Source organism: Massilia sp. BHUDP2, from assembly GCF_046236355.1.
Taxonomy (GTDB): Bacteria; Pseudomonadota; Gammaproteobacteria; order Burkholderiales; family Burkholderiaceae_D; genus Telluria; species Telluria varians.
The window spans coordinates 451,837-679,692 of sequence record NZ_JBJUVW010000003.1; the positions used below are offsets into that span (position 1 = coordinate 451,837).

General features: G+C 65.1%; 203 protein-coding genes, 6 tRNA genes and 1 riboswitch (1 of these 210 only partly in view). Of the genes, 96 read left to right on the plus strand and 113 right to left on the minus strand.

What is annotated here, in order from left to right; translation table 11 throughout:
- Positions 1–19: 19 nt before the first annotated feature.
- Entirely contained in the window at positions 20–2,791 is a 2,772-nt protein-coding gene (locus ACK6C6_RS18735) for an ATP-binding protein (protein WP_409268700.1), read from the minus strand.
- Positions 2,792–3,847: 1,056 nt separating this feature from the next.
- Between ACK6C6_RS18735 and ACK6C6_RS18740 the strand changes: the two genes are divergently transcribed.
- From ACK6C6_RS18740 to ACK6C6_RS18750, 3 genes are all read left to right on the plus strand, one after another.
- Positions 3,848–4,636: a hypothetical protein gene (locus ACK6C6_RS18740; RefSeq protein ID WP_409268701.1), complete on the plus strand. Its 789-nt coding sequence runs from the start codon at positions 3,848–3,850 to the stop codon at positions 4,634–4,636.
- Positions 4,637–4,645: 9 nt separating this feature from the next.
- Positions 4,646–6,118: a hypothetical protein gene (locus ACK6C6_RS18745; RefSeq protein ID WP_409268703.1), complete on the plus strand. Its 1,473-nt coding sequence runs from the start codon at positions 4,646–4,648 to the stop codon at positions 6,116–6,118.
- A gap of 81 nt (positions 6,119–6,199) precedes the next feature.
- Entirely contained in the window at positions 6,200–7,207 is a 1,008-nt protein-coding gene (locus ACK6C6_RS18750; RefSeq protein ID WP_409268704.1) for an HNH endonuclease signature motif containing protein, read from the plus strand.
- A 107-nt stretch (positions 7,208–7,314) separates the two neighbouring features.
- Here ACK6C6_RS18750 and rpoC read toward each other — a convergent pair whose 3' ends face one another.
- From rpoC to ACK6C6_RS18835, 17 genes are all read right to left on the minus strand, one after another.
- Positions 7,315–11,562: a DNA-directed RNA polymerase subunit beta' gene (gene rpoC, locus ACK6C6_RS18755; protein WP_409268705.1), complete on the minus strand. Its 4,248-nt coding sequence runs from the start codon at positions 11,560–11,562 to the stop codon at positions 7,315–7,317.
- A gap of 224 nt (positions 11,563–11,786) precedes the next feature.
- Positions 11,787–15,896 carry a DNA-directed RNA polymerase subunit beta gene (gene rpoB / locus ACK6C6_RS18760; protein ID WP_209589853.1) on the minus strand — a complete coding sequence of 1,370 codons (4,110 nt, stop codon included), beginning with the start codon at positions 15,894–15,896 and terminating at the stop codon, positions 11,787–11,789.
- Positions 15,897–16,193: 297 nt separating this feature from the next.
- Positions 16,194–16,571, minus strand: coding sequence for a 50S ribosomal protein L7/L12 (gene rplL, locus ACK6C6_RS18765; RefSeq protein ID WP_027868024.1), 378 nt, complete (start codon positions 16,569–16,571; stop codon positions 16,194–16,196).
- Between the two features lie 69 nt (positions 16,572–16,640).
- Positions 16,641–17,165 (minus strand): 50S ribosomal protein L10, encoded by a 525-nt coding sequence (rplJ, locus tag ACK6C6_RS18770; RefSeq protein WP_211526660.1) that lies wholly within the window; start codon positions 17,163–17,165, stop codon positions 16,641–16,643.
- 272 nt (positions 17,166–17,437) lie between these two features.
- A complete protein-coding gene (gene rplA, locus ACK6C6_RS18775; RefSeq protein ID WP_209589854.1) occupies positions 17,438–18,136 on the minus strand; it encodes a 50S ribosomal protein L1 in 699 nt (232 codons plus the stop codon).
- Positions 18,136–18,567, minus strand: a complete 432-nt coding sequence (gene rplK, locus ACK6C6_RS18780) for a 50S ribosomal protein L11 (RefSeq protein ID WP_211526658.1) — start codon at positions 18,565–18,567, stop codon at positions 18,136–18,138. Before rplK ends, rplA begins: the two co-directional genes overlap by 1 nt.
- Positions 18,568–18,677: 110 nt before the next feature.
- Entirely contained in the window at positions 18,678–19,292 is a 615-nt protein-coding gene (nusG, locus tag ACK6C6_RS18785) for a transcription termination/antitermination protein NusG (RefSeq protein ID WP_036209128.1), read from the minus strand.
- A complete protein-coding gene (secE, locus tag ACK6C6_RS18790) occupies positions 19,292–19,681 on the minus strand; it encodes a preprotein translocase subunit SecE (protein ID WP_409268706.1) in 390 nt (129 codons plus the stop codon). Before secE ends, nusG begins: the two co-directional genes overlap by 1 nt.
- A gap of 37 nt (positions 19,682–19,718) precedes the next feature.
- Positions 19,719–19,794, minus strand: a tRNA-Trp gene (locus ACK6C6_RS18795).
- Positions 19,795–19,894: 100 nt separating this feature from the next.
- Positions 19,895–21,085, minus strand: a complete 1,191-nt coding sequence (gene tuf / locus ACK6C6_RS18800) for an elongation factor Tu (RefSeq protein ID WP_409268708.1) — start codon at positions 21,083–21,085, stop codon at positions 19,895–19,897.
- A gap of 86 nt (positions 21,086–21,171) precedes the next feature.
- Positions 21,172–21,246, minus strand: a tRNA-Thr gene (locus ACK6C6_RS18805).
- 32 nt (positions 21,247–21,278) lie between these two features.
- A tRNA-Gly gene (locus tag ACK6C6_RS18810) sits at positions 21,279–21,352 on the minus strand.
- A 36-nt stretch (positions 21,353–21,388) separates the two neighbouring features.
- Positions 21,389–21,473: transfer RNA gene (locus tag ACK6C6_RS18815), tRNA-Tyr, on the minus strand.
- A 172-nt stretch (positions 21,474–21,645) separates the two neighbouring features.
- A complete protein-coding gene (locus tag ACK6C6_RS18820) occupies positions 21,646–23,187 on the minus strand; it encodes an HDOD domain-containing protein (protein WP_409268710.1) in 1,542 nt (513 codons plus the stop codon).
- 15 nt (positions 23,188–23,202) lie between these two features.
- Positions 23,203–24,885: a tetratricopeptide repeat protein gene (locus ACK6C6_RS18825; RefSeq protein WP_409268712.1), complete on the minus strand. Its 1,683-nt coding sequence runs from the start codon at positions 24,883–24,885 to the stop codon at positions 23,203–23,205.
- Positions 24,886–25,044: 159 nt separating this feature from the next.
- A complete protein-coding gene (locus tag ACK6C6_RS18830) occupies positions 25,045–26,019 on the minus strand; it encodes a J domain-containing protein (protein WP_292041798.1) in 975 nt (324 codons plus the stop codon).
- Positions 26,020–26,129: 110 nt separating this feature from the next.
- Positions 26,130–27,278 (minus strand): class I SAM-dependent methyltransferase, encoded by a 1,149-nt coding sequence (locus ACK6C6_RS18835; protein WP_409268713.1) that lies wholly within the window; start codon positions 27,276–27,278, stop codon positions 26,130–26,132.
- Positions 27,279–27,353: 75 nt separating this feature from the next.
- Between ACK6C6_RS18835 and ACK6C6_RS18840 the strand changes: the two genes are divergently transcribed.
- Genes ACK6C6_RS18840 through ttcA form a run of 3 tightly spaced genes read left to right on the plus strand, consistent with a single transcriptional unit; the run spans position 27,354 to position 29,474 of the window.
- Complete coding sequence (locus tag ACK6C6_RS18840) at positions 27,354–28,145, plus strand: SDR family oxidoreductase (protein WP_209589928.1); 792 nt, start codon at positions 27,354–27,356, stop codon at positions 28,143–28,145.
- Between the two features lie 13 nt (positions 28,146–28,158).
- Positions 28,159–28,557: a dihydroneopterin aldolase gene (locus ACK6C6_RS18845; RefSeq protein WP_027868217.1), complete on the plus strand. Its 399-nt coding sequence runs from the start codon at positions 28,159–28,161 to the stop codon at positions 28,555–28,557.
- Positions 28,554–29,474, plus strand: a complete 921-nt coding sequence (gene ttcA, locus ACK6C6_RS18850; protein ID WP_409268714.1) for a tRNA 2-thiocytidine(32) synthetase TtcA — start codon at positions 28,554–28,556, stop codon at positions 29,472–29,474. The genes ACK6C6_RS18845 and ttcA overlap by 4 nt, the downstream gene beginning before the upstream one ends.
- Here the strand turns inward: ttcA and ACK6C6_RS18855 are convergent, their stop codons facing one another.
- Positions 29,475–30,071, minus strand: coding sequence for a PEP-CTERM sorting domain-containing protein (locus tag ACK6C6_RS18855; protein WP_409268716.1), 597 nt, complete (start codon positions 30,069–30,071; stop codon positions 29,475–29,477).
- Between the two features lie 232 nt (positions 30,072–30,303).
- On the opposite strand from ACK6C6_RS18855, the gene ACK6C6_RS18860 reads away from it, so the two are divergent.
- The 3 genes from ACK6C6_RS18860 (at position 30,304) to ACK6C6_RS18870 (ending at position 33,121) form a co-directional block, all read left to right on the plus strand.
- Positions 30,304–30,819 (plus strand): SixA phosphatase family protein, encoded by a 516-nt coding sequence (locus tag ACK6C6_RS18860; RefSeq protein ID WP_409268717.1) that lies wholly within the window; start codon positions 30,304–30,306, stop codon positions 30,817–30,819.
- A 128-nt stretch (positions 30,820–30,947) separates the two neighbouring features.
- Positions 30,948–32,153 (plus strand): helix-turn-helix transcriptional regulator, encoded by a 1,206-nt coding sequence (locus ACK6C6_RS18865; RefSeq protein ID WP_409268719.1) that lies wholly within the window; start codon positions 30,948–30,950, stop codon positions 32,151–32,153.
- Positions 32,154–32,158: 5 nt separating this feature from the next.
- Positions 32,159–33,121, plus strand: a complete 963-nt coding sequence (locus tag ACK6C6_RS18870; protein ID WP_409268720.1) for a GlcNAc-transferase family protein — start codon at positions 32,159–32,161, stop codon at positions 33,119–33,121.
- A gap of 6 nt (positions 33,122–33,127) precedes the next feature.
- Here the strand turns inward: ACK6C6_RS18870 and ACK6C6_RS18875 are convergent, their stop codons facing one another.
- On the minus strand, positions 33,128–34,009 hold the full coding sequence (locus ACK6C6_RS18875) for a glycosyltransferase (RefSeq protein ID WP_409268721.1): 882 nt from the start codon (positions 34,007–34,009) through the stop codon (positions 33,128–33,130).
- A complete protein-coding gene (locus ACK6C6_RS18880; RefSeq protein WP_409268723.1) occupies positions 34,006–34,854 on the minus strand; it encodes a class I SAM-dependent methyltransferase in 849 nt (282 codons plus the stop codon). Before ACK6C6_RS18880 ends, ACK6C6_RS18875 begins: the two co-directional genes overlap by 4 nt.
- Positions 34,855–34,986: 132 nt before the next feature.
- On the opposite strand from ACK6C6_RS18880, the gene ACK6C6_RS18885 reads away from it, so the two are divergent.
- The 8 genes from ACK6C6_RS18885 (at position 34,987) to ACK6C6_RS18920 (ending at position 42,492) form a co-directional block, all read left to right on the plus strand.
- Positions 34,987–35,817 carry an ABC transporter permease gene (locus ACK6C6_RS18885; protein ID WP_409268725.1) on the plus strand — a complete coding sequence of 277 codons (831 nt, stop codon included), beginning with the start codon at positions 34,987–34,989 and terminating at the stop codon, positions 35,815–35,817.
- 2 nt (positions 35,818–35,819) lie between these two features.
- Positions 35,820–36,539: an ABC transporter ATP-binding protein gene (locus tag ACK6C6_RS18890; protein ID WP_409268726.1), complete on the plus strand. Its 720-nt coding sequence runs from the start codon at positions 35,820–35,822 to the stop codon at positions 36,537–36,539.
- A gap of 62 nt (positions 36,540–36,601) precedes the next feature.
- A complete protein-coding gene (locus tag ACK6C6_RS18895) occupies positions 36,602–36,982 on the plus strand; it encodes a capsular biosynthesis protein (protein WP_409268728.1) in 381 nt (126 codons plus the stop codon).
- Positions 36,983–38,776 (plus strand): phosphotransferase, encoded by a 1,794-nt coding sequence (locus ACK6C6_RS18900; protein ID WP_409268729.1) that lies wholly within the window; start codon positions 36,983–36,985, stop codon positions 38,774–38,776.
- A complete protein-coding gene (locus ACK6C6_RS18905) occupies positions 38,733–39,476 on the plus strand; it encodes a capsular biosynthesis protein (protein ID WP_409268730.1) in 744 nt (247 codons plus the stop codon). Before ACK6C6_RS18900 ends, ACK6C6_RS18905 begins: the two co-directional genes overlap by 44 nt.
- Entirely contained in the window at positions 39,473–40,480 is a 1,008-nt protein-coding gene (locus tag ACK6C6_RS18910) for a hypothetical protein (RefSeq protein WP_409268731.1), read from the plus strand. Before ACK6C6_RS18905 ends, ACK6C6_RS18910 begins: the two co-directional genes overlap by 4 nt.
- Positions 40,477–41,505, plus strand: a complete 1,029-nt coding sequence (locus tag ACK6C6_RS18915; protein ID WP_409268733.1) for a WavE lipopolysaccharide synthesis family protein — start codon at positions 40,477–40,479, stop codon at positions 41,503–41,505. Before ACK6C6_RS18910 ends, ACK6C6_RS18915 begins: the two co-directional genes overlap by 4 nt.
- A gap of 6 nt (positions 41,506–41,511) precedes the next feature.
- Complete coding sequence (locus ACK6C6_RS18920) at positions 41,512–42,492, plus strand: glycosyltransferase (protein WP_409268734.1); 981 nt, start codon at positions 41,512–41,514, stop codon at positions 42,490–42,492.
- A 17-nt stretch (positions 42,493–42,509) separates the two neighbouring features.
- Here ACK6C6_RS18920 and ACK6C6_RS18925 read toward each other — a convergent pair whose 3' ends face one another.
- From ACK6C6_RS18925 to ACK6C6_RS18940, 4 genes are all read right to left on the minus strand, one after another.
- Positions 42,510–43,760, minus strand: coding sequence for an O-antigen ligase family protein (locus ACK6C6_RS18925; protein ID WP_409268735.1), 1,251 nt, complete (start codon positions 43,758–43,760; stop codon positions 42,510–42,512).
- A gap of 117 nt (positions 43,761–43,877) precedes the next feature.
- The gene (locus ACK6C6_RS18930; RefSeq protein WP_409268736.1) at positions 43,878–45,638 is read right to left on the minus strand and encodes a M14 family metallopeptidase; all 1,761 of its coding nucleotides are present in this window, start codon (positions 45,636–45,638) and stop codon (positions 43,878–43,880) included.
- 111 nt (positions 45,639–45,749) lie between these two features.
- Positions 45,750–47,312, minus strand: coding sequence for a S41 family peptidase (locus tag ACK6C6_RS18935; protein WP_409268737.1), 1,563 nt, complete (start codon positions 47,310–47,312; stop codon positions 45,750–45,752).
- Positions 47,313–47,509: 197 nt separating this feature from the next.
- Entirely contained in the window at positions 47,510–51,064 is a 3,555-nt protein-coding gene (locus tag ACK6C6_RS18940; protein ID WP_409268738.1) for an indolepyruvate ferredoxin oxidoreductase family protein, read from the minus strand.
- A 205-nt stretch (positions 51,065–51,269) separates the two neighbouring features.
- On the opposite strand from ACK6C6_RS18940, the gene ACK6C6_RS18945 reads away from it, so the two are divergent.
- Complete coding sequence (locus ACK6C6_RS18945) at positions 51,270–51,785, plus strand: Lrp/AsnC family transcriptional regulator (protein ID WP_027868200.1); 516 nt, start codon at positions 51,270–51,272, stop codon at positions 51,783–51,785.
- A gap of 140 nt (positions 51,786–51,925) precedes the next feature.
- On the opposite strand, the gene ACK6C6_RS18950 is transcribed toward ACK6C6_RS18945, so the two are convergent.
- From ACK6C6_RS18950 to ACK6C6_RS18975, 6 genes are all read right to left on the minus strand, one after another.
- Positions 51,926–52,582, minus strand: a complete 657-nt coding sequence (locus ACK6C6_RS18950; RefSeq protein WP_036209189.1) for a GNAT family N-acetyltransferase — start codon at positions 52,580–52,582, stop codon at positions 51,926–51,928.
- Positions 52,583–52,637: 55 nt separating this feature from the next.
- Positions 52,638–54,185 (minus strand): DAHL domain-containing protein, encoded by a 1,548-nt coding sequence (locus tag ACK6C6_RS18955; RefSeq protein WP_409268740.1) that lies wholly within the window; start codon positions 54,183–54,185, stop codon positions 52,638–52,640.
- A gap of 77 nt (positions 54,186–54,262) precedes the next feature.
- Complete coding sequence (locus ACK6C6_RS18960) at positions 54,263–55,495, minus strand: multifunctional CCA addition/repair protein (RefSeq protein WP_409268742.1); 1,233 nt, start codon at positions 55,493–55,495, stop codon at positions 54,263–54,265.
- 2 nt (positions 55,496–55,497) lie between these two features.
- Positions 55,498–56,217, minus strand: coding sequence for a glutathione S-transferase family protein (locus ACK6C6_RS18965; RefSeq protein WP_209589915.1), 720 nt, complete (start codon positions 56,215–56,217; stop codon positions 55,498–55,500).
- A 29-nt stretch (positions 56,218–56,246) separates the two neighbouring features.
- Positions 56,247–57,224 (minus strand): complex I NDUFA9 subunit family protein, encoded by a 978-nt coding sequence (locus ACK6C6_RS18970; protein ID WP_409268743.1) that lies wholly within the window; start codon positions 57,222–57,224, stop codon positions 56,247–56,249.
- Positions 57,225–57,260: 36 nt separating this feature from the next.
- Positions 57,261–59,180, minus strand: coding sequence for a transglycosylase SLT domain-containing protein (locus ACK6C6_RS18975; RefSeq protein ID WP_409268745.1), 1,920 nt, complete (start codon positions 59,178–59,180; stop codon positions 57,261–57,263).
- 215 nt (positions 59,181–59,395) lie between these two features.
- Here ACK6C6_RS18975 and ACK6C6_RS18980 point away from each other — a divergent pair, with 215 nt between their 5' ends.
- The gene (locus ACK6C6_RS18980; protein WP_409268746.1) at positions 59,396–59,932 is read left to right on the plus strand and encodes a 5-formyltetrahydrofolate cyclo-ligase; all 537 of its coding nucleotides are present in this window, start codon (positions 59,396–59,398) and stop codon (positions 59,930–59,932) included.
- A gap of 39 nt (positions 59,933–59,971) precedes the next feature.
- On the opposite strand, the gene metF is transcribed toward ACK6C6_RS18980, so the two are convergent.
- The 4 genes from metF to metK form a co-directional block, all read right to left on the minus strand.
- Complete coding sequence (gene metF / locus ACK6C6_RS18985; RefSeq protein ID WP_027868192.1) at positions 59,972–60,802, minus strand: methylenetetrahydrofolate reductase [NAD(P)H]; 831 nt, start codon at positions 60,800–60,802, stop codon at positions 59,972–59,974.
- Entirely contained in the window at positions 60,789–61,145 is a 357-nt protein-coding gene (locus ACK6C6_RS18990; protein WP_027868191.1) for a phage holin family protein, read from the minus strand. The genes metF and ACK6C6_RS18990 overlap by 14 nt, the downstream gene beginning before the upstream one ends.
- Positions 61,146–61,265: 120 nt before the next feature.
- On the minus strand, positions 61,266–62,678 hold the full coding sequence (ahcY, locus tag ACK6C6_RS18995) for an adenosylhomocysteinase (RefSeq protein ID WP_409268748.1): 1,413 nt from the start codon (positions 62,676–62,678) through the stop codon (positions 61,266–61,268).
- Between the two features lie 28 nt (positions 62,679–62,706).
- Positions 62,707–62,779: riboswitch (S-adenosyl-L-homocysteine riboswitch) on the minus strand.
- A 94-nt stretch (positions 62,780–62,873) separates the two neighbouring features.
- A complete protein-coding gene (gene metK / locus ACK6C6_RS19000; protein WP_409268749.1) occupies positions 62,874–64,040 on the minus strand; it encodes a methionine adenosyltransferase in 1,167 nt (388 codons plus the stop codon).
- 176 nt (positions 64,041–64,216) lie between these two features.
- Here metK and ACK6C6_RS19005 point away from each other — a divergent pair, with 176 nt between their 5' ends.
- The 5 genes from ACK6C6_RS19005 to ACK6C6_RS19025 all read left to right on the plus strand — a co-directional run bounded on the left by ACK6C6_RS19005 (position 64,217) and on the right by ACK6C6_RS19025 (position 67,824).
- Positions 64,217–65,080 carry a lysophospholipid acyltransferase family protein gene (locus ACK6C6_RS19005; protein ID WP_409269194.1) on the plus strand — a complete coding sequence of 288 codons (864 nt, stop codon included), beginning with the start codon at positions 64,217–64,219 and terminating at the stop codon, positions 65,078–65,080.
- Entirely contained in the window at positions 65,077–65,940 is an 864-nt protein-coding gene (locus ACK6C6_RS19010; RefSeq protein WP_209589557.1) for a lipid A biosynthesis acyltransferase, read from the plus strand. The genes ACK6C6_RS19005 and ACK6C6_RS19010 overlap by 4 nt, the downstream gene beginning before the upstream one ends.
- Before the next feature lie 53 nt (positions 65,941–65,993).
- Positions 65,994–66,845 (plus strand): diaminopimelate epimerase, encoded by an 852-nt coding sequence (gene dapF, locus ACK6C6_RS19015; RefSeq protein WP_409268751.1) that lies wholly within the window; start codon positions 65,994–65,996, stop codon positions 66,843–66,845.
- 165 nt (positions 66,846–67,010) lie between these two features.
- A complete protein-coding gene (locus ACK6C6_RS19020; RefSeq protein ID WP_209589555.1) occupies positions 67,011–67,268 on the plus strand; it encodes a hypothetical protein in 258 nt (85 codons plus the stop codon).
- A gap of 25 nt (positions 67,269–67,293) precedes the next feature.
- Entirely contained in the window at positions 67,294–67,824 is a 531-nt protein-coding gene (locus ACK6C6_RS19025) for a lysozyme inhibitor LprI family protein (protein ID WP_409268753.1), read from the plus strand.
- A 43-nt stretch (positions 67,825–67,867) separates the two neighbouring features.
- On the opposite strand, the gene ACK6C6_RS19030 is transcribed toward ACK6C6_RS19025, so the two are convergent.
- Entirely contained in the window at positions 67,868–69,490 is a 1,623-nt protein-coding gene (locus ACK6C6_RS19030; RefSeq protein ID WP_209589553.1) for an SEL1-like repeat protein, read from the minus strand.
- A 473-nt stretch (positions 69,491–69,963) separates the two neighbouring features.
- Between ACK6C6_RS19030 and ACK6C6_RS19035 the strand changes: the two genes are divergently transcribed.
- The 13 genes from ACK6C6_RS19035 (at position 69,964) to ACK6C6_RS19095 (ending at position 81,922) form a co-directional block, all read left to right on the plus strand.
- Positions 69,964–71,016 (plus strand): porin, encoded by a 1,053-nt coding sequence (locus ACK6C6_RS19035; protein ID WP_036205933.1) that lies wholly within the window; start codon positions 69,964–69,966, stop codon positions 71,014–71,016.
- Positions 71,017–71,231: 215 nt separating this feature from the next.
- Positions 71,232–72,512, plus strand: a complete 1,281-nt coding sequence (locus ACK6C6_RS19040) for a porin (protein ID WP_209589552.1) — start codon at positions 71,232–71,234, stop codon at positions 72,510–72,512.
- A gap of 112 nt (positions 72,513–72,624) precedes the next feature.
- Positions 72,625–73,290, plus strand: coding sequence for a DUF484 family protein (locus tag ACK6C6_RS19045; protein WP_209589550.1), 666 nt, complete (start codon positions 72,625–72,627; stop codon positions 73,288–73,290).
- 20 nt (positions 73,291–73,310) lie between these two features.
- Positions 73,311–74,231, plus strand: a complete 921-nt coding sequence (xerC, locus tag ACK6C6_RS19050; RefSeq protein ID WP_209589549.1) for a tyrosine recombinase XerC — start codon at positions 73,311–73,313, stop codon at positions 74,229–74,231.
- A gap of 139 nt (positions 74,232–74,370) precedes the next feature.
- The gene (locus ACK6C6_RS19055; RefSeq protein ID WP_036205937.1) at positions 74,371–75,435 is read left to right on the plus strand and encodes a GTP-binding protein; all 1,065 of its coding nucleotides are present in this window, start codon (positions 74,371–74,373) and stop codon (positions 75,433–75,435) included.
- A 252-nt stretch (positions 75,436–75,687) separates the two neighbouring features.
- Positions 75,688–76,140 carry an RNA polymerase-binding protein DksA gene (gene dksA, locus ACK6C6_RS19060; protein WP_027867513.1) on the plus strand — a complete coding sequence of 151 codons (453 nt, stop codon included), beginning with the start codon at positions 75,688–75,690 and terminating at the stop codon, positions 76,138–76,140.
- Positions 76,141–76,339: 199 nt separating this feature from the next.
- Complete coding sequence (locus tag ACK6C6_RS19065; protein WP_409268757.1) at positions 76,340–77,614, plus strand: hypothetical protein; 1,275 nt, start codon at positions 76,340–76,342, stop codon at positions 77,612–77,614.
- Between the two features lie 173 nt (positions 77,615–77,787).
- Complete coding sequence (gene hslV, locus ACK6C6_RS19070) at positions 77,788–78,324, plus strand: ATP-dependent protease subunit HslV (RefSeq protein WP_409268759.1); 537 nt, start codon at positions 77,788–77,790, stop codon at positions 78,322–78,324.
- 14 nt (positions 78,325–78,338) lie between these two features.
- A complete protein-coding gene (gene hslU / locus ACK6C6_RS19075) occupies positions 78,339–79,673 on the plus strand; it encodes an ATP-dependent protease ATPase subunit HslU (protein ID WP_209589581.1) in 1,335 nt (444 codons plus the stop codon).
- 37 nt (positions 79,674–79,710) lie between these two features.
- A complete protein-coding gene (locus tag ACK6C6_RS19080) occupies positions 79,711–79,914 on the plus strand; it encodes a hypothetical protein (protein WP_027867509.1) in 204 nt (67 codons plus the stop codon).
- A gap of 179 nt (positions 79,915–80,093) precedes the next feature.
- Complete coding sequence (locus tag ACK6C6_RS19085) at positions 80,094–80,828, plus strand: helix-turn-helix transcriptional regulator (protein WP_285377948.1); 735 nt, start codon at positions 80,094–80,096, stop codon at positions 80,826–80,828.
- Positions 80,825–81,235 (plus strand): ASCH domain-containing protein, encoded by a 411-nt coding sequence (locus tag ACK6C6_RS19090; protein WP_409268762.1) that lies wholly within the window; start codon positions 80,825–80,827, stop codon positions 81,233–81,235. The genes ACK6C6_RS19085 and ACK6C6_RS19090 overlap by 4 nt, the downstream gene beginning before the upstream one ends.
- Before the next feature lie 51 nt (positions 81,236–81,286).
- Positions 81,287–81,922 carry an SAM-dependent methyltransferase gene (locus ACK6C6_RS19095; RefSeq protein ID WP_409268764.1) on the plus strand — a complete coding sequence of 212 codons (636 nt, stop codon included), beginning with the start codon at positions 81,287–81,289 and terminating at the stop codon, positions 81,920–81,922.
- Between the two features lie 84 nt (positions 81,923–82,006).
- Here ACK6C6_RS19095 and ACK6C6_RS19100 read toward each other — a convergent pair whose 3' ends face one another.
- From ACK6C6_RS19100 to ACK6C6_RS19125, 6 genes are all read right to left on the minus strand, one after another.
- Positions 82,007–83,134: a PEP-CTERM sorting domain-containing protein gene (locus ACK6C6_RS19100; protein ID WP_409268766.1), complete on the minus strand. Its 1,128-nt coding sequence runs from the start codon at positions 83,132–83,134 to the stop codon at positions 82,007–82,009.
- Positions 83,135–83,468: 334 nt separating this feature from the next.
- Positions 83,469–84,026, minus strand: a complete 558-nt coding sequence (locus ACK6C6_RS19105; RefSeq protein ID WP_409269196.1) for a TMEM175 family protein — start codon at positions 84,024–84,026, stop codon at positions 83,469–83,471.
- 8 nt (positions 84,027–84,034) lie between these two features.
- Positions 84,035–84,715: a YoaK family protein gene (locus tag ACK6C6_RS19110; RefSeq protein WP_409268768.1), complete on the minus strand. Its 681-nt coding sequence runs from the start codon at positions 84,713–84,715 to the stop codon at positions 84,035–84,037.
- Between the two features lie 6 nt (positions 84,716–84,721).
- Entirely contained in the window at positions 84,722–86,599 is a 1,878-nt protein-coding gene (locus tag ACK6C6_RS19115; protein ID WP_409268770.1) for an amidohydrolase, read from the minus strand.
- Positions 86,600–86,687: 88 nt separating this feature from the next.
- Positions 86,688–87,380, minus strand: a complete 693-nt coding sequence (locus tag ACK6C6_RS19120) for a hydrolase (RefSeq protein WP_209589543.1) — start codon at positions 87,378–87,380, stop codon at positions 86,688–86,690.
- A 53-nt stretch (positions 87,381–87,433) separates the two neighbouring features.
- Positions 87,434–87,697 carry a XapX domain-containing protein gene (locus tag ACK6C6_RS19125; protein WP_409268773.1) on the minus strand — a complete coding sequence of 88 codons (264 nt, stop codon included), beginning with the start codon at positions 87,695–87,697 and terminating at the stop codon, positions 87,434–87,436.
- A 110-nt stretch (positions 87,698–87,807) separates the two neighbouring features.
- Between ACK6C6_RS19125 and ACK6C6_RS19130 the strand changes: the two genes are divergently transcribed.
- Positions 87,808–87,987, plus strand: coding sequence for a hypothetical protein (locus tag ACK6C6_RS19130; protein ID WP_409268774.1), 180 nt, complete (start codon positions 87,808–87,810; stop codon positions 87,985–87,987).
- A 56-nt stretch (positions 87,988–88,043) separates the two neighbouring features.
- Here ACK6C6_RS19130 and ACK6C6_RS19135 read toward each other — a convergent pair whose 3' ends face one another.
- The 17 genes from ACK6C6_RS19135 to gpmA all read right to left on the minus strand — a co-directional run bounded on the left by ACK6C6_RS19135 (position 88,044) and on the right by gpmA (position 105,366).
- Complete coding sequence (locus ACK6C6_RS19135) at positions 88,044–89,354, minus strand: amidohydrolase family protein (RefSeq protein WP_409268775.1); 1,311 nt, start codon at positions 89,352–89,354, stop codon at positions 88,044–88,046.
- 91 nt (positions 89,355–89,445) lie between these two features.
- Positions 89,446–90,183, minus strand: coding sequence for a hypothetical protein (locus ACK6C6_RS19140; RefSeq protein WP_409268776.1), 738 nt, complete (start codon positions 90,181–90,183; stop codon positions 89,446–89,448).
- Between the two features lie 22 nt (positions 90,184–90,205).
- Positions 90,206–91,426 (minus strand): type II secretion system inner membrane protein GspF, encoded by a 1,221-nt coding sequence (gspF, locus tag ACK6C6_RS19145; protein WP_209589541.1) that lies wholly within the window; start codon positions 91,424–91,426, stop codon positions 90,206–90,208.
- A gap of 9 nt (positions 91,427–91,435) precedes the next feature.
- Positions 91,436–92,857 (minus strand): type II secretion system ATPase GspE, encoded by a 1,422-nt coding sequence (gene gspE / locus ACK6C6_RS19150; protein WP_209589540.1) that lies wholly within the window; start codon positions 92,855–92,857, stop codon positions 91,436–91,438.
- A 7-nt stretch (positions 92,858–92,864) separates the two neighbouring features.
- On the minus strand, positions 92,865–95,225 hold the full coding sequence (gspD, locus tag ACK6C6_RS19155; protein ID WP_409268778.1) for a type II secretion system secretin GspD: 2,361 nt from the start codon (positions 95,223–95,225) through the stop codon (positions 92,865–92,867).
- Positions 95,225–95,998, minus strand: a complete 774-nt coding sequence (gene gspN / locus ACK6C6_RS19160) for a type II secretion system protein N (protein ID WP_209589538.1) — start codon at positions 95,996–95,998, stop codon at positions 95,225–95,227. Before gspN ends, gspD begins: the two co-directional genes overlap by 1 nt.
- Complete coding sequence (gene gspM, locus ACK6C6_RS19165) at positions 95,995–96,537, minus strand: type II secretion system protein GspM (protein WP_409268779.1); 543 nt, start codon at positions 96,535–96,537, stop codon at positions 95,995–95,997. Before gspM ends, gspN begins: the two co-directional genes overlap by 4 nt.
- On the minus strand, positions 96,534–97,778 hold the full coding sequence (gspL, locus tag ACK6C6_RS19170) for a type II secretion system protein GspL (protein WP_409268780.1): 1,245 nt from the start codon (positions 97,776–97,778) through the stop codon (positions 96,534–96,536). The genes gspM and gspL overlap by 4 nt, the downstream gene beginning before the upstream one ends.
- Positions 97,779–97,794: 16 nt before the next feature.
- Positions 97,795–98,829 carry a type II secretion system minor pseudopilin GspK gene (gene gspK / locus ACK6C6_RS19175; RefSeq protein ID WP_209589535.1) on the minus strand — a complete coding sequence of 345 codons (1,035 nt, stop codon included), beginning with the start codon at positions 98,827–98,829 and terminating at the stop codon, positions 97,795–97,797.
- The gene (locus ACK6C6_RS19180; RefSeq protein WP_409268781.1) at positions 98,829–99,464 is read right to left on the minus strand and encodes a type II secretion system protein J; all 636 of its coding nucleotides are present in this window, start codon (positions 99,462–99,464) and stop codon (positions 98,829–98,831) included. The genes gspK and ACK6C6_RS19180 overlap by 1 nt, the downstream gene beginning before the upstream one ends.
- Entirely contained in the window at positions 99,461–99,832 is a 372-nt protein-coding gene (gene gspI, locus ACK6C6_RS19185; protein WP_409268782.1) for a type II secretion system minor pseudopilin GspI, read from the minus strand. The genes ACK6C6_RS19180 and gspI overlap by 4 nt, the downstream gene beginning before the upstream one ends.
- Positions 99,833–99,843: 11 nt before the next feature.
- Complete coding sequence (gspH, locus tag ACK6C6_RS19190; protein ID WP_209589532.1) at positions 99,844–100,332, minus strand: type II secretion system minor pseudopilin GspH; 489 nt, start codon at positions 100,330–100,332, stop codon at positions 99,844–99,846.
- Between the two features lie 8 nt (positions 100,333–100,340).
- Positions 100,341–100,784, minus strand: coding sequence for a type II secretion system major pseudopilin GspG (gene gspG / locus ACK6C6_RS19195; protein WP_209589531.1), 444 nt, complete (start codon positions 100,782–100,784; stop codon positions 100,341–100,343).
- Positions 100,785–100,920: 136 nt separating this feature from the next.
- Positions 100,921–101,685, minus strand: coding sequence for a HesA/MoeB/ThiF family protein (locus ACK6C6_RS19200; protein WP_409268783.1), 765 nt, complete (start codon positions 101,683–101,685; stop codon positions 100,921–100,923).
- Positions 101,686–101,698: 13 nt separating this feature from the next.
- Positions 101,699–103,180: a S41 family peptidase gene (locus tag ACK6C6_RS19205; protein WP_209589529.1), complete on the minus strand. Its 1,482-nt coding sequence runs from the start codon at positions 103,178–103,180 to the stop codon at positions 101,699–101,701.
- A 17-nt stretch (positions 103,181–103,197) separates the two neighbouring features.
- The gene (locus ACK6C6_RS19210; protein ID WP_409269197.1) at positions 103,198–104,610 is read right to left on the minus strand and encodes a murein hydrolase activator EnvC family protein; all 1,413 of its coding nucleotides are present in this window, start codon (positions 104,608–104,610) and stop codon (positions 103,198–103,200) included.
- A 9-nt stretch (positions 104,611–104,619) separates the two neighbouring features.
- Complete coding sequence (gene gpmA, locus ACK6C6_RS19215) at positions 104,620–105,366, minus strand: 2,3-diphosphoglycerate-dependent phosphoglycerate mutase (RefSeq protein ID WP_027867493.1); 747 nt, start codon at positions 105,364–105,366, stop codon at positions 104,620–104,622.
- A gap of 88 nt (positions 105,367–105,454) precedes the next feature.
- Here gpmA and ACK6C6_RS19220 point away from each other — a divergent pair, with 88 nt between their 5' ends.
- From ACK6C6_RS19220 to ACK6C6_RS19240, 5 genes are all read left to right on the plus strand, one after another.
- Positions 105,455–105,856 carry a rhodanese-like domain-containing protein gene (locus ACK6C6_RS19220; protein WP_027867492.1) on the plus strand — a complete coding sequence of 134 codons (402 nt, stop codon included), beginning with the start codon at positions 105,455–105,457 and terminating at the stop codon, positions 105,854–105,856.
- A 20-nt stretch (positions 105,857–105,876) separates the two neighbouring features.
- Entirely contained in the window at positions 105,877–106,146 is a 270-nt protein-coding gene (grxC, locus tag ACK6C6_RS19225; RefSeq protein ID WP_036205956.1) for a glutaredoxin 3, read from the plus strand.
- 131 nt (positions 106,147–106,277) lie between these two features.
- Positions 106,278–106,736 carry a protein-export chaperone SecB gene (gene secB, locus ACK6C6_RS19230; protein ID WP_409268784.1) on the plus strand — a complete coding sequence of 153 codons (459 nt, stop codon included), beginning with the start codon at positions 106,278–106,280 and terminating at the stop codon, positions 106,734–106,736.
- A gap of 78 nt (positions 106,737–106,814) precedes the next feature.
- Positions 106,815–107,255: an SH3 domain-containing protein gene (locus ACK6C6_RS19235; protein ID WP_209589528.1), complete on the plus strand. Its 441-nt coding sequence runs from the start codon at positions 106,815–106,817 to the stop codon at positions 107,253–107,255.
- 25 nt (positions 107,256–107,280) lie between these two features.
- On the plus strand, positions 107,281–108,312 hold the full coding sequence (locus ACK6C6_RS19240; protein ID WP_209589527.1) for an NAD(P)H-dependent glycerol-3-phosphate dehydrogenase: 1,032 nt from the start codon (positions 107,281–107,283) through the stop codon (positions 108,310–108,312).
- Positions 108,313–108,484: 172 nt separating this feature from the next.
- Here ACK6C6_RS19240 and ACK6C6_RS19245 read toward each other — a convergent pair whose 3' ends face one another.
- Genes ACK6C6_RS19245 through mscL form a run of 4 tightly spaced genes read right to left on the minus strand, consistent with a single transcriptional unit; the run spans position 108,485 to position 111,227 of the window.
- Entirely contained in the window at positions 108,485–108,859 is a 375-nt protein-coding gene (locus ACK6C6_RS19245) for a cupin domain-containing protein (protein WP_036205958.1), read from the minus strand.
- An 11-nt stretch (positions 108,860–108,870) separates the two neighbouring features.
- Positions 108,871–109,572 (minus strand): DUF2461 domain-containing protein, encoded by a 702-nt coding sequence (locus ACK6C6_RS19250; protein ID WP_409268786.1) that lies wholly within the window; start codon positions 109,570–109,572, stop codon positions 108,871–108,873.
- Between the two features lie 18 nt (positions 109,573–109,590).
- The gene (locus ACK6C6_RS19255) at positions 109,591–110,766 is read right to left on the minus strand and encodes a Do family serine endopeptidase (protein WP_409269198.1); all 1,176 of its coding nucleotides are present in this window, start codon (positions 110,764–110,766) and stop codon (positions 109,591–109,593) included.
- Between the two features lie 47 nt (positions 110,767–110,813).
- Positions 110,814–111,227, minus strand: a complete 414-nt coding sequence (gene mscL / locus ACK6C6_RS19260; protein ID WP_409268787.1) for a large conductance mechanosensitive channel protein MscL — start codon at positions 111,225–111,227, stop codon at positions 110,814–110,816.
- Positions 111,228–111,455: 228 nt separating this feature from the next.
- On the opposite strand from mscL, the gene petA reads away from it, so the two are divergent.
- The 6 genes from petA (at position 111,456) to ACK6C6_RS19290 (ending at position 115,695) form a co-directional block, all read left to right on the plus strand.
- Positions 111,456–112,070 carry a ubiquinol-cytochrome c reductase iron-sulfur subunit gene (gene petA / locus ACK6C6_RS19265; protein WP_036205961.1) on the plus strand — a complete coding sequence of 205 codons (615 nt, stop codon included), beginning with the start codon at positions 111,456–111,458 and terminating at the stop codon, positions 112,068–112,070.
- Position 112,071: 1 nt separating this feature from the next.
- Complete coding sequence (locus ACK6C6_RS19270) at positions 112,072–113,487, plus strand: cytochrome b (RefSeq protein ID WP_409268789.1); 1,416 nt, start codon at positions 112,072–112,074, stop codon at positions 113,485–113,487.
- A gap of 22 nt (positions 113,488–113,509) precedes the next feature.
- Positions 113,510–114,271, plus strand: coding sequence for a cytochrome c1 (locus ACK6C6_RS19275; protein ID WP_209589523.1), 762 nt, complete (start codon positions 113,510–113,512; stop codon positions 114,269–114,271).
- A 99-nt stretch (positions 114,272–114,370) separates the two neighbouring features.
- Positions 114,371–114,982: a glutathione S-transferase N-terminal domain-containing protein gene (locus ACK6C6_RS19280; RefSeq protein ID WP_026354566.1), complete on the plus strand. Its 612-nt coding sequence runs from the start codon at positions 114,371–114,373 to the stop codon at positions 114,980–114,982.
- 129 nt (positions 114,983–115,111) lie between these two features.
- Positions 115,112–115,594 carry a ClpXP protease specificity-enhancing factor gene (locus ACK6C6_RS19285; RefSeq protein ID WP_409268790.1) on the plus strand — a complete coding sequence of 161 codons (483 nt, stop codon included), beginning with the start codon at positions 115,112–115,114 and terminating at the stop codon, positions 115,592–115,594.
- Between the two features lie 25 nt (positions 115,595–115,619).
- Positions 115,620–115,695 (plus strand) — tRNA-Thr (locus tag ACK6C6_RS19290).
- Between the two features lie 123 nt (positions 115,696–115,818).
- Here ACK6C6_RS19290 and ACK6C6_RS19295 read toward each other — a convergent pair.
- Positions 115,819–116,187 (minus strand): Abi family protein, encoded by a 369-nt coding sequence (locus ACK6C6_RS19295; protein WP_409268792.1) that lies wholly within the window; start codon positions 116,185–116,187, stop codon positions 115,819–115,821.
- A 342-nt stretch (positions 116,188–116,529) separates the two neighbouring features.
- Between ACK6C6_RS19295 and ACK6C6_RS19300 the strand changes: the two genes are divergently transcribed.
- Positions 116,530–116,661, plus strand: coding sequence for a histidine kinase dimerization/phospho-acceptor domain-containing protein (locus tag ACK6C6_RS19300; RefSeq protein WP_409269199.1), 132 nt, complete (start codon positions 116,530–116,532; stop codon positions 116,659–116,661).
- A 20-nt stretch (positions 116,662–116,681) separates the two neighbouring features.
- Here the strand turns inward: ACK6C6_RS19300 and ACK6C6_RS19305 are convergent, their stop codons facing one another.
- Entirely contained in the window at positions 116,682–117,230 is a 549-nt protein-coding gene (locus ACK6C6_RS19305) for a paar repeat-containing protein (protein ID WP_409268793.1), read from the minus strand.
- A 223-nt stretch (positions 117,231–117,453) separates the two neighbouring features.
- On the minus strand, positions 117,454–118,662 hold the full coding sequence (locus ACK6C6_RS19310; RefSeq protein ID WP_409268794.1) for a cation:proton antiporter: 1,209 nt from the start codon (positions 118,660–118,662) through the stop codon (positions 117,454–117,456).
- A gap of 283 nt (positions 118,663–118,945) precedes the next feature.
- On the opposite strand from ACK6C6_RS19310, the gene ACK6C6_RS19315 reads away from it, so the two are divergent.
- The 9 genes from ACK6C6_RS19315 (at position 118,946) to ACK6C6_RS19355 (ending at position 130,451) form a co-directional block, all read left to right on the plus strand.
- Positions 118,946–120,202 carry an ABC transporter substrate-binding protein gene (locus ACK6C6_RS19315; RefSeq protein ID WP_409268795.1) on the plus strand — a complete coding sequence of 419 codons (1,257 nt, stop codon included), beginning with the start codon at positions 118,946–118,948 and terminating at the stop codon, positions 120,200–120,202.
- A gap of 5 nt (positions 120,203–120,207) precedes the next feature.
- Positions 120,208–121,095: a carbohydrate ABC transporter permease gene (locus ACK6C6_RS19320; protein WP_409268796.1), complete on the plus strand. Its 888-nt coding sequence runs from the start codon at positions 120,208–120,210 to the stop codon at positions 121,093–121,095.
- A 32-nt stretch (positions 121,096–121,127) separates the two neighbouring features.
- On the plus strand, positions 121,128–121,994 hold the full coding sequence (locus ACK6C6_RS19325; protein ID WP_409269201.1) for a carbohydrate ABC transporter permease: 867 nt from the start codon (positions 121,128–121,130) through the stop codon (positions 121,992–121,994).
- Between the two features lie 6 nt (positions 121,995–122,000).
- Positions 122,001–123,065, plus strand: coding sequence for an ABC transporter ATP-binding protein (locus tag ACK6C6_RS19330; protein WP_409268798.1), 1,065 nt, complete (start codon positions 122,001–122,003; stop codon positions 123,063–123,065).
- Between the two features lie 77 nt (positions 123,066–123,142).
- Positions 123,143–124,189, plus strand: coding sequence for a LacI family DNA-binding transcriptional regulator (locus ACK6C6_RS19335; RefSeq protein WP_409268799.1), 1,047 nt, complete (start codon positions 123,143–123,145; stop codon positions 124,187–124,189).
- A gap of 90 nt (positions 124,190–124,279) precedes the next feature.
- Positions 124,280–125,647 (plus strand): GH1 family beta-glucosidase, encoded by a 1,368-nt coding sequence (locus ACK6C6_RS19340; protein WP_409268800.1) that lies wholly within the window; start codon positions 124,280–124,282, stop codon positions 125,645–125,647.
- A 33-nt stretch (positions 125,648–125,680) separates the two neighbouring features.
- Positions 125,681–128,170: a glycoside hydrolase family 3 N-terminal domain-containing protein gene (locus ACK6C6_RS19345; protein ID WP_409268801.1), complete on the plus strand. Its 2,490-nt coding sequence runs from the start codon at positions 125,681–125,683 to the stop codon at positions 128,168–128,170.
- A complete protein-coding gene (locus ACK6C6_RS19350) occupies positions 128,167–129,129 on the plus strand; it encodes a glucokinase (protein WP_409268803.1) in 963 nt (320 codons plus the stop codon). The genes ACK6C6_RS19345 and ACK6C6_RS19350 overlap by 4 nt, the downstream gene beginning before the upstream one ends.
- Positions 129,130–129,140: 11 nt before the next feature.
- Positions 129,141–130,451 carry a sugar MFS transporter gene (locus ACK6C6_RS19355; RefSeq protein ID WP_409268804.1) on the plus strand — a complete coding sequence of 437 codons (1,311 nt, stop codon included), beginning with the start codon at positions 129,141–129,143 and terminating at the stop codon, positions 130,449–130,451.
- A 5-nt stretch (positions 130,452–130,456) separates the two neighbouring features.
- Here the strand turns inward: ACK6C6_RS19355 and ACK6C6_RS19360 are convergent, their stop codons facing one another.
- Positions 130,457–131,395: a LysR family transcriptional regulator gene (locus tag ACK6C6_RS19360; protein WP_409268805.1), complete on the minus strand. Its 939-nt coding sequence runs from the start codon at positions 131,393–131,395 to the stop codon at positions 130,457–130,459.
- A gap of 89 nt (positions 131,396–131,484) precedes the next feature.
- On the opposite strand from ACK6C6_RS19360, the gene sugE reads away from it, so the two are divergent.
- Genes sugE through ACK6C6_RS19375 form a run of 3 tightly spaced genes read left to right on the plus strand, consistent with a single transcriptional unit; the run spans position 131,485 to position 132,359 of the window.
- A complete protein-coding gene (sugE, locus tag ACK6C6_RS19365; RefSeq protein ID WP_036205975.1) occupies positions 131,485–131,802 on the plus strand; it encodes a quaternary ammonium compound efflux SMR transporter SugE in 318 nt (105 codons plus the stop codon).
- Positions 131,803–131,812: 10 nt separating this feature from the next.
- Positions 131,813–132,172 (plus strand): NADH-quinone oxidoreductase subunit A, encoded by a 360-nt coding sequence (locus ACK6C6_RS19370; RefSeq protein ID WP_409268807.1) that lies wholly within the window; start codon positions 131,813–131,815, stop codon positions 132,170–132,172.
- Between the two features lie 13 nt (positions 132,173–132,185).
- On the plus strand, positions 132,186–132,359 hold the full coding sequence (locus ACK6C6_RS19375) for a hypothetical protein (protein WP_409268808.1): 174 nt from the start codon (positions 132,186–132,188) through the stop codon (positions 132,357–132,359).
- An 11-nt stretch (positions 132,360–132,370) separates the two neighbouring features.
- On the opposite strand, the gene ACK6C6_RS19380 is transcribed toward ACK6C6_RS19375, so the two are convergent.
- From ACK6C6_RS19380 to ACK6C6_RS19400, 5 genes are all read right to left on the minus strand, one after another.
- Positions 132,371–133,876, minus strand: a complete 1,506-nt coding sequence (locus ACK6C6_RS19380) for a tryptophan halogenase family protein (protein ID WP_409268809.1) — start codon at positions 133,874–133,876, stop codon at positions 132,371–132,373.
- Positions 133,877–133,886: 10 nt separating this feature from the next.
- Positions 133,887–134,909, minus strand: coding sequence for a cupin-like domain-containing protein (locus ACK6C6_RS19385; protein ID WP_409268810.1), 1,023 nt, complete (start codon positions 134,907–134,909; stop codon positions 133,887–133,889).
- Entirely contained in the window at positions 134,884–135,594 is a 711-nt protein-coding gene (locus ACK6C6_RS19390; protein WP_292044027.1) for a SapC family protein, read from the minus strand. Before ACK6C6_RS19390 ends, ACK6C6_RS19385 begins: the two co-directional genes overlap by 26 nt.
- Positions 135,595–135,637: 43 nt before the next feature.
- On the minus strand, positions 135,638–137,224 hold the full coding sequence (locus ACK6C6_RS19395; RefSeq protein WP_409268812.1) for a tryptophan halogenase family protein: 1,587 nt from the start codon (positions 137,222–137,224) through the stop codon (positions 135,638–135,640).
- Between the two features lie 104 nt (positions 137,225–137,328).
- Positions 137,329–140,319: a TonB-dependent receptor gene (locus tag ACK6C6_RS19400; protein WP_409268814.1), complete on the minus strand. Its 2,991-nt coding sequence runs from the start codon at positions 140,317–140,319 to the stop codon at positions 137,329–137,331.
- A 625-nt stretch (positions 140,320–140,944) separates the two neighbouring features.
- Here ACK6C6_RS19400 and ACK6C6_RS19405 point away from each other — a divergent pair.
- The 3 genes from ACK6C6_RS19405 (at position 140,945) to ACK6C6_RS19415 (ending at position 143,618) form a co-directional block, all read left to right on the plus strand.
- Positions 140,945–141,850 carry a polysaccharide deacetylase family protein gene (locus ACK6C6_RS19405; protein WP_409268815.1) on the plus strand — a complete coding sequence of 302 codons (906 nt, stop codon included), beginning with the start codon at positions 140,945–140,947 and terminating at the stop codon, positions 141,848–141,850.
- A 16-nt stretch (positions 141,851–141,866) separates the two neighbouring features.
- Positions 141,867–142,682: a family 16 glycosylhydrolase gene (locus tag ACK6C6_RS19410; RefSeq protein WP_409268816.1), complete on the plus strand. Its 816-nt coding sequence runs from the start codon at positions 141,867–141,869 to the stop codon at positions 142,680–142,682.
- Between the two features lie 168 nt (positions 142,683–142,850).
- Entirely contained in the window at positions 142,851–143,618 is a 768-nt protein-coding gene (locus tag ACK6C6_RS19415) for a GIN domain-containing protein (RefSeq protein WP_409268817.1), read from the plus strand.
- 17 nt (positions 143,619–143,635) lie between these two features.
- On the opposite strand, the gene ACK6C6_RS19420 is transcribed toward ACK6C6_RS19415, so the two are convergent.
- The 12 genes from ACK6C6_RS19420 to ACK6C6_RS19475 form a co-directional block, all read right to left on the minus strand.
- Entirely contained in the window at positions 143,636–143,962 is a 327-nt protein-coding gene (locus ACK6C6_RS19420) for a BON domain-containing protein (RefSeq protein WP_209589505.1), read from the minus strand.
- 92 nt (positions 143,963–144,054) lie between these two features.
- The gene (locus tag ACK6C6_RS19425) at positions 144,055–145,164 is read right to left on the minus strand and encodes a tetratricopeptide repeat protein (RefSeq protein WP_409268818.1); all 1,110 of its coding nucleotides are present in this window, start codon (positions 145,162–145,164) and stop codon (positions 144,055–144,057) included.
- 16 nt (positions 145,165–145,180) lie between these two features.
- Positions 145,181–146,122, minus strand: coding sequence for a type II secretion system F family protein (locus ACK6C6_RS19430; RefSeq protein ID WP_409268819.1), 942 nt, complete (start codon positions 146,120–146,122; stop codon positions 145,181–145,183).
- 29 nt (positions 146,123–146,151) lie between these two features.
- Positions 146,152–147,129 carry a type II secretion system F family protein gene (locus tag ACK6C6_RS19435; protein ID WP_409268821.1) on the minus strand — a complete coding sequence of 326 codons (978 nt, stop codon included), beginning with the start codon at positions 147,127–147,129 and terminating at the stop codon, positions 146,152–146,154.
- Positions 147,130–147,138: 9 nt separating this feature from the next.
- Positions 147,139–148,485, minus strand: coding sequence for a CpaF family protein (locus tag ACK6C6_RS19440; protein WP_209589501.1), 1,347 nt, complete (start codon positions 148,483–148,485; stop codon positions 147,139–147,141).
- A 32-nt stretch (positions 148,486–148,517) separates the two neighbouring features.
- Positions 148,518–149,690 (minus strand): CpaE family protein, encoded by a 1,173-nt coding sequence (locus ACK6C6_RS19445; protein ID WP_409268823.1) that lies wholly within the window; start codon positions 149,688–149,690, stop codon positions 148,518–148,520.
- Positions 149,691–149,737: 47 nt separating this feature from the next.
- A complete protein-coding gene (locus ACK6C6_RS19450; protein WP_036205986.1) occupies positions 149,738–150,016 on the minus strand; it encodes a hypothetical protein in 279 nt (92 codons plus the stop codon).
- A 9-nt stretch (positions 150,017–150,025) separates the two neighbouring features.
- Positions 150,026–151,615 carry a type II and III secretion system protein family protein gene (locus ACK6C6_RS19455; protein ID WP_409268825.1) on the minus strand — a complete coding sequence of 530 codons (1,590 nt, stop codon included), beginning with the start codon at positions 151,613–151,615 and terminating at the stop codon, positions 150,026–150,028.
- Between the two features lie 24 nt (positions 151,616–151,639).
- Complete coding sequence (cpaB, locus tag ACK6C6_RS19460; RefSeq protein ID WP_409268826.1) at positions 151,640–152,497, minus strand: Flp pilus assembly protein CpaB; 858 nt, start codon at positions 152,495–152,497, stop codon at positions 151,640–151,642.
- Positions 152,494–153,876, minus strand: a complete 1,383-nt coding sequence (locus ACK6C6_RS19465) for an ATP-binding protein (protein ID WP_409268827.1) — start codon at positions 153,874–153,876, stop codon at positions 152,494–152,496. The genes cpaB and ACK6C6_RS19465 overlap by 4 nt, the downstream gene beginning before the upstream one ends.
- 123 nt (positions 153,877–153,999) lie before the next feature.
- A complete protein-coding gene (locus tag ACK6C6_RS19470) occupies positions 154,000–154,515 on the minus strand; it encodes a prepilin peptidase (protein WP_209589497.1) in 516 nt (171 codons plus the stop codon).
- 60 nt (positions 154,516–154,575) lie between these two features.
- Entirely contained in the window at positions 154,576–154,773 is a 198-nt protein-coding gene (locus ACK6C6_RS19475; RefSeq protein WP_036205990.1) for a Flp family type IVb pilin, read from the minus strand.
- A 378-nt stretch (positions 154,774–155,151) separates the two neighbouring features.
- Between ACK6C6_RS19475 and ACK6C6_RS19480 the strand changes: the two genes are divergently transcribed.
- The gene (locus tag ACK6C6_RS19480; RefSeq protein ID WP_036205992.1) at positions 155,152–156,189 is read left to right on the plus strand and encodes a GGDEF domain-containing protein; all 1,038 of its coding nucleotides are present in this window, start codon (positions 155,152–155,154) and stop codon (positions 156,187–156,189) included.
- On the opposite strand, the gene ACK6C6_RS19485 is transcribed toward ACK6C6_RS19480, so the two are convergent.
- Positions 156,186–156,791, minus strand: coding sequence for a 2-hydroxychromene-2-carboxylate isomerase (locus tag ACK6C6_RS19485; RefSeq protein ID WP_409268830.1), 606 nt, complete (start codon positions 156,789–156,791; stop codon positions 156,186–156,188). The two genes, ACK6C6_RS19480 and ACK6C6_RS19485, sit on opposite strands and share 4 nt — an antisense overlap.
- A 75-nt stretch (positions 156,792–156,866) precedes the next feature.
- Between ACK6C6_RS19485 and ACK6C6_RS19490 the strand changes: the two genes are divergently transcribed.
- Positions 156,867–157,607, plus strand: coding sequence for an SDR family oxidoreductase (locus ACK6C6_RS19490; protein WP_409268831.1), 741 nt, complete (start codon positions 156,867–156,869; stop codon positions 157,605–157,607).
- Between the two features lie 15 nt (positions 157,608–157,622).
- On the opposite strand, the gene ACK6C6_RS19495 is transcribed toward ACK6C6_RS19490, so the two are convergent.
- Positions 157,623–158,879 carry an HD-GYP domain-containing protein gene (locus ACK6C6_RS19495; RefSeq protein ID WP_409268833.1) on the minus strand — a complete coding sequence of 419 codons (1,257 nt, stop codon included), beginning with the start codon at positions 158,877–158,879 and terminating at the stop codon, positions 157,623–157,625.
- 73 nt (positions 158,880–158,952) lie between these two features.
- On the opposite strand from ACK6C6_RS19495, the gene ACK6C6_RS19500 reads away from it, so the two are divergent.
- From ACK6C6_RS19500 to icmF, 3 genes are all read left to right on the plus strand, one after another.
- Positions 158,953–159,885, plus strand: coding sequence for a LysR substrate-binding domain-containing protein (locus tag ACK6C6_RS19500; RefSeq protein ID WP_409268835.1), 933 nt, complete (start codon positions 158,953–158,955; stop codon positions 159,883–159,885).
- Positions 159,886–160,069: 184 nt separating this feature from the next.
- Positions 160,070–163,627 carry an indolepyruvate ferredoxin oxidoreductase family protein gene (locus tag ACK6C6_RS19505; protein WP_409268837.1) on the plus strand — a complete coding sequence of 1,186 codons (3,558 nt, stop codon included), beginning with the start codon at positions 160,070–160,072 and terminating at the stop codon, positions 163,625–163,627.
- Positions 163,628–163,843: 216 nt separating this feature from the next.
- On the plus strand, positions 163,844–167,131 hold the full coding sequence (gene icmF, locus ACK6C6_RS19510) for a fused isobutyryl-CoA mutase/GTPase IcmF (protein WP_409268838.1): 3,288 nt from the start codon (positions 163,844–163,846) through the stop codon (positions 167,129–167,131).
- A 47-nt stretch (positions 167,132–167,178) separates the two neighbouring features.
- Here icmF and ACK6C6_RS19515 read toward each other — a convergent pair whose 3' ends face one another.
- Together ACK6C6_RS19515 and ACK6C6_RS19520 are read right to left on the minus strand one after the other, a co-directional pair.
- Positions 167,179–168,267 (minus strand): WD40/YVTN/BNR-like repeat-containing protein, encoded by a 1,089-nt coding sequence (locus tag ACK6C6_RS19515; protein WP_409268840.1) that lies wholly within the window; start codon positions 168,265–168,267, stop codon positions 167,179–167,181.
- Between the two features lie 2 nt (positions 168,268–168,269).
- Positions 168,270–168,539, minus strand: coding sequence for a MoaD/ThiS family protein (locus tag ACK6C6_RS19520; RefSeq protein WP_036213969.1), 270 nt, complete (start codon positions 168,537–168,539; stop codon positions 168,270–168,272).
- 135 nt (positions 168,540–168,674) lie between these two features.
- Here ACK6C6_RS19520 and ACK6C6_RS19525 point away from each other — a divergent pair, with 135 nt between their 5' ends.
- The 4 genes from ACK6C6_RS19525 to ACK6C6_RS19540 all read left to right on the plus strand — a co-directional run bounded on the left by ACK6C6_RS19525 (position 168,675) and on the right by ACK6C6_RS19540 (position 173,852).
- A complete protein-coding gene (locus ACK6C6_RS19525; RefSeq protein WP_036213972.1) occupies positions 168,675–168,989 on the plus strand; it encodes a hypothetical protein in 315 nt (104 codons plus the stop codon).
- 170 nt (positions 168,990–169,159) lie between these two features.
- Positions 169,160–171,937 (plus strand): XrtA/PEP-CTERM system TPR-repeat protein PrsT, encoded by a 2,778-nt coding sequence (prsT, locus tag ACK6C6_RS19530; RefSeq protein WP_409268841.1) that lies wholly within the window; start codon positions 169,160–169,162, stop codon positions 171,935–171,937.
- A gap of 295 nt (positions 171,938–172,232) precedes the next feature.
- Positions 172,233–172,898, plus strand: a complete 666-nt coding sequence (locus ACK6C6_RS19535; RefSeq protein ID WP_036213977.1) for an N-acyl amino acid synthase FeeM domain-containing protein — start codon at positions 172,233–172,235, stop codon at positions 172,896–172,898.
- An 84-nt stretch (positions 172,899–172,982) separates the two neighbouring features.
- Positions 172,983–173,852 (plus strand): ThiF family adenylyltransferase, encoded by an 870-nt coding sequence (locus tag ACK6C6_RS19540; RefSeq protein WP_409269203.1) that lies wholly within the window; start codon positions 172,983–172,985, stop codon positions 173,850–173,852.
- 81 nt (positions 173,853–173,933) lie between these two features.
- Here ACK6C6_RS19540 and pepA read toward each other — a convergent pair whose 3' ends face one another.
- The 10 genes from pepA to ACK6C6_RS19590 form a co-directional block, all read right to left on the minus strand.
- On the minus strand, positions 173,934–174,764 hold the full coding sequence (pepA, locus tag ACK6C6_RS19545) for a flocculation-associated PEP-CTERM protein PepA (protein WP_409268843.1): 831 nt from the start codon (positions 174,762–174,764) through the stop codon (positions 173,934–173,936).
- 169 nt (positions 174,765–174,933) lie between these two features.
- Entirely contained in the window at positions 174,934–175,605 is a 672-nt protein-coding gene (locus ACK6C6_RS19550) for a class I SAM-dependent methyltransferase (RefSeq protein ID WP_409268844.1), read from the minus strand.
- Between the two features lie 105 nt (positions 175,606–175,710).
- A complete protein-coding gene (locus tag ACK6C6_RS19555) occupies positions 175,711–176,439 on the minus strand; it encodes an N-acyl amino acid synthase FeeM domain-containing protein (RefSeq protein ID WP_409268845.1) in 729 nt (242 codons plus the stop codon).
- 227 nt (positions 176,440–176,666) lie between these two features.
- Positions 176,667–177,407: a GAF domain-containing protein gene (locus ACK6C6_RS19560; protein WP_409268846.1), complete on the minus strand. Its 741-nt coding sequence runs from the start codon at positions 177,405–177,407 to the stop codon at positions 176,667–176,669.
- 82 nt (positions 177,408–177,489) lie between these two features.
- Positions 177,490–178,584 carry a nucleotidyltransferase family protein gene (locus ACK6C6_RS19565; protein ID WP_409268848.1) on the minus strand — a complete coding sequence of 365 codons (1,095 nt, stop codon included), beginning with the start codon at positions 178,582–178,584 and terminating at the stop codon, positions 177,490–177,492.
- The gene (locus ACK6C6_RS19570) at positions 178,581–179,504 is read right to left on the minus strand and encodes an HprK-related kinase A (RefSeq protein WP_409268850.1); all 924 of its coding nucleotides are present in this window, start codon (positions 179,502–179,504) and stop codon (positions 178,581–178,583) included. Before ACK6C6_RS19570 ends, ACK6C6_RS19565 begins: the two co-directional genes overlap by 4 nt.
- A complete protein-coding gene (locus ACK6C6_RS19575; RefSeq protein ID WP_409268851.1) occupies positions 179,498–179,797 on the minus strand; it encodes an HPr-rel-A system PqqD family peptide chaperone in 300 nt (99 codons plus the stop codon). Before ACK6C6_RS19575 ends, ACK6C6_RS19570 begins: the two co-directional genes overlap by 7 nt.
- 2 nt (positions 179,798–179,799) lie before the next feature.
- Positions 179,800–180,369 carry a hypothetical protein gene (locus ACK6C6_RS19580; RefSeq protein WP_209589481.1) on the minus strand — a complete coding sequence of 190 codons (570 nt, stop codon included), beginning with the start codon at positions 180,367–180,369 and terminating at the stop codon, positions 179,800–179,802.
- Between the two features lie 195 nt (positions 180,370–180,564).
- Positions 180,565–181,179 carry an XrtA/PEP-CTERM system exopolysaccharide export protein gene (locus ACK6C6_RS19585; RefSeq protein ID WP_027864541.1) on the minus strand — a complete coding sequence of 205 codons (615 nt, stop codon included), beginning with the start codon at positions 181,177–181,179 and terminating at the stop codon, positions 180,565–180,567.
- A 156-nt stretch (positions 181,180–181,335) separates the two neighbouring features.
- Positions 181,336–182,097, minus strand: a complete 762-nt coding sequence (locus ACK6C6_RS19590; protein WP_409268852.1) for a serine protease — start codon at positions 182,095–182,097, stop codon at positions 181,336–181,338.
- A 437-nt stretch (positions 182,098–182,534) separates the two neighbouring features.
- Here ACK6C6_RS19590 and ACK6C6_RS19595 point away from each other — a divergent pair, with 437 nt between their 5' ends.
- Genes ACK6C6_RS19595 through ACK6C6_RS19640 form a run of 10 tightly spaced genes read left to right on the plus strand, consistent with a single transcriptional unit; the run spans position 182,535 to position 195,629 of the window.
- Positions 182,535–184,064 (plus strand): XrtA system polysaccharide chain length determinant, encoded by a 1,530-nt coding sequence (locus ACK6C6_RS19595; RefSeq protein WP_409268854.1) that lies wholly within the window; start codon positions 182,535–182,537, stop codon positions 184,062–184,064.
- 17 nt (positions 184,065–184,081) lie between these two features.
- Complete coding sequence (locus tag ACK6C6_RS19600) at positions 184,082–185,065, plus strand: XrtA-associated tyrosine autokinase (protein WP_292044060.1); 984 nt, start codon at positions 184,082–184,084, stop codon at positions 185,063–185,065.
- A complete protein-coding gene (locus tag ACK6C6_RS19605; protein WP_209589479.1) occupies positions 185,046–186,623 on the plus strand; it encodes a TIGR03016 family PEP-CTERM system-associated outer membrane protein in 1,578 nt (525 codons plus the stop codon). The genes ACK6C6_RS19600 and ACK6C6_RS19605 overlap by 20 nt, the downstream gene beginning before the upstream one ends.
- A gap of 13 nt (positions 186,624–186,636) precedes the next feature.
- Entirely contained in the window at positions 186,637–187,671 is a 1,035-nt protein-coding gene (locus tag ACK6C6_RS19610; RefSeq protein WP_409268856.1) for an XrtA/PEP-CTERM system-associated ATPase, read from the plus strand.
- Positions 187,668–188,552 (plus strand): XrtA system polysaccharide deacetylase, encoded by an 885-nt coding sequence (locus ACK6C6_RS19615; protein ID WP_209589477.1) that lies wholly within the window; start codon positions 187,668–187,670, stop codon positions 188,550–188,552. The genes ACK6C6_RS19610 and ACK6C6_RS19615 overlap by 4 nt, the downstream gene beginning before the upstream one ends.
- 53 nt (positions 188,553–188,605) lie before the next feature.
- A complete protein-coding gene (locus tag ACK6C6_RS19620) occupies positions 188,606–189,703 on the plus strand; it encodes a FemAB family XrtA/PEP-CTERM system-associated protein (protein WP_209589476.1) in 1,098 nt (365 codons plus the stop codon).
- Positions 189,704–189,706: 3 nt separating this feature from the next.
- Positions 189,707–190,900 carry a TIGR03087 family PEP-CTERM/XrtA system glycosyltransferase gene (locus ACK6C6_RS19625; RefSeq protein WP_409268858.1) on the plus strand — a complete coding sequence of 398 codons (1,194 nt, stop codon included), beginning with the start codon at positions 189,707–189,709 and terminating at the stop codon, positions 190,898–190,900.
- Complete coding sequence (gene xrtA, locus ACK6C6_RS19630) at positions 190,891–192,489, plus strand: exosortase A (RefSeq protein ID WP_409268859.1); 1,599 nt, start codon at positions 190,891–190,893, stop codon at positions 192,487–192,489. Before ACK6C6_RS19625 ends, xrtA begins: the two co-directional genes overlap by 10 nt.
- Before the next feature lie 11 nt (positions 192,490–192,500).
- A complete protein-coding gene (locus tag ACK6C6_RS19635) occupies positions 192,501–193,676 on the plus strand; it encodes a TIGR03088 family PEP-CTERM/XrtA system glycosyltransferase (protein ID WP_409268861.1) in 1,176 nt (391 codons plus the stop codon).
- Between the two features lie 57 nt (positions 193,677–193,733).
- Positions 193,734–195,629, plus strand: a complete 1,896-nt coding sequence (locus ACK6C6_RS19640; RefSeq protein WP_409268863.1) for an XrtA/PEP-CTERM system amidotransferase — start codon at positions 193,734–193,736, stop codon at positions 195,627–195,629.
- 49 nt (positions 195,630–195,678) lie between these two features.
- Here the strand turns inward: ACK6C6_RS19640 and ACK6C6_RS19645 are convergent, their stop codons facing one another.
- From ACK6C6_RS19645 to ACK6C6_RS19655, 3 genes are read right to left on the minus strand one after another with little or no spacing between them, the layout of a single operon-like run.
- The gene (locus ACK6C6_RS19645) at positions 195,679–196,584 is read right to left on the minus strand and encodes a hypothetical protein (protein WP_409268865.1); all 906 of its coding nucleotides are present in this window, start codon (positions 196,582–196,584) and stop codon (positions 195,679–195,681) included.
- A gap of 26 nt (positions 196,585–196,610) precedes the next feature.
- Positions 196,611–197,606 (minus strand): NAD-dependent epimerase/dehydratase family protein, encoded by a 996-nt coding sequence (locus tag ACK6C6_RS19650; protein ID WP_209589471.1) that lies wholly within the window; start codon positions 197,604–197,606, stop codon positions 196,611–196,613.
- Positions 197,603–198,970 (minus strand): UDP-glucose dehydrogenase family protein, encoded by a 1,368-nt coding sequence (locus ACK6C6_RS19655; protein WP_409268866.1) that lies wholly within the window; start codon positions 198,968–198,970, stop codon positions 197,603–197,605. Before ACK6C6_RS19655 ends, ACK6C6_RS19650 begins: the two co-directional genes overlap by 4 nt.
- Positions 198,971–199,289: 319 nt before the next feature.
- Between ACK6C6_RS19655 and ACK6C6_RS19660 the strand changes: the two genes are divergently transcribed.
- The 3 genes from ACK6C6_RS19660 to ACK6C6_RS19670 are packed head-to-tail and all read left to right on the plus strand — an operon-like array spanning position 199,290 to position 202,943.
- Positions 199,290–200,486, plus strand: coding sequence for a glycosyltransferase family 4 protein (locus ACK6C6_RS19660; RefSeq protein WP_209589469.1), 1,197 nt, complete (start codon positions 199,290–199,292; stop codon positions 200,484–200,486).
- Positions 200,483–201,640: a glycosyltransferase family 4 protein gene (locus ACK6C6_RS19665; RefSeq protein WP_409268867.1), complete on the plus strand. Its 1,158-nt coding sequence runs from the start codon at positions 200,483–200,485 to the stop codon at positions 201,638–201,640. The genes ACK6C6_RS19660 and ACK6C6_RS19665 overlap by 4 nt, the downstream gene beginning before the upstream one ends.
- Positions 201,633–202,943 (plus strand): putative O-glycosylation ligase, exosortase A system-associated, encoded by a 1,311-nt coding sequence (locus ACK6C6_RS19670; RefSeq protein WP_209589467.1) that lies wholly within the window; start codon positions 201,633–201,635, stop codon positions 202,941–202,943. Before ACK6C6_RS19665 ends, ACK6C6_RS19670 begins: the two co-directional genes overlap by 8 nt.
- A gap of 4 nt (positions 202,944–202,947) precedes the next feature.
- On the opposite strand, the gene ACK6C6_RS19675 is transcribed toward ACK6C6_RS19670, so the two are convergent.
- Positions 202,948–204,183, minus strand: a complete 1,236-nt coding sequence (locus ACK6C6_RS19675) for a pyridoxal-dependent decarboxylase, exosortase A system-associated (protein WP_409268869.1) — start codon at positions 204,181–204,183, stop codon at positions 202,948–202,950.
- On the minus strand, positions 204,180–205,778 hold the full coding sequence (locus tag ACK6C6_RS19680) for an acyl-CoA ligase (AMP-forming), exosortase A system-associated (RefSeq protein ID WP_409268870.1): 1,599 nt from the start codon (positions 205,776–205,778) through the stop codon (positions 204,180–204,182). Before ACK6C6_RS19680 ends, ACK6C6_RS19675 begins: the two co-directional genes overlap by 4 nt.
- Positions 205,779–205,912: 134 nt before the next feature.
- Here ACK6C6_RS19680 and ACK6C6_RS19685 point away from each other — a divergent pair, with 134 nt between their 5' ends.
- The gene (locus ACK6C6_RS19685) at positions 205,913–207,127 is read left to right on the plus strand and encodes an aminotransferase class I/II-fold pyridoxal phosphate-dependent enzyme (RefSeq protein WP_409268871.1); all 1,215 of its coding nucleotides are present in this window, start codon (positions 205,913–205,915) and stop codon (positions 207,125–207,127) included.
- A complete protein-coding gene (locus tag ACK6C6_RS19690) occupies positions 207,124–208,167 on the plus strand; it encodes a GNAT family N-acetyltransferase (RefSeq protein WP_209589463.1) in 1,044 nt (347 codons plus the stop codon). Before ACK6C6_RS19685 ends, ACK6C6_RS19690 begins: the two co-directional genes overlap by 4 nt.
- A gap of 9 nt (positions 208,168–208,176) precedes the next feature.
- On the opposite strand, the gene ACK6C6_RS19695 is transcribed toward ACK6C6_RS19690, so the two are convergent.
- A complete protein-coding gene (locus tag ACK6C6_RS19695; RefSeq protein ID WP_209589462.1) occupies positions 208,177–209,238 on the minus strand; it encodes a polysaccharide deacetylase family protein in 1,062 nt (353 codons plus the stop codon).
- A 799-nt stretch (positions 209,239–210,037) separates the two neighbouring features.
- Here ACK6C6_RS19695 and ACK6C6_RS19700 point away from each other — a divergent pair.
- From ACK6C6_RS19700 to ACK6C6_RS19725, 6 genes are all read left to right on the plus strand, one after another.
- Positions 210,038–212,263 carry a hypothetical protein gene (locus ACK6C6_RS19700; protein ID WP_409268873.1) on the plus strand — a complete coding sequence of 742 codons (2,226 nt, stop codon included), beginning with the start codon at positions 210,038–210,040 and terminating at the stop codon, positions 212,261–212,263.
- 275 nt (positions 212,264–212,538) lie between these two features.
- The gene (locus ACK6C6_RS19705) at positions 212,539–213,462 is read left to right on the plus strand and encodes a hypothetical protein (RefSeq protein WP_409268874.1); all 924 of its coding nucleotides are present in this window, start codon (positions 212,539–212,541) and stop codon (positions 213,460–213,462) included.
- 36 nt (positions 213,463–213,498) lie between these two features.
- Positions 213,499–214,959: an oligosaccharide flippase family protein gene (locus tag ACK6C6_RS19710; protein WP_209589459.1), complete on the plus strand. Its 1,461-nt coding sequence runs from the start codon at positions 213,499–213,501 to the stop codon at positions 214,957–214,959.
- A 45-nt stretch (positions 214,960–215,004) separates the two neighbouring features.
- Positions 215,005–215,253 carry an acyl carrier protein gene (locus tag ACK6C6_RS19715; RefSeq protein WP_036214029.1) on the plus strand — a complete coding sequence of 83 codons (249 nt, stop codon included), beginning with the start codon at positions 215,005–215,007 and terminating at the stop codon, positions 215,251–215,253.
- On the plus strand, positions 215,250–216,113 hold the full coding sequence (locus ACK6C6_RS19720; protein ID WP_409268876.1) for a hydrolase 2, exosortase A system-associated: 864 nt from the start codon (positions 215,250–215,252) through the stop codon (positions 216,111–216,113). Before ACK6C6_RS19715 ends, ACK6C6_RS19720 begins: the two co-directional genes overlap by 4 nt.
- Entirely contained in the window at positions 216,103–216,933 is an 831-nt protein-coding gene (locus ACK6C6_RS19725) for a hydrolase 1, exosortase A system-associated (RefSeq protein ID WP_409268878.1), read from the plus strand. The genes ACK6C6_RS19720 and ACK6C6_RS19725 overlap by 11 nt, the downstream gene beginning before the upstream one ends.
- Position 216,934: 1 nt before the next feature.
- Here the strand turns inward: ACK6C6_RS19725 and ACK6C6_RS19730 are convergent, their stop codons facing one another.
- The 8 genes from ACK6C6_RS19730 to ACK6C6_RS19765 all read right to left on the minus strand — a co-directional run bounded on the left by ACK6C6_RS19730 (position 216,935) and on the right by ACK6C6_RS19765 (position 226,333).
- Entirely contained in the window at positions 216,935–218,425 is a 1,491-nt protein-coding gene (locus ACK6C6_RS19730; RefSeq protein ID WP_409268880.1) for a right-handed parallel beta-helix repeat-containing protein, read from the minus strand.
- Positions 218,422–219,786: a PEP-CTERM-box response regulator transcription factor gene (gene prsR, locus ACK6C6_RS19735; protein ID WP_409268881.1), complete on the minus strand. Its 1,365-nt coding sequence runs from the start codon at positions 219,784–219,786 to the stop codon at positions 218,422–218,424. The genes ACK6C6_RS19730 and prsR overlap by 4 nt, the downstream gene beginning before the upstream one ends.
- 13 nt (positions 219,787–219,799) lie before the next feature.
- On the minus strand, positions 219,800–221,866 hold the full coding sequence (gene prsK, locus ACK6C6_RS19740; protein WP_409268882.1) for an XrtA/PEP-CTERM system histidine kinase PrsK: 2,067 nt from the start codon (positions 221,864–221,866) through the stop codon (positions 219,800–219,802).
- Between the two features lie 81 nt (positions 221,867–221,947).
- Positions 221,948–223,351, minus strand: a complete 1,404-nt coding sequence (locus ACK6C6_RS19745; protein WP_209589453.1) for a TIGR03013 family XrtA/PEP-CTERM system glycosyltransferase — start codon at positions 223,349–223,351, stop codon at positions 221,948–221,950.
- 45 nt (positions 223,352–223,396) lie between these two features.
- On the minus strand, positions 223,397–224,428 hold the full coding sequence (locus tag ACK6C6_RS19750) for an SDR family oxidoreductase (protein ID WP_409268884.1): 1,032 nt from the start codon (positions 224,426–224,428) through the stop codon (positions 223,397–223,399).
- Positions 224,429–224,497: 69 nt separating this feature from the next.
- Positions 224,498–225,787: a nucleotide sugar dehydrogenase gene (locus ACK6C6_RS19755; protein WP_409268885.1), complete on the minus strand. Its 1,290-nt coding sequence runs from the start codon at positions 225,785–225,787 to the stop codon at positions 224,498–224,500.
- A 153-nt stretch (positions 225,788–225,940) separates the two neighbouring features.
- Entirely contained in the window at positions 225,941–226,285 is a 345-nt protein-coding gene (locus ACK6C6_RS19760) for a hypothetical protein (RefSeq protein WP_409268886.1), read from the minus strand.
- Positions 226,258–226,333: transfer RNA gene (locus ACK6C6_RS19765), tRNA-Arg, on the minus strand. The genes ACK6C6_RS19760 and ACK6C6_RS19765 overlap by 28 nt, the downstream gene beginning before the upstream one ends.
- A gap of 170 nt (positions 226,334–226,503) precedes the next feature.
- Between ACK6C6_RS19765 and ACK6C6_RS19770 the strand changes: the two genes are divergently transcribed.
- Positions 226,504–227,400 (plus strand): c-type cytochrome, encoded by an 897-nt coding sequence (locus ACK6C6_RS19770; RefSeq protein ID WP_409268888.1) that lies wholly within the window; start codon positions 226,504–226,506, stop codon positions 227,398–227,400.
- A 71-nt stretch (positions 227,401–227,471) separates the two neighbouring features.
- Here the strand turns inward: ACK6C6_RS19770 and ACK6C6_RS19775 are convergent, their stop codons facing one another.
- Positions 227,472–227,856, minus strand: the 3' portion of a protein-coding gene (locus tag ACK6C6_RS19775) for a PEP-CTERM sorting domain-containing protein (protein ID WP_409268889.1). The gene runs 254 nt beyond the window's last position; 385 of the gene's 639 nt are visible here — the last part of the coding sequence; its start codon lies off the right edge, out of view — the gene reads right to left on this strand; the stop codon is at positions 227,472–227,474.

A 227,856-nucleotide genomic window follows, 5' to 3' on the forward strand; every position in this document is an offset into this window, starting at 1 on the left:
CAACAATGTCAACACACAATCAGCTGACGCCCGCAATATCCGGTTCCTGTGCCACACCTGTTTGCGCCGTGTCGACCGGCGGCTGGCACTGCGGCAGCCGGGCCAGGATGTCCGCCAGCGCCCGGAACTCCACCGGCTTGACCAGGTGGTGCTCGAAGCCGGCCTGCTTCGACAGGTCGCGGTCGCGCGCCTGGCCGTAGCCGGTGAGCGCGATGAAGCTGGCCGTCGGATGGTCGCGGCGCAGGCGGCGCGCCAGCTCGTAGCCGGTCATGTCGGGCAGGCCGATGTCGAGGATGAAGGCGTGGGTGTCAGCGATGTCGGTGGACGCGAGCGTACGCATGGCGCCGTCGAACACGTGCACGGTATGCCCCTGCTCGCGCAGCAGCACCGCCAGCGACTGGGCCGCGTCGACGTTGTCGTCGACGATGGTGAGCGTGCACGGCGCGACCGGCCGCGCAGCTGTCGTGGCGCGCAGCGGCGCCGGCGCCACCGAGGCGTCGGTTTCCTGGGTCAGGGGCAGCAGCACCGACACCGAGGACCCCAGGTTCGGCCCGTCGCTGTGCGCCTCCACCTGGCCTCCGTGCATCTGGACGATGGTCTTGACCAGCGCCAGGCCGATCCCGAGGCCGCCCTGCGAGCGGTCCGGCGTGCGCTCGGCCTGGGTGAACAGGTCGAACACGTGCGGCAGCAGCTTGGCGTCCATGCCGGCGCCGTTGTCGATGACGGTCATGCGCGCCTGTTCCGGACCGGCTTCCAGACGCAAGGTGATCTTGCCGCCCTGCGGCGTGTACTTGGCGGCGTTGTTCAGGAGGTTCACCAGCACCTGCACCAGGCGCGTGCGGTCGCCCGCCACGACGACCTGCCGCATGGGCGCTTCCACCGTCAGCGCATGCTTGCGCTCCTCGATGTGGGGGCGCGCCTGCTCCACCGCGGCGCGCAGCACGCCGCTCAGTTCCAGCGTCTCGGTCTCGAGCTTGACCAGGCCGCGCGTCACCCTGGACACATCCAGCAGGTCGTCCACCAGCTCGGTCATGTGGCGCACCTGGCGCGAGATGATGCTGCTGGCCTTGAGGCGCAGGTTCTCGTCGACGCTGGGCATGCGCAGCAGCTGGGCCGCGTTGGTGATCGGCGCCAGCGGGTTGCGCAGCTCGTGCGCCAGCATGGCGAGGAACTCGTCCTTCATCTTGCTGTGACGCTCGGCCTCGGCGCGCGCGGCGCGCTCGCTGGCCAGGATGCCTTCGCGCTCCCTGGCCGCGCGCTGCGCCAGGTCGTACAGGCGCGCATTGTCGATCGCCACCGCGGCCTGGGCCACGAAGCCGGCGATGAGCTGCTCGGTGCGCTCGTCGAACATCTTCGGCTGCGAATGCCCGAAGAACAGGCCGCCCAGCACCTCGCCCGAGCGCGAGCTGACCGCGGCGGCCAAATAGCTGCGCACCGGCAGGTGCCCTTTCGGCATGCCGTGGTGCGGCCCCATGCTGCCGTAGCGCGGGTCCTTGGTGATGTCGTCGCTGCGGATCGGCGGCCCGCCGTTGAAGGTGGGCGCGAACACCGCGGTCGGGCGCGGGTGGCCGAAGCCTTCGAAGGCTTCGCGCGACGCGCCGCAGAGCGTGTACAGCAGGTAGGCGTCGCCGTTGGCATCCTTGCCGTTGTAGAAGAAGGCGCCGAATTCGGCGCCGGTCAGCTCGGTGGCGGCGTCGGTGACGGACTGCAGCAGGGTGTCGATGTCGAGCGTGGAAGCCAGCACCTTGCCGGCGCGGTTGAGCAGCTCGAGCATGCGCGTCTCTTCGCGCAGCGCTTCCTCGGCGCGGATGCGGCGCAGCGCTTCCCAGGTGCGGCGCGCCAGGTCTTCGGCCAGGCTGCGCTCATCGATGGTCCAGCGGTAGGCGTGGTCCTTGTACAGGAAGCCGGCGCCGTGCAGGCGGTCGCCGTCCTTCAGCGGAATCACCACCACCGAATGGATGCCGAGCATCAGGCAGGGCTTGGCGACCGCCGCGCATTCCGGATCGGTCGAGACGTCGTTGATGCAGATGGTGGCGCCGCCGCGCAACGCGTCGAGCTGGTTCGGCGACAGCATGTCGATCGGCAGCGTGCCCTGGGCCCCGCCGGTCTCGACGCCGTCTTTCCACTCTTCCTTGACGGTGAAGGTGCGCTTGCCCTCGTCGAGTTCGACGTAGGCGACATTGGAGTTGGTGAAGTATTCGCTGGTGAGGCCAATGGTGGCCTTGAGCATCGGCCCGAACTCGGTCTCGCGGCGCAGGGTATCGGCCAGCTTGACCTGGTAATCGCGGCGGCGTTCGCCCAGCACGGCCTTGGTGATGTCGGCGAAGGTGACCAGCACGCCCTCGACCTTGCCGCTGTCGCCATAGATCGGGCTGTACGAATAGCTGAAGTAACAGGTCTCGTAGTAGCCGTAGCGGTTGATCGTCAGCGGCAATCCTTCGGAGCCGAGCGCCGCGCCCTGGCGCACCTGTTCCCACATCGGACCGATGGTCGGCCAGATCTCGGACCAGGTGACGCGCGAGTCATTGCCGAGGGCGGCATCGTGCTTGTCGCCGAGGATGGGGAGGTAAGCGTCGTTGAAGAACTGGACGTAGCCGTCACCCCAGGCGAGGTAGGCCGGCAGGCGCAGGTCGAGGACAGTGCGGACGGCGCTTTTCAGGCTTTGCGGCCAGCCGCTGACCGGGCCAACCGGGGTCGTCTCCCAGGGGAAGGAGCGCATGCGGCGCTCCATTTCCGACATGGTCGTCGATGCGCTTGCAGCGTCGGAAGCCGCGTCAAAGGGCCAAGGCATGGTGCTCGCTGGGCAAGGAATGTGGATGGATCGATAACTCAGCTGTGAATCATAGCAGTCATTACGCGGGATGAGCGTACGGATGAGTTAAGTGGACAACACATTGCGAGTGGTGTTGCGGTCACCGAGGGCTGCTTCATCAGCGAAAGGAATCCAGATGAACCTTCTGTACTGCTAGTCTGCCCTGCTCGGCCTCATGGCAGTCCGATTGTCTTATGCTCAAGAGCCATCTATGTGCACATCGACGTGTACGGTCGAGAAGAAAAGCAGTGCATGGTCCGCGGAACCAAGCTGACCGAACTAAAAAAGGGCCCAATTTGAAAAAATCTGTTTGTGCGGACGGTAGATGTAAGACGGTGTAGTTGGGTCGGCACGGCAATTGAGCGCCGTGCTACACAACGACGCAATAACGAGCAGGTTGGCGCTTGTAGTGCGAACTAACAAGCTGTATGCCAGTGCGTGCACATCGATGGTCGCGCCCGTCGTCGATCAGGCCTCACCGGCGAAGCGAACTAATTACTAGCGCGCCGTTGATCTATGCTTATAGTCACACGATGCCGGTCCAGCAGCGACCATTTGGAGCGCTACTAGGCTTTGACTTGACTGTACTTAGGCTACCGCGGCCATTTCAATCTGGATGGTCAGTCTCGTGGGCAGCACACGAAATAAATGTGCCGCCGATGCCGCCCTCGGCCTACGAAGAAGCACGCAAAGCAAACGTCTGCATCGGCATTGGGTCGTGCAGCTCGAGGGTGCACTGATCATGAGCCATCTGGCTGTGCTTCCGTCATCTACATATTCTTCCGAAGGGTAAGGAACCAGAACGAAATGAAGGGGCTCTAGACTCTTCGGCTCGGCACGATTACCAACTGGTCTAATACAGCACTCGCTGACCTCGCACTGAACAGAGTGTGCTGGTAGAGCTTGGGAAACCTTCGGTTCGCGGCATATCGTCTGCCGTTGAGGCAGACGATGCAACTTCATCTTTTCCCAAAACTAAGTTATGCTCAGGAATATTTCTGAGAACTATACATCAACTTTGACAAATGTCCTAATATGGATGAAATTTACAGACTTTGCGTCGGCAATATCGACCGCCAGTACATGGAGTGCGACTTCACGTTCGGCATGGATTGCATAGGTGATTCGCTTAAGGAGAATTTTAGTAATCTCTATGAGCTATGGCAGCAACGGAACACTCGCGATTTCATTAAGTTTGCCCCTACTTGTGCGAGAGTCGTGTTTGAACAGTCTCTTGCCATATTACTCGGAAGATTAGATCCAATTCGCTTTGTGGCACTTATCCGCGGCGCTGAGAGCTCAGATTTCTCGTTAGGACAGCGAAATAACTCTTCTTTTAATTGGACCAAGGACGTACTTCCTGACGTTAAACCTCCTAACTCAGGATGGTGGTCACAAGACTCTCTAAAGCAAATTCATAGAACACTGCTACACGGTCAGATGGCGGACTATTTATTCGAATCAACACATGCACTATTGATTCCTGATTTAACTGACTGGACAACAGATTATGCAACGCTGCCAAACTGGATAACGGAATTATTGACGATTGAGGCAGGCGATCGAGTGCTAGGACGACTTCGCAAACATGCCACAGAAGCATATTCCAGCTTATCAAAAGGAATTCATTTCGAATTTCTAAAAGGAAGCAGCACATCGCTCACCAAAGAGACCGTTGAGTCTTCGATTAGCGACTGCATTACGGTAATTGGAACTTGCGCGCTATATACCCAATTCTGCGATATTGCATTGCAAAAATCACATCGAGAAATAGTGCTTGCGGATTTCGTAAATCTTTTGGAACATTTCGAGATTGAAAGATAAAGGCTAAAAATGGACGAACAATCACTTTGGATCGCTGCTGAAGACTGCCCTGCAGACGATTTCGAAAAATATCATGTGTTCTTACAACACGAAGAACGTGTTATTAATGCTCTTAGTACCCACGGACCAGTTCTAATCAAGGGTGGACGTGGAAGTGGGAAAAGCGCTTTGATGATCGAAGCCAGCCGGCGTTTACAGCATGCTGACTCAAATACATTTGGCGTTTACTTAAGTTTGAGATATTTACCTTTGCTTAGAAGCAGAGGCCAAGAGTACGAAAAGTTGCTGTGTGAGCTGCTCACACGGGAATTACATAGGACTCTCTCCCTGTATAAGCTTTCATCATCGCTATTCCCTTCGATAACGGACGTCAGCTCATTGCAGCATGAATTGCGTGCGCTTGCAGAAAAGATAAATAAGCGAATTATTTTGATGTTTGACGACATTGCCCACATCGGTCGCGAAGCATCTCTTGAGGAGTTTTTTGGTATATTTCGGACGATTTCAAACAATCTTGTATCTTGTAAAGCGTCCATTTATCCTGGGGTGACTCGGTTTGGTATAAGATTCGATGTGTACAACGATGCGACGGTTTTCGATCTTTCACGTGATGAGCGTGCACCGGGCTATGCCGAATTTTTCGATAAGGTAATGGCGGCAAGATTTCCAGACCTTCATAGTCGATATGCAAGAACTCGCTCTTTAGGTTCGCGAGAAACCGCAGGTTTTCTTGGCCGAACAGTAGTTGGTAACATGCGCGGGTTCGTTATTGCATGTGGAAAACTTCGGAATGTTAACGGCGCTGGTCTACCAGCTCTTGAAGCTGTGCTAAAAGAGCTTGCTTCCGACTATTATTGGCCGCTTCTGGAAGAGCTTGAACCAAAACTAGGCATTTACCAACCTCTTGTAGAAACTTCACGCCAACTCGCTGATGTATTGTTTCGTCACGCAGCAGCTCAAAATAGATCGACAACTATTATCGTCCATCGCGATCTTGTCCAGAAATTGGCAAAGGTTTTCGAGATCCTAGAATACGCAGGGTTTTTATCAAAACGTGAAGCCAGCCGGGCAATGCGCTCAGGTGGAAGAGGTCCGCGCTTCTCTTTGAATCTCGCAAATTTATTGGAATTTACTTATCCTTCGCGCCTGACCCGAGACGTATTTACAGACTGGCTCAATCCAAATCCTGAGCAACCGTCAGATATTCATGTGTCGAGCGGAATTATTGACATTGACCAGCCTGCGCCACTAGTAGACGGCGAACTGTTAGTACTTGAGCTTCCAATTGAAAAATTGCAGAAATCAAATGTCTACCCATATGGATTAACTGATGCTCGAATTGCGCAATTGAAAAAAAGTGGATTTGAAACAATTGGGCAGTTGGCGGATGCAACGGACGCGCAACTGAAAGAAGTCACTTCAATTGGTGACCAATGGTTAGAGCGCATACGGAGCGTCGTCGGTCAGGCGGTGTGGATGTAAAGTTTCGACAGCAAATAAACATTGATTCCATGTTCTAAAGGGCCATAGCCCGCCGCCATATATATCTCGATAGGAGAACTGATGACCTCTCGTATCCGTCATCCGGTTTCGAACGCTCTGCGGTTTGAGGTTCTGTATGAAGCTGCGCGTACGTGCTGTGTCTGCCGCATTCCTGGATTACCTGTTGAGATCCATCATATTGATCAAGACCCATCAAATAATTCGATCGATAACTTAGTTGTAATTTGCAGGAATTGTCATGATGAAGCTCATACGAAGCACTCAATGTCGCAGAATCTGACTGCAAGTCAACTCAAGCACGCAAAGAAAAAGTGGGGGAATGAGGTATCTAGACGGTCAGCTTCTGCCATGCTCCCAGGATCAAATCTTCGGCAAGCGATGTGGACTTATATTAATCATGAGAAGCTTCCGAGATTGATGAAATCCCACAATGTTAAATTTGACTCCTGGGCTTTCGAAAACCTCTATGAGAGAAAATTGATAGATAAGAATGGGGTTCCAATATTTCAGCGTGAAGCACCTGGGTCGTGGCTAGCAACTATCTACGATCGATTTGCCTGGGATGCCTCACAGCAGATTCACAACATGTATATGACTGCGGTCGACGATCTAATTCTTGCTACAAATCCTCTGGAGCTCGGCGCGCTTTGGTCCAGAACAGGATTTAAAAACCTAGTAAAACCTGGCTCTTTATGCTTTGCGATTCGTGGATTCAAATTCCGAAGTGCTGAGGTCATCGATAGAGAAGAAAACCGTCTTGTTCACGCGCGTGCGAATGGTATCGAGGTTCGTTTTTATGCAAATACACGGCATATGTTTGGGTCGTCAGCTCTCCACACGAATTTTGTAGGAAGCAGTTTTGCAGCAGTTCTCTTACTCGCTAAACGTATCGAGATTGAAGAAGGAAAATTAGTTCTTCATGCGACACCAATGGCGATGGGGGCAGGTTTTTTGCCCAGTGCGTACCAATCCCCACACAAATTGCGATATGGTTGGGCGTCTAATCAACGAGCAGAACGAGACTACCAGGTAGAGATTAGCGATGATGAGTTAGACAAACTTTGGTGAGGTCAACCTATCAAGAAACTTCTATCTTATAGAAATGACTGCTGGCTTTAGCAATAAAAAACGGCACCCCTCGGGGTGCCGTCTTCATTTTCAGCTAGCTACAGCGATCACTCGCCATCATCCTGATGCTGCTCGACCGAAGCCGCAGCATTCTGCTGGTCTTCCATCGCCTGCAGCTCGGCGGCCATGTTGGCCTTCTCCTGCTGCAGCAGTGCCTGGCGCTCTTCCGCCTCCCACACTTCCTTCTCCTTGCGGGCGCGGTGGAATGCCAGACCGGTACCGCCAGGGATCAGGCGGCCGACGATGACGTTTTCCTTCAGGCCGCGCAGACCGTCGCGCTTGCCCATGATCGCCGCTTCGGTGAGGACGCGGGTGGTTTCCTGGAACGATGCGGCCGAGATGAATGAGTCGGTCGACAGCGATGCCTTGGTAATACCCAGCAGCACGTTTTCGTACTGCGCCGGCAGCTTGCCGACGGCGTTGACCTTGTCGTTCTCTTCCAGCAGTTCCGAACGCTCCACCTGCTCGCCGACGATGTAGTCGGTGTCGCCGGCATCGGTGATCTGCACACGACGCAGCATCTGGCGAACGATCACCTCGATGTGCTTGTCGTTGATCTTCACACCCTGCAGACGGTACACGTCCTGCACCTCGTCCACGATGTAGCGCGCCAGCGCTTCGATACCCAGCAGGCGCAGGATGTCCTGCGGATCGGCCGGACCGTCGACGATCATCTCGCCCTTGTTCACCACCTGGCCGTCGTGCACCAGCACTTGCTTGTCCTTGGTGATCAGGAACTCGTGCTTGTTGCCGTCCATGTCGGTGATTTCCAGACGCTGCTTGCCCTTGGTCTCCTTACCGAATGCGACGGTACCGGTGACTTCGGCCAGCATGCCCGCGTCTTTCGGCGAACGTGCTTCGAACAGTTCGGCAACGCGCGGCAGACCACCGGTAATGTCACGGGTCTTCTGCGATTCGGTCGGGATACGTGCCAGCACTTCACCCACCGAGACCTGCTGACCGTCCTTGACCATGATCAGCGCGCCGACCTGGAAGCCGATCGTCACGGCGTGTTCGGTGCCGGCGATCTTCACTTCCTGGCCTTCTTCGTTCAGCAGCTTGACCTGCGGACGCAGGACCTTGCCCGAACCGCGGCGCTTCGGATCGATCGCCACCAGGGTCGACAGGCCGGTCACTTCGTCCACCTGGCGAGCGACGGTAACGCCCTCTTCCACATTCTCGAACTTGATCGTACCGGCGTACTCGGTAATGATCGGACGGGTCAGCGGATCCCAGGTCGACAGCGCGGTGCCGGCCTTGACGACCTGGCCGTCCTTGACGATCAGGGTCGCGCCGTACGGCACCTTGTGACGCTCGCGCTCACGGCCGTGGTCGTCGGTGATCAGGACTTCGCCCGAACGCGAGATGACGATCTGCGCGCCCTTGCCGTTGGTGACGTAGCGCATCGTGGCGGTGAAGCGCACGGTGCCGTTCGACTTGGCTTCGACCGACGATGCCACTGCCGCACGCGATGCCGCACCACCGATGTGGAAGGTACGCATGGTCAGCTGGGTACCCGGCTCACCGATCGACTGTGCTGCCACGACGCCGACTGCTTCGCCGGCGTTGACCAGCATGCCGCGGCCGAGGTCACGGCCGTAGCACTTGGCGCACAGGCCGTAGCGCGTGTCGCAGTTCAGCGGGGTGCGGACCTTCACTTCGTCGATGCCGACGCGTTCGATCTCTTCCACCATGTCTTCGTCCAGCAGGGTGCCGGCTTCGAACAGGGTTTCCTGGGTTTCCGGGTTGACGACGTCGGTACCGGTCACGCGGCCGAGGATACGGTCGCGCAGCGGCTCGATGACTTCACCGCCTTCGACCATCGCCTTCATGTGCGTGCCGTTGGTGGTGCCGCAATCGTCTTCGATCACCACCAGGTCCTGGGTCACGTCGACCAGGCGGCGGGTCAGGTAACCCGAGTTCGCGGTCTTCAGTGCCGTATCCGCCAGACCTTTACGAGCGCCGTGGGTCGAGATGAAGTACTGCAGAACGTTCAGGCCTTCGCGGAAGTTCGCGGTAATCGGCGTTTCGATAATCGAACCGTCCGGCTTGGCCATCAGGCCTCGCATACCGGCCAGCTGGCGGATCTGGGCTGCCGAACCACGGGCGCCCGAGTCGGCCATCATGTAAATCGCGTTGAACGATTCCTGGGTGCCTTCGGTGCCGTCACGCTTGGTGACCGGTTCCACTTTCAGCTGGTCCATCATCGCCTTGCCGACTTCGTCCGAGGTCTTGCCCCAGATGTCGACGACCTTGTTGTAACGCTCGCCGGCGGTGACCAGACCCGAAGCGTACTGCTGCTCGATCTGCTTCACTTCCGCTTCGGCGGTCGCGATCATGCCCTTCTTGACGTCCGGGATCAGCATGTCGTCGACGGCGATCGAGATGCCGGCGCGGGTCGCCAGGCGGAAGCCCGACTGCATCAGCTTGTCCGCGAAGACGACGGTCGCACGCAGGCCGCACTTGCGGAACGACGTGTTGATCAGCTTCGAGATTTCCTTCTTCTTCAGCGCGCGGTTCAGCACCGAGAACGGCAGGCCTTTCGGCAGGATCTCGGACAGGATGGCGCGGCCGACGGTGGTCTCGTAGCGGGTCACGGTGCGGTCGAATTCACCCTCGGCGTTCTTCGGGTGCTCGACGATACGCACGGTGATGCGGGTCGCCAGTTCGACTTCCTTGTTGTCGTACGCGCGGATGACCTCCGACACGTCCGGGAACATCATGCCTTCGCCCTTGGCGTTGATCGCCTCGCGGGTCGCGTAGTACAGACCCAGCACGATATCCTGCGACGGCACGATCGACGGTTCGCCGTTCGACGGGAACAGGATGTTGTTCGAGGCCAGCATCAGGGTGCGGGCTTCCATCTGCGCTTCGATCGACAGCGGCACGTGGACTGCCATCTGGTCACCGTCGAAGTCGGCGTTGAACGCCGCGCAGACCAGCGGGTGCAGCTGGATGGCTTTACCTTCGATCAGGACCGGCTCGAAGGCCTGGATACCGAGACGGTGCAGGGTCGGCGCACGGTTCAGCATGACCGGGTGCTCTTTGATGACCTCTTCCAGGATGTCCCAGACCACCGGTTCCTGGATCTCGACCAGCTTCTTCGCCGCCTTGATGGTGGTCGCGAGACCCATCAGTTCCAGCTTGTTGAAGATGAAGGGCTTGAACAGTTCCAGGGCCATCAGCTTCGGCAGGCCGCACTGGTGCAGTTTGAGCTGCGGACCCACCACGATGACCGAACGGCCCGAGTAGTCGACGCGCTTGCCCAGCAGGTTCTGACGGAAGCGGCCGCCCTTACCCTTGATCATTTCAGCCAGCGACTTCAGCGGACGCTTGTTGGCGCCGGTCATCGCTTTGCCGCGACGGCCGTTGTCCAGCAGCGAATCCACTGCTTCCTGCAGCATGCGCTTCTCGTTACGCGTAATGATTTCCGGCGCGCGCAGTTCCATCAGGCGCTTCAGGCGATTATTACGGTTGATGACGCGGCGGTACAAATCGTTCAGATCCGAAGTAGCGAAACGGCCGCCGTCCAGCGGGACGAGCGGACGCAGCTCCGGCGGCAGGACCGGGAGCACTTCCATGATCATCCACTCAGGCTTGATGCCCGAGCGCTGGAACGCCTCGAGCACTTTCAGGCGCTTGGCGTACTTCTTGATCTTGGCTTCGGATTTCGATTCCTTCAGCTCGACGCGCAGGGCTTCGGCATCGCGGTGGATGTCGATCGAGCGCAGCAGTTCACGGATGCCTTCGGCGCCCATGAATGCGGTGAAGTCGTCGCCGTACTCTTCGTACTTGGCGGCGTAGTCGTCTTCCGACATGATCTGGCACTTCTTCAGCGGGGTCATGCCAGGATCGGTCACGACGTATGCTTCGAAGTACAGCACGCGTTCGATATCGCGCAGGGTCATGTCCAGGACCATGCCCAGACGCGACGGCAGCGACTTCAGGAACCAGATGTGGGCGGTCGGCGAGGCCAGCTCGATGTGGCCCATGCGCTCACGGCGCACCTTGGCCAGCGTGACTTCGACGCCGCACTTCTCGCAGATGACGCCGCGATGCTTCAGGCGCTTGTACTTGCCGCACAGGCATTCGTAGTCCTTGATCGGGCCAAAGATCTTGGCGCAGAACAGGCCGTCGCGCTCGGGCTTGAAGGTGCGGTAGTTGATGGTTTCCGGCTTCTTGACTTCGCCGAACGACCAGGAACGGATTTTTTCAGGCGAGGCGAGGCCGATCTTGATGGCGTCGAAGCTCTCGTTTTGCTGAACTTGCTTGAATAGATCGAGCAGTGCTTTCATGTATCACTCCAGGTGATTGAATTCTGTACTTGGTACTACTTCCGCCAGGTTCTCACCGATTTTCGCCGGTGCTTGCTGACCCACTACCCTTGAAAGCGTCATCCCCGCGCCGGCGGGGATCCAAGTAAGCCGGTACGCACCGGGCTCAGGCCCCAACCTGCGTCGGGGCGACGTTTTAAAGGCAGCAGGCCGAGCCCGAAGGCTGGCGGCCATGCCGGCCCTGCTTAGCTGCGCTCGAGATCGATGTCGATACCCAGCGAGCGGATTTCCTTCACCAGCACGTTGAACGATTCCGGCATGCCGGCATCGATCACGTGATCGCCCTTGACCAGGTTCTCGTAAACCTTGGTACGGCCGTTCACGTCGTCCGACTTCACAGTCAGCATTTCCTGCAGCACGTAGGACGCGCCGTAGGCTTCCAGTGCCCACACCTCCATCTCACCGAAGCGCTGGCCACCGAACTGGGCCTTACCGCCCAGCGGCTGCTGCGTCACCAGCGAGTACGGACCGGTCGAACGGGCGTGCATCTTGTCGTCGACCAGGTGGTGCAGCTTCAGCATGTGCATGAAGCCGACGGTAACCTTGCGCTCGAATGCTTCGCCGGTGCGGCCGTCGAACATCGTGACCTGGTTCTTCGACGGGGTCATGCCCAGGTGGGTCGCGATCTCGTCCGGGAACGCCAGGTCCAGCATGCGGCGGATTTCGGTCTCGTGCGCACCGTCGAACACCGGCGTCGCGAACGGCACGCCGTTCTTCAGGTTGTTCGCCAGGGTCAGGATCTCTTCATCGCTGAAGCTGTCGAGGTCTTCCTTGCGGCCGGTCTCGTTGTAGATCTTGCCCAGGAAGCCGCGCAGTTCTTCTGCCTTGGCTTGTGCGCGCAGCATGTCGCCGATACGCAGGCCCAGGCCCTTCGCCGCCCAACCGAGGTGGGTTTCGAGGATCTGACCGACGTTCATACGCGACGGAACGCCCAGCGGGTTCAGCACGACGTCGGCCGGGGTACCATCGGCCATGAACGGCATGTCTTCCACCGGAACGATACGCGAGACCACACCCTTGTTACCGTGGCGGCCTGCCATCTTGTCGCCCGACTGCAGGCGGCGCTTGACGGCCAGGTAGACCTTGACCATCTTCTGCACGCCAGGCTGCAGCTCGTCGCCTTGCGTCAGCTTCTTGCGCTTCTCTTCGAAGGCCAGGTCGAACTGGTGGCGCTTCTCGTTGATCGACTCCTTGATCGCTTCCAGTGCGTTGGCGGTCTCGTCGTCGGCCGGACGGATGTCGAACCAGTGGAACTTGTCCAGGTCGGCCAGGTATTCGGCGGTGATCGCGGCACCCTTCGCCAGCTTCTTCGGACCGCCGTTGACGATCTTACCGACCAGCATACGCTCCAGACGCTGGAAGGCATCGCCTTCCACGATACGCATCTGGTCGTTCAGGTCCAGGCGGTAGCGCTTCAGCTCGTCGTCGATGATCTGCTGGGCGCGCTTGTCGCGCTGGATGCCTTCGCGGGTGAACACTTGCACGTCGATGACGGTGCCGACCATGCCCGACGGCACGCGCAGCGAGGTGTCCTTCACGTCCGAGGCCTTTTCGCCGAAGATCGCGCGCAGCAGCTTCTCTTCCGGGGTCAGCTGGGTCTCGCCCTTCGGGGTGACCTTACCGACCAGCACGTCGCCGGCTTGCACTTCGGCGCCGATGTACACGATGCCCGATTCGTCCAGGCGGGCCAGCTGGTTCTCGGCCAGGTTCGAGATGTCGCGGGTGATTTCTTCCGCGCCCAGCTTGGTGTCACGTGCAACGACCGACAGTTCTTCGATGTGGATCGAGGTGTAGCGGTCGTCCTTGACCACGTTTTCCGAGATCAGGATCGAGTCTTCGAAGTTCAGGCCGTTCCACGGCATGAAGGCCACCAGCATGTTCTGGCCCAGTGCCAGTTCGCCCAGGTCGGTCGAGGCGCCGTCGGCGATGACGTCGCCGCGTGCCACGCGATCGCCCACTTGCACGATCGGACGCTGGTTGATGTTGGTGTTCTGGTTCGAACGGGTGTACTTGATCAGGTTGTAGATGTCCACACCGACTTCGCCGGCTTGCGCCTCGTCGTCGTTGACGCGGATGACCACACGGCCCGCGTCGATGTAGTCCACCACGCCGCCGCGCAGGGCCTGCACGGTGGTGCCCGAGTCGACTGCCACGGTGCGCTCGATGCCGGTACCGACAAAGGCTTTTTCCGGACGCAGGCAAGGCACGGCCTGGCGCTGCATGTTGGCGCCCATCAGTGCACGGTTCGCGTCATCGTGCTCGAGGAACGGAATCAGCGAAGCTGCGACCGACACGATCTGGCCCGGGGCCACGTCCATGTACTGGATGCGTTCCGGCGAGACCAGGATGGTTTCGCCAGCTTCACGTGCCGATACCAGCTCGTCGACCAGTTCGCCTTCTTCATTGATCGCGGCGTTTGCCTGCGCAATGATGTAGCGGCCTTCTTCGATCGCCGACAGGTATTCGATCTTGTCGGTCACCTTCGAACCGTCGACCTTGCGGTACGGGGTTTCCAGGAAGCCGTATTCGTTCAGGCGGGCGTACAGTGCCAGCGAGTTGATCAGGCCGATGTTCGGGCCTTCAGGCGTTTCGATCGGGCACACGCGGCCGTAGTGGGTCGGGTGCACGTCGCGCACCTCGAAGCCTGCACGTTCGCGGGTCAGGCCGCCCGGGCCAAGGGCCGAGACACGGCGCTTGTGGGTGACTTCCGACAGCGGGTTGGTCTGGTCCATGAACTGCGACAGCTGCGACGAACCGAAGAACTCGCGAATCGCTGCCGAGATCGGCTTGCTGTTGATCAGGTCGTGCGGCATCAGGTTGTCCGCTTCGGCCTGGCCGAGGCGTTCCTTCACTGCGCGCTCGACGCGCACCAGGCCGGCACGGAACTGGTTCTCAGCCAGTTCGCCGACGCAACGCACGCGGCGGTTACCCAGGTGATCGATGTCGTCGACTTCGCCGCGACCATTGCGCAGCTCGACCAGGATCTTGATCACAGCCAGGATGTCTTCGTTCGACAGGGTCATGTCGCCCACGAGTTCGTCACGGCCGATACGGCGGTTGAACTTCATGCGGCCGACAGCCGACAGGTCGTAGCGTTCCGGCATGTAGAACAGGCCGTTGAACAGGGCTTCCACCGATTCTTCGGTCGGCGGTTCGCCAGGACGCATCATGCGGTAGATCGCCACGCGCGCGGCGGTCTGGTCGGCGGTGTCGTCGGTGCGCAGGGTCTGCGAGATGTAGCCGCCCTGGTCCAGGTCGTTGGTGTACAGCGTCTGGATGTCGGTCACGCTGGCATCGCGCAGCTTGCCCAGCAGTTCTTCGGTCAGCTCGTCGTTGGCGACGGCGATGACTTCGCCGGTGTCCTGGTCGACGATGTTCTTGGCCAGCACGCGGCCCAGCAGGTAGTCTTCCGGAACCGAAATGCTCTTGATGCCGGCGGCTTCGATGTCACGGACGTGCTTGGCGTTGATACGCTTGTCCTTGGTGACGATGGTCTTGCCCGACTTCGGATCGACGATGTCGAAGCGCGCGACTTCGCCACGCAGGCGTTCGGACACGAACTCCAGCTCGCCGCCTTCATTGCGGAGGGTGAAATTGTCGAAGACGAAGAAGTTCGCCAGGATCTGCTCCGGCGTCATGCCGATGGCCTTCAGCAGGATCGTGACCGGCATCTTGCGGCGACGGTCGACGCGGAAGAACAGGATGTCCTTCGGGTCGAACTCGAAGTCCAGCCAGGAGCCGCGGTAAGGAATGATACGAGCCGAGAACAGCAGCTTGCCCGACGAGTGGGTCTTGCCGCGGTCGTGTTCGAAGAACACGCCCGGCGAGCGGTGCAGCTGCGAGACGATGACGCGCTCGGTACCGTTGATGACGAACGAACCGTTCGTGGTCATCAGCGGCAGTTCGCCCATGTACACTTCCTGCTCTTTCATTTCCTTCACGACCGGCTTGGTCGGCGATTCCTTGTCCAGGATCACCAGACGCACCTTGGCGCGCAGCGGCGACGCGAAGGTCAGGCCACGCTGCTGGCACTCTTTCACGTCAAACGCAGGGTCGCCCAGCACATAGGACAGGAACTCGAGGCGCGCAAAACCATTGTGCGACACGATCGGGAAGATGGAGCTGAAGGCCGATTGCAGGCCTTCGTTCTTGCGCACGGAGGGAACGGCGTCCGCTTGCAGGAAATTCTCGTAGGATTCGAGCTGGGTAGCCAGAAGATAAGGAACGTTGTGAACGTTGGCGCGCTTCGCGAACGACTTGCGAATGCGCTTCTTCTCAGTAAATGAGTAGTGCATGGACACTCCGTGAGTGACAGAAAGGATGAGAATTCAGGAATTGCCAGTGGTGGTCGCACCACACGCAAGGCCTGAAGCCTCTGCTTTCCCGCCAGGTGATTAAGACAGCCGTACTGCTGTGTTACGATATTTCTGAAACGGTGATGCAGTGATGCTTTGTTTCCTGCCGGCCCCAGATGCAAACGTTTGACGCAGGGACGACAAAAGAGCCAAAGCCGCATCCCCTCCCTTTCGGCAGGTTCCGCAAGCTTTGACTCCCGCGCTGGGCACCCTTGATGAGTGCCCAATGCATATGTATTACTTCAGCTCGGCCTTGGCGCCAGCTTCTTCCAGCTTCTTCTTAGCGGCTTCAGCGTCAGCTTTCGGCAGGGCTTCTTTCACGGTCTTCGGTGCGCCGTCGACGACGTCTTTGGCTTCCTTCAGGCCCAGGCCGGTGATTTCGCGGACTGCCTTGATGACGCCGACTTTGTTCGCGCCGACTTCGGTCAGGACAACGTTGAACTCGGTCTGCTCTTCAGCAGCAGCTGCGCCGCCAGCGGCACCGCCAGCTGCCGGTGCTGCCATTGCAGCTGCCGACACGCCGAACTTCTCTTCGAAAGCCTTGACCAGGTCGTTCAGTTCCATGACCGACATTGCGCCAACTGCGTCCAGGAACTCTTCTTTGCTAATTGCCATTTGAAACTCCAAATATTGTGTGTGTGTAGTACAGGTTTGGTTCTACTTGAACAGAAAGACGCGAAGCGATTACGCTTCGGTGGCTTCCGCTGCCGGAGCAGCGGCGCCTTCGCCTTTTTGTGCTGCGACTGCAGCCAGAACTCGTGCGAAGCCCGACACCGGTGCCTGCATGACGCCCAGCAGCTGGGCGATGAGGACTTCACGGCTCGGGATGCTTGCCAGCGCGGTCACGCCGGCGACATCCAGTGCCTTACCAGCGTAGTTACCAGCTTTCACGACCAGCTTGTCGTTGGTTTTAGCGAAGTCATTGATGACTTTAGCTGCTGCAACGGCGTCGTCCGAGATCGAGTAGATCAGCGGGCCGGTCATGGAATCTGCCAGCGCGGCAAACTGCGTGCCCTCAACCGAGCGACGAGCCAGCGTGTTCTTCAGAACACGCAGGTAGACGCCCTGGGCACGTGCGGCTGCACGGAGTTTGGTCAAGTGAGCAACCTGGATGCCACGGTACTCAGCCACGACGATGGTCTGCGCGGTTGCAACTTTAGCGCTTACCTCTTCGACGACGGCCTTTTTGTCATTCAGATTAAGACCCACGGTCAATCTCCTTAAATGATGTAAACAACATGTTCACATCGGTTCGAACACGGCGTCCGAAGTTAAGAAGTCAATCTAACGCGGATGAACTCACGCAGCGTGGACTACAAAACTTGTTCGGGTACACCATCTGCGTTGGGTGGTCTATTAACCTCTGGCTCAACCTCTGCCTTCGGCCCAACGGTCTTTGACTGCCTGCCGGAGCGGTGATTTGCCCCGACAGCCCAAAGATGCGCCCTGCGATGAAGCTGCAGGGACTTTATTCAGTGCTATTAAGCAGCAGCGATCGAAGCGTGGTCGACGCGGACGCCGGCGCCCATGGTCGACGAGATCGCGACCTTGCGCAGGTACACGCCCTTCGAGGTTGCCGGCTTGGCCTTGTTCAGGGCTTCCAGCAGTGCCGACAGGTTGGTCTTCAGCTGCTCGTCCGAGAAGGACTTGCGACCGATGGTGGCGTGCACGATACCAGCCTTGTCGGTACGGTACTGGACCTGACCGGCCTTGGCGTTCTTGACGGCGCCAGCCACGTCCGGGGTCACGGTGCCGACCTTCGGGTTCGGCATCAGGCCGCGCGGGCCCAGGATCTGACCCAGGGTACCGACGATACGCATGGTGTCCGGCGAAGCGATCACGATGTCGAACGGCATGTCGCCGGCCTTGACGCGCTCTGCCAGGTCTTCCATACCGACGATGTCGGCGCCGGCTGCCTTGGCAGCTTCAGCCTTGTCGCCCGATGCGAAGACAGCGACGCGCACGGTCTTGCCGGTGCCTGCTGGCAGGACGACCGAACCGCGGACCACCTGGTCCGACTTCTTCGGGTCCACGCCGAGCTGGATCGCGACGTCGATCGACTCGTTGAACTTGGCGGTGGCGAATTCCTTGACGATCGACACAGCGTTGTCGAACGCGTAGACCTTGTTACGGTCCACTTTTGCTTTCATTTCTTTGACGCGCTTGGACAGCTTAGCCATTACACACCCTCCACCGTGATGCCCATCGAACGTGCCGAGCCAGCGATGATACGCACTGCGGCGTCCATGTCGGCGGCGGTCAGGTCCGGCTGCTTGGTTTTTGCGATTTCTTCAGCCTGGGCACGGGTCAGCGAGCCAACCTTGTCGGTATGTGGCTTCGGCGAACCCTTGGTGATGCCAGCGGCTTTCTTGATCAGGTAGGTTGCCGGCGGAGTCTTCATCACGAAGGTGAAGGACTTGTCGGCGAACGCGGTGATCACGACCGGAATCGGCATGCCCGGCTCGAAACCCTGGGTCTGCGCGTTGAACGCCTTGCAGAATTCCATGATGTTCAGGCCGCGCTGACCCAGTGCTGGGCCGATCGGTGGGGATGGGTTTGCCTTACCAGCCGGGACTTGCAGCTTGATAAAGCCAATAATTTTCTTTGCCATGAATGGCTCCTAGATTGGCATTGAGTAGTAGCGCCCCACCACTACTACTCTGGCGGGGCTCCTCTTACCGGATTCCGCCTTGCTGCTGCGAACGCTCCGATTACGGCGTTTTAGACTTTCTCTACCTGCCCGAACTCCAGCTCCACCGGAGTTGCGCGGCCGAAGATGGTGACAGAGACACGCACCTTCGATTTCTCGTAGTTGACTTCCTCGACGTTGCCGTTGAAGTCGGTGAACGGGCCTTCCTTGATCCGGACCTGCTCGCCCACTTCGTACAGGACTTTTGGACGCGGCTTTTCGACGCCTTCCTGGACCTGCTGCATGATCTTGTCGATCTCGCGCGCCGGGATCGGCGTCGGCTTGTTCGACTTGCCACCGATGAAGCCGGTGACCTTGCTGGTGTTCTTGACCAGGTGCCAGGTCTCGTCCGTCATTTCCATTTCAACCAGGACATAGCCCGGGAAGAAACGACGCTCGGAGACGGCCTTGGTGCCGTTGCGCATCTCGACGACTTCTTCAGTCGGGACCAGGATGCGGCCGAACTGCTCCTGCATGCCCGCGCGCTCGATGCGCTCGGTGAGAGCGCGCATGACGCTCTTTTCCATGCCGGAGTAGACGTGGACGACGTACCAGCGCTTGTTGCTGACCGGGACACTCACGGGAGCCGCACCAGCGTCTTGCGCCGGGTCTTGGCCCGGCGCGTTGTCTTGCACGTTATCGCTCATTAGCTCTTCCACCCCAGGATCAGGTCGTACAACAGGAATTCGAGAATCTTATCCGTGCCCCACAGGAAGATTGCGGTGACGACCACGAAGGCAAACACGATGCCGGTGATCTGGGTAGCTTCCCGACGGGTCGGCCAAACAACTTTCTTGGTCTCGCGCACCGACTCCTTGGCGAAGCTCAGGAAATCACGGCCGGTGGTCGAAGTCCACAAAAGCAGGACAGCAAAAACTAAACCAGCCACGAGGGCGCCGGCGGCGACCAAGGCTGGTTTGTTTTGGCCTTTCAGGTAAAAGAACCCGACAACGCCTGCAATCGTGGCAACTACCGCCAGTGCGACCTTGAACTTGTCATTCGAGGTGCTGACAGTTTGCACGGATTGATTGGACATTCTTCTTTACTTTCGGTGCCTACGCACCAGAATTCGGTGGCAGGGGCGGAGGGAATCGAACCCGCGACCTTCGGTTTTGGAGACCGACGCTCTGCCAATTGAGCTACACCCCTACGAAAACTTCTCGCTGAATCCAGCATTATACATGGTACGCGCGTACCAGGCAATACTGGTCGAGGGAAGCGTTGCTCTGCCTCCCTCTACCATCGCTTATTAGGCGATGATCTTGGCAACCACGCCGGCGCCGACGGTACGGCCGCCTTCGCGGATTGCGAAGCGCAGACCTTCTTCCATCGCGATCGGAGCGATCAGCTTGACGGTGATCGACACGTTGTCGCCTGGCATGACCATTTCTTTGTCGGCCGGCAGCACGATCGAACCGGTCACGTCAGTCGTACGGAAGTAGAACTGCGGACGGTAGTTGTTGAAGAACGGGGTGTGACGGCCGCCTTCGTCTTTCGACAGGACGTACACTTCGCCGGTGAAGTCGGTGTGCGGCTTGATCGAGCCCGGCTTGGCCAGAACCTGGCCACGCTGGACGTCTTCACGCTTGGTGCCGCGCAGCAGCAGGCCGACGTTGTCGCCAGCTTGACCCTGGTCCAGCAGCTTGCGGAACATTTCCACGCCGGTGCAGGTGGTCTTGACGGTGTCAACGATACCGACGATTTCGATTTCTTCGCCGACCTTGATGATGCCGCGCTCGACACGACCGGTCACCACGGTGCCGCGACCCGAGATCGAGAACACGTCTTCCACCGGCATCAGGAAGGCGCCGTCAACGGCACGTTCCGGGGTCGGGATGTACGAATCCAGCGCCTCAGCCAGTTGCATGATGGCTTCTTCGCCCAGCGGACCAGCCTGGCCTTCCAGGGCCATACGAGCCGAACCCTTGATGATCGGCAGGTCGTCGCCCGGGAACTCGTACTTCGACAGGAGCTCGCGCACTTCCATTTCGACCAGTTCCAGCAGTTCTGCGTCGTCGACCAGGTCGCACTTGTTCAGGAACACGATGATGTACGGAACGCCAACCTGACGCGCCAGCAGGATGTGCTCGCGGGTCTGCGGCATCGGGCCGTCAGCGGCCGAGCACACCAGGATCGCGCCGTCCATCTGCGCTGCACCGGTAATCATGTTCTTGATGTAGTCGGCGTGGCCTGGGCAGTCAACGTGTGCGTAGTGACGGTTTGCGGTTTCGTACTCGACGTGCGCGGTGTTGATGGTGATGCCGCGTGCTTTCTCTTCCGGAGCCGCGTCGATCTGGTCGTAGGCCTTGGCTTCGCCGCCGAACTTCTTCGACAGAACGGTTGCGATTGCAGCCGTCAGGGTGGTTTTGCCGTGGTCAACGTGACCGATGGTGCCGACGTTGACGTGCGGCTTGGTCCGTTCGAATTTTTCCTTTGCCATTTCAGACTCCTAAGATCTAACGATTTTTTTGAGAATTACCAGGCACACCTGACGGACGAGTGCAACGCGACTGCCGTACAAAATTCTGGTGCCCTTGACGTGGATTGAACACGTGGCCTCTCCCTTACCAAGGGAGTGCTCTACCACTGAGCTACAAGGGCTTATTTTTTGCGGTTAGAAACACCGCACTAACTGGAGCGGGTGAAGGGAATCGAACCCTCGTCGTAAGCTTGGAAGGCTTCTGCTCTACCATTGAGCTACACCCGCGAGGTACAACTTTTCAATTCCTTCGACTCTTCTTTTTGGTGGTGGGGGCTGGATTCGAACCAGCGTACTCAGAGAGGGCAGATTTACAGTCTGCTGCCTTTAACCACTCGGCCACCCCACCGCGAAGAACCGCAGAGTATGAAGCAAGCTCAACGTAGTGTCAACTATGTTTCACCAGACTTTGTCTGGCTTCGCATAGCAGCGTTGCTTCGGGGCGTGATTGTAACGGGCGGGATGCAAAACCACAAGGGTGATTTTGCGCGAATTGCAGGGAAAGTCGAAATGCCCCGTTTTTATGGCGCCAGCGCCGCCAGCACCTGCCCTTTCAAGGCCTTGATCAGGGCCGTCTCGTCCGGTGGCACGCCCTCCGGCGCCGTCAGCGTGCGGTCCGCATAGAACAGCCCCAGCTGCACCTTCCCCACCACCAGCGGCAGCACGATGAAGCTGCGCGCATCCGGCAGCAGCCTGCAATGCCACTCCGGCAGCAGGTCGCGGATCTTGGGGCTGGAGGCGTCCGAGATCATCAGGTCGGCGTCGTTCTCCATCGCCAGGTGGAACAGGTCGCGGCTCGAGGCCACCGGGAAGGCGAAGCCGGCCTGCTGGCGCGCGCTGTCCTCGCCCAGCACCGCGCGCGCCCGGTACTGGCCGCTCTTCGCATCCTTCAGGCACACGGTGGCGAAGCGAAAGCCGAGCGCGCCATACAGGGTCTCGAGCACCGCCAGCACCACGTCGTTGACCTTGCCGCCCGAGGCGCGCATCTGGGTCACGTCCTGCACGCCGGCCAGCAGCAGGTCGCGTGCGTTCTTCGGCTTGCCGCTCGGATGCAGGCCCTCCTGCTCCTCCTCGCCGGCGTCGAGCGTGGCCAGCATCAGCACGTTCGGCAGGCCCTTGCCGCCTTCCTGCGCCTCGCTCCTGGGGGTGGGCTGCATGTTCATGCTCTCCAGCAGGGCGCGCATGCCGTCCTGCACGGTGCTCATCAACTCGTCCATGCGGGCGCGGTCGAGGTCGAGGGCCTCGCCGTAACGCCCCAGCAGCGCCAGCGCCTCTTTCGAGCCGGCCGGCTCGTGGGTCCTGGCCAGCAGTCGCGCCACGTCCAGGCCGAAGGCCGCCACCTGGCGCATCCATTCGCCGCGGTTGGCGGCCACCCGCACGGCGGTGGGCGCCAGGGCAGCCTGGGCGCGCACGATCACGTCGGGGATCTTCCACTCGGCCAGCACCGCCTGCGACAGCGCGTCGTAGCTTGCCCCCAGGATCATCTGCGAAGCCTGCCCGACCGTGTGCTTGCCGCCCGCCACCAGGGCGGCGATCTCGCGGTAGCGCTCGTGCTCGTGGCTGGCCACCAGCAGCGGGGCCAGGTTCTTGAACAGCGCGCAGATTGCCGCTTCCTCGGCGCCCTGGAAGAAGCTGTGGCGCGCCATCTCGCGGCCCACCAGGCTGGCGCACAGGGCCGCTTCCAGCTCCATGCGCACGCTGCCGGCATGTTCCGAGCTGTCGAGCGCATCGACCAGCAGCATCGCCAGCGCCGTGGTCTTGACGTTGTCGAAGCCGAGCAGCGAGATGGCGCGCGAGATCGTCGTCACCGGCGTGCCGCCCGGGGTGCGGTACTGGATGGTGTTGGACAGGCGCAGGATGCGCTGGGTCAGCGCCGGGTCCGAGACCACGTAATAGGCCAGGTCGTGGGTGCCCTGGTCGTCGCTCGAGGCCATCTCGACCACGCGGGCGATCGAAGCCCCGAGGGCGAACATCTCTTCGTCGCCGCAGACCTTGTGCATCAGGGCGGCGCGCACGCGCCGGGTCGCGCCTTCCGGCGGGATCGCGTCAAACATTGCTGCCATCGCGGCTCATCTTTCCTATGCTGCTTTCCCCGCGGGGGCGGCTGCGGGGGCGCTTTTCTGGCCCGGTTTGGCCGGGCGCCCCTGCGCGTTTCGTTCGTATTTCCTGAGTACCTGGTGGTGCAGGGCCGACAAGGCGCCCAGCTTCGGGTTGCCCGGGTCGAGCGTGCGCACGTTGCCGATCAGGCCGATGGCCTGCTGGCCGAGCTTGTCCTCCCAGCCGTCGTGCTCGAGGCAGCGCAGGGTCGCCAGCGCGGCGTTGAAGGCCACCGCCGGATTGTTCGGCAGCTTGGCCGCGGCTTCCAGCATCATGCTCACGGCGCCCTTGTAGTCGCCGCTGCGGGCGCGCGCCGCGCCGTCGGCCACCAGGTCGACCACGTGCTGGCGGCTTTCCTGCGCCAGCGTGCGCGCCAGGTCGGGAAAGCCCGCCCCTTCCAGCACGCCCATCGCGCGCAGCATGGCGGCGTCGTTCGGGGCATTGCGCATGACCTCGCGCACCAGGTCGGCGCCGCCCTCTTCCATGTTGTTCTCGAGGCAGGTGCGCGCCAGCTCCAGCTTCAGTTCGCTGGAGAGCCCCGGCACTTCGGCACAGGCCGCCAGGGCGGTGGCCAGGGAGTCGTTCAGGCGCGCTTCGTTGCCGGTGTATTCGTGCAGCAGGGCCGAGGAGATCGCGCTGCACAGGACGGTGGCGGGACGCCCGCCCATCGAGCGGTCGAGGTCGCGGATGACCGAGGCCGCGGCCACCGGGTCGCCCTTCTTCACCAGCGTGCGCACCAGCTTGACGTGGTCTTCGGGGTCGCGGAATTCGGAATACCTGGCCTTGGCCACCACCTGCTTGAGCGCCTTTTCGGCCGCCGCGGTATCGCCGGCCTCGAAGGCGGTCTCGCCCAGTGTGCGCAGGCGCCGCACGGCATGCGGCGACACCGCCACCGCATCATTCAGAACGGCCTGGGAGCTGGCCAGGTCGCCCACCGCCGCATGGGTGCGCGCCAGCCAGTCGTAGGCGTCGACGAAGTTGCGATTGGTGTCGACCAGCTCTTCCAGCATCCCCTTGGCTTCGTCGAATTGCTTGCGCAGGAACAGGGTCTTGGCCAGGCCCAGGCGCGCCCAGGCGATCGCCTTCATGTCGATGAGCTTGCGGTAGATCGGTTCCGCCTGGTCCGGCTCGCCCAGGAACACGTGCAGCTCGGCGCGCAGGCGCATGAAGTCGATCGCGTAGCGCGGGTGCAGGCGCTCGCCTTCGCTGCAGGCTTCGATCGCTTCGCGCTGGTCGCCGGCTTCCATCAGGGTATACACCGGCATGAAGGCGCTGCGGCGGTCGAGGGCGCGCGCGATGCGGTCGAGCAGGCGGTCGGCGGTGAATGGCTTGAGGATGTAATCGGTCGGCGCCAGCTCGGCGGCGCTGACCACCTTGCTGTGGTTGCCCTCGGCCGTGACCATGAAGAACATGGTCGACAGCGGCATCAGCTTGTGGTGGCGCACGTCCTCGAGCAGCTGCTGGCCGTCCTGGCCGCCCTCGAGGTCGTATTCGCACAGGATCATGTCGAAGCTGCGCAGGCCGAGATGCTTGACCGCCAGATTGGACGAACTGGCGTGTTCGATGCGCGTCAGGCCACACATGTTGAGCATGCTGTGGATGTTGGCGCGCATGCCCGAATGGGGCTCGATGATCAGGGCCGTCAGGCCTTCCAGTTCGTTCATGTTCTTGTCCAGCCTGCGTTGGGCGTGCGGCAACGCTGCATTGGCGTCGCATCATCCCAGTATATTACGGCTAGGGAACAAATTACGTAAATTGGGTAAAGACGTAGCGCAACTTTTGGTTGTTGCGCGAAAAAACGACAACCGGGTCTGTTCCGGTCCTTATGGGGCCAAGGCGGCCGCCCGGCGCAGCTGCACGCGGCGGCCGTTCAGGCATTCGGTCTTGCTGTCGCCGACGATGATGTTCTGATAGCGGACTTCGTATTTTCCGGCGCTGAGCTTGTCGATCACGAAGGTCGCGCGCGCCTGCACGTAGGCGTGGCGCACGTTCGAGCGGCGGTCGAGGTCGTACAGCTTGACGAAGATCGGCGAGGCGTTCGCGCTGTTGTCGATCAGGAACTGCATCTCGCTGCCGCTGTTGCCCACCGGATAGCCCGGCAGGTAGCCGGACTCGGCCGGCCATGGGTCGCCGCTGGGAGCGGTCAGGGTCTGCAGGTCGGTGCCGCAGTCGGGCGCCTGCGCCGGCACCACCAGCTGGGTCACGGCGAGCGCCTTGATCTCGGGTGGCGGCGCCGAGCCTTCGCCGCCGAAGCGGCGCGCCCAGCCTTCGGTGCTGGCGTCCGTGCCGAGCTCGTCGGGACGATCGGTGGGTATGCTCGGAGCGGGATCCGGCTTGCCGGCCCAGGCCAGTACCGGCGGCAGCTTGGCGCGCGGCGGCTCCACCAGGTAGAAGGCCGCGCCCGCGCCGGCCACGAAACAGGTGGCCAGGCCCAGCCACCAGCGCGGGTCGCGCATCAGGCGCGGACGCGGGCGTGCAGACGTGTCCGGAACCTTCGGCTCCCAGGCATCCGGCCGCGGCGGGCGGCCGGGCGTCTCTTCGGCGCCGGTGCTTTCCAGCCATTCGACTTCCCACTCTTCCGAGGCGATCCATTCGTCGTGCTCCTTGCGGCGCACCGGGTCGGACAGGGTGTTGTAGGCGGTATTGACGATCGCCATGATGCGGGCGGCTTTCTCGTCGCCCGGATTCTTGTCGGGATGGTATTTCTGGCTGAGGGCCTTGTATGCCGCACGAATGACTTCCGCCGGCGCGCCGCGCGCGACCTTCAGGTTGTCATAGTGGGTATGGATCTTGGCCATAATCTTTCAGGTGCGCGGTTCCGTCGGCGCTGTTCCGTTGACCATCTGCGGACGCTCCGGGTTGTACAGCTTAGCCGGATTTGTATCCGGAGCGCAAGATGTCAAAAATTCTACAGGCGGTGGGCCCGGTCCGCCCGCACGATAGCAATTGGCAAGTCCACATCCTTACCTACGACCAGCACCTTGAACAGCTCACCCATCTCGGCCGGCGACACCAGCTTCTGCACCGCCTTCGATTGCGGCAGGAAGCGCATCGCATCGGCCGGGTCGGTTTCCATCAGCAGTTCGCCAATGCCGCAGCCGAGCAGGAAGGAGGCCTGGTTCATGTAGGCCAGCACCGGCAGGCCGGCTTCCTGCGACGCCAGCGCCATCGCGGTGAAGTCCACGTGGGCGGTGATGTCCTGCAGGCCCGGCAGGAAGAACGGATCCGGATGCGAATGGTGGCGGTAGTGGCACATCAGGGTGCCGCCCATGCGCTGGTCGAGGTAGTACTCGTGCGCCGGGAAACCGTAGTCGAACAGGAAGGCGGCGCCGCGCCCGCCCTTCATCATCGTCGCCAGCGAAGCCATGAAGCCTTCGGCCACGGGGTGGATCTCGGTGACGTAGCCGTCCGGCAGGTGCTCGGCCTCGGGAATCTGGCGCGCCACCTGGGCCGCAAGCTCCGGCGGCAGTGCCTGCTGGACGAAGGCGAAGGCGCCGTTGTCGACGGTGACCATCTGGCGCTGCCAGCGGCCGTCCTTGCGGATGACGAGTTCGACCGGCATCGCATCGAGCACCTCGTTGGCCAGCACCACGCCGCTGAACGATGCGGGCATGCCGTCCAGCCACGTTACCACCGGCAAATCCTTCAGGGCTTCCTGCTGGCGCGCGCGCAGCTCGCCCGACAATTCGATGATGGTGTACGAGCGCACCTGCACGCCCATCTCGCCAAGCGCGGTGAGCACGTCGCGCGCCAGCTTGCCGGTGCCGGCGCCGAATTCGATGATATCGGGCGCGCTTTGGGCGATAATAGCGGCTGCCGCGCGCGCCAGGGCTGCCCCGAACAGGGGCGACATCTCGGGCGCGGTCGTGAAATCGCCGCTAGCCCCCAGTTTGGACGCGCCGCCGCTGTAATACCCGAGCCTGGGTGCGTACAGCGCCAGTTCCATGAACCGTGAAAACGCCATCGCCCCGCCGAGCTGTTCGATCTCGGCGGCGATCAGTTGTTGCAGGGAGTGGGACGCGGCGAGCGCGTCGGGAGTGGGTGCGGGCAGGGACATGCCGGCATTGTAGCGAAACGGCCAACAAGCAGCATCTTTCAAACTCAGCACACATCCTCAGTACAAGATCGATCGATGACGCAATCCGCCCACACCGCTTCGAAGCTCGCGCTCGTGACCGGCGCCGGCCGCCGCCTGGGGCGTGCGATCGCGCTCGGCCTGGCTGGCGCCGGCTGGGACGTCGCCGTGCACTACCGCCATTCCGAGCGCGAGGCCCTGGAGACGGCGCAAGCCATCCGCGCCCTCGGCCGGCGCGCCGCCCTGTTTCAGTGCGACCTGCTCGATGAAGCCGCGGTACGCGCCCTGCCCGGCCGCGTGGCGGCGGAACTGGGCGTGATCGGCTGCGTGGTCAATAACGCATCGTTGTTCGAATACGACAGTGCGACCAGTTTTTCACCGGCCCTGCTCGCCACGCACATGGGTGCGAACCTGACCGCGCCGCTGCTGCTGGCGCAGGCCCTGCACGCCGCCACGCCGGCAGGCTCGCAGTCCGTGGTGATCAACCTGCTGGACCAGAAACTGTACAATCTCAACCCGGATTTTCTGTCGTACACGTTGTCGAAGGCGGCGCTGCACGCGGCCACCACGATGCTGGCGCAGGCGCTGGCGCCCGCGGTGCGCGTGGTCGGCGTGGCGCCCGGCATCACGATGGTGTCGGGCGAGCAGAGCGAGGAAGGCTTCGCGCAGGCGCACCGCATGACGCCGCTGGGCCGTTCCTCGACCCCGCAGGACATCGCCGATGCGGTGGTGTATGCCGCCGGCGCGCGCGCACTGACCGGCACCACCCTGCTGGTCGATGGCGGCCAGCACCTGGCGCCACTATCACGAGACGTGATGTTCCTGACTGAAAACAATCAACATTCCTAATAAGGCTCTACCCATGTTATCCGCCCTGATCCACCCGAGCTTGCGCGACTGCCGCCGGCTGTTCCTGCGCAATTACGAAGTCATGATCAACATCGGCGTGCACGACTTCGAGAAGCGGGCGGAACAGCGTGTCCTGATCAACGTCGACCTGTACATCCCGCTCGAGCAGTCGACCCCGAAAGCCGACCAGCTGTCGGAAGTGGTCGACTACGACTTCATGCGCGAAACCATCGCCAAGCGCATCTCGAAAGGCCACATTCACCTGCAGGAAACCCTGTGCGACGACGTGGTCAAGGCGATGCTGACCCACCCTCGGGTGCGCGCCGCGCGCGTGTCGACCATGAAGCCGGACGTCTACCCGGACTGCGAAGGCGTGGGCGTGGAAGTGTTCCAGCTGAAGGAAGAAGCATGAGCGAAGCGGATTTCGATCAACTGAACGCCGATGCTGCCAAGAAGGCGGAGAAGCTGGCGTTCGAGAACAACAAGCTGCACAAGCGCCTGTGCCGCCTGGTGGGCCAGGCGATTGGCGACTTCAACATGATCGAGGACGGCGACAAGGTGATGGTCTGCCTGTCCGGCGGCAAGGACAGCTATGCCCTGCTGGACATCCTGATGACCCTGCGCGAGCGCGCGCCGATCCATTTCGACATCGTCGCGGTCAACCTCGACCAGAAGCAGCCGAACTTCCCTGCTGATGTGCTGCCTGCTTACCTGGAGAAACTCGGTGTGCCGTACCACATCGAAAACCAGGACACCTACAGCATCGTCAAGCGCCTGGTCCCGGAAGGCAAGACCACCTGCTCGCTGTGCTCGCGCCTGCGGCGCGGGATCCTGTACCGCGTGGCGGACGAGCTGGGCTGCAACAAGATCGCCCTGGGCCACCACCGTGACGACATCCTCGAAACCTTCTTCCTGAACATGTTCTTCGGCGGGAAGCTGAAGGGCATGCCGGCCAAGCTGGTCTCGGACGACGGCAAGCACATGGTGATCCGCCCGCTGGCCTACGTGAAGGAAGCCGATACCGAGCGCTATGCGGAAGTCAAAGGCTTCCCGATCATCCCGTGCGACCTGTGCGGCTCGCAGGAAAACCTGCAGCGCAAGCAGATCAAGGCCATGCTGCGCGACTGGGAAAAGAAGCATCCGGGCCGCGTGGAGAACGTGTTCTCGTCGCTTTCCACCGTGGTGCCCTCGCACCTGCAGGACCGCAACCTGTTCGGCTTCGTCGACCTGAAGACGGACGGCGTGGCGAATCCGAACGGCGACATCGCCTTCGACGAGGAGCCGTGCTCGACACCGGCGGCGAACACGATCTCGCTCACGCAGCTCTGATCATCCGGGGCGCCGGCGTCGTGCTCCCATGAGGGCCGCCAGGCCGGCGGCCAGCATCATGCCGGCGGCCGGCTCGGGCACTGCGGACACCTGGGTGATCCGCAGCGTCGTGTCCTCGGTCCAGAAATACGAGCCGTACGCGCTCCTGTAGAAGGCGTAGCTGTATTCCGCACCGGTTTCCGTCCGCACGATACTTTCCATCCTGCCGCCCAGGTCCTGGTTCCACTGCCCCGTCATCTCGAAGCTCGGCCCAAGCGGTCCCTCGGGCGCGAACACGAAGCGGCTCAGGGTGCAGTTGTTGCCGCTGTCGCCCCAGGTGCCGCAGGTGGCATAGTTTCCGGAAACACCATCATGGCCAAACCTGAGCTCGCTTAACTCGGAGCGGTCGATCCAGCCGTCGCGGTTGCGGTCCTCTCCCTTGACCAGGCCACTCAGGGTGACCGCGGTAAAAGGCGGCGGCGGGTCCGGTTCCGGACTCCAGTGCGTGCTCCGGCCAAGGACGTCGAGAAATTCCACCCGCCACGTGGTTTCCTGGCCCTGCGCGCCGGCGGCGGCCAGCGCCAGTACTGCGGTGGCCAGCAGTTGTCGTTTCTCCATTTATTCCTCCTGGAAAAGCGCATCGCTGAAGCCGCAGGCCAATCGGCTGGCGGCCTCGGGCATAGAGTAGCGCTGCGAGGAGAGCGTGTCGCGCGAGCGCCCCTGCGTGCGCACGATGCGGACGAAAATACAACTCGGCAGCATCGCGCCTGGCTCAGCGGCGAAAGCCTGAATGAACCGGCGAAGACATGCTACGCTGCCTGCTTTTCGTCCCCATCGACAAGAGGATCCCATGAGCCTGTCCGCCCGCCTGTTCCGCTGCCTGTCCTTCAGCCTGGCCATCCTCGCCCCCGGCGCGGCGCTGGCCGAGCCGAGCGCGATCTACCTCGTGCGCCATGGCGAGAAGGCCAGCGTGGGCCAGGACCCGGAGCTGACCCCGCAAGGCCAGGCGCGGGCGCAGGCGATTGCCGTCATCCTGTCGCGCACCGGCATCACCGCCGTGTTCAGCACGCCGACCCAGCGCACGCGCCAGACCGCCCAGCCGCTGGCCCAGCGCATCGGGCTCGAGGTGCAACTGTATGACCCGCGCGCGCCGAAAGCGCTGGTCGAGAAGGTGAAAGCCTTGTCCGGGCCGGTGCTGGTGGTGGGTCACTCGAACACCCTGCCGGAACTGGTGCGGCTGTTCGGCGGCGCGCCCGGCGCCGACATCGGCGACGACGAATACGACCGCGTCTACCAGCTCACGCCGGCGTCAGGAGGCGCGGTCAGGACAGTCCTGCTGAGTTCCCCACCATCCAGCACTCTCTGATCCGGAGCGCTGTTCTGTATTATCAACACAACAAGATTAAACTTTTGGCGAGGAGGCAGGACAACCAGTAGTTTCAATACTTCTTTGCATCAGTTAGGATGCATGGGAATTATTGAGCGGAGCAAATATTGGATCTGTCCCAGGCGCAGTTCGACCGCGCCGTCAACCTCATCTACGACACGCTGGACAACCGGGCCGCCTGGCGCAGCGTGCTCGAATGCCTGCATGAGGCGGTCGGCGGGCGCGCCATCCACCTGCTCGCTTTCGACGCCGCCCATGGCGCCCTGTCGTACAGCGACGGCGCCGACATGGCGCCGCAGATCGACCTGGAATACATCCAGAAATACCAGTTCGTCGATCCGCGTGTCGGGCTGATGCGTACGCAATGGGCGGACGGGTGGCTGCACTGTCACGAGCATTTCGACGAAGCCTTCGTCGCCAGCGATCCGTTCTATCAGGAGTTCCTGCTCCCGCACGGCGCGCGCTACCTGACGGCCTGCAAGCTGGTCGAGAACAGCGAGGCGACCGTGCTGCTGGCCTGCTTGCGCCGTCCCGGCGAAGGCCCGATGCCGCCGGACGCCCTGGCCTTCCTCGACCGTCTGCGCCCGCACCTGCAGCGTGCCACGCGCATGGGCCTGGCCCAGTTCGTGTATTCGGCCCAGGCCCTGGTCGGGCACGCGCTGGTCGACAAGCTGCGCCAGCCGGTCATGCTTCTGACCACCGGCGGCGAGGTGGTGCTGGCGAACGAGGCGGCGCGCTGCCTGCTCGGCACGACCAGACTGGTGCAAGTGCTTGAGAAGCGCCTGGTGCTGCCGCAAGCCTACCGCCGCGCCTTCCTGGATCAGTGCGCAGAGCTCGAGCACCGGGCACGCAGCGCTGCCGGCGCCGGTGCGGATACGGACAAGGCCTTCCGCTCCCTGCACATGACCAGCGAGTCCGGCGCCGCGCAGGACGTCCTGTATGGCTTCTTCACCCTCCTGGTGCCGGAACGCACCCTGGGCAGCTTCGGCCTGCGCCCGCTGGTGATGCTGTTCTTCTACCACCCAACCTCGGCCCAGGAAATCGATTCGGACCTGCTCACCGCGGCATTCGGCCTGTCCCACGCCGAATGCCGCGTGGCCTCGCTGCTGGCCGACGGCATCCCGCTGAAGAGCATCGCCGAGACGCTGGGAGTGCAGTACGATACGGTGCGCAAGCAGCTGGTGTCGATCTACCAGAAGACCGCGACCAACCGCCAGCCGGAGCTGGTGCGGCTCCTGATGAACCTTCCCGCATCGGCCGTGCAGCGCGCGCTCAAGGCCGACGGCGGCCCCTTCCAGGGAATCACCGCCTGAGCCCGATGACGCCAACGAGCAGCCAGACCATCTTCATCAGCATTGCGTCCTACCTCGACCCGATGCTGTTCTTCACCCTGAACGACGCGGTGGCGAAAGCCGCCCGCCCGGAGCTGCTGTCGCTGGGCGTGGTCGACCAGCACCTCGCGGACCAGCGTGCCGCGATTGCCGCCCTGCCCTTCGCGCGCCGGGTGCGCTACGTGCACCTGCACCCGCAGGACACGCTGGGCGTGAGCTGGGCGCGCAGCAGCGCCTTTTCGCTGTACGACGGCGAAGCCTTCCTGCTGCAGGTCGATTCGCACACCCTGTTCGAGCCGGGCTGGGACGAGCAGTTGCGCAGCCTGCACGGGACACTGGGCGAACGCTCGGCCAAGCCGATCATCAGCACCTATCCCTACCGCTTCGACATGGTCGACGGCAAGCCCCAGTACACACCGGGCGAAGGCCGCACCGCGCTGGTGCTGCGCCCGCATCCGGAAAAGAACCTGACACCTGGCGACGCCGTGCTGCGCTTCATGGCGCGCCACCTGTTTACCAGCGAGCCAGTGATGGGCTGCCACGTGTCCGCCGGCTTCCTGTTCGCGGCCGGCAGCTTCGTGGAAGAGGTCCCCTACGACCCCTGGCTGTACTTCCATGGCGAGGAGCAAAGCCTGGCGATCCGCGCCTTCACGCGCGGCTGGGACATCTTTCATCCGCTCACCACCCCGGTCTACCACCTGTACAAGACCGAAGGCACGCCCTACGAAACCCACCACTGGCACGGCGAGCTGGATGCGCGGCGCGCCTTCACATCCAACTACCTGACCGAGCGCGCCAAACTGCGCCTGAACCGCCTGCTGATGGGCGATGGCCTGCCCGGCGCCTATGGGCTCGGTACGGTGCGCAGCATGGCCCAGTATGCCGAGCTGAGCGGCATCGACTACGCAAGGCAGACCATCAGCGATCCTTTCGGCGGGCAGCTTTACTAAGGCACTCTAAGGCGCCACGTCCCCGGCGGCGTCGATGCCCACGCCGCCTTCTCCTTTCGCAAGCGAGATGCTGCCTAGCGCGCGGGCATTGACGCGCTCTCGCTCCTCGTCGAACCACCAGCCCCATTTGTTGAAGTAGCGCACCGCGGAAGCACTGTGATGGCACAGCAAGCGCCAGTCCCGGTAGGAGCCGCGGCCATATTCGTGCATCACCGTCACGTGCGGATAGAACACCGTGCGTCCGACACGGGCCAGACGCCGCGACAAGTCGACGTCCTCGAAATACAGGAAGAAACGTTCGTCGAACAGCCCCGCCCTGGCCAGCGCATCGGTGCGGATCAGCATGAAGCATCCGGACAGGACCGGCACGTCCATGATGCGGTCGTACCCGCTCGCATGCATCTCGTAGTCGCGCTGGAGTCCGGTGCGCCGGTGCAGCCAGGGCAGGAAGCGCCGCGTCGCCAGGCCGATCGGCGCCGGCAGGAGCTTGCACAGCGGCTGCAGGCGGCCATCGGGGAAGCAGATGCGCGGGGACAGCATGGCCACGTCGGCCTGGCTTTCCATGTAGGCCAGCAGGCGTGGAAAGCTGTCTTCAGAAAAATAAATATCGGGATTGAGGACGAAGTGGTAGCGGCTGCCGGCCTCCATCGCGGCGCGCATCGCCCGGTTGTGCGAACGGCCGAAGCCCGGATTGTCCGGCTGGTGCCAGTACAGGGCCTGGTAGCGCGGCGCCAGGCTGCGCAGGCTGTCCTCGGGGGAGTTCTCGATCAGGTAGGTCAGCAGCCGCGGCCAGCTGCCGCTCACCCCGCGCAGCAGGCGCTCGATCTGCTCGGGGGGATTGGCGTACGCCACCACCGAGCAGCTGGCCAGTACCGGCGCCCGCGTCATTTTTTCGGCCCGCGCAGGTGGAAAAAGGCCATGTGCGTGAACCAGGCGTCGTCCCATCCATGGCAGTTGGGATGGACCTCGGCCAGGACACGCTCGCGCCCGCCGCCGCGCCCGTCCGGCCGGCCCAGCGAGATGTCGTGGAACCAGACGTCGGCCTGGCGGAACCAGCGGCCGAAGTCTTCCAGCACGCGCGGGATGTCGTCGGTGCCGAAGGCGACGTCGCAGGCGCTGTTGGTGCCGGCCGCGTCCCAGCGGTTCTCGGTCCAGTGCGCGTGCAGGCGGTCGATGTGGTGGATGTCGACCAGGAAGGCCTCGTTGATGGGCGGCGGTGCGGTGCGGCAATAGGGGTAGTAGCGCGAGAAGAAGAACTGCAGCGTGGCGCAGCCGTCGGGACGCAGGATGCGCACGATGTCGTCGAGGATGCGGGCGCGCGTGTCGTACACGCAGATGTGCTGCATCGAGATGGCGCAGTAGGCGAAATCGTAGGCGCCGGACGGGGCCTCGCCGCAGTCGGTGCCGCTGCTCAGGAAGATCTCGGCGTTCGGCGTGCGGGCGCGCGCCGCCCGCACCATTTTCTTGGAAATGTCGGCGCCGTCGACCTGGCCCAGCAGGCGCGACATGCGCCGCACCATGCGGCCTTCGCCGCAGCCGATCTCAAAGCCGCGTGCCGATTGCGGGTCGGCCAGCACGGGCTTGCGGATGTCGCCGTACAGGTGCAGCAGGTGGGTCTCGTAGGGAAAGTTCTCGTGGTAGTCGTAATTGCCGACGATCTCCTCGACATCCGCGGGAGAGTCGTCATAGAAAGTCTTTTGCATGCGCGCATACTGCTTGAGAAAGTTGTCCATCGACGTCTCCGGAACCGGCCCGCGGCCACATGAAGATTCAGACGGTGTGACAGGATCGGCAGTTGCATCGGTATCGCGCCCGATTGCGCAAGATCAGGCGCACGGGGACACGGCAGGCCAGAATCGCCCATCATGTCAACCACCGCCACGACCACCATGAACGGCAGCGTGCGCAAGGTCCTGGGCGGGCCCGCCCTCGCCGACCTGCACCACGCCTGGGGACTGCTGCACGTGATCGCCTTCATCGCGGCCAGCGACCTGCGCGCGCGCTACCGGCGCAGCGTGCTCGGCCCGTTCTGGATGACGCTCGGCACCGCCGCCGGCACGCTCGGCCTCGGCCTCGTCTGGAGCGAGCTGCTGCGCATGGAGCGCGCCAGCTTCGTGCCTTCGCTCACCTGTGGCCTGATTCTGTGGCAACTGCTCAGCGGTTGTATTCTCGAATCCACCACCACCTACTGGCGGCAGGCGGCGCTGATCCGCAACATCAGCATGCCATTATCGATGCCGCCCATCCAGATGGTGCTCAAGCACCTGATCAACTTCGCACACAACCTGCCGGTGCTGCTCGCGGTCGTGCTGATGTTCGACGTGCCGGTCACGCGCTACACCCTGCTGGCCCTGCCCTGCCTGCTGCTGGTGGCGGCCAACCTGCTGTGGCTGGCCCTGCTGCTCAGCATGCTCGGCGCGCGCTTCCGCGATCTCGAATACGTGCTGGGCGCCGCCATGCCGCTGCTGATGTTCCTCAGTCCGGTGTTCTACCGGCCCGACTACCTGCCCTTCAGCGCGGAGTTCATCTGGTTCAATCCGTTCAGCCACCTGATCGAGCTGATGCGCTACCCGCTGCTGGGCGCGGCGCCGCCCGGCTTCGTGGTGCTAACCAATGCCCTGCTGTGCCTGGGCGGCTGGATCCTCACCCTGTGGCTGTTCAACGCCAAGCGCAACCGCATCGCCTACTGGCTCTGACCATGGCGCGCCTCGAATTCGACCGCGTGACGGTCCAGTATCCGGTCTACGATGTACGCGCCAAGTCCCTGCGCCGGCACCTGATGCGGGTATCGACGGGCGGGCGCATCGAAGCCGAGGGAAGCGGCATCCAGCTCGTCACCGCGCTGCGCGACGCCAGCTTCCGGCTGCGCGACGGCGACAGCGTCGGGCTGCTGGGCCACAACGGCGCCGGCAAGAGCACCCTGCTGCGCACCATGGCCGGGGTCTACTCCCCCTCGTCCGGCAGCGTGCTGCGCGAGGGCCGGGTGGCCACCGTGTTCGAGCTGGGGGCCGGCATGGAAAGCGAACTGAGCGGTTACGAAAACATCCGGCGCATGGCGATGCTGCTCGGGATCGGCAAGCGCGAGATCGCGGCGCGCCTGCCCGACATCGAGGAATTCACCCAGCTCGGCCCCTTCCTGCACCTGCCGGTGCGCACCTATTCGGCCGGCATGGCCACGCGCCTGATGTTCGCGGTGGCCACCTCGACCAGTCCGGACATCCTGCTGGTCGACGAGATCTTCGGCGCCGGCGACGCCGGGTTCCAGCTGAAGGCCGCCACCCGCATGGAAGCACTGATCTCCTCGGTGCGCATCTTCGTGTTCGCCTCGCACGACATCGCGGCCCTCAAGCGCCACTGCCGCCGCTTCTTCCGGCTCGAACACGGGCTCTTGTGCGAAGTCGACGCCAAGCTCCTGTGAGCACCGTGCGCACGATAGACATGGATCATAAATCCGCTTTCGGCCCCGCCTATTCTGGTCGCATGAAACGCCTGATCATCGACCTCGACGACACCATCGCCTACTGCGCAGAAGCGGGCTATGCGCATGCGCTTCCCAACCTGGCCCTGATCGCCCGCCTGCGCGACTACCAGCGCGACGGTTTCGACATCGTGATCAGCACCAGCCGCAACGTGCGCACCTACAGCGGCAACGTCGGCAAGATCAACCTGCACACGCTGCCCCTCATCGTCGAATGGCTGTCGCGCCACGGCGTGCCCTGCGACGAACTCCACGTCGGCAAGCCGTGGTGCGGCACGCAAGGCTTCTATGTCGACGACAAGGCAGTACGGCCGTCGGAATTCCTGCGCTACTCCCTCGCCGACATCTCGGCCCTGCTGGCGGACGAACGGCGCGAGGCATAAATGCTGCTCATCACTTCCGGCGCCTACGTCGACAGCGAGTTGTACGCCGAGTTCGGCCGCATTCCGCCCGCCTTCCTTCCGGTGGGTAACCAGCGGCTGTTCACCTACCAGGCGCGGCGCCATGGCGCCCGCCATGCGCAGGTGGTCATGACGGTGCCGGGCGACTTCGCACTCGACGAGGCCGATGCCGCCTGCCTGCAAGCCTGCGGCATCAGGCTCTACCGTACCGAAACCGGCGCGGCGCTGGGCTGGGCGGTGCACGACTTCCTCTCCACGCACGGCGTCAGCGGGCCGATCGAAATCCTGTACGGCGACACCCTGATCGACGACCCGCCGCGCAGCGGCAGCGACTGGCTGGCGGTGGGCCAGACCGACGAGTACTACGACTGGTACCATGAAGTGCCCAGGCACGGCCAGCCGGGCGGCATCTGGACCGGCATGTTCGCGTTTTCCGATCCGGCGCGGCTGCGCGAACTGCTGGCCGAAGGGGGAGATTTCATCGCCTCGGTCGTCGCCTATGAGCGCCAGGTCGGCCTGGACCACTGGCCGGTCGCGCGCTGGCTCGACTTCGGCCACGTGCACACCTATTTCGATTCCAAGCGCACCGTCACCACCCAGCGCCACTTCAACCAGTTGCGCGTGTCCGACGGCGTGGTCACCAAGACCGGCGACGACAGCGGCAAGATCGCGGCCGAGGCCGAATGGTTCGAACGGGCGCCGCGCTCCGTCAAGCCCTTCCTGGCTCCCTACATCGGGCGCACCGACGAGGGCTGCGGCTGCGGCTACCAGCTCGAATACCTGCACCTGGCCGCCCTGAACGAGCTCTACGTCTTCGGACGCCTGCCGGAGCGGGTCTGGGCACGCATCTTCCGAGCCGCCGATGCCTTCCTGCGCACCGCGCGGGCGGTCCCGCTGGACCCGCCGCCCCCGCTCGACGCCATCCGCCAGGCCTACCGCGACAAGACCCTGTCGCGGCTCGAGGCCTACGCCGCCACGGCCGGCTGCGACCTCGACGCCGGCTGGGCCCTCAACGGCGTACGCACGCCCTCGCTGCGCGCCATCGCCGAACAGGCCAGCGCCGCGGTCGACGCCGGCCCTCCCGAACCGAGCTTCCTGCACGGCGACTTCTGCTTCAGTAACATCCTGTTCGACTTCCGCGCCGGCCGCGTCAAGACCATCGACCCGCGCGGGACCGATGCCAGCGGCCGCCCCTCCCGCTTCGGCGACCTGCGCTACGACATCGGCAAGCTCGCCCATTCGGTGCTCGGGCTGTATGACCACATCGTGGCCGGGCACTTCGTGCTGGAAGACGACGGCCGGCATGGCGACGAACAGGGCGAGCGCCTGGGCATGCAGATGAGCAGTGCGGGCAGCGCCCAGTTCGGTGAACCGCGGAACCTGCAGCTGAGCGGGGAGCTGGACGGGCAAGGCAAGGGCCGGACGCGTCTCCAAGCAGGCTCGCCGGTACGCGCCTCGACCGGCTCAGCCCTGCACGGCCTGCGCGACGATCCTTTGCACAGGCTGCCCCCCGGCCACGCGCTGCGCTTCCGGGTCCTGGCCCAGCGCACCGGGCCGATCCGCGAGCTGTTCCTGGCCACGCCCTTCGCCGGCCGCCTGCCCACCGCATGGGATTGCTACCCGGTCATGGTGCTGCTGTTCCTGTCGATGCTGCCGCTGCACGCCGACGCCCCGCTACGCCAACGCGCCCTGCTGGCCAATGCCATCCGCGTTTACCTCGAATGGAGAGCGCATGATCGTGATTCCGATGGCGGGCATGAGCCGCCGCTTCTTTGACGCCGGCTATTCCCGCCCCAAGTACGAACTGCCGCTCGACGGGCAGACGCTGTTCGGCTGCTGCCTGCGCTCGTTCGAACACTACTTCGGCAGCGAGCGCTTCGTGTTCGTCCACCGCCATGCCTTCGGCGCCGACGACTTCATCGCGCGCGAATGCGACAGGCTGGGCCTGGACAACTACCTTGCGGTCGGCCTCGGCGAGACCACGCGCGGCCAGGCCGAAACCGTGCTGCACGGCCTGGACGCTGCCGGCGCCGGCGGCAACGAGGCCCTGCTCATCTTCAACATCGACACCATCCGTCCACGTTACCGCTTCCCCGAGACCATGGGGTCGAGCGACGGCTACCTGGAAGTGTTCGCCGGCGAGGGGGCGCACTGGTCCTTCGTGCGCCCCGCCACCTCGCTCTGCCCCCTGGTTGCCGAGACCACCGAGAAGCGCCGCGTCTCCCCGCTGTGCAGCACCGGGCTGTACTACTTCGCGCGCGCCGCCGATTTCGGCGCCAGCTGCGAGCATGCCCTCGGCGATGGCGGCCGCTACCTGCGCCAATGGGGCGAACTCTACGTCGCGCCCCTGTACAACCAGCTGGTCTCGTCGGGCAAGCGCATCATGTACCACCAGATCGGTGCGCACGAGGTGCACTTCGCCGGCACGCCGCAGGAATACAGCGCCTTGCACGACAACGCACGGAGCCTGTTTTGATCTACATATCGCTCCCCGTGCACACGCAGGCAGGGGTAGTCGCAGGACAAGCCAGGAATTTCGCCGCCTTCTTCCCCGAGGCGCGCATCGTGCTGCACGTCTCGGCCAATGCCCGCTTCAGCCTGCCCGAGCTGGAAACGGCCTTGCGCGCAGCCGGCTGCCGCAACGTCGTGCTCAATCCCGCACGCCATGCGACGCGCTGGGGCGGCATCCTGCAGGCCCACCTGGCCAATATCGCCTGGATCCGCCGCGCCGGCGACGCCAGCCGCATCTGCCTGCATGCCTCGAACGACATGCTGGTGCGGCCCGGCCTGGCCGCCTGGCTGGCACGTGGCGGCAACTTCCTGCACACGCGGCCGATCCGCGCCGGCAGCCGCTGGCGTTTCGCCGCGCCGGCGCTGGCCGACCGGCAGCTGGCAAACCTGTGCCGACGGCTCGGCAGCACCAGCCTGGTCGGGTCCCAGGTCGAGGGCGCCAGCTTCGAGGCGGCGCTGCTGTTCGAAGTGGCGGCCGTGCTCGAGCGCCACCTCGACGGTAGCGTCGCCTATCCGCGCGAAGAAGTCTGGCTGGCCACCGCGGCCCATGCGCTGGGCGCGCCCATCGGGGGCCGTCCCTACGTGCTGTCCGAGGTGCACCGCTTCGACCGCGCCTTCTGGCGCGTGCTGCGCTATGCCGATCCGCTGATCGGCCGCCCGGGCGATCCCCGCTACTTTCCACGCCGCCTCATCGAATACCTGATGATCCGCAGCGGCTTCCACCGGATACGGCGGCGCCTGGTCGACCGCATCGGCGCCGACGATGCGGCCTGGCTGGCGCGCTACGAATGGATGTCCGACGGGAACAACACCTGGCGCGTATTCGACCGCCACGGCCTGTTCGGCGTGAAGCCGGTAGCGCGCCGCCCGGACCATCCGCTGCGCCGCTACATCGACGCGCTGGCGCCCGTCCCGGCGCCGGCGCCGCAGCCGGAGCCCACGTCCCACCAGCCGCCTGTCGCTCCATGAAAACTTCCGACATCACCCTCGTGTTCCAGGGCGCCTTCAAGCCTTACGTCACGCGCGAGCGCGACGACTTCGTGCGCAATATCCGCATGACGCGCCAGGTGCTGCCGGGCGCCCGGATTGTCCTGTCGACCTGGGAGGGCACCGACGTGCCGCGCAAGCTGGGCGTTGACGCCGTGGTGCTCAGCCCGGACCCCGGCCCGCTGGCGCCGCTCAAGCTCGACGACGACAAGGCCAACAACGCCAACCGGCAACTGGCCAGCACGCGCGCCGGCCTGGCGGCCGTGCACACGCCCTACGCGGTCAAGCTGCGCACCGACTGCTTCCTGGAACATGCCGGCTTCCTCGACTTCGCCGCCGAGCAGCGCCGCCGCGACGGAGGACGCGAACGGCTGCTGGCCTGTTCCTTCTTCACCCTCGACCCGCTCATGTTCGAGCGCCTGCCCTACCACCTGAGCGACTGGTTCCATTTCGGCCCCACCGAACTGCTGCAGGCCTACTGGTCGGCCGCGCCGATGGACGCGATTGATGCGCGCCATTACGAACAGCGCGCGCATCCGCCCGGCTCGTCGATCTTCGAGCGCCGCTTCCGTTCCCGCTTCGCCGTCGAGCAGCACCTGTGCACCCAGTTCGCCGGCGCCCGCGGCTACGCCTGTCCGCGCGTGCTGAACGACACGTCGGAGGCGGTGCTGCGCGACCACGCGCGCTTCATGGCCCACGAGGTGATGCTGATCGATCCCTGGCAGATCGGCCTGGTCTTTCCCAAGTATGCCTGGGTGGGCGGGTCGCGCTTCCAGTGCATGAACAACATGATGCACCTGGACTGGGTCGCGCTGCAGGGGCCCGAGCTGGCCGGCTTCCAGGATGGCGCCGGCCTGCGCCGCCTGATCCGCGAACGGGAACGCAGCAAGCGCCTGACCGCCCTCGCCTTTCGCCACAGCCGCCTGCTGCATGCGCTGCTGTTCGATCCGCAACGCAGCAGCGCGCCGGTACGCCGCGTGCTGGGCCGGCTTGCGCGCCACCTGTAGCCAGCCATGCGGATCGTCACCGTCGTCGTCACGCGCGACCGTCCGCAACTGCTGCAGCAGGTGCTGGCGGCGCTGCAGTCCCAGCACCGCCCTCCCGAACACGTCATCGTGGTCGACAACGGCAGCGGACCGGAGACGGCCACGGTTCTGGCGCACCGCCCCGGCCTGGAAGTGCTGCGTTCGCGTAGCAACCTGGGCGGCGCTGGCGGCTTCGCCCTCGGCATGCGCCACGCCCTGGTCGGCGGCTGCGACTGGATCTGGCTGCTGGACGACGATGCGGTGCCCCGTCCCGACACGCTGGAACGGCTGGCCAAGGCGCTCGCCCAGGCAAGCAGCGTGGCGGCGCCCGGCGCCGTGGCGCCGGCCGTCTTCGAGTTCGGCGGACTGGCGCTGGCCCATCGGCGCCGTTACAAGCTGCTCAGCGGCATCGAACGCGCGCTCGCGCCCGCGGACTACTGCCACGCGCTGGTAGGGGTCGACACCGCCTCCTTCGTCGGCCTGCTGGTATCGGCGCGCGCCGCCGCGGCCTGCGGCCTGCCCGATGCGGCCCTGTTCCTGTCCTACGACGACACCGAATACTGCCTGCGCCTGCGGCGCGCCGGCTGGCCGCTGTGGCTGGCGCCCGGCAGCGTCGTCGACCACCTGCGCTCTCCTGCCAGCAGGATGCGCGCCGGCCCGATCGGCCCGCGCCACTACTACAACCTGCGCAACCGGGTCGTGGTGGCGCGCCGGCATGCGCGCTTGCCGCAGCTGGCGGGAGCCGTCGCCACACTGACCGGGCTGGGACTGTGGCTGGCTTGCCGTGGACGCTTCCGCAAAGGCGCCTGGCGTATCGTCAGGCAGGCGCTGGCCGACGGCTGGGCCGGCCGGCTGGGGCCTTGTCCCGCGTTTCTCGACGGGCGTCCGGCGGACGCAGCACCGGGGGCCGAGGCGAACCGCCAGGGGATGGCGAAGATCGAGCGGCGCCGCCGTCACGAGGGCCGCTAGGGGAAGGCCGGCGAGGCCTACCTGCGGGGCGGATCCGCGGCCTGCAGGCAGCAGGCCATGAAGGCGAACACCAGCATGGCATACAGCAGGCTTGCCTTCATCGACCAGAACATCACCTCGCTCAGTCCCGCCATGGCATAGCTCACGACCACCAGCAGGCCGGCCAGCGCCGGCGCCGCCTGTTCTCCGCTGGCGGCATGGCGCAGGCGCCGCCCGAACCAGCATAGCGGTACCAAGATGATCGCCAGCCAGCAGGCCAGTCCAGGCAGGCCCCGCGTCACCAGGGCCTGCAGGGCGTCATTGTGCAGGTGCGGCGGCTCCGGCGGCGCGAACACGGCCGGGCTGAGCCGGCCCTCGGCGATCCAGGCCCGCATCTGCGCCTTGTAGGCGGCCGTGTCGATGCCGGCCAGCGGGCGCTCGCTGGCCAGCATGCCGGCCGCCTTCCATAGCTCGAGACGGATGCTCAGCGAGGTCGGCAGGGGATTGCCATCCACGTACAGGCGCAGGTCGCTCAGGCCCACCTCGACCCGCGCCCTGACCCCGGTGGCCGGCACCGCATAGGCCAGCACGACCAGCGCGCCGATGGCCAGCGCAAGACCGCCCGGCACGACACGCGGGATGTGGCGGCGCTGGGTCCACAGCAGCAGGAAGGCCGGCGGCAGGGCCAGCCAGCCGCCGCGGCTGCCGGACAGCAGCGAGGCGGCGGCTCCCGCCAGCGCGGCGGCCGCCGGCCACCACCAGTGCCGGCGCACGCGCGGGTCCAGCAGCGACGCCAGCCCCACCAGCACCAGCACCAGCGCCAGGTTGCCGAACACGATGGGGTTGAGGAAGCCGCCGGCACGTTCGAAGCCGGCGCCCCAGCGTTCCCAGGCCGCCAGGGCGGCCGCGGCCAGCGCACCGGCGCAGGCGCCATGCCACCACGGCCGCGCGTCAAGCTGCGCCACCCGCAGTACCGGCACGATGGCCAGGGCGAGCAGCATCCGCAGGGGCGCCTCGACCGTGTTCCAGCCGGTGGCGCGCGCCAGGTGCAGGAACAGCGCATAGGCGGCATAGGCGGCAAACGCGAGCACGACCAGACGCAGGGCCGGCCAGTCGCGCACCAAGACCGCGCGGCTGGCGCGCCACTGCCAGAGTGCAATGCCGAGGAACAGGAAGGCGGCCAGGCCGATACCGAAACCGTTGACCAGGCTGGACAGGAGGAAGACGACGGGCAGCGTCGCGATTGCGGCGCGGATGCCGGGCTGGAGGGAAACACGGCAGGCACGCATTGCAGGGCGAAGAATGACGGCGACCCTGGCAGTCTAGCGAATCGACGCCGCCCGGGGGACGGCGCACGCCCTGCGCTTGATCCGTATCGTATTTCGGATCAAGCGCAGGGGGAACGCTCAGGGAGCGGTGGCGGTGCGGTAGACGGGGTACAGGTTGTGGCGCTCGTCCCACGAGGCGTGGCGCTTGTAGAAGAAGTCCAGGCGCGCGTGCGGGTTCTTGGCGAAGGCCGGGTCGGTGTCGACGCGGCGCTTGAATTCGGCGGCCAGCGCCGGGTCGGCGGCCATCTGCTCGCGCGCCACGTCCTCGGCCACGTATTCTTCCATGTACTCCTTGCGCTCGTAGGCGTTGTTGAAGTAGCCCCAGGCCAGCAGCGAGTCCGGCGCCTGCGGCTCCAGCATCGCCACCACCAGGCGCGCCTTCGGCTGGTTCACCGGCACGTACAGCGAACCGGCGAGTACGGCGCGTGGTTCCGTCTTCCAGTTGCCGTCGACGCTCAAGCGCTGGTGCGATTCCAGCGAAGTGGCGCCGAACGTCGCCTTGTCGGCGCGGAAGGTTTCGACGCTCGCCTGCGCGATTGCCTTGTCCAGCTTGCGGAAGCCGATGCCGTGCTGGGTGAGCTTCCTGGCCACGATGTCGGCCCAGGCGGCCGGCACGATGTAGCCCGCGCGCGGTGCGCTGACCACGCGGTCCGGCACCACTTCCTCGCGCAGCGGTACGCGCCACACCTGCGGCTTGCTCTCGTCGTAGCGGGTCATCAGCATGCCCGACACCTCGGACGGGGTACGGGTGTATTCGTAACCCTGGAAGTCGACCATCTCGGTCTTGTCGGTGGTGCGGTAGGTCAGCGCGACCGGGGCGCCGGCCAGCTGGGCGGCGCGAGCGTCCGCGGCCTGGGCAGCCTGCTGCCAGGCCTTGCCGTTCTGCGCGACCTGCTCGAGCACCGAGATTACCGTGTTGTGGGTCACGCGTACGCGGGTCGGGTAATCCTTCCACGAATGGGTCTCGACCAGCATCGCCATGCGGTTACGCAGCGGGAAGTAGCCGGTCGAGAAGCGCGGGTCCGAGACGCTGTCGATGAAGCCCGATTGCGGGTCGTCGGTCTTGGCGAAGGACATGTAATAGGACTGCGGCATCGAGCCCTGCTTGGCGATGTCGGCGATGACCTTGCTGCGCAGGGCCAGGCCGGCCTTGCGGAATTCCGGATCGCCCGAATAGACCGGCTCGACCTGGATCGAGACGTCGTGCTGGAACTTGGCGCCGTCGGTCACGTGCAGGTCGACGTAGGTCAGCGGGTCCCAGGCGTTGACCAGCTTGAGCATGGCCTGCATCTCGGGTGCGTCGGCCTTCACGTAATCGCGGTTGAGGTTGTAGTTCTGGGCGGTGGTGCGCCAGCCCATCTCGACCGGGCCGCGCTGGTTCGGGCGGTTCCACTTGCCGAAGCGCTCGTGGCCGTCGACGTTGAATACCGGGACGAACAGCAGGACCTGCTTGTCCAATGCACCCTTCGCCAGTTTGTTGTTCAAGGTTTCGCGCAGGGCCAGGAAACCGGCGTCCTTGCCGTCGATCTCGCCGGCGTGGATGCCGCCCTGGATCAGGGTCACCGGCAGGCCCTGCTTCTTGGCAAGCTGCGGCGTGAAGGCACCGGTGTTCGAGACGACCAGCGCCAGCATGGGGCGGTTCTCCGGCGTGCGGCCGAACTCGATGCACTTCACCTGCTTCGGATAGGCCTTCTGGAAGTCGCCGCACAGCTTGATGACTTCATCGTAGCGGCCGGTGGCCTGGAAGCCGGAGCGCTCCGAGACGGTCGTCAGGTCGGGGGCGGCATGGGCGAAGGGAACGGCAGCCAGCAGGGCCAGCAGCAGGGCGGAACGGATCATCAGGAAACTCCACAATCAAGCGGGTGACAAAGCCGACGATTATAGACCTGTTTCCAGAATGAAAAGAGCCCGGCAGCAGTGCTGGCCGGGCTCTTTTTTTGTGCGCGAATCTTACTGCCGCGGCTTCGTGTAGATCGAAATTTCCTTGGCTGGATGGCGCACGATCTCCATCGGCACCTGGCGCGCGCGGCTGGCCGGCGGGCAGGTGCCGGTCTCGCGGTAGGTGAGCGCTGCGGCCAGCAGGCCTTCGCTGCGGTCGCCGAGCGGACGCGACAGGTCATCGGCCACCTGGCAGGTCGGCGCCAGGCCGTCCGAGAAGTCGCCGAAGCCCTTGTTGTTCACGCCCTTGAACTCGATCGAGAAATAGGTGGTGCCGCAGTTCGGCACCGGCGTGAAGCCGTAGGGCTTGCCGCAGGTCGTGCTGCCGATCACGTCGACCTGGACGTCGGCGCCGCGCAGGCCGTTGATCACGGCTTCGCTGGCCGAGCAGGTGCTCGAGGTGGTCAGGACGGTGACGCGCTTCAGGCCCAGGTAAGGCAGCGGCGTGCCCGCGCGCACCGGATTCGGCGAGCTGAAGCCGTAGGCCGTGTTGCGGAACGGAATGGCCGGCTGCTGCGGGGTCTTGTCGTTGTACTGCGGACGCTCGAAGATCTTGCCGCTGGTCTGCTCGGGACCGGCGATCATGTAGGACAGCTCGCTGGCGATGTACAGCAGGCCGCCGCCGTTGTAGCGCATGTCGAGCACCAGGTCGCTCACGGCGGCCCCCTTGAGGGTGGTGAAGGCGTCCACCAGCTCCTTCTCCGACACCTGGTTGTGGGTCTCGAAGCTCAGGTAGCCGACCTTGCCGGTCGGGGTATCGAGCACCTGCACGTGCTTGACCGGATCGATGCGCACGTCCGCACCAAGCATCGAGACGTCGAAGGTGCTGCCGCTGCGCTGCAGGGTGAACTGGTGCGCCACGCCGGCCGTCTCGGGGAACAGGCCGGCATTGATCCTGTTGACCTGGTCCGAGGTGCCGCCGTTGACGAAGTCCACGCCGTCCACCCTGAGCAGCATGTCGCCGCGGCGCAGGCCGGCAGCCGCCGCCGGCGAACCCGGTTCCACCATGGCGACCAGCCAGGTGCGCGGGACGGTCGCGCTGTTGCGCTTCCAGGTCACGCCGTAGCCCAGTTCGATTCCGGAGTTTTGCTCCTTTTCCCACTCCTCGGTGGCATAGGTGAAGTGATACTTGTCCTTCGGCTGGCCCGACGCGGTCAGGACCGGCGTCTTGAGCACGTTGAAGTAGTCGATCGGGTTGGTGAAATCCGCCATCCGGTAGGTATTCGGGATCTCGTTGTACCAGAGGTAGTACTGGTTCGACCAGGCGCGCAGGAACTTCAGCTCGTCGAGCAGCGTGCCCTGGCGGTCCGGGAAGGGCTTGCCTTCGGTGTCCAGGCCGGTGCGCGGCTTGGCGCACAGGTTCCAGTAGGTGCTGAAGGCTTCGCCCAGCAGATTCGGATTGAGGTCTTCCGGCGACGCCCCGCCGGTCGGCGGAGTCGGGTTGGTCGGGGTAGTCGTCGGGGGCGGCTGCTGCGAAGTCTGGCCGGCGCCGGGCGAACCGCCGCCGCCGCCGCATCCGGCGAGGACGAAGGCTGCGGCGCACAGCGACGCAATCAGGCGGGGAGCGGTCGACAAACGACCATGTGCATATGGCGGTCTCATGCAATCGATTATAGACGCGCGAATCGGGCTGGAGTGCAACCAACTGTAACAGTTGGGTCTGATGGACAACAAGAAATGCTAAGGGGAATTTCAGAAAAACAAGAGTCGACGAGGCGGCCGAACAAGGCCGGTTTTTCCGGCCTTGTTCTCTCCTGTCAAGCGCGGCCCGCTTATGCGGCGCGCGGGGCGCCGGCGGCCGACGCGTGGAAGGCCGCGACCAGGGCCGCTTCCTTCTGCTTGGCGGCCTTCAGGTGGCGCTCCTTCACGTGGCCGTAGCCGCGGATGTCTTCCGGGATGCTGGCGATCGCCACCGCCTGCGCCAGGTTCTCGGCGGTGAGTTGCGGCAGCAGCGCTTCCACGGTCTGGCGGTATTGCCCGATCAGCGCACGCTCGGTGCGGCGCTCGGCGGTGTAGCCGAACACGTCGAACGGGGTGCCGCGCAGGCGCCGCAGCTTGGCCAGCACGCCGAACGCACCCATCATCCACGAACCGTATTCCTTCTTGAGCGCGCGGCCTTCCTTGTCGTGCTTGGCCAGCAGCGGCGGCGCCAGGTGGAATTTCAGCTTGATGTCGCCTTCAAACATGTTGGCGATCTTGACGCGGAAAATCGGGTCGGTATGCAGGCGGGCGACTTCGTACTCGTCCTTGTAGGCCATCAGCTTGTAGAAGTAGCGCGCCACGGCTTCGGCCAGGCGGCTGCCCTTGCCCAGCTTGGCCTCTTCGGCGCGCACCTGGTCCACAAAAGCCTTGTACTTGGCGGCGTAAGCGGCGTCCTGGTAAGCGGTGAGCAGCTCGACGCGGCGGGCGATGACGTCGTCCAGGCTTTCGCTGCGCTTGAACTCGATTACCTGGGCCGGGGTGGCCAGCTTCTTCACCGAGGCCAGGTCGTGGGCGGCCGTGCGGCCCCAGTTGAAGGCGGCTTTATTGAAGGGCACCGAGACGCCGTTCAGTTCGATCGCCTTGAGCAGCGAGGCTTCCTGCAGCGGCACGCGGCCCTTCTGGAAGGCGTAACCCAGCATGAACATATTGGTCGCGATCGCGTCGCCCATCAGGGCAGTGGCGATCTTGCCGGCATCGACGAAATCGACGTTGTCGGCGCCGCAGGCCTGCAGGATCGCGCCCTTCGAACCCTCGGCCGGGAACTGCCAGTCCGGGTTCTTGACGAAGGCCGCGGTGGTGGCGCCGGTCGAGTTGACGGCGGCCCAGGTGCGGCCCTCGCCCATGCGGCTCAGCGCATCGCGCGCGGCAGTGACGATCTGGTCGCAGCCGATCACCAGGTCCGCGCTGCCGGTGCCGACGCGGGTCGAGTGCAGGTCGGCCTGGTGTTCGGCCAGGCGCACGTGCGACATCACCGGGCCGCCCTTCTGGGCCAGGCCGGACTGGTCGAGCACCACGGCGCCCTTGCCTTCCACGTGGGCCGCCATCGCCAGGATCTGGCCGACGGTGACCACGCCGGTGCCGCCGACGCCGGCGATCAGGATGCCGAAGGGTTCGGCGATCGACGGGATGGCCGGCATCGGCAGTGTCGGCGGCGCGGCTTCAGACGTTGCCGCTTTCTTGGGCTTTTTGAGGCCGCCGCCCTCGACGGTAACGAAGCTCGGGCAGAAGCCGGAGACGCAGGAAAAATCCTTGTTGCACGAGGACTGGTTGATCTGGCGCTTGCGGCCCAGTTCCGTTTCCAGTGGCTCGACCGACAGGCAGTTCGACTGCACCGAGCAGTCGCCGCAGCCTTCGCACACGGCTTCGTTGATGACGGCGCGCTTGGCCGGATCGGGGAACTCGCCTTTTTTCCGGCGGCGGCGTTTCTCGGAGGCGCAGGTCTGGTCGTAGATGACGGCGGAGACGCCCGGCATCTCGCGCAGTTCCTTCTGCACGTCCATCAGTTCGGAACGGTGGCGCACGGTGACGCCTTCGGCCCAGGCGTAATCGTCCGGGTATTTTTCCGGCTCGTCGGTGACGACGATGATCGGGCGCACGCCTTCGGCGGCGATCTGGCGCGTGATCATGCCCGGGTCGAGCGGACCGTCGACGTTCTGGCCGCCGGTCATCGCGACCGCGTCGTTATAGAGGATCTTGTAGGTGATGTTGACCTTCGCGGCCACAGCCGCGCGGATCGCCAGGATGCCCGAGTGGAAATAGGTGCCGTCGCCCAGGTTCACGAACACGTGCTTTTCGTCGGTGAACGGGGACTGGCCGATCCAGGTCGTGCCCTCGGCGCCCATGTGGGTGAAGGTCGAGGTTTCGCGGTCCATCCACAGCACCATGTAGTGGCAGCCGATGCCGGCCATGGCGCGCGAGCCTTCCGGCACCTTGGTCGAGCTGTTGTGCGGGCAGCCCGAGCAGAAGTAAGGGATGCGGTCGGTTTCCGGATTGGCCTTGGCCGGGATCGACTTCAGCACCAGTTCCTTGTTCTCCAGGTAGGCGATGCGCTCTTTCACGCGCTGCTCGACCGGGTGGCCGGCGCAGTAGTGCGAGATGCGCGAGGCGATGGCGCGCGCGATCTGGGCCGGGTTCAGCTCGTAGGTGGCCGGCAGCAGCCAGTCGCCGTGGCCCATGCGGTCCTTGTTGCTCCATTCGCCGGTGTCGTCGAACTTGCCGACCACGCGCGGACGCTCGCCGTCCGGCAGGTTGTACAGGGCTTCCTTGAGGGCGTATTCCATCACCTGGCGCTTCTCTTCCACCACCAGGATCTCGTCCAGGCCGCGCGCGAACTCGTGCACGCCTTCGGATTCGAGCGGCCATGTCATGCCGACCTTGTACAGGCGCAGGCCGATATCGGCGGCCGCCTGCTCGTCGATGCCGAGGTCGGCCAGGGCCTGGCGGGTGTCGACATAGCTCTTGCCGGCGGTGATGATGCCGATCTTCGGCTTCTTGCTGTCCCAGATGATGCGATTGAGCTTGTTGGCGCGCGCATAGGCCAGCGCGGCATACCACTTGAAGTTGCTCATGCGGACTTCCTGGTCCAGCACAGCATCCGGCCAGCGGATGTTCAGGCCGCCCGGCGGCAGTTCGAAGTCGGTGGGGGTGACAATCTGCACGCGGTCCGGGTCCAGGTCGACCACGGCGCCCGACTCGATGATGTCGGTGACGCACTTCATCGACACCCACAGGCCGGTATAGCGGCTCATGGCCCAGGCGTGCAGGCCGAAGTCCAGGTATTCCTGCACCGACGAGGGGTACAGGACCGGGATGCCGCAGTGGGTCAGGATGTGGTCGGACTGGTGCGCGGTGGACGAGGATTTTGCCGCATGGTCGTCGCCGGCCAGCACCAGCACGCCGCCGTGCTTCGAGGAACCCGCGTTGTTACCGTGTTTAAAAACGTCGCCGCAGCGGTCCACGCCCGGGCCCTTGCCGTACCACATGGCGAAGACGCCGTCGTACTTGGCGTCCTTGTACAGATTGGTCTGCTGGGTGCCCCAGACGGCGGTCGCCGCCAGGTCTTCGTTCATGCCCGGGTGGAACTTGACGTGGTGGGCGTCGAGGTGCTTCTTCGCCTTCATCGCAGTCTGGTCGACGGCGGTGACCGGCGAACCGCGGTAGCCGGTGATGTAGCCGGCGGTGTTCAGGCCGGCCTTCTGGTCGCGCTCGCGCTGGAGCATCGGCAGGCGAATCAGGGCCTGGGTGCCGGTCATGAACGCACGGCCGCGTTCGAGCGTCCACTTGTCGTCGAGAGTGATGTCGTGCTGCGGTAGCGCCAGGTTGGCGCGCGCCAGGGGTGCGTTCATGCGGTGTCTCCGTTAATGTCGCCAGGATGCGGGGCGCGCTGCGGCTCTTGGTGGCCATCTGGACGCGCGGGGCCGGGTTCTGCCGGCCTGATCCATCATGCGCACAGTATATTCCCGGCCCTCCGGCATTAAATTCCAAACAATTCCCCCCGCCAGATGATTTGCGCAATAAAATTGCCGGGTTCGCGAATCCACCGAGGAAAACATGTCAAAAATCGAGCTCGACAAGACCGACCGCAAGATCCTGTCCGTACTGCAGACCGATGGCCGCCTGTCGAACCAGGACGTGGCCGAGCGCGTCAACCTGTCCCCGTCTCCCTGCCTGCGCCGCATCAAGCGCCTGGAAGAAGCGGGCGTGATCCGCCAGTACGTGGCCCTCGTCGATCCGGACAAGATCGGGCTCGGGCTGCTGGCCTATGTGAACGTGCGGCTGGAAAAGCATAGCGAAGTGGCCGGCGGCGCGCGTGGCGCCCCGGGCCTGCCGGCGACCTCGCCGCGCAACGATTTCGCGATCTCGGTGGGAACCTGGCCGGAGGTAGTGGCCTGCTACGCGATGACGGGGGAGATGGATTTCCTGCTGCGCGTGCACGTGGAAGACATGGACCACTTCTCGCGCTTCATGATGGGGACGCTGCTCAAGCATCCGGCGGTGCTGGATGTGAAGTCGAGTTTTGCGCTGCAGAGGATCAAAGAGACCACGGCGCTGCCGGTAGCCGGATGAACGTAGGGTGGACGGTAAAACAGTCCAGTGGACTGTTTTACGCCGTCCGCGCGTTCAGCGGACGTTGAATGCCAGGGAGCGGGCCGTTCCCACAGGGTTTGAACGCGCGGACGGCGAAGCCGTCCACCCTACGAAAAACGTCATTTTTTCGGCGTCAGCCACTTCACCGCCGCCCGGGCATTCGCCTTGACGGTGTAATCGATCACCGCCCACTGCTCCTCCAGCGCCTCCGCCATCACGCTCGCCGGGCTCGGCGGCGGCAGCTGCAGGTAGGCGTCCGCCTCGCCGTACTCGCGCTTGATCTCCATGCCCGCCTTCTTGGCGATGTGCATCATGGTCTGGTTCGAGGTCAGGCACTGCATGTACAGGGTGTCCACGTCCGCATTGCGGCAGTGGATCGCCGCGCGCTGGAACAGGCGCGAGCCGACGCCCTGCCCGCGCGCCGACTTCGAGACCGACACGCCGAACTCGGCCACCCGTTCCTTTTGCGTCGGCTTGCCCTCGCCGGCCTTGGCGAAGGCCAGGTGCCCCACGCCCACCAGCTGGAACACGCGGTTCACCACGCCGAACACGATGTCGTGCCTGAAATCGAGCTTCTCGACGTACTTGGTAATGGCATCGTCCGGGATGACGCTGCCGAAGCGCAGCAAGCGGTCCTTGTCGTCCAGCGCCAGGAAGTGGCGCAGGATGCGGCGGCGGTCGCGCTCGCCCAGTTCCTTGACGAGCACGGTCGGGCGGCCGTCCTTGCGGCGGCCGCCCAGGCCCTTCAGCCAACGGAACAGGGAATTGTCCAGCATGTCCAACATCCTTACTTTGTGCAGTGCAGCATACGTCGGATTGTAGCGGATTCTGCTATTGCTTGCCGTCCAGTCCCGGAACGATCCACTGCGATGCCGGACTGACAACGAACACACCCTTGCCCGCCTGCTTGGCCTCGTACATCGCCTTGTCGGCCTCGGCCAGCAGCGCCGCCGAGCCGCGCGCCGCGCCCAGCGAGCCGCGCGCGCTCGAGATGCCGATGCTGGCCGAAATCCGGACCGGATTGCCGTCCGCCTCGGTGACCGACTTGATCTGGTCGAGCGCCAGCTGGGCCACGCGCAGCGCGCCTTCGCGCGAGGCGACCTCTTCCAGCATGATGACGAACTCGTCGCCGCCCAGGCGCGCCAGCGCGTCCTCGGCGCGCAGCTTTTCCTGCACCCGGCGCGCGACCATCTGCAGCACCAGGTCGCCGGTGGCGTGGCCGTAGGTGTCGTTCACGGCCTTGAAGCCGTCCAGGTCGATGAACATGACGACCACCACCGAATCGCGGCGGGTGGCGCGGGCCAAGGCACGCTCGAGCAGGCGGGTCAGCTGGCGGTAGTTGATCAGGCCCGTCAGGCTGTCGTGCTGGGCCAGGCGCTCGAGCTGCTTCGACTGGGATTCGAGCTCGGCGGTGCGTTCGGCCACGCGGTGCTCGAGGTTCTCGTTGGCCGCCTGCAACCGGTGGTTGACCTCGCCGATGATGCGGTAGCTGCGCCGCAGCCGCATGCCGGCGTAGGCCAGCAGCATCAGGAGGATGGCCGAATAGGCGAACAGGTAGCTGCGGTAGCGCTCGCGCACCGCCAGCTTGGCGTCGAAGGAGCGGTCGAACTCGCGGCCCAGGCGGTCGAGCGCGGCGCTCACGCCGGAGGCGGCGATCTGGGCTTCCAGGCGGTTTTCCAGCGGGCGCTTTTCCAGGATCACGCGCGCGGCCCTGATGATGGCGTCCATCTTCTCGACCACGGCGGGCGAGAAGGCGATCTCCTGGGCCGCGATGTCGCCCAGGATCTCCTCGATGCGCGCCGCCAGCGCCGGACGGGGCGCGACGTTGTAGCGCAGGATCTCGCTCAACAGGTCGTTCAGGGAAGCGTCCAGCCGGACCACCAGGCGCGCCGGCGCCAGCGCGCCCTCGATGCCGCCCAGCTCGGTCTTGAGGTCGGCCACGGCCGGCGGCAGGAAGCTCAATGCCTCGCGCAGCGGCGGGTTGTGGCGCGCGAACTGGGCGGTGATCCGCTCCTTGCGCTGCAGGGCGTCGCGCAGCTGGGTGTAGGCGGTGTTCACGGCCGGGCTGGCGGCTTCCGGCAGCGCCTCGCCGAGGCGCTGCAGCAGATCGCGCATGCGCGGGAGCTGGGTGGTCAATTGCGCAGTGGCTGGTGCACGGCCAATATGGGCGCGCAGGATGTTGGCATCCCATTCGGCGTCGAGCTTTTCCAGCTCGCGCAGGTTGAGCATCACGTCGTTGCGCACCTCGGGATCGGTCGCTTCCGAGCGGATATAGAGAAAGGCGAGCAGCAAGGCCAGCACCAGCACCGCCAGGCCGGCGAGTTGCAGGCGGCGACGCGGTTTCAAGCTCGCTACGCGCTGCGCCAGCACGGCAACCATCTTGTCCTCCGTTACATCATGTTGTTATCCGGAGAGCATAGCAAAAGCTTGCGGAACAGTCGTGCACCGTAGATGTTTTACGGTTCCCTTAACGCCGCTTTGACGGCCGAGACCCGCGCCGCGTGCACCGCTTCGGGGATCTTGTCGCGTTTTTCGGCATAGCGCGCCGCGACCTCGCCGGCGTTCACGGCGCGGGCCGCCTCCAGCGCGCGCAGCAGATACGGCCGCTGCGGATAGTCCTCGAAGCGCAGCGGGTGCTCCTCATGCCCGCGTCCGCGCGCATCGCATTCCGAGGCCAGCAGCATCTGGGCGAAGCGTTCCGGCTTGCGGAAGGCGTCGCAACGCTCGAACAGGGTGACGATGGTGTTGGCCCGCAGCTGCAGGGCGCGGCTGACGTTGCCGTGCTCGCGCGCCGTCATCAGGGCCAGGTCGCGGCATTCATTGGGCACTTTCAGGCGCTTGCACACGGCCGTGACCAGTTTCATGCCTTCGAATTCGTGGCCGTGGTGGGCCGGCCAGGTTTCGCTTGGCGAGACGCCCTTGCCCAGGTCGTGCACCAGGGCCGCAAAGCGCACCTCGAGCGGATGCTTTTGCGAGGCCGCATAGTCGATCACCAACATGATGTGCACGCCGGTGTCGACTTCCGGATGGTGCAGCGGCGGCTGCGGCACGCCCCACAGGACGTCGAGTTCGGGCAGGATCCGGGCCAGTGCCCCGCAGTCGCGCAGCACGTCGAACATGCGCGACGGACGTTCTTCCATCAGCCCGCGCGACAGCTCCTGCCAGACCCGCTCGGGCACCAGGGCGTCGACCTCCCCTGCTTCGACCATGCTGCGCATCAGCGCGAGGGTGGAATCGTGGACGCGGAAGTCCGGAAAGCGCGCGGCGAAACGCGCCAGGCGCAGGATGCGCACCGGGTCTTCGGCGAAGGCGTTTGAAACGTGGCGGAAGATGCGCTCCTCTAGGTCCGCCTGGCCGTTGTAGGGGTCGACGATGCTGCCGTCGTCCGCGCGCGCCATGGCATTGATGGTCAGGTCGCGCCGCACCAGGTCGTCTTCCAGGGTGACGTCCGGCGAAGTGTGGAACACGAAGCCGTGGTAGCCCGGCGCGGTCTTGCGCTCGGTGCGCGCCAGCGCGTATTCCTCGTGCGTGTCAGGATGCAGGAAAACCGGGAAATCCTTGCCGACCGGGCGGAAACCCAGCTCGAGCATTTGCTGCGGGGTGGCGCCGACCACCACGTGGTCGCGGTCGGTGACGGGACGTCCCAGCAGCTCGTCGCGCACCGCCCCGCCCACCACATAGCTGCGCATCGTCATTCCTGCGGCAGGTCGAGGTCGTGCTGCGGGGTCGGATCGATCTCGCGCATCGCTTCGTCGACCCAGCGCGCCACCGCCGGGTGGGCCAGCACGCGCTCGCAATAGGCCTGCAGCGCCGGCGCCAGCGCCACGCCATAGGTCTTGAAGCGGCACACCACCGGGGCGTAGAAGGCGTCGGCGATGGAGAAGTCGCCGAACAGGAAGCTGTGGTGGCCGAAGCGCGACAGGCAGTCTTCCCAGATCTCGCAGATGCGGCCGATGTCGGCCTGGGCGCCCGGGGTGCGGCCGCGTCCCGGCAGGCGCGCCTGGATGTTCATCGACATCGCGCTGCGCAGTTCGGAAAAGCCCGAGTGCATCTCGGCCACAATCGAGCGCGCCATGGCGCGCGCAGCGACGTCCTGCGGCCACATGTGCTTGTCCGGGAACTGCTCGGCCAGGTATTCGACGATGGCCAGGCTGTCCCAGATCGTCATTTCGCCGGCCAGCAGCACCGGCACCCGGCCCGCATGCGAATAGCGCGCGATATTGGTGGCGGTGTCGGGCTTGTCGAGCAGGACGCGGATCTCGGTAAACGGAATTCCGAACGCCACCGCGGCCACCCAGGGCCGCATCGACCACGACGACACGTTCTTGTTACCGATGACGAGGGTCAGGCCCGGCTGGCGGGCTGCCTCGAGGGTGGAAGACAGGGTCGGGTCGAGTTCGATGGTCTGCATGGTGTCCTGTAGTGAGTCGGTATGAGAAATCAGCGGCCTGCGTGCTCGCGGTAGTGATCCAGACTACTTTCCGGCGCCAGGTAGTGCGGCGCGGCGGCTTCGAGCGACGTCAGCTTGATTCCGAGTGCCTCCGCTGTCAAGGCTTGCGTTAGCGGATCGACCACATTATCCACTTTCATGGAATCGAGCTTGTCACGGCTGATCATCGGCTCGCCCGGCAGCAGCTCGAACAGCCTGGCTTCCAGCCGTGCGGCCCAGTCGGGCAGCGCCAGCACCTGGCGTTCATGGCCGGCGTAGCGCCCGGCCAGGTGCGCCAGCTCGGCCAGCGTGTACACCTGGGGGCCGCCGAGCTCGATGACGGCGCCGCGCGTGCGCGGTTCGCGCAGCGCCACGGCGAAGGCGGCGGCCATGTCTTCCACGTACACCGGCTGCAGGCGCGACTGCGCACAGGCCAGCGGCAGCACCGGGAAACGGCGCTGCAGCTTGGCGAAGACCGTGAGGAAATGGTCGCCCGGCCCGAACACGATCGAGGGACGGAAGATGGTGGCGGAGACATTCGGCTCGCTGCGCGCGGCCAGCTCGCCGTCGGCCTTGGAGCGCTGGTACATCGAGGACGGCATGTACATGCCGCCAGTGTGGCTGGCGCCGAGGACGCTCATGTGCAGGTAGCGCGGCACGCCCAGCTCGGCGCAGGCCCGGACGATGCGGCGCGGCAACTCCACGTGCAGCTGCCGGAACACCGGACCGTAGGGATCGCCATGGCCGCCGTGCAGCACGCCGACCAGGTTGATGACGGCGTCGTGCCCGGCCAGCAGGCGACGCAGCGTGGCGTCGTCGTGGATGTCGGCCACCTCCAGGTCGAGGTAGGGCAAGGTGGTGAGCTGCTTGGCGGTTTCATAATGGCGCGCGGGGACCAGCGTGCCGACGCCGTCCGCCGCCAGGCGCGCCAGCAGGTGGCCGCCGATGAAACCCGTCCCGCCGATGACCACCACGTTCGCATCGCGCATGACCGCCTCCTTCATTGGGGCCGGGGGCCCCGTGCGTCAGGGGAGGATGGACGCCCGCTCGCGCGGCTGCACGGGACGCAAACGCGTCCGGATCGACTGCGGCTTGTTCTCGAACATGGCGGCGTAGTTGGTGGCGTTGGCCAGCACGTTGCGCACGTAGCCGCGGGTTTCGGAGAACGGGATCGATTCGACGAAGATCGCCCCTTCCATCGGCTGGTCCAGCACGCCGCGCCAGGCGCGCGAGCGCGAGGGCCCGGCATTGTAGGCGGCCGTGGCGAGGATTTCGTCGCCGTCGAAGTTCTCCAGCACCATGTTCATGTAGTTGGCGCCGAGCGTGATATTGGTCCGCAAGTCGTTCAGCATGCTGTGCACGAAATTGTCCATCCCGATCTTGGCCGCCACCCACTTGCCGGTGGCCGGCATCACCTGCATCAGGCCGGAGGCGCCGACGCCGGAACGCGCATCGGTAATGAAGCGCGATTCCTGGCGGATCAGGCCGTAGACCCAGGCCTTATCGAGGCCCAGGCCCTGCGCGGTCGGGTGCAGGACGTCCAGGTGCGGCGCCGGGAAACGCTGTGCGTAGTCGAGCTCGGTACGCGTGCGCAGCGAGGTTTCGACGGTACGGTCGAGCAAATCATTGCGGCGGGCGATCTCGCCGGCAGCCAGCAACTGACGGTCAGACATGCCGCGCAGCGCCCAGTTCCATTCGCGGTTGCCGTCGGCGCGCAGGCGCAGGGCGTAGAACTTCAGGGCGCGCTGCAGGCTCGGGTTGGCATTGCTGGATGCCAGTTCTTCGTTGCTGATCGGCTGGGCCGGCGGCGGCGCCACCACCTGGCGGCCGAGGTCGTCCAGCGCGAGCTGGCCGTAGAAATGGTGCTGGCTGGCGATGCGCTCGAAACCGGCATTCGCCTCCGCCATGCGGCCATCGTGCTTGTCGGCGCGCGCCAGCCAGTAGACCCAGGCGCTGTCGGCGCGCAAATTTGGCGGCATCGCCTCGATGGTGGCGCGCACGGTTTTCCAGTCGCCGCGGCGCAGGGCGATGCGGGTCTTCCACTGCAATTGCTCATTGGTGAGCTGGATGCCGTTGGCGCGCTGCCAGTAGGTGGCGGCGTCCGGCGACAAGGCGATCGAGGCGGCGTGCGCGATGCTGGCCCAGCCGGTCGCGCGTTCCTGCGCGCTCAATTGCGGGCTGTTCTTTTCCAGGGCGACCGTGGCCAGCTTGAGGCTGGTGCGCGCCATGCGGCCGACCGCCACCAGGTAGACGGCACGCTCGGCGCGGGTCTTGCCGATGCCGCGCGCCATCGCCACCGCCGGCGTGTCCACCGCCTGGGCGGCGCGGGTGTCGGAGGCGCCGAGCAATGCGGCGGCGCGCCGCGCCGGACCGGTGGCATTGGCCTCTCCCGCCAGGCGTAGCTGCCACAGCAGGTCGTCTTCGCTGAACTGGCGGCTTTGCGCCAGCTGCGCGATCAGGGCGGCGCAGGCCTCGCCGTAATTAGCCGGGCTGAGCAGCACGGCGCGCGCTTCCTGCGCCACCGCTTCGCCGCGGCTGGCGCGCGCCAGCAGGGTATAGCAGCGCAGTTGCAGGTTGCTGCCGGCCAGCTGGCCGACTTCGCGCTCGAACGTGGCCCAGTCGCCGCGGCGCCCGAGTTCGAGCAGCCACTCGCTGCGCATCAGCTCGGCGGCGGCCGTGCCCTCGTGGCGGCGCAGCACCTCGCGGATTTCCTCGGCCGTGGCATTGGCGCCGGCGCCGCTCATCCTGGGTTTCAGACGATAATAGTCGACATAGGACGCCAGCGGATAGTCGGGCGGCAGGCGCGATGCGAGGGCATTGGTGCGCGCGGCGTCATTCTGGCGCGCGGCTTCGCGCAGCAACAGGAAGGTGTCGTCGTCGGCACGATTGTCTTGGGCCGGCGGGGCGCCGGGTGCGCCCGGCACGGTCGGTGCGCCGGATGGCACCGGCGGTACGGCCTGCGGCGCAGATTCTGCGTGGACTGTGCCGGAAGACAGCGTCCACAATGAAAACACAACAGCAAGGGCGACCGGCAGCGAGCCGGTTGTCAATCTCGATTGAAACATCCACAACTCTCAATATACGCTGCATTCAAACCATGACCGGCGAATCAAGAATACCATGTGCCCCCGGGCTACTACCAGAAGCAGGCACAAGTGCCATGCTCGATAAGCCACAGTTGCGCCGGACGCTCAAGGAGCGGCGCCGCGCCATCGACCACGCCACCAGGCTTGCCTGGGACGACCGCATCGGGGCGCGCGTGCTGGCATGGTGGCATGCCAATCCCGGTGCTGCATTGGCTGTGTACTGGCCGCTGGCGGGCGAGCCCGACCTGCGTCCAGCCTACGCGGAATTGGCGGACGCAGGCGTACGGCTGGCCTTGCCTGTCGTGCTGGCGCGCGATACAGCGCTCGGATTTGCCGAATGGGTGCCGGGCGAGCCGACCGTGGCGGACAGCCTGGGCGTGGCGGTGCCGGCGGAATTGCGGATGATGGACAGGCCGGATGCGCTCCTGGTGCCCTGCCTGGGTTTCGATGCACGCGGCTACCGGCTGGGGTATGGGGGCGGGTTCTACGACAGGACGCTGGCGGCGCAGCCGCGTCCGAGGACGCTGGGTATCGCGTATGCGTGCCAGCTGGCGGAATTCGAGATCGGGGAGTATGACATCCCGCTCGACGAGATCGTTACGGAACTGTAAACGTGGCCGGCATCGCCGGCCACGCCAGAATGACAAGGCTTACTTCACCAGCCGCTGCCAGATCGCGGTGGTCGCCGCCGCCTGGTTCATGCTGTAGAAATGCAGCCCCGGCGCACCGCCCGCCAGCAGGCGCTCGCACAGGCTGCTCACCACGTCCAGGCCGAAGGCCTTGATCGAGGCGGTATCGTCACCGAAGCTGGCCAGCTTGTTGCGCACCCAGCGCGGGATCTCGGCGCCGCACATGTCCGAGAAGCGCATCAGCTGCGTGTAGTTGGTGATCGGCATGATGCCCGGCACCACCGGCACGTCCACGCCCAGCTTGCGGGCGTTGTCGATGAAATCGAAGTAGGCGTCCGCGTTGTAGAAATACTGGGTGATGGCGGAATTCGCGCCGGCCTGGATCTTGCGCGCGAAGGCCTGCAGGTCGTCCTGGGGCGAACGGGCCTGCGGGTGCATTTCCGGATAGGCCGCCACTTCGATATGGAACCAGTCGCCGGTTTCCTTGCGGATGAACTCGACCAGCTCGTTGGCGTAGCGGAACTCGCCGCCGCCGCCATAGCCGCTCGGCAGGTCGCCGCGCAGCGCCACCACACGGCGGATGCCATTGTCCTGGAACTGCTGCAGGATGGCGCGCAGCGATTCGCGGGTGCCGCCGACGCAGGACAGGTGCGGGGCCGCTTCGTGGCCAGCCGATTTGATCTCGAGCACGGTCTGCAAGGTGCCCTGCTGGGTGGTGCCGCCGGCGCCGAAGGTCACCGAGAAATAGGTGGGCTGCAGCTCTGCCAGCTTCTGGCGCACGACGCGCAGCTTTTCCGCGCCTTCCCCGGTCTTCGGGGGGAAGAACTCGATACTGAAATTAGGAGTTTCCATCTTTGTCTTTGAGGAGCAAGGTAGAAAGCGCCCACGAAATGATGCTGTACAAAATCGCTGCAATGAAGGCGGACCAGAATCCGGCAACATTGAACCCGTCGATCCACTGCGACACCAGCCAGAACAGGAAGGCGTTGATGACGAGGATGAACAGGCCCAGCGACACCACCGTCACCGGCAGGGTCAGGATCACCAGGATGGGACGGATCAGGGTATTGACCAGCCCGAGCACGAGCGCAGCGATCAGCGCGGTCGTGAAATTGGTGACGGCGACGGAGGACATCAGGAACGGCAGGGCCATCAGGGCCACGGCATTGATCAGCCAGGTAATGAGCAAGCGCATCGTATCGACTTTCGTGGTACGCGGGCATTCCCACCGCTTGCGGGTGACGAAACGCCCGGCTGTTGAAAAAACGGGCGCTGGTTCGTGGAAAACGCAGCGCCCGCATCGACTACCTATTGATTAATAACGGTAGTGGTCCGGTTTGTACGGACCTTCCTGCTTCACCGAGATGTAGGCGGCCTGCTCTTCGGTCAGCGTGGTCAGCTGGGCGTTGAGCTTCTTGAGCTGCAGGCGGGCGACCTTCTCGTCCAGGTGCTTCGGCAGGGTGTAGACGCCGACCGGGTACTTGTCGGTGTTGGCGAACAGTTCGATCTGGGCGATGGTCTGGTTCGCGAACGAGGAGCTCATCACGTACGACGGGTGACCGGTGCCGCAGCCCAGGTTCACCAGGCGGCCTTCGGCCAGCAGGATGATGCGCTTGCCATCCGGGAAGATCACGTGGTCGACCTGCGGCTTGATGTTTTCCCACTCGTACTTCTTCAGTGCGGCGACTTCGATCTCGTTATCGAAGTGGCCGATGTTGCAGACGATCGCCTGGTCCTTCATCTTGAGCATGTGCTGCTCGGTGATGACGTGGTAGTTACCGGTGCAGGTGACGAAAATGTCGCCGTGTTCGGCGGCGTAGTCCATGGTCACGACGCGGTAGCCTTCCATCGCGGCCTGCAGGGCGCAGATCGGGTCGATCTCGGTGACCCACACTTGCGCCGACAGGGCGCGCATGGCCTGGGCCGAGCCCTTGCCGACGTCGCCGTAGCCGGCGATGACGGCGATCTTGCCGGCGACCATGACGTCGGTCGCGCGCTTGATGCCGTCGACCAGCGATTCGCGGCAGCCGTACAGGTTGTCGAACTTCGACTTGGTGACCGAGTCGTTGACGTTGATCGCCGGGAAGGCCAGCTTGCCTTCCTGGTGCATCTGGTACAGGCGGTGCACGCCGGTGGTGGTCTCTTCGGTCACGCCGAGGATGCACGGCAGGCGCTTCGAGTACCAGGCCGGATCACGTGCCAGGCGGCCCTTGATCGAATTGAACAGGCAGATTTCTTCTTCCGAACCCGGCTTGTCCAGCACCGAGATGTCCTTTTCAGCGCGCACGCCCAGGTGCAGCAGCAGGGTGGCGTCGCCACCGTCGTCCAGGATCATGTTGGCATGGTTGTCGCCCGGCCATTCGAAGATGCGGTGGGTGTATTCCCAGTACTCGTCCAGGGTTTCGCCCTTGACGGCGAACACCGGGGTGCCGACCGAAGCGATGGCGGCGGCGGCGTGGTCCTGGGTCGAATAGATGTTGCACGATGCCCAGCGCACTTGGGCGCCCAGGGCTTCCAGGGTGCGGATCAGGACCGCGGTCTGGATGGTCATGTGCAGCGAACCGGCGATGCGCGCGCCCTTGAGCGGCTGGGCAGCAGCGTATTCCTCGCGGATCGCCATCAGGCCCGGCATTTCGGTTTCTGCAATGCGGATTTCCTTCTCGCCCCAGCTTGCCAGGGAGATGTCGGCGACGTGGAAATCGTTGATGTCTTTGAGTACGGCGCTCATCACGCCCTCCTTTCAATGGTTGAAAAAAGTAACGTGAGCGCGGTTGCTGATATCCGAGCCTGGCGAAGATGGGAATCTTCGTCGCAACGCTCCTCGGAATCGGTGAGTTTACCACGAGTGGCGGCGCCATGGGGCCGCCACTGTTGTTCACCGGCCCCGCCCGCGACCGTCAGGTCTTGGGCGAGATGCCACGGTTTAGGACAGGCCCGCTTCGGCGCGCAGCAGCGCCGCCTTGTCGGTGCGCTCCCAGGTGAACTCCGGCTCTTCGCGGCCGAAGTGGCCGTAGGCGGCGGTCTTGGCGTAGATCGGGCGCAGCAGGTCGAGCATCTGGACGATGCCTTTCGGGCGCAGGTCGAAGTGTTCCATCACCAGCTGGGCGATCTTTTCATCCGAGATGCGGCCGGTGCCTTCGGTGTACACGGTGATGTTGATCGGACGGGCCACGCCGATCGCGTAGCTGACCTGCACCTGGCACTGGCGCGCCAGGCCGGCGGCCACGATGTTCTTGGCGACGTAGCGCGCGGCGTAGGCTGCCGAGCGGTCGACCTTGGACGGATCCTTGCCCGAGAACGCGCCGCCGCCGTGCGGGGCTGCGCCGCCGTAGGTGTCGACGATGATCTTGCGGCCGGTCAGGCCGCAGTCGCCCTGCGGACCGCCGATGACGAAGCGGCCGGTCGGGTTGACCAGGAACTTGGTGCCGCCAAGCCATTCACGCGGCAGGACCGGCTTGATGATCTCTTCGATGACCGCTTCTTCGATCTGCGAGTGGGTCACGTCCGGGTGGTGCTGGGTCGACAGGACCACGGTGTCGACGGCGACCGGGCGGCCGTCGACGTAGCGCAGGGTGACCTGCGACTTGGCGTCGGGACGCAGCCATGGCAGGCGGCCGTCCTTGCGCAGCTGCGACTGGCGCTCGACCAGGCGGTGCGAGTAGTAGATGGCGGCCGGCATCAGTTCCGGGGTCTCGTCGCAGGCATAGCCGAACATCAGGCCCTGGTCGCCCGCGCCCTGGTCCAGATCCAGGCCCGCGCCTTCGTCCACGCCCTGGGCGATGTCCGGCGACTGCTTGTCGTAGCAGACCATCACGGCGCAACCCTTGTAGTCGATGCCGAAATCGGTGTTGTCGTAGCCGATGCGCTTGATGGTGTTGCGCGCTACCTGGATGTAGTCGACGTTGGCGTGGGTGGTGATTTCACCTGCCAGCACCACCAGGCCGGTGTTGCACAGGGTTTCGGCGGCGACACGGGCGCGCGGATCCTGTTCCAGGATGGCGTCGAGGATGCTGTCGGAAATCTGGTCGGCGACCTTGTCGGGGTGGCCTTCGGAAACGGATTCGGAAGTGAAGAGGTAGTCGTTGGACATGGTGGCTCCGGTTACTGCTGTGTTAAGTACTTGCCGCAGCAACGGTTGCCTGCGACGCTTTAGCGACATTTATATTCCGCTTCGCAAGTTGTCTATTAACTCGGCGGATCCTGCATAAAGTGGTATTTTACGCTTCCTTCGAGAATTTTGCTCTACCGAGCAGCGCTCTTTCAACTCTGGTCAATCGCATGTTAGTTTTTTTATTCCGTGCACTATCGGTATTTCCATTGCCGTTTCTGCATGCCCTCGGCGCGGCCCTCGGCTGGCTCGTCTATTTAGCTTCCGGTTCATACCGCCGGCGCCTGCGCGCCAACCTGGTCCAGGCCGGCTATGAACACCACCTGAACGCCGCCGTCGCCGAAGCCGGCAAGGCCATCATCGAACTGGCCTTCGTCTGGTGCGCCGACCCGAAACGCGTGGCCCGCCATGCCAGCGTCGAGAATTGGGACCTGGTGCAGCAGCGCCTCGATGCCGGCAAGGGCATCGTGTTCCTGACGCCACACCTGGGCTGCTTCGAGATGACGGCCCAGCAGATCGCCCTGCAGACCGCCCTCACCGTCATGTACCGCCCGCCGAGGAAGAGCGCGCTGAAACCGCTGGTCGAAGGCGCCCGTGCGCGCCACAACCTCAAGCTGGCGCCGGCGACCCTGTCCGGCGTGCGCATCCTGGCCAAGACCCTGAAATCCGGCGAACCGATCGGCCTGCTGCCCGACCAGGTGCCCCAGGAGGGCGAAGGCGTGTGGGCGCCCTGGTTCGGCCGTACTGCCTACACCATGACCCTGCCTGCAAAATTAGCGCAGCTGGGCAAGGCCGACATCCTGCTGGTGTATGCCGAGCGCCTGCCGCGCGGCCGCGGCTACGTGGTGCGCTTCGTGCCCTTCGAGGGCAGCCTGGAAGGCAGCGCAGCGGACCAGGCGGCCTCGATCAACCGCGCCATGGAGCAGCTGATCGCGCGCTGCCCGGCGCAGTACTTCTGGAGCTATAACCGCTACAAGCAGCCGGAAGGCGTGGCCGGTCCGGAAAGCGAGGCCGCGGCATGAGGCTCCTGCTCGGTATTTTGTGGCTGCTGCACTTCCTGCCGCTGCCCATCCTGGGACGCCTCGGCGAAGCGGTCGGCAGCCTGATGTTCCTGATCATGGGCAAGCGCCGCCGCATCACCCTGACCAATCTGCGCCTGTGCATGCCCGAGAAATCGGAGAGCGAACGCCATGCGATCGCGAAACAGCATTTCCGCGCCTACGCGCGCAGCATCTTCGAGCGCTCGATCCTGTGGTGGGCGCCGGAAGCGCGCGTACGCAGCTACATCCAGGTCGAACCAGGCGTGCCGAAGGCCGAGATGGAAGCCGGCCCGACCATCCTGCTGTGCCCGCATTTCGTCTGCCTCGACGTGGCCGGCGTGGCCTCGCGCGTGATCCCGGTATGCAGCATGTACGTGCCGCAGAAGAACGAAGCCTTCGACAAACTGCTGCGCCATGGCCGCGAACGCTACGGCCCGGTGCGCCTGGTGACGCGCAAGGAAGGCATCAAGCCGATCCTGCGCGCGCTGCGCGACGGCCTGCCCTACTTCATGCTGCCCGACATGGACTTCGGCGAGAAGGATGCCGAGTTCGTACCCTTCTTCGGCATCCCGGCCGCCACCCTCACCGCGCTGGGCCGCATCGCGGCCACCACCGGCGCCAAGGTGATCCCGGTAGTTGCCACCTACCTGCCGAACTACCAGGGCTGGCGTGTGCGTTTCTATCCGGCGTGGGAAAATTACCCGGGCGACGACATGGTCGAGGCGACCCGCCGCATGAACGCCTTCATCGAGGAGCGCGTGCGCGAGGCGCCGGCGGAGTACTTCTGGACCCATAAGCGCTTCAAGACCCGGCCGCCGGGCGAGCCGTCGTTCTACGACTAATTTAGCTGGGCTAATCCAATTCGGATTTGATTAAGCTGGACTGAATCAGACATATGAAACTGAAATTCACCAAGATGCACGGCGCGGGCAATGACTTCATCGTCGTCGACGCCATTCACCAGGACGTGAATCTGAGCACCGAACAATGGCGCCGGCTGGCCGATCGCCGTTTCGGCATCGGCGCCGACCAGATCCTGGTGGTGGAGCGCCCGGTGAGCGAGGGCGTCGATTTCCGCTACCGCATCTTCAACAGCGATGGCGGTGAGGTCGAGCAATGCGGCAACGGCGCACGCGCCTTTGCCCGTTTCGTCAGCGACAAGGGTTTATCCGGCGAGCGCAGCATCCGGGTCGAGACCATGAAGGGCATCATCGCTCCGCGCCTGGAAGACGACGGCAGCGTCACGGTGGACATGGGCGCGCCGCGCCTGGACCCGGCCGAGGTGCCATTTGATGCCGCCGGCCTGAACGGCTCGCTTGAGGCCGAAGACACCACCTGGCCGCTGTCGGTGGACGGCAAGACCGTGTTCGTATCGGTGGTCTCAATGGGCAATCCGCACGCGGTGCAGGTGGTCGACGATGTCGATACCGCCCCGGTGGAGAGCATGGGCCCGGCGATCGAAACCCATGCGCGCTTCCCGAAGAAGGTAAACGCCGGCTTCATGCAGGTGCTGGACCGCCACCACATCAAGCTGCGCGTATTCGAGCGCGGCGCCGGCGAGACCCTGGCCTGCGGCACCGGCGCCTGCGCGGCCGTGGTGGCCGGCATCCGGCGCGGCCTGCTCGATTCGCCGGTGCGCGTGTCGGCGCGCGGTGGCGAACTCAGCATTGCTTGGGCGGGCGCGGGCCAGCCGGTGTATCTGAGCGGTCCGGCAGTCACGGTATTCGAAGGCGAAGTCGAGATCTGAACCCAGTCTAGGGCCGACGTCGATACGGCAGGCAACGCAAATCCGGAGAAGACGATGCGCGTATTACTACTCATTCTGTTGGCAAGCGCCTGCTCCCTAGCTGAGGCTGCGCCGGCACGCAAATCGTGCGGGAAGTTTTCCTCTTCCTACTCCGTATCGCAGCCCATGACGATCGAAGAAATCGAAAAGCATGAAATGGAGAAGACCACCGCCATGCTAAAAATGCGGGACGACCTTCCCAAGGTCCCGTTTGCTTTCATGCATGGCGAGTGGCTCAGCTTCAAATCCAGGCTTCGACCTGGCGACGAGATTGTCGCTTTCAACTCCGGGGGGGATTCCTGGCACCATCTTGCGGGAGAAATGGGCTATGCAATGCTGCGCGGTGGCTGCGTCATCGAGACTTTCGTGACAATGCGAAATTAATACTTTAAAGAGAAGGTTCCGAAATATGAAGATGCAAGGAAGGTGGCAACTTGCTGGCCTCAAGGGCGGTACGTGGCTGCACCTGCTGGTGCTTGCCCTGCTGTGCGCTTGCTTCTTTCAGGTGAATGCAGCCGAGGTACCAGCTTCACCGGAAGATATTGCTCAGCAAAAGCAAGAGCATTGTGGCGACGGAAACATGTTGCAGATGAGCTTGTGCATGAGCCGAGAAGCCAGAGAATCCGATGACCGCCTGAACCTGGTGTACGCAGGGCTGATGAAGGCACTTGCCAAGCCGCACAGCTTGCAAGCTGCACAGCGCAGATGGATTGCATTCCGCGACGCCGAATGCAAACTCCGGACTGAAGCTACCCAGGGCGGCAGCATCCACAATTTTTCGGTCAATCTATGCCGGATGCAACTGACCGAGCAGCGCATCGCGACGCTCGAGGATATTCGCCCATGCAACGGCTGCATCGAATTCAAGGCCCGGTATAATGGAGCGGAGGAGTTCAGTCTGCCCAAGCGGAATCGCATTCCAGCATCCATGACCCCGTGACCGGAACGAAGCATAAGCATTGCGAGCGGAACATGTCTCGCGATCAGGCTGCCAAGCCGATCTCCGCCGCCCCATCCCCATCGTCCTCGCCTTTGGCGGGCATGCCGACCAGCGTCCGCAGCCGGTACAGCCGCTGCCGGTAATTCCCTTCCGGCCCCGACGGCCCGCAATCGATCCCTTCGAACAGGCGCGCGACGCGATCGAGCGCATGGCGTTCCTGCGCCGTCTCGACCAGCACCAGTCGGCGCTTGCTGCGGCCATAGCTGGCGCGGATGTCGATCACCAGGCAGTGGCCCTGGTCGGCCGCGGACACGTCCAGCAGCAGCGCTTCCGCCCGTGAGAGGCTGAACAGCGCCGCGAGTTCCAGCCGCGCGTGCAGCAGCGGGGGCGCCTGCAGCGCTTCCTCGTGCCCGGCCAGCAGCTTGCCGGTCTCGACATAGGGGGGCGTGTCCAGGCGCGGGGCGATCTTGCGCAGCAGCACCAGCGCCTCGGTGCAGCCCTGGGCGGCCGCCTTCTGCAGCCAGTAAGCGGCGCGGACGTCGTTGTTTTCATTCTCGCGGCGCGCCCGCCAGGCGTTGTGCCCGCATTCGAGCTGGGCGTCGCGATAGCCCATCTCGGCCGCGCGCTCGAGGTAGCGCTGGGCATCGGCAACATTGCGTTGCGAGAACTCGGGTTTGATATAGATGCGCGACAGGGCGTACCAGGCCTGGGCCAGGCCCTGTTCGCCCGCCAGGCTCAGCCAGCGAATCGCCTTCTTGAAATTGGCGGCGCCGCCGCCGCCGGCAATGCGGCGGCCGTCGACACCCATGCGCGCGCAGCGCAAGCCCATCGCCAGCTGGGCATGGCGGTCGTGTTCGGCCGCGGCGAGCTCCCAGAAGCACAGCGGTTCGCCCGGCGCAGGCGTGATGCCATGCCGGACCGGTCCGTGTTCGCCCTGCCCGCCTTCGTGGAAGGCGCTGTCGTCGAGCAGGCGGGCGACGCGCGACAGCAATGCGATGTCGGCCGGCGCCAGCCGCTGCACGCCATCCTGGCTGGCGGCGGTACGCACGAGCGTGCGCGCCAGCGGCAGCGCGCGCGCCAGGTAGTCGTCCCAGCGCCCGGCGTCCCAGGCTTGCTCGAGCACGGCAGACTGGGCGGCGGCGACGCCGCTGTCGGCCGCACGCCGCAGCCAGGCCTGGGCCGATACCGGCGCAGTCCCGGCACCGGCAGTGGCGCCGGCCAGCCGCCCGGGTGCGGCGTCGCGCCGGCGCGCCAGCAGCCATTGGGCATCGGGAAAGCCGGCGCGGGCGGCGTCTTCAAGCGCACGCAAGGCCTTGGCGGATCCGGGAGTATCGGGGGTGGCGCCGGGGGCGCTGCCGTCGCCCAGCACCAGCTGCGCGAACACGAGCCCCGCATGCACGCTGCCGTCGTCATAGGCGCGTTCGTACCAGGGAGCGAGGGCCTGGGCGCTGGGCTGGGCCAGCGCGAGCGGAATATGGTTGCCGATCAGTTGCCAGGCCTGCCGGCATTCCTGCCGCGCGGCGCGCTCGAGCCAGTGCAGCGCGGTCGGCAGGCTCTGCGGCAGGCCGGCGCTGCCGAACAGGTAGAGCTTGCCCAGCTCGAGCTGGGCAGCGGCCTGCCCGGCACGTGCATTGCGGATGATCGCCAGTTCTTCGCGGTTCGCCATTGTTGCTTGTCTTGGTATGGAATCGGCCAGCGCGGTCAGGCGGACTGGAGCGGGAATCACGCTCGAACGATGGCAAGAAAAGGCGCTGCCGCAGGACGGCCCCACACCAAAAAGCTTGCCAATATACAAGGATTCCCGACCTGCCGTCGCCGCGCACCTCGGTTTGACGCAGAGTCTACGGCGTCATTGCTGCCGTTCTGCTCGAATTCCGGCCTTCCTTGAGGCGGCGCAAACTGCTCAATTGATGAGCTCGGCGCTTTCTTTGAAGCAATTTGTTACATCTTCGTGATCCGCGTTTCAAAAATACAACAGCACGATTGGATTTATTGGCTTTCGACCAACCCCGCCCTTCATAATTGACAAAACCGACAATCTTGACGACTCAAGGATTTAAGGTGCAGTTATCCGGGCATTCAGTTTTTTAAGCCTCAATGCCGGGATAGCTGAGATTCACTTAAGAAAAAGGAAACACAATGAAACACTCCCTCCTGGCCGCAGCACTGCTTGGCGCATTCGCTGCCGGCACCGTGCACGCACAAACTTCGGTCCAGATCTACGGCACCATCGACGCGGGCGTCATCAAGCGCAGCGGCGAAAGCCTCAACATCGGCAAGCGCGCCTCGAACACCCTCGGTTTCAAGGGCACTGAAGAACTGGGTAACGGCCTCAAGGCACTGTTCCAACTGGAAATGCGTTACGAGCCGGACACCGGCACCAATGAAATCGGCAGCAACGGCACCCAGCGTCCGCTGTTCCAGGGCCAGTCCCGCGTCGGCCTGCAGGGCGACTTCGGCATGGTCCGCATCGGCCGCGGCCTGACCCCGTTCCACGAAACCGTGGGCGCCTTCGAACCCTTCCACGCTTCGCCGAGCCCGGCTGGCTTCTGGACCGACCTGGCCGTCGCCGGCTACAGCTCGCAGCCGCTGGACGTGCAGGGCTACTCGAGCAACCGCTTCTCGAACGCGGTCTGGTACAACTCGCCGGTCACCAGCGGCTTCCAGCTGAACGCCGCCATCGCCACCAAGGAAGGCGGCGGCGGCCCGGCCGTCATCGGCCGCGGCACCCCGGCAGCCCCGCAGTACCCGGTGGGCGCCGAAGCATCGGCCAACCCGTTCTCGATCACCGGCACCTACAACAACGGTCCGGCAGCCTTCATGGCCGGCTACGAGCGCAACGCCATCGAATCGAAGGTCTGGTCGATCGGCGCCTCGCTCTCCGCCACCCCGGAACTGAAGCTGATGGGCCTGTACACGAAGCAGGACCAGGAGCACAACCGCTTCGCCAACGCCAACACCACCGCATGGGTGCTGGGCGCGAACTACACCATGGGCCCAGGCAAGTTCCTGGCCGGCTATGGCCAGAAGGACGTCGATGGCCTGCAGAAGGTCAAGCAGCTGTCGCTCGGCTATGAATACAGTCTGTCGAAGCGCACCTATCTGTACATCGATGCGTCGCGCAAGAAGGGCATCAACGCCCTGCAGTCGACCGTCAACCACTACGACGTGGGCGTGAATCACTCGTTCTAAGCCGTATCCGGAGGACAGGCCCGCGGCCTGTCCTTCCAAAGGGCGGACATGGGCAACCATGCCGCCCTTTTTTTGCCCTGTTTTTGTAGTTTTTAAGCAACGCCGGTCAAGACGCCGGGGCCTCCTGCATCCGGGGCCTGTACAGTGCACTTAAGCAATGGCATATTGGCAAGGCGCGTAACAAAACGCTCGTTCGCAAAATTAATGGAGACCCAATGAAGAAAAGTATCCTGGCCGCGCTGCTCGGCACCTGTTTCGCAATCCCGGCCTTCGCGCAGACCAGCGTGCAGATCTACGGTATCGCCGACGCCGGCGTCATGTGGCAGAAGGGCGGCCCGACCAAGATCTATAGCGGCGGCGCCGACGGTTCGCGCATCGGTTTCAAGGGCACCGAGGATCTCGGCAACGGCTACAAGGCAATCTTCAATCTCGAAGCACGCGTCGAGCTCGACACCGGCACCCAGCAGCCGACCCTGATGAACGACAATCCGGGCACCTACCTGCTGCGCGGCATGAACGGCATCCCGCCGGCGATCCTGAGCCGCCTGCAATCCCTGATCCAGCCGCCGGGTGGCCCGGCCGTCAACCAGGAACGCGCCCTGTTCGACCGCACCGCCATGGTCGGCCTGATCACCCCGGTGGGCGCCGTCCTGCTGGGCCGCATGTACACCCCGGGCTATGAAGTCTTCAACAAGGCCGACACCTTCGAATCGGGCACCGGCGGCACCTGGGGCCACGTGACCGGCGGCACCGCGGGCTTCACCGCACTGGGCGCCGACATCCGCTCGCAGGAAGCCATCCAGTACCGCATCGCCCTGCCGAACGGCATCGGCGCTTCGCTGATGTACGGTCCGAAGGGTTCGGGCTACCTGGGCCGCTACAACAAGTTCCGTGCCGGCGCCGTCACCTATACCGCCAACGGCCTCGACGTCGGCATCGGCTACAACCACGGCTACGACCAGCAAAACCGTCCGAGCCTGCGCACCACCACCGTGGGCGGCTCCTACCAGCTGAACGAGACCTGGAAACTGTTCGCCGGCTTCCACAGCCAGCGCAACACCAACTCGGTGCTGATGGCCGACTACACCGCCGGCTGGGACGCGGGCGTGACCCCGGTGCTGACCCAGCAAGGCGTGCCAGCGGCTAACCAGGCTGCGCTGCGCAACATCTTCGTGACCGCGCTGCGCAACAACACCCAGCAGGACGCCAACAGCTACCAGGTGGGCGCGCACTACAAGATCGGCAGCGGCCGCATCATGGCCCAGTACGCGCACCAGAACGACCGCACCGCCACCAACAGCGACGCTAACCTGTACGCGATCGGCTACGACCACTTCCTGTCGAAGCGCACCGACCTGTACACCGTCGCGGCCTTCATCAAGAACAAGGGCCTGGCACAGTACTCGCCGGGCACCTCGGGCAACCCGGGCGGCTTCACCGAGACCCCGGGCGCAGACGGCCGCGCACTGCAGGTCGGCATCCGCCACCGTTTCTGAGTCACTGTTACCCAGAGCAAAGAGACGCCCTCCTGGGCGTCTTTTTTTATGTCCGTTGCTCTACTGCCTGTCAGGTAGAATGGCGGACGGATATCTTTCACCTCGAGCTTTCATGACCACCGATACGATCGACGCCAACGCCGTCGCCCAATACCTCATCGACCACCCGCAATTCTTCGAGGAGCACGCCGGCCTGCTGGGCGAAGTGAAGCTGTCGAGCCCGCTGACCGGCCGCGCCGTGTCGCTGCAGGAGCGCCAGATGGAGGTCATGCGCGACAAGTACCGCGTCCTCGAGCTGCGCCTGGCCGAGCTGACCCGCCGCGCCGAGGAAAACCACGCCATCGCCAACCGCTTCCACGCCTGGAACCAGGCCCTGCTCGCCTCCAAGGGCGACGCCGCCATGCCGCGCGACCTGGTCGACGCGCTGCGCACCGAATTCATGGTGCCGCAGGTCACGCTGCGCTTGTGGAACCTGAAGCCGGAGCATGCCGACGCCTGGTTCGCCAATGGCGTGTCGGACGATGCCCGTCTGTTCGCGGCCAGCCTGCGCGCGCCCTACTGCGGCCTGAACAACGACTTCGAAGCGGTGCGCTGGCTCGACGACCCGGCCGCGGTGCGCTCGACCGTCCTGATGCCGCTCACGGCCGGCGGCAAGACCTTCGGCCTGCTGGTGCTGGGCGCCCCGAACGACGACCGCTTCACCGCGACCATGGCGACCGACTTCCTGGTCCACATCGCCACCACCGCCAGCACCGCGCTGGCCCCGCTGCGCGCCTGACGGCCATGGAGGCAGCGGCGATGGACTGGCCGAGCCGCTACCTGGGCGAGCTGGCCACCCAGCGCCAGCTGTCGCCGCACACGGTCGCGGCCTACCGCCGCGACCTGGCGGAACTCGCTACCCTGGCCGGCCACGAAGACTGGCCGACCCTGACCCACCACGACATCCGCCGCTTCGCGGCGAAAATGCATGCCGGCGGCCAGTCGGCGCGCTCGATCGCGCGCAAGTTGTCCGGCTGGCGCGGTTTCTACGACTGGCTGTCGCGCCAGATGACCCTGCCGGCCAACCCGGTCGAGGGCGTGCGTGCGCCACGCCGCCCGAAAACCCTGCCCAAGGCCCTGTCGGTCGACGACGCGGTGCAGTTGATGGAAGCCAATGCCAAGGGCCATTCCGAGCCGGCCGAGCTGTGCGACCGCGCCATGTTCGAGCTGCTGTATTCGAGCGGCCTGCGGGTGTCGGAACTCGCCGGCCTGGACATGGTCTATACCGAAGCCGGCAATGGCATGCCCGCCTCGCTCGGCTGGCTGGACCTGCAGGCCGGCGAAGTGGTGGTCACCGGCAAGGGCGGCAAGATGCGGCGCGTACCCGTCGGTGCGCCGGCGCGCTCGGCACTTTCCGCCTGGCTGGCCGTGCGCCCCGCGCCGCGCGACGGCAGCGCCGCGCTGTTCCTGTCAAGCCGCGGCAGCCGCATCACGCCGCGCGTGGTGCAGACCCGCCTGAAGGCGCATGCGCTGCGCGCAGGCACGCCGGTGCACGTCCACCCGCACGTGCTGCGCCACTCCTTTGCTTCGCATGTGCTGCAATCCTCGGGGGATCTGCGCGCGGTGCAGGAACTGCTGGGGCACGCGAGCATTACCTCGACCCAGATCTACACGGCCCTCGACTTCCAGCATCTTGCCGCTGTCTACGACAAAGCCCATCCAAGAGCGAAGTCGAAGTAAGCCAAGACGATTGCAACGTCCAAGACGTTGAGCTGTGTCAAGACGCTGCACGGTTGATTGATGGTGATCTTGCACGAAATCCGGCATAATCCCCCGATTCTCCCGCCTTGATGCGGGCGCAACTGACGGCAAAGCGAACATGGAACCCATCCCAAGCACCATCCTCACCGGCTTCCTCGGCGCAGGCAAGACCACCCTCCTCAACCGCATCCTGCACGAGGAGCATGGCCTGCGCATCGCGGTCATCGAGAACGAATTCGGCCAGGAAAACATCGACAACGACATCCTGGTGCGCGACACCGGCGAGCAGATCGTCGAGATGAACAACGGCTGCATCTGCTGCACCGTGCGCGGCGACCTGATCGTGGCCCTGACCAACCTGGCCCAGAAACGCGCCGCCGGCGAGATCGCTTTCGACCGCGTGGTGATCGAGACCACCGGCCTGGCCAACCCGGGTCCGGTGGCGCAGACCTTCTTCGTCGACGAAGAAGTGGGCGCTAACTACATGCTCGACGCCGTGGTGACCGTGGTCGATGCGCGCCACGCGATGGACCAGCTGGACCGTCACGAGGAAGCCCAGCGCCAGGTCGGCTTTGCCGACAAGATCCTGCTCTCCAAGACCGACCTGGTCGATGCCGCCGCCGTCGATGCCTTGACGTCGCGCCTGCACCGCATCAACCCGCGCGCCCCGATTTCGCTAAGTGACTTCGGCCGCGCCCCGATTTCCGAGGTGCTGGACCTGCGCGGCTTCAACCTGAACGACAAGCTCGAGCTGGATCCGGACTTCCTGCGCGCCGAGGAAGGCCACGATCACGACCATGATCACGAGCACGGCGAACACTGCGGCCACGACCATGCCCATGGCGAGGCCTGCAATCACCACGACCACCACCACAGCCACCACACCGACGACATCGCCGCCTTCGTCTTCAAGAGCGAGCGCGCCTTCGACCCGGAACGCCTCGACCAGTTCCTGGGCAGCATGGTGCAGGTCTTCGGACCGCAGATGCTGCGCTACAAGGGCGTGCTGTCGATGGCCGGCGCCGACCGCAAGGTCGTGTTCCAAGGCGTACATCAAATCATGGGCAGCGACCTGGGCGCAAAGTGGGGCGAAGGCGAGACCCGTGGCAGTAAAATGGTGTTTATTGGTAAAAATTTACCAAAAGACGTATTTATCAGCGGACTTGAACAGTGTTTGGTATAAACTACATCAGTTTTGCGGGCAAGTCCGGGCCCGCCTGACGACCTGCCATGGTAGTTGGCAGGCCGGGCACCAGCGCTAGCGCGCCGGCGCATCCGGGCATCGTCCCACCCGCCAGCCGCATGCGGGCCCGGGACAGGCAGTGAAGGACGGCAGCCGCCGTCCGGGGCAGCAAGCCTTGGCAGGCACCTGTTGCAAAGGTGTCAATGTTGAGTTTGCTGCTAAAATGAAAACCTCTGTCGTATCGAAGGCATCATGACTAAAACAACGAAACCGAATACCGCCGCGCAGCTCGAAGAACGCCTTCTGACGGAAGAAGAAATTCGGGCGATGAGCGACGACGACTACATGAATCCGGCACAGCTCGCGTTCTTCCGCAACCGCCTGCAGGAGCTCGAGAAGGAACTGCTGAAGAATGCCGGCGAGACCACCGAACACCTGCGCGAAACCGTGCTGGTACCGGACCCGGCCGATCGCGCGACCATCGAAGAAGAACACGCGCTGGAACTGCGCACCCGTGACCGCGAACGCAAGCTGCTCAAGAAGGTCCAGCAATCGCTGCAGGCCATCGAGAACGGCGAGTACGGCTACTGCGACGAAACGGGCGAACCGATCGGCGTCCCGCGCCTGATCGCCCGTCCCACCGCGACCCTGTCGCTGGAAGCCCAGCAGCGCCGCGAACTGAAGCAGAAACTGTACGGCGACTGATCCCCGCCCACTCCCACCGAAAAAAGCATGCACCGCAAGGCGCATGCTTTTTTCTTTTGTACGCGGCACTATGTTTCGTGCATAGGTTTTATTTCCTATGGGATACACTAGCGAAGTGCGCGTGTGCGCAGCACGTGCCGCTCGCAGCCGTGCTACCGTCATGTCCGTGCCGGGACTTGTTCAATTATCCATTGGGACCATGGGGCTGTTCTCCTTCCTGAAGAAAAAGAGCGACACGCCAGCAGACGAGGAACTTCTCGTCGTGGACACGCGCCTGCGCGCCGGCGAGCCCTCGCGCCTGGCGTCGGAAGCCGAACGCGAACGCCAGCGCGCGATCGCCCGCGCCACCGCGGCCAAGATCGACGAGATCGAGCTGGAAATGAGCTCCGCCATCTTCGACGACGAACCGGCCTGGGGCAGCACGGCGCGCCGCCCCGCCGCCGCCGCTGCCGTCCCTGAGCCAGTTCCCAGCCTGGACGAGCTGCCCGACGCCGCGGCCGTGCCCGCCACCGCGCCGGCCGTCGAGGAAGGCGCCATCCTCTACGCCAACGGCCAGGCCGGCGCCGCCGAAAGCCTGCTGCGCGACAGCCTGGCGGACTTCGGCCGCATCGAACGCCTGCCCTGGTGGATGCTGTTCGACCTCTACCAGGCCACCGGCCAGGAAGCCCGCTTCGAGAGCATCGCCATCGACTACGCCAGCCATTTCGAGACCTCGCCGCCGGCCTGGCAGCCGCCGCCCCCTGCGCAGGACGTCCCCCAGCTCACCGGGGTGGCCGCCACCGAAAGTTTCGGCCCCGTCCTCGACGGCGGCATCGCCCCGCGCCTGCAGCGCCTGCTCGCCGCGCATGCGCCACTGGTGCGCGTCGACGTCGGCGCGGTGCGCAGCGCCGATGCGACAGGCTGTACCCTGCTCCTGAAGGCGCTGCAAACGCTGCGCAAGGAAGGACGCGAACTGGTGCTGGCCGGCGCCGACGCCCTGATGGCGACCCTGCGCCCCATGCTGGCGGTGGGCGACCGTACGGCCGGCGAAGCGCCCTGGCTGCTGCTGCTGGAATTGCTCCTGCTGTCCAACCGCGAAAAGGATTTCGAGGAATCGGCGATGGATTACTGCGTCACCTTCGAGCTGTCGCCGCCCTCGTTCGAGACACCCAGCCACGTGTCGACCGCGGCCCCCGCCCCGGTGGCGGGCGACCGCTTCCTGCTGCCGCCGCTGGCACTGGGAGACTGCGCGGCGCTGCTGGACGCCGTCGACGCCTACGCCGAAGGACGCGAGATCCTGGTGCTGGACTGCTCGCGCCTGGCGCGCATGGACTATGCCTGCGCCACCGCGCTGCAGGGCCGCTTACGCGTGCATACGGAACAGCAACGGCGGGTCGAGCTGCGCGACCTGAACCACCTGGTTGCGGCGCTGCTGCGCCTGCTCGGCTATACGCACGACGATGGCGGCATTCGTCTTTACCCGCACCGGTATTGACCGAGCCGCCCCCTTGTCCATGGATAACACGGTGTCCACGTTACGTGGACAGCGCGTAAAAATGGACTGTGGTACTTCAGGTTTCATTCGACATCGCAATTAAGGCTGAGCTCATCTTGCAATTCCGAGCACCCACCCCATCTGCGGGTGGCTAGACAACCACGAGGCTAAAAATGGAACAATTTCACGGCACCACCATCGTCAGTGTGAGGCGCGGCAGCGAGGTCGCGCTGGGCGGCGATGGCCAGGTCACGCTGGGCAACGTCGTCATGAAGGGCTCGGCGCGCAAGGTGCGCAAGCTGTACCAGGGCAAGGTCCTGTGCGGATTCGCCGGCGCCACCGCCGACGCCTTTACGCTGCTCGACCGCTTCGAAGCCAAGCTGGAGAAGCACCAGGGCAACCTGCTGCGCGCCTCGGTCGAACTGGCCAAGGACTGGCGCACCGACCGCATGCTGAGCAAGCTGGAAGCCATGCTGCTGGTCGCCGACAAGGAATCGACCCTGATCCTCACCGGCAACGGCGACGTCCTCGAGCCGACCGATGGCATCGGCGCGATCGGCTCGGGCGGCGTGTACGCCCAGTCGGCGGCCAAGGCCCTGTACGAGAACACCGACATGCCGCCGGCGGAAGTGGTCAAGAAGGCGCTGACCATCGCGGGCGAGCTGTGCATCTACACCAACCTGAACCACATCATCGAGACCCTGGAATGAACCAGTCCCCCATCATGAACATGACCCCGCCCGAGATCGTCTCGGAACTGGACAAGCACGTGGTCGGCCAGGGCAAGGCCAAGCGCGCGGTCGCCATCGCGCTGCGCAACCGCTGGCGCCGCCAGCAGGTCGCCGAGCCGCTGCGCCACGAGATCACCCCGAAGAACATCCTGATGATCGGCCCGACCGGGGTCGGCAAGACCGAGATCGCGCGCCGCCTGGCCAAGCTGGCCGACGCGCCCTTCATCAAGATCGAAGCGACCAAGTTCACCGAAGTCGGCTACGTCGGCCGCGACGTCGACACCATCATCCGCGACCTGATCGACATCGGCGTGAAGCAGACCCGTCTGAGTGAGCAGAAGAAAGTGCGCCAGCGCGCCGAGGATGCGGCCGAAGACCGCGTCATCGACATCCTGGTGCCGCCGGCGCGCGACTTCGGCTTCAACGTGAACAACGGCGACAGCAAGGAAGGCGACGCCACCCGCCAGACCTTCCGCAAGCGCCTGCGCGAAGGCTCGCTCGACGACCGCGAGATCGAGATCGACGTGGCCGACGCGGCCCCGCAGATGGAAATCATGGCGCCGCCGGGCATGGAAGAAATGACCGAGCAGATCAAGTCGATGTTCGCCGGCGTCGGCAACGCACGCAAGAAGCCGCGCAAGATGAAGATCAAGGAAGCGATGAAGCTGCTGGTCGACGAGGAAGCCGCCAAGCTGGTCAACGAGGACGAGCTGAAGCAGAAGGCGATCGCCAACGTCGAGCAGAACGGCATCGTGTTCCTGGACGAGATCGACAAGATCGCCACCCGTTCCGAACACGGCGGCGCTGACGTTTCGCGCGCCGGCGTGCAGCGCGACCTGTTGCCGCTGGTCGAAGGCACGACGGTGAACACCAAGTACGGCATGATCAAGACCGACCACATCCTGTTCATCGCTTCGGGCGCGTTCCACTTATCAAAACCTTCCGACCTGATCCCGGAGCTGCAGGGCCGCTTTCCGATCCGCGTCGAACTGGAATCGCTGTCGATCGAAGACTTCAAGAGCATCCTGACCTCGACCGACGCCAGCCTGACCAAGCAGTACGAAGCGCTGCTGGCCACCGAAGGCGTGAAGGTCGTCTTCACGGATGACGGCATCCACCGCCTGGCCGAGATCGCGTTCTCGGTCAACGAGCGCACCGAGAACATCGGCGCGCGCCGCCTGTACACGGTGATGGAAAAGCTGCTCGAGGAGATCTCGTTCACTGCCGGCGCCGAGAAGGAGCAGACGGTGACCCTCGACGCGGCCTACGTCAACGCACGACTGGACGCGCTGTCGGTCAACGAAGACCTGTCGAGGTACGTGCTGTAATGCGCGTACTGTAATTTCTTGAGAAGGAGGATTGGCGATGGCAAACAAGGCACTGGCGACGCGGCAGAAGATGCGGCTGCGGGTGGAGCCATCCCAGAACTTCGGCAAGCCGCGCAACCCGATCGCGGCGCTGGCCAAGGCCCGCTCGGCGGGGGCGCACGCCAAGCCGCTGTCGAGCGAACGGCAGGAGGCCAAGCGCATGCTGAAGAAGGCCAAACTGGTCGCGGACGACGACGAATAGTTCGGCATCCTCCTTTCGATAGAGTTTCCCCTTGGCGGGCCGCGCAAGCGTGCCCGCCTTTTTTACGTCCGTCCCTGCCGCCTGCGGCTGCGGTGTGGTATCGCCGCCCTCACGATCTTGCTTACTCGACAATTCACAGGTACATTCAGTCGACATTACATATTTACTGCAGGAACACCATGAGTTCACCGGAACTGGTCCTCGACGTGCTGCGCGCCGAACTGCGTACCGCCAACATCACCTACAAAGACCTGGCCGGGCGCATCGGCGTCAGCGAATCGAGCGTCAAGCGCATGTTCGGCCAGAAGGACATGGCGCTGTCGCGCCTGGCCCAGATCTGCCAGGTGACCGGCATCGCACTGGAGGACGTGCTGCGCCGCGCCGCCGACTCGCGTCCCCAGGCCGACTTCCTCACCCTGCCGCAGGAAACCTCGCTGGTCGCCAACCCGCGCCTGCTCCTGATGGCGATCTGCTGCCTCGGGCACTGGTCGCTGGGACAGGTCACCGAGACCTATCGCCTGACCGAGCCGGAATGCATCACCCTACTTGCCGAACTCGACCGGCTCGGCCTGATCGAACTGAAACCGCTGAACCGCTACAGCCTGCGCGTCTCGAACGCCTTCCGCTGGCTGCCGGACGGCCCGGTACAGCGCTTCTTCCGCGAGCACGTGGTCGAAGACTATTTTGCGGGCAGGTTCGACCGTCCCGGCGAGGCGCTGATGTGCCTGCCCGCGCGCCTGTCGAGCGCCAGCGCCCAGGAGCTGGCCTCGAGGATCGAGCAGCTGGCCGGCGAACTGGCGCGCCTGCACCGCAACGACCGCCGGCTGCCACCACAGGAGCGCGACGGCTATACGCTGCTGGTCGGCTTCCGGTCCTGGGAGTTCGCCGCATTCACCGCATTGCGGCGCGCATGACCGCGGCGATCGATACCGGCCGGCGCAAGCGCCTGACTTTCTGGGGCGCCGACGAGAACGACGACAGCCTGCCGCGCGCCGTGATGGCGGGCCGCAAGACGGTCACCGCCGACACGGTCGAGGACTACTACAAACCCTACGGCGAATACGGCGACGGCGGCTACGAAGCGGGCGACCTGATCGAAGTCTACGACCTGAAGCAGCGCCTGCGCTGCCTGATCCGCGCGACCAAGGTGCAGCGCATCCGCTTCGGCGACATCCCGGAAGAAGTCTGGCGCGGCGAGACCTTCGCCAGCGCACAGGAATTCCAGGAAGTGCATATCCGCTGCCTGCCGCAGTACGACTTGCACGACGACTTCGAATTCGTGACCCTGCATTTCGAGCTGGTCGAGGTGATTCAGCCCTGAGCTGCTTTCCCGGCTGCTGTATCATGCGCATCCTGTAAACGAAAGCCGCGCATGCTCACCATTACCATCAAGCAGGGCAAGGAAAAGGCCATCCTGGCCGGCGACCCCTGGATTTATCTGTCAGCCATCGACAAGGTCGAGGGCAAGCCCGCCGAGCGCAACAAGGCGGGCGCCACAGCCGTCGTGCAGTCCTCGTCGCGCCAGTTCCTGGCGCGCGCGGCCTACAACGCCAAGTCGCAGATCGCGGCCCGGGTCTGGACCCTGCGCGAGGACGAGCCGGTCGACCATGCCCTGATCAAGCGCCGCGTACAGGCTGCCGTGCTGGCGCGCGCCGAGGTGTTGCGTGACGCCGATCCGGAGGCGCTGGTCCAGCTCATCGACGGAGACCAGACCGGCTTGCCCGGCCTGCTGGTGCACAGCCATGGCGGCGCCGCGGGCTACCTGGTCTGCCAGTTCAATGCCGCCGGGGTCGACCTGTGGAAGGTGCCCGTCGTGCAGGCGCTCATCAAGGCCACCGGCTGTCCGAATGTGTACGAGCGCAGCGACGAACTGGTGCGCAAGGCCGAAGGACTGCCCGTCACGCGGCGGGTACTGGCCGGCGAGGAACCGCCCCAGCGCCTGATGGTGCGCGAAGGCGGCCGGCTGCTGCCGATGGATATCCGTACCGGTTTCATTTATCCACGCTGAACGTCTTCCGGTTGGCAGCAGCTGGTGCGGGAGCGTGATGCAGATCTGCTCCCGGCATGCGCACGTCTTGCAAGTGCGCGCTGATCAAGCCTTGCGGCGGCGTGCGACGCCGGCAAGCGCAGCACCCAGGCCCAGCAGCAGCAGCGAGCCAGGTTCCGGCACGTCATTAGCGGGAACTTCGCGTGCCAGCAGGTTTGCCTTCAGTTTCAGCGTCAGGCCATAGTTGTCGAACAGCGAGTCCGACGCGTAGGTCGCCAGTCCCACGTCGGCCAGCGTCAGCTGGTAGGTCGCACCGTAGGCGCCAGCCGTGGTGCCGAGGAAGGAAGCTTGGTAGCCGTTGGTTGCGCCCTGGCCCAGGTTATCGAACAGGGCCAGTCCCGGCGAGAACATGGCGGTGTCGCCCGAAGCAGCAATGCCGGTCAGTTTCAAGCCCACGCGATCGCCGGCCCGGTTCGAGATGCCGAAATCCTTGACGCCGAAGACATCGCCGATGAACAGGTCGCCGAAATCCAGGGTCAGCTCGTTCAAGTTCGAATCCAGGCTGAAGGAACTGGCGGCATGCATCAGGTAGCTGTATTGGGCGTTCAGCCAGCCCTCCCAGGAGATCTGGGATTCCGTGGTAGCGACACCATTGAAGTTATTGGCAGTGAGGCTTGCCGAGTTGCTGACGGCGACGTGATCGACGTTGAACTTGCCGGCGCCGACATAGGCGTTCAGGTTGGTCGCGCCGAGGTCGACATTGTCATTGACGGTCTTCGTCGTGGCGCCATCGCTGCAGGCGGACTTGGGCTTGGTGCCGCCGCAGCTGTCAGCGATATTCGACTGGCTTGCAGCACCACCCTCACGGCTGGTCGGTATCACCATCTTGATTGCGCTGCTGCCAGTGCCGCTGGCGATGTACGCACCATCCTTGTTGTTGCCGTCGCCGGTTGCCTGGACCGTGACATTGGTGGACTGCGTGTAAGCCGATTTCAGGTTGACGGTAGCGCCGGTCAGCACGCCCAGGTTCTTGTCGAATTTCTGGATCTCGGTAGTGGCCATCGTGACATTTTGTACGGTGGTTGCCTGTCCATTCGCGGTCGAATCCTTCTGGCTGTTTGTCGCCTTGAATTTGACGTCTTCCTCGGAAGCCTTGGTGATCAGCGATGCATGGGCGGCGGCTGGCAGCACGGCAGCGGCCAGCAGGATAGCGCGAAATAAAGTATTGGACATGATGGCTCCTGGTTTTGGGATATAAACGATTCGAGATGTAATGATTCGTCTCTCGCGTTTAGGTAACGCAAGCTGCATGCCAGTATTTACAAGTCCTTGATCGGAAAGAGATAGATCTTTTTTGAAGGAATTTAAAAGTGTGTAGTGTAAATATTCTCGACAGAAAATTTAGTGTTGTGTGGGAATTTTGTTAAATTTTAAAATCACTGTGCCGTTGAATTGTATTAAACCAGTCAAAGAAAAATGTAAAAATATCAAATTTGATGATAGTGCAATGCGCACGATGGTCTTTGTGGGACGAGTGTCGTAGCTGATCGCAGTAGCGACACGCATGCTAGCGTCGTGGACGGCAAGCCTCCGGCATCAGCCACAGCAGCGCCAGCAACACATGGATCACCGCACCGAGTGGCGCATACCAGAACGACAGCCCGATCGCCAGCGCGTACAGCCCGATCGACAAACGGTTCTTGCGGCTGCCCCAGGAGTGCACGTGGCCGGCGTCCGCATCCACATCCAGGCGCCACGACAGCAGCATGAAAGAGACCGAGCACAGCAGCAGCACCACGCCGTACAAGGCCACCGGCACCTCCGCCATCGGATGCTCGCCGGCCCACGCCGTCACGTAGGGAATCAGGGACATCCAGAACAGCAGGTGCAGGTTGGCCCACAGGCCGGCGCCGTCGACCTTCCTGACCCGCTCAAACAGCGCATGGTGGTTGACCCAGTAGATGCCGACGTAGACGAAGCTGAGCGCATAGCGCAGCCAGCCAGGCAGCACCTCCGCCAGGTCGGCGATGGACGTGCCCTGCGGCGGCTTCAGCTCCAGCACCATGATCGTGATGATGATCGCGATCACGCCGTCGCTGAAGGCTTCCAGCCTGTTCTTGCGCAGCACCGTGCTCATGACGCCTGCGGCTCCGGCTGCAGCAGGTGCAGGCACAGGATCGCGTTAGGCACGATCAGCGCCACGAAGCCGAAGGCGCGGTAGGCGAAGGCGGCGGCGGCGCAGCCCAGCGCGAAGGACAGCACCGGCCAGAAGAACTTGGCGCAGCGCGCCTTCGTCGCGTCGTCGGCGGCGCCGCGCAGGCGGTCGACCGTGTCGATCACGAGCTGGGTGACGTTCCCGGTCATCATCGAGGTCGGGGCCAGGTGGGTCAGCAGCAGCTTGCTGGCCGCGCTGTGGGCGCCCATCGCCGCGGCGCCCAGCAGGCCGGCCGCCATCGCCAGCGCGCCGACGCTTTTTCCCACCGGCTCGGCCAGCATGCCGCACACCATGAAGCCAAGCAGCAGCACCAGTTGCAGAGAATAGGACGGCTTGACGGCGGAGGTGGCGCGCCGCTCGCAGCGCACCACCAGCAGCCGGCTTGCCGCCACGCCCAGGATGAAGGCCGGGAAGGCCAGCAGCTTGAGCAGCGAAGGCGTCTGGGTCGGGTCGGCCAGCGATACCGCGATCAGCACGAAGTTGCCGGTGACGTGGGCCGTGAACAGGCCGAACAGGGCGACGAAGCCGAGGGTGTCGACATAGCCGGCCATGAAGCCCATGCCGATGCCCTGAAAACGCTGGAATTGTGGCGTCATCATTCGTCCTCAGAAAGCGAAGCAGCTGCAGCCGAAGGCGCCCCAGAAGCCGCCGAAATCCGAGACCGGCACGTTCGACTTGCGGGCCTTGTCATGGCTGTGGGCGTGCACGCCGCACGGGCCGCTGCACTGGTGAGGCAAGGCCATGTGCGACTGCTGCTGCGGCGCGGCCTTGCGCCAGTGGCCCGGCACCCTCGAGACCGGCGACCATTCCGGCAGCACCGGGATCGGCGCCGGGCCCAGGTCGCTGAACTCGGCCGCGCCGTACACCACCTTGCCGCCGACCACGGTCAGCACCGATTCGATCGCCTTGATGTCTTCCGCATCGACGCTGAAGAAATCGCTTGATAAGGCCACCAGGTCGGCCAGCATGCCCTCCTGGATCCGGCCCTTGCGGCCCTGCTCGTTCGAGAACCAGGCGCTGCCCGAGGTCCACAGTTCGAGCGCGACCGCGCGGTCCAGCAGGCCGTTCTCGCCGTACAGCGGCAGGCCGCCCACGGTGCGTCCGGTGACCAGCCAGTACAGGGCGGTCCACGGGTTGTAGCTGGCCACGCGGGTGGCGTCGGTGCCGGCGCCGACCGGCACGCCCATCTCCAGCATGCGCTTCACCGGCGGCGTGGCTTTCGCCGCTTCGGCGCCGTAGCGGTCGACGAAATACTCGCCCTGGAAGGCCATGCGGTGCTGGATCGCGATGCCGCCGCCTAGCGCTTTCACGCGCTCGATGTTGGCTTCGCTGATGGTCTCGCAGTGGTCGAACATCCAGTGCAGGCCGTTGAAGGGAATCTCGCGGTTGATCTTCTCGAAGACATTGAGCATGCGGGTGATCGATTCGTCGTAGGTGGCGTGCAGGCGGAAGGGCCAGCGCTCGGTCACCAGATGGCGCACCACCTTTTCCAGCTCATCTTCCATGCCTTCGGCCAGCTCGGGGCGCGGCTCCAGGAAGTCCTCGAAGTCGGCGGCCGAGAACACCAGCATCTCGCCGGCGCCGTTGTGGCGGTAGTAGTCGCTGCCCTGCCCCGGCGTCACCATGCCGGTCCAGCGCTGGAAGTCTTCCAGCTCCTTGCCCTTGTTCTGGGTGAACAGGTTGTAGGCGATGCGGATGGTGAGCTGTTCGGCGCGATCGAGCTCCTCGATGACGTTGTAGTCTTCGGGGTAGTTCTGGAAGCCGCCGCCGGCGTCGATGGCGCTGGTGATGCCGAGGCGGTTCAGCTCGCGCATGAACTGGCGCGTGGAATTCACTTGCAGGTCGTAGGGCAGCGTCGGGCCCTTGGCCAGGGTGGCGTACAGGATCATCGCATTGGGACGGGCGATCAGCATGCCGGTCGGGTTGCCGGCAGCGTCGCGCTGGATCTCGCCGCCCGGCGGGTTCGGCGTGTCTTTCGTGTAGCCGACGGCGCGCAGCGCGGCGCGGTTGAGCAGTGCGCGGTCGTACAGGTGCAGGATGAACACCGGGGTATCCGGCGCGGCGGCGTTGATCTCTTCCAGGGTCGGCATGCGCTTCTCGGCGAACTGGAATTCGTTCCAGCCGCCCACCACGCGCACCCATTGCGGATTCGGGGTGCGCAGGGCTTGCTCCTTCAGCATGCGCAGCGCGTCGGCGAGCGAGGGCACGCCTTCCCAGCGCAGCTCGAGGTTGTAGTTCAGGCCACCGCGGATCAGGTGCAGGTGCGAGTCGTTCAGGCCCGGGATCACGGTGCGGCCGTTCAGGTCGATGACCTGGCTGCCGGCCTGGTGGTGGCGCATCACGTGCTCGCGGTCGCCGACGGCCAGGAAACGGCCGTCCTGGATGGCGACGGCGCTGGCTTGTGGGTTCTTGCGGTCGAGGGTGGCGAACTTGCCGTTGACGAGGATGAGCGGCGCTGCGGCCTGGGTGGTTTGTGCTTGCATGATGCTGACTCCCTGATGTGCCGGACGCTTGCCGCCCCGCGTGATGGATCGTGGTCCGCCGCCGCGGCGGACCTTACTCGCTTGCTGCTTAGCGGACCGGCGCCGGGACCGGGGCCAGTACTTCGTTCTGTCCCTGGTTGCGGGCCGGGGCCTTGTGGACCATGGTGTAGGCGTAGTCCACGCCCATGCCGTAGGCGCCCGAGTGCTCGGTGACGATCTTGATCACGGCATCGTAGGTGTCGCGGCGCGCCCAGTCGCGCTGCCATTCCAGCAGGACCTGCTGCCAGGTGACCGGCACCACGCCGGCCTGCACCATGCGCTGCATCGCGAAGTCGTGGGCTTCCTTGGTGGTGCCGCCCGAGGCGTCGGCCACCATGTAGATCTCGTACTCGCCCTCTAACATGGCGCACAGGGCAAAGGTGGTGTTGCAGACTTCGGTCCACAGGCCGGCCACGATGACCTTCTTCTTGCCGTTTTTCGCCAGCGCGTCGCGCACTTTCTGGTCGTCCCAGGAGTTCATCGAGGTGCGTTCCAGGATCTGGTGGTTTGGGAACACGTCCAGGATTTCCGGGTAGGTCTTGCCCGAGAAGGAGTCGGTCTCGACGGTGGTGATGATGGTCGGGATGTCGAACACCTTGGCTGCCTTGGCCAGGCCGACCACGTTGTTCTTCAGGGTCTGGCGGTCGATCGACTGCACGCCGAAGGCCATCTGCGGCTGGTGGTCGATGATGATCAGCTGCGAGTTTTCCGGGGTCAGGACTTCCAGTTTGGCGTTGCTCATGATGTGCTCCTTCAGTAAGTGGTTGGACTTCGTTGAGTTGCTTGGCTATCGGGTCAGCCTTGACGGGACTCGTCGGCGGCTTCAGGTTTGGCGCTTGACGACACGCCGGTGATACGGGGCTTGCATTCGCTGGCGAACCAGGCTTTGGTGATCGGTGCGCCGTCGATGAGGCGCTTGGCCACCGGCACGGCCTGTTCACCGATCAGCATGCCCAGCAGGCCGACCAGGGCAATCGCCGGCGGGGCCGGCGAGCGGACGTTGATCAGTCCGTAGACCACGCCTGCCAGGATGCCGGCGCCGAGAGAAACCAGGTACATATCGTGCTCCTTGTTCTGCGGTGGCCACAAAAATCATCGAAGCTTTCGATGCTTCAGGAACAGTGTTTTACTGTCTCGTCCGCTCGTTTGTTCGCTGCGATGAAGTCATTATGCGTGACCTGTTCGACAATGAAAAACGGATAATTTGCAGCTGTATAATCGATTTTTTCGAACATACGTTTGTGCGAAGACGAGCGGGGTGGTGTCGTCAGGAGGCGGGCGGCCGGGTAGGCCTGGTGGTGGACTGGATGCTGCAGCAGCCGGTCATTTTTGGCAAGATGGAAGGATGAACCGATCACGCGGCAGGCGGGCACCGGCTGGGCCCGCGCTGCGATGAGGCGGCAGCTCAGTTGCGCTTGACGATGGCGCCGCCCTGGATCACTACGGCCGGCGTTTCCAGCAGCTGCACGTTTTCCAGGGGGTTGCCCTGCACCGCCACCATGTCGGCGTAACGGCCGGCCTCGACGATGCCGACGTCGTTTCGCCCCAGTGCTTCGGACGCATTGAGGGTGGCCGTCTGGATCGCCTGCAGCGGCGTCATGCCGTACCTGACCATGACCGCGAACTGCTTACCGTTGCCGCCGTGCGGATGGACGCCGGCATCGGTGCCGTAGACCATCTTCACGCCGGCCGCGTGCGCCTTCCTGAAATTCTGGCGCTGGATCTCGGTCACTTCGCGGTCCTTGCGAAGGTTATCTTCCAGCACGCCGTTCTTCTTGCCCTCGGCGGCGGTGTAATCGCCGTTATAGATGTCCATCGACAGCCAGGCGCCGTGCTTCTTCGCGAGAAGGATGCCTTCGTCGTCGATCAGGCTGGCGTGCTCGATGGTGGTGATGCCGGCGCGGATCGCGTCCTTGATGCCGGCCGCACCGTGCGCATGGGCCGCCACCTTCAGGCCCCACTGGGCGGCTTCTTCGACCGCGGCGCGCAGCTCGGCATAGTTCATCTGCTGCTGGCCCGGCTCGGTATTGCGCGAGAACACGCCGCCGGTGGCGCATACCTTGATCACCTGGGCGCCGTACTTGCGCAGCGCGCGCACCGACTTGCGCACTTCCTCGGGGCCGTCGGCGTTGTACGGATTCTTCTCTTCCATCGAGGGCGGAAAGTAAGTGCTGTCGCAGTGGCCGCCGGTGGCGCCGAAGGACCAGCCCGCGGGAACGATGCGCGGCCCGCGCACCTTGCCGGCGGCGATGGCCTGGCCCAGGCCGACGTCGTTCCAGTCCGAGGCGCCGACGTTGCGCACGGTGGTGAAGCCCGCGTCCAGGGTCTTGCCGGCATGGGCGACGGCCAGGGCCGACCAGAAGCGGTCGTTGTATTCGAGGTAGCTGTAGCCGCCGTAGGTGGGGTCGGAATCGAGGTGGACGTGCATGTCGATCAGGCCGGGCACCAGCGTCATGCCGGGCAGGGCGATGCGAGTGCCGGCGTCGCCAGGCGCAGCGGCGGGCGTGGCGGACGCGGGCTTGACGCTGACGATGCGGCCGTCGCGCACCAGGATCTCGGGATTCTGGACCATGCGGCCGGTGCGCACGTCCAGCAGGCGGTCGGCGGTGATGGTGAGCTCGGCGGCCTGTGCGGCAGACCAGCTCAGGGTAGCCAGGCAGGACAGGACGATGCGCGAGACCAGGGGTTTGACGCGCAGGACATTCGGACGTTTCACAGGCTGGCTCCGGCATGATGAATTAACAAGATGCAAGCTTACACCGGGATATGCCCTGCCCGTCCAAAAAAAACGCCGCATCGCTGCGGCGTTACTGGGTCGGGTTCGGTTCTCCCACCGGGCTGTTCACCGCCCGGGTCGGGGGCGGCATCTGCACCTGGTTCGGCGGCGGCGGGTTCTGGCCCTGCTGTCCTTGCTGCTGTCCCTGCTGCCCTTGCTGCGGCTGGGTCATGGTCGGATCGGGCGGCGGCGGTGCATCCTGCGCCGGCAACGCGGGTTCCGGGGTGGTCAGCGCGACCCCGCCGCCCGGTTGCTGCTGCATGTTCCCCGGGGCGGCCACGACGCCCGGCGCGGTCTGCGGCTCGACACCCGGCGGCGGCGCGGCGGCCACCGGCTGCGGCATCGGCGGCGCCATGCCGGGCTGGCTGGAGGCGCCCGTGTCGGGCGCCAGGTCGACGCGTTTCATGACGCCGCCTTCGGACAGCATCACGTATTTCGGATGCACCTCGGCCACCGTCACGCCCGGCACGATCTCGCGGCCGATCCGCACTGCCTTCGGCGGCGAACCCTCGGCCACCAGGATCACGGCGCTGTTGCTGCCGGCCGAAACGACGCCGGTGAGCTGGTAATTGGAGATCGCCACCGCGGTCGGCTGGCCGCCGAACAGGTAGGCGGCGGCTTCCGGGTTCGGCTCGGCCATGGCCATGGCCGGCGCCGGCGCCAGCGGACGCTGCTCGGGCTTGTACAGCTGCAGGAACCAGTAGGCGCTTGATGCGACCAGCAGGATCAGTGCGAGCAGGGTGAGGAGGAGAGGCAGACGCTTGTTCATGGTTTCCTTCTTGTTCTTGTATTTAGCGCACCAGCTGGTTGATCTCGATGATCGGCATCAGGACCGCCAGCACGATCAGGAGCACCACCAGGCCCATGGCCAGGATCAGCACCGGCTCCAGCAGGCCGGCGATGGTGAGCGTGCGGCGCTCGAGGTCGGCCTGCTGCGAATTGGCGGCGCGCTCGAGCATGCTGGGTAGCTCGCCGGTGATCTCGCCGGCGCGGATCATGTGCACCAGCATCGGCGGAAAGTGCTTCTGCGCCGACAGGGCGCGCGCCAGGCTCACGCCTTCGCGCACGCTGCCGGTGGCCTGTTCGACCAGTTCGCGCATCGCCACGTTCGACAGGGTGTCGCGGCTGGTCTCGAGCGCGCGCAGGATCGGCACGCCGGAACCGGTGGTGATGGCCAGCGTGCTGGCGAAGCGCGCCGTGTTCAGGCTGCGCTCGAACTTGCCGTACACGGGCGCATTGAGCAGCCAGGTATGCCAGCGCCGCTTGAGGTCGGGGTTGCGCAGCGCGCGTCGCCACAGCCAGAACGCGCCGATGAGCAGGATGCCGACATAGATGCCGTAGGCCCGCACGAAGTCGGAAATCGCCAGCATCATGACGGTGAGGAAAGGCAGCTTCTGCTTGGTGTTGGCGAACACCGAGACGATCTGCGGCACCACGTAGGTGAGCAGGAAGATGACGATGGCAAAGGCCACCACGGTGACGATGGCCGGATAGGTGAAGGCCAGGCGCACCTTCTGCACCAGCGCGTTGCGGCGCTCGATGTAGTCGGCCAGGCGCGACAGCACGCGCGAGAGCTGGCCGATCTGCTCGCCGGAAGACACCAGGGCGCGGTAGATCTCGGCGAAGTCGCGCGGGTGGCGCGACAGCGCGCTGGAGAAGGCCACGCCGCCGATGACTTCGGAGCGGATCGAGGCGATCAGGTCGCGCACATAGGGGCGTTCGGCCTGTTCCAGCAGCGCGGTGAAGGCCTGTTCCAGCGGCAGGCCCGCCTCCAGCAGGCTGGCCAGCTGGCGCGTAAACAGCGCTAGCTCGACCTGCGACAGGCGCTCGCCAAAACCGCGCGAGCGCGCCACGCCGGCTTCGTCCACCTGGGCCGCGATCTGCTCGACCGACAGCGGCGTCAGGCCCTGGGTGCGCAGGTCGGCGCGCGCCGAGCGCGGACTGTCGGCGTTGACCACGCCTTTCTTGGTCGCGCCGCCGGCGTCGACGGCTTCGTAGCGAAATGCCGGCATGGGCTTCCCTTAATCCTTGGTCACGCGCACCAGCTCGGCGCGCGTGGTGGTACCGTCCGCCAGCCAGCGTTCGCCGTCTTCGCGCATCAGCCTCATGCCCGACTTCTGGGCGGCGACGCGGATCTCGGCTTCGGAGGCCTGGTTGTGGATCTGGGCGCGGATCTCTTCGGTGGTTTCCAGCAGCTCGTAGACGCCGACCCGGCCGTGGTAGCCGGTGTGGCCGCAGCGCTCGCAACCTACCGCGTGCCAGCCGGTGGCGTCGCTGACCTTACAGTGCGTGCACAGCTTGCGCACCAGGCGCTGCGCCATCACGCCCAGCAGCGAGGAGGACAGCAGGAACGGCTCGATGCCCATGTCCAGCAGACGAGTCACGGCCGAGGCCGCGTCATTGGTGTGCAGGGTGGCCAGCACCAGGTGGCCGGTAAGCGAGGCCTGCACCGCGATCTGGGCCGTTTCCAGGTCGCGGATCTCGCCGATCATGATCACGTCCGGGTCCTGGCGCAAGATGGCGCGCAGGGCCTTGGCGAAGCTCATGTCGATGCGCGCGTTGACCTGGGTCTGGCCGACGCCGTTGAGGTCGTATTCGATCGGGTCTTCCACCGTCATGATGTTGGTGGTGGATGCGTTCAGGCGCGACAGCGCGGCGTACAGCGTGGTGGTTTTACCGGAACCGGTCGGGCCGGTGACCAGCACGATGCCGTGCGGCTGGTTGATCAGGCGGTCGAACTGCGGCAGCATGTCCGGCGCCATGCCCAGGTGGCCCAGGTCGAGGCGACCGGCTTCCTTGTCGAGCAGACGCAGCACGGCGCGCTCGCCGTGGCCGGTCGGCAGGGTCGAGACGCGCACGTCGACCGGCTTGCCGCCGATGCGCAGGGTGATGCGGCCGTCCTGCGGCAGGCGCTTCTCGGCGATGTCGAGCTGCGACATGATCTTGATACGCGAGATCAGCGAGGCGTGGATCGCCTTCTTGGGGCGCACGATGTCGCGCAGCGCGCCGTCGACGCGGAAACGCACGACCGAGGTCTGCTCGAAGGGTTCGATGTGGATATCGGACGCGCCTTCGCGCAGCGACTGCGTCAGCAGTGCATTGATCATGCGGATGACCGGTGCGTCGTCCGAGGATTCCAGCAGGTCTTCGATGGCAGGCACGTCCTGCAGCAGGCGGGTCAGGTCGAGGTCGGCATCGAACTCGTCCACCACCTGCGAGGCGTCGCCGCCGGCGCCGGCATAGGCCTTGGCGATGGCGTCGTCGAGCTCGCCGCGATCGAGGCGGCGCAGGGTGATGCGGCCGAAGCGGCGCGAGACTTCCGCGATCGCGCTGGGCGCCGTGGCGCCGGACACCAGCACCTCGACGGCCTGGCCCGGTTCGTCACCACCGCGCGCCAGCACGCCGTGGTCACGGGCGAAGGCGAAAGGCAACAGATTGTTCATGGTCAGCTTATTTCTGGTTCGATGGCGTCACCGGACGAAACTGGGACTGCGGCGTCGCCGGCTGGTTCTGCTGGCGCTGCTGGCCTGGCGGCAGCGCTTGGCCGCTGGCCGCGCCCGGGGCGCTGCCGGCTGTCGGGGCCGCCTGCACCGGCGCGGTGGCCATGGTGCCGCCGACGGGCGGCTGACCACCGGTCAACGGCGGCAGCTGCGGCGCGCCGAGGTCGCGCATCAGGATCGTGTCTTCCTGGCTGGCCTGGCCCGAGGCGCCGACGGCGCGCATGTATTCGTAACGGTCCATGGCCAGCGAATGGGAAGCTTCCTTGCTGCGCACCACGACAGGACGCAGGAACACCATCAGGTTGGTCTTGACCCGGGTGCGGTTGCGGTACTTGAACAGGTTGCCCAGCACCGGAATGTCGCCCAGGCCGCGTACTTTCTCTTCACCGTCGCCCTCGGTGTCCTCGATGAGGCCGCCGAGCACGATGATCTGACCGTCGTCGGCCAGCACATTGCTTTCGATCGCGCGCTGGTTGGTGGTCAGGCCCTGCGGCGCGTTGCGGGTGGCCGGGTCGACGCTCGAATTCTCGTGGAGGATCGCCATCTTGATGGTACCCCCCTCCGATATTTGCGGGCGCACCTTGAGCAGCAGGCCGACGTCCCGGCGGTCGACGGTCTGGAACGGGTTGCCGCCGCCGGTCGCGGCGGTGGTCGTGTACGAGCCGGTGATGATCGGCACGTTCTGGCCGACCTTGATCGTCGCCAGCTCATTGTCCAGGGTGATCATGTTCGGTGTGGACAAGATGTTGGCATTGCCATCGTTTTCAAGGGCGCGCGCCACCGCGCCCAGGCCCAGCTCGCCGCCGACCTGGCGGAACAGGCCGAAGGTCAGGCCGCCCGGGATGCTCGGCACCGAGGTGCCGGACAGGCCCTGGCGGGCGGCCGCGGCCAGGTTGACGATGTTGCTGCCCTGGGCGCCGCCGGTGAAGGACTGGACGCCGCCGACGCGGTACTTGCTGTCGCTGTCGCCCGAGGCGCCGATCCACTGCACGCCGAATTCCGATGCCTTGTTGGAGGTCACTTCGACCACCAGCGCCTCGATGTAGACCTGGGCACGGCGCACGTCGAGCTGGTCGATGACGCTGCGCAGGTTGCGGTACACGGCGTCCGGCGCGGTGATGATCAGGCTGTTGGTCGAGGCATCGGCCTGGATGAAGCCCGAGCCCTGGCCGCCGCCGGCGCCACCCGCGGTGAGCTGGCTCTGCTGGCCGTAGGTGCCGCCGGTGCCGGACGTGGCGAGGCTGCCCTGCTGGCCCTGCTGGCTGCCGAGTCCGCCCTGGCCGGTGCCGCTTCCGCCCATGCCTGCGGAGCCCGCCTGGATCGAGCCGCCCGAGGTGCCCTGCTGCTGCACCGGCACCGCCGACGCATCCTGCGACACCACGGCGCGCAGGGTCTGGGCCACGCGGCTGGCGTCGGCATTCTTCAGGTAGACGACGTGGATATTGCCCTGCGTCGAGGTCTGCTGGTCGAGGCGCGCGATCAGGGACTTGGCCAGGTTGGCGCGCGCCTGCGAAGGAGCGCGGATCACGACCGAGTTGGTGCGCGGGTCGGCCAGCACGGTGACGCGGCCGGAATCGCCGCCGGCGCTCGGTTCCATCAGGCGGGTGACCAGGGCGGCGATGTCGCTGGCGATCGCGTTGCGGATCGGGATCACGTCGAGGTCGGCCGCCACCGGCGCGTCGAGCGCGGCGATGATCTTGGCCAGGCGGCGCAGGTTGTCGGCGTAGTCGGTGATGACCAGGGTGTTGTTGCCCGGGTTCGCCATGATCGAATTGTTCGGCGAAATCAGGGGGCGCAGCACGGCGGTGAGATTCGCCGCCGATTCGTAGGAGAGATAGAACACCTGGGTGGCGATCTGGTCGCCGGTGGCGCGGCTGGCGCGCACGCCGCCGACCTGGGTCGGCGAGGACTGGGCCTTGGCTTCGGCTTCCGGCACCACCTTGGCATAGCCGTCGCCGCTGGTGACCACGGCATAGCCCTGCAGGCGCAGGGTCGAGGTGAGCAAGCCGAAGGCCTGGGTCTTGGTCAGCGATTTTTCCGACACCAGCGTGATCGTGCCCTTGACGCGCGGGTCGATGATGAAGGTCATGCCGGTGTAGTGGCCGATCGCCTTGATCACCGATTCGATGTCGGCGTTGACGAAGCTCAGCGCCGCGGCGTTCGCACTCTCCTGGGCATGGGCAACTGCTGGAAGGAATGTTCCCGCCGTGGTCGCGGCGAAGCAACACAACATGGCGCCAGCCGCGACGCGGCGCAGGCTCGGCAGGCGGATGTCTGGGCGAGCAAAAGTGGTGAGAGTATTGTTGGTCATTATCTGAACTCGAGTGCGATTATGTTTTTGCCGTTCACCATGCGGCGCTGGCCCAGCAGGTTGAGCATATTGCCCAGCGTCTCTTCGTAACCTTCGGCAGCCGAGGCCTGGCCGGAAAAGCGCAGGCGACCATGTTGCAGCATACCCGAGCCTGTCAATACGAGCGCACCGCGTACGGTGCGCAGGTTCAGGTCGGCCTGGCTGCCGCGCCAGTCGAATGCCATTTCATAGCTGCCCAGCGGCCGGATGGGCGACATGCGCGAACCCATGTCGCTCATGGTCAACACCGTACGACCCTGTACCGCCACCGTATTGGGCTGGCGCAGCAGGTCGAGCGTATTCCACACCAGCCGGATGCTGCCGCTCGGCGCCAGCGTGTTGAGCGGCGCACCCAGCCCCGCCAGGCCCTCGGCCGGCAGCAGCAGTTCGCCGCTGCTCACCTGCCACTGCGACCAGCTGCCGTCGATACGTACAGGGCGTGCCAGCGCTTGCGGGTTTTCCAGTTCCATATGGACTTGGCCCAGCATTACCAGCGGCGACAGACGCCATGCGAAGCGCCCCGGCAGCAGCGGCGTCACCGCCCCCCCTTCGCCTGGCGCCCCGCCCACGAAGGCCGAGCCGTTCCAAAGCGTACCCTGCGCATCCCCCAGAGTCAAACGGCCGCCGGTCTGCTGTTCCACGATCGGCCCCAGCCAGGAAGCGGGCAGGAAGGCCAGCACCGTGACGAGCACGGCCAGCACGACCGGCACTGCCCACAACAGCAGGCGCCTCATTGGGCCGGCGCGCTGGCCTGGCGCAGCGTGAGGGTCGCGTCGACCTGTCCCACCGCGCTCAAGGCGGTGAACGTGGCGTCCTGCACCTGCACGCGGTTCTCGCGGCGCTGGGCGTCGAGCCAGGACACCAGGTTGGCGAAGGACACGCCGTTGAACTGGATCTTGGCGTATTCACCGGTCATGGTGAGCGAGCCGGCCTTAAGGCCGCGCTGGGCCATGCTGGCGTTCAGCGCCTCCGAGCTCATGGGCGCGACCGACGGCGCCGGCGTGGCGGCCAGGGCCTGGGCTTCGGCGGCCATGGTCTGCAGCTGCGCGGCCTGCTGGCGCAGCGCGGGCAGCGAGCGTTTCAGGCTGTCGCGCCCTTCGATGGCCGGCGCCAGCAGCAGCGCATAGACCAGCGACACCCCCACCACGGCGCTGCCGACGGCCAGGAACTTGCGCTCCTGGTCGGTACGGCCGAGCCACCAGCTGAGCGCACGCTCGCGCAGGGCGCCGAATTTCGCGCCGAACTGTGCGCCGATGTTTCCTGCTGCCTTCATTGTGCTGCTCCCGTGGTGGCTGCCTGCGCGGGCGCACCCGCGGCACCCGTGCTGCGGATGACCCAGGTAGCCGGTGCACTTTCTTCCAGACTCATGTTGCGTGCTTCCAGGATGGAGCGCAGCTGCACCGTGGTGGCGGGGTCGACGGTGTCAGGTTTGACGCGCACGGTGAGCGTGCGTTCGCGGAACTCCATTGACGCAAGCGTGGGCGGACGCCCGAGGCCGCGGACCGCCTCGCCGAGCTGGCCGGCGATCCAGCCGAACTCGTCCGGGCTGACCTGGCCGCTGGCGGCCTTGGCGCGCGCGATGTTCTGGCGCATCTGGGCCACCGGGTCGATCACCGGCTGGGCCGGGTAGGCGCTGCGGAAGGTCTGGGACATGCCCTGGCGCACCGCGTCGGCCTCGCGCTTCAGGCGCAGCCACTCGATGTTGACGCCGATGATGTTGACCACGATCGCGGCGATCGCGAGGCGGATCGGCCAGCGCCAGCGGCTCCAGTCGCGCTGGGCGACGCCGGCGGTGCCGAGGCCCGGCACCAGGTCCATGGTGCTGCTTTTGCTGCCTGCGATCCAGTGCTCCCAGGCTTCGCTTTCCAGCGTGATGCCGGGGCCGGCTTCGGCCAGCAAGGCCTGGTATTCGCCGAGCTGTTCGCGCGGCACGTACAGCACCAGCGGGGCGTCGCCCGCCAGCGCGCGTGCGGTCTGCAGCGCGAGCGTCGGGTTGCCGTCCAGGGCCAGGCCCATGCCCTCGTACTGGCCCTGGCGCAGCAGCAATTCGTTGTTGCCGATGGCGGCGCTGACGCTGCCCGGCAGCAGTGGCAGGCACAGCTGTGCCGGCACGGCGGCGACCGATCGCGCACCCATGCCGAGCAGGGCCTTCACTAGCGGTTCGAACCAGTCGCGCTGGACCACGCCGACCGGGCGGCGGCCATCCGGCAAGGGGGGGCCGGCCACCAGGACGCAATCGAGCGGGTCGCCCAGGATGTGTTCTTCGACCAGGGCCGGGAGGGCCGCGCGCAGGCGCGCGCCGGTGAGCGGCGGAGCCTGGACCGGGATCAGGGTGACGTCGGCGCCGGCCAGCAGCAGCACCACGCGGCGGCTGGCGGCGACCACGTCGCCCAGGTTGCGCAACAGGCCTTCGCCCTGCTGCGCGATGGTGCCGGCATCAAGCACCACAGCAAAGCGGCACAGCGCGCCCTCGCCTTCTGCGCGGGCCGGATGGCGGATATAAAGAGTAGTCAAGCTGTCTCGCTTTCTTCTAGTTCTGGCGGGTCCAGATCACTTGGGTGCCGCCGCCGACCAAGGGGGTGGGGTTTCGCCTGATCAGCGATTCCGCGTTCAAGGCCGCACGGTCGAGCCGAATGCGGCTCTGTACGATAAACCAGCTGCTTTTGACGTCCCAGGTCTCGGCCAGGTTTTGGCCATTGGCCACCTGGCTGGTAAAAGCCGCCGTGTCGCGCCAGGCCGCCGTCTTGCGGCGCGCCACCAGGCTGTTGGCCTGGGACAGCGACATCCCCGGCACGATCGCCGACAGCAGCTCGGCCGGCACGGTATTCACATTCAATTTCGTCGCCTCGGTTCCGTAGGGCAGCACGATCAGGAAGGGACGCAGCTTCGCCATCACTTCCTGGGTGACGCCCTGCACCGCCAGCAGATCGTCCACCTGCATCAGCGGGATCGGCACGCCGTTGGCCGGCGGGACCGGCGGCAGGACGGACGTCGGGTTCGGCGGGTTCGGATCCGGCGGGTTGGGATTGGGCGGATTCGGATTGTTCGGATCCACCGGCACCCCCACCTGCTGTCCCTGCGCGACGAAGTCCGCGATCCGGTTCGCCAGGCGCGCATCGAGGCGCAGGTTGTCCAGCAGGCGGCGGAAGATCTCCACCTGTTCCGGCACCTTCTGGCGCTCCCTTGCCAGGTTGACGAGATTGTAGCGCGACGTTGCGTCAATAATATTACCGGACAGGCTCGCATCAAAGCTTTCTCCTTCAACCCGTTCGCGCTCGATGTACTGATCGAGCCGGGTCTCGGCCAGCGGGGTAGCCCAGACCTGGTCGAGCGAGGTGTATTGCGAGGTGTAGGCATCCTGGCGCAGCACCAGGCTGGCCCAGTCGAGGGCGCCGCGCAGGATCCACTTGGTCTGCAGGTGCAGGCGCTGGTTTTCCATCGAGCGCACCTGCACCTGCTGCTGCCAGAACAGGCTGGCGACGATGGAGATGGCGAGCGTGGTCAGCAGCAGTGCCGTGACGACCGCGACGCCGCGCTGGCGGAGGGTAGATGGCGGCCGACGCATCAGGTGCCCCCCAGCAGGAAGAACTTGATCATCGGCACTTCCCGGCCCTGCACGACCAGGCCGACCTGCAGGCCGCTGGGGTCTTCGGCCTGGGCGCCGTCGGCGACCGGAGCCGGTTCGAGGCGCCACTGGTTGCCCTGCCACGCCAGGATGTTCATACCGACCAGGCCACTTTGCAGCACCACCGGCGTCGACGCTTCCGACGGCGCGTCGCTGCCGGCCGCCTGCCACAGCACCTCGAGCTGGGCCAGGTCGCGGGTGCCGCGCGATTCGCGCCGGATCAGATTGCCGTCCACCAGGCGGTAGGACACCACGACCAGCTGCGAGGGTTCGTTTTCGTTATAAACCTTGCGCACAAGCATGAAGCGCCCGTCTTCCCAGACCAGGTTGGGACGGCGGCCGATGATCTCGCGCCCGGCCAGGTGCTCGCAGTCGCTCTGCATCTGGGCGAAGGCCAGCTGCATGCCGCGCGTGGTTTCCATCTCTTGCGTCAGGGCGATGCGGGCGCGCACGATGCCGTCCAGACCGCGCCAGCCGAGCACTGCCAGGATGGCAAGGATGCTGATCGCCACCAGCAGTTCGACCAGGGTGAAGCCGCGGCGACGGCGCGAGCCTTGTAGGATGCCGGGTGTCATGTCCGCGAGGGCCTCAACACGAGCTGAACCAGTTTGACGATACGGCGCGTCGGACGTTCGGCGTCATACACCGAGACTTCGATCCGGCGCAATTGCGGGTTCGGGCTGGTCAGGACTTGCTCTTCGCAGACCAAGTTGAGCTCGCCTTGTGGGCAGGGAAAGTTGCGCTTGCCGACTTCGGGCCATTCGCGGCCGAGGCGGATCTGCACCAGCCGGTTCTCGGCCGACCAGGTGGCCATCATGGCGGCGCGCAGGCCGTCGCTGTTGGCGGTCAGGCTGCCGACGGCGCGCAAGCCGGCGCCGAGCGCGGTGCCGACGATGACCAGGGCCACCAGCACTTCGAGCAGGGTGAATCCGCGTGCGCGCATCGCTGTCACCTTCATTCGACGGTAAAGTGGCCGATGCCGTCGGCACGGATCGCGACCGCATTGCCGGCGGTGGCGAGGGTCAGCACGAAGGGCTTGTCGACCGGCTCGCGTCCGAAGGTGATGCGCACGGTGCCGGGATCGCTGCTCATGCTGGGTTCGAGCACCAGTTGCAGGGGGGCGCCGCGGAAGGTGCGTTCGCGCAGCAGGTCGTCGCGGGTGACCGGCTCCCAGCCGGTGTCGTTGCGCACCACGAAGCGGTAGCGCTCGCCGTTGGCCTCGAAGGCCACCTGGCGGTTGCGCACGATGGCTTCGTCACGCGCCAGCTGCAGCAGCAGGGCCAGGCGCTGGGCCTCCTGCTGCAGGTTCTGGCGCGGCGAGGGGATGGCGTTGAGCGAAGCCAGGCCCAGCGTGATGCCGATGATGACCATCACGACCAGCAGCTCCACCAGGGTGAAGCCGGCGCTCGCCGGGCGGCGAGCTGGGGCGCCCACGGCCCGCATTGGAGGCCTTATTCCCAGGAACCGACGTCGGCATCCTCACCGGTACCGCCGGGCTGGCCATCGGCGCCCAGCGAGAAGATGTCCACTTCGCCATGGATGCCCGGCGACAGGTACTGGTAAGCATTGCCCCACGGGTCTTTCGGCAGCTTTTCCATGTAGCCGCCGTCTTTCCAGCCGTTCGCGGCCGGGCCCGAGGTAGGCTTGCTGACCAGGGCCTGCAGGCCCTGCTCGGTGCTCGGGTAGCGCTGGTTGTCCAGCTTGTAGAGCTTGAGCGCCTGCGACATGGTGGCGATGTCGGTCTTGGCGGCGGTCACGCGCGCTTCCCCGGTGCGGCCCAGCAGTTTCGGCACGACCAGGGCGCCGAGAATGCCGATGATCACCACGACCACCATGATCTCGACCAGGGTGAAGCCGCGTGCGCGGCGCTGCTTGCGTTGCGAATCAATGTGCATGGATGCTCTTTGTAAGTATGTCGGTCAGGGCTGACAGTATAAGCCTACACGCAGGACGGGGCTACCGCGTGCACTGGAGAAATTGTAAGCCGAAGAGCAAGTTTAATTCTGTCTTAAAGCGGTCTTGTTTTTGTACTCATTGTCCTCCGCCGGACCGAACCTTGCACACCGGACAGGCAGGCTGGCGCGCCATCTTCAGGGCAGTCCACTCCATGGCGCGGCCGTCGAGCAGCAGCAGCCGGCCGGCCAGCGGCTCGCCGATGCCGGCCACCAGTTTCATGGCTTCGGCGGCCTGCATGGCGCCGACCACGCCGACCAGGGGCGCGAACACGCCCATGGTGCTGCAAGCCACGTCCTCGAACTTGCTGTCTTCGGGGAACAGGCAGGCGTAGCACGGGGCTTCCGGCCGGCGGGTGTCGAAGACCGACAACTGGCCGTCGAAACGAATCACGGCGCCGGAGACCAGCGGCTTGCGCGCTTCGACGCAGGCACGGTTGACGGCGTGGCGGGTGGCGAAGTTGTCGCTGCAGTCGAGTACGACCGTCGCCACACGGACGAGTTCCGCAAGGCGCGCGCCGCCCACGCGTTCGCGCAGCGCGGTGACCTCGATGTCGGGGTTGATGGCCAGCAGGGCCGCGCGGCCGGAGTCGACCTTGGGCTGGCCGATCCGCTCGGTGGTGTGCATGACCTGGCGCTGCAGGTTGGTCAGGTCGACCTCGTCGTCGTCGACCAGGGTGATGCGGCCGATGCCGCCGGACGCCAGGTAGAGCGCGGCGGGGGAACCGAGGCCGCCGGCGCCGATGATCAATGCGTGCGCGTCCAGGAGGCGCTGCTGGCCCTCGATGCCGATCTCGTCGAGCAGGATGTGGCGGGAGTAGCGCAGGAGTTGGGTGTCGTTCATCGGGCCAGGCCGATTATTTCTTGGCCGGCGCCTTGATCTCCGGCGGCTTCTGCTCCGTCCCGGGCAGGGTCTTCGGCGCCGCCGGCTTCTCGGCTTCCGGCTCCGACTTGGCCAGCTGTACCGGCTGTCCCTTGAAGTGCTTGATCGCCTGCGCCAGCTGGAAGTCGTCCTTGCTGCCGTAGTCGAGCGGCTTGCGGTCTTTCAGCTGGGCGATCGCGCGCTGCTGGGCGTCGAGCGCTTCTTTCTGGTCCTTGGCGGCCTGGGTTTTCCCGGCCTCGCCTTCGCCGGCCAGATGGCGTTGCAGGTCGGCCTCGCGCACGCGCAGCACGGCCAGCGCGTCGCCCTCGGGGGTCTCGTCCACGCGCATGTCGGGCACGATGCCGGTGGCCTGGATCGGGCGGCCCTTCGGGGTGTAGTAGCGCGCCGTGGTCAGCTTGACGGCGGTGTCGGGCGACAGCTGGCGCAGGGTCTGCACCGAGCCCTTGCCGAAGGTCTGGCTGCCCATGATGATGGCGCGCTTGTAGTCCTGCAGGGCGCCGGCCACGATCTCGGAAGCCGAGGCCGAGCCGCCGTTGACCAGCACCACCATCGGCACCGTTTTAAGGCCGGCGGGCAGGCCGGCCAGCGGGTCGGCGCCGCGCTGCGAATAGAATTCGCGGCGGCCGTAGAACTGCTGGTTGGAGTCCGGCAGCTGGCCCTTGGTCGAGACGATCAGCTGCTCAGGCTGCGGCAGGAAGGCCGCCGACACGCCGATCGCTCCCGGCAGCAGGCCGCCCGGGTCGTTGCGCAGGTCGAGCACCAGGCCCTTGATCTCGGGATTCTCGGCATACAAGGCCTTGGCCTTCTTGGCCAGTTCCTCGACGGTGTTTTCCTGGAACTGGCTGACGCGCAGCCAGGCATAGCCCGGCTCGATCATCTTGGCCTTGACGCTGGCCACCACGATTTCCTGGCGCTGCACCGGCACCACCCAGGGCCGGTCCTCGCCGCGGCGCGCGATGGTGAGCGTGACCTTGCTGCCGGCCTTGCCGCGCATGCGCTTGATCGCTTCGTCGAGGGACATGTTGCGCACCGGGACATTGTCGATGCGGGTGATCAGGTCGCCGGACTTGATGCCGGCCTTGTGCGCCGGGGTGTCCTCGATGGGGGCGACCACCTTGACGTAGCCGTCTTCGCTGGCGACCTCGATGCCGACGCCGACGAACTTGCCCTGCACCGCTTCCTTCATCTCCTTGTAGGCCTTCTGGTCCAGGTAGACGGAGTGCGGGTCGAGCGAGGCGACCATGCCGCCGATGGCTTCGGACAGGAGCTTCTTGTCGGAGACCGGTTCGACGTAGTCGGTCTTGATCAGGCCGTAGACGTCGGCCAGCTGGCGCAGCTCGTCGAGCGGCAGCGGCGAGCCGACGTCTTTTTGCGCATGGGCCGAGAACTGAAAGGAGGCGGCCACGCCGGCCACCATGCCCAGTCCGATCAGCCCGATATTCTTTGCTTTGCCCATCGCTATTCCCTTGTTTCCTAGAATTTGATCCAGCCTGAAGGATCGAAGGCCTTGCCGCGATGCCTGAGCTCAAAGTATAGCCCCGATTCCTCGATACCGCCGGTATTGCCCGCGCTCGCGATCACCTCGCCGGCGCGCACCATGTCGCCGGGTCGCTTCAGCACCGCCGAGGTGAAGCCGTAGGTCGACAGGTATTCGCCGCCGTGGTCGATGATGATCATGTTGCCCCAGCCGCGCATCCATTCGGCGTGCACCACCCGTCCCGGTCCGACGGCGCGCACTTCGGCGCCTTCCGGCGCGGTGAAGAACATGCCTTTCCAGGTCAGGCTTTCGGTACGGCGGGCGCCGAAGCGGGCGCGGATGTTGCCGCTGATCGGCGCCGTCAGGCGTCCCTTGAGGGCGGCGAAGGCGCCGGCCGGCGCCGGCGGGGCCAGCGGGACCTCCCGCTCCACCTCGCTCGGACGGGTTTCAGGCGGCTTCTGCTCGGCCACCCGCGGCGGCGGCTCGGGCTCCGGCTTGGGCGCCGGCTTGCCGCTCTGGCGCGCGATGCGCTCGCGCTCGGCCCGTTCGGCGGCGGCCTTGACTCTAGCCAGGGCGCGCGCCTTCGCTTCCGCTTCGGCCTTGGCCTTGGCCGCGGCCAGGGCGGCCTGGCGGCGCCGTTCGGCCTCGGCCTGCTCGCGGATCAGGCGCGACAGGCGGTCCACCAGCTCGGTCATGCGCTGTTCGTCGCGCTGCAGGCGGTCGGCCTGCTTGCGCTGGTCGGCCAGCTTGGTCGACAGGTTCTGCAGCAAGCCGGCGCGCTTGGCCTTTTCCTTCTCCAGCGTTGCTTTCTGTTCCTGCTGCTCGCTGGCGATTTCCTGCAGCTCCAGCTGGGCGTTCTCGACCTTGTCGCGGTTGGCCTCGACTTCGGCCAGGTTGGCGCGCAGCGAGTCCAGCAGTTTTGCCTGGGCCTGCGACACATAGGCCATCATCTGCAGGTCGCGGTTGATGCGGTTCGGGTTGTCGCCGGACAGAAGGAGCTTGATCCGGTCTTCGTTGCCGGCCACGTAGTGTTCGCGCAGCAGTTGTGACAATTGTTTCTTTTGATTAACAATTGTTTGCTGCAAGCCTTCACCCTGTTTCGACAGCTCATTGAGACGCGTGCTGGTCGCGTCCTGTTCCTCGGCCAGGTCGCGCAAGGCGCGGTTGGCGTCGGAGATGGCGGCCTCGGACGCCGCCAGCTCGTCGGCGGCGTCGGCCCGCGCGTCCTCGGTGCGGGCGATGTCGCGCTTGATCGCTTCCAGCTTCTGCTGGATACCGGTGCGCTGCTTCTCCGCAGTCACCTTCTGGCGGCTGCGTTCGGTCTGGCGTTGGGCAAAAGCGGGTTCAAGCAGCGCGACGGCCAGCAGCGCGCCCAGGAGCGCGCTGCCGGCGAACTTCGTGAATGGCAAACGCAAGACTTATTTCGCCTTCCCTTGGCTGGCCACGGCCGCCACGGCGGCGGCGATCGCTTCCTGGTCGCCCAGGTAGTAGTGCTTGATCGGCTTCAGGTCCGCATCCAGCTCATACACCAGCGGCTGGCCGTTCGGGATGTTCAGGCCGACGATGTCGGTGTCGCTGATGTTGTCCAGCATCTTGATGATGGCGCGCAGGCTGTTGCCGTGGGCCGAGATCAGGATGTTCTTGCCGGCGCGGATGGCCGGGGCGATCTCCTCGTCCCAGCACGGCATGACGCGGGCCACGGTGTCCTTCAGGCATTCGGTCAGCGGGATCTGCTCTTTCGCCAGGGCCGCGTAGCGCGGGTCATTGAAGGAGGTACGCGGATCGTTTTCTTCCAGCGCCGGCGGCGGGGTATCGTAGCTGCGGCGCCAGACCAGCACCTGCTCGTCGCCGAATTTTGCTGCCGTCTCGCCCTTGTCCAGGCCCTGCAGGGCGCCGTAGTGGCGCTCGTTCAGGCGCCAGTCGTTCTTCACCGGCAGGTACATCATGTCCATCTCGTCCATCGCCAGCCACAGGGTGCGGATCGCACGCTTGAGCACCGAAGTGTAGGCCACGTCGAAGGTGAAACCGGCTTCCTTGAGCACGCGGCCGGCGCTCCTGGCTTCGTTGATGCCCTTCTCGGTCAGGTCGACGTCGGTCCAGCCGGTGAAGCGGTTTTCCAGGTTCCAGGTGGATTCGCCGTGGCGCATGAATACGATTTTGTACATAGATACTCTTCTCGCTAAAAGTGCAATTAAAATCCGGTCCGACATCTATTTTATAATGCCCCGATTCAGTACAACCAACGGAACCCTTGTGAATTTCATTCTCGATAATATCTTCATCGTAGCGATCGCCGTGATTTCCGGCGGCGCCCTGCTCTGGCCGGCCCTGGGCCCGCGCGGCAAGCGCGTCACCCCGCTGCAGGCCACGCAGATGATCAACCGCGGCAAGAGCCTCGTGCTCGACGTGAGGACTGCCGAGGAATATGCCGCCAGCCACCTGCGCGACGCGAAACACATCCCGCTGGCAGACTTGGACAAGCGGATCGGCGAGCTGGAGAAGTCGAAGAACCGCACCGTGATCGTCGTCTGCCAGACCGGCGCCCGTGCCGACAAGGCGGCGCGCCAGCTGCAGGCGGCCGGCTTCGAGGACGCACATGCGCTCGAAGGCGGCCAGGCGGCATGGATCGCGGCCGGCTTGCCGGTGACTAAATAATTTATGGGAAAGGAAGCATCATGACCGCACACGTCGTTCTCTACCACACTGCCAGCTGCCCCTACTGCGTCCGCGCCGAGCGCCTGCTCGAAGCCAAGGGCGTGACCGACATCGAACGTATCCGCATCGACCTCGATCCGGAGCAGCGCCAGATCATGATGCAGCGCACCGGCCGCCGCACCGTGCCGCAAATCTACGTGGGCGACACCCACGTCGGCGGCTTCGACGACCTGTACGCACTCGACCAGGCCGGCCGCCTGGATCCGCTGCTGAAGGGCCAGCAAGCTTGATTTGACGGGCTTTGGGGTCCGTGGCGCTGGGGGTATTGCATCAGAATTGATTTTGATACAATTGCCCTCGCGTTTGACCAAAGTACCGGGACGGCGCGTCCGTCCACCATCATTTAAAACGAAAGCGTTCCATGTCCGACGAAAACCTGCAACCAGTATTCCAAATCCAACGCGTCTACCTGAAAGACATGTCGCTGGAACAACCGAATTCCCCGTCGATCTTCCTCGAGCAGGAAGCCCCGACCATCGAAGTGTCGCTGGACGTCGGCGCCGAGTCGATCGCCGAAGGCATCTACGAATCGACCGTGACCATCACCGTCACCGCCAAGCTGAAGGACAAGGTCGCTTTCCTGGTCGAAGGCAAGCAGGCAGGCATCTTCGAAGCCCGCAACATCCCGGCTGACCAGATGGATCCGCTGCTGGGCATCGGCTGCCCGAACATCGTCTACCCGTACCTGCGCGCCAACATCGCTGACGTGATCAGCCGTGCAGGCTTCCCGCCGGTGCACCTGGCCGAGATCAACTTCGAAGCCTTCTACCAGCAGCGCCAGCAGGCAATGGCCCAGGCCGCTGCAACCCCGGCACAATAAGTTGTTCCCATCCACGGGCGCCGCTCCTTGCGGTGTCCGTGCCTCCGGCGCCCCGGTCACTTCGTCCTTCGGCCCGCCATGATTCCATCCCGTCTCCTTGCAAGCGTGCTCCTGCTGGCGGCACCGTCCGCATTCGCCTTCGACTTCAAGAGCGTGGGCGCGGCCCCGGTGATCCTGTACGACACCCCGAGCACCAAGGGCGCCAGGATGTACATCGCCCCGCGCGGCATGCCGCTGCAGGTGGTGTCGAGCTACGCCGAGTGGGTCAAGGTCCGCGACGCCAACGGCGACCTGGCCTGGACCGAAGCCAAGGGCCTGAGCCCGCGCCGCAACCTCGTGGTTCGCACGCCCGGGGCCAAGGTATTCGCCGGCCCCGACGAGACCAGCCAGGTCCTGATGACGGCCGACAGGGGCGTCCTGCTCGAACTGGTCGACCCGACCGCCCTCACCTGGATCCGGATTCGCCACCGTGACGGCATCGACGGCTATGTCCGTGCGAACGACGTCTGGGGCCTGTGATGCCCCGCAGTTTTAGCTAATGCGCATGCAACAACAGAAAACTCCTTCCAAGATCACCGTCCTGGGCGCCGGCGCCTGGGGCACGGCCGTGGCCATCGCCCTGGCCGCCCGCCACGACGTGCTGCTGTGGGGCCGCAATCCCGAGCAGATGGCCGAAACCCAGGCAGCGCGCGAGAACCTGCATTACCTGCCCGGCTACCCGCTGCCGGCGGCCTTGCGCGTGAGCGCCGACTTCGAGGCCGCGCTGGCCCACGTGGCCGGGGCCTCGATTGATGAAGCACCGCTCCTGATCCTGGCCTGCCCGGTGGCCGGCCTGCGCCCCCTGCTGGGGCAGCTGAAGGGCCGCGCCATTCCGAACGTGGTCTGGCTGTGCAAGGGCTTCGAAGCCGGCACTGGCCTGCTGCCGCACCAGGTGGCGGCCGAGGTGCTGGGCGACAGCGTGCCGGCAGCGGCGCTGTCCGGCCCCTCCTTTGCCCAGGAAGTGGCGCGCGCCCTGCCCTGCGCCCTGACCGTGGCCTCGACCTCGGCGCCGCTGCGCGAGCGCGTGGTCGCGGCGGCGCACGCCGACAACATGCGGGTCTACGCCTGCGACGACATGGTCGGCGTGGAAGTGGGCGGCGCGGTCAAGAACGTGATGGCGATCGCCACCGGGGTCTCGGACGGCCTGGGACTGGGCCTGAACGCCCGCGCGGCCCTGATCACCCGCGGGCTGGCCGAAATCACCCGCCTGGGCGTGCACCTGGGCGCGCAGGCCGGCACCTTCATGGGCCTGACCGGCATGGGCGACCTGATCCTGACCTGCACCGGCGACCTGTCGCGCAACCGGCGCGTCGGGCTGGCGCTGGCGCAGGGCAAGCAGCTGGACACCATCGTGGCCGAACTGGGGCACGTGGCGGAAGGCGTGCCGTGCGCGAAGGCGGTGCGTGAACTGTCGCGCAGGCTGGGCGTGGAGATGCCGATTACCGAGGCGGTGGCCGCGGTGCTGTTCGATGGGGTAAATGCGACGGAGATGGCGCAGAGGTTGCTGGCGCGGGATCCGAGGGATGAGTTGGCTTGAGTTAGTGGCTGCTCAGGCAAAATTGGGTACCGGCCTTCGCCGGTACGACGGTCTTTCAGTTAACTGAAGTGGGTAGCGCCAGCGTACTCGCACACTTAAACAACGTCATCCCGGCGAAGGCCGGGATCCAATTTCGTCGCGTACCGCTAACGTACCAGAGCGCAGCGCACCCTCAGTTACCCGACCCACGCGGATCATTCGTCGGCCCACCCGTGCGCACCGGCCCCAGCAGGATGGTCATCAAGGCCACCGCATCCTTGTTGGCGCGGATCGCGTGCGGCTCTCCGCCCGCCAGATACACCATCTCGTTCGGCCGCAGGATCGTGGTGCGCCCGTGCGCGTCGAAGGCGATTTCTCCTTCCAGGCACACCAGGGTCATCTCGCCCTCGACCCGGTGCTCGGGCATCGGCTTTTCCTTCGGCAGCACCAGCCGGATCAGTTCCATGTGCTCGGTCTTGATGAGCGCAATCGACGTGAAATGGGCGATGTCGTCGTCGCCGCGCTGTAATACGATGCGCTCGCCCGAAACTGCGTGTTGCAAGGCCATGGTCGCCCTCCTTATTCGTTTGTGTCCTCTTCTTCCCGCGTCTCCGGCACGCTGCGTAGCCAGGTGACAAGCGGGAACGCATCCTTCATTCCGCTCGCCAGCTGCGGCACCAGCAACTCGGGTGAGTTGAGCAGCAGCGGCACCTCGACCCAGACGAAATAGCTCTTCAGCTTCAGGTACTCGACCAGCGGGTGGTTCGGGTCGACGCCTTTCGGAGGCCGCTGCAGGACGTCTTCGAACTGCAGGTCGCCATAGGTCGCGCGGAGATGCTTATTCTTCAACATTTTGCTGAAGCCTGTCGCATCGTTGACCACGTGCTGGCGGATCGCCTTCAGGCGGTGCGCCGGCGGCAGGTATTCGCCCGCGCCGAACAGCAGGTTGCCGTTGGCCTCGATGTGGAAGTAATAGGTCGGGCCGCCCGCCGCACTCGGACGGCGCTTGTTGAGCGGCGCGATGCCGGCCGAGAAATGGGTTTTGTAGGGCCGCTTGTCCTTGGCGAAGCGCACGTCGCGGTGGATGCGGAACAGCGCCTTCTTGGGATCGCAGGCGGCCACCTGCTTGTCGAAAGCGCCCAGCTCTCCGATCAATTCGGTGACCACTTGCAGGAATTCGGCCCGCAGGATGTCGTAGCGTGGTTTGTTCCAGAGGAACCAGGGACGGTTGTTGTTCTCGCTGAGCTCGCTTAAGAATTGCGTCAGGTCACGCAGGTGCATGAAGAGGTCCGAAAAAAGTTACTGGGGCTGGCGCGGACGCTTGCCGACGGTGACGTCGAGCGTGGACTCGCGGTTCTTGCGCAGGATGCGCAGCGGCGCCTTTTCGCCCGGCTCGAGCTGGGCGATCAGGTTGAGCATCTCGCTGGTGTTGGCCACGTCCTTGCCGCCGACCGCAACCAGGATGTCCCCGGGACGCATGCCGGCGCGGTCGGCCGGGCCGCCGCGCACCACGCCGGCGATGATGGCGCCGCTCGAGCGGCCCAGGCCGAAGCTTTCGGCCAGTTCGGGCGTGATGTCCTGCGATTCGATGCCGATCCAGCCGCGCACCACCTGGCCATGCTTGACGATCGAATCCAGCACCATCTTGGCGGTACTGACCGGGATGGCGAAGCCGATGCCGACCGAGCCGCCGGTCTGCGAGTAGATGGCCGAGTTAATCCCGAGCAGCTGGCCGTTGGTGTCCACCAGCGCCCCGCCCGAGTTGCCGAAGTTGATCGCGGCGTCGGTCTGGATGAAATTCTCGAAGTGGTTGATGTGCAGGTTGTTGCGCCCCAGCGCAGAGATGATGCCGAGGGTGACGGTCTGGCCCACGCCGAACGGATTGCCGATGGCCAGCACCACGTCGCCCACCCGCGCGCTTTCCGGATCGCCCAGCACCATCACCGGCAGCTTGCGCTCCGCAATGCGGATCACGGCCAGGTCGGTTTCCGGATCGGTGCCGACCACGCGCGCCGCCGCCTTGCGCCCGTCCGCCAGGCCGACCTCGATGACGTCGGCGCCTTCGATCACGTGGTTGTTGGTCAGGATGTAGCCGTCGCCGCTGACGATCACGCCCGAGCCGAGGCTGGCCAGCTGCTCGTCGGGCGGCATCCGGTCGCCGAAGAAGCGGCGGAAGAAGGGGTCTTTCAGCAGCGGATGCGTCTCGCGCGTGGCCTTGCTGGTGAGGATGTTGACGACGGCCGGCATGGCGCGCCCGGCCGCCTCGCGGTAGCTGCCGCTGGCCGGCACGCTGGCCCCCTGCAGCACCGGCACCTGCTGGCCGGCCGGGCCGAGCGCCACCCGCGCGGGCGCGCGCTCCAGCCAGTCCGGCCGCATGGCGGCGACCACGAAATACAGCGCCAGCGCGACCGTGACGGCCTGCGCGAACAGCAGCCAGAAGCGCCTGAACGCTCCCGGCTGGCGCCGCGGGCGCATGCCCGGCGGCTTGAGTTCATGGACGCTGTCGCTCATGGCTTGCTTTCTCAGGGCTTCTTCAGGGAGTCGCGAATGTCGCGCAGCAGCAGGATCTCTTCCTTCTCCGCTGCCGTCGGCGCCTCGACCGGGCCGCGCAGGCGGTTCACGACGCGCACCATCTGGAAGATGACAAAGGCGAGCAGGATAAAGTTCAGCAGAATGGTGAGGAAGTTGCCGTAGGCGAGCACGGCGCCCGCCTTTTGGGCCTCGGCCAGCGGCAGCGCGGTGTCCTGGCCATTCAGGGGCAGGTAGTAATTCGAGAAATCGAGGCCGCCGAACAACATACTGATCGGCGGCATGATGACATCCTTCACCAGCGAATCGACGATGCGGCCGAAGGCGCCGCCGATGATCACGCCGACCGCAAGATCGACGACGTTGCCGCGCATGGCGAAGGTTTTGAACTCTCCCATCATTGACATGTTTGTTCCCCTTAGGTTGTTATTGAGTCATGCGATTTCATGATACCCCAAGCGACAATGCTACGGATGCACACGCAGCTTTGTGGTCTAACAGGAGGGTCAGTTCCGCGCGGATGTGTCCGCTTGATAATTTTTTTCCAATCGGTATTGCCGTTCACATATAATTTTGTGTTGCTGGAAGCTCTTTATTGATTCTTAAGATTCGTATTTTCACGGAGTGGGGTTGGTATGAGTATTGAAAAGCAGGTCGATTCAGGCCGACGCGGACTGCTCGTCGCGACATGCGCTGCTGGTGGCGTCGTCGGGGTGTCCACGGCGGGCGTTCTTGTGAGTACCTTCCAGCCGTCGGAGCGGGCGAAAGCCGCCGGCGCCCCGGTCGAGGTCGACATCTCCGACGTCAAGCCAGGCGATATGAAGGTGGTCGAATGGCGCGGCAAGCCGGTCTGGATCCTGCGCCGCACCCCGGAGATGATGGCCACCCTCGAGAAGGACACGGCCGAACTGGCCGACCCCAACTCCGAAAAAGAATACCAGCTGCCCACGCCGGAATACGCCAGGAACCCCTGGCGCGCGCGCGAAGACCACAAGGAAGTGCTGGTCACGGTCGGCATCTGCTCCCACCTCGGCTGCTCGCCCTCCTCGCGCCTCGCGTCCGGCCCCCAGCCGAATCTGCCCGACAACTGGCCGGGCGGCTTCCTCTGCCCCTGCCACGGCTCGACCTTCGACCTGTCGGCGCGCGTCTTCCGCAACAAGCCGGCGCCGACCAACATGGACGTCCCGCCGTACATGTACCTCTCCGATAACAAGCTGATCATCGGCAAAGACGAGAAAGGCGAGGCATAACATGGGCGGACCATTCAAAGAAACCCAAGTCCCGGCCAACGCGGGCGCAGGCGCCAAGGCCCTGGCCTGGGTCGACGACCGCTTCCCGCTGTCGAAGCTGTGGAACGACCAGTGGGGCAAGTACTACGCGCCGAAGAACTTCAACGTCTGGTACCTGTTCGGTTCGCTGGCCATGCTGGTGCTGGTGCTGCAGATCGTCACCGGCATCTTCCTGACCATGCACTACAAGCCGGATGCCAACCTGGCCTTCGGCTCGGTCGAGTACATCATGCGCGAAGTGCCCTGGGGCTGGCTGGTGCGCTACATGCACTCGACCGGCGCCTCGATGTTCTTCATCGTGGTCTACCTGCACATGGCGCGCGGCCTGATGTACGGCTCCTACCGCAAGCCGCGCGAGCTGATCTGGCTGTTCGGCTTCGGCATCTTCCTGTGCCTGATGGCCGAAGCCTTCTTCGGCTACCTGCTGCCGTGGGGCCAGATGTCGTACTGGGGCGCCCAGGTGATCGTCAACCTGTTCGGTGCGATCCCGGTCATCGGCCCGGACCTGTCGCTGTGGATCCGCGGCGACTACGTCGTGTCGGACGCCACCCTGAACCGCTTCTTCGCCTTCCACGTCATCGCCCTGCCGCTGGTGATCCTGGGCCTGGTGGCGGCGCACCTGATCGCGCTGCACGAAGTCGGCTCGAACAACCCGGACGGCATCGAGATCAAGGACAACCTGGACGCGGACGGCCATCCGGTCGACGGCATCCCCTCGCACCCCTACTACTCGACCAAGGACTTCTTCGGCGTGGCGGTGTTCCTGACCATCTTCTCGGCGGTCGTGTTCTTCGCGCCTGAAATGGGCGGCTACTTCCTGGAGTACAACAACTTCCTGCCGGCCGACCCGATGAAGACCCCGCCGCACATCGCGCCGACCTGGTACTTCACGCCGTTCTACTCGGTGCTGCGCGCCACCACCGCCGACTTCATGTACGTGCTGATGGCCGCGATTGCCGCCTACGTCGTGTTCATCTGGCTCAAGTCGCGCCTGGCCTACAAGACCAAGATCGCCGTGGCCGTGATCGGCCTGGTCCTGATCGTCGGCATGCTGCCGCAGGTGCTGGATGCAAAATTCTGGGGCGTGGTGCTGTTCGGTTCGTCGGTGGTGATCATCGCCTTCCTGCCGTGGCTCGACCACTCGCCGGCGCGCTCGATCCGCTACCGTCCCGACTGGCACAAGTACGTGTACATCCTGTTCGCGCTGTGCTTCGTGACCCTGGGCTACCTGGGCACCCAGCTGCCGACGCCGGCCTACACCATCATCTCGCAAGTGGCGACCCTGCTGTACTTTGCGTTCTTCCTGTTGATGCCGTGGTGGAGCACGATGGGCCGCTTCAAGCCGGTCCCGAATCGCCTGACCTACTCGGCACACTAATCACGGACCAAAGGACAGACACATGAAATTTGCGAAGAAACTGATCGCGGTCCTGGCCCTGGTGCCGGGACTGGCATTCGCCGCGGAAGGCGGCTTCCCGCTCGAGCCGGCACCGGAGCGCAGCGACCTGGCCTCGCTGCAGAACGGCGCCAAGCTGTTCGTGAACCACTGCCTGAACTGCCACTCGGCGTCCGCCATGCGCTACAACCGCCTGCGCGATATCGGCCTGACCGAAGAGCAGATCAAGAACAATCTGTTGTTTTCACAAGACAAGGTTGGCGGCATGATGACCACGGCCATGCGCCCGGACGACGCCAAGGCCTGGTTCGGCGCCGTGCCGCCGGATTTGTCGGTGATGGCGCGCGCCAAGGCATCGCCTTCGGGCACCGGTGCGGACTACCTGTACACCTACCTGCGCACTTTCTACAAGGACGACACCCGCCCGACCGGCTGGAACAACATGGTGGTGCCGAACGTGGCCATGCCGCACGTGATGTGGCAGGAACAGGGCGTGCGCCAGGCGAAGTTCCAGGACGTGCCTGACCCGCACGAAGCCGGCAAGACCCTGCACAAGTTCGTCGGTTTCGAAGCGGTACAACCGGGCACGATGACCCAGCAGGAGTTCGACACCGCGACCGCCGACCTGGTTGCCTACCTGGTGTGGATGGCTGAGCCAGCGCAAGACACGCGCAAGAAGTTGGGGGTTATCGTGTTGCTGTTCATGACAGGATTTGCCTTCCTAGCTTGGCTTTTAAACAAATCCTACTGGAAAGAAGTGAAGTAAATTCGCTTTCATTGCCCGGTTGGCTATAATACGGGCAATCATTTTTCGGGGTGAATCGCTAGGCGCTTCACCCCATTGTTTCTTAAGGAACTATAAACCATGATGGTTCTCTACTCCGGCACCACGTGCCCGTTCTCCCAACGCTGCCGCCTGGTCCTGTTCGAAAAGGGCATGGACTTCGAGGTGCGCGACGTCGACCTGTTCAACAAGCCGGAAGACATCTCGACCATGAACCCCTACGGCCAGGTGCCGATCCTGGTCGAGCGCGAACTGATCCTGTATGAGTCGAACATCATCAACGAGTACATCGACGAGCGCTTCCCGCACCCGCAGCTGATGCCGGCCGACCCGCTGATGCGCGCCCGTGCCCGCCTGATGCTGTTCAACTTCGAGAAGGAACTGTTCGTCCATGTGCACACGCTGGAAAGCGAGCGCAACAAGACGAACGACAAGAGCCACGACAAGGCCCGTTCGGAAATCCGCGACCGCCTGACCACGCTGGCTCCGCTGTTCCTGAAGAACAAGTACATGCTGGGCGACGAGTTCTCGATGCTGGACGTCGCGATCGCCCCGCTGCTCTGGCGCCTGGACCACTACGGCATCGAGCTGTCGAAGACCGCGGCCCCGCTGATGAAGTACGCCGAGCGCATCTTCTCGCGTCCGGCCTACATCGAGGCGCTGACCCCGTCCGAGAAGGTGATGCGCCGCTGATGCCATGTGCGGGCGGGTCCTCCCCGTCCGCATTTTCCGCATCTCGATTCGATACGCGCCGGTTTCGGACGCCGCCCAAGCGAATCCGGTAAACTGGCGCGGTCAGGTATAGCTTTTTTTATCACATCCATGTCAGAGATCTCCACCAAGCCCTATCTGCTGCGCGCCATCTACGAATGGTGCACGGACAGCGGCTACACGCCCTACCTCGCGGTCAAGGTCGACGCCGCCACGACGGTGCCGATGGAATACGTCCGCAAAGGCGAGATCATCCTGAACATCAGCTACGGCGCCACCTCGGGCCTGAAGATGGACAATGACGCGATCCACTTCCGGGCGCGCTTCAATGGCGTCTCGCGCGAGCTGTACATTCCGGTGCAGAACGTGCTGGCGATCTACGCGAACGAGAATGGCCAGGGGATGGCCTTCGAGGTGAACGTGACGGCGTCGGAGATGGCGCCTCCGTCTGCCGAGGAAGCTTCTGCACCGTCGCTGTCGGCGGTGCCGGGCAAGCAGGCGGAAAAGCCGTCGGCTGAAACCGCTTCCACGCCGAGCGATGACGACGAGCCGCCCAAGAAGGGTGGGCGTCCAACGTTGACACGCATCAAATAGCGTATAATCGTTGTTCCAAGATTAAGCCGACTTAGCTCATCAGGTAGAGCAGTTGATTTGTAATCATCAGGTGGCGGGTTCGAGTCCTGCAGTCGGCACCATGATTCTCGAGCACTGAGCCCAGCCATTTGGCTGGGCTTTTTGCTTTCTAGGGTTTATGTAACCGCTGTGCAAGCTTATTCTCATGTCAGTGTCGTGACAGGGAAAAGGCCTGAATGCCCTCGTTAGGCATGAAGGGCATCCTGCCAGAATGGGTCGGCGGCCCAGTTGACAGGCATCCCCATATGGGCCAGGGAAACGCGCGGATAACGCTGCATCAGTTCCTGCAGGCGTTGTGCCCAATGCGAGGAAGGGCTAATGGTATAGAGCAGGGTTTGTAGCGCAAAGATGTCATCGAAAGAGGTATTGGCGCGGAACTGGTGAGCTTGCGCCGGAGCCTGGCAATAGGGAATCGAGTAAGTCGACAGCCGATAGTAACTGATGTTCGATAAATAGCGCTCAGCTCGGTCCATGTCAGGGATGAGCAATCCACGCTGTTGCCATTGCTGCAAATGCTGGGCGGTGTTGAAAGCAGGCTTATTGTACTGAGCCATTCAAAATTCCAGGCATAAAAAAACCCGCCAATTTGTGCTTAACCGAAGTCATAGGCATGGCGGGTGTGTTGACAGCTATTATAGTGGTTGCGCAGGTCTGGCACAACTTTCTCTGTATAATTCTTTGCGACAATCAAGAGCGCCATGTGGTCTTGCCTTGTCCCAACGCCCTGGCATTACATCCAAAGAAGTATCAAATAGCCACCAGAACCGGACAATTCCGGACTGCGAAACGCCCGCAAGGCGGCGGACGCTGCGCTGGAAGCGCGCCATAGCGCCGACGAGGAACTCAAGCGACTCAGCACCCAGCTGTCGGCCGCCGACCGGCGCAAGGACGAATTCCTGGCGACGCTGTCGCACGAGCTACGCAATCCGCTCGCGCCCATGCGCAGCTCGCTCGACGTGCTCACGCTGAAATTCGCCCACGGCCTGCCGGACATGAACGGCTACGAACGGGCTCGCGGCGCACAATAGCTGATGGATCGCTTTGCCGCTCAGCCGACGCTGCCGCCCGCATCGCGGTAGGCGGAGAGAAAGCGATCGAAGCTGACGTAGCGTTGCGGCGGGTAGTGGTTGCGCTGCCCCGGTCCTTTCGGCAGCGCGGCCCAGATGCGCGCCGCCTTCGGCATGACCTCCGCAATCGCGCCCTGCTTGATCGCGTCGATGATGCCCAGGCTGCGCAGGATTTCCACCGCAATCAGGTCCTGCGTACGCGGCGAAAAATCCCGTAGTCCGAGCTTGGCGCCATGATGCTGCCAGGTGGGACGGGTGATCTGGTACATGCCGGCCGCGGTGGACTTGCCGCCGATGCCCGGCCCAGGATGGGTCGACATATCGGTGAAGCGCCAGCGGTCGTCCGACCTCCCCTTCAGCGCGCCATACCGGAAATCATAGCCGCCGCCTTCGGCTGCCGCGATCGCCTTCAGGAAGGCGGCGACGTTTGGATGGGTCAGGTGCTCCTCGCTCTCCGCCAGGAGCGCTGCAGCGCGCGACGAGGATCGGGGTGCCGCGTCCAGCGTCGCCGTGCGTTTTGAGATGGACATGATTTCCTCCCAAGGAGTGCTCGCAAGCGCCGGCGCCGTGCGTGGTCACCGGCTCTGAACTCATCATAGGAAAGGAGCGTGCCCGGCAGTTGAGGAGGCGCAGACAGGCTTCGCTCCGCACCCACATTCCTTGTGCAAACACCTTGCAGCCGGGTACCAGAATCTGGCAGGAAATTCCAGCCACCAAGAAAGAACAAGGCCGCCGGATCGGCGGCCTCGCGCATCAGGAACTGGCCTGTTCGACCAATCCCCGGTTCTGTACCCGGCTCAGCTTCGGATGCACGACCGGGATCGTCAGCATCGTGCTGGCCACCGCCATCAGGAGCAGCGCGGTGAAGGTCTCGCTGGTGATGATCTGCTTGTCGAGCAGGATGTTGGCGAAGATGATCTCGATCAGGCCCTTGGTCTGCAGCAGCCATCCGATGATGGAAGCCTCGCCCTTTTTCCAGCCCAGCGCCCGGCCGGCGATATGCGCGCCGGCGAGCTTGCCGCCCACCGAGGCCAACAACAGCAGCCCGGCCACGAAGAACACCGGATAACTGCCCACGTCCCACTTCGTGCGCAGGCCGGTGCTCAGGAAGAACACCGGCATCAAGACCAGCAGCACGTTCTTGAACAGCGCGTCCAGTTTCTCCTGCTCGAACCAGTCCGCATCCATCACCACACCGGCCAGGAAAGCGCCCACCATGTAGTGCAGGCCGGCCCAGTCGGCGCCGAGGCTGCAGGCGATCAGCCAGATCAGGGCGACATACCAGCGGTCCCTTGCGGGCAGGCGCAGCATCAGCCGGCGGAACAGGATGGTCAGCACGCCGAAGGCCAGCAGGAAGCCGAGCTGGCGTCCCACGCGTTCCCAGTCCAGCATGATCAGCGCCAGCACGCCCCAGATGGCGACGTCGTCCAGGCTGGCATAGCGCAGGATGCGCTGGCCCATCGGCTGACGCAGGATGTCGAGCTTTTCCATCAGGAGTACCAGTACCGGCAGCGCCGTCACCGCGCAGGCCATGCCGATGCCCAGCACGAACTGCCAGGGGGCGCCGCTGGGGCCGATCCAGCCCTCGTAGGCGAGCAGCAGCAGGGCTGCGCCGCAGCCGAACAAGAGCGGCATGCTCAGCGACAGGCCGGCCGTGGTCACGCTCTCGCGGCGGTACTGCCACACCTTCTTCAGGTCGAGCTCGATCCCAGCCAGCATCACGAACAGCATCACGCCCCACCAGGCGATGCCGTTCAGCGTCTTCACCACGTCCGGGTTGAAGACGAAGCGATGGTATTCGGGATAGACCGCACCCAGGATGCCGGGCCCCAGCAGGATGCCCATGATGATCTGGACGACAGCCAGCGGCGCGAAATAATCGGTCCTGCCAAGCCGCCACACCAGGTAGGGTGCAACGAAAATGAGCAGCATCGCGATCAGGAAAATCTCGGTGGTATTCATGGTCTCTCCAGGCCTGTCTCGTCTCTTGCATTGCGCAAGGCGGACATTGTAGTGCGCTGAACGCAGGCAATGACTGGAAACGATACCACATCATTTGGCTGTCAGGACATGGACTGTCGCCTACTTTTTTGGGCAGCTTTTATTACCTTGGCGACATCAGAAATGTGCCAGAATCCTGATTGCAATATTTGTTTGACCCCGATTTCACCCGGTGCTATAGTCGGGCAAAGCCGATGGTAACGTTTCCAACTTTACCAAAAATACAGGCACACACGGAGACACGATGTTCACACCACGCACCCTGGCGACGGCCTGCGCATGGCTCGCCGCTGCCATGACGCCTGCCGCGCCGGCGCATGCCGCGTCGGTGGCCGCCGGTCCCAGGGCGGAAGTCATCCACTGGTGGACCTCGGGCGGCGAATCGGCCGCGGTCAAGCAGGTCGCCCAGGCCTACCGCGATGCCGGCGGCGTGTGGATCGACACCGCGATCGCCGGCGGCGACCAGTCCCGTGCCGTGACCATCAACCGCATCGTCGGCGGCAACCCGCCCACCGCGGCCCAGTTCAATACCTCCAAGCAGTTCCTCGACGTGATCGAAGCGGGGATGCTGAACAACGTCGACGCCGTCGCGCGCGCCCAGAACTGGGACCAGATGCTGCCCACCCCGATCATCGACGTGATCAAGGTGCAGGGCCATTACTACGCGGTGCCGCTGAACATCCACATGCAGACCTGGTTCTGGTATTCGAAGGCCGCGTTCAAAAAAGCCGGCATCGCGAGGGAGCCGGGCAGCATGAGCGAATTCTTCGACGCGCTCGACAAGCTCAAGGCCGCCGGCATCATCCCCCTCGCCCACGGCGGCCAGTCCTGGCAGGAGACCGTGCTGTTCTCGGCGATCCTGGCCAACATGGGTGGCAAGGAGCTGTACCTGAAGGCCATCCGCGACCGCGACCAGGCCACCCTGCTCTCGCCGCAGTTCCGCCAGGTGCTGCTGGCCTTCAAGCGCCTGAAATCCTATGTCGACGCAGGCTCGCCGGGCCGCAACTGGAACGACGCCACCGCCCTGGTCATCAGTGGCAAGGCGGGCTTCCAGGTGATGGGCGACTGGGCCAAGGGCGAGTTCACCAACGCAGGCCAGGTCGCGGGCCAGCACTACGGCTGCATGGCCGGTTTCAGCCCGGCCACGCCCTACCTGATCCAGGGCGACGTGTTCGTCTTCCCGCGCACCGACAAGGGCCAGGCCGTCAAGGCGCAGCAGCTGCTCGCCAACGTGGTGTCGCAACCCGGCCTGCAAGTGGGTTTCAGCAAGCTGAAAGGCTCGATCCCGGTGCACCTTGATGCCGATGCGACAGGACTCGACCTGTGCGCGCAAAAGGGCATCGAGATCATGAAAGACCGCGCGCGCCAGGCCGGCGTCACCGAGGTGTACCTGACGCCGGACCAGAACGGCGCCATGCAGGACGTCCTGACCGCCTACTGGAACACCACTATGCCGGTCGAACGCGCCCAGAAGAGCATCGCCAACGCCCTCAAATACTGACCGCCATGCTGACCCTGCGCGCCCATAAACTCCGTCCCCGCGTTGCCCCGCATCTCGCCCTCCTTCCGATGGCGCTGACGGTGCTGGTCGCCTACGTCGGCGCGGCGCTGTGGACCTTGCGCACCTCGTTCACCGCCTCGCGCACCTTCCCGTCGGATAACTTCATCGGCGCCGCCCAGTACGTGCGCCTGTTCGACAACGAGCGCTGGCTGATCTCGCTGAACAACCTGGCCGTCTATGGCGCGCTGTTCATCGTCGCCTGCATGGTGCTCGGCTTCCTGCTGGCGGCCTTCATCGACCAGAACGTCAGCGGCGAGGGCTTCCTGCGCACCGTCTTCCTGTATCCGTATGCGATGTCTTTTGTGGCCACCGGCCTGGTGTGGCAGTGGATGCTGGCGCCCGACGCCGGCATCGAGGGCGCGGTGCGGCAACTGGGATTCCCGGGCTTCCGCTTCGACTGGATCATCGACCAGGAGATGGTCATCTACACCATCGTCATCGCCGCCGTCTGGCAGGCCTCGGGCCTGGTGATGGCGATGATGCTGGCCGGCCTGCGCGGCGTCGATCCGGAGATCTACAAGGCGGCGCGCCTGGACGGCATCGCGGCCTGGCGTGTCTACCTGCAGATCGTGCTGCCGATGCTGGGGCCGACCGTGGCCACCGTGTTCCTGCTGCTGTGCACTGCCGTCGTGAAACTGTATGACGCGGTGGTGGCCATGACCGGCGGCGGCCCGGGTACCGCCAGCGAAGTGCCGGCCAAGTTCATCATGGACCATTTGTTCCTGCGTTCGAACATCGGGCTGGCCTCGGCCGGCGCCGTCACCCTGCTCATCCCGGTGCTGGCCCTGCTGGCGCCCTATGCCTACGCACGCAGCCGGAGGAAACGCGCATGAGCTCTACTACCCTGCAGCCGGCCGTTCCCGTCATGCCGCTCGAACCCGTGAAAACCGCCCCGGCCGCGCGTCGCAAGCGCCTGTCGCCGGCGCGCATCGGCGTCTACGCCTTCCTCTTCAGCGCCGCGCTGTACTTCCTGCTGCCGCTGTACGTCATGATCATCACCTCCTTCAAGTCGATGGACGAGATCAGGAACGGCAACGTGTTCGCCCTGCCCCTCCTGGCCACCGTGGAGCCGTGGAGGAACGCCTGGAGCCAGGTCAGCGGCGGCTTCTGGAATTCGGTGGCGATCACGGTGCCGAGTACCGTCATTCCGATCCTGCTGGGCGCCATCAACGGCTACGCGCTGTCGTTCTGGAAGCCGCGCGGCGCCAATGTCCTGTTCGGGGTGCTGCTGGCCGGCGCCTTCATCCCGGTGCAGGTGATGATCTATCCGCTGGTGTGGATGATGGCGCGCGCCGGCGTGTTCGGTTCGCTGCCGGCCATCGTGCTGGTGCACGTCATCTTCGGCATGCCGATCATGACCCTGCTGTTCCGGAACTACTACGCTTCGGTGCCGCACGAGCTGTTCCAGGCCGCCCGCATCGACGGCGGCGGCTTCTGGCGCATCTTCCTGCAGGTGATGCTGCCGATGTCGCTGCCCATCGTGGTGGTCGCCGCCATCATGCAGGTCACGGGCGTGTGGAACGACTACATCCTCGGCCTGGTGTTCGCGGGCCGCGACAATGCGCCGATGACGGTGCAGCTGAATAACGTGATCAACACCACCACCGGCACCCGCCTGTACAACGTCAACATGGCCGCGACCATGCTCACGGCCGCGCTGCCGCTGGCGATCTATTTCATCTCGGGACGCTGGTTCGTGCGCGGCATCGCCGCCGGCGCCGTCAAAGGATAAACGAGCATGTCGAACGTCCACCTCCGCAAGCTGTGCATCACCCGCGGCAGCAATCAGGTCATCCGCGACCTCGACCTGCAGGTCGAGCCGGGCGAGTTCCTGGTCCTGCTCGGGCCTTCCGGCTGCGGCAAGTCCACCCTGCTGCACAGCATTGCCGGCCTGATCGACCTGGCCGAGGGCTCGATCGAGATCGGCGGGCGCGACATGAGCTACGCCGACCCGAGCGAACGCGGGATTGGCATGGTATTCCAGTCGTATGCGCTGTACCCGACCATGACGGTCGAGAAGAACATGTCCTTCGGCCTGCGCATCTCCGGCGCACCCAAGGCCGAGATCGGGCGCCGCGTGCAGAAGGCGGCCGCGATGCTGCAACTGGAGTCGCTGCTGGACCGCAAACCTGCCCAGCTCTCGGGTGGCCAGCGCCAGCGCGTGGCGATCGGCCGCGCCCTGGTGCGCGAAGCCGGGGTCTACCTGTTCGACGAGCCGCTCTCGAACCTGGACGCCAAGCTGCGCGCGGAACTGCGCCGCGAACTCAAGATGCTGCACCAGGCGCTCGGTTCGACCATGATCTACGTGACCCACGACCAGGCCGAGGCGATGACCCTGGCCACCCGCATCGTCGTGATGCAGGGCGGCCGCATCCAGCAGATCGGCACGCCGAGCGAAGTCTACGAGCGTCCGGCCAACCGTTTCGTGGCGGGCTTCCTCGGCTCGCCGTCGATGAACTTCGTCGACGGCCGGCTCGAGGGGGAACTCGACGTGCAGCGCCGTTTCAGCGCGGGCATGCTGGCCCTGAACCTGGCGCCGGACTGCGTGGCGCCCTCCGGCGCGGTGACGCTGGCGGTGCGGCCGGAAGACATCCATCTCGACGAAAACGGCTCCTTGCAGGCCTCGGTCACGCTGGTCGAGCCGATGGGCAACCACCAGGTCGTCTGGCTGGACTGCGGCGGCCACCAGCTCTCGAGCATCGTGCACGACCCGCGGCCGCTGGCCACCGGGCAGGCGGTGCGCTTCGACATCGACACGGCGCGGGTCTCGTTGTTCGACCCAAGCAGCGGCAAGCGCCTTTAAGACAGGTGCCAGTGTCAGATGAATGCAGTATGCTTCGGTGTTTATCGAATAACTAAACAACAGCTTAGGGATCCTCAGTGGCAACCATCAAGGACGTAGCGCGCCTCGCCGGCGTCGGCCTCGGCACCGCCTCGCGCGTGGTCAGCGGCAAGGGCTCGGTGTCGCCGGCCACGCTGGAACGCGTGCGCAAGGCGATCGACGAGCTGGGCTTTCGTCCCTCGCACGCGGCGCGCGCCCTGCTGTCCGGCACCAGCCGGATGGTCGGCGTTTACATCCCGGTCCTGAGCGGCACCTTCTACACCCCGATCCTGCAGATCATCGACACCGAATTGCGCGCCGCCGGCCTGCACATGGTGGTGGCCTTCGGCGTCGGCCTGGGCGACGCGCGGCGCCAGGCCATCGAGGGCATCGAGTTCCTGGTCGAGCGCGGCTGCGACGGCATCGTCATGATGACCAGCGCCCTCAGCGACGAGGACCTGGCCAACCTGGGCGGCAAGCAGAAGCAGATCGTCGCGCTGAACCACGAGTTCAAGCAGATTCCCGAGCAGTGCTTCACGGTCGACCACGTGCTGGGCGGGCGCCTGGCCGCGCGCACCCTGCTCGACTACAAGCACCGCGACATCGCCGTGATTGCCGGCCCGACGGCGCTGGCCGACAACGTGGCCCGCATCGACGGCTTCATGCGCGAGCTGCAAGCCGAGGGCATCGACACCAAGAAGGTCTGGATGATGGAAAGCGACTTTTCGCCCCAGGGCGGCTGGTCGGCGGCCAAGGCGCTGATCGATTCGGGCACCAAGTGCACCGCCCTGTTCTGCGCCAACGACGAGATGGCGGTGGGCGCGCTGGCCTACTTCCAGGAAGCCGGCATCAGCGTGCCGCGCGACCTGTCGGTGATCGGCTACGACGATACCCCGAGCGCCGCGTTCTCGGCCCCGCGCCTGACCTCGGTGCACATGCCCTGGCGCGAGATGACGCTCAATGGCCTGAACGCCCTGCTCAACCGCTGCTACGACCTGCACCGCCCGGTGACGCGCACCTTCCCGGTGAGCGTGACGCTGCGCGCCTCGCTGGCCAAAGGGCCGAGCGAGAGCGCGGCCGGACGCACGCGCAGCAGAAAGAAATAAGAGGGAGGGCCGCCCGTCGGCCTTTTTTTTAGATTGCAATTGGAAAGCTTTCCAAATATCCTAGCGTAACAAGCTCAACCAGACCAGACCATGACAAAAGCATCCCGTCCAGAGCCGAGCGCCCCATCGCGCGGCGATTTCGCCCCCGACTTCTTGTGGGGCTGCGCCACCTCGTCGTACCAGATCGAAGGCGCCGGCCAGGAAGACGGCCGGGTCGAATCGATCTGGGACCGTTTCGCCGCCACGCCGGGGAAAATCAAGGACGGCTCCAACGGATCGGTCGCCTGCGACCACTACCACCGCTGGCCGGAAGACTTCGACATCGGCCGCGACATGGGACTGAACGCCTACCGCTTCTCGATCGCCTGGCCGCGCATCTTTTCCGAGGTGGGCGGCAAGCCCAACGAAAAGGGCCTGGATTTCTATTCGCGCCTGGTGGACGGCATGCTGGAACGCGGCCTGCAGCCCTGGGCCACGCTCTACCACTGGGACCTGCCGCAGTATCTGCAGGACCGCGGCGGCTGGAACGAGCGCGCCACCGTCGACGCCTACCTCGCCTTTGTCGACGCGATGACGCGCCGCCTGGGCGACCGCGTGCAACACTGGATCACCCATAACGAACCCTGGTGCACGGCCATCATCGGCAACTACGAAGGCTGGCACGCGCCGGGCAATACCGATTTCAAGACCGCGCTGCAGGTGGCGCATCACGTGCTGCTCTCGCACGGCAAGGCGGTGCCGCTGATCCGCGCCAACGTCCGCAATGCGAAAGCCGGCCTCGCCCTGAGCCTGCATCCGGTGCGCCCGGCTTCCAGCCAGCCTGAGGACATCGCCGCCACCGAACGCCACGACGGCCTGCGCTACCGTTGGTTCCTCGATCCGCTCTACGGCCACGGCTACCCGAAAGCGATCCTGGAGGCGATCGGCGACGCTGCCCCCATCGTGCTGCCGGGCGACCTCGAGGCCATCGCGGTGCCGACCGACTTCCTCGGCGTGAACTACTACTTCCCCGAGACCATTCAGCACGCCCCGGGCCACGGCCCCCTGTCGGCGCGCGTGCTGCCGCCCGCGCCCGGCGTCGAGACCACCTACATGGGCTGGGAAGTGGCGCCGCAGGGCCTGGCCGAGCTCCTGCTGCGCATCGAGAAGGACTACCATCCGGGCCCGATGTACATCACCGAGAACGGCTCCTGCTATGCCGACGAGGTGGGCGCGGACGGCGAGATCGACGACGTCGAGCGCCGCCACTATTTGATGCGGCACCTGGCCGCCTTGAACGCGGCCATCAGGGACGGCGTGCCGGTCAAGGGCTACTTCGCCTGGAGCCTGCTCGACAACTTCGAATGGGCGGAGGGCTTCCTGAAGCGCTTTGGACTCACCCACATCGATTACGCAAGCCAGCAGCGCCGCCTGAAGGGCAGCGGCAAGTGGTACCGCTCCTTCCTGCGCGGCGAATAAAACGAACATACAACAAGACAGCGAGACGACCCCATGACACCCATGCTTCGCAACCCGGTACTGGCGCTGGCCATCGCGCTGGCCCTCCCTGCTACGGCAGCCCCCTTGAATGACTGGCCTGCCGTGCGCAGCGCCATCGCCAAGGACGCGGCGCTCGAACAGCGCGTCCGCGACATCGTCGGCAAGATGACGCTGGCGCAGAAGGTCGGCCAGATGACCCAGCCCGAGATCAAGAGCGCCACGCCGGAGGACGTCAAGCGCTACTACCTTGGTTCGGTGCTCAACGGCGGCGGCAGCTGGCCGAACGGGAACAAGCATGCCAAGGCCGCCGAATGGCTGGCGCTGGCGCAGCGCTACCACGAGGCTTCGATGGCCACCGACATGGCGGTCAAGGTGCCGGTCGTGTGGGGCACGGACGCCGTCCACGGCCACAACAACGTGTTCGGCGCCACCCTGTTCCCCCACAACATCGGCCTGGGCGCGGCACGCAACCCGAAGCTGATGGAGGAAATCGGCGCGGCCACCGCGAAAGCCACGCGTGCCAGCGGCATCGCCTGGGTCTTCGGCCCCACCCTGGCGGTGGTGCGCGATGACCGCTGGGGACGCACCTACGAGAGCTATTCCGAGAATCCGGACATCGTGAAAAGCTATGCCGGCGCCTACGTGCGCGGGATGCAGGGCATGCTGAAGGATGATGCCAACACCATCGCCACCGCCAAGCATTTCATCGGCGACGGCGGCACCGAGTTCGGCAAGGACCGCGGCGTCAACAAGGCTAGCCGCTCGCAGATGATCAACATCCACGGCGCCGGCTACTATCCGGCCCTGGAGGCGGGCGTGCAGACCGTCATGTCCTCGTTCAATTCCTGGAACGACGTGGCGGGCGGCACCAACTACGGCAAGATGCACGGCAGCCGCGCCTTGCTCACCGATGTGCTGAAGACGAAGATGGGCTTCGACGGCTTCGTCATCACCGACTGGAACGGCCACGGTGAAGTGCCGGGCTGCCGCAACGACAGCTGCGCGGCCGCGATCAATGCCGGCAACGACATGATCATGGTGCCGGACGACTGGAAGGCGTTTATCGCCAACACCATCAGGCAAGTAGAAAGCGGCGAGATCCCGATGGCGCGCATCGACGACGCCGTGAGCCGCATCATCCGCGTCAAGCTGCGCGCCGGCCTGTTCGACAAGAGCCCGGCGCAGAACGTCTACGCCGGCAAGGACGAGGTCATGCAGCCGCGCGAGCTGGCGCGCCGCGCGGTGCGCGAGTCGCTGGTGCTGCTCAAGAACGATCAGCCAGTCCTGCCGATCGCACGCGGGAAGAAGATCCTGGTGGTCGGCAAGACGGCGGACGACATGTCGAACCAGAGCGGCGGCTGGTCGATCACCTGGCAGGGCACGGCCAACACCAATGCCGACTTCCCGAATGGCGACACGGTATTGACCGGCATTCGCGAGGCAACCGGCAAGGACAATGTCACGTTCAGCGTAGACGGCAAAGGCGTCGACCTAGCGAAGTTCGACGTGGTGGTGGCGGTGATCGGCGAGCGCCCGTATGCGGAAGGCGACGGCGACATCGGTCCGAACGGCACCCTGCGCCATTCCAGCCGCTATCCGGAAGACCTGGCGGTGCTGCAGGCGGTTGCCGGCAAGGGCAAGCCGGTGGTCACCGTGTTCGTCTCGGGCCGTCCGCTCTACGTCAACGACCTGCTCAACCTGTCGGACGTGTTCGTGGCCGCCTGGCTGCCGGGCACCGAGGGCAAGGGCGTGTCGGACCTGCTGGTATCCAGCGCCAAACGCTACGACTTCAGCGGCAAGCTGCCCTTCGCGTGGCCGAAATCGGCCTGCCAGACCGACTTGAACGTGGGCGACAAGAATTATGCGCCGCTGTTCGCCTATGGCTACGGCCTCAAGGCCGCAACGCGCTCGAAAGTCGGCAAACTGGACACCACCTATCCGCAAGGCGGCTGTGGCGTCAGCAACAGCTTTCCGGTATTCAGCCAGGCCGACCGCGCCAGCTTCCCGCTGACGATCCGCAGCGGCGGGCAAACCCTGGTGCTGGGCGCCGACCTGAATTCGACCTTCAAGCTGCCGGGCGTGAGCGTGCAGACCTCGCAGGTCAATACCCAGCAGGACGCCAAGCTGGTCACCTGGACCGGCCCCGCCACCGTCGAGGCGCGCGGCCCCCGTGCGATGGTGCTGCCGGCCGCGGCCAGTGCCAATGCAGCGCTGCGCTTCGACACCATCGTATCAAGCGCACCCGCAGGCAAGGTCACGATGCGCATGGGCGCCGGCAGTCTCGACACCACGGCCCTGTTCAAGCGCCTGGCCGGCAAGGGCAAACAGACCGTCGCTATTCCGCTGGCCTGCTTCCAGGCCAAGGGCACCATTCTCTCCAAGGTGGACACGCCCTTCAGCGTGAGCAGCGACGCCGCCTTTGCCGCCGCCTTCACCAACATCGAGATCGCCGGCGGTGCAGCGAGCGAAGCCGATGCGGTGCGCTGCGAGGAACTGCGATGAGCGCAGAGCCAAGGCTGCTGGCGGACATTGGCGGCACCAACGCCCGCTTCGCCCTGCAGTCGGGAGAGGACTTCATCGATGTCGAGGTGCTGGCCTGTGCCGATTATCCAACCCTGGGCGAGGCCATGCAGGCCTACCTCGGCAAGGCAGCCGGCCGCGGGCTGGCGGTGGAGCGCGTGCGCCATGCGGCGCTGGCGATCGCCAACCCGGTCGAGGACGACCGGGTCAGCATGACCAACCACCACTGGAGCTTCTCGATCGAGGAGCTGCGCCGCCAACAAGGCCTGGCTAGCTTGCTGGTGGTGAACGATTTCGCCGCGCTGGCGATGTCGCTGCCGCACCTGGCGCCCGAGGGACGCGAGCGCATCGGCGGCGGCATCGAACTGGCGAACCGGCCCATCGGCTTGATCGGCCCGGGCACGGGCCTCGGTGTATCGGGCGTGATCCCGGCCGGGACGCGCTGGATCGCCCTGGCCGGCGAAGGTGGCCACGTGAGTTTTGCGCCCTCGACGAAGGAGGAAGTGGCGATCCTGGAAGCGCTGTGGGGAGAGTACGGCCACGTGTCGGCCGAACGCCTGCTGTCGGGCATGGGCCTGGAGCTGATCCACTGGGTCTTGAGCGGCAAGCGCGTCGATGCCCCAGGCATCACCGGCGCCGCGATCGAGGGCACGTCGAGCGACTGCGTCAAGACGGTCGAGATCTTCTGCGCGGTGCTCGGGAGCGTTGCGGGAAACGTCGCACTGACCCTGGGCGCGACCGGCGGCATGTATATTGGTGGCGGCATCGTGCCAAGGCTTGGTAAACTGTTCACCGAATCAGCTTTCCGCGCACGTTTCGAGGACAAGGGGCGTCTCAGTCCTTACCTCGCACGCATCCCGACCTACCTGATTACCGAGCAGTACCCGGCGCTGCGCGGCGTATCCGCGATGCTGTCGGACCATATCGCGACCCTGCAATAAACGGAGACCCCATGCAGAACACAGTCAAGAACCCGGCGCCGGCGGCGGCGCAGGCGCTCGAATCCGAGCACAACCCGCACACCGGCGCGCTCGTCATCGTCACCATCCTGTTCTTCATGTGGGGCCTGCTCACGTCGCTCAACGACGTCCTGATCCCGCACCTGAAGTCGATCTACACCCTCACCTACCTGCAGGCGATGCTGGTGCAGTTCTGCTTCTTCGGCGCCTACTTCATCGTGTCGCTGCCGGCCGGGGCATTGATCCGCAAGATCGGCTACCAGAACGGCGCCGTCACCGGCCTGATGATCGCGGCCGCCGGCTGCGCCCTGTTCTACCCGGCCTCGAAAGGCGGCTACGGCCTGTTCCTGTTCGCCTTCTTCGTGCTGGCGAGCGGCATCACGATCCTGCAGGTGGCGGCGAACCCCTTCGTCACCGTGCTCGGGCCGGCGCGCACCGCGTCCAGCCGCCTCACGCTCACCCAGGCCTTCAACTCGCTCGGCACCACGGTGGCGCCCGCGCTGGGCGGCATCCTGATCCTGTCCACGGTCGCGCTGAGCGCCGAGCAGCTGGCGGCGCTGCCGGCCGCCGAGCAGGCCGCGCACAAGGCGGCCGAGGCGGCCGCCGTGCAGGGCCCGTATCTCGGCCTGGCCGCGGCGCTGGCGCTGCTGGCGGTGCTGTTCGCGGTGGCCAGGCTGCCGAAGATCAGCCATGCGGACGACGGCAAGCCGGCCGTCGACGGCAAGGGCGGCGCCATGGCCTACCGCCACCTGGTGCTGGGCGCGGTCGCGATCTTCCTGTACGTGGGCGCGGAAGTCAGCATCGGCAGCTTCCTGATCAACTTCCTCGGCGAGGGCAACATCGCGGGCCTGAGCCACGCGGATGCGGCGCAGTACGTCAGCCTGTACTGGGGCGGCGCCCTGGTGGGCCGCTTCATCGGCTTCGCCGTGATGCGCTACGTCAGCCCGGGCAAGACCCTGGCCGTCAATGCCCTCGGTTCGATCCTGCTGGTGCTGGCGGCGACCTTCGGCGAAGGCCAGCTGGCCATGTGGGCGATCATCGCGGTCGGCCTGTTCAATTCGATCATGTTCCCGACCATCTTCAGCCTCGCGCTGCACGGCCTGGGCAAGTTCACCGGCCAGGGCTCGGGCATCCTGTGCATGGCCATCGTCGGCGGCGCCGTGGTGCCCTTCGTGCAGGGCATGTTCGCCGACACCATCGGCCTGCAGCCGTCCTTCCTGGTGCCGGCCGTGTGCTACCTGTTCATCCTGTACTTCGGCCTGAAGTACGCGAACCTGCACAAGCAGCCGGTGGTGGCGGCCTGAAGCCGTCAGCCCTTCCAGGAATGCCCGCCTGACAAGCGGGCATTTTTTTCGTCCTCGCGCAGCGCTTCCATCAGGGCGATGAAGCGGCGCGCCGCCAGGGCCGGCGGACGCTCGTTGTTCCAGATGACGTCGACGAAGAAGCGCAGCACATTGGTGAAGTTCGCGGTCGGGATCTCGACCAGTTCGCCATGCTCGAGGTGCTCGCGCACCAGGCCCGAGGGCAGCCATGCCCAGCCCAGGCCGGCCTTCACCAACGCCAGCGCCGCGGCCGGGTTATCGGTTCGCCATTGCATGCGCGCGACGGCGATGCGCTTGTCGACGTACTCGGTGTCGCGGCCGGCGACCAGCACCTGGCGCTCGGCCAGCAGGTCTTCGTCGCGGACGGCTTCCTTGCCCATGCGTTGGCACAGGGGATGGCCGGGCGCGACGACCGCGACCAGCCTTTCCTCGGCCACCTCCTCGAAGGCTTCGTTGGTTTCGCGTCCATAGCGCTCGTAGACCAGGGCAAGGTCCGCGCGTCCGCTCTGCAGCATGGCCAGCGCATCGGCCTGCGGCGCGGTCAGCACTTCCACCTTCAGCAGCGGGTATTCGAGCGCCAGCCGGCGCAGCGCTTCGCTCCACGGCGCCGCCGCCAGCAGCTCGGGCACCAGGGCGATCGTCAGGGAGGTTTCCAGTCCCTGGGTCAGCGACAGCGCATGGCTGTTCATGCGCTGCAGCTGCTCGACCAGCAGACGGGCCTGCGGCAGCAGGACCGCGGCATGCGCCGTGGGCCGCGGCTCGCGGCCGCTGCGGTCGAACAGCTGCAGGTCGAGTTCCGCCTCCAGGTTGGCGATCGCCATGCTGACGGCGGACGGCACGCGCCGCAGCGCCCGCGCCGCGGCCGAGAAGGAACCGTGGTCCACCGCCGCCAGGAAGACTTTCAAGTTGTCGAGGTCAAAGGCCATCTTTCAATTTTACTGACAGCTTCTGACTTTTTCTATCTCCGATACAGAAATAAGATGCCGTCTTTGTTTTTGCATGGAAAGGAAACATCATGGTCTGGGGAGCACTCCTCGTTGCCGGCCTGTTCGAAATCGCCTGGGCGGTCGGCCTCAAATACACCGAAGGCTTTTCGCGCCTGTGGCCCTCGGTCGGCACGCTGGCGGCGATGGCCGTCAGCTTCGGCCTGCTGTCCTATGCACTGAAGACGCTGCCGGTGGGGACAGCCTATGCGATCTGGACCGGCATCGGCGCGATCGGCACCGCAATCGTCGGCATCGTGCTGCTGGGCGAATCGGCCTCGCCGGCACGGCTGCTGTGCATCGCGATGATCGGCGCCGGCATCGTCGGCCTGAAGATGGTTTCACACTGAACGAACGATCATGGATATTTCTGAATACTTGCCGGTCCTGCTTTTCATCCTCGTCGGTATCGCCGTGGGCGTCGTGCCGCAATTGCTGGGCCGCGCGCTCGGGCCGCACCGGCCGGACGCGCAAAAGCTGTCCGCCTACGAGTGCGGCTTCGAAGCCTTCGGCGATGCACGGATGAAGTTCGACGTGCGCTACTACCTGGTCGCGATCCTGTTCATCCTGTTCGACCTGGAAGTGGTGTTCCTGTTCCCCTGGGCCGCGGCCCTGATGGAGCTCGACAGCGCCGGATTCTGGGCCGTGATGGTGTTCCTGGGCCTGCTGACGGTGGGCTTCGCCTACGAATGGAAGAAAGGAGCGATGGAATGGGACTGAGGAGCTGCACGACATGAACGCCATGCTCGTCTCGAATGGCCTGATCGGGCTATGCCTTGCCTGGATTGCATGGCGCGAGTTCAGGTCCCACAACCGGCGCGATGCCGGCATCCTCGGGAGCGCGGCCTGCATCGCCCTGGCGGTCAGCGCGGGCACCTGGCTGCACGTGCTGGAGCACGGCTGGTAGCCCTTGCTGGCCTACTTCAGCGTCGAGCAGTAGCGCTCCACATAGGACTGGTGCGAAGGCAGGCCGGCCACGGTGCGGTCGATCTGCCCCTTGATCGAACCGAGGAAGTGCGACAGCTCCTCGTCGCCCATCAGGTCGGCCGACTGGTGGTGCCGGTAAGGCATGATGCCCTGCCCCAGCATCACTTGGATCCACGAGTTCTCGGCGAACAGCTCGTTCGAAATGCGGAAGACCCGCCCGGTTTCGCGGAACAGGTCGATGCGGTGCTGCAGCGACTTCGGCACCTCCATGTTGCGTGCATCCACCCAGTAGGGCGCATCGATCCGGTTGTTGACCTTGTAGTGCAGGATGATGAAGTCGCGGATCTGGCTTACCTCTTCCCAGGCCTGCCGGTTGAATTCGTCGACGTCGCTCTGGACGATGCCGCTGGTCGGGAACATCTGCATCAGGCGGATGATGCTGCGCTGGATCAGGTGGATGCTGGTCGACTCGATCGGCTCCAGGAAGCCACTCGACAGGCCGACCGCGACCACGTTGTTCTTCCAGATCTGGCGCCGCTGGCCCGGCTTGAAGCGGATCACGCGCGGCTTCATTAAGGCTTCGCCTTCAATGTTCCCCAGCAGCGCCTCGATGGCCGCGCCCTCTTCCACGTAGCGGCTCGAGAACACGATGCCGTTGCCAACGCGGTGCTGCAGCGGGATGCGCCATTGCCAGCCGAAGGGGTGGGCGATCGAACGCGTGAGCGGAATCGCGTCGCGCACCGAACTCGTTTGCAGCGCGGCCGCGCTGTCGTTGAACAGCCACTCCGACCAGTCCTCGTACTCGACGCCCATCGCCTGCCCGATCAGCAGCGCGCGGAAACCCGTGCAGTCGATGAACAGATCGCCCTCGATGTCCGCGCCCGAATCGAGCGTGATCGAGCGCACCTGCCCGCTCAAGGCGCTGGTGCTGACGTCGACGATCTTGCCCTCGATGCGCTGCACCCCGAAGCGCTCGCTGAACTTGCGCAGGTAGCGCGCATAGGCGCTCGCATCGAGGTGATAGGCGTAGTTCATGCCGCCGCGCGGCAGGTGGGCGAACTTGTTTTCCTGGGAAGCGCGCAGCTCCAGGCAGTAGTCACCATACTCGCCGGCCAGGCCGCGCTCGCGGCCCTTGTGCCAGAAGTGCTGGAAGCCGGCGGTCCAGTGGTCGGTGCCGGTCAGGCCGAACGAGTGGATGTAGTCCTCGTTCACGTTGCGCCAGTTCTCGAAGCTGATGCCGAGCTTGAAGGTGGCCTTGGTCTCGGCCATGAACTCCTGCTCGTTGATCTCGAGGAGGTTGTGGAAGTTCAGCAGGGTCGGGATGGTCGCCTCGCCCACGCCCACGGTGCCGATCTCGTCGGACTCGACCAGCTTGATGTCGAGTCGCTTGCCCAGCACCTTGGAGATGCAGGCGGCCGCCATCCAGCCGGCGGTGCCGCCGCCGGCGATGACGACGCGGCGTATGGGCTTGCCGATACCATTCAGTCCTTGTTCCATGTCTCCCTCCTCAGCGATTCATTCTTTTCAGTAGTTGGGCGCGGATGTTGCGCACGCTCTCGGCATCCATCCGGGCCAGGGCGCGGCGCGCGTTCGGCGGGATGTGGGCCGCGGTCTCGTCGTCCGCTTCGAACACATAGTGGCGAAACAGTCCGGCCCAGGCCTCGCGCTGCGCCAAAGGCAGGTCGCGCACGCTCATCAAGGCGTGCATCATCGCGTTCATCGGCGTGTCCATGTAGTCGGGGGACTGGCGCCACCAGTAGTTCACCAGCACGTTGAAGTCTTCCAGCGCCTGGATGTGGTGCCACCACATGCTGGGGATGAACAGCGCGTCGCCCGGCCCCATCTCGACCGCCAGCGCATGCGCCATCGCCGTCGCAAAGCGCGGAAAGCGCGCCAAATCGGGCTTGACGAAGTCGACCAGGCTGATGGCCTGGCCGGCCGGCGTCAGGTCGAGCGGGCCGATGTACAGGTTCTCGACCTGGCTCGGCGGGAACAGGGTGAAGCGGCGCCGTCCGGCCACCACGCAGGCCAGGTTGTCCGGCAGGTCGTAATGGGCGGCGATGCGGGTGCGGTTGCCGATCCAGATCGAACCGAGTGCATCGCGTCCGCCCAGGTCGATGCGGTTCTCGTCGTGGAAACCGGGCAGGCAGGTGTCGATCGTGGTCGAGCCGACGTAGATCGCCGGCTGATTGTCGACGCCGCGGTAGCGCTCCAGCTCGGCCAGCACCTTGTCCAGGCGCACGCGCACCGGGGCGAAGTTGAAGCCGTCCATCGTTTCGTTGTAGAAGAAGCGGCCTTCGATCTCGGGCGGGCCGAGCATGGCGTTGACGGTGGCGTCGCGGTAGAAGCGGCGCAGGTAGGCGTCGGCGGCCGCCGGCGACTGACGCGCCGCCTGGACCATCGGCCACCCTGCCACCAGGCCGCGCAGCACGATCGGCTCGGTGGATTCGAGAATGCTTGGGCCGAGGTCGCGCGGCGTCAGGCCGCTGATTTCCCGGATGGGTTCAGGCGCGGGCAGCACGGCGTGCATTCTTGCGGTCGATCAGGGCGCGGAAGTTCGACAGCGACGCGACCTGGAAGTAGATGGCGGACAGCCAGCCAGCCTTGTGCAGGCTGTCGAGTGCAGCGGCGTCCAACGCGGCCAGGCGCTCTTCGTTGATGGTGTAGAAGCCGGCCAGGCGGTTCTCCGATCCGTCGTCGAGCGTGATGTCGAGCGAGAAGCCTTCCAGCAGCTCGTGCTTCTCCAGCGCTTCGATGAAGGCGGCGTTGGATCCCATGCCTTCGTGGATGGTGAGCAGCATCGAGTTCACATGCTCGAGGTAGGGGCTCATGCCCCCGTGCGGCAGGAAGATCGGCTCGCCCTCCGTGGTGCTGACGCGCGGGCTGTCGACGTCGATGTGGATCATCAGCTCGTCACCCTCGCGGCCGATCAGGAAAGGCAGGCGCTCCACCAGCAGCGGCAGGGTGGGCGCGTCCCAGCGGTCTTCTTCGAGGAACAGGTTCTCGTCGGTCTCGAAACCGAACAGGGCGATCGGCTCGTAGGCATGGGCTTCGCTTTGCTTGCGGAAGATGATCGGGTAGTGGGCCTGCAGGAGGCGGAATTCGCCGGCGAAGGTCTGCACGTAGGCGTGGCTGTCGTCCAGCTTGCTGCCGTGGCGGGTGATGATGCGCAGGTCCTTGTGGTCGATGTTATTCAGCAGTACTGGCTTGGCCATGTGGTGTCTCTTTCTCGTTGTCGTTGTCGTTGTCGTTGTCTTGTCAGGTCGGCAGGCCGTGGCGCACGATGTGCGCGATAAGCGCACGGTTGTCCGGCAGCGCCGGCAGCATCCGGCGCGTCAGCTCGGCCGCCTGGCGCAGGAAGCCGTCCGCCATGGCGCCGTTGCCCTCGCCGATGCGCTCGCGCCGCACCTGGCCGGGTTCCGGAAGGAAGCCCATGCCGTACAAAATATACTGGTAGCTCGCCGCCGGGAAGACTTCCTGGATGCGGTTGAAATCGTAGCGCGAGGGCGTACGGTGGCGCCACAGCGCCAGCAGGTCGGCCAGGCGCTGCGGGATGGTCTCGCTGCTCCGGTTGTCACGCCAGTAGCCATGCGGATCGAGCGCGCCCTCGCGGCGGCTCAGCACATAGTGCAGCTTCAGGAAATCGATCACCCGCTCCCAGCGGTAGGTGAAGGTCTCGTTGAAGCGCCGGGCGCTGATCTCCATTTGCGCGCGCGTGACCGGCATCTCGTCGAGCAGCATCGAGGCCGACAGTTCCACCATGGCCAGTGCCGACGCCTCCAGCGGCTCGATGAAGCCGGCGGACAGCCCGATGGCCACGCAGTTGCGGTGCCAGAAGCGCTCGCGGTAACCGGGTTCGAAACTCAGCTTGCGCGGCGCCGGGATGTCTTCCGGTCCGCCGGTGGCGCGGATGTAGGCGCGCAGGGCGCGTTCGGCCTGCTCGTCGCTCGTGTGCGCGCTCGAATACACGTGGCCGACGCCGCGCCGGGTCGGCAGGCCGATGTCCCAGATCCAGCCGGCTTCCTGCGCGGTGGAGGTGGTCTGCGAGGCGATCGGATCGTCTTCCGCCAGGTACGGCACCTGGACGGCCAGTGCGCTGTCGTTGAACAGGACGCCGCGCTGCGGGATGAAAGGCACGCCGTAGTGCTTCCCGAGCAGCAGCGACTGCATGCCGGTGCAGTCCACGAACAGGTCGCCCGCCAGCTCGCCGTGCGCCTTGGTCTGCAGGGCGGCGATGTCGCCGCTCATTTCGCCGAATTCGTGGGAGCGGATGCCGGTGACATGGTCCGCCACAAAATGAACACCCAGGCGTTCGAGGCAGTGCTTCTTTAGAAAGAGGCCGAACTTGCCGGCATCGAGGTGGTAGCCGTAGTTGGCCACCGCCGCGAATTCCGGCGTGGCGGCCTGCTTGGGCGCGCGCCCGTGCACGCACAGGTGCGGCTGGTAGGTCACCAGGTCGGCGAAGGGAATATCGGTATGGCGTTCCAGCCAGCGGCCGGCCATGTCGGCCTCGCCCCAGCCCTGCGGCAGCACGAAGGGATGGAAGTAGTAATCGTGGTCGCCGCCATGGACCCAGCGGTTGAAGCGCGAGCCCTGCTTGAAGGCGGCGTCGCACTCGCGGAAAAAGGCGGATTCGGACAGGCCGGCCGCGCGCAGGGTGTCGCGCATGGTCGGCCAGGTGCCTTCGCCGACGCCGATGGTCGGCACGTCGGGCGATTCGATCAGCGTCACGCGCAGGCCACCCTGCTCGAGCGCCTGGAAGCCCGATGCCAGGACGGCGGCGGTCAGCCAGCCGGCCGATCCTCCCCCTACGATGACGACATGCCTGATGGTGGTGCTCGCCATATTTGTTTTCAATAAAAACTAATGCTGGGCAAGTCTAACCTGAAAATGAACACAGCGGACCATGGCAATGGCCACGGCCCGCTGGTTTGCACTTTCCGTCCTGCTTAGAACTTGTAGCGGGCCGACAGCATGTAGCGCGGACCGGACTGCTCCACATACAGCGCCTGGCGCTCGTTACGGCCATGCAGGCGTCGGATCTCGTCGGTCAGGTTGATACCTTCGAACTGGACACTGATGTTCTTGTTGACGTTGTACCCGATGCTCAGGTCAAGCTGGCCGTAGGCTTCGACATACTGCGGATTCGCGCCGGCGCCGTCGAAGGTCGAGGCCAGGAACTTGTCGCGCCAGTTGTAGGCCGCGCGCACGTTCCACTTGTCGTTCTCGAAGATACCCACCAGGTTGGCCGAGTCGCTCATGCCCACCAGCGCGAATTGCTCGCCGATGCTGGCGTTGTTGTACCCCAGGCCCGAGTCGACCTTGGTGTAGTTGGCCTGCAGGCCGAAGCCGGAGGTGCCGAACATGTGCTGCACGTTGAACTCGAGGCCGCGCAGGCGCGCAGCCTTCTGGTTCGAGTAGCTCGTGATCAGGAAGTTGGCGATCGGGTCGTTCGGCTGGCCGGCGATCGAACCGGTGGCGTTGCCGTTGACGTCATCCGGTCCACGGGTCACGCCAGGACGTCCTGCCAGGTTACGGAAGATATAGTTGCGGATGCACATCGTGTCCGAGCTCGCGCAACCGGCGCCGATCGCCGCGTTCCAGTAGGCGCCGCCCACCGGGGTACGCAGGCCGAAGGGCTGGGCCGTGACCTGCGACACGCCGGCGTAATTTTCCAGGCTCTTGCGGAAGTGGCCGACCGAGACGAAGCTCGACTTGTCGTAGTACCACTCCCAGGCCAGGTCGATGTTCTTCGACTTGACCGGCAGCAGGCCCGGGTTGCCCTGGCTTCCGCGGCCGCCTTCGATACGGCCCAGGGTCTCGAGCACCTGGCCGCCGGTCAGCTGGTCATAGCGCGCGCGGCCGATGGTCTCGCCGTAGCTGAAGCGGCCCTTCATGTCGGAACGCAGGTCGATGTCGGCGTCGAAGCTCGGCAACCAGTGATGGTACTTGCCGGTCAGGGTGGTGAAGGCCGGCGTGCCCAGGCCCACCGCGAACTCGTTCTGCGACACCCAGGTGTAGGACGAGGCGATCGGCACCAGCGCGGTCGAGGTGACTTCGGTCGTCTCGTAGCGCGCGCCCACCGAGGTGTGCACCGGCATCGCGAAATCCCAGTCGGTGTTGAATTGCAGGTACAGGCTCTTCGACTTCTCGCGGGTGCGCTGGTCGGTGGTATAGCCCGGCTTCGGCATGTACAGCTCCGGCTTGCCGGTCACCTGCGCGGCCAGCTGGCGCAAGGCGGCGAAGTCGAAGGTGTAGAAGGTGTTGAACAGGTTCGGGTTGTCGTGGCCGTCGATGTTGTCGAAGTACTGGCGCAGGCTCTCCTGGTGGAAGTAGCTGGCCGGGTAATCCGACGCCTTGGTCGCACCGCCCCAGGTGTCGTCACGCTGCTGCACCGAGAAGGCCGAGCGGTTCTTGGCGTCGGTGGTGGCGAGGCCGAACTTGAGCTCGGACGCTTCCATCATCTTCCAGCTGCCATGGGTCTGGACCTGGCTGATCTCGCTCTTGACGTAGGCGTTCTCGAACACCGAGCCGGTCACCTGCTGCGGTGCGCGCTGGAAGTCGGCGCCCTGGATGCTCAGGACCGGCAGGTCCTGCGAGAAGTCGACGCTGGTGGTGCCGCGGCTGAAGCTGGCGGTGCCGAGGGTGTTGCTGGAGCCGAAGGGGCTGTCCGGTTTCGATTCGGCGGTGGAACGGTGGGCGTCGAGCTCGAGGCGGATGTCGCTGTTGACCTTCCACGCAGCGTTGAAGCCGAGCGAATTGTTCTCGGTCCTGGTGGCGAAGTCGGCGCCGCCCATGGCAATGTCGCTGTTGGCCGGGTTGATGATCTCGGTGTACACCAGCGGCGCGGCGACCGGACCATCGGTCCAGGTGCTCGACGAGGGGCCAAAGTTGAACCAGGCCGACAGGTCCTGGCGGCGGGTCTGGATCTTGTTTTGCGAGTAGGTGTAGTCGAGGGTCGTGGTCAGGGCCTTGCTCGGCGCGTACTGCAGCGTCAGCTGGCCGTTGGTACGCTGGCGCTGGATGCCGTTCATGGCGTAGTTCATGTTCTGCGGCACCTGGTACAGGTCCGTCGGCTTCGGACGGTTGGTGATGTTTTCCGAGCCCGGCGTGCCAGGTTGCGGAATGGTGCCCCAGTTGTTCTCGTCGCCGCGGAACGGGCCTTTCCAGCCGTTGCCGACGGAAGCCACGTTGTAGCCCAGGTTGCGCTCCTGGTAGCTGCCCGACAGGGCGATACCGAAGCGGCCGTCGGCCGAGGTATTGCTATACAGGCCGGACACTTCGGGCGTGACCTTGCCGCCACGCTTGACGTCGCCCGGCAGGTTCTCTGCCGAGGTGTCGTGCACGCCCTTGATGCCGATCGTGGCCTGCAGGCCGGGACGCGACAGCGGACGTGCGGTAATGACGTTGATGGTGGCGCCGATGCCGCCGGTCGGGGTCTCGGCGCGCGCCGATTTGTACACCTGCAGCTGGGAGATGCCTTCGGACGCGATGTTGGCGAAATCGTAGGCGCGGCCCGGACGATCGCCCAGGATCGAGGTCGGCATCTGGCGGCCGTTGAGCAGCACCAGGTTGAAGTCGGGACCGACGCCGCGCACCGTGACCTTCGAGCCTTCGCCGATGCTGCGGTCGATCGACACGCCGCTGATGCGCTGCAGCGATTCGGCCAGGTTGGTATCCGGGAACTTGCCGATGTCTTCGGCGACGATGCCGTCGACGAAGCCCTGCGCGTTGCGCTTCAGGGCCATCGACGATTCGAGGCTGGCGCGCAGGCCGGTCACGACGACGGTCTGGACGCCGGCCGGCGAGGATGGGGTGCTGGCCTCTTGCGGGGTAAGGGCGGCCGGGTCGGTGGTCGCGGCGGCGCCGGAGGTCGAGGCGACTTCCTGGGCATGCGCCGGGATGAATGCCGCGCATGCGCTGGCTACTGCCAGGCTCATCAATGTCTGCTTAGCCTTGGGGTAATACATGGTGCTCTCCTGTTTTTTTTAAAATGACCGTCACCCAATCCAACGGTGTCTCCACTACCTGTGCCGGCTGAATCCAGGCTGCACGCGCCGGCGGTCCTTGCTGTCGTCCCTGCTGCCGTCCCTATCGCTGGGCACCTCCTCGCCGCGGCGCCCTCGGGCGCCGGTCCTGCGCATGGCGCGTCCTGCCACCAGACGGCACAGCGAGGACATGCGGCCAGTGCCGATGTCCTCGCTGCCAGGTAGCGGGTAAAGCGGTGCGCGCTGCGCTCGTTCATCTGTAATCGCTCAGGCTCGCATCTTGCGATGCTTCGTTGATCAAGCAATTCTTCAACCATCTTTCAGGTGCATGGAAACGTTTCCATGTAAAGTTGTTTGAATATTAGGGTTAGCAAAAAAAATTGTCAACGGAATATTCCGCGTAGGTATGCGTCGAAATGCGGCTGATTTGCAACATTGCTCGTATGTGAGAGTGAAGACTGGCCTTCGTTCCTGCCTGTCTCCTGCGCCGCCGCTCAATTGACACTGAAAAATCCTCAGTGCTATAGTCGGGTTGACATTCTGGTAACGTTTCCAAATAACGGCTGAAAGGATGAGCGTGGAGCGAGCTGAAGACGCGGACGACGTGGCCGGCAGCGCGCCGCGTGCGGACCTGCTGGAGAGAGGAACATGGCGCCGCCGCGTGCTCGCATGTGTGCTGGCCGCAGGGCTGCATGGTGCCATGCCTGCCGCCGCGGCAGCCGACACCCGCAGCGGCTTCGCCTGGCCGCACGGGGCGCGGGCCGCCGTCAGCCTCGCCTATGACGACGCCCTCGATTCCCAGCTCGACCATGCCCTGCCCGCCCTCGACAAGCTCGGCCTGAAGGGCAGCTTCTACCTGACCCTGTCGAATCCGGCGGTGGCGCGGCGCATGGAGGAATGGCGCGCCGCCGCGCGGGCCGGGCACGAACTGGGCAACCACAGCCTGTTCCACCAGTGCGCGCGCAGCAAGCCCGGGCGCGACTGGGTCGAGCCGCACCGCGACCTCGATGCCATGAGCGTGGCGCAGATGGGCGACCAGGTCCTGCTGGCCAATACCATGCTGGCGGCGATCGACGGCCGCCAGAAACGCACGTTCACGCTGCCCTGCGGCGATACCCAGGCCGGCGGACGCGACTACCTGCCCGCGGTGCGCGCCGCCTTCGTCGCGATCAAGGTCACCGGCGGCAGCGGCGTCATCGATGCGATGCACACGCTCGATCCGCTCGCGGTGCCGGTGGCGACACCTAGCGGCAGCAGCGGCGCGGAGCTGATCGCCATCGTCAAGCAGGCGATTCAGCGCGGCACCATGGTCAATTTCACCTTCCACGGCATCGGCGGCGACTACCTCAGCGTGTCCGCGCAGGCCCACGCGGAACTGCTGCGCTTCCTGGCGGACAACCGCCAGCTGGTCTGGACCGATACCTTCATCAACATCATGCAGCACGTCAGGCAGCAGCAGGCCCGTCCCCCGGCGGCGCCCTGAGGCCACAAGGAGACCCATGAAACCGATCCGCCTTTTTGCCGCCACCCTGTCCACCCTGCTTGCACTGGCCACCGCCGGCTGCGCCTCCACGCCCGCAGACGCAGTTGCCGGCTGGACGCTGGCATGGGGCGACGAATTCGACGGCAACCAGCTCGACCGCACGAAATGGGTGGCGGAGACCGGTGGCCATGGCTGGGGCAACCAGGAACTGCAGCATTACACCGGCCGGGCGGAGAACGTCCGGGTGGAGGATGGCATGCTTGTCATCGAGGCGCGCCGCGAAGCCTACGGCGGCAATGACTACACCTCGGCACGCCTCAAGACCGCCGGCCTGATGGAACAGATGCATGGCCGCTTCGAGGCGCGCATCAAGGTGCCGAAGGGCCAGGGCATCTGGCCGGCCTTCTGGATGCTGGGCGCGGACATCGGGAAGGTGGGCTGGCCGCGCAGCGGCGAGATCGACATCATGGAGATCATCGGCAAGGAGCCGTCGAACGTGTACGGCACGCTGCACGGTCCCGGCTATTCGGGCGCCAAGGCCTTTAGCACCCACTCGACCCTGGCGAGCGGCATCTTTGCCGACGACTTCCACGTGTTCGCGGTGGAGTGGGAGCGCGGCGAGATCCGCTGGTATCGCGACGGCATCCACTACCATACGGCGCGGCCGAACCTGGTCAAGGGAGAGTGGGTATTCGAGCATCCTTTCTTCGTGCTCCTGAACCTGGCTGTCGGCGGCGCCTGGCCCGGCAATCCGGACAGCAGCACGGTCCTGCCGCAGCGGATGCTGGTGGATTATGTGCGCGTCTACCGGCGCGCCACGCCGGCACGGTAAGCCCCTGGCCGCAGGCTGCGCCGCTGCCGGCGCGCCATGCGTCCTGTTCGCGCCATGCCGGTTTTTTTACGCTCCAGACCGTGGTTTGCGCAGTTCATCGCAATCGGCTCGGAGGCGCCACGACAGCGGCCTATAGTGCCTCCATCGACAACCTACCGGAGAACAAGCATGAAAAAACTGTTGAGTGCCGCCGCCGTCGCCGCCACGCTCGCACTGGTCGCCAGCCCCGTCATCGCCGACGACGTCGTGCGCGAAAACCGCAGCGTCGATGCCAGGGTCACCAAGGTGAAACTAGGTGGCGTCGTCGACCTGGTCCTGCGCCAGGGCAATACGCCGTCCCTGGTCGTCTCGGGTGACCGCCGCTTCGTGCAACGCATCACCACCGCCCAGCGCGGCGACACGCTGGAAATCGGTACCGAATCCTTCAATACCCGCCGTGGCGACATGAACGAGAAGCTGCGCGCCGAACTGACCGTGCCCAACCTCGCCGAGTTCACCTCGCAGGGCGTGGGCGCATCGACCGTCACCGGCTTCTCGGGCAATACGATCCAGCTTGCCCTCGACGGCGCCGGATCGGTCACCATGAACAGCAATTACCGCACCATCGACGCGCGCCTGGGCGGCGTCGGCGGACTCGCCCTGAACGGCGTGCGCGCCGAACGCGTCGACCTCAGCCTGCGCGGCGCCGGCCGCATCAGCGTCAATGGCGAGAGCAAGCTGCTGCGCGCCAAGCTGGCCGGTGTCGGCAGCCTGGAAGCCCAGGGCCTGCGCGCCGAATCGGTCGACCTCGACATGAGCGGCCTGGGCGGCGCAACGGTGCACGCGACCCGCGCGGCCGAGATCGACCTGAGCGGCATGGGTTCGGCCACCGTCTACGGCAACCCGGCGACGCGCAATGCCAACACCAACGGCATGGGCAAGGTCAGCTGGAAGTAAGCTGCCCGGGAACGGCCCTACTGGCGGAGCCGATCCCTGACGACCATGCTGTTCCGCACTTCCTTCACCCCGGGCACCTCCCGGGCGAGCTGTGCCGCCCGCGCGACGCTCTCGGACGAATCGACGAAGCCGCTGAGCTGTACCGTTCCCTTGTAGGTTTCGACCTGGACCTCGGTTGCCTTGACCTGCGGATCGGTGGCCAAGGCGGTCTTGACCCGGGTGGTGATGGCGGCATCGTCGATGTATTCACCGGTGCCGCGGTGCGTGCCGGAGGGCGCGCAGGCACTGAGGATAGCCAGTACCACGCCGAGCAGGATCAGATGGATGCGGTAGGAAAGGTTCATGGAGGGCTCCCAAGAGAAGGCAGACCAGCCCATTCTCTCGGGTGCCAGCGCTCGACGTTTGATGCCGGCCAAACGTGCAAACGGACCTTTTTTCAGTCAGCTTTGTTCAATGCCAATACCGGCGCTGCCGCATCGCCACCCGGAGCCGCCGGACGCAAGGCGAAACCTCGGTGGGCGACGTCGCGCCCGAGCACCACGCGCAGGTTGGCGGGGGCGCAGCTGGGCACCTCCTGCAGCTGCGCGCTCCCGAAGCGGCTGGCCAGGCGTTCGGCCGCCTCGCGGTAGGTCGCTTCGTATTCGATGCGGGTCTGGCGCACGCCGAAACCCTTCTGGTTCGACAGGCGCGTCACTTTCAGCCCGCCCGTGCCGACCTGGCGTGCCAGCGAGCGTGCCATGCCCGAGACGCCATTGCCATTGCGCATCTCTACCAGTGCGAGGATTGGCGCGTCCCGCCCCGGCGTGGCCGGCGCCGGCGCCGGTTCCGGCAGCCGTGCCGGAGCGGACGAGCCTGCCGGCGGCGGCGCGCGGCGCAGCTCCAGCATGCCATCCGCACCGACGAGCAGCTGCACCTGGCTCCAGCCCGCCTCCTCGCGCGCCGGCGCCTTGAGCGCGCGGTCGATCGCCGCCACCTGGCTCTGGCTGCCGGCAGCGGCATAGTCCGCGCGCAGGTCGTGGGCGCGCAAGGCATCCGCCTGGCTCAGCATCTGCTGCGCGCGCTCTTCCTGCCCGAGCTTGCGCAAGGTTTCGCCGAGCAGTTGCCAGGAACGGTGGTTGAGCGGGTCGAGCAGGCAGGCTTTCTCGAGCGCGACCAGCGCATCGTCATACTCCGCGTTGAGGAAATGGGCCTGCCCGAGGTTGCTGAACAGGTAGGCCTTGCCGGGACCGGAGGACATCGTCAGCGATTCGGTCAATGCGCGCCACAAGGCGATCGCGGTGGCGAACTCGCGCTGCTCCGCATACAGCGTGGCCAGCCCGTTGCGGGCGTTCACGTGTGCGGGCGCCATCTGCAGCGCGGCCTGGTAAGCGGCGCGCGCTTCCTCGTAGCTGCGCGCCAGGTGGTGATTGCGGCCGGCAAGATAGGCGTCGTCGGCGGCCGGCGCGGCGCCGTCGAAGGCGGGACGGGCGCCGAAGGGCGCGCAGGCCGCCAGGGTAGCGCCGGCGCACAGCAGCGCCAGACGTGCGAACAAGGTAAGGCTAGGCATGGGGGCTCCTTCGTGTTCAATCCGCACCGGCCACTTTGCCCAGGGTCCGCGAAATCTGGATCATGGCGGGGCCGAGCAGTACCATCAGCAGCATGGGGAATATGCAGAAAATCAGGGGGAACAGCAGCTTCAGGCCGATGCGGGCAGCGCATTCCTCGGCCACGATGCGGCGCTTGTGACGCAGGCTGTCGGACTGGACGCGCAGCGCATCGCCGACGCTGGTGCCGAATCGCTCGGACTGGATCAGCATGGCCACCAGCGTGTCGACATCCTCGACACCCGAACGCAGCGCGAAGTTGCGCAGCGCTTTCTCCTTGGAGAAACCGGCGCGCATTTCCATCAGGACGAGCTGCAGTTCCTGCGCCAGCACTGCGCTCTTGATGTGGATCTCGTTCGCCACCTTGACCAGCGCACGCTCCAGGCTCAGGCCTGCCTCGACGCACACCGTGAGCAGATCCAGCGCATCGGGGATGGTTTCGAAAATCTCGCGGCGGCGGCGCTGCACGATACGTTCGAGGATCATGTTGGGCAGGTAATAGCCGATGGCGGCCGCGGTGAGCAGCAAGGCCATCATCCGCCAGCCCAGCAGCGCCTTGCTGTAGACGATGGTCAGCGGCACCACCAGTGCCGGCAGCACCAGTGCGAGCGCCGTCTTCGACGCGAAATACAGCGACAGGGCGGACGGATTGCGCCAGCCGGCGTTCATGAAGCGCGTGCGCAGGCTGGATTTCTCCCAGCCCTCCTCGGGCACCGACAGCTTGGTCAGGGGCTTGGCTGCGCTCGCAACCCGTTCGACCCAGCCGCCCCCGGCATCGAGCTGGCTCTGCTCTGCAGTGCCGAGGAAGCGGCGCAGGCGATCGCGCAGGGCCAGCGGCGCAAACAGCACCAGGCCGAGCCAGGCCAGGCCGGTGACGACGCACAGGACGACAAACAGGAAGATCAGCTGGGAGGATGTCATGTTCACCTCTGGAGGGATGCGTGCCCGACTCAGATGCGGATGCGGATGATCTTGCGCATCCAGACGACGCCGACCAGCATCATGCCAAGGCCGTACCACATCATGCGCACGCCGTTCGGGTCGGTCCAGAGCACGCTGATGTATTTCGGGTTCATCGCCAGCATCATGCCCAGCACGGCAAACGGCAGCACGGTCAGGATCATCGCCGACATTCTTCCTTCCGCCGACAGCACGCGCACGTGTGCCACCAGTTTCAGGCGGGCGCGGATGATCTGGCTGATGTTCCCCAGGATCTCGGCCAGGTTGCCGCCCGATTCGCGCTGGATCAGCACCGCGATGATCAGGTAGCGCAGGTCGGTCAGCGGGATGCGCGCAGCCATGGCGTGCAAGGCCTCGTTCATCGGGGCGCCGTAGTTGATCTCCTCGCGGGCGATGCGGAACTCCCCGCTGAGCGGCTCTGGCAGCTCGTTGCCGACGATCTGGAGGACGTTGCTGAACGAGTGGCCGGCGCGCAGTGCGCGGGCGATGAAATCGGCGGCATCCGGCAGTTGCTGCTCGATGCGGATCAGGCGCCGCTGCCGCGTGCGGCGCAGCAGGACCCACGGCACGCCCAGCCCGAGCAGGGCCACCAGGGCGCGCAATGCGGCCGGCAGTTGCCAGCCGAGCGACACCACGGCGGCGAGGGCCATGCAGCCTAGCGACCAGGCCAGGAATTGACCGACCGTGTTGGTGGTGCCGGCCTGCACCAGCAGGGCATCGATCCGGTCCGCCAGCGGAATACGATGCAGGAAGCGGTCGAAGGCCGCGTTGCGGCTGTAGGGACGCTGCTTGAGGATCGAGATCCGCTCGCCGCCGCGCCCGGACGAACCGGACATGACCTGCAGCCGGCGCGCGATGCGCCGCGCCGCCGCGCCATGCGTGCCCATCCACCACAGGTAGGTGCCCTCGATCGCGAGGACCGCGGCCGCGAACAGGAATACCACGAAAGCGTAGAACAGCACGTCCATGCTGCCTCCTCAGTCGAAAATCCGGTCGGGATCGAAGGTGTCTTCCGGCACCGGCACGCCGAACATCTTCAGGCGCTCGGCGAAGCGCGGACGGACGCCGGTGGCGCTGAAACGCCCTTTCACCTTGCCGTCGGCGTCCACGCCGCTCTGCTCGAAGCGGAAGATCTCCTGCATCGAGATGATGTCGCCTTCCATGCCGGTGATTTCCTGCAGGCTGACCACCTTGCGCGTGCCGTCGGTCAGGCGCGATACCTGCACTACCACCGTCACGGCGGAAGCGATCTGCTGGCGGATCGCACGCGCAGTCAGGTTGACGCCGGCCATGCTGACCATGTTTTCCAGCCGCGACAGCGCGTCGCGCGGCGTGTTCGAGTGGATCGTCGCGAGCGAGCCCTCATGGCCGGTGTTCATCGCCTGCAGCATGTCGAGCGCCTCGGCGCCGCGCACCTCGCCCAGGATGATGCGGTCGGGACGCATCCGCAGCGCGTTGCGCACCAGCGCGCGCTGGGTCACCTCGCCCTTGCCTTCGATGTTCGGCGGACGCGTTTCCAGGCGCACCACGTGCGGCTGGCGCAGCTGCAGCTCGGCCGCGTCCTCGATCGTCAGCACGCGCTCGGTGGCCGGGATGAACCCGGAGATCAGGTTCAGCAAGGTGGTCTTTCCGCTGCCGGTGCCGCCCGAGATCAGGATGTTCACCTTGGCCCCACCCAGGCTCTCCAGCACCCGGATCATGGGTGGAGTCAGGCTTTTATAGTCGAGCAGGTTCTGCACCGACAGCGGCGAAGAGCCGAAGCGGCGGATCGAGAGCAGCGGCCCGTCCACCGCCAGCGGCGGGATGATCGCGTTGACGCGCGAACCGTCCGGCAGGCGCGCATCGACCATCGGGCTTGATTCGTCGACGCGCCGGCCCACGCGCGAGACGATCTTTTCGATGATCTTGATCAGGTGGGCATTGTCGTGGAAGCTGATGTCGGTGAGTTCGAGCTTGCCGCGCCGCTCGACATACACCTTGCTGGCGGTATTGACCAGGATGTCGGAAACGCTCGGGTCGTTCAGGAGCGGCTCGAGCGGACCGAAGCCGAGCATCTCGTGCTGGATATCGAGCACCAGGTGGTGGCGTTCGTGCTGATTCAGCACGATGCGCTCCTCCTCGATGATGCGCTGGATCAGCAGGGCCAGCTCGTGCTTGAACTGCTCGGCGGTGAGCCGCTTGAGGCGCTCGAGGTCGATGCGGTCCAGGATCATCTGGTGCATCTGCTTCTTGAGCTCCTGATAGGCCTGGTTGGCGACTTCCGGCACGACCGCGCCGGGCTGGCGTTCCTGACCGGTACTCGCAAGGCGTTCACGTAAGGACATGGGTGGCTCCGTGTCGTTCTGTTTCGTGTTGATCAGTCGTCTTCGCCGCGGCCGAACAGGCGGTCGAGCAGTCCCCTGCTCTCCTGGACGCGCCGCGTCGTCACCAGTTCGACCATGTCGGCCAGGCTGCGCGCGGCCGCGCTCGAGCGCGACAGCTGCAGCACCGGGACGCCCTGGTTGACCGAGTCGGTGACGGCGACGTAGTCGTTGGGGAAGGTGTGCACCACTTCGCACCCCAAGGCCGCGTGCAGGTCCTGCAGGCGCAGCTTGCCGCCCTTTTCGTAGCGGTTGACGATCAGGCGGATGTGGTCCAGCACGTAGCCGAGCGAGCGGAAGATGTCGAGCAGGCGGCGCGCGTCGCGGATATCGGGCAGCGCCAGCTGCAGCACGGGATAAATCGTGTCGGTGACGTCGAGGGCGCGCAGCGACACCGCGTCGATCTGGCGGCCGACGTCGAGCAGCACGTAGTCGTAGTGCTGGCGCGCGACGCGCAGGATGGTGTCGATGTGCTCCGGCTTGGCTTCCTTTGCGTGGGCGGCGTCGTCGGCCGCTGCCAGCACGCCAAAGCCCGGGGTCACATGGACCACGCAGGAATCGAGGAAGGGCCCGTCCACGCGCGCGATCTGGGCGCAGACGTCGGACAGGGTCATGCTCGGCTTCTGGTCGGACACGTACAACGCGGCGTCGCCGAACTGGCCGTGCAGATCGATCAACAGCACCTTCTTGGCGGCCAGGGTGGCGAGCGCGTAGCCGAAATTGGTCGAGATGAAGGTGGCGCCGCTGCCGCCCTTGCAGGCGATGAAGGCGAGGATCTTCCCGTCGCGCAGGCCCGACACCCCGGCCGCGGCCGAAATGCGGTCCATCGACTCGTGAAAGGCACGGTGCACCAGAGGCAGCTGCAGCACTTCGCGCACGCCGGCGCGCATGGCGTGGATCAGGAGGTCCGGATGGTTATGGTCGGTCAGCAGCATCAGATGGGCTTCGGGATACTGGCGGCCAAGGCGTTCAAGCAGGGGGGCTTCCGAGGGTTCGGTCTGGGTGGCGTCGATGATGACCAGCTGCGGGGTGTCGGCTTCGGGGCGGTCGAGTGCCTCGCGCAGGCTGGCGCGAACGGCACCGAGGTTCAGCGGCGGCACGCGGGCCGCCCCCTGGGAGGCGATCTCCGCATAGAGCTGGCTGTCGCGGCTGATAAGTAGCGCTTTCATGGCGGGCCTCGTTGCTGGCGCATCTGGTCAAAGTGGAAGGCAGGCGCTCATCGCACGCTGCCAGCGGTGACGAAGATCGGCGCCGGTGCCGCTTCCGGCTGGGCGAAGCTGCGCTGGTAGCGCTCATGCGCTCCCTTGGCCGCGCGGCCGTCCACCCCGACGGCAGGATCGCGGTTGCTGGCCGCGGCCGGGTCGAGCACCTGGACGGCCAGGTTGGCGCGCGTGGCGGTGCCGAATTGCCTGTCCCACTCCGGCGTGGTATGCATGCAGCCCTGCAGACAGGCGGCCACCAGCGCCGGCAGCAGAAAGTAGGTCGGGTTCTTCACGGATGCCTCCTATTTGAGTTCGAAGCCGCCGGCGGTCTGCGCAGCGGGGGGCGCGACTTGCAGCGTGGACGCGGCGGCAGTGGTCGCGGCCGGGGCATCGCCCTCGAGGCGGCCGCCGAGCATCACCTCGCCACGCGTCGGTATGCCCACCTTGTCGGTCGGCAGCGAATAACCGGCGCCCGCGATCGGCTTGACCAGCCGCGCGGTGATCACGAACACCAGTTCGGTGCGGTCCTGCTGGAAGTCGGTGCTGCGGAACAGCGCGCCCAGCACCGGGACTTCGCCCAGCATCGGCAGGCCCTTCAGGCTGGCCACCAGGTTGTTCTTCACCAGGCCGCCGATGGCGAAGCTCTGGCCGTCATACAGCTGCACGGTGGTGCTGGCGCGGCGCGTGGTCACGACCGGCAGGATCGAACTGCCGGTAATGCCGAACGCCGACACGCCGATCCCTTCGCGCGACAGCTCGGACACTTCCGGCGCCACCTTCAGGTTGATGCGCCCCCCCGACAGGACGGTCGGGGTAAAGCGCAGGCCGACACCGAATTCCTTTTCCTCGAGCGTGACCTTGTTGTTGTCCTGGGCGACCGGGATGTAAAACTTGCCGCCGGCCAGGAAGGTGCCCTCTTGGCCGCTGATGGCCAGTACGTTCGGCTCGGCCAGCACGCGCACCAGGCCGTCCTGCTTGTCGGCCGCCCCCACCAGCCGGTTGCCGTTATCCTTGTCGAAGCGAATGCCGTTGGTTGTCCGTCCGGTCAGGAAATTCGACACCAGCCGGGTAGTCCAGCTGCCCGAGCCGAAGCTGAACGCCGCGTCGGTCTCGAGCCGCTCGAGCAGGGTCTTCGACACCTCGGCTACCTTGACTTCAAGCTGCACTTGCTGGGGAGCGCTCACATTGAGCAGGTTGATCACGCGCGTGGCTGCCGCGGCGGCGCCGCCGGCGCTGCCCCCGCCGTTGTTGTTGGCCAGTGGAATGACGCCGTCGTTATCATTGGCCTTGTCGGCGGACGGCAGCTGGCGCAGCGGACGCCGCACATACGCCGTCGCCAGCTCGACCGCGCGGGTGAGTGCGCCGGCGTCGCTGACGGTGCCGGTCAGCACCAGCGAATCGGCGGCGGCCATCACCCGGATATCCTTTTCCTCGGGCATCGCTGCGGCCAGGGTCGCCTGCAATACGGCGGGGTCCATCGCGACCACGATGTCGACGACGCTGCACAAGCCGCTTTTTCCCTGCACGATCATGTTGGTGGTGCCGACGTCGACAGCGGCGATGTACAGCGTGTCCGGCGACACCAGCATCGCCTGCACGATCGCGGGATTGCCGACGCTGCGGTTGAGCACCCGCTCGGGCAGGCGCAGCATGGTGGACTTGCCCATGTTGAGCGACAGCGTGGCAGGGCGCGCGGCTTCGCCGCTGCAGCCCATCGCGGGCTGGGAACGCGTTTCCGCTTGCTTGGCGGCTGCCGGTTTGGCAGCGGCACTGTCCGCTGGTTTGGCGGGAGCGGCAGCTGCAGGCTTGGCTGCGGAAGCCGCTTGGGAAGGCGCGGCGGCGGCCAGCGCCAGGCCAGCGGCAAACCGTGCAAGATTGAGGCGTCTGTTCATGGCATCCATCCCGGATCGATAAGGTCAGAAGCATTCTTGTGAAGCGTGCAGGCCATTGATGACCTTGACGCAGTCACGCCGCGGTGCCGCTGCAGGGACCGGACGCGGCGCCTGCGCCTGCGGCCGGGGTGCGCGTACCGGCATCGCCACGGCCCGCACGGGCGAGTCCGGCGCCGGCAGCAGGTTCTCCTTGGTGGCGCCAAGGGTCTCGGCCGGCGCCGGGTCGATCTGGTTGCGCAGCGCCAGCGACAGGGTGCCGACGCTACGCGCCAGGTCGAGCTTTTCGGCCTGCTCGGGCGTGACTTCGAGCGTGACGGCATTCACGACCTTCGGTTTGGTCTCGTCGCGGTTGACTTCCTGCGCCACCGCCAGCACCAGGATCCGCTCCAGCACGATCTTGGAGATGCTGCGCTCGCGTTGCTGTCCGTCCTGGGCCTTGGTCTCGGTCTGGGTACTGACGATGATGTCGACGTAGTTGCCGGGCAGCGCGAACCCGGCCACGCCGATCACGTCGTTCACGCGGACCGTGATGGCGCGCTTGCCCTCGGTGATCAGGGCCGACAGGCCACCCACCGTGCCGACTGGGGCCAGCTTGGCCTCGCTCAGGGGTTCACCCATCAGGATGCTCGATTTGAGCACCCGGTCGCCAAGCTTCTGCGGATCGTCGAACGCGCCTTTCGGCACGCTGTGGGCCGGCCATTCGACCAGCTTGAGCATCTCGGGCGTCAGGCGCTGGCCGATGCTGATGTCGGCCCCCGCCACCACGATGTGATCGGCGCGCTTGGCTGGTTGTGTCAGCAGCCAGCGCGAGGCCAGCAGGACGGCCGTCAGGCCGAACAGGATCGCGAGCGTCATCACGATCACGGCACGCTTGTTTTTCATCGAGCATCTCCCAGGTTACCGGGTTCGAGCGCCGCGCAAGAACCGAACAGGCTGCTCCACGCCTGGACCACGCTGTTCACGTCGAGACGTGGCGTGTGGTCGGCGAACCCGGCGAAGTCGGCAATCCGGCCCAGCAGCTCATGCGGCCAGGCAGCCAGCAACGGACGCCGGGTGCGGCGGTGCAGTTCGTTGATCAGGTAATCGACCGCGTCGTCGTCGGCCTCGATGCCGCGCATCCGGCACTGGCGCCGCAGCAGCGCGCGGTAGCCGGCTTCGGAAAGCGGGCCCACTGGAATCCGGTAGCCGACGCGGCGCATGCAGGATTCATCCAGCACAGCCTGGGGCGCCAGGCTCGTGACCAGTACCAGGGACACGTCGAACGGCAGGGCATGGCTGGCCCCGCCCGGCACCGCGACATGGTCATTGCCGCTCTCGAGCGCGCTCAGGCAGCGGTGCAGCACCTCGGCAGCCGGCACCCGCTGGCGGCCGATGTCGTCGAGCACGAGCAGTCCATTGTTAGCCAGCAAGTGTGGCGGTGCGCGCAGCACGCCGCTGGCGGCGTCGATGCGCAGTTCCAGCATGTCGCGCGCCAGTTCGGCGCCCACGTGCACCAGCGGGCGCTGGCATAGTGCCCAGCGCGCGTCGCAGCTGCGCCGTTCTTCCAGGGCGCGCGGCTGCAGCGGCGCGGGATGCAGGTCGGGGGCGTATATCTGCACGATCTCGTGATTGACCAGCACCGCGTACGGAATGGCCACCGGCTCCTGGCGCAGCCGCGCGAACTTGCGCGCCAAGGTCGTCTTGCCGCTGCCGGAAGGTCCGTACAGCATCAGCGGACGGTTCGAATGCAGCGCCGCGCCGATCAGCTCCTGCACCGCGGGCTCGATGCCGTCCTCCGCCAGGGTGGCCTGCAGCTCTGCGGGCGTGACGTGGGGGGCGCCGGGCTGGCGCAGCGACTGCTTTTCCACCATGCCGCGGTAAGCGTCGAGCGTTACCGGGGCCGGCCCGATGTAGCGCGATTCCGCCAGGTACTCGGCAGCGGCGCGCAGCCCGAAGGCGGTCAGCTGGTAATGCACGTCGATGTCGGAATCGCCCTGCCAGGCCACCTCGGCCAGTTGCTCCGCAACCAACCCCTGCAGCACTTCACGTACCACGCTGACCGACAGGCGCAGCCGTCCGGTAAGGAGCGATAACGGAATCTTGCCGCTGGCATGCATGATCTTGACCGTGAGTGCGGTGACCAGACGCGGGTCGAGGCCGATATCGCGCACTGTACGCGGCTGGCGCGGCAGGACGGGAGAGGGATCCGCCTCCGGCCCGCTGCCGGCTCCGGCTGCCGGCCGCGCGTCGCAGGGAGCGCTTGCCCTGGGTGGTGAGAACACTTCCATAAGGAAACCTCCTGATGAGGTGCGGATATTTCTTACATTTGTTAAATTGATTCTAACCATCGCTTCCCCCTCCCCGTTTGACTTCCGGCAAGGAAGGGGGAGCAGCAAAAACAGCGCTTAACGGCTCATCAGGAAGTAGATCGTTCCGGCGGCAATCGCGACCCCGTAAGGTATGGAACCGGCGCTCGGCTGCGCCTCCATTCTTGTGATGGGAAAACGCAAGGCAGCCTGGCGCACCATGCTCCAGACGTTGGTCAGTGCCAGCCGCAAGCGGCCCTGGAAAAGGATGAAGGCCAGGGCCATGACACCGCCGGCGCACCAGGCGAAGATCGCAATGTGCAAGGCGGCTGCCGGACCGGTAAAGGCGCCTACCGTGGCCATCATCTTGACGTCGCCGGCGGCCATGCCGCGCATCAGGTAGAAGGGAAGAAAAACCAGCAGTCCGACGGCGGCGCCACCGAAACAGGCCAGCAAGGCTGCGCCGGGCTGCGGTGATACTGCGTGAAGGGACAAGGCGGCGATAAGGCCTGCCAGCAGCAGGAGATTCGGAATACGTCGGCTTGCGAGGTCGTTGATCGCAGCGACGGCGACGAGCAGCAGGAGCAGTATGTCGAGGTAAGGGGCGACAACCATGATCGGCTCACAAAAAAAAAAGCCCCCGGGGCCGGATGGCGCCGGGGGCGTTAGCGATAATTAACCGCCGCTTGCAGGCGGAGTCGGATTCAGCTCTTCGCCAATCTTGTTGAACAGCGCGGTAATATCAGCGCCGAGAGCCTCGGCCGCCCCTGCCAACGCAATGCCGACCAGTGCAGCGATCAGGCCGTATTCGATGGCCGTCACACCGTTTTCATCGGCAATGAAGGTTTTGATGGCGGAGGTAATGGTGCTCATGATGAACTCCTTGTGATGGTTGATGGAACAACGACTACCGGGTCTTACTGACAGACGGGGCCCCGTCTTTTGCTGCTTTCGACTGCGTCTGTCAGTGAGTTCACTGTACCGAATAGTGCCGCACGGCAAGTTGACGTCGGGCAAGTTTGCCATGTGGAAAGCTCTGTTTCTGCATGGACTTGCGTATGCACAAGCAGACGGCCACCAAGCATGAGCTTCCAGGCATTAAAAAGATAAATATTGTTAAGAATAGTTGCCTACAATACAAAAACGCTTTATGCTGTCCCTCTTGCCCGCCTAAAAAAGCGGCAGCCGTACTACCGACCCGACCGTGCTCTTGCGTGACTCAGTTTCTCTGCGTTTCTGAAAAAAACCGACATGGATTCCCTGCTGCGACACATGGTGGACATGACTGGCCACCGCGATCACACGATGCTCGACATCTCCGTGATTTCGGCGGTACAGGAACTGGCGGGCGCGCTGCAGACCCGGGTCTTGACCATCACGACGGTCTGCGGGCAGAGATTCGTGCGTTCGCGCGCCTGCATCCGCGCCGGCGGGGTCGCCTGCCCGGAAGAGCAGCACGATGGCGGCAGCCCGGGCGAGCCGCTCTCGGCCTTTCCCGAACTGGCACACTGCCTCGAACACCATGATTCGCGTGCCGAAGGCCTGGGCAGCGACGGCCTGCGCCGCCTGTGGCTGCCGATCTGGTTCGGCGACAAGGCCGATACCTGCCTCGAGATCGTGCACGCACAAGGCTTCACCGCCGAATCGATCTACACGATCAGCGGGATCGTCGGCGTCTACCGCAATTTCCAGAACCTGCTCGACTACAGCGAGCGCGACTCGCTCACCGGACTCCTGAACCGCAAGACCTTCGACGACCAGCTGGCGCGCATGCTGCACAGCGGCGACACCGAACCCCTGGTGCCGGGCCAGCTGGAACGGCGCCAGCACGGGGCCGAGGAAAAGCAGTGGCTGGCCGTGGTCGACGTCGACCATTTCAAGATGGTGAACGACCGCTTCGGCCACCTGTACGGCGACGAAGTGCTGATCCTGGTCGCAAACTTGCTGCAGTCCTCGTTCCGTTCGCAGGACCGCGTATTCCGCTTCGGCGGCGAAGAGTTCGTGGTGCTGCTGCGCTCGACCACGCTGGAGAATGCCCGCAAGATCATCGACCGCTTCCGCACCAACGTCGAGGCGCACGTGTTCCCGCAGGTAGGCCGCGTCACCGTGAGCGTCGGCTTCACCAGCATCAGCGCCACCGATTCGCCGGTCGTGACCCTGGGCCACGCGGACCAGGCCCTGTACTTCGCCAAGGCCAACGGCCGCAACCGCGCCTGCCATTACGAGGAGCTGGTGGCGAACGGCCTGCTGCAGACCGTCGCCACCAACGACACCGCCGAGTTCTTCTAGGTCGCCTGCCTGGCCTGCGCGAATTCGAGAGCGTCCTCCAGGCGGTCATCGCCCCAGAACAGCTCGCCCTGCACGATGAAGCTCGGCGCACCGAAGATGCCAAGGCGCCGCGCGGCCGCGGTCTGCGCGCGCAGCGCCGCCTTGTTGGCCTCCCCTTCCGCCTCGCGCAGGACCGCTTCCGGCTCGGCGACCAGACCCTCCAGCGCCGCCAGCACGGTGCCGGCGTCGTCGATGTCGGCATCCTCGGACCAGTTGCGCAGCATGATGCGGCGGCAGTATTCGCCCATCCAGGCTTGCTGCGCGCCGAGCAGCGCGACCCGCATCGGCAGCAGGGCCCGGCGCGGGAAGGCCGAGGGACGCGTAAAAGGAATTCCGTATTTCGCGGCGCGGCGCGCCATGTCGCGCCAGACGTACTCGCCCTTCTCCTTCTGCTCCGCGAAGGGCGAGCTTTGCCAGCCGAGTTCACGGAAGATCGGCCCCAGCAGGAAGGGCTTCCAGTGCAGCGGCACGAAGGCAGCACGTGCGAGCGCCTCGATGCGCATGGCCGACAGGTAGCTGTAGTTGCTGCCGAACTCGAACCAGAACTCGATGGGTGGGTGCATGGCCGCCTTCCTCGCTTGGTATAGTGTGCAAGGAGTATGCAGGCAGTTGCCTGCCACCACAACAGGAGGGTCGGGATGAGCAAGGTACTGATCGTGACAGGCGCCGGGCGCGGCATCGGCGCCGCCATCGCCAGGCAGGCGGCCGCCGGCGGCCATGCGGTGGCGGTCAACTACCGTCATGACGAAGCCGCGGCGCAGGCGCTGGTGGCGGCGATCCGCGCCGATGGCGGGCAGGCTGCCGCGATCCAGGCCGACGTCGCGGCCGAAGCGGAAGTGGCGCAGCTGTTCGCGCGCACCGAGCAGGAACTCGGACCACCTGCGGCGCTGGTCAACAATGCCGGCATCACGGGGCGCATCGCGCGCTTCATGGATACCGATTCCGCCACCATCGAAGCGGTATTCCGCACCAACGTGTACGGCACCATGCACTGCTGCCGCGCGGCGATCGACGCCTTCCGGCGCCATGGCACACGCGGGGTGATCGTCAACCTGTCTTCGATCGCGGCCAGCACCGGCAGCCCGCGCGAGTACGTGCACTACGCCGCCAGCAAGGCGGCGGTCGAGACCTTCACGCTGGGACTGGCGCGCGAGATGGCGCCGGAGGGTATCCGCGTGTGCGCGGTGGCGCCCGGGTCGACGCTGACCGGCATCCATGCGGCGGCCGGCGAGCCGGGCCGGCCGGAGCGCGTGGCGCCGGCCATCCCGATGGGTCGCCTGGCCACGCCCGACGAGATCGCGGAAGCGGTGCTGTGGATGCTGTCGCCTGCCGCGTCCTACGTCACCGGGACGACCTTGCGCTGCGCGGGCGGCTTGTAAGGCGCGGCCTGGAGCTCAGGCGATGTTCATGAACTGCAGCGGATTGACGTTCCACTTCTCGGCCGACTCGTGACGCAGGATCTTGTCGCCGCCGCCGAAGCCGAGCGGCTTGGACAGGTCGAGGGTCTGCGGCTTGATGTAGGTCTGGTTCTTGGTGCTGAAGAACACGTTGACCTTCGGCGTGAGCAGGCTGGTTTCGTGCGGCTCGATCACCACGCCCAGGCGACCGGATTCGAGCAGCACCAGGGTGCCGACCGGGTAGATGCCGACACAGCGCATGAACTCCTGGACCAGCGTGGGGTTGAAGTGGAACTTGCTCCACTCGTAGATCTTGCGCAGCGCTTCGGCCGCCGGCATGCCCTTGTGGTAGCAGCGGTCCGAGGTGATGGCGTCGTAGACGTCGACGATCGCCGCCATCTGCGCCAGTTCGCTGATGCTGCCTTCGCCCTGCTTGTCCGGATAGCCGCTGCCGTCGCGGCGCTCGTGGTGATGCAGCGTGATGTCGAGCGGGATCGGGCCGATCTCCGGGGTCTTGGCCAGGATGTCGTAGCCGTCGCGCGGGTGGCGCTTGATGATGTCGAATTCCTCGTCGGTCAGGCGGCCCTGCTTGTTCAGGATGCTGTCCGGCACCAGCGCCTTGCCGGTGTCGTGCAGCAGGCCGCCCAGGCCCGCCTGGTAGATCGTGTCCTCGTCCATCTTGCGCGAACGGCAGAACGCGACCAGCAGCGCGCACACGCTGACCGAATGCAGGAAGGTGTAGTCGTCCTTGTTCTTGATGCGCAGGAGGCCGAGCAGCGCGCCGGAATTGCGCAGGATCGATTCGGTCACGCTCTCCACGACCGGCCCCACCTTGTCCAGCTCGACGGCCTTGCCGAGGCGGGCGTCGGCCATCACGGTGCGTACCAGGCCGGCGGCCTGCTTGCGGACATGCGCGGCACGCTGCAGCTCTTCACCCAGGGACACACGGGTGACGATCCGCGGTGCGGCGGCGATCGCCGTCACTTCCGCTTCGGTGGCGGCATCGGCCTGCGCCAGGGTCGGCGCGTCGTCCACGTCCAGGCCCTTGCTGCAGTCGATGACGACAGCGCGGATCTTGGCATTGCGGATCTTGTAGATTTCTTCGTCCGAGGTGAGCTCGAAACGGGCGCGCACGAAGGGATGGTCCATCCAGCCGCAATCGAGATCGTGGATATACATACCAATCCTCAGCTGCGAGGCATCCACCTTTTTCAACATGTCGCTACTCTGCTCTGTAATAATGTCGGCGCCCATTGGCCGCGGGGCAGTATAACAATTTTGTTGCAGACAATCATTATTTGTTGCTTTCTGGACACAACACTGCAGGATGGAACTTCGTCAACTCCGGTATTTCGTCGCCATTGTCGATCACGGCTCGCTATCGCGCGCCGCGCTGGTCCTGCACGTGGCGCAGCCGGCCTTGACCCAGCAGCTGCGCCAGCTCGAAGAGGAACTGGGCGCGCAGCTGCTGCACCGCTCGGCTCATGGCGTCGTCAGCACCGACGCCGGCAAGATCTTTTACGAACACGCGCAGGCCATCCTCAAGCAGGTAGCCGACGCCCGTTCGGCGGTGGTGCAGTCGACCACGCGGCCTTCGGGCAGCGTGTCGCTCGGCCTGCCGCACAGTATTTCGGGCGCGCTGGCGCTGCCGCTGCTGAAGGCCACCCGGGCCAGGTATCCGGAAATCACCCTGCAACTGACCGAGGAAATCTCGGGCAGCCTCACCGAACAGCTCAAGTCGGGCCGCCTGAACCTGGCGGTGCTGTTCGAGGTCGTCCCGGCCGGGCATTTCACCGCCACCGCCCTGGTCGAGGAAGACCTGATGTTCATCTGCCGGGCCGGCTCGAACTTCGCACCGACGGTGGACAGGCTGAGCCTGCGCGAGGCCCTGGCCAGCACCCTGATCCTGCCGGCGCGCCAGCACGGCGTGCGGCCGCTGGTCGAGCAGGCGGCGCAAGGCGCCGGCCTGGCGCTCGGCACTGTCCTCGAAATCAATTCGCTCGCCATCCTGCGCTCCGCCCTGCTGGCCGACCTGGGCGCCACCCTGCTGCCGGTCGCGCCGCTGCTGGCGGACATCGAACGCGGCGCGATGGCCGCCTGGCCGGTGGGCGAGCCGGCGGTGACGCGCCGCGTGACCCTGTGCGCCTCACGGAATATCCCGCTGACGAATGCCTCCGCGGCGATCGCGAAACTGGTGCGCGAAGTGACCGAAGACCTGTGTGAACGTGGCGCCTGGCCGGGTGCACGGCTGGTCGCATAACGGTCATCAGATTTACTTATACCCCCATCCGCATTCCCTATTGGCCCTGGCGGGTCGAAGTCCCTACACTCCACGCGAATAAAAGTGCCTTAGCACGCCTTGTCGCTACCGCGACCCCGTTCCATCCGCCCTGCCTACCCGGCAGCCAGCCCGGAACACCCGATTCACGATCTTGGAGACACCCATGCCTGATACCGTCACGCCACAAGCGGCGACGCCGGACTATTCGTCCCGCCTGACCACCGTTACCCTCGACGACAAATACACCGCCAGGACCGGCAACATCTTCCTGTCCGGTATCCAGGCCCTGGTGCGCCTGCCGATGATGCAGCGCGAGCGCGATGCCGCCGCCGGCCTGAACACCGCCGGTTTCGTGTCCGGCTACCGCGGCTCGCCGCTCGGCGGCCTTGACGAGACCTTGTGGAAGGCTAAGGGCCACCTGGAAGCCAGCCACGTGCAGTTCGTCCCCGGCGTGAACGAAGATCTGGCCGCCACCGCCGTCTGGGGCACCCAGACCGTCGACCTGATCGGACCAAGCAAATACGACGGCGTGTTCGCCATGTGGTACGGCAAGGGCCCGGGCGTGGACCGCTGCGGCGACGTCTTCAAGCACATGAACCACGCCGGCACCGCGAAACACGGCGGCGTGCTGCTGGTAGCCGGCGACGACCATGGCGCCTACTCCTCGACCCTGCCGCACCAGTCCGACCACATCTTCTCGGCCTGCATGATCCCGGTGCTCTATCCCTGCAACGTGCAGGAATACCTGGACCTGGGCGTGCACGGCTGGGCCATGTCGCGCTACTCGGGCTGCGCGGTGGCCTTCAAGGCGCTGGCCGACACGGTCGAATCGAGCGCCTCGGTCGACGCCAACCCCTTCCGCGTCGAGGTCAAGTATCCGAAAGACTTCGTGATGCCGGAAGGCGGACTGAATACCAGGCTGTCGTCGGTCCCGCTGGGCCAGCAGGCGCGCGCCCAGGAAGCGCTGATGCAGGACTACAAGATCTACGCGGCCCTGGCCTACGCCAGAGAAAACAAGCTCAATCGCACCACCATCGACAGCCCCAACGCCAAGCTGGGCATCATCGCCTCGGGCAAGTCCTACCTGGACGTGCTGGAAGCGCTGGAAGAACTGGGCATCGACGAAGCGATGGCCGAGAAGGTCGGCCTGCGCCTGTACAAGGTGGCGATGATCTGGCCGCTGGAGCCGGAAGGCGTGCGCGAATTCGCGCAGGGGCTGGAAGAGATCCTGGTGGTCGAAGAGAAGCGCCAGGTCGTCGAGTACCAGCTGAAGGAACAGCTGTACAACTGGCGCGACGACGTCCGCCCGCACATCGTCGGCAAGTTCGACGACAAGGGCGAGTGGGTCGCGCCGCGCGGCGACTGGCTGCTGCCGCCGAAAGCCGACTTCTCGGTGGCGCAGGTGGCGCGCGTGATCGCCGGCCGCATCGCGCGCCTGGTCTCCGATGACACCACCCGCGATCTGATCCGCGCGCGCCTGGCCTTCCTCGAAGCCAAGGACGCCGTGCTGCAGAAGGCGATCACCACGCCCTTCCGCCCGGCCTTCTACTGCTCGGGCTGCCCGCACAACACCTCGACCAAGGTGCCGGACGGTTCCTTCGCGCTGGCCGGCATCGGCTGCCACGTGATGGCGACCTCGATCTACCCGGAGATGAACAAGCTGACCACCCACATGGGTGGCGAAGGCACGCCCTGGATCGGCCAGGCTGCGTTCTCCAAGGTGCCGCACGTGTTCCAGAACCTGGGCGACGGCACCTACTTCCACTCGGGCTACCTGGCGATCCGCGCGGCGGTGTCGGCCAAGGTCAACATCACCTACAAGATCCTGTACAACGATGCGGTGGCGATGACCGGCGGCCAGCCGGTCGACGGCACGACGTCGGTACCGCACATCGCCCAGCAGATGGCGGCCGAGGGCGTGAAACGCATCGCACTGGTGACCGAAGACCTGTCGCGCTATGCCGACCGCTCGAACCTGCCGGCCATGGTCACCCTGCACGACCGCAAGCACATGGACGATGTCCAGCGCGAGCTGCGCGAACTGCCGGGCGTCACGGTCATCATCTACGACCAGACCTGCGCCGCCGAGAAGCGCCGCCGCCGCAAGAAGAACGAGTTCCCGGACCCGAACCAGCGCATGGTGATCAACGAAGCCGTGTGCGAAGGCTGCGGCGATTGCGGCATCCAGTCGAACTGCGTCTCGATCCTGCCGAAGGAAACGGAATTCGGCCGCAAGCGCCAGATCGACCAGTCCTCGTGCAACAAGGATTACTCGTGCGCGAAAGGCTTCTGCCCGAGCTTCGTTACCGTCGAAGGCGGCACGCTCAAGAAGAGCAAGACCGGCGTGTCGAAGAGCGGCAGCGAAGACGGCTGGGGCATGCTTCCCGAGCCGAAACTGCCGAGCGTCGAGCATCCGTACAACATCCTGATCAACGGCATCGGCGGCACCGGCGTGATTACCGTCGGCGCGCTGATGGGCATGGCCGCCCACCTGGAAGGCAAGGGCGCGTCGGTGCTGGACATGACCGGCATGAGCCAGAAGAACGGTTCCGTCACATCCCACGTCAAGATCGCCGCCACCCCGGACCGCCTGCGCGCCCAGCGCATCGCCACCGGCGAAGCGGACCTGATCCTCGGCTGCGACATCCTGACCACCGGCGCCGCCGATGCGGTCTCCAAGATGCGCCCGGGCCGCACCCTGGCCATCGTCAACCTGCACGAGCAGCCGACCGGCACCTTTGCCCAGCAGCGCGACTGGGAATTCCCATCCGGCGACGTGCGCTCGCTGATCCTGGAAGCCGTGGGCGGTGAATCGGGTGTCGACTTCGTCGATGCGACCAAGCTGGCGACCGCGCTGATGGGCGACTCGATCGCGACCAACCTGTTCCTGATGGGTTACGCCTGGCAGAAGGGCCGCATCCCCTTGACTGAAGCCGCCCTGCTGCGCGCGATCGAACTGAACGGCGTGGCCGTCGCGTCCAACAAGATGAGCTTCCTGTGGGGCCGCCGCGCAGCGGTGGACGTCAAGCGCGTCGAGAAGCAGGCGATTCCGGCACAGGCCATCGTGGTGCAGATGCCGCAAAGCCTGGACAGCGTCATCAAGAAGCGCGTCGAGCACCTGACCGGCTACCAGGATGCCGCCTATGCGGAGGTCTACAAGAAGCTGGTGGAGCGCGTGCGCGCGGCCGAATCGGCGCAAGGCCTGGGCAACAAGATGTCGATGGCGGTGGCGAAGAACTACGCCAAGCTGATGGCCTACAAGGACGAATACGAGGTGGCGCGCCTGTACACCGACGGCCGCTTCGTCGAGCAGCTCAAGACCCAGTTCGAAGGCGACTTCTCGCTGAAGTTCAACCTCGCCCCGCCGATGTTCGCGAAGAAGGACGCCAAGGGCCACATGGTCAAGGCGCAGTACGGCTCCTGGATGTTCGGCGCCTTCAAGCTGCTGGCCAAAATGAAAGGTCTGCGCGGCGGCGCCTTCGACGTCTTCGGCAAGACCGCGGAGCGCAAGATGGAGCGTGCACTGATCGTGGAATACCGCGAGATGGTGGAAGCGCTGGTCGCCAGGCTCGACGCTTCGAATTATCTCGAAGCGACCGAGCTGGCTTCGCTGCCCGAGCAGATCCGGGGCTTCGGCCACGTGAAGGAAAAGGCCGTGGCCGAGTTCCGTGCGCGCAAGGCTGAGCTGCTCTCCGGCAACGTCAAACGCCGCGCTGCTTGAATAAACACTAACGCTAAACAACGTCATCCCGGCGCAGGCCGGGATCCAATTTCCTCGCCGCGAGCCACAATCATTTGATTGGCTCGCAACAAACTTGGGTTCCCGCCTTCGCGGGAACGACGTTCATAGGCACGTAGCCTTCTTGACGTTAACGTTAACGTCATATACCGTACCGAGATACCCCCTGTCCTCCCGAACTCCCAAGGACCCAATCCAATGAACGACATCACCCCCGCCGCGAAACTCGACCTGCCGGAGCAGCCGAAGCTGGCCAACAAGGTGCGTTTCGTCACCGCCGCCTCGCTGTTCGACGGCCACGACGCCTCGATCAACATCATGCGCCGCATCCTGCAGTCGAACGGCGCCGAAGTGATCCACCTCGGCCACAACCGCTCGGTCGACGAAGTCGTCACCGCGGCCCTGGCCGAAGACGTGCAAGGCATCGCCATCTCGAGCTACCAGGGCGGCCACGTCGAATACTTCAAGTACATGATCGACCTGCTGCGCCAGCGCGGCGGCGCCCACATCAAGGTGTTCGGCGGCGGCGGCGGCGTGATCGTCCCGAGCGAGATCGAAGAACTGCACGCCTATGGCGTCACCCGCATCTTCAGCCCGGAAGACGGCCAGCGCATGGGCCTGGTCGGCATGATCCGCTCGATGCTGGAAAGCTGCGACGTCGACCTGTCGTCCTACGCCCCGACCTCGATCGACGCCTTGCAACAGGGCGACATCGCCGCGCGCCATCGCCCGCTGGCCCAGCTGATCACCGCGCTGGAGAACGGCAAGGCCGACGAAGGCCTGCGCAAGCAGATCGTCGAAGCCGCCGACAGCGTCAAGGCGCCGGTCCTCGGCATCACCGGCACCGGCGGCGCGGGCAAATCCTCGCTGACCGATGAACTGATCCGCCGCATCCGCCTGGACCAGGGCGACCGCCTCAACATCGCCGTCATCTCGATCGACCCGTCGCGCCGCAAGTCGGGCGGCGCCCTGCTGGGCGACCGCATCCGCATGAATGCGATCAATCCCTGGAACGGCCAGGCACGCGTGTTCATGCGCTCGCTCGCCACCCGCGAAGCGGGCTCCGAGATCTCGCAAGCGCTGCCGGACGTGATCGCCGCCTGCAAGGTGGCCGGCTTCGACCTGGTGATCGTCGAGACTTCGGGCATCGGCCAGGGCGACGCCGCCATCGTGCCGCATGTCGACACGTCGATGTACGTGATGACCCCGGAATTCGGCGCCGCCTCGCAGCTCGAGAAGATCGACATGCTCGACTTCGCCGACTTCATCGCCATTAATAAATTCGACCGCAAGGGCGCCCAGGATGCGCTGCGCGACGTCTCCAAACAGTACCAGCGCAACCGCGAACTGTGGAGCAAGCAGCCGGACGAGATGCCGGTCTACGGCACCCAGGCCTCGCGCTTCAACGACGATGGCGTCACTGCCCTGTACCACGGCCTGCTGCCGAAGCTGGCCGAGCTGGGCCTGCAGGTGGAGGCAAGCCGCCTGGCCGCGCCATCGCAAAAATACTCGAGCGGCAAGAACGTGATCGTCCCGCCGGCGCGCGCCCGTTACCTGGCCGAGATCGCCGACACCGTGCGCGGCTACCACCGCAACGTCAAGAAGCAGGTGCAACTGGCGCGCGAGCGCCAGCAGCTGAGCGAAACCAAGCGCATGCTGGCCGCCGCCAACCGGGAGGTAGTCCTGGACGACCTGATCACCGAGCGTGACAACGCCATGGAAGGCAGCGCGAAAAAACTGCTGGCCATGTGGCCGGACATGCAGGCCGCGTATGCGGGCGACGACTACGTCGTCAAGATCCGCGACAAGGAAATCCGTACCCGCCTGGTGCAAAAGACGCTGTCGGGCAACCCGATCCGCAAGGTGGCGCTGCCGAAGTTCGAGGACCACGGCGAGATCCTGCGCTTCCTGATGCTGGAAAACGTGCCGGGCTCCTTCCCCTACACCGCCGGCGTGTTCGCCTTCAAGCGCGAAGGCGAAGACCCGACCCGCATGTTCGCGGGCGAAGGCGACGCCTTCCGCACCAACAAGCGCTTCAAGCTGGTCTCGACCGGCATGGACGCGAAACGCTTATCTACTGCTTTCGACTCGGTGACCCTGTACGGCGCCGACCCCGCGCTGCGTCCGGACATCTACGGCAAGGTCGGCAACTCGGGCGTGTCGATCGCGACCCTGGACGACATGAAGGTGCTGTACGACGGCTTCGATTTGTGCAGCCCGTCGACCTCGGTGTCGATGACCATCAACGGCCCGGCCCCGACCATCCTGGCGATGTTCATGAACACCGCCATCGACCAGCAGATCGACAAGTTCGTGGCGGACAACCATCGCCAGCCGACCGACGACGAAGCGCAGAAGATCAAGGACTGGGTCCTGATGAACGTGCGCGGCACGGTGCAGGCCGACATCCTGAAGGAAGACCAGGGCCAGAACACCTGCATCTTCTCGACCGAATTCTCGCTGAAGGTGATGGGCGACATCCAGGAATACTTCGTCCACCACCAGGTGCGCAACTTCTACTCGGTGTCGATCTCGGGTTACCACATCGCTGAAGCGGGCGCGAACCCGATCTCGCAGCTGGCCTTCACGCTGTCGAACGGTTTCACCTTTGTCGAAGCCTACCTGGCACGCGGCATGCACATCGACGATTTCGCGCCGAACCTGTCCTTCTTCTTCTCGAACGGCATGGACCCGGAATACACGGTGCTGGGCCGCGTGGCGCGCCGCATCTGGGCAGTCGCGATGCGCGACAAATACGGCGCCAACGAGCGCAGCCAGAAGCTGAAGTACCACATCCAGACGTCGGGCCGCTCGCTGCACGCGCAGGAAATCGACTTCAACGACATCCGCACCACGCTGCAGGCGCTGATCGCGATCTACGACAACTGCAACTCGCTGCACACCAACGCCTACGACGAAGCAATCACCACGCCGACCGACGAATCCGTCCGCCGCGCACTGGCCATCCAGCTGATCATCAACCGCGAATGGGGCCTGGCGAAGAACGAAAACCCGAACCAGGGCGCCTTCATCATCGACGAGCTGACCGACCTGGTCGAAGAGCAGGTGATGCAGGAGTTCGAGCGCATCGCCGAGCGCGGCGGCGTGCTGGGCGCGATGGAAACCGGCTACCAGCGCGGCAAGATCCAGGAAGAGTCGATGCTGTACGAGCACAAGAAGCACGACGGCTCGCTGCCGATCATCGGCGTGAACACCTTCCGCAACCCGAACGGTCTGGGTGCCCCGGCGACGATCGAGCTGGCGCGTTCGACCGACGACGAAAAGCAGTCGCAGCTGACCCGCCTGGAAGCCTTCCACGCTCGCAATGCCGACAAGGCCCCGGCCGCCCTGGCCGCGCTGCAGCAGGCCGCGATCGACAACGAGAACGTGTTCGCCAAGCTGATGGACGCCGTGCGCGTCTGCTCGCTGGGCCAGATCACGACCGCGCTGTTCGAGGTCGGCGGGCAGTATCGCCGCAATATGTAAGACCTTCGCCGCCCACGCCCGTGGGCGGCGCACGGTGAGCGTTGGTATTACGCGAAACTCACCGCATACACCGGCGGCAGCGTGGTGGACAAGGTCCGCCAGCTGTCGCCGCCGTTTTCCGAGATCCACACCCCGCCCGTCGTCGACCCCATCAGGAGGGTATGGCCGTCGCTGCTCACCGCCAGCCCGTGGCGGTACACCAGGTCGTAGCAATGCTCCTGTGGCAGGCCGTGGCGCAGCACCTCGAAGCTCTTGCCGCCGTCGCGCGTGCGCAGCACCGCCATGGCGGCGCCGACCGGGATGCGGCGCTGGTCCGCCTCCAGCGGCACGAACCAGGCTGTGTTGCCATCCATCGGGTGAACCGCCACCGCGAAGCCGAAGCGCGACAGCGGCGCCGCCGTGATCTCCTGCCAGCGCCGCCCGCCATCCTGCGAGCGCCACATGCCATTGTGGTGCTGGCACCAGAGCACGTCCGGCTGGCCGGGACAGCGCACGATGCGGTGCGGATCCTGGATTTCCTCGTTCTCGTTCATCTCGGGCGGCATGTAGTCGGCGCGCATGCCGGTCGAACTGACGCTCCAGCTGGCGCCGCCGTCCTCGCTGCGCCAGGCGCCGCCGCAGGAGACGCCGACCAGCAGCTGTCCGGCGTCACGCGGGTCGACGCTGATGCTGTGGATGCCGGGCACGTCGTAACCGCCGCCGAACCAGTTGGCGCGCTGCGGCACGTCCCACAGCGGGCGCACCAGTTGCCAAGTATCGCCATGGTCGCGCGAGACGAACAGGCCGCCGGGCAGCGTGCCCGCCCACAGCAGGCCGGGCTGGCCGGCATGGCCCGCCTCCAGCGCCCAGATCATGCGGTTGTTCCAGTCGGTCTTGTCTTCGCTATCCTCCGGCTTGGGCGGGTAGCTTGGTGCGGGCAGCTCGGTCCAGGTTTCGCTGCCTTCGCGGCGGCGGTGCAGCTTGACCCCGAAATGGCCCAGGTTCAGGGCAGCATACAGGCTGCCGTCGCGCGGGTCCGGCAGCGCCATCGACACCGGCTCGCCCAGGAAATGGACCGGGCCGAAGTCCCAGCGGCCCTCTACCTTGCGCAGTTCGAACAGGCCCTTGCGGGTCGACAGGTAAGCACGCTCGCTCATGTTCAGCCTCCGGAAAGGGCCTGCAGCACGTAGACCTGGCTGCCGGGCTGCAAGGGGTCGTCCAGGCGCGCCGGATCATGGCAGCGCCGGCCGTCGATAAAGATAGTCACATTGGCGCGCAACCGGCCCTGGTCGTCGAGCACGTAGCCGCGCAGCAGCGGATTGATGGCAAAGGCATCTTCCAGGGCGGCGCGCAGTGCGCCTGCCGAGGTCTCGACCTGGGGCACGCTGGTAAAGCGCGCCAGTTGCTGGGTGAAGAACAGCCGTGCCATCGCCTGCGCTCATCATTTCTCATGTGAAAGGCCATTCTATGCCTGTCTGGCCGGCGCCGCATCTGTCCAATTCCGTGGGTCCTGCATCCGCGGCTGGCCTAGAATGGACTGGACAACCATCCATGGAGTTCATGTATGCCGATCCAGCCCGAGCAACTTGCCGCCCTGATGGCCGAAGTCGAACAGGAAGATCCGATCGACTTCGCCGACCTCCCCTTTCCTGAAGACGAGCTGCGCACCCTGGTGGCCAGCCACCTGTGCGAAATGGCGGCCGCCATGGAAAACTTCAGCACCGAAGACCGCCTGATGACCCTGCTGGCGGTGTCGGCCAAGCTGGTGCTCGAAAACCTGGTGTTGCACGTTCAATTGCTGCGCCGGCATGGCCTTCCCGTAGGCGACAACGTCGAGGAATTGCTGGGCCGCTTGCGCAAAGGCAACGCACCAGAATAGCGCTTGTACCACCCGTCCAACAGTAAATTTTTTGAAAGCAACAATCAGGAAAATTTTGCAACAATGTATCATCCATGTTGCGTTGGCACAGGATTCCATCATGTATTATTGTTGTCGAGTTAATTCTTCGCACCAACATGCGAACGCCAGACAACCCACAAGGAATTCCTATGCCGCGCCACGCCTCCAAGCTCAAGCTTTCCGCCGCACTTCTTTCCAGCGCCTTCCTGATGGCGGGTTTGTCCGCCTGTAGCAATAACCAGTCGACGGAAACACTGCTGGCGGAAGCCAAGCAGTATCAGCAAAAGGGCGACGTCAAGGCGGCGATGATCCAGCTCAAGAACGCGGTGGCCAAGAGCCCGGAGGACGCCGAAGCGCGCATCCAGCTGGGCATGCTGTACCTGCAAACAGGCGATGCTATCTCGGCGGACAAGGAACTGCGCAAGGCCCGTTCCCTCGGCGCCGATGCAGGACGTGTCCTGCCGCTGCTGGGCAAGGCCAACATGCAGCTGGGCCGCGCCAAGGAATTGCTGGACGACATTTCTGCCGACCAAGCCAAAGGCTCGGCGCCGCTGCTGTCCCTGCGTGGCGACGCCCTGCTGGTAACCGGCAAGCCGGAGGAAGCCAAGGCCGCCTTCGAGGCCGCGCTGGCCATTGACCCGAACCTGGGCAGCGCCTTCCTCGGCCTGGCGCGCCATGCGATGCTGAGCGATGACCGCTCAGGCGCGGAGCGCCTGCTGGCCGAGGCGCTGGCCAAGGACCCGAAGAACCCGGACGTCTGGATGGCGCAAGGCAGCATGCTGCGCATGAACAACAAGGCTGACGAGGCCGTGGCCGCGTATGACGAAGCCCTCAAGCTCAAGCCGAACGACCGCGATGCCTTTATCGAAAAGGCCTACGTCGAAATCGGCCGCGGCAAATTCCCGGCCGCCAAGCTGGCCGTGGAAGGCGCCGAGAAAGCGGCGCCGGGCAACCTGCTGGTGGTCTACGTGCGCGCCCTGTACGAGTTCTCGCAAGGTAAATATGCCGTAGCCCAGGAATCGCTGCAAAAGATCCTGAAAGTGGCGCCGGACCACATGCCGACCCTGCTGCTGGCCGGTGCCTCCGAGATGAACCTCGGCGCGGTGAATCAGGCTGAACAGCACCTGCGCAAGTATCTCGAGAGCAATCCGAACAATGTCTATGCACGCAAGCTGCTAGCCCAGACCCTGCTCAAGAGCAGCCAGCCGGCCGATGCGGCCGCGGCGCTGGCGCCGGCACTGAAGGACGGAACCCAGGATGCGCAGCTGCTGGCCCTGGCCGGCCAGTCGCACATGCAGGTGCGTGACTTCAACAAGGCCAGCGATTACCTGGAAAAGGCGGCCGAACTGGCGCCCAAGGCGGCCGGCGTGCGTACCTCGCTCGGCATCTCGAAACTTGCGCAGGGTGACCAGGCACGTGGCCTGAAGGAACTGGAACTGGCTGCCACGCTCGATCCCAAGTCGGCGGAAGCCAATGTCGCCCTGATCCAGACGCACATGGGCCTGAAACAGTTCGACAAGGCCTTGCAGGCGGTCGCCAGCCTCGAGAAACAGCAGCCGGACAGCCCGCAGGTGCAGAACCTGAAAGGCCAGGTCTATCTGGCCAAGGGCGACGTCGCGGGCGCACGCGCCGCCTGGGACAAGGCGGTGGCGCTGCAGCCGACCTTCCTGCCTGCGACCGCCAACCTGGCACGCCTGGACATGCAGGCGAAGCAGCCCGACGCGGCCAAGGGCCGCTTCCTGAAAGTGCTGGAAAAGGACAAGAACAATGTCGACGCGATGACGGCGCTGGCCGAACTGGCCCTGGTGCAGAACCGTCCCGACGAGGTCACGAGCTGGCTCGAGAAGGCCAGCAACGCCAATCCGGAAGCGGTGGCGCCGGCCCTGAACCTGGGCATGCACTACATCCGTACCAATCAGGCGCAGAAGGCCCTGACCCTGGCGCGCAAGCTGCAACCCGCCAACCCGACGCATGGCGGCTTGCTCGAAATGATGGGCCAGGCGCAGATGGCGACCAAGGACACGGCAGGCGCCCTGGAAACCTATGGCAAGCTGGTGAACGTCATGCCGAAGTCGGCGCTAGCGCAGCTGCGCCTGGCCGGCGTGTACACGGCCATGAAGAACGAGGCCTCGGCCGCCAGCCATCTCAAGCGCGCCATCGAGCTGGAGCCGAATTTCGTCCCGGCCCGCCTGGCCCAGATCGACATGGCCTTGCGCGCCGGCCGTGCTGACGAGGCACTGCAGATCACGCGCGATCTGCAGAAACGCGAGCCCAGGTCGCCTGCCGGCTACATGCTCGAAGGCGACGTGATGCTGGCGCAAAAGAAACCTGCGCAGGCCGTGGTGGCCTACGAAAAGGCCCAGTCGCTGTCGAGCTCGCCGGAACTGCTGCTCAAGACGATGCAGGCGATGAACCTGGCCGGCAAGGGCAAGGAAGCCAGTGCGCGCGGCACGCAATGGTTCAATCAGCATCCGAACGACGTACGCGTCGCCTTGATGGCGGCGGAAATCAACCTGGGCAACAAGGAATACAAACAGGCGATTCCGGTGCTCGAGCGCGCGCTCAAGGCGGCGCCGAACAATCCGCAAATCTTGAACAACCTGGCCTGGGCCTATCAGCAGGAAAAAGATCCGCGAGCACTGGCGACGGCCGAACAAGCCTTCAAGCTGGCGGGCAACCATCCCGGCGTGATGGATACCCTCGGCTGGCTGCTGGTGGAAAAGGGTGATACCGCGCGTGCCCTGCCGCTGCTGCAGAAGGCTGTCGAGAAAGCGCCGAATGCACCGGAAATCCGTTATCACCTGGCGGTCGCCCTGCATAAATCGGGCGACAAGCAGGGAGCACGCAAGGAAATCGACAAGGCGCTCGCCCAGAATGCGCCTTTCAGTGAAATTGATGCCGCGCGCGCATTGCTCAAGGCCCTGTAAGTTTGATAATATATTGATATCAAACTGGTTTCGGTTCCGCTGCGCCGCTGGTGCGGCGGAATCGCCCCGATCGACGGAAACCGGGGCAGACTCCACATAAGCCACGCCTCGATGCAAGGACGTGGCACGCCAACCATCTCGGGCTTTCCTGAACCATCGCATGCCGGCATTCGGCATGGGATGGCGCTGTCCTGTTCCTCATCGGCCCAGGTTTCATTGGCTGCTTCCCTAGCGAACGCGCGATATATGTCAGTCGCGATACTATGGCAGCCTCTACTTTCGAGGATGTTTTATCGTGAACGACGATTCGTACGGAATTCGTCTACCGGATACTGCTGAGGGCCGAAATTCGGCCAGCATGCTTGTGAAACGCATGTATGCCCGTCGCGGGTATACCGGTTCGCGCCATGTCCTCGATGAGCATAATCGCGTGACGCTGACCGCCACCGACAAGGGTGAGGTCGTGGGCACGGTGACCATCGGCATCGATTCGGAACTCGGCCTGATGGCCGACGAGTTGTTCAAGGACATTCTTGACGAGCATCGGGCGCGTGGCGCACGGCTGTGTGAATGCACCAAGCTGGCGTTTGACCTCTCGGAACGCTCCCGAGTTCCCCTGGCCAACGTATTTCATCTGGCACTCATTTACGCGCGCGACCTGTACGACTGCACCGACGTCGTCATCGAAATCAATCCGCGCCATCGCCGCTTCTACGAGCGCATGCTCGGTTTCCGCCAGCAAGGGGAATTGAAAATCAATCCGCGCGTGAATGCCCCGGCTTACCTGATGCACCTGAGCCTCGATTACGTGAGCGAACAGGTCGAGCGCCTGGGCGGAACCTTCGATACCCCCGCCGGCAGCGCGGAGCGCTCGCTCTACCCGTATTTCTTTTCCCCCCGCGAGGAACGCGGTATTATCAACCGCCTGTTGCGCATGGATGAGCACCACATTTCCTCATAGCGCAATATAGCGGTACCTGTATCGATAAGGCCGATGACGCGCATGCGCGGCAGCGGCGCTTTACGTCAACTATTCCCATCCATGATGAAAAATCCGTTTCGCTACGAGCAGGCTTTTGCGCGCAATATTGGCTGGATCACTCCGGAAGAACAACAACGGTTGCGCAACAAGCGTGTGGCGATTGCCGGTATCGGCGGTGTCGGCGGGGTCCACCTGCTGACATTGACGCGCCTCGGTATTTCCAGATTCAATATCGCCGATTTCGACCGCTTCGATATCCCGAATTTCAACCGCCAGGTGGGCGCGATGATGTCCACGCTGGGCCAGCCGAAAGCAGAAGTCCTGGAGCGCATGGCGCGCGACATCAATCCCGAAGTCGAGATCCGCGTATTTCCGGACGGCGTCGATGCCGGCAATCTCGACGATTTCCTGGGAGATGCCGACCTGTATGTCGACGGCCTGGATTTCTTCGCCTTCGATGCACGCCGCCAGACCTTTGCAAGGTGCGCAGAGCTGGGCGTGCCGGCCACCACCGCGGCGCCGCTGGGCATGGGAGCCGCCCTGCTGAACTTCATGCCGGGCGGAATGACTTTCGAAGAGTATTTCCAGTGGGGTGACTTGCCGGACATCGACAAGGCGATCCGTTTCGCCATCGGCCTGGCGCCGGCCGGGCTGCACCGGCCCTACCTCGTGATGCCGGAAGCGGTGAATTTCGACGAGCAGCGCGGCCCGTCGACCTTCATGGCCTGCCAGTTGTGTGCAGGCATCGTCGGGACCGAAGCGCTGAAGATCCTGCTCGGTCGCGGCAAGGTGCTGGCGGCGCCCTATGGCATGCAGTTCGACGCCTACCGCAACAAGCTCAAGCAGACCTGGCGCCCGGGCGGCAGCAGCCATCCGATCCAGAGGCTAGCGATTGCGATCGGCAAGCGCCAGTTCGCCAGCAAGATGCGCTGAATTTGTTTGAGCCAAAAAAAATCCACTGCCGAGGCAGTGGATTTTTTTTGCCGAACCTGGCGAACCAGGCCCCGGACAAGATTACTTGGCTTGCTTGCGGCGACGTGCGGCGCCCAGGCCCAGCAGGCCGAGACCCAGCAGACCCAGCGATGCTGGCTCAGGTACACGTGCGCCTTCTTCGAAGGTGATGTCCATCGAACCGTTAATGGTCTGGGTACCAGTCACCGGGAAGTTGTTCAACTGACCGCGCTGCAGCGAGATGTTGTAGAACGGCTTCGGATCGATGAAGAACGCGCGACCATCGGCGGTCAGCTCGAAGCTGGTGACCGAGCCGAAGGCACCGCACTCCAGGCCACGGCGGCAGTTGAAGCTGGTTGGGGTCAGGTTGCCCTCGCCTTCAATGCCGGTGCCGGTTGCCAGCAGCAGGTCATCGCCACGGTTGATGTAGTCGGTTGGCAGGACGCCTTTCGCGACCGACGACACGGTGTCGTTGTTACGATCCAGCCAGACCGACAGGCTCGAGCCAGTGCCTGGCAGGAAGGTGAACACGGTGTTGACGCCGTCTGGGGTATAGGTGCCGGTTGCGGTGTAGAAACCGTAGACATCGTAGTTCGAGTTCAGGCCGGTATTGTCGAGGGCAGTAGCGCCATCGTTCTTGGCGAAGCCTTCGAGGTCGAAGAACAGATTGACGGTGAAGGTACCCGAACCATCGGCGCCACGCTCAGAGAACGTGATGCGTTCGATATAGTTCGACACAATTTTGTCAGCGGTGAACTGACCAGCGGCATCAGTAGTACCCGGCTTCTGCACGGTGAAATCCGGATAAACTGCTTGTGCCTGTGCGCTACCTGCGAACAGGGAAGTTACGGCGATTGCGCCGGCCAGAATGCTCTTCGAAAACATTGCTTTCATTTATGATCTCCTGGATGAATTCGGAACTTACGCAAGCATATAGAGCAAACACCGTGCCAGCTCTCAAATTCTCCTTAAAATCAATGACTTAAGTTTTTATCAATGCTTGAGTTATCTGCACGTGTAAAGTAAACCGACACATTTACTTTGTTAAATTTATTTAGTGCAATTATCGGATCGAAGGTTTTCTTGCAACCACGTTCCAAGTGTTTCCAGATTTAAATTCTGAAGCGATTTCGTAGCCGGCGTCCAGCATCTTCTGCCGGATGTCCTGTTCGCGGAACGGGCTGTACAGGATGCCTTTCTTGATACCCCAGTCGTTGATCTTCTGGGCTGCCCAGCGCAGCGGTGCGAAACCGCTCGGATACAGCAGCACATTGGCCGCCAGCGTTCCGCCCGGCTTGAGCACGCGCAGAATGTCGCGCAACGCCCCGTCGACGGTCGGGAAGCAATGGATCGAGTTGGCGATGTTGGCCGTATCGAAGTGATTGCTCGGGAAAGGCAGGTCGGCGGCGTCGGCATGCTGCACCTTCACCTGGGGATCCTTGGCGAAGCGCTTCTTGGCGCCGGCCAGCATCGAAGGCGCGTAGTCGATGCCGACCACGTTCACCTTGGGCAGCTTGCGGCGGCGGCGCCAGTTGAGGATCATTTCCAGCAGGGTTCCGGTGCCGCAGGCGACCTCCAGGTGATCCGGGCCGAAATTGGGGCCGAAGAAACGCATCTGGGTGCCGATCGTGCTGTTATAGGCGAACGTGAGGATGAAGAAGCCGCGGATGTCATACCACCACGGCTCGGATGAGTAGGCTTCGGCGATTTCATCGCGGGTTTTACCGCTCGTCATGGGCGTTCCTTGCTGTAAATGGTGAAAAGAAGAAAGTGAATATAGGAGCTTCTGCAGCCAGGAGCAAGCTGCAGATGACTGCCAGGAAGAATTTTGGGGCAGGAATCAGCCAATGCGTTTCAAGCGCGCAATGATACCGGCCTCTTCGCGGGGCGAGAAAAAGTAGGGAAACAGGGAGCGGTCGCCAAGCGCGTGGTCGCCCTTCCCCGCCACCTCGGCAATACGCTGGGTGCCGCGGGCGATATGCCCGCGCAACAGCACGGCCGGCGCGTCGACGCGCGGATTCGGCCGCGATTCGCATTCGACCCGGAAGTCGAGCATGACTTCATAGAAGCGGCGGTGGCGCGGATTCACTTCGATGAAGATGTCGCTGCACTGGTGCAAATCCCTGGCATAGATGAAGGCCACATGGAACAGGGAGGCCAGCACCGCCTTGGATTTGATCGCCGGATCGAAGGCGAGCTTGATGATCTCGCACACCTTGCCCTGGGCGCGATAGGGATCGATATGATCCTGGAATACCTGGTCGGCGAGCAGGCCGACGTCCGAATCGAGGTTGAGGCTCAGCGTACCGATGACCCCATTCTTGTTCGACGCCGTCAGGGTAATCCGGTTGGGGTCCTCGCCGATATGGTGGTTGCCGCTATAGCCGCGCCACGCATACATCTTGCTGATGAGCATGCTGGCGGAACTGCGCTGCTCGTCGACGTCGGCGGCACGGATGCCGAACACGCTCTCGTTGATGGTGACGTCGACAATGCTGGGCGAGTACGCATCTGTCCCGTCGTCAGCCGGTGCAGGGCTGACGGGTTCTGTCGTTAGGGTGTCGAACATGTGTACTCTCCTGGCGGAATGGACGCGTCATGCCGCAGTCGGGACTGCCTCATATCATAGCACTCGAAATTCTAATTTAGCAACAAATTGTTCTAAAGAATTTTATCTACATCATATCGAACAGAATGCGCCTTCTCCACCCCCATGCTTGGGGCGACAGGAGATGGCCCAAATCTGGGTTCTGTACCGTTGGGAATTGATCACGCCGCCGCAGTAAGGCCGTGGGCTCAGTGCCCCTGCTGCTCTTGCTGGATGTCGTGATTCAGCTGGCCGATCAGCTCGGAAGCCGCAGACAGAATCTGGGCCGAGCCAAAGCCCGCCCGGTGCATTTCGCGAAAGAACGAACGCGCCAGTATCTTCGCGACCTGTTCAGGGTTACGGTAAGCCAGCCTTGCCGTTTCCGGCGGCTCCCCTTCCGTTTCCTGCAGCAGCGCCAGCTGGGCGAAGCGCGAGTCGAGCAGGTGTCGCAGGTGACGTACCTGCAGGTAGCCGCCCAGGGACGAGGCCAGGAGCTGGAGCAGGCATAATGCCGTTTCGTCGAAGGCTGCGGCGTCCTTGCCGTTGGCGGCATTGACCACCCCGACGATGCGCCCCTCGACACGGATCGGCGCACAGACGAGGCTGCTTCCGAGCGCCGTCCCGCGCCGTGCCAGCGCTGCGAATTCCGATTTCCGGATGTCCGCGACCAGCAATGCATTCCCGCTGGCCAGTACGCGGCCCGAAATGCCTTCGCCGCGCCGGATGGCCGCCTGCAGCGCGGCACTGGGCAAGGGACCATGATGGGCATGGATGCTCATGCACGGCTCGCCTTCCCCTTCGCTCCCCAGCAGCATGACCGAACAGCTTGCCGCGCCGATCACGCCGGCCGCGCGCCGGACCTGGTCCTGGAGGCTTGCCTGCTCCGGGCCTTGCGCCAGTGCCTGTTGCAGGGCTTGTAAACGGATCAGGGGAAGGGATACTGCCTGCATGCTTTCCTCGCGCAAGGATGAGTTGGTGAGACCGATTTCAACATATTTCATTTATAGCATGCTATTGAAACCGGCCGTGTTATCACATTTGCTCTGCCCCGGCGGTGCGCGGTGAGATGAAGGCCTTGTGAAACAGGTGGCGCGCCAGCATCGGTAGCGGCATGCGCAGCCAGTTGCCGCGCAAGTAGAGCGCGCCCTGCGCCAGTGGGCTAAGGCGGTCGGCGCAGCTCGGGTGGAGCGGGACCAGGTTACGCAGGAAGATTCCGTCCATCAGGGCCAGCAGGGGTGCGGCAGGCCGGCCTGCCGCCGCGGCCTCGGCCAGCACCGACGCCGGCACCGGGGTCCCGAGCAGCCGGCTGCAATAGCGCAGCGCATAGAACAGCGGCCGCGCCAGGTGCAGCTGGACGGCGCGCGCCGCCAGTCCTTCCCAGAAGCCGGGCGCGGCGCCGAAGTGCAGCAGCAAGCGGTGCAGGTCGAGCAGGTCGCGCAGGCCATGGTCCGTTTCACCTTCGGAGAACAGGTGCACCGCACTGTGCAGCACCAGGTCGTGCGGCGCCAGCATCCACAGATGCTCGCTTCCGGGGATCGGTTGGGCCGCGGCACGCAGCAGTGCCGGATCCGGCCGCGCACGCGCGGTTTCCGGCAGGATGGCATGGTGCACGTCGATGGTACTGCCGCGCTCGACATGATCCATCGGCGGCAGTTCGTGCATCCATTCGCGGTAGTAGCGCTGGTCGTAGGGGTCCTGCTTTGCGCTGGCCCAGCCGTGCAGCATCAGCGCCGCCTCGACTTCGCCGATGCGCTCCTTCGGCACCAGGACGTCGACGTCGGAAAAGATGCGTCCCTGCGCCGGCGGCAGCCCGGCCAGGACATAGGCGGCCCCCTTCAGCAGGATCAGCGGCAGGCCGAGGCTGGCCAGGGCGCGCCGGATCTGATCCACTTCGAAGCGCACGGCGCGCTGGTGCGCCTGCAGCACGACGCCGGCCCATTCCAGATGCCGGCGCGGGGCCGGCGGCAGCGACGCCAGGAGGCCTGCTTCGGCGAGGCTGGCTCCCAGGGTAGCAGTCAGGCCGGCATTCGCCGCCTGGCGCAGCAGCAGGTCCCAGTCGGCCAGGCCGAGTCCTTCGACCCGCGCCGGATCGCGCAGGACCTCGACCAGCAAGGGCAGCGGCTTCATGACGTGCCGCCTGCGAAACTGTCGAAAACGGCCATGGCATCGTCGAGCCGGCCGTAGCTGAACGTGTATCCGCTGCAGCCCTCGACCAGGCGTCCGAGGACGTCGAAACCCTGCCCTCCCAGCACCGCGTAATTGAAGGCGTTATCGACCATGCCGGTGAACAGGCGCGCCTTCGGCATCGGCACCAGGCTGGCCGGGGCGTCCGCTTCGTATCTGGGAAACACGACGTGGGTCGCACGCGCAGGTTCGGCAGCGGCGGCGACGCTGGCGCCCGGCGCCCGCATATGGGCGATCGTCCCCTTGGAAGTGCCATGGACCTCGGGGCCGAACAGAGCGCCCGGCGCATAGCTGCGCAGCACGCCGATCGACGCGTTCTTGAGGCTGACCGGGCGCGCCAGCGGCAGCAGCGCCAGGTCCTGCGGCCTGACCAGGGTCAGCTCGTCCGACAACAGGCGCCAGCCGCGGCTGGCAAGGGCGGCGCACAGGGTGCTCTTGCCGGAACCCGGCGGCGCCGGCAGGATCACGGCGGCATTGCCGCGCTGGAGCACGGCGGCGTGGATGATCAGGTAGCCGTGCGCATGGTGCGATACGCACCAGTTCATCACCCATTCGAACATCGGCAAGGCCTGCTCCAGCGGCAGCGGCTGGAACGGCGCCTGGCCGTCGCTGTCGAATCGCACCTGCGGACGGTACCAGCGGCGCAGGCCGCCCGAGCGGCGGAAGGCGAGCTGGAAGTCGGCAAAGCCGTCCTCGCCTTCGACGGGATAGTCGGCATACAGCAGCGCGATGGCATCGGCCAGGTGGGCGATGTCGGTATGGATACGGCTGCGAAAAGGCCCGGTGCGCAGCACCAGGCCGGGGCCGGACAGGGCAAGGCGGCGCAGCATTTCCCCGCGGCCGAGGCTGGCCAGCGTCAGCATGGACAGGATTCGATCAGGCTGAGCTGCGACATTTCATCGAGCAGGACATGCAGTTCGGCACCGACGCTCGCGTCGTCGATCTCGAATTCATCGAGCAGCCTGGATGCCAGTGCCGCCATGGATGCAGGGCCTGGACGCAGCGCCTCGAGCACGCACAGCGCTGCCGGTCCGAGCAGGTGGGTCGCTCCGGACAGGTCGTTGTACAACACGGCCTCCTCGTCCCAGCAGCGGTAACGAAGCGACTGGCCCTCGATCAGACGCCATACCGCATGCGACAACTCGACCGGCAACATCCTTATGTGCGATCGCCCTTGTAAGTGGACTCGAGGTAATTCTTGGTAGTTTCAATATCCCAGAACACACCTCGTGCCGGCTCGTAGTGACCAGAAGTCTGCAACTCACGCCACATTTGCTGCAAGGTGCGCTCCGACAGGAAGCCGATTCTGCCGGACTTGACGTTCAGGTAAGCTGCCGTCAGGTGCATGCCCAGGTTCGACTTGTCGAAATCGCGCTTGCTGAGCATCTTGATCAGCGTCGTCGCACCGTACGTGCTTGTCGTCCTGCCGGAACAGCTGAACACGTCGCCGAACAGCGTCGTCGTCGACACCGGCCAGCCTCCGTGGTTCTTCCAGTAGCCAGGCGACTTGCCTGCGCAAGCCACCGAGTCGTCCGAAACTTTACTGTTCAGGCCTGCGGAAAGGGCCGCCGATGCGGAAACGCATTTGAAATCGAGCGCATGGCTCCGGGTCGTCCACAGCACGCCGGCCGCACCGAGCCCGGCCTTCGCCAGACGGCGCCGCGCCGCGCCCTGCGGGGTCATCGGAGCAGCCTCGGCAGGGCGCCCTGCTTGGTTTTCGGTGGACACGGTGTCTATCCTCACATTGATATGATTTGCCACGACGGCATGCGTTTCAGTTAAGCAAAAAACATGCCGTGTTGCACTGCTTCCTAAAACTCGCTAAAAAACAGGAAGATACGAGAACTGCTCATCGTTTAAGCATGCAGTCTAGCGAGATTTTAGATCGTTGTGTCAGATTTTTCGACAGCGGCTAAGAATGTCTTAAAGGAAACTCTCAGGAATGACCAGCACGTCGCCCGGGCGCATCTGGATGTTGGCCGAGATGTCACCGTCCTTGATCAGGTCATCGAGGCGCACGCGGTATTGCTGCTGCTTGCCGTCCACGGTGCGGATCAGGCTGGCGCGGTTGCCGGACGCGAATTCGGTCACGCCGCCCACGGCAATCAGCACATCCATCAGAGACATGTCCCTGCGATACGGCAGAGCCTGCGGACGGGCTGCCTGGCCGATGACGCGGATCTGCTCGCTGTAATTGCCGACAAAGTTCGTGACGACCACGGTCACGACCGGCTGCTGGATGAACTTGGCAAGAGCCGCTTCAATGTCGCGCGCCAGCTGGGTCGATGTCTTGCCGGCGGCCGGCAGGTCTTCCACCAGCGGCGTGGTGATTTTGCCATCCGGACGGACCGGCACCGACATCGACACTTCCGGATTGCGCCACACGATGATGTTGATCGCATCACCCGGGCCGATCAGGTATTCCGGGTTCACTGCTTCGGTTGAAGGCAGCGCCGGCAGGTTGCTGGCGCAGCCGCCCAGGATAAACAGGCAGCTGATCGCAACAGCCTGGGCCGCGCGCTTGATCTTGGGGGTCATGTTCGTGCTCACGTCAAAATCCTCGGGTTGGCATGGCGCCTGGTCGGCTGCCGCATGCATGCAATATTGTTGAGCATAATTCTATACCATAGCACTTCGGCAACACCTGCACAATTGAAATACTTGTGGCGCGCGCGCCAGTCCTGGCTTGCCGCCTTACTGCGGGCGCTGCAGGAGCTCGCGCACGTGGCGCACCGGAATCGCGTAGGTGATGCCGCTCGGGTCCGACACTGCGCTTTCCCGCAAACCCTTCAGGAATACCATATTGATCACCCCGACCACGCTGCCGTCGTCGGGCCGGAACAGGGGGCTGCCGCTGTTGCCGGGATAGGCGGTGCCGTCGAGCTGGTAGATCCGGAACGGCGAGCGCTGCAGCTGGGTGATCGCGCGCGCGTCGAGCTGGCGCGAATTCAGCGAGGGCCGCACCACCGGCGTGATCGCGGCCAGCAATGCGCGGTGGGTCGCCGCATGCAGGCCCAGGCGCATGCCCAGCGGGTAGCCGGTAAATGCCAGTTCCTGCCCTTCGGCCACGCTGTCGTCGGCGGCCAGGGCCAGCGGGGCCAGCGGCGTTCCGGACAGGCGCAGGTGGGCCAGGTCGTGTTCCGCGTCCAGCGCCACCAGGCGCGCCGGACGGAAGCTGACGGAGGCGCCCTCGCCGCCGATCACGATTCCCAGCTCTTCCTTGCGCGCGGTATCCAGCTGCTTCGGGATGGCGTGGGCATTGGTAATGATGCTCAGGCCATCGCCGACGGCGAAGCCGGTGCCGACGAACACGACGGCGGGCTGACGGGTCTTGAGCAAGGTGCCGACGCCGACCACCGAAGGCTTGATCTGCGCCACCGTACGGGGCAAGTTCTGGGCCCTGGCCGCGCCTGGAACGGTAGCGGCGACGGCCAGGACGAGGGAGTGCAGGAGCACTTGCAGCGCGATTCTCCTGGCCGTTTTGGGCGCCGCAGCAAGGTTTCGAACAAGAATCAATCGTGTGGGCACTTTTGTCTTTCCGACATTAAAATACGTATTTGACACAGGGCAATTTTCGTTAAAGAAACGGTCATGAGTGTACGCGAGCGGAGGGATGAGGTGGCAACACAATGTACAGCCAAACAGCATTTCCACGGCTAAATGTTGCTATCACATAACTTTTGAATGCTGAATTCATGGAAAAACCGTCAAATGTTTATTGCGGTTAGGAATTTGTGTTGCATGGACCACCATTTTTGTCGCGTCTGCCGCCTATTTTTCCGACCCGCAATTGCAATTGCTCAGTCAACAAGCGATCATGCAGACTATTTGACATTTTTATTGATTGATGAGCTTGCCAAATCACCGGCAATCTCTTAGGCGAGAATCCACACATGGCAGATATCACAGCCGCAATCCTTAACTTCCTCAAGGCAATCGGGAAGTACCGCTGGCATGCAGTCTTCATCACCTGGGCCGTGGCCATTGTCGGCTGGGTGGTGGTCCTGAAACTGCCCAACCAGTACGAAACCTCGGCGCGCGTCTACGTCGATACCCAGAGCATCCTCAAGCCTCTGCTGTCGGGCATGACCACGCTGCCGAACCTCGACCAGCAAGTGCTGTACATGCGCCGCACCCTGATCAGCCGGCCGAACGTGGAACGCGTGATGCGCATGGTCGATCTCGACGTCAAGGCCAAGAACGCCAAGGAACACGACGAGATCGTCGAAGAGCTGATGGAGAAGATCAAGATCGCCGGCACCGAGCGCGACGACATCTATACCATCAGCTACACCGCCCCCGATCCGAAGCTGGGCAAGGACGTGGTGCAGTCGCTGTTGGCTATCTTCATGGAAGGCAGCTTCGGCGGCAAGAAGCAGGATTCCGAGAAGGCGGTCCAGTTCATCGACGACCAGATCCGCAATTACGAGGAAAAGCTGGCGGCGGCCGAGAACAGCCTGAAGGAATTCAAGATCCGCAACATGGGCATGCTGCCGTCGGAAGGCGGCGACTTCGGTTCGCGCATGATGGCTGCCAGCGAAACGCTGAACAGCGCACGCCTGGAACTGGCCGAAGCCGAGCAGGCGCGCAACGCGATCCGCCGCCGCATCGCCGGCGAAGCCGCCCCGGGCGAGACCGCGCCGATCCCGATCACCGACCCGGAACTCGAATCGCGCATCGCTGCCGTCACCAAGACCCTGGACGGCCTGCGTACCCAGTACACCGAAGCGCACCCCGACATCATCGCCAATGCCCGCCTGCTCGACCAGCTCGTCGCGCGCAAGAAGGAACTGGCCAAGAACCGCAAGCCGAGCGCCGACCCGGGCGCCGGCTATAGCCCGATGCTGCAGCAGATGAACGTGGCGCTGTCGGAAGCCGAAGCGCGCGTGGCCGCGCTGCAGGCGCGGGTCAGCGAACACTCGGCACGCGTGGCGCGCCTGCGCGCCCAGAGCAGCCAGGCGCCCGAGATCGAGGCCCAGCTGGCCCAGCTCAACCGCGACTACGCAGTCAACCGCGAGAACTACCAGCAGCTGGTGCAACGCCGCGAGTCGGCCAAGCTGTCGGGCGACCTGACTTCGGCCACCGACATGCTGGCCTTCCGCGTGATCGAGCCGCCGACCGCGCCGCTGCTGCCGTCCGGGCCGAACCGCCTGCGCCTGTTCTCGCTGGTGTTCGTCGGCGCGCTGGTCGCCGGCCTGGCCTCGGCCTTCCTGATGAGCCAGCTGCGTCCGACCTTCCTGAGCCAGGCCGCCCTGCGCGAGGTGACCGGCCTGCCGATCCTCGGCTCGATCAGCATGAACTGGACCGAACAGCAGACCGTCCGCCGCAAGCGCCGCCTGGTTGCCCTGGGCGCCGCCGTGGCGGTGCTGCTGGCCATCTACGGCGCCGGCGTGACCGCCATCCTGGTCCGCCCGGGCCTGTAACCGATCAAGGAGCAGACGTGAGCATTATCGAAAAAGCGGCGCGCCGCATCGACCAGGAACGCGGCCAGGCCGCGCCGGTCCAGGCGCCGGCGCCGATGCCGGCGCAGCTGGCTGTATCGCACGCCGTGGAAACGGCCGACCTCGACGTCCTCGAACCGGTCGTCGCCACGGCGCCGGTGCTGCCGCCTCCGCCCCCAAGCGCCCCGGCCTCCAGCGCATCCGCAGCGGCTGCCTCGGCCCCGGTCCTCGAAGCCGATGCCGCGCCGCGGCGCCAGACCCGCAAGGTGGAACTCGACCTGGCCAAGATGCGCGCCAGCGGCATGGTGACCGCTGCCGGCGGCCGTACTTCGCTGGTGGAGGATTTCCGCATCATCAAGCGCCCCCTGCTCAAGCGCGCCTTCGGCGAACGCCAGCCGCGCGAGAATCCGGCCAACCTGATCATGGTGACCAGCTCGCTGCCGGGCGAAGGCAAGACCTATTGCGCCATCAACCTGGCGATGAGCATCGCCATGGAACTCGACCACACCGTGCTGCTCGTGGATGCCGACGTGGCCCGCCCTTCGGTGCTGGGCACGCTCGGCCTGCCGGCCCAGCGCGGCCTGATGGACCTGCTGGTGGACGACAAGCTCGACGTCTCCGACGTCCTGCTGCGCACCAACGTCGACACCCTGAGCATCCTGGCCGCCGGCACCAGCACCCCGCGCGCCACCGAGCTGCTCGCCAGCTCGACCATGGCCAACCTGGTGCAGGAGATCGCCAACCGCTATCCGGACCGGGTCGTGATCTTCGACTCGCCGCCCCTGCTGCTCACCAGCGAGGCGCGCGCCCTGGCCAGCCACATGGGCCAGATCGTGGTGGTCGTGGAAGCCCAGAAAACCACCCAGCACGCGGTCGGCGAAGCGCTGCGCCAGCTCGAGGGCTGCCCCAACGTCAACCTTATCTATAACAAGACCAGGGACATCCCCGGCATCGAAGAAACGTATGATTACCACTATGGGTGAGCTGCGTGCCGGCGTGGCGCGCATGCCACGCCTGGCGCCGCTCGCAATCGCAGCGATGCTGCTGGCATCCGAGTGCCGCGCCGACTGGCGCGTGGTGCCGGCGCTCACGCTGACCGAGCGCTACACCGACAATTTTTACCAGGAAGGCAAGGACCTGAAACGGTCGCAGTTCATCAGCGAGCTCACGCCCTCCTTATCCTTCCTCAAGACCGGCCCGCGCCTTGTCCTCAACGGCACGGCGCAATGGCGTCACTTCGATTACCGTGACGACGACCTGCGCGACACGCTCGACCACAGCTTCGAATATGCCGTATCGGGCCGTGGCACGCTGGCCAAGGACTTCCTGTACGTCGACGCCAGCGCCTCGGCCAGGCCGAACAACATCTCCGTCTTCGGTCCCCGGGTCGAGGATGCGCCCTACCTTTCGGCCAACCAGGCCAAGGTCAAGACCTGGCGCGTCAGTCCCTATCTCGAACATCGCTACGGAAGGACGGCAACCCTGGCGATGCGCTATGCGCGCGACCGGGTGGAAGGTGGACGGGGTGCACGCGGCTTCGGCAGCAGCAGCAGCGACAGCGTCACTGCGAACCTGGCCAGCGGCCCGGCCTTCAATCAGGTAGGCTGGGGCCTGACCCATGTGCGCCAGGACCTGGACGATACCTACAATGGCGAGACCTCGAGCGAGAGCACGACCGCCAATGTGCGCTACGCGCTTACCAGGCGCTTCGCCCTGACCGCCACGGTGGGCTACGACAATTACCAGTTCGTAGGCCTTGGCAACGACACCGCCGGACGCAACTGGTCGGTCGGCTTCAACTGGACGCCGTCACAGCGCACCAACCTGAGCGCGGCGCTCGGCCGCCATTTCTACGGCCAGACCGGCAGCTTCTCCCTGCTCCACCGCAGTCGCCGCACCTCCTGGAACCTCGCCTACAACGATGGCGTGACCACCGCGCGCGAACAGTTCCTGCTGCCTTCCACGATCGACACCACCGAACTGCTGGACCGGCTGTTTGCCGCTTCCATCACCGACCCGGTCGCACGCCAGCAGGCGGTCGCCGCCTACATCCGCGACACCGGCCTGCCTCCCAGCATATCCGAGAACGTCAACTTCCTGAGCAACCGTTATTTCCGCCAGAAGCAGCTGCTGGGATCGATGGCTTTCAAGATGGCGCGTACCAGCGGCGTGCTGTCCCTGTCCAGCAGCGAACGAATTGCCCTGTCGAACGAGCAGAGCGACAGTGTTCTGCTGGGGACCCAGGTGGGTGGACGCAACGACAACGTCCGCCAGCATGACGCGACCGCCAACCTCAACTACCGCCTGAGCCCACGCACCAGCGCGCTCGCCGTGATCGGCTGGGGACGCAGCCGCTCACTGACTACCGATGTCGTCGACACCCGGCGCGACTTCAGGCTCGGGCTTACACACCAGTTGAGCCGCGAGGTGCGCGCGGCGGTCGACCTGAACCGCCGCTTCGGCACCTATGGCCGTCTCGGCCGCAGCAGTGGGCCGTTCTACGAAAATTCCATTTCCGCCAGCCTGTCCGCCCAGTTTTAAGGAGCCGCACGCGATGTACGAGACTTACTACGGGCTGTCCGCCAAGCCTTTCCAGCTGCGCCCGGACCCCCACTTCTTCTTCGGCAGCAAGGGCCACAAGCGCGCCATGGCCTACCTCGAGTACGGCCTGTCGCAGGGCGAGGGCTTCATCGTCATCACCGGTGAAGTCGGCGCCGGCAAGACCACCCTGGTGCGCAACCTGCTCAACAAGATCCCGACCGACCAGATCGTCGCCGCCCACATCGTCAACACCAGCCTCGATCCGGAAGATACCCTGCGCATGGTGGTGTCGAGCTTCGGCCTGCCGTATGAAGACGCCAGCAAGGCCGAGCTGCTCAATCGCCTGGAACAGTTCCTGCGCGGGGTCGACCGCCAGGGCAAGCGCGCCCTGCTCGTGATCGACGAAGCCCAGAACCTGAACGCGCGCACGGTCGAGGAACTGCGCATGCTGTCGAACTTCCAGACCGACGACCGCTCGCTGCTGCAGACCTTCCTGCTGGGCCAGCCGGAATTCCGCGCCACCCTGCACAGCCCCGGCATGCAGCAGCTGCGCCAGCGCGTGATCGCCAGCTACCACCTGGGACCGATGGACGCGCAGGAAACCCGCGCCTACGTCGAGCACCGCCTGGCCACGGTCGGCTGGCAGGGCGACCCCGCCTTCGACGACGGCGCGCATGCGGCGATCTTCGGCTACAGCGGCGGCATCCCGCGCAAGACCAATACCTTGATGGACCGGGTGCTCCTGATGGGCTACCTGGAAGAGATGCACGCGTTCGGCGAAGCCGACATCAGCACCGTGGTGCGCGACATCGCCGAGGAATACCAGCTGCCCGAGGTCATGGGCACGCCGGACGCCGGCGCCCTGCAGCAAGGCGAGCTGCGCACGGTCGATACCCGCATGGGCGACCGCCGCGCCGCCAGCGTGGAGGTGCTCGACGAACGCATGATGCGTCTCGAGAAGTCGATCGTCTCGGTACTGTCGATCCTGAAGAAAATCGTCGCCACGCCCCAGGGCGCGGCGGCCCAGCACATGGACAACCAGGAATGAAACCCTACGAACCCGTCGCCCGCCCCGCTCCCGCTCCGGGCGAGCGCATCAGGAATGCGATGACCTGCGACGTCGAGGACTATTTCCAGGTCTCGGCCTTCGCTCCCTACATCGACCGCGACTCCTGGCCTTCGCGCGAATGCCGGGTCGAGGCCAACATGGAACGCATCCTGGCCATCTACGAACGCCACGGCGTGAAGGCCACCTTCTTCACGCTGGGCTGGATCGCCGAGCGCTACCCAGCCATGGTGCGCAGGATCGTCGCCGCCGGCCACGAGCTGGCCAGCCACGGCTACGGCCACCTGCGCGCCTCGGACCAGAGCCGGGAACAGTTCGACAACGACATCCGATCCAGCAAGGCCCTGCTGGAAGACATCGGCGGCCAGGCCGTGCTGGGCTACCGTGCGCCGAGCTTCTCGATCGGCCACGCCAACCTGTGGGCGCTGGAGGCGCTGCAGGAAGCCGGCTACCGCTACAGCTCGAGCATCTACCCGATCGCCCACGACCACTACGGCATGCCGGATGCGCCGCGCTTCGCTTTCTACCCGCACGGCCCGGACGGCCTGCTGGAAGTCCCGGTCACCACCGTCAACATGCTGGGCCGGAACCTGCCGGCCGGCGGCGGCGGCTACTTCCGCCTGCTGCCCTACGCGCTGTCGCGCTGGATGATGCAGAAGGTGAACCGCGAAGACCGCCAGCCGGCCCTGTTCTACTTCCATCCCTGGGAACTCGACCCTGGCCAGCCGCGCCCGCAAGGGCTGGATGCCAAGTCGCGCTTCCGCCACTACGTGAACATCGAGCGCATGGAAGGCCGCCTCGAGCAGCTGGCGCGCGACTTCGCCTGGGACCGCATGGACCGCATCTTCCTCGACCAACGATAACCACCCCTGCAGCACCGACGCAAGACAACAACACCAACAAGGCATAGCACGGCATGAACTCGATCATTGAAGCGGCACAGGCCAAGCGCGCCGCCCCGGTGCTCGCCACCGGACCGCAAACCCTCCACCTCCTGCAGCCGCACGAACGCGCGCGCTGGGATGCTTTCGTACGCGCCTGCCCGGACGCGACCTTCTTCCACCTGTCGGGCTGGCAGAAGGTCATCGAAGAGTCCTTCGGCATCAAGACCTGGTTCTACTACGTCCAGCAGGACGGCCAGATCCAGGGCGTGCTGCCGCTGGCCGAAATCAAGAGCCGCCTGTTCGGCCACTCGCTGGGCGCGATGCCCTTCTGCGTGTATGGCGGCGTGGCCGCCATCGACGATGGCGCCCGCCTGCTGCTCGACGAGGCCGCCGACAAGCTGGCGCGCGAGCTGGGCGTCGGCCACCTCGAGTACCGCGGCATGACCCGCGCCCACCCGGACGACGCCAGCTGGCACACCAAGGAGCTGTACGTCACCTTCCGCAAGGAGATCAGCGCCGACGACGAGGCCAACATGAACGCCATCCCGCGCAAGCAGCGCGCCATGGTGCGCAAGGGGATCAAGCTGGGCTTGAAGGGCGTGGTCGAGGATAACGTCGACCGCATGTTCGAGGCCTATGCCAACAGCGTGCTGCGCCTGGGCACCCCGGTGTTCCCGAAAAAATACTTTGCCCTGCTGCAGCAGACCTTCGGCGACGAATGCGAAGTGCGCAGCATCTACACGGAAGACGACCGCCTGGTGGCCTCGGTGCTGTCCTTCTACTGGCGCGACGAGGTCGTGCCCTACTACGGCGGCGGCATGGACCTGGCGCGCGAAGTGGCAGGCAACGACTTCATGTACTGGAACCTGATGCAGGCTGCGGCCGCGCGCGGTTGCCGCATCTTCGACTACGGCCGCAGCAAGCTGGGCACCGGCGCCTACGATTTCAAGAAGAACTGGGGCTTCACCGCCACGCCGCTGCCCTACGAATACAAGCTGTATGCCTCGGACAAGCTGCCGGACAATAACCCGCTGAATCCGAAGTACCAGCTGTTCATCAAGATGTGGAAGAAGCTGCCGCTGCCGGTGGCGAACTTCCTCGGCCCCTATATCGTGCGCAACCTGGGATAAGACGTGGAAGACCTGCTGCTGCTGATCCACCGGATCCCCTACCCGCCCAACAAGGGCGACAAGATCCGTTCCTACCACCTGCTCAAGCACCTGGCGCGCGACTACAAGGTGCACCTGGCGACTTTCGTGGACGATCCCGACGACTGGCAGCACGTGCCGACCGTCGAGAAGATGTGCGCAAGCAGCCATTTCGCGGCCCTCAATCCGACCTTGGCCCGCGTGCGCAGCCTGGGCGCGCTGGTCAAGAAGCGCTCGCTCTCGCTCGACTACTACCGCGACGCCGGCCTGGCGCGCTGGGTCGACCAGACCGTCGCCGCCCACAGGATCCAGCGGGTGCTGGTGTTCTCGTCGGCGATGGCCCAGTACGCCGACAAGTACCCGAACGCACGCCGCGTGGTCGACTTCTGCGACGTCGACTCCGACAAGTGGCGCCAGTACGCCGACAAGAAATCCTGGCCGATGAGCTGGCTGTACCGCCACGAGGCGCGCCAGCTGCTGTCCTACGAGCGCCAGGTGGCGCGCGAATACGATGCCTCGCTGTTCGTGTCGGCGCCGGAAGCGGACCTGTTCCGCCAGCTGGCCCCCGAGAGCGATGCGCGCATCGGCTTCTTCAGCAACGGCGTCGACACCGACTACTTCTCACCCGACGCCGCCGGCCCTTCTCCCTTCAAGGACGGCGAGCAGGCCATCGTGTTCACCGGCGCCATGGACTACTGGCCGAACGTGGATGCGGTGCAGTGGTTCGCAAGCGAGGCGATGCCGCTGCTGCGCGCGCGCTTCCCCGAACTGCGCTTCTACATCGTCGGCGCCCGTCCGGCGCCAGCGGTACAGGAACTGGCGAAGCAGCCGAACATCGTGGTCACCGGCACCGTGCCGGACGTGCGCCCGTATATCAAGCATGCGCGCGCCGCGGTGGCGCCGCTGCGCATCGCGCGCGGCATCCAGAACAAGGTGCTCGAGGCGATGGCGATGGCCACGCCGGTGGTGGTGACGCCGCAGGCGCTGGAGGGCATCGAGGCCGAGCCGGGCCGCGAACTGGTGCTGGCGCAGGATGCCGCCGGTTTCGTCGAGGCGGTGGCGCAGCTGCTGGCCCGCAACGGCAACGACATGGGCCTGGCCGCACGCGCCAGGGTTGAACGCAAGTACAGCTGGCCGAGCAACCTGGCCTGCATCGGGGAGCGACTCGAATGTTCCTGAAACCTCCGCCTGGCATCGACCAGGCCGCCGCACATGCCGTACCTGGCTCTGTCCCGCTCCCGGCCGCGCAGGCGCGCGCCAGCATCGTCGCGCTGGCCGTCGCCCTGCTGGCCCCGATCCTGCTGTTCTACGGCACCGCGGCGTCGATGGTCGGGATCTGGAACAGTTCCGAGACCTTCGCCCACGGCTACGTGATCCTGCCGGTCAGCCTGTGGCTGATCTGGCGCCAGCGCGCCTGGTTCGCGCACATCCCGGCGCGTCCCTGGTGGCCGGGACTGGCGCTGATGGCCGGCGCCGGCGCGGCCTGGCTGGCCGGGCGCATGGGCGACGTCGGGGTCGTGATGCAGTACGCCTTCGTGGCGATGATGCCGCTGGCCGCGCTCACGCTGCTGGGCCCGCGCCTGGCGGCGAAATTCACCTTCCCGCTGCTGTTCCTGCTGTTCGCGGTGCCCTTCGGCGAGGTGTTCGTCGGCCCCCTGATCCAGCATACCGCCGACTTCACGGTGTGGGCGGTGCAGGCCACCGGCATCCCGGTGCTGCGCAACGGCACCCGCTTCGAGCTGCCCACCGGCAGCTGGTCGGTGGTCGAGGCCTGCAGCGGCATCCGCTACCTGATCTCCTCGATCACGCTGGGCTGCCTGTATGCCTACCTGACCTACCAGTCGAACCTGCGGCGCGCCGTCTTCATCGGCATGGCGATCGTGGTGCCGATCATCGCCAACTGGCTGCGCGCCTACGGCATCGTGATGATCGGCCATACCAGCGGCATGGAACTGGCCACCGGCGTCGACCACCTGGTCTACGGCTGGCTGTTCTTCGGCCTCATCATGTTCCTCATGTTCTGGGTCGGCAGCTACTGGCGCGAGGACGACAAGCCCGCAGTCCCGGCTGCGCCGCAGCCCGGCCACGCCACGGTCGCGGCACCGCGCGTCTCGCCTGGCCCGGCAAAGTCGCTGGTGCCGGTTGCGGTCGCCGTTGTGGCGGTCGCCGCCGCCTGGCCGGCCTTCGCGGCATTCAACGACCGCGCCAATCATGATCCGCGGCCGGTGGCGCTGTCCGTTCCGGAGCTGGCCTGGCCGGTGGCGGTGGGATTCCCGGACTGGCAGGTCGACTACATGGAGCCGGACGCACGCGTGGCACGCGCCTACCGGTCGCCCGAAGGGCGTCCGGTCCTGCTGCAGGTGCTGTACTACCGCAACCAGAACAAGCAGAAAGGCCTGATCAGCTCCGTCAACCGCCTGGCAGGTGAAAAGAGCCCCTTCCACCAGACCGCCACTAGCCAGCGCACCGAGCAAACCGGCGCCGGCCGGCTGCCGCTGCGGGAAGCCGTGCTGCACGGGCCGGGCGGACCGCTGCTGGTCTGGCAAGTGCTGTGGGTCGACGGCCGCTACACGACCAGCAATGTCGCAGGCAAGCTGCGCCAGGCGCAGGGCAAGCTGCAGTTCCGCGGCGACGACGGCGCCATGGTCGCGATCGCCGTGCCCTACGAGGGTACGGACGCGGAAGGCGCTCGCGCCACGCTGCGCGCCTTCCTCGGCCAGAACTTCGGCACCGTGGACCGCGCCCTCGTGCAGGCGCGCGGGAAATAAAGGAAGGCAGCATGCGCAACGACCTTGTCCACCTGGAGACTCCCGGCATGCAGCGCCCGCTGGTCGTGCACCTGACCTACTCGCTCGATGTCGGCGGGCTGGAAACCCTGCTGGTGGACTGCATCAACCGCATGCCGCCGGAACGCTACCGTCATGCGGTGGTCTGCCTGACGCGCTATACGGATTTCGCCAAGCGCATCACCCAGCCCGGCGTCGAGCTGTACGCGCTGGGCAAGCCGCCCGGCCTGGGGCTCGGCACCCACCTGAAGTTCTGGAAACTGATGCGCCGGCTGCGTCCGGCCATCCTGCACACCTACAACCTGTCGGCGCTCGAGTACAACTTCAGCGGCGCGCTGGCGGGCATCCCGGTGCGCATCCATGCGGAACACGGGCGCGACGCCAGCGACCCGCACGGCCTGAACCCGAAGCACAACTTCCTGCGCCGCCGCCTGGCGCCCTTCATCGACTGCTTCATCCCGGTGTCGGAAGACCTGCGCCGCTGGCTGGGCGAGAAGGTAGGAATCCCGGCGGAGCAGACCCTGTTCATCCGGAACGGCGTCGATACCGAGCGCTTCGCCGCCGCTGCCGCCAGCCAGGCCTCGCCATGGGGGCCGGACGACATCGTGATCGGCACCGTGGCGCGCATCCAGGACGTCAAGAACCACCGCGGCCTGGTCGAGGCCTTCGCCCGCCTGCGCGAACTGGAGCCGTCGCTGCGCGAGCGCCTGCGCCTGAGCATCGTCGGCGACGGTCCCCTGATGGGCGCCGTGCGCGAACAGGTGGCCAGCCTGGGCCTGCAGGAGGTGGTCTGGCTGCCCGGCGCGCGCGCCGACGTGGCGGCGCTGCTGCACGGCTTCTCGCTGTTCGCCCTGCCCTCGCTGGCCGAGGGCACGCCGGTCTCGATGCTCGAAGCGATGGCCTGCGGCTTGCCGGTGGTGGCATCGAAGGTCGGCGGCATTCCCGAGGTCGTGACCGACGGCGTCGAGGGCAGCCTGGTGCCGGTCCAGGACAGCGAGGCGCTGGCCCGGACGTTAGCGAGCTACGTGCGCGACCCGGCCCTGCGCAGGCAGCGCGGCGAAGCGGCGCGCGCACGGGTCGAAGCGGCCTTCAGCATGCGCGCCATGCTGGCGGAGTACGGCAAGCTGTACGACCGCCTGTGCCGGCAGAAGATTCGCCAGCCGGCTTGATTAAGGCGGGCTGAAGCAATTCAGAAAAAGATCAAAGAAACTTAAGGAACACCTACCATGTGCGGAATTGTCGGCATCCTGGATACCCGCGGCGCTCGCCCGATCGACCGCGAAGCGCTGCGGCGCATGAACGAAAGCCAGTTCCACCGGGGCCCCGACGAGGGCGAACTGTACCTGGAGCCGGGCCTGGGCATGGGCCACCGCCGCCTGTCGATCATCGACATCGCCACCGGCCAGCAGCCCTTCCGCAGCGCCGACGGCACCATGACCCTGGTGTTCAACGGCGAGATCTACAACTACCGCGCGCTGCGCGACGAGCTGGTGGCCCGGGGCCACGTGTTCCGCACCAAGTCGGACACCGAAGTCATCATGCAGGCGTATCAAGCCTGGGGCGAGGACTGCGTGCAGCGCCTGCGCGGCATGTTCGCCTTCGCCCTCTGGGACCGCAACAAGCAGCTGATGTTCATGGCGCGCGACCACGTCGGCGTCAAGCCGATGTTCTATTCGCTGCTGCCGAACGGCCTGTTCGTGTTCGGTTCCGAGCTGAAGTCGATCATGACCTTCCCGGAACTGTCGCGCGAGCTGAACCCGCGCGCGGTGGAGGATTACTTCGCCTACGGCTACGTACCCGAGCCGAACACGATCTACCACAACGCCTTCAAGCTCAGCCCCGGTTACTGCATCACCCTGCGCATCGGCGACACCCAGGTCAAGCCGCGCCAATACTGGGACCTGCCCTTCAAGCCGCAGCCGCAGCGCCCGCAGGCAGACATCGAGCGCGAGCTGATCGAGCGTCTGCGCGAGTGCGTGGGCAGCCAGATGGAATCCGAAGTGCCGCTCGGCGCCTTCCTGTCCGGCGGCGTCGACTCGAGCGCGGTGGTGGCGATGATGGCGCAGCAGGACACCAAGGCGGTGCAGACCTGCTCGATCGGCTTCGACGACCCGGACTACGACGAATCGGTCTACGCCAACGAGGTGGCCACGCGCTACCGCACCAACCACTTCTCGCAGATCGTCGACAAGGACGACTACGGCCTGGTCGACACCCTGGCGCGCCTGTACGACGAGCCCTTCGCCGACAGTTCGGCGATCCCGACCTACCGGGTCTGCCAGCTGGCGCGCCAGCGCGTCACGGTGGCGCTGTCGGGCGACGGCGGCGACGAAAACTTCGCCGGCTACCGCCGCTACCGCTTCGCGATGGCCGAGCAGCGGGTACGCGACAAGCTGCCCCTGGGCCTGCGCAAACCCGTGTTCGGCGCCCTGGGACGCCTGTACCCGAAAGCCGACTGGGCGCCGCGCGTGCTGCGCGCCAAGACCACCTTCGAGGCGCTGGCGCGCGACACCGTCGAGGGCTACTTCCATGGCGTCTCGCGCATGCCGGACCGCATGCGCGAGGAACTGTTCTCGGACGGCTTCAAGCGCCGCCTGCAGGGCTACAGCGCGATCGAGGTGTTCCGCGAACACGCGGCGAACGCGCCGACCGACGATCCGCTGGCGCTGATCCAGTACCTCGACTTCAAGACCTGGCTGCCGGGCGACATCCTGACCAAGGTCGACCGCGCCAGCATGGCCCATTCGCTCGAGGTGCGGGTGCCGCTGCTCGACCATACCTTCGTGGAGTGGGCGTCAAGCCTGCCGGGCGACATCAAGCTCGGCGGCGGCGAAGGCAAGTACATCTTCAAGAAGTCGCTCGAGCCCTTCCTGTCGCACGACGTGCTGTACCGCTCCAAGAAAGGCTTTTCGATCCCGCTCGCGGGCTGGCTGCGCGGACCGCTGCGCGACAAGCTGCGCGCCGCGGTGCGTTCGCCGCAGCTGCTGGACACGGGGATCTTCAACGCGGACTTCCTGAGCACGATGGCCGAGCAGCACATCGCGGCTACCCACGATCACAGCGCGGCGCTGTGGCAGGTGCTGATGTTCGAGACTTTCCTGCGGGTGAACGCGGCGTCCTGAAAAAGGCAGCCGCCAAAAACGGCGATGCCCGCATCGGCGGGCATCGGGTCTAGCTGCGGTCGTTGCCGAGCGCGCCGGAGCGCGCGCCCAAGCCCATCCGGTCGAGGTAGTAGCGGCCGATCGACAGCCAGCGCTTGCGGGTCTGGCGCAGCCAGGCCGCCGGCGGCTTGATCGGGTGCCACAGCACGTCCTTGCGGCGTCCCGCGCGCAGCCGGATGTTCATGGTTCCGAAGCTGCCGTTCTTCTCGAAACGGTCACCGGCTTCGCCGTAGTAGCGCAGGCCGCGGTCCTGCTCGCCCACGTACTTGCCGTTGCCTCCGATGTCGACCACGCTCATGCCGGCGTGCTTGAGGATGGTGGCCCACATGTTCTCGCTATGCCCGCTCCAGCCTTCGCGGTAATAGCGGTCGATGGTATCGAGCGCCTGGCCGCTGATGCGGACGAAGGTCAGGAACACCAGCCAGCTCTGCGAAGGCGTGACGTCGCCGCCGGGAGAGCGCAGCATCGAGGAATACGTCCACTCGTCGAAACCCCTGGCCAGGTGGGTCGCCAGCAGGTCGCCCTCGCGGCCGGCCAGTCCGGCGAACAGCGCGTGGGCATCGCCGGAGTACTCGACGTCGTCCTCGATCACCCAGTACTGCGCGTAGTCCGGCAGCGCCTTGCGGGCCAGCACGGCCACCAGGTCACAGTTGCCCGGGATCAGGCGGAACGGCCGCGCCGCACCCTTGTAGGGATAGGCCAGGGTGTCGATCGCGTCCGGCCCGAACACATAGTGGTCGAGCGCGATCCCGTCCAGCACCACTTTGCGCACCTCGGTGCGCGCGTCCGGCACATAGGACACCAGCGCGAAATGGAAGCCGGGCCCCAGGCGCAGGAAAGCCTCGCGGAAACGCAGCAGGCGGCGCCGCACCTTGGCCGGATCGGTGGTCTGGAACAGCAGTATTTCAGCCGGCATTCGATTCTCCTTCCTTGCCGCCGGCTTCAGGACTGGCGTCCCGGCCAGTCGCGGTACCACTCGTAGAAGCGCGCCAGGCCATCCTTGAGCGGCGTGGTCGGCGCGAAACCGACCCAGGCCCTGAGCTTGTCGATCGAGGCATGCGTGGCGGGCACGTCGCCGGCCTGCATCGGCAGGAATTCCTTGCGCGCCTCGATGCCGGTGACTTCCTCGATGCTGCGAATGAAGTCCAGCACCCGCACCGGATTGTGGTTGCCGATATTGAAGACGGTATGCGCCGCCTTGCCTTGCTCCGCCGGGGTCGGCTTGAACAGCAGCCGCACCACGCCTTCGACGATGTCGTCGATGTAGGTGAAGTCGCGCGTCAGCAGGCCTTCGGCGAACACCGGAATCGGCTCACCCTTCATCATCTTCTGGGTGAAGCTGAAATAGGCCATGTCCGGGCGGCCCCAGGGACCATAGACCGTGAAGAAGCGCAGGCCGGTGGCCGGCAGGCCGAACAGGTGGCTATAGGAATGCGCCATCAGCTCGTTCGATTTCTTGGTGGCCGCATACAGCGACACCGGTTCGTCGACCTGGTCGTCCTCGCTGAACGGAACCTTGGCATTGGCGCCGTACACGCTGCTGCTGCTCGCGTACAGCAAGTGCTCCACCTTGTGGTGGCGGCAGGCTTCGAGGATGTTACCGAAACCCACCAGGTTCGACTGCACGTAGGCGGCCGGGTTCTCCAGCGAGTAGCGCACCCCGGCCTGGGCCGCCAGGTGCACCACCAGGGTCGGGCGCACGCGCTCGAACAGCGCCTGCACTGCCGCCGCATCGGCCAGCTCGACGGTTTCGCACGCGACGCCGGCCGGGGCCAGCAGCGCGGCGACCCGGTCGTGCTTCAGGCGCGGCGTGTAGTAGTCGTTGAAATTGTCGCAGCCGACCACCTGGTGGCCCATGGCCGCCAGGCGCGCGGCGACGTGGCTGCCGACGAAGCCGGCCGCGCCCGTCACCAGGACGCGATGCGTCCCACCGATCATTGCACCGCCTTCCGGCTGACGCGCCCAATCCCTTCATAGGCCAGGCCGGCAGCGGCCACTTCGGCCGGATCGTAGATGTTGCGGCCGTCGAAGATCGCCTTGGCGCGCAGGGTCGCGGCCAGCGAGCGGAAGTCCGGCGCGCGGAATTCCTTCCATTCGGTGACCAGCACCAGCGCATCGGCGTTGTCGCATGCCGCTACCGCCGAGCTGGTGATGGTCAGGAGTTCCTCCACGCGCGAGGCGCCGTGCTCGCGCTGCAGGATGTGCAGCGCTTCCTTGCTTGCCACCGGGTCGTAGGCGCGCACGCGGCAACCCAGCGCGAACAGTTCGCGGATCAGGACCAGGCTCGGTGCTTCGCGCATGTCGTCGGTGTTCGGCTTGAACGACAGGCCCCACAGCGCGATGGTCTTGCCGCGCAGGTTATCGGTGCCGCCAAAGAAGCGGACCAGTTTCTTGAACAGGACGTTCTTCTGGGCTTCGTTGACGCGCTCGGTGGCTTCCAGCAGGTGCAGGACCTGGTCGTGTTCGGCGCCGGTCTTGACCAGGGCCTTGACGTCCTTCGGGAAGCAGGAACCGCCGTAGCCCATGCCGGCGTACAGGAACTGGGAGCCGATGCGCGGGTCGAGGCCCATGCCGTGCCGCACCGCTTCGATGTCCGCGCCCAGCCGCTCGGCCAGGTTGGCCAGCTCGTTCATGAAGCTGATGCGGGTGGCCAGCATGGCGTTGGCGGCGTACTTGGTCAGTTCGGCGCTGCGGATGTCCATCTCGACCAGTTTTTCATGGTTGCGGCTGAAGGGCGCGTACAGCTGGCGCATCAGCTTGGTCGCATCGGCGTCGTCGCTGCCCACCACGATGCGGTCGGGGCGCATGAAGTCCTCGATCGCCGCACCTTCCTTCAGGAATTCCGGGTTGCTGACCACGGTGAACGACACGGTGGAACCACGCTTGTCGATTTCGCCCTGGATGGCGGCGCGCACCTTGTCGGCGGTACCGACCGGCACGGTCGACTTGTCCACCACCACGATCGGCTTCTCGATGCGCTGGCCAATGCTGCGCGCCGCGGCCAGGATGTGGGTCAGGTCGGCGCTGCCGTCTTCGTCCGGCGGGGTGCCCACCGCCAGGAACACGACCTCGGCGTGCTGCACCGCTTCGTCGTAGCTGGTCGAGAACAGCAGGCGGCCAGCCGCGGCGTTGCGTTCAACCATGCTGTCCAGGCCCGGTTCATGGATCGGGATCACACCATTTTTAAGGGAGGCAATCTTCTGTTCGTTGACATCCAGGCAAAGAACGGTGTTGCCGACATCGGCGAAGCAGGCGCCGGAGACCAGGCCCACGTAGCCGGTTCCAATGATCGTGATCTTCATAGTGTTATCTCAGTAAGCGGGTGATGGATAAGCAGGTGATAAGCATGAAAGCGTGAAAAGCGCGTGTTGAACGGGGCGCGGAGCCAGTCCCTGCAAGGCTTCCTGTGTGCCTGAGGGGCGAGCACGATTGCCGCGTAACAATGCTTAACAGAACTTGAATTATAGTATCATGGTTGTCAAATTTTTATGGGTTGCGATTCAACCGTGCTGCCCCCCGGCAAAAAAATTCTCGTTTCCACAACACTCATATTTTCCAGCGGCCCCCCCGTAGTATCGTTGTCAACTCAGCGGTTCCGGACGCCCTCCCAAGCGACCCAAGATGAAGCTACTTACCTTTAGCACCCTGTACCCGAATACGGAGCAGCCCAGCCATGGGATCTTCGTCGAGACCCGGCTGCGTTATCTCGTTGCTAGTGGAAAAGTCGAATCGCGCGTCGTCGCGCCGGTCCCATGGTTCCCCTCGGACAATCCACGCTTCGGCCATTACGCCAAGCTGGCCCGGGTGCCTCGGACGGAAGTACGTCATGGCTTGTCGGTGGCGCACCCACGCTACGTGGTGCTGCCGCGGGTCGGCATGAATGTCACGCCTTATTTCCTGGCCCATGCAGCCAAGCGGGAAATCGGCCGCATCCTGGACGAGGGCTACGACTTCGATGCCATCGATGCCCACTATTTCTATCCGGACGGCGTGGCCGCGGTCATGCTCGGCAAGTATTTCCGCAAGCCGGTCGTGATCACTGCGCGCGGCACCGACATCAACCTCATTCCCCACTTCGCGCGTCCGCGCAAGATGATCCTGGAAGCGGCTGGCCAGGCCGACGGCATCATCACGGTGTGCCAGGCCCTGAAGGACGAGATGGTGGGGCTGGGTGTCGCGGCCGACCGCATCACGCCGCTGCGCAACGGGGTCGACCTGGAGCGCTTCCAGCCGATGGACCGGGCCGCCGCCCGCGCGCAGCTGGGCCTGACCCGCTTCACCCTGCTCTCGGTCGGCCTGCTCGACCCGCGCAAGGCGCACGACCTTACCATCCGGGCCCTGCCCGCCCTGCCCGACGTCGAGCTCCTGATCGCCGGCACCGGTCCGGAAAAGAAGAACCTCGAAAACTTGGCGCAGGAACTCGGCGTGGCCGACCGCGTGACCCTGCTGGGTCCGGTGGCCCAGACCGAACTGAAGACTTATTACAATGCCGCCGACGCGATGGTGCTGTCCTCCAGCCGCGAAGGCTGGGCCAACGTGCTGCTCGAGGCCATGGCCTGCGGCACGCCGGTGGTCGCCAGCAACGTGTGGGGCACCCCGGAAGTGGTGGCGGCGCCCGAAGCCGGCGTCCTGATGCCGGAGCGGACCCCGGAGGGCCTGGTGCAGGCCCTGACCCAGCTGCGCGCCAATTATCCCGACCATGGCGCCACCCGGCGCTATGCCGAAGGCTTCGGCTGGGAGCCGACCACCCAGGGCCAGATCGACCTGTTCGGGCGCATCCTGGCAAGAAAACAAGACATGGCAAGGAAAGCTGCGTGAAAATCCTTTATCACCACCGCACCCGCTCCAAGGACGGCCAGTACGTCCACATCGAAGAAATGATCAACGCCCTGCGCGCGCAGGGCCATGAAGTGATCATCGCCGCCCCGCCCAGCGCCGAGACCGAATCCTTCGGTTCGGACGCCGGCCCGGTGGCGCTGCTCAAGCGCTACATGCCGAAGACCTTCTACGAGCTGATGGAATTCGCCTATTCGCTGGTGGCCTACCGCCGCCTGGTGAAGGCGATCCGCGAGCACAAGCCGGATTGCATCTACGAGCGCTACAACCTGTTCCTGCCGGCCGGCATCTGGGCCGCGCGCAAGTTCAAGCTGCCCATGCTGCTCGAAGTGAATGCCCCGATCCTCGAGGAGCGGGCGCGCTATGACGGCCTGGCCCTGACCCGCCTGGCCCGCTGGTCGCAATCCTATTGCTGGCGCAATGCCGATGTCGTGCTGCCGGTCACCCAGGTGCTGGGTGACATCGTGGCTTCCTACGGCGTCGATCCCAAGCGCATCGTGGTGATCCCGAACGGCATCAACCCGGAACGCTTCGACAGCGCCCCGGACGTGCAGACCGCCAAGCGCGCGCTCGGCCTGGAAGACTACCTGGTGCTCGGCTTCACCGGCTTCGTGCGCGACTGGCACGGTCTGGACAAGGTGATCGCGCTGATCGCCCAGGATCCGCCGGAATCGCGCCGCCACCTGCTGGTGGTGGGCGACGGCCCGGTGCGCGCCGAGCTCGAGCAGCAGGCGCGCGACCTCGGCATCGAGCACCGCGTCAAGTTCACCGGCATCATCGGACGCGACGAAGTGGCGCGCTACGTGGCCGCCTTCGACATTGCCCTGCAGCCGGCCGTGGTCAGCTACGCGTCGCCCCTCAAGCTGTTCGAATACCTTGCCCTGGGCAAGGCGATCGTCGGCCCGGACCAGCCGAACATCCTGGAAATCCTGCGCGCCGACGACAATGCCGTGCTGTTCGACCCGGCCAGGCCGGACGGCCTGGCGGCCGCTGTCAAGCGCCTGTGCGAGGATGTCTCACTGCGCAGCCGGGTGGCAGCCAACGCGCGCGCCACGATTGCGCAACAGCAGCTCACCTGGCACGCGAACGCGAATCGCGTTACCGACCTGTTCAGGGGATTGTTGAGTCGTGCGTGATATCCCGCTCTTCCTTGGACTGATTCTCGTCATCCCCTTCATTTTCATCAGGCCGGTGGTCGGCGCGCTGGCCTATGCCCTGGTCAGCCTGATGAACCCGCACCGGCTGAGCTACGGTGCGGCCTACGAGTTCCAGTTCGCGCTGGTGATCTTCGTGGTCACGCTGATCAGCGTGCTGATATCGCGCGAACCGAAAAAGATCCCCTTGAGCCCTCCCGTCGTCATGCTCGGGCTGTTCTGCCTGTGGATCGTGGTGAGCTACCTGTTCGCGCTCGATCCGGAGCGGGCCTGGCTCGTGGTCGACCGGGTTTACAAGATCATGCTGATGATCTTTATCACCATCCTCACGGTGCGCACCAAGCGGGACATCCAGGCGCTGGCGCTGGTCATCGTCGTGTCGCTCGGCTTCTGGGGAGTCAAGGGCGGCGTGCACTCGATCCTGTCGGGAGGGCGTGGCGGGGTGCTCGGTCCGGCAGACAGCTTCATCAGCGACAACAATACGATCGCGCTGGCCCTGCTGGTCACCGTACCGCTCCTGGTCTACCATTTTTCGCAGTCGCGTACGAAGCTGGGCAAGCTGATTGCGCTGGGGGCGACCTTGTTGACGGTCGTCGCCACCATCGGTTCCTACTCGCGCGGGGCCTTCGTCGGCTGCGCGGCCATGACCCTGTTCCTGTGGCTGAAGTCGACGTCGAAGCTGAAGACCGGCCTGATGATCGCGGTGCTGGCTCCGGTGATGCTTCTTTCGATGCCGGAAGAATGGACCGGACGCATGAACACCATCAACAGCTACGAAGAGGACGAGTCGGCCCAGGGGCGCCTCAATGCCTGGATGTTCGCGCTGAACGTCGCGAGCCAGCACCCCCTGGGCGGAGGGCCAGGTGTTTTCTCGCCAGAGATGTTCCACAAATACGCGCCCAACCCGGATGTCTATCACGTCGCGCACAGCATCTATTTCCAGATGCTGGGCGAGCACGGCTGGTTCGGCCTGGCCCTGTTCCTGATCATGCACGCCTGTGCCTGGCGCACCGGGACCCGGGTCATCCGGCATTGCGAGAACAAGCCCGAGCTGGCCTGGGCATCGATGCTGGCGCGCATGTGCCAGGTCAGCCAGATCGGCTACCTGGTGGCCGGTGCCTTCTTGACCCTGGCCTATTACGACCTGGCCTACTACGTGATGGCGATCGTGATCACGCTGGACAAGGTGCTGATCAGGATGCCCCCTGCCGACGATACGCCGCCCATCCGTCTGCCGTTCGGGAAGCGCCGGGCGGTGCCGGGGCCCTTGAAGGCGCCCGGCTGAACAATCAGACGAGCACTTCCAGGGCCGCCGGATGGCCCAGGAAGTTGGCCGGGCTGGCGCTGGGACCATAGGCGCCGGACTGGAACACGACGATCAGGTCGCCTTCCTCGGCATGGGCCAGGTCGAGCCGGTCGGCCAGGATGTCGAGCGGCGTGCACAGCGGTCCGGTCACCGAGGCCGGACCGGTCTGCTCCGGGTTCATGCGGTTGCCCACGGCCACCGGATAATTCTTGCGGATGACCTGCCCCAGGTTGCCCGAGGCGGCCAGGTGGTGGTGCATGCCGCCGTCGGTCACCAGGAACACTTCCCCGCGCGAGAGCTTGCGGTCCAGCACCCGCGCGACATAGATCCCGCACTCTCCCACCAGGTAGCGTCCCATTTCCAGGGCGAGGCGTGCCTGCGGCAGGCCGGATTGCAGGCGCGGCAGCCAGCCTGCCAGCTGTTCGCCGATCGGCGCGATGTCGAGCCGCGCCTCGCCCGGGAAATACGGGATCCCGAAGCCGCTGCCGATGTTCAGCTGGCGCACCGCGAGCGGGCTGTCCCCGGCCAGGCGCAGCGCCAGCTCCAGGCTCTGCGATTGCGCCTCGACGATGGCCTCGGGGCGCAGGCTCTGCGAGCCGCTGAAGATGTGGAAGCCCTGGAAGTCCAGGCCCAGGCTTGCCACCTGGCGCAGCAGCGCCGGCGCCTGCTCGGCGTCGATGCCGAACGGCTTGGCGCCGCCGCCCATCCGCATGCCCGAGGATTTCAGTTCGAAGTCCGGGTTGATGCGCAGCGCCACCCGCGGCGCGATGCCGAGGGCCTCGCCCAGGCGCGCCACGCAGGCCAGCTCGCGCGCCGATTCGAGGTTGATGCAGACCCCGGCCGCGATGCCCTGCGCCAGTTCGGCCTCGGTCTTGGCCGGGCCGGCAAAGCTGATGTGGCCCGGCGCCATGCCGGCATCCAGGGCAGTGCGCAGTTCGTTCGACGAGGCTACATCCAGGCCGTCGACCAGGCCGGCCAGGTGCTGCACCAGGGCCGGCATCGGATTGGCCTTGACCGAATAATGCAGGCCGACCGCTTCCGGCAGCTGGGTGCGCAGCTCGCGCACCCGCGCCGTGCACAGCGCACGGTCATAGGCGAAGAAGGGGGTGCGGCCGACCCGCTGCGCGAGCCGGGTCAGCGGGATGCCGCCGACCTGGAGCTCGCCGTCGACGACGGGAAAATGGATCTGGGGCGCGTGGCGCGGTTTGGCGGTGCTCATGGTGTTGCCTGTGCTTCGGTATAAAGGGTCTGGCGCAGCAGCTTGCGGTCGATCTTGCCGTTCGGGTTGCGCGGCAAGCCGTCGCCCTGCAGCTTGACGAGGTCCGGCGCCGGCAACATGTAGGCCGGCAGGCGGCGCCGGCATTCCGCCAGCAAGGTCGCCGGATCGAAGGCGTCGGGGTCGGCCACCTGCGCGACCAGTGCGATCGCCTGGCCGAGCTGGCCGTCGTCGACGCCGAAGGCGGCCGCTTCCAGCACCATGCCGGTGGCCTGCACCACGCTTTCGATCTCGGTCGGGCTGATGCGGTAGCCGGACACCTTGATCATCTCGTCGCTGCGGCCGATGAAATACAAATAGCCTTCGCTGTCGCGGCGCACGGTGTCGCCGGACCACACCGCCAGTTCCGGCAGCGGCAGGCCGGCTTCGCGGCCGGGGGCCGGACGGAAGCGCTGCGCGGTGCGCTGCGGGTCGTTCCAGTAACCCATGGCCACCAGCGCGCCGCGGTGCACCAGCTCGCCGGGCTCGTCGTCGTCGCAGAGGCTGCCGTCGGGACGCACCACCAGCACCTCGGCATTCGGGATCGCCTTGCCCATCGAGTCCGGCCGGCGCTCCAGTTCGGACGGCGGCAGGTAGGTCGAGCGGAAGGCCTCGGTCAGCCCGTACATCAGGAAGATCTGGGTAGACGGCAGGCGCCCGCGCAGGGCCTCGACCGTGACCGGCGGCATGGCGCCGCCCGAATTGGTGATGAAGCGCAGGCTGCAGCCGGCCGGCCATTCCAGGCGTGCCAGCGCGTTCCACAGCGGCGGCACCGCCGCCAGCCCGGTGATGCGCTCGCTCGCCACCATGGCCACGATGTCCTTCGGGAACAGGTAGTTCATTAGCACCACGCTGGCGCCGCGCAAGAAGGCCGTGGTCAGCTGGCTCAGGCCATAATCAAAGCTGAGCGGCAGCACCGACAGGATGCGGTCGCTCGCGCGCAGGTCCAGGTAACTCGCCACGCTGGCGGCGCCGGCCACCAGGTTACGGTGCGACAGCACCACGCCCTTGGGCGCACCGGTGCTGCCGGAGGTATACAGGATGGCCGCCATGTCGGCATCGATGCGGCGCGCCGCCGTCGGGTCGAAGGCGCCGGCCGCGCAGGCCGTCACGGCGTTCCAGTCCAGGGTGCGCAGGGCCGTTCCCGGCGCACCCTGCGCATCGGCTTCGGCCAGGAGCACGGTTTCCAGATCGGGGCAGGCCTCCAGCGCCGGCGCCAGGCTGGCCAGCCGGTCGGCCGTGGTGGCGAGCAGGCGCACGTTGCAGTCGGCCAGGATGTAGGCCACCTGCTCCGGCTTGAGCAGCGGATTGACGGGAACGAACACGCAGCCGGCGGCGGCGGCGCCGAACATCGCCGCCACGTTCTCGATGCGCTTTTCCATATAGACGGCCACGCGCGTGCCGGGCGCCAGGCCCTGCTCGCGCAGCAGCAGCGCGACCGACGCGACCAGGCCGGCCAGGTCCGCATAGCTGCAGCGCCGCGCGCCGTAGGCCAGGGCCGCGGCATCGGGCGTGCGCCGTGCGGCCTCGAAAATGCTGTCGTGGATCAGAGTGTTCATCAATGCCTTGTTGTTCCGCCCGGCTGGACGCTGCGGGCAGGCGCCATCTTACCAGTTCACGCCAGGCAAGTCCCGGCCGCCCGGCACACGCTATCCGACGCGTTGCCGGAGATAACGCATGTTATATTTAATGCATGTCGACAATAGATCACCAGGCGCCCCCGCACCGGGCACTGCCTTCCGTTCCCGTCCTGTCGCCGGCCTCCTTCTTCCAGCGCGGCGGCGCATCCCTTCCCAGCCTGCTCGATGCGGCTGCGGTGCGCATGGTGACGAGCGGACGCATCGCGATCGGCCTGGCCTTGCGCGAGATGGGCGTGGGCCCGGGCCACACCGTGCTGGTGCCGGCCTATCACAGCCCCTCGATGATCCCGCCGGTGCACTGGTGCGGCGCCTCCGTCGTGTTCTACCGGGTGCGCCCGGACAGCACCATCGACCTCGAGGACATCGCCGCCAAACTCGACGGCAGCGTGAAAGCGGTCATGGCGACCCATTTCTTCGGTTTTCCCCAGGACCTGCGCGGGCTGCGCGCCCTGTGCGACGTACACGGCGCCATGCTGCTGGAAGACTGCGCGCATGCCTTCTTCGGCCACCATGCGGGCACCCCGGTCGGCAGCACCGGCGACTACGCGATCGGCAGCAGCATGAAGTTCTATCCGATCTACGAGGGCGGGTGCCTGGTGTCGCACCGCCGCCCCCTTGGCATTCCCCTGCGTTCGGCCGGCCTTGGCTTCGAGGCCAAGGCCGCGCTGGCGGCGCTCGAGATGGCCTTTGCCCATGGCCGCCTGCCGGCCTTGCGCCTGGCGCTGTCGCTGCCGCTGCGCCTCAAGAGCGCGCTCTGGAATGCCCTCAAGTCGCGCCGCCCTACGGGTGAAGCCGCGCCGGCCCTTGCCCCGGACTCCTCGGACAGCAGCTACAACTTCGACCCGCGCTGGCTCGACAAGCGCTCCTCGCTGTTTTCGCGCCTGAGCGTGCGCCTGGCGTCGCGCGCGCGCATCGTCGCGCTGCGCCGCCGCCATTACCTGCAGCTCCAGCAGGCCCTCGACGGGCTGCCGGGCTGCCGGCCCCTGCACCCGACGCTGCCCGAGGGCGCATGTCCCTGGATCTTCCCGCTGCTGGTGGACCAGGCCGACGCGGTGGCGGCCAGCCTGCAGGCGGCCGGCGTGCCGATGGTGCGCTTCGGTGCGAGCCTGTGGCCCGGCGTCGACGCCGCCACCTGCGCCAACAGCATGGCGCTGGGACGCCAGCTGATCGGCCTGCCCTGCCACCAGGAACTGCGCGCGGACGAACTCGATCGGCTGCGCGACGCCCTCCGGCGCGCACTCGGCGCCACACCGGCATTGGCGGCATGAGCTGGACCGTCGTTCCCGCGTCCCGGTTCGGCGACCACCTTCCCCGCTGGCAGGCGCTGCATGCCGACTGCGGCGGCTCGCCCCTGCTGGCGGCCGACTTCCTGGCGGCCGCGCTGGACACCCTCGGCAGCGGAGAAGAACTGCTGGCCTGGTACGAAGAGGCCGGCCTTACCCGCGTCATGACCGTCGTGGCGCCCGCCGGCCCGGGCCGCTGGGCCACCTTCCAGCCTTCGCAGGCGCCGGTCGGCTTCTGGCTGCAGCGCGATGCCGGCTCGCCGGAGCCTTATATTCCCGGCCTGCTGCGCGTCCTGCCCGGCGCCGCCCTGGTGCTCGGCATCACCCAGTGCGACCCGATGCTGTTGCCGCGGCCGGCCGCCAGCGCCCGCACGCGCACCCTCGACTACATCGAGACGGCCCGCATCAGCCTGGCGCCCGGCTTCGAGGCCTACTGGAATGCGCGCGGCAAGAACCTGCGCAGCAACCTCAAGAAACAGCGCAAGCGCCTGCAGCAGGAAGGCTGCGCCACCCGCCTGCAGGTCCTGCGGGCGCCGGAGGAGATGGCGGCGGCGGTGCGCGACTACGGCATGCTGGAAACGCAGGGCTGGAAAGGCGCCGCCGGCAGCGCGGTGCGCGGCGACGACGCGCAGGGCCGATTCTACCGGGCCATGCTGGAAGCCTTTGCCCGGCGCGGCGCAGCGCGCGTCTACCGTTACTTCATCGGCGACCGGCTGGCGGCCATGGACCTGTGCGTCGAAGGCGGCGGCTGCGTGGTCGTGCTCAAGACCGCCTATGACGAAAGCCTCGGCGGCACGCTGTCGCCGGCGCTCCTGATGCGCGAGGAAGCCTGCCGCGACATTTTCGAGGACGGCCGTTTCGAACGGATCGAGTTCTACGGACGGGTGATGGAATGGCACCTGCGCTGGACCGACGAGATCCGGACCATGTACCACCTGAACAGCTACCGCTGGCCGCTGCTGGCGCGCCTGCATGCGCTGGCGGCGCGGCGGCAGCGCCCGAGTGCGGTTCGCGAGGCCGGATAACGCCCGCGCTCAACCCAGCATCTGCTTCAATGCCGGGGTTTCCAGCTCTTGCTGCAGCCTGGGCCGGGTAAGGGCGATCATGTCCCGCAACTGCGACAGGCTCGCGAACTGGCCGCCCAGTTCGTCGCGGAACCAGCTGCAGAAGTCATGCACGGTCGCGATGAAGCGCTCCAGGTCAGCCGCGCTGCGGACATAAGGCGTATGGCCGACCGCCATCGACGGACTGTGATATGTCAGTGTGAATACTTCGCAGCCGCCGCCGTGCAGGGTCGCGGCCAGGCGCCGCATTTCGGCGCCGCTCGCCACTTCGGGGCTGAGGCGGATACGCTCGAGTGCGCGTACATGCGCCAGCATGCCCCCCATCCGGGCACGGCGCGCCAGCGGTTGCTGCGCCAGTTCATAGAGTGGCCTGCCCAGTGCGCGCAGCCAGCCGGCATAACCGGTCGTGACCGGCACTTCGAGCAGTTCGCGCCGGCCGGCCTCGAACCAGTAGGGATGCTCGTCATGTTCCCGGAAATCGGGACCGCTGTCATAGGCGAACGACGTGTACGGCACCACGCTGGTGTCGATGGCATAGCCCAGGGACGCGATCGACTCGGCCGTGTGGGGACCAAGCCCATAGCGGCCCGCCTTGAACGCGAGCGGCACGTGGCCGAAGGAGTCGCCGATCGCCTCGGTCAGCCTGCGCAGCTTTTCGTATTCCAGCTCGCGCGGCAGATTGCCAGCATAGGAATTGAAGCGCGTAACCTGCTCGACGTGCGGCGGGGATACCCAAGGATGCAGGTGGGCGCCGATGTCACAGCGTCCCTCCTCCATCAGGCGTCGCAGCGTCGACGCCGAGGCCGGCGCCGTGGTGACCGGCCAGTCGCACATGTAGGTGGGGACGATGCCGAACTTGTCGAACACCCGCTCGTGCATCAGGGGCTGGCCTGCGATCGAGGTAGTGCCGACATTGACCCGGTCGAAGGGGCGATCCCAGGCAAACTCCTCCTCGGCATCCACGACCACGACCAGCACCGGAGGGGAGCCGGATGGCAGGCAGGCCCGGATACGGTTCTCCTTTCCTAGCATGGAAGCAGATCCTGTCCATGACCAGGGCGCCGCTTCACGTCGGCATGGCGCGCGCCCCGCATGCTGGAAGCAGCGTTCCCGGCGAGGGCGGGAAGCACATCGCCATGTCGTACAAGAGCGTGATAGGGAAAACCTTTGCCGGAGAGTGACACGTTTCTCGCCTTATGCGGTTGAGCGCAGCAGCCCATGCTGCTCGCTGTATTTCCATCTTAACACATCGATCTTGTTGCTCAGCGCACAACAAGAACAGGGCCGGATTGGCAAGCGGCGGGAAAAACAGGAAAACTTCGCTGATCGAAAACAGGTTTTTATTTAATCAAAAATAAATAATATAATCTTTGCCTGATCTTTTAACCTTAGGAAACTTTTTCATTCATGCTACAGGCCTTTACTGATTATCCACATTAATCATCCATCTAGCTGGCCGCGTATCCTTTTTTTCAACACAAACGTCAATATATGACCATTTAAGTGCCTGAATATAAAAGAATTTGTTTTAGATCCCGCGTTCCGGCAGCTACGTGTCGTTTTCCTTACAATTTCTTTAAAACTGCTTGACTTCATTTCTTGATTTAGATAGCAAAATATCGATTTTCTGTTGTTTTTGCGTGGAAATTGCCTAAATATTGAACACAGGATTTATTGAATCAGGTAAAGTAAAATTCCTCAAGGAAATTATTTCCTCAAAGAATACTTACCTATAGTCATGAATCCTGAAATGATTGACCCGAAATCGACCAACAACAGCGAGACCGGTCATGTATCCGCCAGGGTCTTCGCCCCTCGCCATGTAAAAGGCATGAGCATACTGTTTACTGCAATCCTGCTGGCCGCCTGCGGCGGCGGAGGCGACCCGGCGGCGGAAAGCAGCGTCACGCTGGCCACTGTCACGTCCGCCTACGCGCCCAAACCGATCACACCAATTATCGCGACCCCGATTCCAGGCACTACCGCACCGGCGATCGTCGTCGGTGCGCCGATCACTGACATTCGCATCCAGAACACCGGCACCGCCCAGACCAATGTCCCCTTCACCTTCGGTCAGGTCATCGCCGCCGGAGAAATGGCGCGTACCGACGGGCTGGCCGCCAAACTGGCCGACGGCACCGTGATCCGCCTGCAGGCCGACGTCAAGGCCACCCATGCCGACGGGTCGGTGCGTCACGTGATCGTGTCGGGGGTGCTGCCCTCGCTCACGGCAGGCCAGACCCAGACGCTCACCCTGGTAAAGTCGAGCACGTCCGAGCCGAGCAATGTCAGCCTGCAGCAGCTTGCTTCGTCCGGCCTGACCAGCAAGGTCAGCATTCTCCTGGACAATGTCGAGTACACGGCATCGCTGGCCGATGCATTGGCGGCGGCAAATCCGATCAACTGGCTATCGGGCACCGTGGCCAACGAATGGATCATGGCGGTACCGCTGAAGAACGCTGCGGGTATCGCTCATCCACTGCTGAACGCCCGCTTCGACGTGCGCTGGTATTCGTCCCTGCCGAAGCAGGCCCAGGTCTCGGTCAGTATCGAAAACGACAAGACTTTCACCGCCGGCGCCCGCAACCTGACGTATGACGTCAAGCTCGAGGTCGGAGGACGCCTGGCGTATGCCCAGACTGGCCTGACGCATTATCACCACGCGCGCTGGCGCCAGTCGGCATGGTGGGATGCGGCAAGCACGCCCGCGATCCATATCAAGCACGACACCGCCTATCTGATCGCCAGCAAGGCCGTGTCGAACTACGACCGGTCGGTCGTTCCATCCGAGAAAGAACTGGCCCGGTTTACCACCGATCTCAACGACACGAATACCGGCCCGATGAAGATCGGCCTCATCAAGGCCTACATGCCCACCACCGGCGGCCGCAACGACATCGGTCCGCTGCCGGGTTTCTCGGTCATGTACCTGCTGTCGCAAGACAAGCGGGCCAAAGATGCCATGCTGGCCGTGGCGGAAGGCTCCGGCGCCTGGTCCATGCACCTTCGCGACGAGAAAACCGGCTATCCGGTGCGTACGGACAACGCTGCGAACAGGGAACTGACCACCCACATGAACCTGGCGCACAAGGGCCCGCTGCCGGTACCGCGCTGCGCCAACAATGACGGCAACCTGTGCAAGACGCCCTATACCCACGACACCGCGCACCAGCCGTCCATGGCCTACCTGCCCTACCTGGTCACGGGCGACTATTACTACCTGGAAGAGTTACAGTTCTGGGCAGCAAGCAATCCCCTGGAAGTCGCGCCGGGCAGCTCCGGCTATGGGCAGGGCCTGGTCCGCTGGCAGCAGCTGCGCGGCCAGGCCTGGTCGCTCCGTACGCTCGGCCATGCCGCGTACATCACGCCAGACCAGCATCCGCTCAAGGCCTATTTCACCCAGCAGCTCGACAACAACCTCGCGTTCTACCACGCCACTTATGTGGTCGGGAATCCGAACAACCTCGGCGCCTATGACGGCTCGGGCGAGGCAGCTTTCGCGGTGACCGCGTCGGCACCGTGGCAGGACGACTACTTTACCTGGAGCTTCGGTTACCTGAACGAACTCGGCTTCACCAAGGCGCTGCCGATCCTGCAATGGAAAGCCAAGTATGTCCTCGGCCGCATGGCGGATCCGGGCTTCTGCTGGATCCAGGGCGCTTCGTATTGGCTCAAGTTCCGGGACAGCATGAGCACCCCGGTCTATTCCAGCTTCGAACAGCTGTACCGTGCCAACTTCAGCGACCCCGGCATCCCGAACGATGACCGCAAGATCATCACGGATCCGCTCGGCACCAGGTATATCGACCAGCCATGCGGCACCCAGGCCCAGGCCGACTGGCTGACGCGTGCGGATGGGCATACCTGGGTTGCGGGGCGCATGGCGGGCTATGCAAGCTCGACGCTTGGGTATCCGTCGAACATGCAACCGGCCCTGGCCGTCGCGGCGGGCGCGGGCATCACTAGCGCAGACCAGGCGTGGTCCACGTTCATGGCCCGCAGCGTCAAGCCGGATTACAGCACCGCACCGCAATTTGCGATCATTCCGCGCAAGTAAGACTTTGCTGCGCAAAAAGGGCGCCCGGAATGTCTGGGCGCTTTTTTTTTGAGCATGCAAAAGGACGCCTGATCTTGCAGAGTGGCAACAAAATCTGTAGAAAAAGCCAACACTATTGAAAAATTGTTACGTGTAACGTGTGTGCGCGGCAATGCGTCATATAATGTTGTGCGTTGTGGCAAGGAAGTTGCCGAAGCAAATCCTACAGTCATCGATTCTTTACTTAGCCGGCAACCATGGGCTGCCGGCGGAAACCGACACAGGAGCCAGCAGGGATGTCTTTAGTGAACAGGGTAATCCAGCGCGTCAAGCGGGACTATTTTCGCGGCCAGTACAACAAGGCCGTTCGCCAAGTCCTGGATACCGCACCTCTGAAACAGGGGACGCTGCCCTTCATGCTCTTGTCGATGGTGCACCAGCGCGACGTACAGTCCTACCTGGTGGCGGTGAAATCCTTCGTCTACTTCCTGAATCCGGAAAGGATCGTCGTGGTCTGCGATCCGTCGATCACGCCTGCCGACCGGGCAACCCTGAAACAGCACGTGCCGCACATCGAACTGCGCGATGCCGACGAGTTCACCCATCCCGACATGCCGCGCGGCGGCACCTGGGAGCGTCTTTTTGCTATCGCAAATTTCTCTCCCGACAACTATGTCGTGCAGCTCGACGCCGATACCTTGACGGTGCGCCCGATTCCGGAAGTGCGCGAGGCCATCCAGGCGGGCCATGGTTTCGTCCTCGGCGAGTTGCCGGACACGCCGATCCGTTCGCTGGCCGAGACACGCCAGAATGCCCTGCCCAAGCTGCGCCCTGGCGCGCACATCCAGAGCATCTCCGAGGCAGAAATGGCCCAGGTCGGTCTGCCGGCGGACGCCCGCTATATCCGTGGCTGTTCCGGGTTCACCGGTTTCCCGCGCTCGGCCGGGATGCGCGAGCAGATGATCGACTTCTCGCGCAGGATGGGCGGCAAGCTCGGCGATGACTGGAGACGCTGGGGCACGGAACAGGTCACCTCGAACTATCTGATCGCGAACGCGGCCGGCACCCGCGCCCTGCCGTTCCCGAAGTACGGGACGCCGGACTGCGCCACTGGCGATACTGCCTTCTTCCACTTTATCGGCTCGATGCGCTTCATCAACAGCAAGTATGAGGCGACCTCGCGCCAGGCGATCGAACTGATCGGGAGCGTTCCGGCCTGACAGCCCGGCGTCACCGTATTCAGGAACAGGCAATCCATGGCAGATCTGCGTCGCTCGCTGGTTATCACGTTCTTCTCGTCGTCCGGCGCAACCCTCATGCGATTCGCGGTCAGCGTCGTGCTGGCCTACCTCCTGACCCCGAGCGAGATCGGCATCTATTCGATGACGGTCGTGTTCGTCAACCTGGCGCACGTGTTCCGCGACTTCGGCGTCTCGACCTATCTCCAGCGCGAACCGGAGCTCACCCCGGACAAGATCCGTTCGGCCACCGGCGTGGTATTCACGACCTCCTGGTTGATTGCCATCGGACTGTTCCTGTCGAGCGAATCCATCGGACTCTGGTTCAAGGAACCGGAAATGATCCCGGTGATGCAGGTATTGTCGATCGGTTTCCTCCTGATCCCGTTCGGCGCGATCACCAACGCCCTCCTGACGCGCGAGTTTGCCGCGGAAAAGCAGGCGATCGTCAACATCATCGGCACCACCAGTTTCTGCGTCGCCTGCGTGGCATTCGCCGCCCTCGGCCACGGCCCGGTCAGCCTGGCCTACGCCAACCTGGTCAACATCATTGTCTGCGCCATCGCGTACATACCGTACCGTCCGAAGGGCATTCCGTGGCTGCCCTCCTTCGCCCATTGGCGCAGCGTCACCCATTTCGGCCTGGGTTCCTTGTTGTCGAGCTGTATGGTGGCCTTGAACAATGCCCTTCCCGACCTGCTGCTGGGCAAGCTCGGCAGTGCGCACCACGTCGGCCTGCTCAGCCGTGCCAACTCGACGGTGACGATCTTCACCCATATCGCAGGCTCGACCGTCAGCTACGGCGCGGTATCCTACCTGGCGCAGGCCCACCACCGCGGCGAATCACTGGTGCCGGTGCTGAGCCGTGCCACCAGCCTGCTGACCGGGGTCGGCTGGACCGCCCTGGCCCTGACCACCGTGCTCGGGAAGGACATCGTGCAGGCCCTGTACAGCGACGTCTGGCTCGAGTGCGTGCCGGCGATCCTGCCCCTGTCCCTCGCCGCCGCCGTGACGATGGCCTTCCACTACGTGCCGTTTGCGGTCACCGCCATTGGACGGCCCTACCTGAGCGCATTCCCGGTGGCGGCAACCCTGCTGGCCAGGATCGCTTTCGCAGTCGTCCTGTTCGACGGCACCCTGGCCGGCTTCGGCTGGGTACTGTGCCTGGCGACCGTGGCGGCTGCGCCGATCACCTTGTTGCAGCAGCGGCGCCACCTCGGCTTCGGTGCGCTGGACCTGCTGCGCGCCCTGTTGCCGAGCGCCCTCGTCGCCGCCGGCACCGCCGCCGTCGCGGCCCTGCTGGCGCTGGCGCTGCCGTCCCAACTGGCGCCGCTGGTACGCCTGCTGCTGATGTTCCCGGTGCTGGCCCTGGCCTGGTACCTGCTGCTGCGCGCCAGCAGCCATCCCGTGCTGGACGAGGTGCACCGCCTGGGCGGCATGGCACGAGCGCGCCTGGCCCTGCTGCGCCCGAATGTATAATCGACCCATGGTGCGCACGGCGCACCGCCTGCGTGGAATTGCGACATGTACCTCGACGAAGTAAAGACCATCCTGATTGACGTGCTGAGCCTGGGTGAAGCGGGCCAGCGCCTGCAGTCCGATTCTCCCCTGCTGGGCAGCCTGCCTGAACTCGACTCGATGGCCGTGGTGAGCCTGGTCGGAGCGCTCGAAGACCATTTCGGCATCGTCATCGACGACGACGACCTCAGCGCCAGCACCTTCGAAACCCTGGGCAGCCTGGCCGATTTCGTCGCCCGGAAGAGCGCCGGATGACCGCTGGCGCGATTGAAGCGCGCGCCCAACCCTTCTTCCTGCAGCGCACCAGGGGCCAGCTGTTCTGCCTCTACCATCCGCCGCGCGGCGACTGCCGCGGCGCCATCCTCTACGTGCCGCCGTTTGCCGAAGAAATGAACCGCGCGCGCCGCATCGCGGCGCAACAGGCGCGCGAACTGGCGGCGCTCGGCTATGGCGTGCTGCAGCCCGACCTGGCCGGCACCGGCGACAGCAGCGGCGATTTCTCCGACGCCCGCTGGGAAACCTGGAAGGACGACCTGGCGGCGTGCTGCGCCTGGCTCGGCGAACGCATCGCCCACCCGCCGGTGCTGTGGGGCATGCGCCTGGGCGCCCTGCTGGCGCTCGACTACGCGCAGGCGGCGCCGCATCCGCTGCGCGCGCTGCTCCTGTGGCAGCCGGTCACCAGCGGCCAGGCCTACCTGACCCAGTTCCTGCGCATGCGTACCGTCAATGCCATGCTGGCCGACAGCGCCTCCGAGCAGACCGGCACCCGCGCCCTGCGCGCCGCGCTGCAGTCCGGCGACATCCTCGAAGTCGGCGGCTACGCGCTGGACCCGGCGCTGGCCGCGGCCATCGACGCGCTGGCTCCGCTCGAACGGCACACGCCGCCCTGCCCGGTGCACTGGTTCGAGATGGCCGCGCATTCCGCCGACAAGGCCGGCCAGGTCCTGCCGCCGGGAGCGGCCCGGACCGCGGAGGCCTGGCGCAGCCGGCATGCGCGGCTGCAGGTCCATCCGGTCGATTGCCCGCCCTTCTGGGCGGCCGGCGAAGGCGTGGATGCCCCGGCCCTGCTGGCGGCGACCTCGACGCTGTTGCGGGAGGACCGCCTTGGGCATTGAAGAACGCGCGCTCAGCTTCCCCTGCGGCGGCGACTGGCTGGTCGGGGTAGCGAGCCTGCCTGCCAAACCCGCCAGTCGCGGCGTGCTGGTCGTGGTCGGCGGATCGCAGTACCGCGCCGGCAGCCACCGCCAGTTCACCCTGCTGGCGCGCGCGCTGGCGCAGGACGGCATCCCGGCCATGCGTTTCGACTACCGCGGCATGGGCGATAGCGAGGGCGAGCTGCGTTCCTTCGAGAGCGTCGACGACGACCTGCGCGCCGCCATCGACGCCTTTTTCGCCGCCGCGCCAGGCTTGCGCGAAGTGGTGCTGTGGGGCTTGTGCGACGGCGCCTCGGCCGCGGCGCTGTATGCGCGCTCGGACCGGCGTGTGGCCGGCCTGGTGCTGCTCAACCCCTGGGTGCGCACCGACGACGGCCTGGCGCGCACCACCCTGCGCCACTATTACCGCCAGCGTCTGGGCGAATCGTCCTTCTGGCGCCGGCTGCTCAGCGGCCGCCTCGACCTGGTGCGTTCGATCAAGTCGGCCATCGGCCTGGTGCGCGCCGCGCTGGCCCCGGCATCGCCGGCGCCGGCGCTGCCCGAGCGCATGCATGCGGCCCTGGCCGCCTTCGGGGGGCGCGTCATGGTGGTGATCGGGGGTGCCGACCTGACCGGACGCGAATTCTGCGACCTGGCAACGGCCACGCCGGCCTGGAAAAAGCTGCTGTCCGGTCCGCGCGTGACCCGTCATGAGCTCGACGGCGCCGACCATACCTTCTCGCGGCGCGCCTGGCGCGACCAGGTCGCGGCCTGGACCAGCGCCTGGGTGCGTTCCTGGTGAGTCAGCGCGCCGCCGCCTCCATGCGCGACCGGCAAGCGCCGAAACTGTCGAAGGCGCCATAGGCCGGCGGCTGCTGGCGGCGTCCTCCGCACAAGTCGAGAGCGGGCTCAGCGCGTTCATGCGCACGCAGCGGCGCCTCGCCGCTCCAGCGGAAGTCGCCGCTGCCTGGCGCCACGAACAGGCTGCGCACCGGATGCAGGCCGGCGAACGCCTGCCATACCGCGGAGGTGCGGTTGTCGCCCTCGTGCACCAGGCCGCCGTCGCGGCTGCGGATCGGTCCGTCGACCAGGTTGCCGTCCAGGCGCGCGCTGCTGGCGGGGAAGCGCACGTCGATGCCGGTGGTGTCGATCAGCGTATTGTCCTCGACCCGGGTAGTCGCCGCGCTGTTCAGGTAGACGCCGGCGTCGGAGCAGCCGACCACCAGGTTGGCGCGCAGGATGCCGCCATCCTGCTCCGTGATGCAGCGCCCGTCGCGGCACAGCGCCTTGCCGGTACCGCCGCCGCCGAAGGACAGGCCGATCCGCTGTCCCGGCAGGCCGCGCAGGCGGCGCTCGCACCACACCAGGTTACGCTCGAAGACGTTGCCGCTGCCGCCGCCCTTGGCAAAGGCGCCGTAGCTGACCCCATTGCCGCCCTCCTTGATGAAGTCGCTGATCACGTTGGCGCGGACTGTCCAGCCGCTGGCCGCCACCAGGTCGATCGGGGTGACCGGGTTGGCGGTGCGGCGCGGGCGGCTGGCGTCCAGGGTGTTCGATTCGATCAGGCCGGCGTCGGGAAAGCGCCCGCGCAGGGCATTGATCTTGAAGTGGGCGTTGAAGTCGCTGATGGTGTTGTTGCGCGCGACAAAATGGCTGGCGGCGCCGACCACGTGGAAGGCGTGCTCGCAATCGTCGTCACGCCCGCACACCCCGCGGATGTCCAGGTTTTCGAAGCGCCAGTGCGGCGCGCTGACGCGAAAGCCCTCGAGCATGTCGAATTCGAGCCGTACGCTGCCGGGCCGCGCCGCCCGCACCACGATCGGCGCGTCGGGCGCGCCGGGACGGTCGGCGTTCAGTCCCGCACTGCCGGAAAAGCGGTAAGTGCCGGGCGCGATGGTGATGACCTCGCCCTGGCTTGCTCGCGCCAGCGCGGCGCGCAGCGCGTCGGCGCTGGCGACCACCGTGCCGGCGTGGCGCGCGTCTCCCGCGGCCCTGGCCTGGGCGCCGAGCGCCAGTCCGGACAGCTGCGGGTCTTCCGGCGCCGCCGGCGTCCCGCGGTCGAGACGCTGCAGGGTGCCGGCCGTGAATTGGCCGGCGGCGACGATGGCCGCATTGTGGCCACTGGTACGTTTTTCGATGTAGGGCGCGAGCTGGCGCGGCGCGATGCCGGCGCTGTCGACGGCGATGGCGGCAATGACGCCGCCTGCCACCAGCAGCGCCGCGGCCGCGGCCAGGCGACGCCTGGTCCGGCCACGGCGGCGGGCATGCCCGCCCCCCTGCTGCGCCTGCTTCATGCGGCGCTCTTGATGCCGTGACGGTTCATCAGGTCATACATGGTCGGGCGGCTGATGCCGAGCATTTCGGAAGCCTTGACGATGTTGCCGTCGACCCGCGCCAGCGCCTTGACGATCGCCATGTACTCGGCCTCGTCGCGTACCTGGCGCAGGTTCAGCGGTTCGTCGACCGGCTTGTCGCCCTCCGGCAGGCCGAGGTCGTCGGCGACGATGGTATTGCCGTCGGCCATGATGACGGCGCGCTTGATGCAGTTCTCCATCTCGCGCACGTTGCCGGGCCAGTCGTAGCCCTCGATCGCCGCGATCGCGTCCGGCGCGAAGTGCAGCGTCGAGCGCGATTCCTGGGCGCAGAACTTGTTCTTGAAGTGGTGGGCCAGCAGGGCGGCGTCGCCGTGGCGCGTGCGCAGCGGCGGAATCGTCACCACGATCTCGGACAGGCGGTAGTACAAGTCTTCGCGGAAGCGCCCGGTCGCGCACAGTTCCTTCAGTTTCTGGTGGGTCGCACAGACGATGCGCACGTCGACCGGGATTTCCTCGTGGCCGCCGATGCGCTCGATCACGCGCTCCTGCAGGAAGCGCAGCAGCTTGGCCTGCAGGGCCATCGGCAGGTCGCCGACCTCGTCGAGGAAGAAGGTGCCGCCGTGCGCCAGCTCGACCTTGCCCTTGGTCTGCTTGGCCGCGCCGGTGAACGCGCCCTTTTCATAGCCGAACAGTTCGCTCTCGAGCAGGTTTTCCGGAATCGCAGCGCAGTTGATCGCCATGAAGCGTTCCTTGGAGCGCGGCGACAGCGCGTGCAGGGCGCGCGCCAGCACTTCCTTGCCGGTGCCCGATTCGCCCAGCAGCATTACCGAGGCCGAGGTCGGCGCCACCTTCTCGATGTTGCGGCAGACCTTGAGCATGCCGGCGTCGCGGCTGATCACGCCGGCCATGGGCGAATCGGCCTGCGACTGCTGCATGCGGCGGTTTTCCATCTGCAGGTTGTACAGGAAGAAGGCGCGCTGGATCACCAGCTTCAGCACTTCCGGCTCGCAGGGCTTCTGGTGGAAATCGTAGGCGCCCATGCCGATCGCCTTGACCGCATTGCCGTGGTCCTGGTTGCCGGTCAGGACGATGACGCGGGTGTCCGGGGCCAGCGCCAGGATCTGTTCCAGCGTCGCCAGCCCTTCGGTCGAGCCGTCGGGATCGGGCGGCAGGCCCAGGTCCATGGTGACCACGGCCGGCTCATGGCGCCGGATCTGGGCCAGCGCGGTCTCGCGGTCGCCGGCGACGACCACGTCATAGGCATCCAGGCTCCAGCGCAGCTGTTTCTGCAGGCCCGGATCGTCTTCGATGATCAGGAGTTTCGGTTTGTTTTGCGTCACGGCAGTCCTCGGGTCATGCGGCCTGCCCCACGTTGCGGGCTTCCTCGCTGTAGAGCGGCAGGCTGACTGTGAATGTGGTTCCGGCGGCAGGAGCGCTGGCGAGTTCCAGCTTGCCGCCCAGCTCGTTGATGTATTCGCGGCTTTCGAACAGGCCGATGCCCATCCCGGCCGGCTTGGTCGATTCGAAGGGTTTGAACAGGCGTTCGCGGATGAATTCCTCGCTCATGCCCGAGCCGGTGTCGGCGATCTCGACCACCGCGCAGCCGTCAGCGCGCCGGATGTCGACGGTGACGCGGCCGCTCTTGGGCGTGGCCTCGATCGCATTCTGGATCAGGTGGCCGAGCACGCGCTCGAGGCGCTCGCTGTCGGCCAGCACCTGCAGGCCGCCGTTCTCGACCCGCAGCACCGGGCGCGGCTCGAAGGCGTCCTTGAGCGCGATCGCCTGGCGCACCACGCGGTCGACCGTCAGCGGCAGCGGCTTGACGGGAGCGTCGTTGCGGCTGAGCTTTTGCAGCATCATCTTCATCTTCTGGATCGAGTGCGTCACGGTGTCGAGCATGTCGCGCTGGAATTCCGGATTGTCGCGGTGCTTCTCGGCATTTGCGTTCATGAGCGACAACTGCGACACCAGGTTCTTCAGGTCGTGTACGACAAAGGTCGACATCCGGTTGAAGGATTCGAATTGGCGCGCCACCATCAGGTCGTTGGCGGCATCCTGCAGGGCCAGGTAGCTGGCGGCCTGGCTGCCGGCGATTTCCAGCAGGTCGAACACTTCCCAGTTCAGGGCTACCGGGCTGCGCGAATCCTGCAGCACCACGAAGCCGAACAGCTTGCCGTGCAGGATCAGGGGCACCACCACCCAGGCACGCGGGATGGCGGCCAGCCAGTCCGGCAGCACCAGGTCGCCGTATTTCTCGGGCAACGCCCGGTATTCATGCAGGTCGATGACCCACTGGGTGCTTTCCAGGAAGCGGCAGAAGTTCGAGTCCGCCGGCTCGTTGTCGCTGGCGGTCGCCTCCCAGAAGGCCACCGGTTCGTAGACATCGTTGGCGCGGCGCTGCCACAGCACCCCGCCCGGGCTTTCCACCAGGGCCGCGACCGCCTCGACGGCGCGCTCGCCCAGGTTGGGGCCGTGCTCGGACAGGGTGCGGGTGAAGCGCATCCATTCCTCGCGGTAGTCGTAGCCGTAGCTGTAGAAATGCTTGCTGATGAAGACCTTCAGCCAGGCGCGGAAGGCGCCGGAAAACAGCACGCCCGCCAGCAGCAGCAAGGCGCCGCACAGGAACACCACCTGCATCAGGGTGCCCCAGTCGCCGCCGAAGAATTTCAGGTAATAGCCGGCCGAGCCCATCGCCAGCAGGTAGATGGCCGAGCCGAGCAGCGCGGCGGAATGGAACATCACGCGCCGCGACAGCGCCAGCGGGGTCACCATGGACTTGCTGCGCTTGACCGCGGTGCCGACCAGGGGCACCGCCAGGGCATTGACCACGCCGCGCGCGTCCCAGACTTCCGGGCTCATCTCGTGGAACAGCATCGCGTGGGTATACATATAGAAGTCGTAGCCGAACATCGCGCCGATGCCCAGGCAGGCGAACTTCACCATCCAGCGTTCCTGTACCGTCTTGTTGCGGTACACCTGCTCGACCAGCAGCATGCCCAGCACCGCCATGCACACGCGCGCCATCACGTTCGGCACCAGGCCGGCATCGGTCTTGTACATGAGGTCGAGCTGCAGCACGAGCTTGGCCAGCAGCAGCAGCAGGTAGGCGGCAATCCCGAGCAGCACCGGGCGGCGCAGGCCGAGGAAACCGTCCGGATCGCGGTAGTGCCCGAGCATGAGCACCAGCACCGCCGACCAGGCGCCGTTGCGCACGATCTCGAGGGCCTCGGTCCAGACCGACACGGCCGTTCCCTGCGACGCTTCCCAGGCGACGGCGCCGGCCCACAGCGCGGTGAGCGCGCAGGCGGCCGTCACGGACGTCACATGGGCGCCGCCGCGCCACAGGGCCAGCAGCAGCACGCCCAGCAAGAGAAATGCGGCGGCAGCGACGCTATAACTATAGACAGCAATACTGGTCAACGTGCGCCACCCAAAAAAACAGCCGTCAAAGGCATGGGGATTCGGGAAATGGCGGCGGCGCCACGGGGCGCCACCGGAAAATCAACGGCCGCTGCGGAACAGCACGACCTTCAGCGTATCGATCAGCACCAGCACGTCGAGGAACAGGCTGTTGTTCTTGACGTAGTAGAGGTCGTACTGCAGCTTCTGCAGCGCGTCCTCGGCCGAGGAGCCGTAGCCGTAGCGCACCTGGGCCCAGCCGGTGACGCCTGGCTTGATGCTGTGGCGGACATTGTAATACGGCACCACCTCGATCAGCTGCTCGACGAAGTAAGGACGCTCCGGACGCGGGCCGACGAAGGACATTTCGCCCTTGAAGACGTTCAGGATCTGGGGCAGTTCGTCGATACGGGTCTTGCGCATGAAGTTGCCGACGCGGGTAACGCGCGGGTCGTTCTGGGCGGCCCACTGCGGCTTGCCGCCTTTTTCGGCATCGACGCGCATGCTGCGGAACTTGTGCACGAAGAAGGTCTTCCCATCCTTGCCCACCCGTTCCTGGGAATAGAACACCGGGCCGCGGTCTTCCAGCTTGACCGCCAGCGCCGCCAGCAGCATCAGCGGGAAGGCCATGATCAGGATGATGGTGCTGCAGACCAGGTCGAAGCCGCGCTTCATGAAGGTGCGGATGAAGCTCTGGTCGAAGCCGCCGCCGAAGATCAGCCAGCTCGGCTGCAGCGAGTCGACCCGGATCTGGCAGGTTTCGCGCTCGAAGAAGGTGGCGGCGTCGGTCACGCGCAGGCCGCGCAGCTTGCAGTCGAGCAGTTCTTTCATCGGGAAGCCGCCGCGCCGGTTCTGGACCGAGACCACGATTTCCTGGACGTTGTATTTCTTGGCCAGCGCATGCAGCGAGTCGCCGTCGCGTACCTTCAGCAGCCCGTCCTCGGGCACGCACACTTCCTCGTGCGCGATCGGGATGTAACCGGCGATGTGGTAGCGGTGGTAGTTCGACTTGCGCTGGGCCAGTTCGCTGCATTCCTTGGCCAGCGGGCCGCTGCCGAGGAACATGATGCGCGACTTCAGCAGCTGCAGCTCCGAGGTCTTGAAGAACAGCATGCGCGCCAGGAAGATGCCGATTGCCGACAGTGCGAACACCAGCAGCAGGATGCCGCGGCCGAAGGACAGGTCCGGCGCCACGTAGAACACGATGGTCAGGATCAGGAAGCCCATCAGGAAGGACGGCATCAGCTTCATGAAGAAGGGATGGCGCAGGCCTTCGTCGGCGTCGAGCTGGTACATGCCCATCGCGCTCATGCTGAAGATGATGGCGGTGGCGAAGGCGATCGCCGACGTCAGGAAGTGCTCGACATGCGGTGTGCTGATCGGCGCATCCATGTCCAGGAAGCGCAGCGACGCCCCGGCATAGGCCGCGCCCAGCAGGATCAGGGCCTCGATGAACAGCAAGACGAAGACGATCTTCGACACGTAGTGGTTAGAGATCTTAAACACGGTATCCCCCGAATTTCGTATTTTTAACTGCTTGCAGAAGACGATTCATACTTGTTCCAGATGCCCGGCATACCAGTCGAGCGCACGCTCCAGGCCTTCGCGGATGCGCCAGGCAGGTGCATAACCCAGCAGCGCCGCGGCCTTCGAGATGTCGGCCTGGGAATGGCGCACGTCGCCTGGACGGAACTCCCCATGCTCGGGACGGTGGGCGGCCACATGTGGAAAGCGCGGGGCCAGCAATTCGCGCAGCATCGCGTACAGCTGGTTCAGGCTGGTACGCTCGTTCAGCGCCACGTTGTAGACCTGGTTGGCGGCCTCGTCCCCGGCCAGCGCGGCCAGCAGGTTCGCCTGCACAACATTGTCGACGTAGCAGAAGTCACGGCTGGTCTCGCCGTCACCATTGATCTTGACGGGGCGGTTGCCGATCAGGGCAGCCACCCATTGGGGAATCACGGCCGCGTAGGCGCCATGGGGGTCCTGGCGCGGGCCGAACACATTGAAATAGCGCAGTCCGATCGACTGGGTGCCATAGGTGCTGGCGAACACGCCCGCATACAGTTCGTTCACGTACTTGGTGACAGCATACGGAGACAGCGGCTTGCCGATGACGTCCTCGGTCTTCGGCAGGGCGGGATGGTCGCCATAGGTCGAGCTGGAGGCGGCGTAGACGAAGCGGCGCACGCCGGCGTCGCGCGCCGCGATCAGCATGTTCAGGAAACCGGTGACATTGGTGGCATTGCTGCGGGCCGGGTCGGCCACCGAGCGCGGCACCGAGCCGAGCGCAGCCTGGTGCAGGACGAAATCGGCGCCGCGCACCACGGCCGGGCAGGTGTCCGGGTCACAGATATCGCCTTCGGTGAAGCTGAAATTGTTCCATGCGGCAGGGCCGACGAGCTCGCGCACCCCTTCCAGGTTGCGCCGGTGGCCCGTCGCAAAATTGTCGAGCCCGGTCACACGCTGGCCCAGCCCGAGCAGGGCCTCGACCAGGTGGGAGCCGATAAAGCCGGCCGCGCCCGTCACTACCCATTGGTACTGGTGCTGGTGCAGGTGCTGCCTGACATCTTGAAACTTGTTCACAGATCCAATACTTTCTTAGTGAATACTTACCCCGGTTGCGCCTTGCAACGCCCCCGGGGGAACCCGGATTTACAGCCGCCACACCGAGATGCCAGCCCGGCTGATTGCATCTCGATCAAACTTCGATTTCACGTCGATGAACAGGCCACCGTCATTCAGTTTCGACATCAGTTCGTCTGCCGGACGCGACAGCAGATCCTGGTGCGGAACCGCCGCCACCATCGCATCGGCCGGCGGCAGGCTGTCCCAGTCTTCCAGCCTGATCCCGTACTCGTGCTCGGCTTCGTCCGGCTCCGCGACCGGGTCGTAGACGTGCACGTCGACCCCGTAGGACTCGAGTTCGTGGACGATGTCGGCCACCTTCGAGTTGCGCAGGTCCGGGCAATCTTCCTTGAAGGTCAGGCCCAGCACGTTCACCTTCGAACCCTTGACGTGGAAACCGGCCGCGATCAGGGACTTGACGGTTTTCTCCGCGACGAACTTCGCCATCCCGTCGTTGATCCGCCGTCCCGCCAGAATCACCTGCGGGTGGTAGCCGATCATTTCCGCCTTGTGCGTCAGGTAGTACGGATCGACACCGATGCAGTGCCCGCCGACCAGGCCTGGACGGAAAGGAAGGAAGTTCCACTTCGTCCCGGCCGCCTGCAGCACCTCGAGCGTATCGATGCCGATCTTGTCAAAAATAATTGCCAGTTCATTCATCAACGCGATGTTCAGGTCGCGCTGCGTGTTCTCGATGACCTTCGCCGCTTCCGCCACCTTGATGCCGGAGGCGCGGTAGACGCCCGCCCTGACTACCGCTTCGTACAACTTAGCGACCTTGTCGAGCGTCTCTTCGTCATCTCCCGAGACGACCTTGAGGATCGTCGTCAGAGTGTGTTCCTTGTCGCCCGGATTGATGCGCTCAGGCGAAAAACCAACGTGGAAATCCTGCTTCCATTTCATCCCCGACCATTCTTCGAGGATCGGGATGCAGACCTCTTCGGTCGCTCCCGGATACACCGTCGATTCGTACACGACGATCGCGCCGCGCTTCATGTGCTTGCCCACCGACTGGCTGGCACCCCGGAGCGGCGTGAAATCCGGGTTGTGGGCAATGTCGACCGGGGTCGGCACCGCCACGATGATGTAATCCGCAACCGCCAGGGCTGCGGGGTCGGTGGTCACGTCCAGCCATTGGGATGCCCTCAACTCTTCCGAAGACACTTCACCCGTTGGGTCGCGAAACTGCTTGTAGTGCTCGATCTTCGCGGCCGACAAATCGAAACCGATTGTCCTGAACTTCTTACCGAACTCAACTGCTAAAGGAAGGCCGACATACCCCAGGCCCACCACTGCGACGATCTGATCTGCTTTCATTGGGCTTCGCTCCAATTTTTGCAATTTTTTTAACAAATATAGCACGGAAACAAGAAGCTTCTCAACGGTATCTAAACTTTTCTCCCAATTAACAACATCTTGATAAGGTATCCCGTGCCGGCGTGTTGCCACTATTTCTACAGTTCAAGGCACCTACTCCGTCATGGAGCAAGGCGTGACTCCTCCAACTGCAAAACTGGCAAGAAATTTTAGCATTTTAAAAATAAATGACTCGTGCTCATCAGTAACGTGCGCACCCTTTTTGCGTGGACGCGACGAGGCAGCGAGCAGGAATGTGTTGCGTAATTGCAATAGAAATTTACCGTCACGTAGGAAGAGACGGAACAAATGCTTGAACGAATAGCAAGTTTTCAGGGCGATGCGCGCACTGAGAAAAAAGATGAATACGTGGTGCTCAGGTGCGAGCAATCCACATGCGACCTGATCGGTCTTGGGAATTCCTGGGGGAGTGGCGCGGCTGGCGGGGATCGAACCCACGACCCTTGGCTTCGGAGGCCAATACTCTATCCACTGAGCTACAGCCGCGTAGAGTGAAGTGTCCGAAGAATACAGTCTTTCGGCCCTGCCGTCCATGGCGGGCAAGCGAATTTCGTTACATTTTGGCAGCTTTACGTCTATAATCAGCTGCTTGAGGGCATTTCAAAAAAGGCACGAGATGCCGCGGTAGCAGGTTTTTTTATTGAATTAAGGAAATCATGAGCGACGCACACAACGAACATCAATCCCTGATCCGTACGCCCAAGCAGCTCGTCGCCGCCGTAACAGGATTCTTCCTGGTCATTGTCATTGGTATCATCCTACTCGTCGTCTTTGCCACCAGCGACCGCCTGACCGGCGCCGGCACCGACAGCCAGGCCAGCGGCGCAGTCGAAAGCCGTATCCGCCCACTGGCCGATGCAGGTTTCACCCTGGTGGATGCCAACGCCCCCCGCGTGCTCCAGGCCGGCGCCGCCGTGTATGCCGCCGTCTGCGCCGCCTGCCACGACAGCGGCGCCGCGGGCGCTCCCAAGACCGGCGACACCGGCTCCTGGTCCGCACGTCTCGGCCAGGGTTACGACACCCTGGTGAAACACGCGATCGAAGGCATCCGCGCCATGCCTGCCAAAGGCGGCAATCCGGACCTCGACGATGTCGAAGTCGCGCGCGCCGTCGTCTTCATGACCAACAAGAGCGGCGCCAGCTTCAAGGAACCTGCCGTCCCCGCCCCTGCCGCCGCACCGGCCGCCACGGCCACCGCAGCCGCACCGGCTGCAGAAGCGGCCACCCCGCCGGCAGCACCGGCCACTGCTGCTGTTGCGCCTGCGGCAGCACCTGCGGCGGCCGCGCCGGCAGTCGCCAGCGCCGACGCCGGCAAGAACGTCTTCAATACGGCCTGCATCGCCTGCCATGGCGCCGGCATCGCCGGTGCTCCCAAGCTGGGCGACAAGGCAGCGTGGACGGCACGCGTGGCGCAGGGCAATCCTGTCCTGTACGAACACGCCATCAAGGGTTTCCAGGGGAAAGCCGGCGTCATGCCGCCGAAAGGCGGCGCTGCCGTCAGCGATGCCGACGTCAAGGCTGCCGTCGACTACATGGTCGCTGCCGTCAAATAAAACAAACAAGGGCGGCACGAGCTGCCCTTGTTGCATGAGGCATGTCGCGCCTGCTGGCCGACATGCTTTTTTTACGCGCGCTTGCGCCTGCGTGCGGCGACCAATGCCAGCAGGCCGATTCCGCTCAGCAGCACGATGCCCGGCTCCGGTACGTCGAGCTCGGTGCTGACCAGGAACTGGAACGAGATCGTCTGTACGTTCTTGCCACCGATTCCTTCGATACCGACCAGTTCAAAGTCGTTGGGGAAAAAGCCGTCCCATGGGTTGGGCTGGCTAACCTGGGAAACCAGGTTCTCGGTATTGTCGACCAAGTTGCCGCCCGGCTGGAGAAAGCTGATGCGGGCGTCGACGAGCCGGACCGGCATCAGCAGGTCGAGGCCGTCATTGAAAATGCCGATGCCGAGCAGCGCCACGTCGTCGATCGCGGGGAACAGATCACGGTCGGCAGACAGCGTA

What these genes read in the sequence shown, in the direction of transcription:
- ACK6C6_RS18735 (WP_409268700.1), bottom strand. Translation starts at nt 2,791, where the DNA reads ATGCCTTGGCCCTTTGACGCGGCTTCCGACGCTGCAAGCGCATCGACG.
- ACK6C6_RS18740 (WP_409268701.1), top strand. Translation starts at nt 3,848, where the DNA reads ATGGATGAAATTTACAGACTTTGCGTCGGCAATATCGACCGCCAGTAC.
- ACK6C6_RS18745 (WP_409268703.1), top strand. Translation starts at nt 4,646, where the DNA reads ATGGACGAACAATCACTTTGGATCGCTGCTGAAGACTGCCCTGCAGAC.
- ACK6C6_RS18750 (WP_409268704.1), top strand. Translation starts at nt 6,200, where the DNA reads ATGACCTCTCGTATCCGTCATCCGGTTTCGAACGCTCTGCGGTTTGAG.
- rpoC (WP_409268705.1), bottom strand. Translation starts at nt 11,562, where the DNA reads ATGAAAGCACTGCTCGATCTATTCAAGCAAGTTCAGCAAAACGAGAGC.
- rpoB (WP_209589853.1), bottom strand. Translation starts at nt 15,896, where the DNA reads ATGCACTACTCATTTACTGAGAAGAAGCGCATTCGCAAGTCGTTCGCG.
- rplL (WP_027868024.1), bottom strand. Translation starts at nt 16,571, where the DNA reads ATGGCAATTAGCAAAGAAGAGTTCCTGGACGCAGTTGGCGCAATGTCG.
- rplA (WP_209589854.1), bottom strand. Translation starts at nt 18,136, where the DNA reads ATGGCTAAGCTGTCCAAGCGCGTCAAAGAAATGAAAGCAAAAGTGGAC.
- rplK (WP_211526658.1), bottom strand. Translation starts at nt 18,567, where the DNA reads ATGGCAAAGAAAATTATTGGCTTTATCAAGCTGCAAGTCCCGGCTGGT.
- nusG (WP_036209128.1), bottom strand. Translation starts at nt 19,292, where the DNA reads ATGAGCGATAACGTGCAAGACAACGCGCCGGGCCAAGACCCGGCGCAA.
- secE (WP_409268706.1), bottom strand. Translation starts at nt 19,681, where the DNA reads ATGTCCAATCAATCCGTGCAAACTGTCAGCACCTCGAATGACAAGTTC.
- tuf (WP_409268708.1), bottom strand. Translation starts at nt 21,085, where the DNA reads ATGGCAAAGGAAAAATTCGAACGGACCAAGCCGCACGTCAACGTCGGC.
- ACK6C6_RS18820 (WP_409268710.1), bottom strand. Translation starts at nt 23,187, where the DNA reads ATGGCAGCAATGTTTGACGCGATCCCGCCGGAAGGCGCGACCCGGCGC.
- ACK6C6_RS18825 (WP_409268712.1), bottom strand. Translation starts at nt 24,885, where the DNA reads ATGAACGAACTGGAAGGCCTGACGGCCCTGATCATCGAGCCCCATTCG.
- ACK6C6_RS18830 (WP_292041798.1), bottom strand. Translation starts at nt 26,019, where the DNA reads ATGGCCAAGATCCATACCCACTATGACAACCTGAAGGTCGCGCGCGGC.
- ACK6C6_RS18835 (WP_409268713.1), bottom strand. Translation starts at nt 27,278, where the DNA reads ATGTCCCTGCCCGCACCCACTCCCGACGCGCTCGCCGCGTCCCACTCC.
- ACK6C6_RS18840 (WP_209589928.1), top strand. Translation starts at nt 27,354, where the DNA reads ATGACGCAATCCGCCCACACCGCTTCGAAGCTCGCGCTCGTGACCGGC.
- ACK6C6_RS18845 (WP_027868217.1), top strand. Translation starts at nt 28,159, where the DNA reads ATGTTATCCGCCCTGATCCACCCGAGCTTGCGCGACTGCCGCCGGCTG.
- ttcA (WP_409268714.1), top strand. Translation starts at nt 28,554, where the DNA reads ATGAGCGAAGCGGATTTCGATCAACTGAACGCCGATGCTGCCAAGAAG.
- ACK6C6_RS18855 (WP_409268716.1), bottom strand. Translation starts at nt 30,071, where the DNA reads ATGGAGAAACGACAACTGCTGGCCACCGCAGTACTGGCGCTGGCCGCC.
- ACK6C6_RS18860 (WP_409268717.1), top strand. Translation starts at nt 30,304, where the DNA reads ATGAGCCTGTCCGCCCGCCTGTTCCGCTGCCTGTCCTTCAGCCTGGCC.
- ACK6C6_RS18870 (WP_409268720.1), top strand. Translation starts at nt 32,159, where the DNA reads ATGACGCCAACGAGCAGCCAGACCATCTTCATCAGCATTGCGTCCTAC.
- ACK6C6_RS18875 (WP_409268721.1), bottom strand. Translation starts at nt 34,009, where the DNA reads ATGACGCGGGCGCCGGTACTGGCCAGCTGCTCGGTGGTGGCGTACGCC.
- ACK6C6_RS18880 (WP_409268723.1), bottom strand. Translation starts at nt 34,854, where the DNA reads ATGGACAACTTTCTCAAGCAGTATGCGCGCATGCAAAAGACTTTCTAT.
- ACK6C6_RS18885 (WP_409268725.1), top strand. Translation starts at nt 34,987, where the DNA reads ATGTCAACCACCGCCACGACCACCATGAACGGCAGCGTGCGCAAGGTC.
- ACK6C6_RS18890 (WP_409268726.1), top strand. Translation starts at nt 35,820, where the DNA reads ATGGCGCGCCTCGAATTCGACCGCGTGACGGTCCAGTATCCGGTCTAC.
- ACK6C6_RS18895 (WP_409268728.1), top strand. Translation starts at nt 36,602, where the DNA reads ATGAAACGCCTGATCATCGACCTCGACGACACCATCGCCTACTGCGCA.
- ACK6C6_RS18900 (WP_409268729.1), top strand. Translation starts at nt 36,983, where the DNA reads ATGCTGCTCATCACTTCCGGCGCCTACGTCGACAGCGAGTTGTACGCC.
- ACK6C6_RS18905 (WP_409268730.1), top strand. Translation starts at nt 38,733, where the DNA reads ATGATCGTGATTCCGATGGCGGGCATGAGCCGCCGCTTCTTTGACGCC.
- ACK6C6_RS18915 (WP_409268733.1), top strand. Translation starts at nt 40,477, where the DNA reads ATGAAAACTTCCGACATCACCCTCGTGTTCCAGGGCGCCTTCAAGCCT.
- ACK6C6_RS18920 (WP_409268734.1), top strand. Translation starts at nt 41,512, where the DNA reads ATGCGGATCGTCACCGTCGTCGTCACGCGCGACCGTCCGCAACTGCTG.
- ACK6C6_RS18925 (WP_409268735.1), bottom strand. Translation starts at nt 43,760, where the DNA reads ATGCGTGCCTGCCGTGTTTCCCTCCAGCCCGGCATCCGCGCCGCAATC.
- ACK6C6_RS18930 (WP_409268736.1), bottom strand. Translation starts at nt 45,638, where the DNA reads ATGATCCGTTCCGCCCTGCTGCTGGCCCTGCTGGCTGCCGTTCCCTTC.
- ACK6C6_RS18940 (WP_409268738.1), bottom strand. Translation starts at nt 51,064, where the DNA reads ATGAACGCACCCCTGGCGCGCGCCAACCTGGCGCTACCGCAGCACGAC.
- ACK6C6_RS18945 (WP_027868200.1), top strand. Translation starts at nt 51,270, where the DNA reads ATGTCAAAAATCGAGCTCGACAAGACCGACCGCAAGATCCTGTCCGTA.
- ACK6C6_RS18950 (WP_036209189.1), bottom strand. Translation starts at nt 52,582, where the DNA reads ATGCTGGACAATTCCCTGTTCCGTTGGCTGAAGGGCCTGGGCGGCCGC.
- ACK6C6_RS18955 (WP_409268740.1), bottom strand. Translation starts at nt 54,185, where the DNA reads ATGGTTGCCGTGCTGGCGCAGCGCGTAGCGAGCTTGAAACCGCGTCGC.
- ACK6C6_RS18960 (WP_409268742.1), bottom strand. Translation starts at nt 55,495, where the DNA reads ATGCGCAGCTATGTGGTGGGCGGGGCGGTGCGCGACGAGCTGCTGGGA.
- ACK6C6_RS18965 (WP_209589915.1), bottom strand. Translation starts at nt 56,217, where the DNA reads ATGCAGACCATCGAACTCGACCCGACCCTGTCTTCCACCCTCGAGGCA.
- ACK6C6_RS18970 (WP_409268743.1), bottom strand. Translation starts at nt 57,224, where the DNA reads ATGCGCGATGCGAACGTGGTGGTCATCGGCGGGACGGGTTTCATCGGC.
- ACK6C6_RS18980 (WP_409268746.1), top strand. Translation starts at nt 59,396, where the DNA reads ATGCTCGATAAGCCACAGTTGCGCCGGACGCTCAAGGAGCGGCGCCGC.
- metF (WP_027868192.1), bottom strand. Translation starts at nt 60,802, where the DNA reads ATGGAAACTCCTAATTTCAGTATCGAGTTCTTCCCCCCGAAGACCGGG.
- ACK6C6_RS18990 (WP_027868191.1), bottom strand. Translation starts at nt 61,145, where the DNA reads ATGCGCTTGCTCATTACCTGGCTGATCAATGCCGTGGCCCTGATGGCC.
- ahcY (WP_409268748.1), bottom strand. Translation starts at nt 62,678, where the DNA reads ATGAGCGCCGTACTCAAAGACATCAACGATTTCCACGTCGCCGACATC.
- metK (WP_409268749.1), bottom strand. Translation starts at nt 64,040, where the DNA reads ATGTCCAACGACTACCTCTTCACTTCCGAATCCGTTTCCGAAGGCCAC.
- ACK6C6_RS19010 (WP_209589557.1), top strand. Translation starts at nt 65,077, where the DNA reads ATGAGGCTCCTGCTCGGTATTTTGTGGCTGCTGCACTTCCTGCCGCTG.
- dapF (WP_409268751.1), top strand. Translation starts at nt 65,994, where the DNA reads ATGAAACTGAAATTCACCAAGATGCACGGCGCGGGCAATGACTTCATC.
- ACK6C6_RS19020 (WP_209589555.1), top strand. Translation starts at nt 67,011, where the DNA reads ATGACGATCGAAGAAATCGAAAAGCATGAAATGGAGAAGACCACCGCC.
- ACK6C6_RS19025 (WP_409268753.1), top strand. Translation starts at nt 67,294, where the DNA reads ATGAAGATGCAAGGAAGGTGGCAACTTGCTGGCCTCAAGGGCGGTACG.
- ACK6C6_RS19030 (WP_209589553.1), bottom strand. Translation starts at nt 69,490, where the DNA reads ATGGCGAACCGCGAAGAACTGGCGATCATCCGCAATGCACGTGCCGGG.
- ACK6C6_RS19035 (WP_036205933.1), top strand. Translation starts at nt 69,964, where the DNA reads ATGAAACACTCCCTCCTGGCCGCAGCACTGCTTGGCGCATTCGCTGCC.
- ACK6C6_RS19040 (WP_209589552.1), top strand. Translation starts at nt 71,232, where the DNA reads ATGAAGAAAAGTATCCTGGCCGCGCTGCTCGGCACCTGTTTCGCAATC.
- ACK6C6_RS19045 (WP_209589550.1), top strand. Translation starts at nt 72,625, where the DNA reads ATGACCACCGATACGATCGACGCCAACGCCGTCGCCCAATACCTCATC.
- xerC (WP_209589549.1), top strand. Translation starts at nt 73,311, where the DNA reads ATGGACTGGCCGAGCCGCTACCTGGGCGAGCTGGCCACCCAGCGCCAG.
- ACK6C6_RS19055 (WP_036205937.1), top strand. Translation starts at nt 74,371, where the DNA reads ATGGAACCCATCCCAAGCACCATCCTCACCGGCTTCCTCGGCGCAGGC.
- dksA (WP_027867513.1), top strand. Translation starts at nt 75,688, where the DNA reads ATGACTAAAACAACGAAACCGAATACCGCCGCGCAGCTCGAAGAACGC.
- ACK6C6_RS19065 (WP_409268757.1), top strand. Translation starts at nt 76,340, where the DNA reads ATGGGGCTGTTCTCCTTCCTGAAGAAAAAGAGCGACACGCCAGCAGAC.
- hslV (WP_409268759.1), top strand. Translation starts at nt 77,788, where the DNA reads ATGGAACAATTTCACGGCACCACCATCGTCAGTGTGAGGCGCGGCAGC.
- hslU (WP_209589581.1), top strand. Translation starts at nt 78,339, where the DNA reads ATGAACATGACCCCGCCCGAGATCGTCTCGGAACTGGACAAGCACGTG.
- ACK6C6_RS19080 (WP_027867509.1), top strand. Translation starts at nt 79,711, where the DNA reads ATGGCAAACAAGGCACTGGCGACGCGGCAGAAGATGCGGCTGCGGGTG.
- ACK6C6_RS19085 (WP_285377948.1), top strand. Translation starts at nt 80,094, where the DNA reads ATGAGTTCACCGGAACTGGTCCTCGACGTGCTGCGCGCCGAACTGCGT.
- ACK6C6_RS19090 (WP_409268762.1), top strand. Translation starts at nt 80,825, where the DNA reads ATGACCGCGGCGATCGATACCGGCCGGCGCAAGCGCCTGACTTTCTGG.
- ACK6C6_RS19095 (WP_409268764.1), top strand. Translation starts at nt 81,287, where the DNA reads ATGCTCACCATTACCATCAAGCAGGGCAAGGAAAAGGCCATCCTGGCC.
- ACK6C6_RS19100 (WP_409268766.1), bottom strand. Translation starts at nt 83,134, where the DNA reads ATGTCCAATACTTTATTTCGCGCTATCCTGCTGGCCGCTGCCGTGCTG.
- ACK6C6_RS19110 (WP_409268768.1), bottom strand. Translation starts at nt 84,715, where the DNA reads ATGATGACGCCACAATTCCAGCGTTTTCAGGGCATCGGCATGGGCTTC.
- ACK6C6_RS19115 (WP_409268770.1), bottom strand. Translation starts at nt 86,599, where the DNA reads ATGCAAGCACAAACCACCCAGGCCGCAGCGCCGCTCATCCTCGTCAAC.
- ACK6C6_RS19120 (WP_209589543.1), bottom strand. Translation starts at nt 87,380, where the DNA reads ATGAGCAACGCCAAACTGGAAGTCCTGACCCCGGAAAACTCGCAGCTG.
- ACK6C6_RS19125 (WP_409268773.1), bottom strand. Translation starts at nt 87,697, where the DNA reads ATGTACCTGGTTTCTCTCGGCGCCGGCATCCTGGCAGGCGTGGTCTAC.
- ACK6C6_RS19130 (WP_409268774.1), top strand. Translation starts at nt 87,808, where the DNA reads ATGCGTGACCTGTTCGACAATGAAAAACGGATAATTTGCAGCTGTATA.
- ACK6C6_RS19140 (WP_409268776.1), bottom strand. Translation starts at nt 90,183, where the DNA reads ATGAACAAGCGTCTGCCTCTCCTCCTCACCCTGCTCGCACTGATCCTG.
- gspF (WP_209589541.1), bottom strand. Translation starts at nt 91,426, where the DNA reads ATGCCGGCATTTCGCTACGAAGCCGTCGACGCCGGCGGCGCGACCAAG.
- gspE (WP_209589540.1), bottom strand. Translation starts at nt 92,857, where the DNA reads ATGAACAATCTGTTGCCTTTCGCCTTCGCCCGTGACCACGGCGTGCTG.
- gspD (WP_409268778.1), bottom strand. Translation starts at nt 95,225, where the DNA reads ATGACCAACAATACTCTCACCACTTTTGCTCGCCCAGACATCCGCCTG.
- gspN (WP_209589538.1), bottom strand. Translation starts at nt 95,998, where the DNA reads ATGAGGCGCCTGCTGTTGTGGGCAGTGCCGGTCGTGCTGGCCGTGCTC.
- gspM (WP_409268779.1), bottom strand. Translation starts at nt 96,537, where the DNA reads ATGAAGGCAGCAGGAAACATCGGCGCACAGTTCGGCGCGAAATTCGGC.
- gspK (WP_209589535.1), bottom strand. Translation starts at nt 98,829, where the DNA reads ATGCGTCGGCCGCCATCTACCCTCCGCCAGCGCGGCGTCGCGGTCGTC.
- ACK6C6_RS19180 (WP_409268781.1), bottom strand. Translation starts at nt 99,464, where the DNA reads ATGACACCCGGCATCCTACAAGGCTCGCGCCGTCGCCGCGGCTTCACC.
- gspI (WP_409268782.1), bottom strand. Translation starts at nt 99,832, where the DNA reads ATGCGCGCACGCGGATTCACCCTGCTCGAAGTGCTGGTGGCCCTGGTC.
- gspH (WP_209589532.1), bottom strand. Translation starts at nt 100,332, where the DNA reads ATGCGGGCCGTGGGCGCCCCAGCTCGCCGCCCGGCGAGCGCCGGCTTC.
- gspG (WP_209589531.1), bottom strand. Translation starts at nt 100,784, where the DNA reads ATGCACATTGATTCGCAACGCAAGCAGCGCCGCGCACGCGGCTTCACC.
- ACK6C6_RS19200 (WP_409268783.1), bottom strand. Translation starts at nt 101,685, where the DNA reads ATGAACGACACCCAACTCCTGCGCTACTCCCGCCACATCCTGCTCGAC.
- ACK6C6_RS19205 (WP_209589529.1), bottom strand. Translation starts at nt 103,180, where the DNA reads ATGGGCAAAGCAAAGAATATCGGGCTGATCGGACTGGGCATGGTGGCC.
- gpmA (WP_027867493.1), bottom strand. Translation starts at nt 105,366, where the DNA reads ATGTACAAAATCGTATTCATGCGCCACGGCGAATCCACCTGGAACCTG.
- grxC (WP_036205956.1), top strand. Translation starts at nt 105,877, where the DNA reads ATGACCGCACACGTCGTTCTCTACCACACTGCCAGCTGCCCCTACTGC.
- secB (WP_409268784.1), top strand. Translation starts at nt 106,278, where the DNA reads ATGTCCGACGAAAACCTGCAACCAGTATTCCAAATCCAACGCGTCTAC.
- ACK6C6_RS19235 (WP_209589528.1), top strand. Translation starts at nt 106,815, where the DNA reads ATGATTCCATCCCGTCTCCTTGCAAGCGTGCTCCTGCTGGCGGCACCG.
- ACK6C6_RS19240 (WP_209589527.1), top strand. Translation starts at nt 107,281, where the DNA reads ATGCAACAACAGAAAACTCCTTCCAAGATCACCGTCCTGGGCGCCGGC.
- ACK6C6_RS19245 (WP_036205958.1), bottom strand. Translation starts at nt 108,859, where the DNA reads ATGGCCTTGCAACACGCAGTTTCGGGCGAGCGCATCGTATTACAGCGC.
- ACK6C6_RS19250 (WP_409268786.1), bottom strand. Translation starts at nt 109,572, where the DNA reads ATGCACCTGCGTGACCTGACGCAATTCTTAAGCGAGCTCAGCGAGAAC.
- ACK6C6_RS19255 (WP_409269198.1), bottom strand. Translation starts at nt 110,766, where the DNA reads ATGCGCCCGCGGCGCCAGCCGGGAGCGTTCAGGCGCTTCTGGCTGCTG.
- mscL (WP_409268787.1), bottom strand. Translation starts at nt 111,227, where the DNA reads ATGTCAATGATGGGAGAGTTCAAAACCTTCGCCATGCGCGGCAACGTC.
- petA (WP_036205961.1), top strand. Translation starts at nt 111,456, where the DNA reads ATGAGTATTGAAAAGCAGGTCGATTCAGGCCGACGCGGACTGCTCGTC.
- ACK6C6_RS19270 (WP_409268789.1), top strand. Translation starts at nt 112,072, where the DNA reads ATGGGCGGACCATTCAAAGAAACCCAAGTCCCGGCCAACGCGGGCGCA.
- ACK6C6_RS19275 (WP_209589523.1), top strand. Translation starts at nt 113,510, where the DNA reads ATGAAATTTGCGAAGAAACTGATCGCGGTCCTGGCCCTGGTGCCGGGA.
- ACK6C6_RS19280 (WP_026354566.1), top strand. Translation starts at nt 114,371, where the DNA reads ATGATGGTTCTCTACTCCGGCACCACGTGCCCGTTCTCCCAACGCTGC.
- ACK6C6_RS19285 (WP_409268790.1), top strand. Translation starts at nt 115,112, where the DNA reads ATGTCAGAGATCTCCACCAAGCCCTATCTGCTGCGCGCCATCTACGAA.
- ACK6C6_RS19295 (WP_409268792.1), bottom strand. Translation starts at nt 116,187, where the DNA reads ATGGCTCAGTACAATAAGCCTGCTTTCAACACCGCCCAGCATTTGCAG.
- ACK6C6_RS19305 (WP_409268793.1), bottom strand. Translation starts at nt 117,230, where the DNA reads ATGTCCATCTCAAAACGCACGGCGACGCTGGACGCGGCACCCCGATCC.
- ACK6C6_RS19310 (WP_409268794.1), bottom strand. Translation starts at nt 118,662, where the DNA reads ATGAATACCACCGAGATTTTCCTGATCGCGATGCTGCTCATTTTCGTT.
- ACK6C6_RS19315 (WP_409268795.1), top strand. Translation starts at nt 118,946, where the DNA reads ATGTTCACACCACGCACCCTGGCGACGGCCTGCGCATGGCTCGCCGCT.
- ACK6C6_RS19320 (WP_409268796.1), top strand. Translation starts at nt 120,208, where the DNA reads ATGCTGACCCTGCGCGCCCATAAACTCCGTCCCCGCGTTGCCCCGCAT.
- ACK6C6_RS19325 (WP_409269201.1), top strand. Translation starts at nt 121,128, where the DNA reads ATGCCGCTCGAACCCGTGAAAACCGCCCCGGCCGCGCGTCGCAAGCGC.
- ACK6C6_RS19330 (WP_409268798.1), top strand. Translation starts at nt 122,001, where the DNA reads ATGTCGAACGTCCACCTCCGCAAGCTGTGCATCACCCGCGGCAGCAAT.
- ACK6C6_RS19340 (WP_409268800.1), top strand. Translation starts at nt 124,280, where the DNA reads ATGACAAAAGCATCCCGTCCAGAGCCGAGCGCCCCATCGCGCGGCGAT.
- ACK6C6_RS19345 (WP_409268801.1), top strand. Translation starts at nt 125,681, where the DNA reads ATGACACCCATGCTTCGCAACCCGGTACTGGCGCTGGCCATCGCGCTG.
- ACK6C6_RS19350 (WP_409268803.1), top strand. Translation starts at nt 128,167, where the DNA reads ATGAGCGCAGAGCCAAGGCTGCTGGCGGACATTGGCGGCACCAACGCC.
- ACK6C6_RS19355 (WP_409268804.1), top strand. Translation starts at nt 129,141, where the DNA reads ATGCAGAACACAGTCAAGAACCCGGCGCCGGCGGCGGCGCAGGCGCTC.
- ACK6C6_RS19360 (WP_409268805.1), bottom strand. Translation starts at nt 131,395, where the DNA reads ATGGCCTTTGACCTCGACAACTTGAAAGTCTTCCTGGCGGCGGTGGAC.
- sugE (WP_036205975.1), top strand. Translation starts at nt 131,485, where the DNA reads ATGGTCTGGGGAGCACTCCTCGTTGCCGGCCTGTTCGAAATCGCCTGG.
- ACK6C6_RS19370 (WP_409268807.1), top strand. Translation starts at nt 131,813, where the DNA reads ATGGATATTTCTGAATACTTGCCGGTCCTGCTTTTCATCCTCGTCGGT.
- ACK6C6_RS19375 (WP_409268808.1), top strand. Translation starts at nt 132,186, where the DNA reads ATGAACGCCATGCTCGTCTCGAATGGCCTGATCGGGCTATGCCTTGCC.
- ACK6C6_RS19380 (WP_409268809.1), bottom strand. Translation starts at nt 133,876, where the DNA reads ATGGAACAAGGACTGAATGGTATCGGCAAGCCCATACGCCGCGTCGTC.
- ACK6C6_RS19385 (WP_409268810.1), bottom strand. Translation starts at nt 134,909, where the DNA reads ATGCACGCCGTGCTGCCCGCGCCTGAACCCATCCGGGAAATCAGCGGC.
- ACK6C6_RS19390 (WP_292044027.1), bottom strand. Translation starts at nt 135,594, where the DNA reads ATGGCCAAGCCAGTACTGCTGAATAACATCGACCACAAGGACCTGCGC.
- ACK6C6_RS19395 (WP_409268812.1), bottom strand. Translation starts at nt 137,224, where the DNA reads ATGGCGAGCACCACCATCAGGCATGTCGTCATCGTAGGGGGAGGATCG.
- ACK6C6_RS19400 (WP_409268814.1), bottom strand. Translation starts at nt 140,319, where the DNA reads ATGAGCCTGGCAGTAGCCAGCGCATGCGCGGCATTCATCCCGGCGCAT.
- ACK6C6_RS19410 (WP_409268816.1), top strand. Translation starts at nt 141,867, where the DNA reads ATGAAACCGATCCGCCTTTTTGCCGCCACCCTGTCCACCCTGCTTGCA.
- ACK6C6_RS19415 (WP_409268817.1), top strand. Translation starts at nt 142,851, where the DNA reads ATGAAAAAACTGTTGAGTGCCGCCGCCGTCGCCGCCACGCTCGCACTG.
- ACK6C6_RS19420 (WP_209589505.1), bottom strand. Translation starts at nt 143,962, where the DNA reads ATGAACCTTTCCTACCGCATCCATCTGATCCTGCTCGGCGTGGTACTG.
- ACK6C6_RS19425 (WP_409268818.1), bottom strand. Translation starts at nt 145,164, where the DNA reads ATGCCTAGCCTTACCTTGTTCGCACGTCTGGCGCTGCTGTGCGCCGGC.
- ACK6C6_RS19430 (WP_409268819.1), bottom strand. Translation starts at nt 146,122, where the DNA reads ATGACATCCTCCCAGCTGATCTTCCTGTTTGTCGTCCTGTGCGTCGTC.
- ACK6C6_RS19435 (WP_409268821.1), bottom strand. Translation starts at nt 147,129, where the DNA reads ATGGACGTGCTGTTCTACGCTTTCGTGGTATTCCTGTTCGCGGCCGCG.
- ACK6C6_RS19440 (WP_209589501.1), bottom strand. Translation starts at nt 148,485, where the DNA reads ATGTCCTTACGTGAACGCCTTGCGAGTACCGGTCAGGAACGCCAGCCC.
- ACK6C6_RS19445 (WP_409268823.1), bottom strand. Translation starts at nt 149,690, where the DNA reads ATGAAAGCGCTACTTATCAGCCGCGACAGCCAGCTCTATGCGGAGATC.
- ACK6C6_RS19455 (WP_409268825.1), bottom strand. Translation starts at nt 151,615, where the DNA reads ATGAACAGACGCCTCAATCTTGCACGGTTTGCCGCTGGCCTGGCGCTG.
- cpaB (WP_409268826.1), bottom strand. Translation starts at nt 152,497, where the DNA reads ATGAAAAACAAGCGTGCCGTGATCGTGATGACGCTCGCGATCCTGTTC.
- ACK6C6_RS19470 (WP_209589497.1), bottom strand. Translation starts at nt 154,515, where the DNA reads ATGGTTGTCGCCCCTTACCTCGACATACTGCTCCTGCTGCTCGTCGCC.
- ACK6C6_RS19475 (WP_036205990.1), bottom strand. Translation starts at nt 154,773, where the DNA reads ATGAGCACCATTACCTCCGCCATCAAAACCTTCATTGCCGATGAAAAC.
- ACK6C6_RS19480 (WP_036205992.1), top strand. Translation starts at nt 155,152, where the DNA reads ATGGATTCCCTGCTGCGACACATGGTGGACATGACTGGCCACCGCGAT.
- ACK6C6_RS19485 (WP_409268830.1), bottom strand. Translation starts at nt 156,791, where the DNA reads ATGCACCCACCCATCGAGTTCTGGTTCGAGTTCGGCAGCAACTACAGC.
- ACK6C6_RS19490 (WP_409268831.1), top strand. Translation starts at nt 156,867, where the DNA reads ATGAGCAAGGTACTGATCGTGACAGGCGCCGGGCGCGGCATCGGCGCC.
- ACK6C6_RS19495 (WP_409268833.1), bottom strand. Translation starts at nt 158,879, where the DNA reads ATGGGCGCCGACATTATTACAGAGCAGAGTAGCGACATGTTGAAAAAG.
- ACK6C6_RS19500 (WP_409268835.1), top strand. Translation starts at nt 158,953, where the DNA reads ATGGAACTTCGTCAACTCCGGTATTTCGTCGCCATTGTCGATCACGGC.
- ACK6C6_RS19505 (WP_409268837.1), top strand. Translation starts at nt 160,070, where the DNA reads ATGCCTGATACCGTCACGCCACAAGCGGCGACGCCGGACTATTCGTCC.
- icmF (WP_409268838.1), top strand. Translation starts at nt 163,844, where the DNA reads ATGAACGACATCACCCCCGCCGCGAAACTCGACCTGCCGGAGCAGCCG.
- ACK6C6_RS19515 (WP_409268840.1), bottom strand. Translation starts at nt 168,267, where the DNA reads ATGAGCGAGCGTGCTTACCTGTCGACCCGCAAGGGCCTGTTCGAACTG.
- ACK6C6_RS19520 (WP_036213969.1), bottom strand. Translation starts at nt 168,539, where the DNA reads ATGGCACGGCTGTTCTTCACCCAGCAACTGGCGCGCTTTACCAGCGTG.
- ACK6C6_RS19525 (WP_036213972.1), top strand. Translation starts at nt 168,675, where the DNA reads ATGCCGATCCAGCCCGAGCAACTTGCCGCCCTGATGGCCGAAGTCGAA.
- prsT (WP_409268841.1), top strand. Translation starts at nt 169,160, where the DNA reads ATGCCGCGCCACGCCTCCAAGCTCAAGCTTTCCGCCGCACTTCTTTCC.
- ACK6C6_RS19540 (WP_409269203.1), top strand. Translation starts at nt 172,983, where the DNA reads ATGAAAAATCCGTTTCGCTACGAGCAGGCTTTTGCGCGCAATATTGGC.
- pepA (WP_409268843.1), bottom strand. Translation starts at nt 174,764, where the DNA reads ATGAAAGCAATGTTTTCGAAGAGCATTCTGGCCGGCGCAATCGCCGTA.
- ACK6C6_RS19550 (WP_409268844.1), bottom strand. Translation starts at nt 175,605, where the DNA reads ATGACGAGCGGTAAAACCCGCGATGAAATCGCCGAAGCCTACTCATCC.
- ACK6C6_RS19555 (WP_409268845.1), bottom strand. Translation starts at nt 176,439, where the DNA reads ATGTTCGACACCCTAACGACAGAACCCGTCAGCCCTGCACCGGCTGAC.
- ACK6C6_RS19560 (WP_409268846.1), bottom strand. Translation starts at nt 177,407, where the DNA reads ATGCAGGCAGTATCCCTTCCCCTGATCCGTTTACAAGCCCTGCAACAG.
- ACK6C6_RS19565 (WP_409268848.1), bottom strand. Translation starts at nt 178,584, where the DNA reads ATGAAGCCGCTGCCCTTGCTGGTCGAGGTCCTGCGCGATCCGGCGCGG.
- ACK6C6_RS19570 (WP_409268850.1), bottom strand. Translation starts at nt 179,504, where the DNA reads ATGCTGACGCTGGCCAGCCTCGGCCGCGGGGAAATGCTGCGCCGCCTT.
- ACK6C6_RS19575 (WP_409268851.1), bottom strand. Translation starts at nt 179,797, where the DNA reads ATGTTGCCGGTCGAGTTGTCGCATGCGGTATGGCGTCTGATCGAGGGC.
- ACK6C6_RS19585 (WP_027864541.1), bottom strand. Translation starts at nt 181,179, where the DNA reads ATGACCCCCAAGATCAAGCGCGCGGCCCAGGCTGTTGCGATCAGCTGC.
- ACK6C6_RS19595 (WP_409268854.1), top strand. Translation starts at nt 182,535, where the DNA reads ATGGCAGATATCACAGCCGCAATCCTTAACTTCCTCAAGGCAATCGGG.
- ACK6C6_RS19605 (WP_209589479.1), top strand. Translation starts at nt 185,046, where the DNA reads ATGATTACCACTATGGGTGAGCTGCGTGCCGGCGTGGCGCGCATGCCA.
- ACK6C6_RS19610 (WP_409268856.1), top strand. Translation starts at nt 186,637, where the DNA reads ATGTACGAGACTTACTACGGGCTGTCCGCCAAGCCTTTCCAGCTGCGC.
- ACK6C6_RS19615 (WP_209589477.1), top strand. Translation starts at nt 187,668, where the DNA reads ATGAAACCCTACGAACCCGTCGCCCGCCCCGCTCCCGCTCCGGGCGAG.
- ACK6C6_RS19620 (WP_209589476.1), top strand. Translation starts at nt 188,606, where the DNA reads ATGAACTCGATCATTGAAGCGGCACAGGCCAAGCGCGCCGCCCCGGTG.
- xrtA (WP_409268859.1), top strand. Translation starts at nt 190,891, where the DNA reads ATGTTCCTGAAACCTCCGCCTGGCATCGACCAGGCCGCCGCACATGCC.
- ACK6C6_RS19635 (WP_409268861.1), top strand. Translation starts at nt 192,501, where the DNA reads ATGCGCAACGACCTTGTCCACCTGGAGACTCCCGGCATGCAGCGCCCG.
- ACK6C6_RS19640 (WP_409268863.1), top strand. Translation starts at nt 193,734, where the DNA reads ATGTGCGGAATTGTCGGCATCCTGGATACCCGCGGCGCTCGCCCGATC.
- ACK6C6_RS19645 (WP_409268865.1), bottom strand. Translation starts at nt 196,584, where the DNA reads ATGCCGGCTGAAATACTGCTGTTCCAGACCACCGATCCGGCCAAGGTG.
- ACK6C6_RS19650 (WP_209589471.1), bottom strand. Translation starts at nt 197,606, where the DNA reads ATGATCGGTGGGACGCATCGCGTCCTGGTGACGGGCGCGGCCGGCTTC.
- ACK6C6_RS19655 (WP_409268866.1), bottom strand. Translation starts at nt 198,970, where the DNA reads ATGAAGATCACGATCATTGGAACCGGCTACGTGGGCCTGGTCTCCGGC.
- ACK6C6_RS19660 (WP_209589469.1), top strand. Translation starts at nt 199,290, where the DNA reads ATGAAGCTACTTACCTTTAGCACCCTGTACCCGAATACGGAGCAGCCC.
- ACK6C6_RS19675 (WP_409268869.1), bottom strand. Translation starts at nt 204,183, where the DNA reads ATGAGCACCGCCAAACCGCGCCACGCGCCCCAGATCCATTTTCCCGTC.
- ACK6C6_RS19680 (WP_409268870.1), bottom strand. Translation starts at nt 205,778, where the DNA reads ATGAACACTCTGATCCACGACAGCATTTTCGAGGCCGCACGGCGCACG.
- ACK6C6_RS19685 (WP_409268871.1), top strand. Translation starts at nt 205,913, where the DNA reads ATGTCGACAATAGATCACCAGGCGCCCCCGCACCGGGCACTGCCTTCC.
- ACK6C6_RS19690 (WP_209589463.1), top strand. Translation starts at nt 207,124, where the DNA reads ATGAGCTGGACCGTCGTTCCCGCGTCCCGGTTCGGCGACCACCTTCCC.
- ACK6C6_RS19695 (WP_209589462.1), bottom strand. Translation starts at nt 209,238, where the DNA reads ATGCTAGGAAAGGAGAACCGTATCCGGGCCTGCCTGCCATCCGGCTCC.
- ACK6C6_RS19700 (WP_409268873.1), top strand. Translation starts at nt 210,038, where the DNA reads ATGAGCATACTGTTTACTGCAATCCTGCTGGCCGCCTGCGGCGGCGGA.
- ACK6C6_RS19705 (WP_409268874.1), top strand. Translation starts at nt 212,539, where the DNA reads ATGTCTTTAGTGAACAGGGTAATCCAGCGCGTCAAGCGGGACTATTTT.
- ACK6C6_RS19710 (WP_209589459.1), top strand. Translation starts at nt 213,499, where the DNA reads ATGGCAGATCTGCGTCGCTCGCTGGTTATCACGTTCTTCTCGTCGTCC.
- ACK6C6_RS19715 (WP_036214029.1), top strand. Translation starts at nt 215,005, where the DNA reads ATGTACCTCGACGAAGTAAAGACCATCCTGATTGACGTGCTGAGCCTG.
- ACK6C6_RS19720 (WP_409268876.1), top strand. Translation starts at nt 215,250, where the DNA reads ATGACCGCTGGCGCGATTGAAGCGCGCGCCCAACCCTTCTTCCTGCAG.
- ACK6C6_RS19730 (WP_409268880.1), bottom strand. Translation starts at nt 218,425, where the DNA reads ATGAAGCAGGCGCAGCAGGGGGGCGGGCATGCCCGCCGCCGTGGCCGG.
- ACK6C6_RS19755 (WP_409268885.1), bottom strand. Translation starts at nt 225,787, where the DNA reads ATGAAAGCAGATCAGATCGTCGCAGTGGTGGGCCTGGGGTATGTCGGC.
- ACK6C6_RS19770 (WP_409268888.1), top strand. Translation starts at nt 226,504, where the DNA reads ATGAGCGACGCACACAACGAACATCAATCCCTGATCCGTACGCCCAAG.